The sequence below is a fragment of the Xanthomonas sp. JAI131 genome (genome assembly GCF_013410075.1).
Lineage (GTDB): Bacteria > Pseudomonadota > Gammaproteobacteria > Xanthomonadales > Xanthomonadaceae > Xanthomonas_A > Xanthomonas_A bonasiae.
On record NZ_JACCCN010000002.1, the window covers coordinates 572,572 to 803,257 of the forward strand.

The following is a 230,686-nucleotide window of genomic DNA, read 5'->3' on the forward strand; positions in this document are numbered from 1 at the left end:
GCGAAGATGCGCAGCGCCGCCGCGTCGCCTTCGTCCACCAGGGCCGGATACGCCGGCACCCCCGCTTCGCCCGGCACCTGCAGCGGGATCGGCGCGGACGGGAACTCGCGCAGCCCGTCGGCCGCCATCTCGCGCCCGGCACGGGCGGCGAACGCCTGCCCTGCGCGGTCGCCGAAGCGGGCGCGCAACGCGTCCAGGTCGCGCGATTCGGTCAGCACCTTGCCGGCGTCGTCGCGCAGCCGCAGATTCATGCGCAGGTGCGGGTCCAATGCGCTTTCGTCGAAATCCAGCGCGCTCAGCGCCGCGCCGGTGGCGCGCTGCAGGAAGCGCGCCAGCTCGCCGCGCATGTCGTCGGCGCCGGGCTGCGGGAACGCCTCGTAGAACGCGCGGGCGAAGTCCGGCGCCGGCACGTAGTTGCGGCGCATCGCCTTGGGCAGGCTGCGGATCAGCGCCGCGGCCTTGTCGGCGACGAAACCCGGCGCCAGCCACGACAGCCGCGCCGCATCCAGCGCATTGAGCAGGTGCAGCGGCACCTCCAGGGTCACGCCGTCGTCGGCCGCGCCGGGTTCGAATTTGTAATGCAGCGCCAGCCGCGCGTCGCCCAGCGCGAAATACTTCGGATAGCGGTCGGCCTCGCTGCCTTCGCCCGGCAGCAGATCGGTCAGCGACCAGTGCAGCGCGCGCCGCTGCTCCGGCGGCAGCGCCTTCCACCACGCGTCCAGGCCGGCGGCCGAGTGGATCTCGCCGGGAATCCGGTCCAGGTACCAGCGCGCCTGCCAGTCCTCGTCGGCGACGATGCCGGCGCGGCGCAGCTTGGCTTCTTCCTCGTGCGCCTGCGCCAGCACTTTCTGGTTGTCGGCGACGAAGCTGGCGCGGGTGTTGATCTCGCCCGGCACCAGGCCCTGGCGCACGAACAGTTCGTGCGCGCCGGGCGGGTCGATGCGGCCGTAGTGCACCGGCTTCTTCGGCGCCAGCACCAGCCCGAACAGGCTGATCTGTTCGGAGGCCAGCACCTGCCCCTGCGCGCGCGACCAATGCGGGTCGAAATGCTTGCGCGCCAGCAGGTGCGGCAGCTCGGCGATGACCCAGTCCGGCTCGACCGCGGCATTGGTCATGCCCCACACCTTCTGCGTGTCCAGCAACGTGGCCGGCAGCACCCACGGCGGCGGCTTGCGCGCAAGCGCCGAGCCGGGGAACAGCAGGAAGCGGCGCTGCCGCGGCGCCAGGAAATCGCCCTTCTCGGTGCGATGGCCGACCTGCGTCGGCAGGCCGGCAAGCAGCGCGCGGTGCAACGCCTGGTAGGCGGCGGCGCGTTCGCGCTCGCTGGCACGTGGTGCGTCGTCGGCCGGGTTGGCCTGCGCTGCAGGCCTGGGTTCGGTGGGCGCTGGCGCCGACGTGGGTTCGCTGCGCCCTTCGCGCGCCAGCCGCGCAGCGCGATGCAGCTGCCCGCGCGTGGCGCGCGCGCTGGTCTCGGCATCGCGGGCCGGCGGCGGCGACGCCGCACCGGCCAGCAACGGCAGCAGCGAGGCCGCCGCCGGCTCTTCGCTCCAGCCCAGTTCCTCGCACAGCAGGTGCAGCTGGCGGTGCAGTTCGCGCCACTCGCGCATGCGCAGGAAACCGAGGAAGTGGCGCCCGCACCAGTCGCGCAGCCTGGACTGGGTCAGCTCCTCGTGCGCCTGCCGGTAGCCGTCCCACAGGCGCAGGATGCCGACGAATTCCGAGCGCGCATCGGCGAATTTGGCGTGCGCGTTGTCGGCCGCCTCGCGCGCTTCCGGCGGGCGCTCGCGCGGGTCCTGGATGCCCAGGAACGCGGCGATCACCAGCATCGGCCGCAGGCAGCCGTGCTGCTGCGCGGCCACCAGCATCCGCGCCAGCTTCACATCGACCGGCAGCCGCGCCATCTTGCGGCCGATCTCGGTCAGCTTGCGCAGGCCATGGCGGTCGGGCTCGCCGACCGCGCCCAGTTCCACCAGCTGCTGCCAGCCGTCGGCGACCGCGCGCTCGTCCGGCGGCTCCAGGAACGGAAAATCCTCGATCCGCCCCAGCCCCAGCTGCAGCATGCGCAGGATCACCCCGGCCAGGCTGGAGCGGCGGATCTCCGGATCAGTGAATTCCGGCCGCGCCTGGAAATCGGCCTCGGCGTACAGCCGGTAGCAGATGCCTTCGGCCACGCGTCCGCAACGGCCCTTGCGCTGGTTGGCGCTGGCCTGCGAGATCGGTTCGATGTGCAGCCGGTCCAGCTTCTGCCGCGGGCTGTAGCGCTTGACCCGCGCGTAGCCGGGATCGACCACGTAGCGGATCCGCGGCACCGTCAGCGAGGTCTCGGCGACGTTGGTGGCCAGCACCAGGCGCCGCCGCGGGCCGGGATTGAACACCCGGTCCTGGTCGCTGTTGGACAGCCGCGCGTACAGCGGCAGCACCTCGGTCTCGCGGTACTTGCGCCGCTCCAGCGCCTGGTGCGCATCGCGGATCTCGCGCTCGCCGGGCAGGAACAGCAGCACGTCGCCGCGCGGGTCGAGCCGGGTGATCTCGTCCACCGCGGCCACGATCGCATCGTTGACCGTGAGGCCGGGATTGGGGATTGGGGATTGGGGATTCGCAACGGCGGATGGCCGTGAGCGTTCGGGATTCCGGGCTTCTGCCAATCCCAAATCCCCACTCTCCAATCCCGGCTCTTCCAGCGGCCGGTAGCGCACTTCCACCGGGAACGTGCGACCCTCGACGCTGATCACCGGCGCGCCGTCGAAATGCTCGGCGAAACGCGCGGTGTCGATCGTCGCCGAGGTCACGATCACCTTCAGCTCCGGACGCTTGCGCAGCAGCTGCTTGAGGTAGCCGAGCAGGAAATCGATGTTGAGGCTGCGCTCGTGCGCCTCGTCGACGATGATCGTGTCGTAGCTGGACAGCCAGCGGTCGCTGGCGATCTCGGCCAGCAGGATGCCGTCGGTCATGAACTTGATCCGGGTCTCCTCGCCGACCCGGTCGTTGAAGCGCACCTGGAAGCCCACCGCCCCGCCCACCGGCGTGCGCAGTTCCTCGGCCACGCGCGCGGCCACCGCGCGCGCGGCGATGCGCCGCGGCTGGGTGCAGCCGATCATGCCGGCGGCGCCGCGTCCGGCGGCCAGGCACAGCTTCGGCAGCTGCGTGGTCTTGCCCGAGCCGGTCTCGCCGGCGATGACCACCACCTGGTGCGCGCGGATCAGCGCCACGATGCGCTCGGCCTCGCGCGCGATCGGCAGCTGCTCGTCCAGGGTGATCGCCGGCTGCGCCGCCGCGCGCGCCTGGCAGCGCGCCTGCGACTGCCCCAGCGCCTGCTCGAACGCTGCCTCCAATGCGGGATTGCCGGGCGCGGCCTGCCAGCGCGACCATAGGCCGAACAGGCGGCCGCGGTCGCGGGTCAGCGCCCCGTCGATCGCGTCGCGGCGCTCGCGCCGGCGGGCGGCCAAGTGTTTTTCGATAGTGCTCATCAATCAGATGCCGTTGAACTTTGAATAACAGCGCATGCTTTAGTCTGTCTATTGTGACGCCATATCGTTCCCAACCCCTCAAGAGGATTTCCTGATGGCCAAGAGCAAGACCCCCGGCAAGACCAAGAGCCCCGCCAAGCAGGCAGCGTCCACCACGCCACTGGCGTCGCTGGCGCCGTCCGCGCCCAACATCGATATCGGGATCAGCGGCGGCGACCGCAAGAAGATCGCCGATGGCCTGTCGCACTTCATGGCCGACGCGTTCACCCTGTACCTGAAGACCCACAACTTCCACTGGAACGTGACCGGGTCGATGTTCAATTCGCTGCACCTGATGTTCGAGACCCAGTACACCGAGCAGTGGGCGGCATTGGACGACGTCGCCGAGCGCATCCGCGCGCTGGGCTTCAACGCGCCGGGCTCGTACAAGGAATTCGCCGCGCTGACCTCGATCCCGGAAGAGCCGGGCCTGAGCGACAGCGCCGACTGGCGCGAGATGGTGCGCCAGCTGGTGGTCGGCAACGAGGCCCTGTGCCGCACCGCGCGCAAGGCGCTCAAGACCGCCGACGATGCCGGCGACGACCCGTCGGTGGACATGCTGACCCAGCGCCTGCAGACCCACGAGAAGTACGCGTGGATGCTGCGGTCGCTGCTGCAGTAAGGGTACGACCACGCCTGCGCAGCAGGCATGGCCTCCCAGAGTTTGCGCGGCAAACTCTGGGCCCCAGCTGCGTGGCTTCCAATCCCCGCGCCTTCGGCGCGCCCCCTTACCAAGGGGGCTTGCACGCTGGTGGCTCCGCGCAAGGGGCGTCTGGGTCGCAAGCGTCCTGCATACTGGTGGGCGAGGCGGCGGCTCCGCCTACATGGACGTTCGATGACCGCCCCGTCTCCGTATCCCTCGCTGCGTCGCCCGTTGCTGGCCATCGTGCTTGGATGCGTCGTCGGTATCGCGGCTGGCTTGGCCGCCGGCTTTTATGCGGGGTCGCAACTCGACGACTCCGGCGTGTCCATCAAGAGTGGGAATGAACTGGTCGCGTTGCTGCTCGCGGTGCTGAACGCGGTGCTGACCGCGATCAGCTACAGCATCAGTTTTCTCGTCCCCGCGCTGAACTGGTTCGCCGGGGTATGGGCCGCGTGCGTCGCTCTGGCCCTGGCAGTGGACTGCTGCCAGCCGCAGCAGCGCAGCGTGCCGAAGATCACCGCACTGGCGCTGCTGGTGCTGCTGAGCGGCCTGGGCCTGGTGGCAGTGGCGGTGTGGGCGCGCGGCTACGACGCCGACCATCCCGCGCAAGTGCTGGCGACGATCGCGCCGGCGCTGGCCTGTTCGGCGGCGCTGCTGGTCGCGCTGCCGGTGCTGGTGATCGGCCACTTCGTCGGCAGGCGCCGCGCGCGTCGGGCAATGCCTACGCACGCGGCCGCTGGCGCCTGACACCGCGGTGCGTGGTGGCGGCGCACTGCCGCGCTTGACCTACGCGGTATCCTAGGCGCATGCAATCTTCCGCCCATTCCGTGCTCAGCCGCGTATTCGGCTACGACCAGTTCCGCGGTCCGCAGCAGGACATCGTCGAACACGTCGCCGCCGGCCAGGACGCGCTGGTACTGATGCCCACCGGCGGCGGCAAGTCGCTGTGCTACCAGATCCCCTCGCTGCTGCGCGACGGCACCGGCATCGTCATCTCGCCGCTGATCGCGCTGATGCAGGACCAGGTCGAGGCGCTGCGCCAGCTCGGCGTGCGCGCCGAATACCTCAATTCCACGCTGGATGGCGAAACCGCGCAGCGGGTCGAGCGCGAGCTGCTGGCCGGCGAGCTGGACCTGCTGTACGTCGCCCCCGAACGCCTGCTGACCCCGCGCTTCCTGTCCCTGCTCGAACGCAGCCGCATCGCCCTGTTCGCGATCGACGAGGCGCACTGCGTGTCGCAATGGGGCCACGATTTCCGCCCCGAGTACCGGCAGCTCACCGTGCTGCACGAGCGCTGGCCGCAGATCCCGCGCATCGCCCTGACCGCCACCGCCGATCCGCCGACCCAGCGCGAGATCGCCGAACGCCTGGACCTGACCCAGGCGCGCCACTTCGTCAGCTCCTTCGACCGCCCCAACATCCGCTACACCGTGGTGCAGAAGGACAACAGCAAGCGCCAGTTGCTGGATTTCCTGCGCGCGCACCGCGGCAGCGCCGGCATCGTCTACTGCCTGTCGCGGCGCAAGGTCGAGGAGACCGCCGAGTTCCTGGCCAAGGAAGGGCTCAACGCCCTGCCCTATCACGCCGGCCTGCCGGCCGAAGTGCGTGCCGCCAACCAGCGCCGCTTCCTGCGCGAGGACGGCATCGTGATGTGCGCCACCATCGCCTTCGGCATGGGCATCGACAAGCCGGACGTGCGCTTCGTCGCGCATACCGACCTGCCCAAGTCGCTGGAAGGCTACTACCAGGAAACCGGCCGCGCCGGGCGCGACGGCGAAGCCGCCGAGGCCTGGCTGTGCTACGGCCTGGGCGACGTGGTGCTGCTCAAGCAGATGATCGAAAAGGGCGAAGCCGGCGAAGACCGCAAGCGGGTGGAGCGGCGCAAGCTCGACCAGCTGCTGGGCTATTGCGAATCGATGCAGTGCCGGCGCCAGGTGCTGCTGGCCGGCTTCGGCGAGACCTATCCGCAGCCCTGCGGCAACTGCGACAACTGCCTGACCCCGGCCGCGGCCTGGGACGCCACCGTGGCCGTGCAGAAGGCGCTGAGCTGCGTCTACCGCAGCGGCCAGCGCTTCGGCGTCGGCCACCTGATCGACATCCTGCGCGGCAGCGACGGCGAGAAGATCAAGCAGTTCGGCCACGACCAGCTCAGCACCTACGGCATCGGCAAGGACCTGGACGCGCGCGCCTGGCGCGGGGTGTTCCGGCAACTGGTCGCCACCGGGCTGCTGGAAGTGGACAGCGACGCCTACGGCGGGCTGCGCCTGACCGACGCCAGCCGCCAGGTGCTCAAGGGCGAACGCCAGATCATGATGCGCCGCGAGGCGCCGAGCCGCGGCCGCGAACGCGGCGACCGCAGCGGCAGCCCGCGCACCGGCGTGCCGGTGCAGCCGCAGGACCTGAGCCTGTTCAACGCGCTGCGCGACCTGCGCGCCGGCCTGGCCAAGGAGCAGAACGTGCCGGCGTTCGTGATCTTCCACGACAGCACTCTGCGCAATATCGCCGAACAGCGCCCGACCAGCCTGGACGAACTGGCCCATGTCGGCGGCATCGGCGGCACCAAACTGGCCCGCTACGGCCAGCAGCTGATCGATATCGTGCTGCAGCAGGGCTAGCGGAACCGGCCCGGCGACGGCCGTTTGCCGCCACGTCGCGGCCCGTGCCCGGCACCGGCAAGAAAATCCCCGGCCGCCGACAGGCCGGGTTCAACGTGGTATTGATAGCGTCGCCTCATGGTGGCGCGCAGCTGCGGTTGCAGCCACCCAGCCCTTCTTTCCTTGGCGTACGTCCGATGAAACGATCCTTCCTGCTAGCCTGCGCCCTGCTCGCCGGCCCGGCCATGGCGCAAACCTCCGCCGACGGCGGCAGCAGCGACAGCGAAGCGGCCAAGCGCGCGCTGGACCTGAGCGTGCCGCAGCAGCCGATCACCTACGGCACCGACCCGGTGTACAAGGCCGACCCGCCCGGCGCCTACTACGGCGACACCAGCGGCACCTCGGCCTCGGCACAGAAGGCCGCGGCCACCCAGGCCCTGGCCGAGGCCGAACAGGCGCGCGCCGACCGCTGCAAGGGCGACGTGCACGGCAGCGTCTCTACCGGTTTCGGCTATTCCTCACGCGGCGGCAACAGCAACTACCAGGCCGCCAACCTCAACCTGTGCAAGACCTACTACAACGACGACGGCAAGCCGCGCGAAGTCGGCATCAGCATCAGCGTCGGCCAGAGCGAAGGCCACGGCGGCTATTACGGCCGCGGCGGCTACGGCTATCCCTACGGCGGCTGGTAGGTAGCCCCCAGACGGCCGGCGCAGCGGCGGCCTGCCCGCGCCGGCATCGGGCAGGCGCCCGCCATGCATCGATTCCCGCGCGCGGCCGGAGCGCGATCCGACGCCTGGTGCGGCACTGCTCGGCAACGCCTCCGCCGCCGGCGAACGCGCCGGCCCGGGCAAGTGGTCAAAACCAGACAGCCACGGATGGCTGCACACACCAGCGTCATCCGTCGCGCCCATCTCCCGGCCCGCCACTACGCGGACGCCACGCCGCAACGCGCGCCTGCGAACGCGCCCAGGCCTGCGTCACGCAGCGGCCGCGGCTCAGAAATCCAGGCTGTAACCCACCGTCAGCGTGCGGCCGCGCCCGGCGAAATAGCGGTCCGGTTCGACCAGCGCGCTCTGCGAGTAGTAGGTGATGTACTGGCGATCGAGCAGGTTGGCGACCGCCAGGCGCAGTTCGCCCTGGCGCAGCCGGTAGTTCAGCGCCGCATCGACCAGCGCATAGCCGCTGAACCGCTTTTGCGGATCGTCGAAGCTGCGGCCGAACGCGTACTGCGCCTGCACGAAGCTGGACAGCCGCGGCGTCCATTGCGAAGACCAGCTGCCGACGACGCGGTTGGGCGCGATGTTCAATCCGTCCAGGTGCGCATCCAGCGTGCCGTTGCCGTCGCTGTCGTAGCGCCCGCGCGTATACGCATAGGCCAGGCCGAGGCGCTGCCGCTCGTTGAGCCGGTACTTGGCGCTGGCATCCACGCCTTCGATGCGGGTCTTCTCCCGCGCCATCTGGAACGCACCGTCCACCGCGATCACCCGGGTGCCGTAGTCCGAGCGCGACTGGAACACGCCGACATCGACATCCCACGCCGCGCCGCGCAGGCGCGTGCCCAGTTCGACATTGCGGGTCAGCACCGGCTGCAGCGCGCTCAGGCTGGCGACGCTGGTGCCGGGCGTGTTGATCGAGCGCAGCACGCGGCCCACGTCGGGCATGCCGAAGCCTTCGGAATAGCTGGCGAAGACGTTGAAGCGCTCGCTCGGCGCCAGCACCGCGCCGACGTTGTACAGCGTCTCGGCGAAGGACAGGGTGCCGCCCTGCACCTGCACCCGGTTGTAGCGGGCCAGGGTCTGGTAACTGTCGATGCGCAGCTTCGCGTCCTCGTGGCGCACGCCGCCATGCACGGTCAGCTGCGGCAGAAGCCGGTATTCGCCCTGCAGGAACGCGGCCAGGTCGCGGTACTCCGACTCGGGCACATAGGTGCGGCCGGTGCCGTACAGGTCCTGCTTGCCGCTGTCCCACAGGGTGTCGAAGCCGCCGGTGAGCTTGAGCCGGCCATCGAGCAGGTCGTCCTTGCCGAGGCTGGTCTTGGAACCCCACTTGGACGCGACCGAGCGCGACTGGTCGTACAGCGTGCCGTTGGGCGCGATGCGCGGATCCTGGAAGGTGGCCGAGTTGTCGGCGCCGAACAGGCCTTCGAACTCCTGGTTGAACACCATCGCCTTCAGTTCCATGCCCGCCAGGTCGTGATGAACATAGGACAGGCCGGTGGTCCACACGTCGTTCCATGGCGGCGTGCCTTCGGGCCGGCCGCGCACCGAGGTGGTCGGGATGCCGAGTTCGCGATCGCCGGCCACGCCGAGGTACTCGGCCTTGGACTTGATCCGGTAGCGGTTGGAACTGAACTGCAGCTCCTGCCGGTCGTCGATCCAGTAGCCCAGCTTGGCGTGCACGTCGTAGGCGCGCGTGGCCATCAGATCGCCCTGGGTCACGTCGGTGCCGATCGCGCGCCCGTCGCCGTCCAGGTACAGGCCCTGGTCCTCATAGCCGACCGCGAACAGGTAGTCGAGCTTGTCGTGGCGCCCGTCGATGCGGTAGCTGGTCCTGTAGCTCGTGGTCTCGGCATCGACGTCGGTGGTCGGTACGGTCGCCTGCACCTCGACATGCTGGTTGAGCGCGCCCGGCTGCGGGCGGCGCGTGACCAGGTTGATGGTGCCGCCGGTGGCGCCCAGGCCGTTCATCGCGTTGGCGCCCTGGATCACCTCGATGCGCTCGACCATCGCGTAGTCGATCGTGTGCGCTTCGCGTCCGGTCGGGCGCAGCGGATTGGACTGCGGGATGCCGTCGACCAGGATCAGCGGCGTGCGTCCACGCAAGGTCTCGCCGCTGCCGTTCATCTTGCCGCGGCTCGGCGTATACGACGGCAGCAGGCTGGACAGCAGGTCCGACGAATTGCTGCTGATGCTGAGCTGCTGGGCGATCTCCTGCTGGTCGATCACCACCACGGTCTGGGGCGCCGTGTCCGCGGGTTGGTCGGTACGCGATGCGCTGACGACCACGGCGTCCAGCGTTTGCGTGGAGGGCGACTGCGCCCGGGCAACAGTGATGGCAGCCGCCAGCGGAAGCATGGCGACGGACAGGGAACACAGCAGACGCATCAACGGATCCTTGTGACAAGGACGGTACCAATCGCAGATGTGCCGGCGCCGCCCGATAACGAGAATGATTATTATACGCACATGTACACACCCGGCCAGCTTCTTGGCCGCAGTGCGCGTCCGGCTTCGCTTCGCGTCGCCCCCGCGTAGCGAGATCGGCGTCGTGTTCGAGCGAAGTACCGCTGCGCGCTGCGCGCGGCCGACGCCCCGCGAAACACAGTGCAAGGCCAGCAGGTCGCCTGGCTGCTGGCCGAGCCCGCCGCGGAAAGCCGCGTCAGCCGGCAGCGGTGTACATGCCCGGGAAATAGCGCTCCATCAGCGAGTGCGGATACCGCGGCGCGGTGAATCCGTAGCGCGCATACGCGCATGCGCATCGCTGGTGGCGAGGCTGAAACGGCGCAGGCCCTGCAGCTCGGGATGGGCCAGGATCGCCTCCATCAATGCCTTGCCGTAGCCCTTGCCGCGGTCCTCGGGCAACCCAAAGACGTCGCCCAGACAAGCGAAGGTCGCGTAGTCGGAGACTACTCTGGCGAACGCGACCTGGCGGCTGCCGACGAAACCGCCGAAGCATAGGGAATGCGCGATCGCCTTTTTAGCAGCGCCAGCGGGACGTCCTTGGCGCAGCCGGTGTGCTGCGACAGACAGCGATGGATCTCGCGCGTCTGCACTTCGGCCTTGTCGGTGCTGATTCGCAGCCCGCACATCGTGTCGCCCCCTGAAAGACGGTCGTCCGCGGGCACGCCGAGGCGCCGCAATCGCCCCATTGTCGCCATTCGGCGCGTGCGATGGCGGGTTTCCCGTGCGCAGGCACCTGCCCGACCGCGGCAATCAGCCGAGCGGTCGCAGCAGCAGCAATAGACACAGTGCCAGCATGAACACCGCGATGCAGGCGTCCAGCATCCGCCATGCGCCGGGCTTGCGGAACACCGGCTGCAGCAATCGTGCGCCATAGCCCAGGCTGCAGAACCAGGCCACGCTCGCCACACAGGCGCCGCACGCGAACGCCCAGCGCAGCGCTCCCGGATAGCGGGTGGACAGGCTGCCGAGCAGGACCATCGTGTCGAGATACACGTGCGGGTTGAGAAACGTGAAGCCCAGGCAGGCCAGCAGCACGCGGTGCCGGCTCGCCGGCGTCTCGCCGTGCGCCTTCAATGCGCCGGCACCGCGCCAGGCGCGTTGCGCCGCCATCAGGCCGTAGACGCCGAGGAAGGCCGCGCCGGCGTAGCGCAGCACCTGCAGCAGTGCGGGCCATTGCTGCACCAGCGCGCCGATGCCGGCGACCCCGAGCACGATCAAGGCGATATCCCCGGCTGCGCAGACCGCCACCACCAGGCCCACCTGCTGCCGCTGCAAACCCTGGCGCAGCACGAACGCGTTCTGCGCGCCGATCGCGACGATCAGGCCGGCGCCGGCGATGAAGCCGGCAAGCAATGCTTCGAGCACCATGAGGATGGCCAGGACCGAGGGAGGCGCATGCTGGCCCGAAGGTCGTGATTAGCCAAGCTAAATATTCTGTACGCTATGAAGAAATGCTAATCAGGCGGCCGCATGGACCTGCTTCATCCGCAACTGTCGGCCTTCGCCGCCGTGCTCGACGAAGGCAGCTTCGAAGCGGCGGCGCGGCGGCTGTCGCTGACGCCGTCGGCGATCTCGCAACGGATCAAGGCGCTCGAGGACCGCCTCGGGCAGGTGCTGGTGGTGCGCCAGGCACCCTGCCGGCCGACGCCTGCAGGCGAAGCGCTGCTGCGCCGGGTGCGGCCGATGCAGGCGCTGGAGGCCGAGGCGATGGCCGATTTCCTGCCGAACGCGGCCGACGCCGGACTCGCGCGCAGCATCGCGATCGCGGTCAACGACGACTCGCTGCAGACCTGGTTCCTCGCCGCGCTGGCGTCGCTGCACCATGCGCACGGCTTCCTGTTCGACGTGCACGTGGACGACCAGGACCACACGCTGGAGCTGCTGCGCAACGGTGCCGTGCTCGGCGCGGTCACGTCCGCGAGCAAGCCGCTGCAGGGCTGCAACGTGCATGCCCTGGGCAGCATGCGCTACCACGCGATCGCCTCGCCGGCATTCGTCGCGCGCCACTTCGCCGCAGGACTCACAGCGGCAGCGCTGGCACAGGCGCCGATGATGGTGTTCAACCGCAAGGACGCGCTGCAGGCGCGCTTCGTGCGGCGCATCACCCGCACCCGCCTGAGCCCACCCATCCACTACCTGCCGACCTCGACCGGCTTCGTCGAAGCCGCCGCGCGCGGTCTCGGATGGTGCCTCGCCCCCGAGCAGATGCTCGCGTCCGGATTGCGCGAGAAACAGATCGTCGTCATCGACCCGCAGCGCTGGCTCGACGTCCCGCTCTATTGGCAGCACGCGGCGGTGCGTTCGAGCGTCCTGCAGCACATCAGCCAGGCACTGCGTACCGCGGCGTCGAGCATGCAGCGCGGACGGAAAGACGCTTGAGCCGCATGCGCCTGATCGAGATGCGCCCGACGCGGCACGGCAGGCGCCGGTTCACTGCGGCAGGCGCCATGCGCTCCCACTTGGTCGACGGCCCACGTCACCAAGCTTCATAGCGCCTGCAAGTGCCGCGCGCGGGACAGGTGGCTGGCGCCCATGCAGGGAGTGAAGGTCGGCAGCTCCCTTCCGATCCGTCGCGGGGCAAGCGTCCCTTTCCGGCCCGGACGATTCTCATCAGGTGAGACCTGCCAGTGGAAGGATGCATGGCCCGCCGCTTGCGCGGCCGCGAACCCCCGTCCTTGTTTTTCATATGGAGAAACGTATGCCGGCAATCATCATCGGGACGCAGATGGAGAGGGGCCTCACCAAATGGCGGCACGGTTTCTCCGTCCCCGAAGAGGGGCCAGCCGACAGGCTGTTGGTGATCGAGTTCCATGGAGACCCATGGGAGATACCGGGATTCAAGGGCGATGTCCTGGACGTCGCCGAGTTGCGCGCGGCCTGCCCGCTCGCAGCGCAGGACTGGATCCCTTTGCAGGGCAACCTGAAATGCAAGGCTCAACTCGGTGTGCCAGCGCGGATCTCCATTCCGCTCAGCCAAGCGGCGAACCCGCGTTGAGATCGGGCCGCTCCAGGCTCATGAGCCCAACCTTCGACGCGTGTAGCCATGAGCATAAACCCGCACCGGCAGACCTACAGGACTGCGCCAATGGCGTTGGATGGCTGCACATCATTGAATTGAATGGTGGGCCGTGATGGATTCGAACCATCGACCAAAAGATTAAAAGTCTTCTGCTCTACCGACTGAGCTAACGGCCCAAAACAACGCCCCGGCCTTGCGCCGGGGTGCGTAGTCTACCCCAGCCCCGCGTCAACGCGAAATCAGGCGTAGCGGGTCGGGTCGGCCACGCCCGCATCGGCGAAGCCGGCGGCGCGCAGGCGGCACGCGTCGCAGTGGCCGCAGGCGCGGCCGTCGGCATCGGCGCGGTAGCAGGACACGGTGAGGCCGAAATCCACGCCCAGGCGCTCGCCCTCGCGCACGATGTCGGCCTTGCTCATGCGCTGCAGCGGCGCGTGCACGCGCAGCCCGACGCCTTCCACGCCGGCCTTGGTCGCCAGGTTGGCCAGGGTCTGGAACGCGTCGATGAACTCGGGACGGCAGTCGGGGTAGCCGGAATAGTCCACCGCGTTGACGCCGCAGAAGATGTCCGCCGCGCCCAGCACTTCGGCCCAGCCCAGCGCCACCGACAGCATGATGGTGTTGCGCGCCGGCACGTAGGTCACCGGGATGCCCTCGCCGCCCGCGTCCGGCACCTCGATGTCGTCGGTCAGCGCGGAGCCGCCGATGCTGCGCAGGTCGACATTGACGGTCTTGTGCGCCGCCGCGCCAAGCGCGGCCGCCACGCGCGTGGCCGCATCCAGCTCGGAGGTATGCCGCTGCCCATAGCTGACGCTCAGCGCATGCACGGCATAGCCCTGCTCGCGGGCGATGGCGACGACGACGGCGGAATCCATGCCACCTGAGAGTAGGACGACGGCGTTTTTCATTGAAGGGCCAAGATTGGGGATTGGAGATTGGGGATTCGCAAAAGCTACAGCACGCGATCGGACATCGGAGGGAGTTCTACGAATCCCCAATCTTCAATCCCCAATCCCGGCTTCTCAACGCCCCGGCTCGTCGTTCCACAGCAGCTTGTGCAACTGCATCTGGAAGCGCACCGGCAGGCGGTCGGCGACGATCCAGTCGGCCAGGTCGCGCGGCGCCAGTTCGCTCTTGCTCGGCGAGAACCAGACGGTGCAGCGCTCGTGCAGGCGGTGTTCGGCGACGATCGCGCGCGCCCAGTCGTAGTCGGCGCGGCCGCACAGCACGAACTTGATCTGGTCGCGCGCACTCAGCAGCGGCAGGTTTTCCCAGCGGTTGCGCGCCGCTTCCTGCGATGCGGGAGTCTTGATGTCGAGCACCCGCGACACGCGCGGGTCCACTTCGGCGATGTCCAGCGCGCCGGAGGTTTCCAGCGATACGTCGTAGCCGGCGTCGCACAGTTGCTCGAGCAGGCGCAGGCAGCGCTTCTGCGCCAGCGGCTCGCCGCCGGTCACGCAGACATGGCGCACGCCGTGGCGCGCCACTTCGGCCAGGATCGCGTCGATGTCCCACCATTGCCCACCATGAAAGGCGTAGGCCGTGTCGCAGTAGCTGCAGCGCAGCGGGCAGCCGGTCAGGCGCACGAACACGGTCGGCCAGCCGGCGCTCTCGGCCTCGCCCTGCAGCGACAGGAAGATCTCCGTCAGCTTCAGGCGCGGCAGCGGGCTTTGTACGATATCGCTGGGAACGGCGGCCATGGCGGGAAAGTATGCTCCCGCGACGATGGCGGCAGCGTTCGGGGGCTCAGCGCAGCTGCTGGCCGATGCGGATCGACTGCAGGCGGTCCTGCGCGGTGCGCGCGGCATCCGATCCCGGATACTGGCTGATCACCTGCTGCAGGGTCTGCTCGGCGTCCTGGGTGCGGCCTTCGCCGTACTGGGACAGGCCCAGCTTGAGCAGGGCGCCGGAGGCCTTGTCGTGGGTCGGGTAGCGGCCGATCAGGTCGCGGAACTGCGCCTCGGCCAGCGGAAAATTCTTGGTGGCGTAATAGCTCTCGCCCAGCCAATACAAGGCATTGGGGGCGTAGACGCCGTTCGGGTACAGCTCGAGAAAGCTCTGGAACAGATTCGCCGAGTCGGCATACTTGCCGGCCTTCAGCGCATCGAAGGCGACGTTGTAGCTGGTGCGCTCGTCGCCGTTGGCGGCGAGCGTGCCGGCGTCGCCATGCACCGACGGCGGCCGTTCGGAAACGGCGGCAGCCGGCTTGGCAGCGGGTGCGGAAGCGGCGGGTGCGGCAGCCCCGGCCGGCGGCAACGGCGGCGTCGCGCCACCCTCGATCCGGTTCAGGCGGCCGTCCAGGTCCAGGTACTGGTCCTTGGCGCGCTGCTTGAGTTGTTCGTTGTCGTGCTGCAATTGCTCGATCGTGGACTCCAACGACTGCACCTGCGTCCGCAGCTGGTTGAGCTGGTTCAGCATGTCGGTGTTGCCCTGGGTGTTCATTGCCTGCTGCTCGAGCGCGGACACGCGATCGGCGAGGCTTGCACGCTGCGCATGAGCCGGCGCGGCGGCCACCAGGGCCGCCGCGACGATCATCGATGTAAGGACACCGATACGCATCTATTACTGCGCCGTGTAGACGATCTCGACGCGACGGTTCTGCGACCAGCAGGACTCGTTCGACTCGGTGCAGACCGGACGCTCTTCACCGTAGCTGACCACGGTCAGCTGCGCAGCCGAACCGCCGGCAGCCTGCAGCGCCGAAGACACGGCGTTGCCACGACGCTCGCCCAGACCCATGTTGTACTCGCGCGAACCGCGCTCGTCGGCATTGCCCTGCAGGGTGATGCGCGAGGACGGACGGTCACGCAGGTACTTGGCGTGGCAGGCCATGATCGCCTGGAACTCCGGCTTCAGCGAGTCCTGGTCCAGATCGAAGTAGACCACGCGCTGGCGCAGGCAGGCATCGGTATCCAGATCGCCCGGGCCGTACAGGCCGGAGGTCGACGGGCCGGTCGGGGTGGTGGAACCGGTGGTGCCGGTGGTGTCGGTCGGGGGAACTTCCTTGACCTTCTTGGAGCAGCCGGCCAGAGCTGCAACGGACAACAGCGAAACAAGCAGAACGCGGGTGGTCTTGTTCATGGGGATACCTATATGGCTCCTGAGCCGAAAGGGGGTTCAACGCAGCGAAATATTAACATCAAACTTACGTGTCAACGCGCAGTCCGATACGGCGACCACGACGGCTCGCGCACGTCGCCATCGGCCAGGACCAGGCGCTGGCGCACGCGGGCATCGGCCGAGACCGCGTAAAGCACCCCTCGCCCGCCTTCGCGGGCGGCGTACAGGACCATGCTGGCGTTCGGAGCGAAGCTCGGCGACTCGTCCAGCGACCCCGTAGACAATGTGCTCCAGCGCGGCGAACCCAGGCTGCGGTCCATCATCGCGATCTTGTAGGTGTTGCCGCTGCCCTGGGCGACGGCGATCTTGTTGCCGTCGAAGGACACGCTGGCGGTGGCGTTGTAGTTGCCCTGGAAGGTGACCCGGTTGGCGCTGCCGCCGGTCGCCGCCACCTGGTAGATCTGCGGGCGGCCGCCGCGATCGGAGGTGAAGTAGATGCTGCTGCCGTCCGGCGCCCAGGTCGGCTCGGTGTCGATGCCGAAGTGGTTGGTCAGCTGGGTCAGCTGCTTGCTGCCCAGGTCCATCACGTAGATCTCCGGGTTGCCGCTGCGCGACAGCGCCAGGGCCAGCTTCTTGCCGTCCGGCGAGAACGAGGGCGCGCCGTTGATGCCGCGGAAGCTGGAGACCAGCTGGCGGGCGCCGGTGGCGATGTCCTGGATGTAGATCGAGGAGTTGCCGCGCTCGAAGCTCACATAGGCCAGCTTCTTGCCGTCCGGGCTCCAGTTCGGCGACAGCAGCGGTTCGGCCGAGCGCACGATGGTCTGCGGGTTGTAGCCGTCGGAGTCGGCAACCATCAGCGCATAGCGCATGGCGCCGCCCTTGCCGCTGGCGGTGACGTAGGCGATGCGGGTCCAGAAGGCGCCGCGCACGCCGGTGATCTTCTCGTAGATCGCATCGGCCATCTGGTGCGCCACGTCGCGCATCGCGCTGGCGCGCGCGGTCATCGCCAGGCCGAGCATGCGCTCGCCCTTGGCCACGTCGAACAGTTCGTACTCGACCCGGTAGGTGCCCTCGCCGGCATCCATCACCCGGCCGGCGACCAGGTAATCCTGCTTCAGCGCGCGCCAGGTGGCGTACTGCACTTCGCTGCCGCGGGTCGGGCGCTCGACGATCTGCGCCTCGGGCAGATTGCGGAACTGGCCGGAACGGTCCAGGTCGGCGCGGACCACCGCGGACACGTCGGTGGACGGTGCGGCCGCCGAACCCTGGTAGGGCATCGGCACGACGGTGATCGGGGTCGCCGACGCGTTGCCGCCGACGATGTCGATTTCCAGGCCCTTGTCCTGCGCGGACGCGGCCAGGGGGAGCAACAGGGCAGTCAGGACGGCAAGCCAGCGCGGCAGTTTCTTCATGGGTCGCTCAGCGGTACTCGGGAAGGCGCAAGAGATAGCAATGCGCGGGTGAACGTATTCGCAATCATGAACCACCGACATGTGAAGCCGATGGCAGGAAGCGCGGATTATCGCCTATCGCACCGCCGCCGGGGAGTTCCCGGGGCCCCGCCAGGCCCGGAAGCGGGCTTTTTGGACCCTGGGGCTGGGGCGTGGAGCGTGGCATCCCCAATCCCGAATCCCCAATCCCGGCTTCTCAGCGATCCTGCGCAGTGAAGTTGAAGGTCAGGTCGCGCGCGAACACCGATTCGAAGCCCCGGTACGGCAGCGGCTGCGCCCGCAGCACCGCGGCCTCGATCGAGCGCCGGCCCGCTTCGTCGTAGGGACAGTCGGGGCTGACCTTGGCCTCGATCACCTGCCCGCCGACGATCTGCTTGATCGCGATCTTGCACTTCTGCCCCAGCGGCACCGAATCCGGGCGCACCCACTGGCTCAGCACCGCCTGCTGGATCGCCGCGGCGTACTTGGCGGACAGGTCGGTGTTGGTGCCGTTCTGCCCGGGCGCAGCCTGCGGCGTGGTCGCGGCGGTGGCCGACGCCTGCTTGGCGCGCACGTCGGCCAGCTGGCGCAGCTTCTGCTCGGCCAGCTTGGCCTCGCGGTCGGCCTGCTCGCGCTGCTTGCGGATCTCGGCAATCTTCTTCTGCCGCTCCTCTTCCTGCTGCGCGGCCAGGCGCTGCTTCTGCTCGGCCTCCTGCTGGCGCTTCTGCTCGGTCAGGTCGATCTGCTCCTGGCGGCGCTTGGCTTCCTGCTCCTGCTTTTCCTTTTCCTGCGAGATCGCGGTGCGGCTGGCGCGGTCCTGGTCGACCTTGTCCGGCACCGGGATGAAGTCCTGCGCCTTCTGCTGCTGCTCGGTCGGCGCCTGCTGCGGCTTGGGCACGGGCACCGGTTGCGGCGGCGGCACGGTGTCGTCCTCGGCGACCTCCTTGACCGGTTCGGGCAGCGGCTCGGGCAGGGGCTTGGGCGCGTCCTGCACCGCCTTCTGCGCCGAACGCACGTCGGCGGCCGACACGACCAGCGAGGCCTCGACCATCGGCGAGCCCGCCGCCGGCTCCACCTGGCGCACCGGCGACCACCACCAGGCGAGGAAGAACAGCAGCCCGAGCAGCACATGCACGGCCAGCGCGAGGAGCACGCCGACGATCAGGCCCTGGTTGCTGTCCTGTTCGCGGGGCGGTCGGGAATCGGCTTCAGCGTGCATTGGTACCGGGCTGGCTCATCAGGCCCACCTTGGGAACGCCGGCCTGCTGCAGCATGACCATGGTGTCCATGACCAGCTGGTAGTTGGAATTGCCGGGCGCGGCGACGAACACCGGCACGTCCTTGTTCTGGCTGACGAAGGCCTGCATCTTCGCCTTCAGTTCCGGCGCGCCGATCTTCTCCGGCTTGCCGTCCTGCAGGGTCAGCGTGTAGCGGCCCTCGGCGTCGACGCTGACGATCACCGGGTCCTTCTTGCTTTCCACCGAACGCGCGGTGGAATCGGGCAGGTCCACGTCCACGCTCAGGCTGAGCAGCGGCGCGGTGACCATGAAGATGATCAGCAGCACCAGCATCACGTCGATGTACGGCACGACGTTGATCTCGGACTTGAGCTTGCGACGCTTGCGGCGGGAAATGGCGGCAGTCATGCGGGAATCCTGGGGTCTTGGGCGGAGCGCGCGGCGGCGCTCAGTCGCCGCTGGCCTGGCGCTGCAGGATGGAGCTGAACTCTTCGGAGAAGGTCTCGAAGCGCACCGCCATCCGCTCGACCCGGGTGGTGAAGCGGTTGTACGCCCACACCGCCGGGATCGCCACGAACAGGCCGATGGCGGTCGCGAACAGGGCCTCGGAAATGCCCGGCGCGACCGCGGCGATGCCCGCCTGCTGGCCGCTGTTGAGCATGTCGTGCATGGTCACCATGATGCCGAACACGGTGCCGACCAGGCCGACGTAGGGCGCGGTGGAACCGATGTTGGCGAGCAGCTCCAGGTTGCGCTCCAGGCGGTCCACTTCGCGCGCATAGGTCGCGCGCATCGCCCGCTGCGCGCCTTCCAGTTGGATGCGCGCGTCGAGCTTGCGCTTGTCGCGCAGGCGGGTGAACTCACGGAAGCCGGCCTCGAAGATCGCCTCCAGCCCGCCGACCACGCGGTTGCGGTCGGCCGCGCCGGCGTAGAGCTTGGTCAGGTCGGTGCCGGACCAGAAGCGGTTCTCGAAGTCGTCCGCGTCGCGGTTGGCCTGCTTGAACACCCGCGCCTTGCGGAAAATGATCACCCAGCTGATCAGCGAGCCGAGCAGCAGCAGCAGCACGATCACCTTGACCGGCAGGCTGGCCTTGATCAGCAGATCCAGGTAGTTGATGCCGCCATGGGCGGCGGTGCTGGCGACGGCCTGCGCGGCGGTCTGGGTCACGTCCTGCGGTAGCGCCTCCGCCACCGTGTCCTGCAGGGCCAGGAGCAATGCGATCATCCGTCGTTCCTCAGTAATGCTGCTTCAGTGATTTCGAGAGCTTTCAAAATGTCGTACAACGCGTCGTCCATGCCGCGCGGGCGGAAACTGCCGGCACCCAGCGCCGCGACCTTCACCTGCGCGCGCAACAGCAGTTCGCCGTCGCGATGGATCGACTGCGCGAACAGCAGGCTGGCGCGCCTGCACTGCGTCAGCGCGACGCCGACCTGCAACGCATCGTCCAGGTGGGCCGGGCGCAGGAAGTCGAGCTGCATCGCGCGCACCGCGAACACCAGATCGTGCTGCAGGCGCAGGCGTTCCTGTCCGTAGCCCAGCGCGCGCAGCCACTCCGTGCGCGCCCGCTCCAGAAAGGCGACGTAGCGTGCATGGTAGACCACGCCACCGGCGTCGGTATCTTCCCAGTAGATGCGTGTCGGCCAACTGAATAGCTGCCGGGATTCGGGATTGGGGATTGGGGATTCGCCGGGCAAAGGCGTGTCCTGGCGGCTAGCAGTCAAAACAGCCCTCCCGAATCCCCAATCCCGAATCCCGAATCCCGCTTGGGCGGCAAGCCCAAGTGCAGATAGGCCTTGTTGGTCGCCATGCGTCCACGCGCGGTACGGATCAGGTAGCCCTGCTGGATCAGGTAGGGCTCGATCACGTCCTCCAGGGTGCCGCGCTCTTCCGACAGCGAGGCGGCCAGCGACTCGACCCCGACCGGGCCGCCGTCGAAGTAGTCGATGATGGTGCGCAGCAGGCGCCGATCCAGGTCGTCGAAGCCTTCCGGATCGACCCCGAGCATCTGCATCGCCGCCTGCGCGACCTGCAGGTCGATCAGCCCGCCGGCGCGGACCTGGGCGAAATCGCGGACCCGCCGCAGCAGCCGGTTGGCGATGCGCGGGGTGCCGCGCGCGCGCCGCGCGATCTCCGCGCAGCCGTCGGCGTCGCAGGCGATGCCGAGAATGGCGGCGGAACGGCGCACGATCTTGCCCAGTTCTTCCGGGGTATAGAACGCCAGGCGCTGCACGATGCCGAAGCGGTCGCGCAGCGGCGCGGTCAGCAGGCCGGCACGGGTGGTGGCGCCGATCAGGGTGAACGGCGGCAGGTCGATCTTGATCGAGCGCGCGGCCGGGCCCTCGCCGATCATGATGTCGATCTGGAAGTCTTCCATCGCCGGATACAGCACTTCCTCGACCACCGGCGACAGGCGGTGGATCTCGTCCACGAACAGCACGTCGTGCGGCTGCAGGTTGGTCAGCAGCGCCGCCAGGTCGCCGGCCTTCTCGATCACCGGGCCGGAGGTCGTACGCAGGTTGACCCCCAGCTCGTTGGCGATGACATGGCTGAGCGTGGTCTTGCCCAGGCCCGGCGGCCCGAAGATCAGCACATGGTCCATCGCCTCGCCGCGCGCCTTGGCCGCTTCGATATAGATCGACAGCTGCTCGCGCACCGGCTGCTGGCCGAGATAGTCGGCCAGCCGCTTGGGACGGATGCTGGCCTCGACCGCGTCGTCCTCGCGGGTGGCGCTGCTGGCGATGATGCGGTCCATTTAGAGCCGGGATTGGGGAATCGAGATTCGGGATTGGTAGCGCAATAGTATCGACTGCAGGATGGCTTCGGCGCTATGGCCTTGACCAATCCCGAATCCCGAATCCCCAATCCCCAATCCCCAATCCCGGCCGCCGCAGGCGGCCTCAGATCTCCACCTGCGCCCCCAGCTCCACCAGCCGGTTGCCGGGGATGCGGAAGAAGCCGGTGGCCGGGGCGGCGTTGCGGTGCATGACCGCGAACAGCTTGTCGCGCCAGATCGGCATGCCGCGGTTGGCGCTGGCGACGATGGTCTCGCGGCTGGCGAAATAGGTGGTGTCCATCGGGTCGAAGTAGATGCCGCCCTGGTCGCAGGAGCGCATCAGCGCCAGCGGCACGTCGGGGGTCTCCATGAAGCCGAAACGCACGATCACCCGGTAGAACTCGTCGCCGATGGCGTCCATCTTCAGCCGCTGCTTGGCCGAGGCATACGGGACCGGCAGGGTCTCCACGGTCAGGAACACGTTGCGCTCGTGCAGCACCTTGTTGTGCTTGAGGTTGTGCATCAGCGCATGCGGCACCACGGTCGCGTCGGCGGTCAGGAACACCGCGGTACCGGGCACGCGTACCGGCGGCGCCAGCATCAGCCCGGGCAGGAAGCTGTCGATCTGGATGCCGTCCTTGCGAATTTCCTCGCGCAGCAGCTCGCGGCCGCGGCGCCAGGTGCGCATCATGGTGAACATCACGATGCCCAGCGCCACCGGGAACCAGGCGCCCTGCAGCAGCTTGGCGCCGTTGGCGATCAGGAACGCGGCGTCGATGACGAAGAACACCACGCACAGCGGCAGCACCCAGTTGCGCCAGCGCGGCCACAGCGCGCGCGCCACCAGCGCCAGCAGCAGGGTGTCGATCAGCATCGTCGCCGACACCGAGATGCCGTAGGCCACCGCCAGATTGGTGGAACTGCGGAAGATCAGCACCAGCGCGATCACCATCACCATCAGCAGCCAGTTGATGCCGGGGATGTAGATCTGGCCGATGGTGTCGTGCGAGGTGTGCTTGATCAGCATGCGCGGGATGTAGCCCAGCTGCATCGCCTGGCGCGCGATCGAGAACGCGCCGGTGATCACCGCCTGCGAGGCGATCACCGCCGCCAGCGTGGCCAGCACGATCATCGGGTACAGCGCCCAGCCGGGCACCGCCTCGAAGAACGGGTTCTTCAGCGCCGACGGATGCTTGAGCACCAGCGCGCCCTGCCCCAGGTAGTTCAGCACCAGGCACGGCAGCACGAAGAAGTACCAGGCGTGACGGATCGGGCGCGCGCCGAAATGGCCCATGTCCGCGTACAGCGCCTCGCCGCCGGTCACCGCCAGCACCACCGCGCCGAGGATCCAGACCCCGTGCCAGCCGTGGTCGAGGAAGAAGCGGATCGCCCACCACGGGTTGAACGCCTTCAGCACTTCCGGCGCGTCGACGATGTTCCAGATGCCGATCGCCGCCAGCGACAGGAACCACAGGCAGGTGATCGGGCCGAACACCTTGCCGACCTTCTCGGTGCCGAAGCGCTGGCCCAGGAACAGGATCACCAGCACCACCACGGTGATCGGCACGATGAACGCGTGCAGCCCCGGCGCGGCCACCTCCAGGCCTTCGACCGCGCCCAGCACCGAGATCGCCGGGGTGATCACCCCGTCGCCGAAGAACAGCGAGGCGCCGAAGATGCCGAGGATGCCGACCACGTAGGCCGAGCGCGAACCCTTGCGCATGGTGCGCTGGGTCAGCGCCATCAGCGCCATGATGCCGCCCTCGCCCTCGTTGTCGGCGCGCATGATGATGGTGACGTACTTCAGCGTGACCACGATCATCAGCGACCAGAACGCCAGCGACAGCACGCCGAGCACGGTGTCGTGGTCGCTGCTCAGGCCGTAGTGCGGCGAGAACGCTTCCTTGAGCGTGTACAGCGGGCTGGTGCCGATGTCGCCGAACACCACGCCGATGGCGCCGATGATCAGCGCGAAGCCGGCCTTGCCATGCGAGGCGTCGGCCGAATGGCCGGAGCCGGGAGACGGAGCGGGAGTGGTGGACATTGAGGGATCAGGTTAGCGCCGCGAGGCGTGAAGAAGGAGGTACGGCGCGCGGTCAGCGCAACGCGGCCTGCAGGGCCTTGCGGATGACGCTGGCGACCTCGTCGCCGTCGGCGGCGGCGTCGCGCGCCATCTTCGCCGCCTCGGCCGGCTTGTAGCCGAGCTGTTGCAGCGCCACCGTGGCCTCGGACACCGCATCGGTACCGAGCTGGCCGGTGACCGGCGCGCCGCCGCTAAAGTCCGCGGCACGGTCGCGCAGCTCCACCACCATGCGCTCGGCGGTCTTCTTGCCGATGCCGGGGATGCGGGTCAGCGCGGTGACGTCGGCGCTGGTGACCATGCGCGCGAACTCGTCCACGCTGACCCCGGACAGCACCGCCAGCGCGATCTTGGCGCCGATCCCGGTGACCCGCTGCACGTCGCGGAACAGCCGCCGCTCGCCTTCGCGCAGGAAGCCGTACAGCGACACGCTGTCCTCCTTCTGCGCGTAGTGGGTGAACAGGATCACGTCGCGACCGACGTCGGGCAGGTCGTAGAAGGTGCTCATCGGCGCCTCCAGCTCGTAGCCGACCCCGCCCACGTCGATCACCAGCCACGGCGGCTGCTTGTAGGCGAGGATGCCGCGCAGACGGCCGATCATTGGGCGCCTCGTGCGAGGCGCCGGGATTGGGGATTGGGGATTGGGGATTGGGTACAGCCGCGCGCAGGCGCAGGCACCTCGCTCTTGCGAATCCCCAATCCCGAATCCCGAATCCCGGCTCCACTCATTTTCTGCTCCAAGCCTGTTGCGTACTGACGCCCAGGCGCTGCGCGGTGGCGCGCACGTGGGCATGGGTGATGGCCACCGCCAGCGCGTCGGCGGCATCGGCCTGCAGTTTTCCGGTCAGACTCAGCATCAGACCGACCATATGTTGCACCTGCTGCTTCTCGGCCGCACCTTTGCCGACGATGGCCAGCTTGATCTCCTTGGCCGCGTATTCGTGCACCGGCAGGTCGCGCAAGACCACCGCGCAGATCGCCGCGCCGCGCGCATGGCCGAGCTTCAGCGCCGCGTCGGCGCTCTTGCCCATGAACACCCGCTCGATCGCCACTTCCTGCGGCTGGTACTCCTCGATCAGCGCGCCCAGCCCGTGCAGCAGGCGCTTCAGCCGCTGCGAGAAGTCGCCCTCGCCGAGCAGCAGCAGCGGCGCATGGTGGACATGGATGGTGCGGCCGCTGCCGTCGACGTCGATGATGCCCACGCCGGTGCGCTGCGAGCCCGGGTCGATGCCGAGGATGCGGACCTTGGCGGGACTCGGGACGCGGGACTCGTGACTCGAAGGGCTGGCTACGCGACTGGTTCGAACGGGTACGACCCCGGGCGACGGCGATGCATCGGGCCCCGTCGACGCGCCGTTCCGAGTCCCGAGTCCCGAGTCCCGAGTCCCGGCACCGTCCCGAGTCCCGGCCGTCGCCATATCAGCCGCCACTCAGCGCGGACTGGTCGGCATTGGAATAGACCGCCTGCACATCGTCCAGGTCTTCCAGCATGTCCAGCAGCTTGCGCACCTGCAGCGCGGTATCGCCTTCCACCGCGATGTCGTTGTCGGCGCGGAAGCTGATCTCGGCATGCTCGGCGGCCAGGCCGGCCGCCTGCATCGCGTCCTTGACCGCGTGGAACGCGTCCGCCGAGGTCAGCACGTCGATCGCGCCGTCCTCCGGATAGACCACGATGTCGTCGGCGCCGGCCTCGATCGCCGCCTCGGTGATCTTTTCCTCGTCGGCACCGGCAGCGAAGCTGAGCACGCCCAGGCGCTTGAACATGAACGCCACCGAGCCTTCGGTGCCCAGGTTGCCGCCGCACTTGCTGAAGGCGTGGCGCACGTCGGCCACGGTGCGCACGCGGTTGTCGGTCAGGCAGTCGACGATCACCGCGACCCCGCCCGGCGCGTAGCCCTCGTAGCGGATCTCCTCGTACTCCACCCCTTCCAGCTCGCCGGTGGCTTTCTTGATCGCGCGCTCGATCACGTCCTTGGACATGTTCGAGGCCAGGCCCTTGTCCATCGCCACGCGCAGGCGCGGGTTGTTGGACGGGTCGCCGCCGCCGGCGCGCGCGGCGACGCCGATCTCGCGGATGATCTTGGTGAAAATCTTGCCGCGCTTCGCATCGGATGCGTTCTTGCGGGCTTCGATCGAGGGGCCTCTACCCATGGGGCGTTCCGGACATCAGTAAGGACAAGCGGCGGATTTTACTCGATTGCGCCGCCGCGCCCGCATCCGCGGCACAACCGCTCAGGCGGCGAAGCGGCCATGCCGCAGGAACGCCGCGGCCTGGCGCGCGGCCACTGGCGAGAACAGCAGGCCGCTGTGGCTGGCGCGCACCAGGCAATGGTCGCGCAGGCCCGGCACGCGGGTCTCGGCCAGGGCCACGGTGCCATCCGAGTCCGGCCCCAGCGCGGCGATGCGATTGCCCACTCCCAACGCGACGCTGCCGGCCACCATGCCGACCGCGGCGGAGCCGTCCCACTGCCCAAGACCCTGCTGCAACAGGGCTGCGCTGCGCCCGAGGGCGACGCCGAGACCGCGTCGCAGCAGCGTCTGCGCCACCGCGCTGCCGGCCAGCGGGGCGCCCAGGCACACCACCCGGGTCACCGGCAGCTGCGGCGCCTGGCGCAAGGCCTGCAGCGCGATCAGCCCGCCCAGGCTGTGCCCGACCAGCGCCACCGGCCCCTGCTGCGCCAGGCGCTGGATCCGCTGCCGCAACCGCGGCAGCGCCGCCTCGGCACCGCCGAACGCGGTCGAATAGCCGAAGGTGGCGACGCGGAAGCCCTCGCGGCGCAACCGCCAGGCCAGCGGCCCGAGCCAGACACGGCCGTTCCAGATCCCGTGCAGCAACAGGACCTGCGGCAAGGGGTCGACCACGCCGCCCGCGGCAACCGTACGCGTGGCCTCAGCCACAGGTGATGCGGACGATGGCATTGGACGCATCCACGAACACGTTGACCCGGTCCGGGCGCAGGTCGCGGGTCGTCGGCTGGCCGGGGGCGATCGGCCGCAGCTGGCCAGCGCCGCTCTCCCGGCGGACCCGCGCCATGGTCGCCTCGGTCGCGGCCTGGCCGACCGCCCACGCCACCGGCTCGGCCTGGCAGCGGCCATCGCCCTGGGCCGCCGGCCCGCTACCGGCCGTTTGCAGCGAGGCCGAGGGCGTACACGCGGCCAGCAGCGGCAGCAAGGCGGCGGCGCATTTCAGTGGTCGCGACATGGCGTTCTCCTGTCAATCGCATGGCCTGCTGCGCGACGGCGCGCAAGTTCACCCAAAGCGCAACATCGTCCCAGGCCGATACAGACGATGCGTCGCGCCATCACACACCCACTCCACGCACCAGCGCAGTCGGCCGCGCACGCCACACGGCAAAGCGTCACAGTTCGAAAGGCCAGGGCTACATTCTCGCCCCATCCGCGTCAAGAAAGTTCGCTGGCGGTCGTTAACGCAAAGTAATCCATTGGTGCGTCCACTCGACGTAGCAACGGCGAAAGAACCCGCGTTATCTCTACATGCATGGAGCAATCGCTGCATGTCAAGCGGTAACCGTGTGAGTTAGATACCAGGCACATCGAACATTCAATCCCACGCACCAACTTTCGCGGCAAGGCATTCTCAACCCGGGTGCTATTCAGGGCCAGCCTGCTTATCGGCTAGCAGCGGGCAACGGAAACAGGATCGGAAAGCAGGTATGCGCAGTCATCAAGGAGAATCGCTGCATGTATAACAGAGGCATCATTTTGGCATCCTGCGTCGCCGTGGCGGCAGGCGTCTGGCTTGGAGGTTGCGTCTCGAAGGGCGGGGCCTCTCATGCCGCATCGAACGCCGGTCAAGCCGCGGCACAGGGCCAGGCCCCTGCCAAAACTGCGCTTCCCCGCAGCACCGCCAATGGTGCCTCGCCGCTCACCCCAGGCGCCGCCCCCTATTTCGACGCACCGGACAACGGCACGCTGGTCACCTATGTCGGCCACGCCGCGCCGACCAAGGAAGGTCCATTCGAGCTTTTTCCTGCGCGCATCAGCGAGCGCTATGCGTTGAGGGCGACGATGGAGGGCAAGATGACGATCGTCGCGCCGGACGGCAGCCGGCTGCAGATGGATTACGTCCGCCACACAGAAGGCAAGAACGGCAACTGGACCTGGGTTGGACGTTTGCCCGGCGCGCTGGTGGGTGAGGAATCGGTCATCACCTTCGGCAAGAACGCGGTGTTTGGTTCGCTCGGCGCCAGCGGCGGCAAGGTCTACCGGATTTCCACCGTCGACGGGCAACCCTATGTCATGGCGGCATCCGAGGTGGAATTGCGTTCGGCGGCGCCCAGCAGGCGCGGCGACGCACGGGAGATGCTGCCCAGCGCCAACGCTTCGCCGCTCGCGGCGGCCACCGGTCTCATTCCAAACTACAGCAACTTGGACAAGGTCAATGCCGCAGCCGGCACCACCTCGACCAATACGATCGACGTCGTGCTTGGCTACACGCCGGACTACAAGGCATATCGGGGCGGGGAGTCGGCCATAGAGACGGTGTTGACCAATCTCGTCGAGGTCGCCAACCAGGCCTTCGCCAATGCCAATGTGCAGGCGCGCTATCGCTTGGTCGGCACCATAGAAGTCGGCTATATCAACAACAACGACAATAATCAGGCGCTGGACGAACTGACCTGGATCCAGGCCTACAACGACGCATTCCGCCCGATTCGCCAGGTGCGCGAAAACTACGGCGCCGACCTGGTCGGACTGGTCCGCCGTTTCGACAGCGCCAGCCAGAATAATTGCGGCGTCGCCTGGGTGAACGGAGGAACCGATTCCCGCTATGCGTACGCGATCGTTTCCGATGGCATCGACGGAAGCTACTACTGCCCCTCGACGACGCTTGGACATGAACTCGGGCACCTGCTAGGTTCGTATCACCAACGCGAAACCGGACAAGAAACCGGATACAACTACGGGCACCGTAGCGACGTGGGCAGCTTCCACACGGTGATGGCGTACGCCGTCAACGGCCAGCGCGAGGTCAACATCTACTCGACTCCATTGATTCAGGGGTGCTATGGAGAGGCCTGCGGGGTGATTGCCCAAGCCGACAACGCGACCGCGTTCATGCTTACCGTCCCTCGCATTGTTCAATTCAGAGCGACCGTCGTTCCGTTCGACGATTCGAGTTCGCCAGGCCAGATCGTCGGCCCCTCCGGCAAGTGCCTGGATGTGGTGGACGGCAGCACTGACAACACGGCGCCGATTCAGGTCTGGGGATGCAATGGCTTGCGCCAGCAGAAATGGTATTGGCAGAGCAAAAGCCGGGCGCTGCGCAACAACGGTACCGACAAGGTCCTGGATATCGCAGGGGTGAACAGCAGCAACGGCGCGGGTGTGCAGCTCTACCAAGCATTCAACTCATCCAACCAACGCTGGAGCTTCCGGTCGTCCGCCATCATCGCCACCGGCGGCAAGGTGCTGGACGTGGTCAACGGGGGATCCGCCAACGGCGCGCGTCTGCAGACCTGGGACAACCTCGGCGGCACCAACCAGACATGGAAGTTCGATCCGGCAACCGGCGCCATCCAGGTGGCCAGCGGACGTTGCCTGGACGTGATGAGCGGCGGCGTGACCAGTGGCACCGCAGTTCAACTATGGGACTGCTCGGGGAACAAGAACCAGAAATGGACGCTGGGCACGAATGGCTCGCTCATCGGCTACGGCGGCAACTGCCTCGAAGCCAATGGCCCGTCCGGCGCGAACGGCAACCCCATCCTGATGGCCACCTGCAATGGAAGCGCCGCGCAAACATGGCGGATTCGCGGGCAGATCCGCAGCGACCTGAACAGTAAATGCCTTGATGATTCCGAAGGCGGCAGGACCAATGGCGCACGCGTGCAGATGTGGGACTGCCTAGGCAATCCCAACCAAACCTGGGAAGTGCAACCCAACTAGGCGAGCGGGTTTTCCCCGAAGGGCGTGTCGCTCATTCCCCATCGGATCGTTCTTGTTGCGCCTGCGCGAGCAGCGACGAACGGATGGAAATGAACGACACGCTCCGCTGGCATGGCGGCATGCACAGTCGAAGAATGCGCCACGCTGCAGGCCTCTTCGGCATGCACAGCACTTCGAGTGACAACGACGACTGCGCCGAAAGCAGATGCCGTTTCGCCAACAGCGATCGGCGATCAACAGGGCGCAAAACCGTCTAGGCAATGCGCGGCCGACGGCCAGACTATCGGTGCGCCACGCGGCGCAGAATGAACTCCAAATCGCGGGTCTGCCCGACCGGGAATTCGTAGGTGCCGACCTTCTCGAAGCCGTAGCGCGCGTAGAAGCGCTGCGCGCCGAAGTTCTCCGACCACACGCCGATCCACAGCGTGCGCGGGCCTTGGCGTTCCAGCCAGGCCAGCGCGGTCTCGAACAGGCGGCTGCCCCAGCCGCTGTTCTGGTGCGAGCGCAGCAGGTACAGCCGCTTCAGTTCGCCGTCGCCAGTCTGCACCTCGGCGTGCGGCAGGCCGCAAGGGCCGGCCGCGGCATGACCCACCGCCGCGCCGTCGTCCTCCAGCAGCCAGATCGCGTACTCCGGATGCTGCAGGATCGTGCGCTGCCGCGCCGCGGTGTAGTGCTCGTCGAGAAACCCGTGCAGGTCTTCCGGCGAGTACAGGTGACCGAAGGTCTCCGTGAAGGTGGCCGCGGCCAGCGCCGCCAGCGTGGCGGCGTCGTCCTCGGTGGCCTGGCGGATCGCCAATGCCATCGCTCAGCCCTGCACCGGCTTGGCGCGCACCTGCACGTGCACTTCGGCCAGCTGCGCGTCGGCGATCGGCGACGGCGCGTCGGTCATCAGATCCTGCGCGCCGGTGGTCTTGGGGAACGGGATCACGTCGCGGATCGACTCGGTGCCGGCCATCAGCGCGGCGATGCGGTCGATGCCGAAGGCGATGCCGCCGTGCGGCGGCGCGCCGTAGTTCAGCGCGTCGAGCAGGAAACCGAACTTGGCGCGCGCTTCCTCGGCGCCGATGCCGAGCAGTTCGAACACCGCGCTCTGCATCTCCGGGCGATGGATGCGGATCGAGCCGCCGCCGATTTCGTTGCCGTTGAGCACCATGTCGTAGCCGCGCGACACCGCGGTCCTGGCATGCGTGCGCAGTTCGGCGATGTCGTCCACCGCCGGCGCGGTGAAGGGGTGATGCAGGGCGACGTAGCGCTGCGCTTCCTCGTCCCATTCGAACATCGGGAAGTCGGTGACCCACAGCGGCGCCCAGCCCTCGGCGACCAGGCCGAAGTCCTTGCCGGCCTTCAGACGCAGCGCACCCATGAAGTCGGAGACCTTGTTGTAGCCGCCGGCGCCGAAGAACACGATGTCGCCGCTGCCGGCGCCGACGTGCTTGACCAATGCGGCGAAGGCCTCTTCGGAGAAGAACTTGGCGATCGGCGAGCTGATTTCGCCGGTCTCCGACAACTTGATGTAGGCCAGGCCCTTGGCGCCGTACTTGGCGGCATGCGCGGCGTAGTCGTCGATCTGCTTGCGCGACAGCGTGGCGCCGCCGGGTATGCGCAGCGCGGCGACGCGACCGTCGGCATCGGCGGCGGCCGCGGTGAACACCGGGAATTCGCTGGACTTGACCAGTTCGGCCACGTCGACCAGTTCCAGGCCGATGCGCAGGTCCGGCTTGTCCGAGCCGAAACGGCGCATCGCCTCGGCCCAGGTCATGCGCGGGAATTCGGCGGCCAGTTCCACGTCCACCACTTCCTTGAAGATGTGGCGGATCATCTGCTCCACCGCATCCTGCACGTCGCGCTCGCGCACGAACGCGAACTCCATGTCCAGCTGGGTGAACTCGAGCTGGCGGTCGGCGCGCAGCGCCTCGTCGCGGAAGCAGCGCGCGATCTGGTAGTAGCGGTCGAAGCCGGCCACCATCAGGATCTGCTTGAACAGCTGCGGCGACTGCGGCAGCGCGTAGAACTCGCCCGGATGCATGCGCGCCGGCACCAGGAAGTCGCGCGCGCCTTCCGGGGTGGCCTTGGTCAGGATCGGGGTTTCGATGTCCTGGAAGCCGCGCTCGTCCAGGTAACGGCGCAGCCCCTGCACCAGCTTGATGCGGGTGCGCTGCATGCGCTGCATCTCCGGGCGGCGCAGATCCAGGTAGCGGTACTTCAGGCGGGTTTCCTCGCCCGGGTTCTCGTGCGCATGGAACGGCAGCGGCGCGGCCTTGTTGAGGATGGTGATGCGGGTGGCGATCACCTCGACCTTGCCGCTGCGCAGCTTGTCGTTGACCGCATGCCGCGCGCGCACCGCGCCTTCCACCTGCAGCACGTCCTCGTAGCCCAGCGAGGCGGCGACCGCGAACACCTCCGCGTTCTCCGGCTCCACCGTCACCTGGACGATGCCCTCGTGGTCGCGCAGATCGATGAAGCAGACCCCGCCGAGATTGCGGGCGACATCGGTCCAGCCGGCCAGGGTGACGGTTTGGCCGATCAGGGTCTCGTCGACCAGGCCGCAGAAGTGGGTACGCATCGCAAACTCCAAGGTGGGGCCGCCGGCGCAGAACGCGCCGGCAAGCCGGATATTCTGCGGCGCGGCGCCGGCCCGGGCAAATCCCGCCGCAACTCACCTGGCCTTAAGTTTCCGTGAGGCTATAGTCCGCCCACAGTCACGGGCATCGGAGGGGACCCATGTTGAAGCAGCTGAGCGGTTGGTTGTTGGTGGCCGGCCTGACCTTGGCCAGCGGGCCGGTGGCCGCGCAAAGCGCGCGCGCCTATGCGCCGGAGGACCTGCGGCAGCTGTCGGTGCCGAGCCGGGTGCGGGTGATCGAGCGCGAATACGCCGACCAGAGCCGCGGCCGGCAGATCCCCGACGACCAGTTGGAGTTCTACCTGGACCAGATCGACCGCGGCTGGGGCTTCGGCCGCATCCAGCAGGACATCTCCACCTCGCTGCGCGGCAGCAGCGGCCAGTGGCGGCCGCAGCCTGGCTTCAATGCCCAGACCATCGCCTGCTCCAGCAACGACCGCAAGCGCCGCCAGTGCGCGACGCCGTTCCGCGGCCGCGCGCGGCTGGTGGGCGCGCTGTCGGATTCGCCGTGCATCGAGGGCCAGACCTGGGGGTCGGGCCCCGGCGTGGTGTGGGTGGACCGCGGCTGCCGCGGCCGCTTCGCCGAAGGTCGCGGTGGCTGGGGCGACGGCGGCGGCCCCGGGCCGGGTCCTGGCCCGGGCGGCACCATCCGCTGCGAGAGCCAGGACCAGCGCCAGCGCGTCTGCACCACCGGCTGGCGCAATGCGGTGCTGGTCCGGCAGCTGTCCGACACCCGCTGCATCGAGGGCCGCAGCTGGGGTCAACGCGACGGCGCGGTGTGGGTGGACGATGGCTGCCGCGGCGAGTTCGCCGAAGGCCGGGGCGGCGGCGGTGGCGGCTGGGGTCCGGGCCGCCCGCCGTCCGGCGGCGATTACTCGGTGACCTGCAGTAGCGACGACAAGCGCCTGCGCAGTTGCGCCTGGGACCGCCGCCAGGGCCGCCCGGCGGTGATCCAGCAGCTGTCCGGCACCACCTGCGTCGAAGGCCGCAACTGGGGCTACGAGGGCAATGCGGTGTGGGTCAAGGAAGGCTGCCGGGCACGCTTCGGCGCCCGCTGAAGCCTCCCAGGCAGGAACGCGAACGGCCCGGAGGCGACTCCGGGCCGTTCGCATTTTTCGGGACGCCCCGCCCCGCTCCGGGACGCCGCGCTCAGGTCGCGGCGGGCTTGGCGGCAGGCGCCGGCGTAGCCGCGGGGGTTGCGGCAGGTTTGGCCGCGCTGTCGGTGGACGCGGCGGCCGGCTTGGCCTCGCCGGTACTGCCGCTGCCGGACTCGGCCAGATTGCGCTTCTTGTCGCCCTCCTTCTTGAAGTCGGTCTCGTACCAGCCGCTACCGGACAGGCGGAACGACGGTGCGGTCAGCTGGCGCTTGACCGCGGGCGCGCCGCACGACGGACAGGCGTCCGGATCGGGATCGGACAGTTTCTGCAGGCGGTCGAAGCTGTGACCGCACTCGGCACATTGGAAGGCATAGATCGGCATGGCGGCAAAAACGCGAAAGGAACAGAGGCAGCCAGTATGGGGCCCGGGCGCCGGCTTTCAAGCGATACCGGCGCGTGGCGCCCTGACCTGGATTTCCCAGCGGGCCGCAGCGTCGCTGCACAGGTCCGGGAACCGCGGGCCGCTCAAACGGCCGCCTGTGGCAGCGCCGGCCGCGGCGGGTCGACCGGCAGCGGTGCCGGATCTTGCGCAGCAGGCGCCTCGAGCAGGCCCTGGGCCGGTGCCGCCGGCAACGGCGCGGCCTCGACCGGGTCCACGTCGAACGGCATGCGGAACAGCAGCGACGGCAGCAACGTGCTCAGCGCCGCGTACAGCAACAGCGCACCGAACAGCGCATCGGCGATGGCGAAGCGCTCGCGCAGGATCGCGGCCAGCACCAGGGTGAAGATCAGGGTCGGCGCCAGCGCCAGCGACACCCGCAGGCTGCTGCGCGCATCCTCGCCGAACAGCAGCCGCCGCTGCAGCCAGACGATGCCGATGCGCAGCGGCAGCACGCACGCGGTCAGCGCCAGGCCCAGCCCCAGCGCCTGCAGGCTCAGCGCCCCGCTCGGCACCTTGGTGCCGGCGTTGAAGAAGTAGAACGGCACGAAGAACGAAGCGAACAGCCGCACCGCGTGCAGGTTCTCGTCGGAGGCCAGCAGCGGCATGCGCTGGCGCAGCAGGCGCGCGACCAGCCCGGCGATGAACGCGCCGACCAGGTAATACACGCCCAGCGAATAGGTGATGTAGGCGGCGATCAGCCCGACCATCACCAGCAGCGAGAACTCCGACCCGGGCGCCTGCGGCGCCACCCAGCGTCCCAGCGCCACGAACAGCAGCGGCAGGCCGACCAGCATCGCCAGCAACGCCAGGCTGGACAGGCCCATCCGCCAGGGATCGCCGGCCTGCAGGATCACGAACAACGCCGCCAGCGCCAGCAATTCGCCGGCGATGGCCTTGCTGGTGACCCAGAAGCGCTCTTCCTCGCTGAGCCCGAGCCGGCCCAGCGAATCGATGATGAAGCCGGTGGACGGGGTCAGCAGCGCCAGCGCCAGCAACCCGGCCGCCTGCCACGGCAGCGCGGCGTAGCGCCAGGCCAGCCAGCCGACTCCGAACAAGGTGCCGCCGCGCACCAGCAGGTGCAGCAGCAGCGGCCACAACCCGCGGCGCAGCGCCTTCAGGTCCACCTCCAGGCCGGCGAACAGGAACAGCGAGGAGATGCCGAGCGTGGCCAGCAGCGCGATCACCGCATCGTGCGCCCGCTCGCCCATCGCCAGCATCGCGACGATGCCGAACAGCAGGCAGGTCAGCGGCGCCGGCAGCTTGAAGCGCTGCAGCGCGCGCGGGATCACCAGCAGGGCGAAGATCAGCAGCAGGTAGATCAGTTCGTGGCTCATCGGGCAGCGTGTCCATCGTGGGGGGCCACCGGCGGCGACGGCGGCGGCGCCAATGATGCCGCGTGGCGCGCACGGGTGTCGTCACGCCGCACCGGCGCCTGCAGCGGTTGCCTGTTCCCTATCCGGATGCAGGCGGGCGGCCTGACACGCGAGGCACCGGCTCCAGCGCGGCCGTGGCGAGACGTGTCGGCCTGCCTCGCCGCTGGCACGCACCCTGCGCATGCCGTGTCGCGGATGCGCGCGCACGGCGGCACGTAACGCAAACAGGCAGTCACACACACGCAACCATGTGTCGACACCATCGCAGCCCCCACACAAGCATTCACCCTTGATGAATTTTCCGAAAAGTTTCCGTACGCCGCGGCGCACGACACTCGCCCTGCTGCTGTCGGCGATGGTCGCCCACGCCCAGGCGGCCAGCGACGCCGGCGCTCCTGCCGCCGATGCCGACGCGCAGGTCTCCACCCTGGACCAGGTACAGGTCGTCGGCCAGGCCACCACCTACGCCAAGACCAGCGTCAGCAAGGAGATGCTGGACCGCCAGTTCGCGATGGGCAGCGTCAACGACGTGCTCAACGAACTGCCCGGGGTGATCGTGACCGAGGCCGATGCGTTCGGCTCCTCCGACTGGGGCACGCAGATCAGCATGCGCGGCTTCGTCAGCAACCGCGATACGCAGCAGATCGGCACCACCATCGACGGCCTGCCCAACGGCGGCTCGGCCTACGGCGGCGGCTCCAAGGCCAACCGCTTCATCGACACGCTCGACCTGGAGACGGTCGAAGTCAGCCAGGGCACCGCCGACATCGCCTCGCGCTCCAACGAAGCGCTGGGCGGCACGCTCAACTACCTGACCAGCGAACCGCTCGACGCGCAGCGCGTGCGTATGGCCGTGGGCATCGGCGACAACGAGGCGCGCAAGTACTACGCGCGCTACGACACCGGCCTGATCGGCACCAGCAAGGCCTGGATCAGCGCCTCGCACAGCAGCAACACCGACTGGATCGACGGCAGTGGCCACACCACCCGCGATCATCTCGCCGGCAAGTTCGACAGCGACCTGGGCGCGTGGAAGCTCAGCGGCTACCTGTCCTACGACGATGCCGACGAATCCGAGTACAGCAGCGTCACCCCCGAGCAGTTCGCGCGCGATCCCGAGCACGACCTGCTGACCGGCACCCTCACCGGCATTCCCTATCTGGACCAGAACTACCGTTCCGGCTCGCGCGCGCTGCGCAAGAACACCTTCGGCTACCTGCGCGGCGCGTTCGACGGCGGCAACGGCTTCAAGGCCACCCTCGCCGGCTACGCGCATCGCATGGAAGGCCGTGGCGACTGGATCCCGCCGTACCTGGTGGACGTGACCGACGACGGCAGCGGCAAGCCCGAATCCGAATACACCGGCGGACACACCGTGTACGGCGGCAGCGACCTGGGCAAGATCTACTTCGTCACCCCCACCGGCGCGGCGGCGACGATGCTGGCCGGCTGCAGCGGCAGCGCGACGGTGCCGGCCGAGTCCGATCCGGCCTGCTACCCGACCGGCTCGCAGGCGGTGCAGTCCTACCGCCACAGCCACTACGACAACGACCGCGCCGGCTTCACCGCCGATGCGGAATGGCGCGCCGACCTGGGCGCGATCGACAACACCGTGCGCGCCGGCGTGTGGCTGGAAAAATACCAGCGCAGCGTCACCCGCGACTGGCACCGCTTGCTCGACGTCGGCACCAACATCGCCTTCGACCACGTGCCGTACTGGGTGCAGTTCAAGGACGACTACGACACCGACGAGCGCATGTACTACGTGGAAGACGTGATGCGCTACGGCAATTTCGCCTGGCGCGTGGGCGTCAAGCAGTTCTTCGTCGACCAGACCCGCGACCGCCGCATCGGCGACAGCGAACACGTCGAGTCGGACTCGCATTCCGATCCGCTGGTCTCCGCCGGCCTGACCTGGACCACCCCGGTGAAGGGCCTGGAAGCCTTCGCCGGCTATTCGCAGAACTTCGCCGCGATTCCGTCCGGCGTGCTCGGCGAGACCGACCCGGTGGCGCTGAGCCGGGTCAAGCCGGAGACCGCCGACAACATCGAGCTGGGCCTGCGCATGAGCCGCTGGCCGCTGACCGGCAGCGTCACCGTGTACGACATCCGCTTCGACAACCGCATCGTCTACGTGCCGGCGAACTTCGTCAGCGGCATCGACTATCTCGGCGAGACCGACGGCGTCTACGAGAACTTCGGCGGCGTGCATGCGCGCGGCGTGGAAGCGGCGCTGGGCTACGGCTGGGACAACGGCTGGCGGGTCAACGGCGCCTACACCTTCAACAAGGCGACCTACCTGGGCAGCGGCGACGCCGCGCGCGACACCGCACTGGAGATCACCCCCGGCTCGCAGGTGATCGGGCAGCCCCGCAACACCCTGGTGGCCTCGGCCGACTGGCAGGGCCAGGCCTGGTCGTTCGGCATCTCCGGGCGCTACCTCGGCAAGCGCTACCTGGATGCGTCCAACAGCAACAGCCTGGACGGCGTCACCACCTTCGGCGCGCACCTGGGCCTGAGCCTGTCGCAGCTGTCGGCGCAGCTGCAGGGCGTGAAGCTGGACCTCAACGTCAGCAACCTCACCGACAAGCGCTACCTGGAAGGCGTGGACGGCAGCGACAGCGCGTTCATCGCCGCACCGCGCACGGTCGGCCTGACCCTGACGCTGGATCTGTAATCGCGCAGCCCGCATGCTGCGTCCTCGCCGGCGGCCTGGCGCCGCCGGCGAGCCCTTTTCGTCCCGTCCTGCCGGTGCCCGCGCCATGACCGATCTTCCCCGCCGCCGCCTGCTCCAGGCCGGCGTCGCCGGCGCCGCCGCCGCGCTGTTGCCGCCCAGCATCGCCCGCGCCGCCGCGATCGCCCCGGACGTGCGCAGCGGCACCCTGCAGGACCTGCAGCACGTGGTGATCCTGATGCAGGAGAACCGCGCCTTCGACCATTACTTCGGCAGCTTCGCCGGCGCGCGCGGCTTCGGCGACCGCTTCCCGATCCCGGCGCCGCCATTGCCCGGCATCGCCCCGCGCACCGTCTGGCTGCAACCCAGCGAAGACGGCAGCCGGCTGCTGACGCCGTTCCCGCTGCACACCGCGCGCGACTTCAGCGGCATGCGCGTGCAGGGCACCCCGCACACCTGGCCCAATGCGCAGCAGGCCTGGGACCACGGCCGCATGGGCCGCTGGGCCGCGGCCAAGCACGACCATGCGCTGGCCCACTACGAACGCGACGACCTGCCGTTCCAGTTCGCGCTGGCCGAGGCCTTCACCCTGTGCGACGCCTACCACTGCGCGATCCAGGCCGGCACCAATCCCAACCGCGTGTTCCTGTGGACCGGGCAGAACGATCCGCAGGCGCGCGCCGGCGGGCCGGTGATCGCCAACTCGCACGACAACTTCCCCGAACTGGGCGGGCATGCCGACGACTACCGCTGGCCCAGCTACGTGGAAGCGTTGCAGCAGGCCGGCGTGTCCTGGCAGATCTACCAGGACATGGCCGACAACTTCACCGACAACCCGCTGGCCGGCTTCGCCCCGTTCCGTGCCGCCTGGCGCGGCGCGCCCGGGCACGATCCGCAGCTGCGCGAACGTGGGGTCGGCACGCGCACGCTGGCGCAGCTGCGCGAGGACGTGCTCGGCGCGCGGCTGCCGGCGGTGAGCTTCATCATCGCCGACGCCGCCGGCAGCGAGCATCCCGATCCGTCCAGCCCCGCGCAGGGCGCGGCCTACACCGCGCGCGTGCTGGATGCGCTGACCGCCGATCCGCAGGTGTGGTCGCGCACCGCGCTGCTGCTGATGTTCGATGAGAACGACGGCTTCTTCGACCACGTGCCGCCGCCAGCGCCGCCCTCGCCCGATCCGGCAGCGGCCGGTGGCTGGGCCGGGGCGTCCACGGTGAGCACCGACGGCGAATACCACCTGCACCCGGCGCCGGGCGACGAAAAGGCCGACCTGCCCGAACTGCGCGGCCGGCCCTACGGGCTGGGCCCGCGGGTGCCGATGTACGTGATCTCGCCGTGGAGCCGCGGCGGCTGGATCGATTCGCAGGTCTACGACCACACCTCGGTGCTGCGCCTGCTGGAACGCCGCTTTGGCGTCGCCGCCAGTGGGCTGACGCCGTGGCGCCGCGCGGTCTGCGGCGACCTGGTCGATGCCTTCGACTTCCGCCAGGCCGATACGCGCCCGTTCTTCGCCACGCTGCCCGACGTCAGCGCCGCCGCCGCGCGCGCGGCCGCCTTGCACGAACATGCGCTGCCGCCGCTGCCGGACACCGTGCAGGCGCCGCAGCAGCCGTTCGGCGTGCGTCGCTCGCGCGCGTTGCCGTATCGCCCGACGGTGCAGTTGCAACACGTGAGCGCACGCGGCGAAGTGCTGCTGCGGATGGACAATGCCGGCGCGGCCGCGGTGCTGCACGTCTACGACCGCTACGACCTGGCCGCGATTCCGCGGCGCTACACGCTCGGCGCAGGCGCCACGCTGGACGCCACCTGGACCACCTACGACGGCCGCTACGACCTGTGGCTGCTCGGCCCCAACGGCTTCCACCGCCATTACCGCGGCGACCTCGACGCCGCGCCGCTGCAGGCCGAGATCGCCCAGGACGTGCGCGATCCGCGAGCCTTGTGCCTGCTGCTGCGCAACCCGGGCAATAGCGCGCTGCGCGTGGAACTGCAGCCCGGCGCCTATGCGCAGGCGCAACCCCGCGACAGCGTGCTGCTGGCGCCCGGTACCGAACAGCGGCGCAGCTGGAGCGCGGCGCCCAGTGGCGGCTGGTACGACCTGTGGGTGGTCCAGGACGGCGCGCGCCAGCGCCTGGCCGGGCGCGTGGAAACCGGCAAGCCCGGCGTCAGCGATCCGGCGATGGGCGGGCCGGCGCGGTTGTATCAGGAGGACCCGGTGGTGATCGGCGCGCTCGGCTGAGCGCTCCCGCCTTGCGCAGCGCAAAGGCGGCGTGCAGTGCGGGATCGCGCTTGCGGGCCATGCCCCGCAAGCGCGGCGGCAGTCAGTGCGTCGCACCCGTGTCCAACACGCCGATGGTTCCCAGCCACGTCTCCACCAGCCTTGGCCATTGCGCGATCGGCAACGTGCTCGGCCGCAGTCCGAACGCATGCCCACCCTGCGCGTAAATATGCATTTCCGTCGGCACGCCGGCCTGCTTCAGCGCGACGTAGTAGGCCAACGATTGCGCGACGCCATCCACCTCGTCGTCCTCGGCCTGCAGCAGGAAGGTCGGCGGCGTGTCGGCGCTCACGGTGATATCCGCACGTAGCTCCAGGTGAGTCGGATCGCGCTTTGCACGATCCTCATCCTCGTGCGCCCACAGGTGGCCGGGATAGGCGGCGATGGCGAAGTCCGGGCGGCAACTCTCCGCATCCGCGGCATCCACCGCCGGATACGTGCGCGTTGCGAAATGCGTGCTGGCCGCAGCGACCAGATGCCCGCCCGCGGAAAAACCGATCACGCCGACCTTGTGCGGATCGATCCCCCACTCCGCCGCATGCAGGCGCACCAGTCCCAGCGTGCGCTGCGCGTCCTGCAGCGCGGTCTGCACCTTCGGATAGTAGCGGCCACCGTTGACCCAGGTCGGCCCCGAATTGGGGACGCGGTACTTCAGCAACACGCAGGTGATGCCCCGCGACGTCAGCCAATCGCAGATCTCCGTGCCTTCCAGATCCATGGCCAGGACCTGATAGCCACCGCCGGGAAACACCACCACCGCCGCACCGCTGTTGCGGCCCGTGGGCGCATATACCGTCATCGTCGGCTGGCTGACATCGTTGGCCCTGGCCCACCACGTGTGGCCTTCGCCGGGACCGACCGATTCCGGTTTCGGGTGCGGCAACGCATTGGGAACCTTGCCAGGCCAGATCGGCACCTGCACATGGCCCGGCGCTGGTTGCCAGATCTCCGCCTGCGCCGGTGCATGGGCGAGCACAAGCGCGATCGCGGCAAACGAAAAACGGAGAAGCCTGTGCATGGTCGAACTCCTGGGTGGCGAGGCGGGAAACGGAGGAGATGCGCGAAAACCCGCCGAGTTTCGGCTTCAGCCCTGAGGCCGGCGGCAATCCCAGGACACGATGCGCCGCGCCTGCGCGCGTCGCGGGCGAAGAACAGCGCAGAACGGGATCGGTGCGCGCGCGCACGCAGCGACACGACCGCATGGCGCGCGCGGCCCCTGCGGCCTCAACGCGCACGGCACGACACTCAGTCGGCGAGCGTCTCGCGGACCGCGACCGCCACCGCCTTCAGCGCCGCGTCGCGCGCATCGCTGTCGACCTTGGCACCGTTGAGGTAGGCGGTCAGCAGCAACGGCGCCCGCCCGCCCGGCGGCCATACGATGGCGATGTCGTTGCGGGTGTCGGTGCCGTTGCTGCCGGTCTTGTCGCCGATCTTCCAGCCGCGCGGCAGGCCGGCGCGCAGGCAATCGTCGCCGGTGCGGTTGTCGAGCATCCAATCGGTCAGGCGCTTGCGCGAGGCCGGTTGCAATGCATCGCCGAGCAACAGCGTGCGCAGGGTCGTGGCCGTCGCCGCCGGCGTGGTGGTATCGCGTGGATCGCCCACGGCGAACTGGTTCATCTCCGGCTCGTGGCGGTCGCTGCGGGTCACCGGATCGCCGAGCCCGCGCAGGAAGCGGGTCAGCCCCGGCGGGTCGCCGACCAGCGGGAACAGCAGATTGGCCGCCGGGTTGTCGCTGTAGATCATCGTCGCCCGGCACAGCTCGGCCACGCTGAGCGTGCCGCCGACATGGCGCTCGGTCACCGGCGCATGCGACACCATGTCCGCGGCGCGGATGTCCAGCCGCTGCTCCAGGCTCAGTTCGCCGCGATCGACCCGCTGCAGCACCGCGGCCGCCAATACAAATTTGAAGGTGCTGCACATCGGGAAGCGTTCGTCCAGGCGCTGCCCGCCCAACATCCTGCCGCTACCGTCGAGCAGCGCCACGCCCAACCGCCCGGCCGTGCGGCGCTCGATCTCGGCGAGCCGCTGCGCCAGCGTCCGCGCCTTGCCCGGCGGCACTTTCGCATCCACCGTCGCCACCGCCAGCGCGGCCGCCGCCAGCCCCATGCCCTGCAGGAATCGTCGTCTGTCCAGCATCGTCCACCTCCGTCGGAAGACCCGATCATGCGCAGCTTGACCGCGGCCCACCAGCGAGGTTATTCAATCGCAATCATGAAAATAACTAATGGCGCACGATGATCCGCCCGCAGCTGCCATTGAACGCCCTGCGCGCCTTCGAAGCCGCCGCACGGCACCAGAACCTGACCCGCGCGGCCGCCGAGCTGTGCGTGACCCAGGCCGCGCTCAGCCACCAGATCAAGCAACTGGAAGCGCGCCTGGGCGTGGTCCTGTTCCAGCGATTGCCGCGCGGCGTAGCCCTGACCGACGAAGGCCAGCGCCTGCATCCGGTGCTGACCGAGGCCTTCGATCGCATCGCCGCCACCCTGCAGCGCTTCGCCGGCGGCCGCTATCGCGAGACACTGAGCATCGGCGTGGTCGGCACCTTCGCGGTGGGCTGGCTGCTGCCGCGGCTGGACGCCTTCCACGCCGCGCATGCGGACATCGAACTGCGCGTGCACACCCACAACAACCGGGTCGATCTGGCCGGCGAAGGCCTGGACCTGGCGATCCGCTTCGGCGACGGCGACTGGCAGGGCCAGTCCGCCACGCCGATCCTGGACGCGCCGTTCGCGCCGGTGTGCGCGCCGGCGCTGGCGCGATCGCTGCGTGTGCCGGCCGACCTGGGCGGCGTGCCGCTGCTGCGCTCCTACCGGCTGGACGAATGGGCGCGCTGGCTGCAGGCGGCCGGCGCGCCGGAAGTGGTCGCCAGCGGGCCGATCTGCGATTCGTCGCTGACCCTGGCCAGCGCCGCGGCGGCGGGCGCCGGCGTGGCCTTGCTGCCGCTGCGCCTGTTCGCCCAGGACCTGGACGCCGGACGCCTGCTCGCGCCATTCCCGACCCGCATCGACGCCGGCCGCTACTGGCTCACCCGGCTGCGCTCGCGCGCGGAAAACGACGCCAGCCGCCGCCTGCGCGAATGGCTGCTGGCCGATCGATGACAGACGGCGCGCGGCGCATCGGCTAGTCGCTGTCGACGCCGGCCCGCATGATCGAGCCGGACACGCCACAACCCCACCAGCGCGCTCCGACAGCAGCGCGACCGTTCACCACAGGCCAGGTGAAGAATTTGTGCACTGCCGCTTGGCGGCCGCCCGAACGCCGAACTATGATCATGGTCGCAGTTGCAATGTGCGCCAGGGGAAGGCGATCACGTTCCTGGGGGGAACACGCAATGAACCGTTTCGTCATGGCCGCTCGTCCGGCTCTGGTTTCTCGCGACATCGTCCTGGCCGCCGCGCTGGCCTGTCTGTGCGTATTGCACCTGGCCTATTTCCTGCGCAGCGGCGCGAGCGAATGGCACTGGGCGCTGAGTGCGGCCGGGCTGGCCTTGATGGGGATCAAGGCCGGCTTGCGGCCGACGCCGACGGCACGCCCGTCGCTGCGCGGCTTGCGCTCGCGTACGCCGCTGGACTGGGCCGCCATCGCCGGCGGCCTGCTGGTCGTGGCCAGCGCCGCCGCCTGAGCGCGTCCGCAGCACGCCGGCACGGTACCGGCAAGCGCGTAGCGGGCGCTTGGCTTCTTGGCCAGGCGCTCTGACCATGCCGCCGGCGGTCGTCATGTTATCTGCCGCCATGCGGCATCGCCTTTCGCGTCCGCCTCAGGCGCACGCCTCACGGTCGCTATACCGCGCGCGGAGCGCCGGTTCCCACCCGCGATGCCAGCTTCCGGAACGCCTCGCGCTGGGCGGCATCGACGAACCAGGAGGTGGGCACCATGTCGAACAACATATCGTTGTGATACAGCAGCAGCACCTGCGGATTCTCGCGATAGCGGATGAAATCGGCCCAGGGACGGCGCGCGTGCCCGCCCGACCAGGTAACCTCAAGACCGTTCTCGTCCCAGGCATAGGTGATGGCATGCCGCAGCGCCGCCTGTTGCGCATGCAGGCGCCGCAGCTTGCGCGGCAGTTTCCACCCGTACAGCAAGGCCAGGCCGATCAGGCCACCGCCACCGATGCCGCCCAGCAGGCCGCCTACGATGCAGACAGCATCGCTGGTGCCGACTATCACGAGCGGCACTCCAACCAACAACAGCGTCGCCGACAGCACCAGCGCACGCCGTAGCGGGCGCCGTTGGTGCAGGCGTTGCGCGGCAAGATAGTCGTCCAGGCTGATGACGCCGCTGATCATGCTCGGCTGGCCTCGTTCGCTTGTGTCGTTTGCACAAGCGTATCGGCGTGCGCATGAACGGGCATGCGCACGCGGCACCGCAACGAGCTGCGCCAGCGATCGCGCCGCAAGCGCAACGGGCTATGCGCCTTCGATCAATTCCATCCACGCCTGCTCGGCCTGCGCCAGCAGTTGCGCGGTGGCCTCACGGTCGCGGCCCAGCACCGCCATCTTCTCCGCGTCGGCGTAGTGCTTGGGATCGGCGAGCTGGCGGTCGAGCTCGGCCAGCGCCGCTTCCAGCTCGCCGACGCGCTTTTCGGCGGCGGCCAGCTTGTGCGGGTTCGGCGGCTTCTTCGCCGGCAGCGGCTTGACCGGCGGTGGCGGGGTCGGCGCGACCTCGGCCATCTTCTGCTTGGTGCCCTGCGCGGCCGGACGGCTGCGCAGCCACGCCGCGTATTCGTCCAGGTCGCCGGCGAACGGCTCGACTACGCCGTCGGCCACGCGCCAGAAGGTGTCGCAGACCAGGCCGATCAGGTGGCGGTCGTGCGAGACCATCACGATCGCGCCCTCGAAATCGCTCAATGCCTCGGCCAGCGCCTCGCGCATCTCCAGGTCCAGGTGGTTGGTCGGCTCGTCGAGCAGCAGCACGTTCGGCTGCTGCCAGGCGATCAGCGCCAGCGCCAGGCGCGCGCGCTCGCCGCCGGAGAAGCCGTCCACCACTTCGAACGCGCGATCGCCCGGGAAATTCCACTTGCCGAGGAAGTCGCGGAACGCCTGGATCGACGCGTCCGGCGAGATCTCGCGGAAATGGTCGATCGGCGACTGCCCTTCGTGCAGCGACTCCACCGTGTGCTGGGCGAAGTAGCCGATGCGCAGGTCCGGATGCGCGCTGCGCTCGCCGCTGAGCAGCGGGATCTCGCCGACCAGGCTCTTGACCAGGGTCGACTTGCCGGCGCCGTTGGGGCCGAGCAGGCCGATGCGGTCGCCCGCTTCCAGGCCGAACCCGGCCTGGCGCAGGATCACCTCGCTGCCGTAGCCGCAGTCGGCATGGTTGAGCCGGATCAGCGAATGCGGCAGGCGGTTGGGCTGCGCGAACTCGATGCGGAACTCGCGCTCGGCGCGCACCGCCTCGGTGCCGGCCATCTTCGCCAGCCGCTTCATCCGGCTCTGCGCCTGGCTGGCCTTGCTGGCCTGCGCCTTGAAGCGGTCGATGAAGCTCTGCAGGTGGGCGCGCTCGGCCTGTTCCTTCTCGTGCGCGATCTGCTGCTGGCGAAGCTGCTCGGTGCGCTGGCGCTCGAAATCGGTGTAGCCGCCGACATACAGCTTGGCGCCGCCGCCGTGCAGATGCAGGGTGTGGGTGGCGACGTTGTCGAGGAATTCGCGGTCGTGGCTGATCAGCAGCAGCGTGCCCGGGTACTTCAGCAGCCACTGCTCCAGCCACAGCACCGCGTCCATGTCCAGATGGTTGGTCGGCTCGTCGAGCAGCAGCAGGTCCGAGGGCATCATCAGCGCCCGCGCCAGGTTCAGCCGCACCCGCCAGCCGCCGGAGAAATCCTTGACCGGGCGCGAATGCGTCGCCGCCGGGAAACCCAGGCCGTGCAGCAGCTTGCCGGCGCGCGCAGTGCCGTCGTAGCCGCCGACCTCTTCCAGGCGCACGTGCGCCGCGGCGACCGCCTCCCAGTCCTCTGCGGCCAGCGCGGCGGCCTCGGCCTGCAGCGCCGCCGCCACCTCGGTGTCGCCGCCGAGCACGAAGTCCAGCGCCGGATCCGGCAGCGACGGGGTTTCCTGGGCGACGCTGGCGGTGCGCAGCTTGCCGGGCAGTTCCACATCGCCCTTGTCCGCCTCCAGCTCGCCGCGGATCGCCGCGAACAGGCTGGACTTGCCGGTGCCGTTGCGCCCGACCACGCCGACGCGGTAGCCGGCATGCAGGGTCAGATCGACGTTGGACAACAGCAGCCGCTCGCCGCGGCGCATGGCGAAGTTTCTAAGGGAAATCACGGGAAGGGGGGCACTCGACGTTCGAGGCGGCAGTGTATCCGCTTCGTCCCGGATGGCCCACCCCGGATCCGGGCCGTGGCCGGCCATCGGACCCCGCCGCGCGGGCCTCGGACCGGACCCGTTCGGCACCCTGCAACTGGATCCAATACCGTTTTTGTATACGCGGCCAGATGAAAAAAATATTTCAATCGGGGCGATTCATCGCTGCACTGCAGCATGCCGCGCTTGCCCTCAGGGCACTCAGACCCACGCCATTCCCCCAGCCACTGGAGTCTCCGTACGATGAAGCACCGCCCGCTCCCCCTGGCCAGCGCCATCCTGCTCGCCCTCGCCTCCGGCACCAGCTTCGCCCAGCAAGACCAGGCCCCCAAGACCCTGGACAACATCATCGTCACCGGCACCCGCATCGCCGACCGCACGGTGGCAGAGTCGCAATCGCCGATCGACATCATCGGCCCCGAATCGCTGCAGGCGACCGGCGCCAGCGACCTGGGCAGTGCCCTGGGCAAGCTGCTGCCGTCGCTGAACTTCCCGCGCCCGGCGATCAACGACGGCAACGACGCGCTGCGCCCGGCGACCCTGCGCGGCCTGTCCCCGGACGCGGTGCTGGTGCTGGTGGACGGCAAGCGCTACCACACCACCTCGCTGGTCAACTACAACCCGTCGGTCGGCCGCGGCTCGGCGCCGGCCGATCTCAATTCGATCCCGATGTCGGCGATCGCGCGCATCGAGGTGCTGCGCGACGGCGCCTCCGCGCAGTACGGCTCCGATGCGATCGCCGGGGTGATCAACATCGTGCTCAAGCACGGCGCCAAACCCGGCAGCAACAGCGTCTCGGTCAACGGCGGCATCATGGACAAGGGCGACGGCGCGCAGAACGGCGTGGACGGCTCGTACGGGCTGGCCTTCGGCGGCGCGAACGACGGCGAAGCGCCCGGCTGGGTGCGGCTGTCCTGGAACTACCAGAACGCGATGAACACCAACCGCGCCGAGAACGCCGACAAGGCCACCACCCTGGCCGGCGCCGACAATCCCAGCGGCATTCCGTACCAGCGCTACGGCGACCCCGCGGTCAAGACCTACCAGGGCCTGCTCAGCTTCGGCTATGCGCTGACCCCGCGCATCGACCTGTACGGCTACGCCAACTTCAGCCGCCGCGAGGTGGTGTCCAACGGCTACTACCGCGCCTGGGACAACAGCGACCGCAACGTGCAGGCGATCTACCCCAACGGCTTCCTGCCGCAGATCTACAACCCGTCCAACGACCGCGCCGCGGTGCTGGGCCTCAAGGGCAGCACCGACAGCGACTGGACCTGGGACGTCTCCGCCGACTACGGCGAGAACGACGTGACCTTCAACCTGCTCAACACCATCAACACCAATCTGTACTGGACCACCGGCGCTTCGCCCACCCGCTTCAATGCCGGCGGCTTCCGCAACCGGCAGGGCGTGCTCAATGCGGACTTCAGCAAGTCCTTCGACTGGGGCCTGGCCTATCCGGTCAACCTCGCCTTCGGCGCCGAATACCGGCAGGACAAGTACGCGGTCAACGCCGGCTCGCCGGATTCGTACTTCTTCGATCCGACCACGATCAATCCGGACACCGGCAGCGCCTATCCGGGCGGCTCGCAGGTGTTCCCGGGCCTGTCGCCGGCGGTGGCCGGCGACTTCGAGCGGCACAGCAAGGCGGTCTATGCCGACCTGGAGGCCGACCTGACCGAGAAACTCTCCGGCGGCCTGGCCGCGCGCTACGAGGACTACAGCGATGCCGGCTCCACCCGCTCCGGCAAGCTGTCGGCGCGCTACCAGCTCAGCGACGCCTTCGCCCTGCGCGGCACCGTCTCCAATGGCTTCCGCGCGCCCTCGCTGGCGCAGCAGAACTACGCCTCGGTGGTGACCCTGCTGCAGAACGGGCAACTGACCCAGATCGGCACCTACCGCACCTCCGACCCGGTGGCCATCGCGCTCGGCGCCAAACCGCTGACCCCGGAAAAATCCAGCAACTACAGCGTCGGCGCGGTGTGGCAGGCCGGCACCGACTTCAGCTCCACCCTGGACCTGTACCAGATCCGCATCTGGGACCAGATCCTGTATTCGGACCAGCTGTCGCTGGATGTGCCGATCGGGCAGGTCACCGCGGTGCAGTTCTTCGTCAACGGCGCGACCACGCGTACCCGCGGCGTCGACTGGGTGAACAACTATCTGCTCGATCTGGACCAGGCCGGCAGGCTCAACCTGAGCCTCAGCGCCAACTACAACAAGACCGAGATCCTGGAGGTCTCCGATCCCAACTTCCGGCGCGCCAGCCAGGGCCTGCTGACCGACGCCACCCCGCGCACCAAGTACGTGCTCAGCGCCGACTGGACCCGCGCCGGCTGGAGCGTGCGTGGCGACGCCACCCGCTACGGCGCGGTCACCCGCCGCGGCGACAACGCCGACGGCAGCCAGGATCAGACCTTCGCCGCACGCTGGCTGTTGAACGTGTCCGCCAGCTACACCTGGCGCGACCTCACCTTCAGCGTGGGCGCGGACAACCTCACCAACCAGTACCCGACCCGGTCGGCACCGAACAACATCTACGAGGACCGCCCCAGCGGCCTGCAGTACTCGTCGCTGTCTCCGTTCGGCTTCAACGGCCGCTACTGGTTCGGCCGGGTGAGCTACCGCTTCTAGGGCAACCTCCAGGCCAGCCTTACTGCCACACCCGGCACAGGCCGCTCCGCCGCAGGGCGCGGGCCTGTGCCATTGGGGCGAGCCGCCATTTCACTTAGAACCGAAAGGCATAAGAACATGCTGCGGCATGCTGCACTGCCGCGCGATTGTTAAATAATAATAACGATCCCTGGGGCAGGCCCGCATGGCCGGCGTCGCACAGCGACCGCCCCCTTTGCCGTTTCGGCATCCGCTGGAGTTTCCATGAACCGTCCGTTGTCCCTGTTGGCGAGCGCCGTGCTCGCCGCCCTCGCCGCCCCTTCGGTGCTGGCGCAGACCACCACCACCGACACCCCGAGCACGCTCGACACCGTCATCGTCACCGGCACCCGGGTCAGCGACCGCACCGTGGCCGAGTCGCAGTCGCCGATCGACATCATCAGCACCGAAGCGCTGCAGTCCACCGGCACCTCCGAGCTGGCCACCGCGCTGTCGCGCGTGCTGCCCTCGCTGAACTTCCCGCGCCCGGCGCTGACCGACGGCACCAGCGGCATCCGCCCGGCGCAGCTGCGCGGGCTGTCGCCGGACCAGGTGCTGGTGCTGGTCAACGGCAAGCGCCGCCACACCTCCGCACAGATCAACGTCAACGGCAGCATCGGCCGCGGCGCCTCGGCGGTGGACATCAACGCGATCCCGATCGCGGCGATCGAGCGCGTGGAAGTGCTGCGCGACGGCGCCTCGGCGCAGTACGGCTCCGACGCCATCGCCGGGGTCATCAACATCGTGCTGAAGGGCTCGGGCAGCGGCGGCAGCCTGGCGATCGACCACGGCCAGTACTCGGCCGGCGACGGCGCCAAGTCGCAGCTCTCCGGCGATACCGGGGTCAGCTTCGGCGACGGCCGCGGCAGCCTGCATGTGGCCGGGCAGATCAGCCAGCAGGACGAAACCAACCGCGCCGGCCCCTACCAGGGCACCGCGCCGAACACCGGCAACTATCCGGGCATCGGCGAGACCACCTTCGTCTACGGCGACCCGCAGGTCGATGCGACCGCGGTCTCGGCCAACGGCGAGTTCCGTTTCAGCGACCGCGTCACCGGCTACGCCACCGCCATCGCCAGCAACCGCGACATCACCTCGTTCGCGTTCTACCGTTCGCGCAACCATAACGGGCAGAGCGCGCTGCTGGCGCAGACCTATCCCGACGGCTACGTGCCGGAGATCGAGCAGTACTCCAAGGACCGCTCGCTGGTGGCCGGACTCAAGGGCAGCACCGAAGGCGGCTTCGGCTGGGACGTGAGCTACAACTACGGCTACAACAAGATCGACTTCAACACCCGCAACAGCATCAACTACAGCCTCGGCACCGACAGCCCGAGCAGCTTCTACGACGGCGCGCTGGAGTACACCCAGAACATCGTCAACGCCGACTTCACCCAGCCGCTGGAATGGGGCCTGGCCTATCCGGTGACGCTGTCCTTCGGTGCCGAGTACCGCCAGGAGAAGTGGAACCAGTCGCCGGGCGAACTGGCCTCCTACACCGGCACCACCGGCGGCGCGCAGGGCTTCGCCGGCTTCTCGCCGGCCAACGCGGTGCATTCGGACCGCCACAACTACGCCGTCTACGCCGGGCTGGAAGCCGACTTCACCGACAAGTTCTCCGCCGGCCTCACCGGCCGCTACGAGGACTACTCGGACTTCGGCAGCAAGAGCTCGGGCAAGCTGTCGGCGCGCTACGCGTTCACCGACAAGGTGGCGCTGCGCGGCACCGTGGCCAGCGGCTTCCGCGCCCCGTCGCTGGCGCAGCAGCAATACCAGGCGGTGACCAGCAGCTACATCAACGGCAGCTTCTTCGAATCGGGCACCTTCCCGGTGGACAGCGCCGTGGCCCAGGCGCTGGGCGCCGCGCCGCTGAAGGCGGAGACCTCGCTGTCCTACAGCCTGGGCCTGGTGCTGCAGCCGGTGGAACGCCTGTACGTGACCCTGGACGCGTACCAGATCAAGATCGACGACCGCATCCTGCTGTCCTCCAACCTCAACGACGCCGCCGTGCTCGCGCAGTTGCAGAGCCTGGGCTATTCCAACGTCACCAGCGTGCGCTACTTCGCCAACGCGGCCGACACCCGCACCCGCGGCGTCGACCTGGTCGGCACCTACACGATCCCGTTCGCGGCCAGCTCGCTCGACCTCACCGCCAGCTACGGCTACAGCAAGACCGAGATCACCCATGCGGTCGAACAGCCGCAGGCGCTGGTGGACATCGGCTCGACCCAGACCATCCTGGGCCGCGACGAGATCGGGCGCCTGGAGGACAGCTTCCCGAAGGACAAGATCATCCTCAGCGGCACCTGGAAGCTGCAGCGCTGGGACTTCAACCTGGCCGCCACCCGCTACGGCGATTTCACCGTGCGCAACTCCGCCAGCGCCGCGCGCGACCAGACCTACGACGCGAGCTGGGTGGTGGACGCCTCGGCCAGCTTCAAGCCCGGCGACAACTGGACGCTGACCCTGGGCGCCGACAACCTGCTCGACCAGTACCCGGACAAGACCACCAACCTGGTCAATTCCACCTACGGCATGCTGCCCTACAGCAACTACTCGCCGTACGGATTCAACGGTGCCTACGTGTATGGGCGGATCAACTACCGCTGGTGATCGCCACGGTCGCGTCGCCGCATGCGGCGCGATCCGTGAACTGGACCACACCCGAAAGGCCCCGCAATGCGGGGCCTTTCGTTTTTGTCTACGACCTCGGCAAACGGCGGCATCGATTCTGCCGCAAGTGCCGCAGCGGTCGTTGCAAATGCAACCACGCGCGCGGGTTTAACAGAACATTGACACACCCGACATATGCCGGTAACCCATGGCCGCAGCCGCAACATTCGCCATAGGCGCAACACCCGGGAGGGGGTGATGGCGAATGCGGCGGCGCCGACTCTTCCCCCATCCTGGAGCCGCCCCGCCAATGACCCGCACGTTCAGTCCTCTCGCCACTGCCGTCGCCCTCGCCCTGGCCACATCCGCCGCGCCTGCGCTCGCGCAAAGCTCCTCTTCCAGCGCACAGACGCTGGATACCGTGATCGTCACCGGCACTCGCGTGGCCGACCGCACCGTCGCCGAATCGGCCTCGCCGATCGACATCATCTCGCCGGAAATGCTGCAGTCCACCGGCACCACCGAACTGGCCACCGCGCTGTCGCGCGCGGTGCCGTCGCTGAACTTCCCGCGCCCGGCGATCACCGACGGCTCCGACGCGGTGCGCCCGGCGCAGCTGCGCGGGCTCTCGCCCGACCAGGTGCTGGTGCTGGTCAACGGCAAGCGCTACCACACCACCGCGCTGGTCAACCTCAACGGCGCGCAGGGCCGCGGTTCGTCGCCGGCCGACCTCAACACCATTCCGATCGCCGCGGTCGAGCGCATCGAAGTGCTGCGCGACGGCGCCTCGGCGCAATACGGCTCCGACGCCATCGCCGGCGTCATCAACATCGTGCTCAAGGGCAGCGGCGAAGGCGGCAGCATCGCCGCGCGCTACGGCAAGTACAGCGCCGGCGACGGCGAGCAATACCAGCTGTCCGGCGACGCCGGGGTCAAGTTCGGCGAGAACGGCAGCGTGCATTTCGCCGCGCAGGCCGGCCACCAGGACCAGACCGACCGCGCCAAGCCGTACCAGGGCGAAGTGCAGCAGCGCTACGGCGACCCGGACGTCGACCAGGGCGCGTTCTCCTACAACGGCCAGTACAGCCCGGCCGAGTACCTGACCTTCTATTCCTACGGCATGCTCAGCCGCCGCGAGGTGCTGTCCAACGGCTACTTCCGCTGGTCCGGCGACAACCGCAACCGCCCGGAGATCTATCCGGACGGCTTCCTGCCGCAGATCTACAACGTCAGCAAGGACGTGTCCTGGGTCGGCGGCTTCAAGGCCAGCACCGAAGGCGGGCTGGGCATCGACATCAGCTACAACTACGGCCGCAACAACCTCAGCTTCGAGGTCAAGAACAGCCTCAACAACAGCCTGGGCACGAGCAGTCCGACCGATTTCTATGCCGGCACCCTGGAAGTCACCCAGAACCTGCTCAACGCCGACTTCACCAAGTCGCTGGAGGTCGGTCTGGCCTATCCGGTCACGCTGGCCTTCGGCGGCGAGTGGCGCGGCGAGAAGTTCAACGAATCGCCGGGCGATGCCGCCTCCTACGTCAACGGCGGCGTGCCCTCGGCCAACGGCAGCCTGCTGCCGGGCGCGCAGGTGTTCGCCGGCTTCAAGCCCAGCGATTCCGGCCACTACGACCGCAACAGCTACTCGGCCTACGTGGACCTGGAAGGCGACATCACCGACAAGTTCTCCGCCGGCCTGGCCGGGCGCTACGAGAATTACAGCGATTTCGGCGACACCAGCACCGGCAAGCTGTCGCTGCGCTACGCGTTCACCGACAAGATCGCGCTGCGCGCCACCGCCTCCACCGGGTTTCGCGCGCCGTCGCTGCAGCAGCAGTATTTCCAGTCCATCGCCACCAACTTCATCAACGTCACCCAGCCCGACGGCAGCATCACCGCCACGCCGTTCGAGATCGGCACCTTCCGCACCGACAATCCGGCCGCGGTCGCGCTCGGCGCCGAACCGCTGAAGGCGGAGAAGTCGAAGAACTACGGCCTGGGCCTGGTGCTGCAGCCGATCGATGCGCTGTACGTCACCGTCGATGCCTACCGCATCGATATCGACGACCGCATCGTGCTGTCGGAGAACCTGACCTCCACCGCGGTGCGCGACTACCTGCAGGCCAACGGCTATGCCGGCATCGGCGGCGGCCGCTACTTCACCAACGCGATCGACACCAAGACCCAGGGCATCGACGCCGTCGGCACCTACAAGATCGCATTGAGCAACAGCAATCTGGACCTGACCGCCGGCTACAACTACAACAAGACCGAGATCGAGAAGATCGCCGAAAACCCGGCGGTGCTGGAGGCGATCGACCCGACCGCGGTGCGCATCGGCCGCGCCGAGATCGGCCGCATCACCAAGGGCGCGCCGCGCGACAAGTTCTTCCTGAGCAGCGTCTGGGCGCCGGGCAACTGGGCGTTCACCGCTACCGCCACGCGCTGGGGCGAGTTCACCGACTTCGGCACCACCGCCGCGGCCGACCAGACCTATGCGGCGAAGTGGACGCTGGACCTGGCCGCCAGCTACAAGCTGGGCAACTGGGACTTCACCATCGGCGGCGACAACGTGCTCAACGAATATCCCGACCAGTCGCGTGCCGGCGCCGGCACCCGCACTTACCTGCCTTACAGCACGTCCTCGCCGTTCGGTTTCAACGGCGCACTCGCCTACGCCAACGTCAACTACAAATGGTGATGCGCGTGCGGCGGTGACCGATGCGGCACTCGCCGCCAGACAGGAAAAGCCCCGGTTCGCCGGGGCTTTTCTAGGGTGAGCCACGCGCAGGCCGGCGATCGCTGGTTAATCGGGGCGCGACGTCTACCGATTAACGTTACCGGATAGCACGAATCAAGAACTGCAGGAAGTTACTTCTGTAGACAATCAGACAATCCCCAAACTATCAACGGCATATCGCCGCACGCCGTGTATCTACCGCATATTTGTCAACAGCTGGCCTCTGCGACTCGCGTAAGGTGGAATCGCCTGAACGGCAGGCGATAGACCCTTAGCAGGGGAAGGAAAAGCTATGGAATGGAATATTTCGAAAATCGCGGCGCTGGCGTCGGGCGTGTTGCTGTGCTCGGCGTTTGCCACGGCCGCTCATGCGCAGACCTGCTGCCCCACCGGCGGCGGTAGCCAGATCGCCCGGCAGGGCTTTGGCGAAAGCGCACCGGCCGCAACCGATCTGTCGGCCAACGCAACCGTGAGCATCTACCAGTTCGAGCGCAACGGGGTGACCTACCTGCAGATCAACGACGCGAATGGGCAGGTGCGTGGCGCGATCGGACGCATCGAAAACACCGCCTGGGTGACGCCGATGGGCAAGGACGTGGATCGGGTCAGCATCGTCGATGCGCTGGACTACAGCCGCGGCACCGTGGTCTACGATGCGCGCTACTTCACCGTGCAGCGAGCCAGCACCACCAGCGGCGACGCGTGGACCGTCACCATCAAGAAGTGACGGGGCGCCGCTCCGACGGTTCGGAGACAAGGAAGCTCATCTTCAGCTCATGGCGGCGCCGGCAGGTGCCGTCATGGGCTTTCAGCCGGCTCGCCAGTTCCCACTCGATCTCGTCCACGCGCTTGTCCGCTGTTTTCCTGGCGACCAGCAGCTCCGGATCGGCGGCGATCGTCACCACCAGGCCACGCCGGCCACGCGCTTTCCACACCCGCGCCGTGATCCGATGGCGGCTGCCGCTGGGCAGCACCTCCATCGCATTGAGCACGCAGCGGTACGCCGCCAGTTGCAGGCCGATCGACAACTGCCGCGATTCGCCGCGCAGCCGCGTCTCCACCTCGGTGTCGCAGGCATTGGCGAAGGCGATGGAACTCAATGCGCCGTAGAGTCCATGGGTCTCGATGTCCAGCGGATACAGCGCGGCGACGTAGTCGTCCATCAACTGCGCCTGGATCACCCCGGTACGGTTCATCTCCATGGCCGCAGCGTAGTGGCCGCGCTCCTTCAGCGACGAGGCGATGTCGCGGCGCAGCTTGTTGAGGTGGGTATGGATATCGGTGTACTCGATCACCCGGTTGCGCAGCGTGCGCTCGGCCGACATGTAGCTGGCCTGCGCCACCTGCAGCGCCTGCTGCTCGGCATAGCCGAAGTGCCGCGCCTGGCGGAACGCGCTGGAAATCTTCGAGCCGAGCACGAACAGCAGGGTCGCCGCGACCGCGATCAGCATCTGCACATCGAATCCCTGCTGATCGTAGGCGCCCGGGTAATTCACCCGCGGCAGCGACATTGCAACGGCCAGGTTGGCCAGCACCACGCCGACCGCCGAGCCACGCCAGCCGTAGGACAGGGTGAGCCAGGCGCCCGGCACCAACAGCGCCAGCAGCACGACCTGGTGCATCAGGCCCGAGGTCTGCATGGCCAGCACGAAGATGCCCGCCACCGCCAGGACCGCGATCGCGGAGTCGCGCAACAGCTTGCTGGGCATGAATTTATCGGTCTTGCGACGCAGCCAGAGCAATGCCGGCAGGAAGAACATCAGAATGCCGAGGTAGCTACCGATCCAGTACCTGACGCTGGTTTCCAGGGTGATGAAGGCGGCCGGTCCGTCCAACATCGCGTTGACCGCCTTGTTGACCAGCAGGCCCCACAGCGCCAGGCCAACCGTGAGCAAAGGCAACCAGCGCTGCACTGCCGACGCGCCGGGAAAGCGGCTGCGGAAAGCCCACGGCAGCAACGCGAACAGCGGCGCCGCCAGGAACGGACTCAGATACGCCCACAGCTCACTGACCCCGTCGTGGTTGGCCATCGGCAAGCGCATCGTCAGCAAGGCGGCGGCATCGCCCAGGAACACGTAGGGCCACAGCCGGTAAGGCAGGAACAGCAACGCCGCCGCGCGCAAGCCGGCCGGCAGGAACCATTGGTCCACCGACCAGCGCCACACGAACATGTAGAGCGCGCAATAGACCGCGCTCAGGAGGATGCCGCCAGCGAATTTTTTCAGTGTAGCCATGCCACCTTGATCCTTGGCAGGATGCCCAATTGGCGCAAACATACAGCACGGCGCAAGCCCGCACAGTAGACAGTTTGCGCAGCGCAATACGGCGGCAACGCCTTGCGCGGCGGGGGTTTGCGGGGATTTCGGAGAGGCTGGGACCGGCATCTCATTCGGCATGGTCCCAGACCGGCGCAATTTTGCCGGTTTCGCGTATCACGCGTCCGTGAGAGTGCCGCCGCCATTGGGCTGCGACGTATGCGGCGAGCGCTGCATCGGCGCGGCGGCGGCGATTGTCGGCATTTTGTCGGAGCGGCGCGGCTTGACTAGAATCGGACGGAGCGGCCGGCACTCGGCAGCGGCGGCGGAACGCGGGGAAATGGGAACGCGACGCATGTCTTGCCGAAGCGCCCGACCCGCCCCTGCCCTGGCACGCTCCGCATCGCTGTCGTGCAGCGCGGAGCGTGTCGGCTACCGGCCTCCGGCACGGCCGGGCGGCGACAGCGTCGCTCGACAACCCGAAGCGGCCCGGTGGTGCGCAAGCAGGCGTTGCACGCCGCGGATCCGGCCCCCGGCCACGACGCGCCCGACAAGCATCGCCGCGCATGAGGCCGGCACCCTGATTTGCCGATAAAAGCCGCATCGGCCACACTCCTTGCAATCTTGTTCCGCGAATCTGCATGCATCACGACACCAGTCTCATCGACATTATCGCGGTCGGGCTCGCCCTCGCCTTCGTTCTCGGCGCCCTCGCCCACCGCATCAAGCTCTCGCCGCTGGTCGGCTATCTGGTGGCCGGCATCTGCGTCGGTCCGTTCACTCCCGGCTTCGTCGCGGACCAGGCGCTGGCCAACCAGCTGTCGGAACTGGGGGTGATGCTGCTGATGTTCGGCGTCGGCCTGCATTTCTCGCTCGAAGACCTGATGGAAGTGAAATGGATCGCGATCCCCGGCGCGCTGGCGCAGATCGCGGTCGCAACCCTGCTCGGCTGGGGCCTGGCCTGGAGCATGGGCTGGCCGACCCTGCACGGGCTGGTGTTCGGCCTGGCGCTGTCGGTGGCCAGCACCGTGGTGCTGCTGCGCGCGATGGAGGAACGGCGCCTGCTGGAAACCCTGCGCGGGCGCATCGCGGTGGGCTGGCTGATCGTCGAGGATCTGGTGATGGTGCTGGCGCTGGTGCTGCTGCCGGCATTGGCCGACGCGCTCGGCGGCAAGGGCGCCGGCACCGGCGCGATCCTCGGTGCGCTGGGCATCACCCTGCTGAAGATGGCCGCGTTCGTGGTGGTGATGCTGGTGGTCGGCCGCCGCGCGATCCCGTGGGTGCTGGAGAAGGTCGCCGCGACCGGCTCGCGCGAGCTGTTCACGCTGTCGGTGCTGGCGATCGCGCTGGGCGTGGCGTTCGGCTCGGCGACCCTGTTCGGGGTGTCGTTCGCGCTCGGCGCGTTCTTCGCCGGCATGCTGCTGAAGGAATCGGAGCTCAGCCACAAGGCGGCCAACGATTCGCTGCCGCTGCGCGATGCGTTCGCGGTGCTGTTCTTCGTCTCGGTCGGCATGCTGTTCGACCCGCACATCCTGCTCGAGCATCCGTGGCAGGTGCTGGCCACGTTCCTGACCATCACCGTGGGCAAGTCGCTGGCCGCGTTCGTGATCGTGCGCGCGTTCGGCCACCCCACCGGCATCGCCCTGACCATCTCCACCAGCCTGGCGCAGATCGGCGAGTTCTCCTTCATCCTGGCCGGGCTCGGCGTCAGCCTGGCGATCCTGCCCGAGACCGGGCGCGACCTGATCCTGGCCGGCGCGCTGCTGTCGATCATCGCCAACCCGCTGCTGTTCACCTGGCTGGACCGCTGGCAGGCCAGGCAGGCGGTGGATGCGCCGGTGACGGTGGAAGCGGAACTGCCGCCGGGGCCGTCGCTGGATCTGGTCGACCACGCCATCGTGATCGGCTACGGCCGGGTCGGCAGCACGCTGGCGGCGGTCCTGCGCGAGCGCGGGGTGCCGGTGCTGGTGATCGACGACAACCGCGAGCACGTGGAACGCGCGCATGCCGACGGCATCCCCGGCATCCGCGGCAGCGCCGCTGCCGACCGGGTGCTGGCCGAGGCGCATCCGGAAAAAGCCAAGATCGCGATCCTGGCGATCCCGCAGCCGCTGGAAGCCGGCGAGGCGCTGGCCAAGCTGCGCGCGCTGAATCCCGGACTGACCCTGCTGGCCCGCGCGCACAGCGATGCCGAGGTCAAGCACCTGCTCGAGCACGGCGCCGACGGCACGGTAATGGCCGAGCGCGAGCTGGCCTATTCGCTGGCCGAGATGGTGATGGCGACGCCGCCGTACCGCGCCATGCGCGCCGTGCCGGGCTGAGGCTTGCGCGGCGTCCGTTCGTAGAAGCCCGCGCCACCGGCGCAAGCGCGCTGCATCCCTGCATAGGTGCCGGCGCGCACAAAAAGCGTCTACACGAATGCAGCCGGCCGCCACCGAAACCTACTTGATAACCATTATCGTTTAGGCCAGGATTGCAGCCCCTTCCCCAGCCCCGCTCGCCCTCCCCCATGGCTTGCAAGATCGGGTTGCTCAATTCGGTGCCCATCCCGTTGCTGTGCGAGATGTTCGGCCACCTCGGCTACGACTTCGCGGTGCTCGACCTGGAGCACGTGCTGCGCTCGCCGGCCGAGCTGGAACACGCGATCCGCGCCTGCGAACTGGGCGGCTGCGAAGCCTGGGTGCGGGTGCCCGAGGTCGACGCCAAGCTGATCGGCCGGGTGCTCGACGCCGGCGCGCGCGGCGTGGTGCTGGCCGGGCTGGACAGCGCCGAGCAGGCCGAGCGCGCGGTCGCCGCCGCGCACTTCCCGCCGCGCGGCCGGCGCGGCATCAGCGGCGGCCGCGTCACCAGCTTCGGCAGCGTCGCGCTGGCCGACTACATCGAACGCACCCGGCACACCCTGCGCGTGGTGCCGATGATCGAAAGCGCCGCCGGCGTGCGCGCCCTGCCGCAGATCCTGCAGGTGCCGGGGGTGTCGCTGGTGATGGAAGGCGCGCTCGACCTGGCGCTGGACCTGGGCGTCGGCCCGCAGCCGACCCATCCGCAGGTGTGGGCGCAGCTGCTGGCGATCGCCGCGGCCTGCGGCGACGCCGGTATCCCGTTCTGTCCCAATCCGCGCGACGCGGCGCAACGCCGGCACTGGCTGGCGCAGGCGGACCTGCAGTGGCTGTTCGCCGGCGAAGACCGCGCGCTGCTGCAATCCGCGCTGCGCCAGCACGCCGCCGAGCTGCGCGCGCATTGATCCTTCGTTCTCCGGAGTCGTCGCCTTGATCGTTTCGCTTTCCCCCTCGTTGCTGGCCCTGGCCGTCGGCGCCGCCCTGCTCGCCCCGCCCCTGGCCAGCGCCCAGCAGGCGCAGGACCCGCAGGACGCAGCGGCACGGATCCGCCAGCTGGATACCGTGCAGGTGCAGGGCAGCCTGCTCGGCCGCTCCACCGTGCAGGACGTGCAGCATTACGCCGGCAGCCGCCAGGTGATCGACAACGCGCAGCTGCGCAACGGCGCCAATCGCTCGCTGGACGACGCGCTGCAGCGCGTGCCGGGGATCAAGGTGTTCGACGAGACCGGCACCGGCGCGCTGCCGCAGATCATGCTGCGCGGCCTGTACGAGAGCCGCAGCGGCCGCGTGCAGGTGCTCGAGGACGGCATTCCGCTGGCACTGGCGCCGTACGGGCAGACCAGCCTGTCGCTGTTCCCGGTCGGCCTCAACCAGGTCGACCGCATCGACATCGTGCGCGGCGGCGCGGCGGTGCAGTACGGCCCCAACAACGTCGGCGGCGTGATCAACCTGATCAGTCCGGACATCCCCACGACCTGGACCACCACGCTCGGGCAGAAGGTGACCGCCGGCGGCGCCGGGCACTATCTGAGCGACACCGCGATCAGCACCGGCGGCTACGCCAGCGATACGTTCGGCCTGCAGCTGGACGCGAACTGGACCAAGGGCGAGTACTGGCGCGAGCACAGCGACACCGACATCAAGAACCTGCGCCTGCGCGCCGAATGGTGGCTGGCCCCGGACAAGCTGCTCAAGGCCAGCGTGCAGCGCTACGTGGCCGACATGGACATGGCCGGCGCCTTGTCCACCGCCGACTATCTGCGCGATACGCGCCAGTCGACGCGGCCGCTGGACGCATTCACCGGCCGCACCACGCGCGCCTCGCTGGTCTACCAGCAGGACTTCGGCGACCTGGGTCCGTTCCACGACCTGCGCCTGGACTGGAGCAACTTCAGCGCGCGCAGCAGCCGCAACTTCATCGTCGGCATGCGCTCGGCGTCCAGCGAGACCTGGCGTGCGGATCTGCCGCCGCAATTGCGGCAGAGCGCGCCGCGCGATTTCAAGGTCTACGGCAGCGAGCCGCGGCTGAGCTGGAAGATAGACTCCGGTGCGGTGAGCCAGCAGTGGACCGTGGGCGCGCGCGCGATCAGCGAGGACATCGACTTCCTGGTCGGCAATACGCGGCTGAGCGACGGGCTGTACACCCTGGTGCGCGACTGGCGCTTCAAGGACCGCGGCGCCGCTGCCTACGTCAGCGATGCGATCGGGCTGGCCGACGACCGCGTCACCATCACCCCGGGGCTGCGCTACGAGCGGGTGGATTCGCGCTATTACAACCTCGCCAGCGGCGCCAGCACGCGCAACAAGACCAGCGACGTGTTGCCCGGCCTGACCCTGGGTTTCCAGGCCAGCGCGCAGTGGTACCTGTATGCCGACGGGCAGCGCTCGCTGCGCGCGCCGCAGGTCACCCAGATCATCTACGGCGACAATCTCGACGCCGAACTGGCCTGGAACTACGAGGCCGGCGCGCGTTACCAGCCCAACGACCGTACCCGCGTGCAGTTCGGCGGCTATCTGATCGATTTCGATCAGCAGATCCAGCTCGACAACACCACCCGCACCTATCGCAACCTGGGCAAGACCCGCCACCAGGGCGGCGAGGTGGAACTGCAATGGAGTCCGGCGCAGCTGCGCGCGTTGACCCTCAACGCCGGCTACGCCTACCTGGACGCGCGCCAGGAATCGGGTGCCTACGACGGCAAGCTGGTGCCCTACACCTCGCGCAACCAACTCAGCCTCGGCGCGTCCTATCAGCCCGGTCACACCACCGTCGCAGTGTCCGGCTATTACTTCAGCCGCGCCTTCAGCGATGCCGCCAACAGCGTGCAGGAAAACGCGATCGGTTCGGTCGGCGAATTGCCGGCGTACTGGGTCTGGAACGCGCAGCTGAGCCAGGTGCTCAGCGAGCGCGACAGCGGCAAGCTCAGCGCCTCGCTGGCAGTGAACAATCTGTTCGACCGCAAGTACTGGTACCGCGGCATCGACACCAGTCCGTGGGGCCGGCAACCGGCGCCGGGCCGCAGCGTCACCCTCGGCCTGGAATACCGCTTCTGATCGCCGCTGCCGTCGAACGACGACGGTAGCCTTGCAGTACCGCGCGCCACCCGGCGCGCCGCCGCTCGCGGGAGACGCGAGCCTTTACGGCGAACGCGGCCGCGTTCGCAACGCACCCAGCGCGCGCCCGATGCGTGCGCCAGGCAGTCCCCAAGCGCCGCAGCCGCGGCCTCCTGCTCCCCGTGTCCGCAGATCGCGGCCGCGCGCGATGGCGCGCGCGTCCGCCCCTGTCTTCCGAACGAGAACCGATCATGACCCCGCATGACGCTCCCCTGCTGATCCTGAGCCACGTCTGCCATCCGGCAGTGACCGATGGTTTCATTCCCGCGGCACAACGCCTGGGCGTTCCGGTGCTGCTGCTGACCGACCGCCGCCACGACCACCTGGCGCACTTCCGCCGGCATCCGCCCACGGTGCCGTTGCAGATCATGGAGTGCGACGTGTTCAATCCGCTCGGCGTCCTCGACCTGCTCAGCACTCTGCAATTGCAGCCGCGCGCGGTGTTCAGCAACAGCGATCATCTGCAGACCAGCGCCGCGCTGGTCGCCGCCGCGCTGGCACTGCCGGGCAAGGACTGGCAGATCTGCTATGCGGCCAAGAACAAAGCCGCGATGCGCCAGCGGCTGCGCGCGCGCGGCCTGCCGGTGCCGTGGTTCTGCAGCCTGGCGCCAGGCGCGCCGCTGCCGGCGCAGGCGCCATGGCCGCTGATCGCCAAGCCGCGCGAAGGCGTGGCCAGCCTGGACGTGCGCCATTGCGCCGACGCCGCCGCGCTGCAGGCCTATCTGGACGACTTCTGGCAGCGCCATCCGCAGCGCAGCGTGTTGCTGGAGAGCGTGCTGCAAGGGCCGTTGTTCACCGTGGAAACGCTCGGCGACGGACAGCGCCTGCAGGTGCTGGGCGGCTTCGAGGTGCGCCTGTCGGCACCGCCGCACTTCGTCGAATGCGAGGCCAGCTGGCGCGGCGATGCCGACACGCCGGCGCTGCGCCAGGCAGTGGCGCAGCTGCAGGCATTCGGCATCGGCTTCGGCGCCTGCCACAGCGAATTCATCCTGACCGCCGACGGGCCGGTACTGGTCGAGATCAACTACCGCAGCATCGGCGACGGCCGCGAATTCCTGCTCGACCGCATGTTCGGCGGACGCTGGTTCGACAGCGTGCTCGGCCTGCACCTGGGACAGCCGCTGCCCATCCTGCGCGCGCAGCGCGAACACGCGCTGGTGCGCTACTACGTCGCCGACGCCGAAGGCACCCTGGCCATGGCCAGCGACGACCAGGCCTGCAACGACACGCGCTGGGAAGCGCGCTACCGGCGCCTGCGGCAACCCGGCGACAGCATCCGCCTGAGCCATTCCAACAAGGACTACCTGGGCGCGCTGGACGTGCTCGCCGACGCCGCGGCCGACCTGCCGCTCGCGCTGGCCGCGGCCGAGGCGCCGCTGCAGTGGCGGATCGAGGCCGGCACGGGAGCGCAGCCATGAACCTGGACGACCGCCGCTACATCGACCTGCGCATCATCGACGCCTGCCTGCGCGAAGACCTGCGCGGCATCGTCAGCCGCGGCGCCGCCGCCACGCCATCGCCGGCCCTGCTCGCGGCCTGGCCGGCACCACTGCCGAACGCGCTGTGGTGGCGTATCGCGCACCTGCCCGACGGCGAACTGTGGCTGCCGCTGCAACGCCGCGGCTATCTGCAGGACCTCAGCGCCTGCAGCGACGGCTGGCTGCTGCGCGACGGCGACCGCGTCGCCTTCGAATCCGGCGCCGCCACCTGGCTGGCACGGATCAGCGCCGGGCTGGATGCGGACACCCGGCGCCTGCACCGCGCCTATGCCGACGAAGCGGAGTGCGCGGTACGCCAGCGTGCGCTGGCGCGGCAGGCGTACGCGCAACAGCGCCCGTCGCTGGCCGCCGCCCTGGACGCAGCCGATGCGTACGAACGCGCCTACCGCTGCGAACAGCTGGCCAGCCATCGCGACCATCCGTTCTATCCGACCGCGCGCGCCAAGGTCGGACTGGACGACGCGCAGCTGCCGCACTATGCGCCCGAGTTCGCGCCGTGCTTCGCGCTGCGCTGGCTGGCGCTGCCGGCGGCCGCGGTGGCGCAGACCACGCCGCCGCCGGCGTTCTGGCCGCGTCCGAGCACGCTCGGCCTGGCGTCGGCGCTGGACGCCAGCCACATCGCCTGGCCGCTGCACCCGCTGACCTTCGCGCGCCTGGGCGAAGCGGACTTTGCGCTGCCAGACGGCGCCATCGCCGCGCCGCAGCCATGGCTGCAGGTGCGCCCGTCGCTGTCGGTACGCACCGTCGTCCCGCTGGACCATCCGGACCACCACCTCAAGCTGCCGTTGCCGATGCGCAGCCTGGGCGCGCTCAACCTGCGCCTGATCAAGCCGTCCACGCTGCACGACGGACACTGGTTCGAACGCGTGCTGCGCGCCATCGCCGCGGACGATCCGGCCTTGGGCTCGCGCTACCTGCACGTGGACGAATCCCACGCCGGCCAGGTCGGCGAGGCGCGCCACCTGGCCTATCTGCTGCGCCGCTATCCGCCGTTGCCGGAGGCGACGCTGGTGCCGGTGGCCGGCCTGTGCGCCGCGATGGCGGACGGCCGCCCGCTGGCGCTGCACCTGGCCGAGCGCTTCCACGGCGGCGACCTGCACGCATGGTGGGACGCCTACCTCGGGTTGATGTGCCAGGTGCACCTGCGGCTGTGGCTGCGCTACGGCATCGCGCTGGAGGCCAACCAGCAGAACAGCGTGCTGATCTACGCCCCCGGCCGCGCACCGCGCCTGCTGCTGAAGGACAACGACGCGGCGCGGGTGAAACTGTCGCGGCTGTATGCGCAGCGGCCGCAACTGGCGCAGTGGGGACCGCCGCGCGACGTGCGCATCGCGGTGGAAGACGAGGCCGCGCTGGCGCGCATGTTCTGCACCATCATCCTGCAACTGGACCTGCAGGCGGTGCTGGAAGGCCTGGCCGAAGCACAGCCCGCGTTGCGCGCGCCGCTGTACGCGCAACTGCGCGCGCGCCTGCACGGCACGCTGCGGGAGCTGCATGGCGAAGGCATCGATACCGCACCGGCGCAGGCGCTGCTGGCGGCGCCGCGGCTGCCGGTGAAGTACCTGCTCAGCGCCGGCAGCCTGCTCGGCAAGCAGATCACCGGCGCTGCCGACATCAACAAGTTCTACGGCGACAGCGCGCCCAATCTGCTGCGCGAGGAGCGCGAGGAGAGCGCCGCTGCGGCAGCACCCGCTGTCGCGGTGCCGGCGCAGGCGGCATCCGCGCACGGGGTGGCGCGATGAAGCGCGTGCTCGGCCCGGTGCTGGCCGCGCACTACCTGGCCGCGTTCACTGCGCTGGGCATGCCGCTGTTCCTGCCGCAGGTACTGCAACAGCTGGCGCCGGGCGCGGCGATCGGCTGGAGCGGCGTGCTGTACGTGCTGCCGACGCTGTGCACCGCGCTCACCGCCGGCGCCTGGGGCCGGCTGGCCGACCGCTACGGACGCAAGCGCTCGCTGCTGCGCGCGCAACTGGGCCTGGCGCTGGGGTTCGCGATGGCCGGCTTCGCCCCCGACCTGGGCTGGCTGGTGGCCGGGCTGGTGGTGCAAGGCGCCTGCGGCGGTTCGCTGGCCGCGACCAATGCCTATCTGACCACGCAGGCACGGACCGGGCCGCTGGCGCGCGCGCTGGACTGGACCCAGTTCTCGGCGCGGCTGGCGATGGTCACCGCGCCGGCGCTGCTCGGCCTGGCCAGCGCGCTGGGCCCGGCGCAATCGCTGTACCGCTATCTGGCGCTGCTGCCGCTGCTCGCCTTCGCGCTGAGTTGGCGACTGCCCGCCGACCCGCCGCGGCCACGCCACGCCGCCACTGCGGCGAATGCCGACGCGCACGACGACGCCGGCCGGCGCCGGCAGCGCTGGGCACTGTGGGGCACGCAGTTCCTGTTCTGCTTCGCGATGGTGGTGACCTTCCCATACTTCCTGCCCTACGCGCAGACGCAGGGCATCGGCAACGCCGCGGCCGCGGGCCTGCTGTACAGCCTGCCGCATCTGGTCTACCTGGTGCTGCTGCCGTGCTGGCGCGGCAGCGAGCACCGCGCCTCGCCGCTGCCGGCCGGGCTGGCGCTGTTCGCGCTGGCCTGCCTGCTGCAGGCGGTGCTGCAGGCGCCAGCGTGGCTGATCGCCGCGCGCCTGCTGTTCGGCGTGGGCATGTGGATGGCGCTGCGCGGACTCAACCGCAGCCTGGCCGGCATCGCCAGCGCGCACGCCGCCGGGCAGTTGTTCGGCCGCTTCGATGCATTCGGCAAGTACGCCGGCGTGGCCGGCGGCGCGCTCGCCGGCGCCCTGGTGCAAGGCCACGGCCTGGCCGTGCCGTTCCTCGCCGCGGCCGCCGCGGCCCTGCTGGCGCTGGCGCCGGCCCTCTCGCTCACTTCCGTACGGAGAACCGCGCATGTCCCCGCTCGCGACGCATGACCCGCTGCACGACCCGTGGTACGACAGCCTGGCGCAAGCGCAGGCGATCACCTGCTGGCTCAACTGCTACCTGCGCGAAGTGGCGATCGGCCGCGGCCAGGCCGACTTCGACTACCGCGGCCTGGACCGTCCCGGCATCGCCAGCGCCGGCGAGCGCTGGCTGCGCCTGCAGCTGCCTTCCGGCGCCGCGTTGTGCCTCCGCCTGGCCCAGGCCGACACGCTCGGCCGCTGCCGTTTCGACTCGGCGCCGTACCTGAAAGCCAACGGACAGCCGTGGCATTGCCTGGACGCGACGGCGCTGGTGCGCCTGTTGCTGCAGGAACTGGCCGACGGCGAGGCGTTCAACGCCGAATTGCTCGCGCAGAGCGACAACAGCATCGCGGTGACCGCGCAGCTGCTGCGCTGCGCCGACGCCGCCGCGCCCAGCGGCGAGGCGATGATCGATGCCGAGCAATCGATGCTGTGGGGACACGCGCTGCATCCGACGCCGAAGAGCCGCGAAGGCGTGCCGCTGGCGCAGGTGCTGGCCTGCGCGCCGGAGGCGCGCAGCCGCTTCCCGCTGTTCTGGTTCCGCATCGACCCGCGCCTGTACCGCGCGCAGGGCCAGGACATGCGCGCCACGCTGGCGCAGGCCGGCGGCGCAGCGGATCTGTATCCGTGCCATCCATGGGAAGCCGAGCGCGTGCTCGCGCACCCGCTGCTGCGCCAGGCGCAGGCGCGCGGCTGGATCGAACCGCTGGGCGAACGCGGCCTCGCGCTGCGCCCGACCTCGTCGGTGCGCACGCTCTACCACGCCGACCTGGACTACTTCCTCAAGCTGTCGGTGCATGTGCGCCTGACCAACTGCGTGCGCAAGAACGCCTGGTACGAACTGGAAAGCGCGGTCGCGCTGACCCGCCTGCTGGCGCCGGCCTGGCGCGAACTGGCGCAGCGCGTGCCGGGTTTCCAGGTGCTGCTGGAACCGGCCGCCACCGACCTGGATTTCTCGGCGCTGGGCGGCGATGCGCAGGCCTGCCGCGCGCTCGGCGAAAGCTTCGGCATGCTCTACCGGCAGGCCATCCCCGCGCCGCAACGGCTGCGCTTCCAACCGCAGGTCGCCGGCGCGCTGTTCACCCGCGACGCGCGCGGCGATGCCGCCTGCGCCGCGCCGCTGCAGGCGCTGGCCCGGCGCCACGGCAGCCTGGATGCGGCCACCACGGCCTGGTTCCGGGCCTATGCGCGACTGCTGCTGGACGGGGTCTGGAGCGCCTGGTTCGACTACGGCATCGTGCTCGAGCCGCACCTGCAGAACACCGTGATCGGCTGCGCGGACGGCCTGCCGGCGCGGGTCTGGATCCGCGATCTGGAAGGCACCAAGCTGCTGCCGGCGCGCTGGCCGGCCGCGCGCCTGCACGGCATGTCCGAAACCGCGCGGCAGTCGCTGTACTACAGCGCCGAACAGGGCTGGAACCGGATCGCCTACTGCGCGCTGGTCAACAATCTGGCCGAGGCGATCTTCCATCTGGCCGACGGCCACGACCACCGCGAGCGGCGGCTATGGCGGATCGTCGGCGAGATCGCGCAAGCCTGGCAGCAGCGCCACGGCCCGCAACCGGCGCTGCAGGCCCTGCTCGACGGCGCGCCGCTGCCGGCCAAGAACAATCTGCGCCTGCGCCTGCTGCAACGCGCCGACCGCCATGCCGACTACACCCTGCTGCCCAATCCGATCGTCATGCCGGCGCAACGGCAGGCCGCGGCATGAGCCTGCGCATCGATCCGGCGCCGCTGGCGGCCGCGCTGGCGCAGTTGCGCGAGCGCGGCGACGGACCAGTGTGCGCCTACGTCTACGACCTGGCGGCGCTGCGCCACCATGCCGAAGCGATGCGCACGCAGCTACCCGCCGAGTGCGAGCTGTACTACGCGGCCAAGGCCAATGCCGAGCCGCCACTGCTGCGCACGCTGGCGCCGTGGGTGGACGGTTTCGAGGCGGCTTCCGGAGGCGAGCTGCAATGGCTGGGCGACCACCAGCCGGGGCGGCCGTTGCTGTTCGGCGGTCCCGGCAAGCTCGACGCCGAACTGCGCCTGGCCACGTCGCTCCCGCAGTGCACGCTGCACGTGGAGAGCCTGGGCGAACTGCAGCGGCTGGCGCGCATCGCCGCGCACGCCGGGCGCCGCGTGCCGCTGTTCCTGCGCATGAACATCGCCGTGCCCGGCATGCAGGACACGCGCCTGGTGATGGGCGGGCGGCCCTCGCCGTTCGGGCTGGACGCGCTCGACCTGGAGGCGGCCATGCAGCTGCTGCGCGACGCGCCGGCGCTGCAGCTGGCCGGCTTCCACTTCCACCTGATGTCGCACCAGTGCGACGCGCAGGCGCAGCTGCGCCTGGTCGCCGGCTATCTGCAGACCGTGCAGGGCTGGCGCCAGGCCTACGCGCTGGGTCCGCTGACGGTCAACGCCGGCGGCGGCTTCGGCGTGAACTACGCCGATGCGACGGCCTCGTTCGACTGGTCCGGGTTCTGCGCCGGCCTGCCGGCGCTGCTGCGCGCGCATGGCGACGGCCTGCGCCTGCGCCTGGAGCCGGGCCGCTACGTCAGCGCGAGCTGCGGCTGGTATCTGATGGAGGTGCTCGACATCAAGCGCAGCCATGGCGAGTATTTCGCCATCGGCCGCGGCGGCACCCATCACTTCCGCACCCCGGCCGCGCAGGCCCACGACCATCCGTTCCTGGTGCTGCGCGGCACGCAGCCACCGCTGCTGCGCGACAAGCGGGTGACCCTGGTCGGCCAGCTGTGCACGCCCAAGGACGTGCTGGCGCGCGCGCAACCGGTCGCGGCGCTGGCGCCGGGCGACTGCCTGGCGTTCCCGCTCGCCGGCGCCTATGCCTGGAACATCTCGCACCAGCGGTTCCTGATGCATCCGCCGCCGCAGATGCTGTTCGTGGACGAGACGGGCTAGCCGGCGTCGCGCTGCACCGGCACGCAGATGTCGGCGCGCAGTTCGGCTTCGGCCACCGTTTCCGGATCGTCCAGATACAGGTAGTGCAACGGCGCATCGCGCAGCGCATGGCCGCTGCCCGGCAGCCAGTCGGCCAACACCCGATCCAGCGCGTCCTCCAGCTGCGCGTAGCTGCCGACCTGGCGCAGCAGCGCGTAGTCGCCGCCGCCAAGCGTGCGCAGCGCGAACGGCGCCGGCGGCGACACCGCGGCATCGAAACCCATCGCGCACTCGAACACGTGCGCGCGCGCTGGCAGGTCGCGATGGTCGCTGAGCGGAATGCCGACCAGCGCCTGCAGCCGCTCGGCCACGCCGGCACGCTGCGCCCAGGCGAACAGGCGGCCGAAGCCGGCATCCAGCGCATCGAAGGCGCCACGCCGGCGCAGCACCACCACCTCGAACGGCGCCAAGGTCCGCACCGCGATCCGCAACGGTGCCGGTGCCGCATCCACGGCCTGCCGCGGCGGCTGCGCCAGCGCCTGCGTTCGTGCGGCCAGCGCCGCCGGATCGGCACGCAGCTGGCTGGGGCTGGCGTCGAGCGCATTGCGGAAACTGCGCGCCAGCGCCTGCGGCGTCTCGTAGCCCACGGCCAGCGCGATCTCGGTGATCGAGCCGGTGCCGGCAAGCAATTGCAACGCATGCAGCAGGCGCAGCCGAGTCACGGTGCGGCCGACGGTTTCGCCGGTCATGGCGCGGTAGACGCGATGGAAGTGGAACGGCGACTGGTGCGCCACCGCGGCCAGCTCGGCCAGGCCGGGCAAGGCCGCGCGCGCCTGCACGCACTGCTGCAGGTGTGCGAGCGCGCGTTCGATGCCGCGCTGCTGGGAAGACATCCGCGTCTGTCGCATGGCCGATCTCCGCAAGGTCGAGCCAGTGTGCCGCGCCGCGCGGCGCCACGCGTTCCCGATCTTGCGCCGATCGCCCAGCCCGCTCGCCGCGCCCCGGGGCTGCGCTAGTGCGCCTGCGCCGGCAGCGGACGCCGGCTCGGCAGCAGCGCCGCCACGATGCCCAGCAGCGGCAGATAGGACATCGCCTGGTACACGAACACGATGCCCTCGCGGTCGGCGAGCAGGCCGAGTACCGCCGCGCCCAACCCGCCCATGCCGAAGGCGAAGCCGAAGAACAGCCCGGAGATGGTGCCGATGCGGCCGGGCATCATTTCCTGCGCGTACACCAGGATCGCCGAGAACGCCGAGGACAGCACGAAACCGATCAGCACGGTCAGTGCGGTCGCCGCATGCAGCCCCACGTACGGCAGCGCCAGCGCGAACGGCGCCACGCCCAGGATCGACACCCAGATCACCGGCTTGCGCCCGATCCGGTCGCCGACCGGACCGCCGATCAGCGTGCCCAGCGCCGAGGCCAGCAGGAACGCGAACAGGTGCAGCTGCGCGCTCTGCACCGACACCCCGAAGCGCTGGATCAGATAGAACGTGTAGTAGCTGCTCAGCCCGGCGATGTAGAAATACTTGGAGAAGATCAGCAGCAGCAGGATCGCCACGATCCGCAGCACGGTCTTGCGCGGCAATGCCGGCGCCGTGGCGAGCGGCCGCGGCGCGGCGCGTACCGCCTGCAGGTGCAGCGCGTACCAGCGGCCGACGTAGGACAGCAGGGCGATGCCGAGCAGCGCCGCGGCGCCGAACCAGGCCACGGCGTGGCGGCCGTTGGGCACGATCACCGCCGCGGCGATCAGCGGCCCCAGCGCGGTGCCGGTGTTGCCGCCGACCTGGAACACCGACTGCGCCAGCCCATGCCGCCCGCCCGAGGCCAGCCGCGCGATGCGCGAGGATTCGGGATGGAAGATCGCCGAGCCGATTCCGACCAGCGCCGCGGCCAGCAGCACCATCGCGAAGCTCGGCGCATACGCCAGCAGCAGCAGGCCGCACAGGGTCGAGGTCATGCCCAGCGGCAGCGAGTACGGCGCCGGGCGGCGATCGGTGCGCAAGCCGATCAGCGGCTGGAACAGCGAGGCGGTCAGCTGGTAGGTCAGCGTGATCAGCCCGACCTGGGCGAAGCTGAGCTGGAACTGGCCCTTCAGCACCGGGTACAGCGCCAGGATCAGCGACTGCATCATGTCGTTGATCAAGTGCGAGGAGGTGATCGCGGCGAGGACCCCGGCCACTACCGGGCGGGGCGGGGCGGCGGCAGGAACGGTGGCGGCGGCAGGGCGCAGGCTCGACATGGCGGACCGGTCAGTGGGGGCTCGGCGCGCATGGTAGGCTGACCCGCCTCGACCTTCCTGCGCAACATGCCCACCACTCGTCGAGAAAAGGACAGGGAGACCGCCAGCGTCGCGCCGGCCGCGTGGAGCATCGACGACGCGCCCGCCGACGTGGTGTGCAAGCCCGCCGACTATCCCAGCGAGACCGCCATCGCTCCGCACCGGCATGCGCGCCACCAGCTGGTCTACGCGCTGCACGGGCTGATGGTGGTGCGCTCCGGCCAGGGCCACTGGGTGGTGCCGAGCACCCGCGCGCTATGGATGCCGGCCGGCACCGTGCACAGCGTGCGCTGCGTCGGCACGCTGGGGATGCGCAGCCTGTACATCCGCCCCGGCGCGATCGCCGGCATGCCGACGCAGCCCACGGTGATGGCGGTGGAGCCGCTGCTGGAAGCGCTGATCCGCAGCGCCGCCAGCGTGCCCTGGGACCACGCCGCCGACTCGCGCGACGGACGCCTGATGCGGCTGATCCTGGACGAGCTGCACGCCCTGCCGGCGCTGCCGCTGCACCTGCCGCAGGCGCACGATCCGCGCCTGCTGCGCATCGGTGCCGCGCTCGATGCCGATCCCGCCGACGGCACCACCCTGCACGACTGGGCGGCGCGGCTGGGCGTGGACGTCAAGACCATCCAGCGCCTGTGCCGGCGCGAACTGCAGATGAGCTTCGGCCAATGGCGGCAGCAGCTGCGCCTGCTGCGCGGGCTGGAACGGCTGGCCGCCGGCGACCGCATCATCGACGTGGCGCTGGAACTGGGCTACGACAGCCCCAGCGCGTTCACCGCGATGTTCAAGCGCCAGTTCGGCCAGCCGCCGAGCCAGTTCTTCCGTTAGCGGCGCCGCATCCGCTGCCGCGCGGCCGCCACCGCCGCCTGCAGGCTGGGGGCGCACGATCAGGCAGCGGATTCGGATATGGAAGCGGCGGACGCGCGGCGTTCGCTGATGCGTTCGACCGTCTGCATGTGTTCCGTGCCCCACTCGCACAGCCCTCCCAGTGCGGTCGCCAGGGATTGCCCGAAAGGGGTCAGCGAATACTCGACCTTGGGCGGGATCTCCTGGAAGTCGATGCGCGCGACGACCTGATCGCGCTCCAGCTCCTTGAGTTGCTGGATCAGCACCTTGTCGGTCACGCCGCCGATGGCACGCCGCAATTCGCCATAGCGATGAACGTTCTTCGCCAGATTGTAGAGAATCAGCGGCTTCCACTTGCCGCCGAGCACGGACAGGGCGGCCTCGAGACCGCAACTGAAAGGGGTGTTGGCCATGATCCGATCGCTCCGAAGGTACTTACCTGATGGTGCATACTATTCAAAATAAAAGCACGGATCTACAGTTGCGCCTCGACATTCTCTGGAGCGCATCATGAGCAGGCTCAACGGCAAGATTGCAGTGGTTACCGGCGGCAACAGCGGCATCGGTCTGGCAAGCGCGGTGCGCTTTGCGGCCGAAGGCGCCCAGGTCGTCATCGTGGGACGCCGGCAGGAAGAACTGGACAAGGCACTGCGCCTGATCGGTGCCGACGCCATCGCCATTCAGGGCGACATTTCGAAGCTGGACGATCTGGACCGCGTCTTCGCCCAGGTCGAAGCCGCCAAGGGCCGCATCGACGTGCTGTTCGCCAATGCGGGGCTGGGCGACTTCCAGCCGCTGGGATCGATCACCGAAGACTCCTTCGACCGCACCTTCGGCATCAACGTCAAAGGCACGCTGTTCACCGTGCAGAAGGCGTTGCCGCTGATGCGCGCCGGCGGTTCGGTGATCCTGACCGGCTCGACCACCGGCACCATGGGCACACCGGCGTTCAGCGTGTACAGCGCCACCAAGGCCGCGCTGCGCAATTTCGCCAGGAGCTGGGCGCTGGACCTGAAAGGCACCGGCATTCGCGTCAACGTGCTTTCGCCGGGGCCGATCTCGACGCCGGGCCTGGATCTGGCGCTGTCCAGCACGGGCCAGCAGGAGGCGATCATCGACGGCATGACCGCGCAGATCCCGTTGGAGCGCATTGGCCGGGCGGACGAAGTCGCGGCGGCGGCGTTGTTCCTGGCGTCGGACGAGAGCAGCTTCATCACCGGCAGCGAAATGTTCGTGGATGGCGGGTTCGCGCAGGTTTGATTGATCTGCGCTGTCGATGCGCTGCGGCCAATGACCGCAGCGCATCTGCCGCAGGCCGGAACGGGTGACCGCCTCATCGGCGTGGGGGGTCGCACTCGGCTAGGACGGTTCGAGCGCCAGTTCGGCCAGCCGCCGAATCGATTCTCTCCCGCTATCCCGTGAACCGTGTCACAGTCCGGTCAGACCCGCAGGCGCAGGATGCGCGCACCACCGACCGGAGCACCGCCATGACCCGTTCCCTCTCCCTCGCCGTGTGCCTGCTGCTGGGCCTGAGCGCCATGCCGCCGCTGGCCGCCGCCGCAGCCAGGCCGCAGACCGCGCAGCAGTCGCTGATGGCCCAGTGTTCGGCCCAGAACAAGGGCAAGAAAGGCGACGACTACAAGGCCGCGCAGAAGGCCTGCCTCAGCGGCAGCAGTGCGGCGCCGGCATCGGGCAACGCCTCGCAGCAGCGGATGAAGGACTGCAACGCCAAGGCGGCCACGCAGAAACTGCAGGGCGATGCGCGCAAGACCTTCATGAGCGGCTGTCTGAAGAAGCAGTAGTCGGCCGGCCGCACAGGCTGCGAACGTGTCCTGGACGCCGCGCTGCGCGCAGGCGGCTTCCAGGGCCGGAGAACGCTAAGCCGCCGGATCGGCGACGCGCTCCGCTGACGCCATGCGGTCGATCTGCGCCGCGGCAGGATCGACCGCGCCATGCTCGACCGGGATCGGCACGTAGTCCTCGCTGAAGGCGACCTCGCCCGGCCGCCATCCGGCACGCCGACGCACCGCGCCCCAGAACCGCTTCAATCCCTCCAGTTGCAGCGCGACCAGGCCCAGGTCGTTGTCGCGATCCACCATCGGATCGCCGACCCCGGTGGGACGCACTGGCTCGCCGTACAAGGCGGTGCCGAACAGCACGTCCCAGAACGCGAACACCTGGCCGAAATTGCAGTTGTGCAGGTTCGGCCGCTGCGGGTCCACGCGCATGTGGTGCAGGCGGTGGAAGCGCGGATCGACCAGGATCTTGTCCAGCACCGGGCCGAAGCCGAAGCGCACGTTGGCGTGCGACAGGTTCTGCACCAGTTCGCCGAGCAGCATCAGCCAGGCGAACTCGTCGGCGGCGATGCCGAACGCCACGCCCACCGCGGCCAGTACGAACGATTGCAGCGCACCGTCCAGGTAGTTGCTGCGATCGTTGGCCCAGCAACTGAGCTGGCGCTGGCTGTGGTGCATGCTGTGCATCGCCCACCACCACGGCAGCCAGTGCTGGATCCGGTGCATCCAGTAGTAGGTGAAGTCGTAGGCCAGGTAGTACAGCGCGAACAGCGCCAGCGGATGCCGGTCCAGCCATGGCCAGGCGTGACGCAGGCCGGATGCCGGCGCCGCCGCAGCGCTCGCGTCGGCGCCGCCCAGCGCATTGGCCAGCGGGGTCAGGATCAGGAACGAGAACAGCGGGAACACCCCGACCAGCATCAGCCAGGTGTAGTGGAAATCGATCCTGGCCAGGCGCCGGTGCTCCCAGCGCTCGGCCGGCCACAGGCTTTCCAGCGGGCGGAACAGCACGCCGATGATGCACAGCTGCAGCGCCGCGATCAGCAACGAAGCGGCGATCTCGCGCGGGTCGTCGCTGAGTCCGGTCAGGTGCAAGGCGGCCAGCAGCGGCGCCACCGCATGCTCGGCCACCGCGGCGACGACGACAGACCAGGCATGCGCGATGGACAACATGAGGACGGCTCCTGGCCTGCGGACACGACGACGCCGGCGCGGCCGCCGGGCAGATGGGCGTGTCGTCCATCCCCGCGCAGAACGCGCCGACAGCGAGGCTGCGGAGTGGAATTGCCAGGCCGCCAGCGGGCGGCGCGCGGCGCGACCCGACCGCCCAGTCTGGCGCTACGCCACGCACCGCCCGCCGACAGCACGCCAACCCCGGCGCGACCTGCGCGAGGATGGACGACACGCCTTAGCGTGGCGGCCGATCCTTTCGCCTGGCTGTCGTTCGCGCGTGCCCGTCGCCGGGGGCGATCGTCCTGGCTGCGGCGCCCAGGTCGCCGCGGCCGCGCGTGGCTCGGGCCGGGGCGCGAGTCAGGCCTGCGCCAGCGCCTGCCGCAGGTCGGCGAGCAGGTCGTCGATGTGTTCGATGCCGACCGACAGGCGCACCGTGTCCTCGCTGACCCCGCTGCGTTCCAGTTCCTGCGCCGACAGCTGCCGGTGCGTGGTCGAGGCCGGATGGGTGGCCAGCGATTTCGCGTCGCCGATGTTCACCAGCCGGGTGAACAGCTGCAGCGCGTCGAGGAAGCGCGCGCCGGCGGCGCGGCCGCCGCGCAGGCCGAAGGTGAGCACGCCCGAGCCGTGCCCGCGCAGGTACTTCTGCGCCAGCGCATGCTCCGGATGCCCGGGCAGGCCGGCGTAGTTGACCCACTCCACCTTGGCCTCGGTCTGCAGGTGCTTGGCCACCGCCAGCGTGTTCTGGTTGATCCGGTCCATGCGCAGCGGCAGCGTCTCGATGCCCAGCAGGAGTTGGAAGGCGTTGAACGGCGACAGCGCCGCGCCGGTGTTGCGCAACGGCACCACCCGCGCGCGGCCGATGTAGGCGGCCTCGCCCAGCGCCTCGGTGTAGACCACGCCGTGGTAGCTCACGTCCGGTTCGTTGAGGCGGCGGAAACGCTGCGCGTGCGCCGCCCAGGGGAACTTGCCCGAGTCCACGATCGCCCCGCCCAGGCTGGTGCCGTGCCCGCCCAGGTACTTGGTCAGCGAATGCACCACGATGTCGGCGCCGAAGTCGATCGGCCGCAGCAGGTACGGCGTGGGCACCGTGTTGTCGACGATCAGCGGCACGCCGTGCGCATGCGCGATCGCGGCGACCGCTTCCAGGTCGGTGACGTTGCCGCGCGGATTGCCGATCGACTCGACGAAGATCGCCTTGGTGCGGTCGTCGATCAGCCCGGCGAACGCGTTCGGATCGCGGTAGTCGGCGAAGCGGGTTTCGATGCCCGACAGCGGCAGCGTGTGCGCGAACAGGTTGTAGGTGCCGCCGTACAGCGCGCTGGAGGAGACGATGTTGTCGCCGGCCTCGGCGATGGTCTGGATCGCGTAGGTCACCGCGGCCTGCCCGGAGGCCACCGCCAGTGCGCCGATGCCGCCTTCCAGCGCGGCGATGCGCTGCTCCAGCACATCGGTGGTGGGATTCATGATGCGGCTGTAGATGTTGCCCTGCACCTTCAGGTCGAACAGGTCGGCGCCGTGCTGGGTGTCGTCGAAGGCGTAGGCCACGGTCTGGTAGATCGGCACCGCCACCGCGCGCGTGGTCGGATCGGGGCGGTAGCCGCCATGCACGGCGATGGTTTCCAGCTTCCAGTTCGGGTCGGACATGGGCGGGTCTCGGCAAGAGGAGCCGAGACGATAGCGCCATGCGTGGCGGCGGATGCAAACCTGCGGTTATGAGGCCATGCCGCGGGGTTGTCAGCGCATGCGGACGCGGTCGCTTGCGCGGTTGAGCGGCCGCGCCGATGCGGCGGTGCGGCGGTGCGCAGTCGCCTCGTATCATGGGTTGGTCTGCACGCAGGATGCTCCCCGATGAACCACGCCGCCGCCCGCCCATTCTCGCTGTTGCTCCTGGTCCTGCCCGTGTTCGCGCGGGCTGCGCCGTCGCCGTCCTACGTCATGGAGCAATGGAGCCAGCCAGGCAATTGCGCTACGCCGCAGCAGCGGCATGCTGCCGATCGCGCGTCCGGCGACGGCGTTTCCGCGAAGATCCTGACGCAGCGCTATCTCGGCGTGCTCGACGCTGTGATCGCCGGCGACGAGGCGGCCTTGAAGTTTGCCCATCTGTGCGACCGGTTCGACGTCGATTTCTTTCCCGGCATGCTGCCGCCCCCACGCGCCGAGCCGTGGAATCCCTCGCCACCGCAACCGGTCGGCAGCGTCTTCGTCGCCTACGTCGACGCACCGGGCAAGGCATTCCAGCAACGGATCGAAGCGACGTACACGCCGGAAGAGGCGTCGCTCTCGCTCTCCATCAGTTCGCACGCGGATACCGCGGCATCCGCGGATGGCGAGCAGGGTTACCGCTATCGCGACATGGACGGGGTGTGCCCGCTGCGGCTCGGCCAATTGGCGGACAGGCTCGCCGCCGCCGGATTCTCCAAGCAGTACTACTCCCTGGAGCCGCCCAGCCAGGCGTTCGCGGAATCGGACTATGGCGTCAGCGCCAGCTTCCGGCGCGACAAGCTTGCCGTCGGGGCCACGTTGCAGGGCCTGTTCGTGGAACAACGCGCCCACCCCGAGGCGGCATGCGTGGCGGAAATCTCTCTTTCCCTGGCGAAATAGGCGCCACGCGCCACTGCATGGCGGGAAAAAGCCGGCGCCGTTGCAACGGCGCCGTCCACCGATCGGGCAATGAACGCGAGCGGCGCTTCGCCGCGCCTCAGGCCTTCTGGAACGTGAGGTGCCCGCCTTCGGCGCCAACGTTGATGGTGTCGCCGCTCAGGAACTGCCCGGACAGGATCTGCTGCGCCAGCGGGTTTTCCAGTTGCGACTGGATCGCGCGCTTCAGCGGCCGCGCGCCGTACACCGGATCGAAGCCGACGTTGCCGAGCAGTTCCAGCGCGCGGTCGCTGAGTTCGATCTTCAGCCCGCGCTCGGCCAGGCGCTTCTCCAGGCCGCTCAGCTGGATGCGCGCGATCGACTTGATCTGCGCCTTGTCCAGCGGATGGAACACCACGATGTCGTCCAGGCGGTTGATGAATTCCGGGCGGAAATGCGCCTGCACCACGCCCATCACCGCCGCCTTCATCTGCGTGTAGGCCTCGGCCGAGCCGTCGCCGCTCAGTTCCTGGATTTGGTGCGAGCCCAGGTTCGAGGTCATCACGATGACGGTGTTGCGGAAGTCCACGGTGCGGCCCTGGCCGTCGGTGAGGCGGCCGTCGTCGAGCACCTGCAGCAGGATGTTGAACACGTCGCTGTGCGCCTTCTCCACCTCGTCGAGCAGGATCAGCGAATACGGCCGGCGCCGCACCGCCTCGGTCAGGTAGCCGCCTTCCTCGTAGCCGACGTAGCCCGGAGGCGCGCCGATCAGCCGCGCCACCGAATGCTTCTCCATGAACTCGCTCATGTCGATGCGGATCATCGCCTCGCTGCTGTCGAACAGGAACTCGGCCAGCGCCTTGCACAGCTCGGTCTTGCCGACGCCGGTCGGACCCAGGAACAGGAACGAGCCGCTGGGCCGGTTCGGATCGGACAGGCCGGCGCGCGAACGCCGCACCGCGTCGGATACCACCTTGATCGCCTCTTCCTGGCCGACCACGCGCCGGTGCAGTTCGTCCTCCATGCGCAGCAGCTTGTCGCGCTCGCCTTCGAGCATGCGGTTGACCGGAATGCCGGTCCAGCGCGACACCACCTCGGCGATCTCCTCGGCGGTGACCCGGTCCTGCACCAGCTTGAAATCGTGGTGCTCGGCATCGCCGGCCGCGGCCAGCTGCTTCTCCAGGTTCGGCAGCAGGCCGTACTGGATCTCGCTCATCTTGGCGTAGTCCTGCCGGCGCTGCGCCGCTTCCAGTTCGACCCGCGCCTGCTCGATCTGCTCCTTGATCCGGGTCGCGCCCTGCAAGGTGGCCTTCTCCGAACGCCACACCTCGTCGAGGTCGGAGAACTCGCGCTCGAGCTTGTCGATGTCGCTTTCCAGGTCGGCCAGGCGCTGCCGCGAGGCCTCGTCCTTTTCCTTCTTCAGCATTTCGCGCTGGATCTTGAGCTGGATCAGCCGCCGCTCCAGGCGGTCCAGTTCCTCGGGCTTGGAGTCGATCTCCATGCGGATGCGGCTGGCGGCCTCGTCCATCAGGTCGATCGCCTTGTCCGGCAGCTGGCGGTCGGCAATGTAGCGGTTGGACAGCGTGGCCGCGGCGACGATCGCCGGATCGGTGATCTCCACGCCGTGGTGCACCGCGTAGCGCTCCTTCAGCCCGCGCAGGATCGCGATGGTGTCCTCCACCGTCGGCTCGCCGACGAACACCTTCTGGAAGCGACGCTCCAGCGCCGCGTCCTTCTCGATGTACTTGCGGTACTCGTCCAGCGTGGTGGCGCCGATGCAGTGCAGCTCGCCGCGCGCCAGCGCCGGCTTGAGCATGTTGCCCGCATCCATCGCGCCGTCGGCCTTGCCGGCGCCGACCATGGTGTGCAGTTCGTCGATGAACAGGATGACCTGGCCTTCGGTCTTGGACAGGTCGTTGAGCACGCCCTTCAGCCGCTCCTCGAACTCGCCGCGGAACTTGGCGCCGGCGATCAGCGCGCCCATGTCCAGCGACAGCACGCGGCGGCCACGCAGGCCTTCCGGCACTTCGCCGTTGACGATGCGCTGGGCCAGACCCTCGACGATGGCGGTCTTGCCGACGCCGGGTTCGCCGATCAGCACCGGGTTGTTCTTGGTGCGCCGCTGCAACACCTGGATGGTGCGGCGGATTTCCTCGTCGCGGCCGATCACCGGATCCAGCTTGCCGCTCTCGGCGCGCGCGGTGAGGTCGATGGTGTACTTCTCCAGCGCCTGGCGCTGGTCTTCGGCGCTTTCCGACTGCACCGTCTCGCCGCCGCGCAGCTTGTCGATGGCCGCTTCGAGCTTCTTCTTGTCGGCGCCGGCGGCGCGCAGCGCCAGGCCCAGCGCGCCGGCATCGTCGGCCGCGGCCAGCACGAACCACTCGCTGGCGATGAACTGGTCGTTGTGCTGCTGCGCCAGCTTGTCGGTCTGGTTGAGCAGCCGGCTCAGGTCGTTGCCGATCGACAGGTTGCCGGGCTGGCCGCTGACCTTGGGCAGCTTGTCCAGCGCCTCGCCCAGCCGCTCGCGCAGCACCGGCACGTTGACCCCGGCCTGCGCCAGCAGCGGCCGGGTGCTGCCGCCGGACTGGTCGAGCAGCGCGGTGAACACGTGCACCGGCTCGACGATGGTGTGGTCGCGGCCCACGGCCAGCGACTGGGCGTCGGCCAGCGCCTGCTGGAAACGCGACGTGAGCTTGTCCATCCGCATCGGGAAGTTCCTCTGAAGGGGGGCCGGCCGCGCCGGCATGCTAGTCAAATGCGGTTGGTGCGGCATGTTTCAAGGCCGCGGCGCGGTCTGTATACGTCCGCGCCGCCTGGCGGAGCGCCTGGCGAGGGCTGCACGCCAGGCGCCATGACGGCGGCGATGCGCGCGTGCGCCCTGCCGGGCCGCGGTCCGGCAGGGCGCCTTCGCCAGCGCACGGTTCCCTGCGCCGGTCGCCGCACGGTCACACGCCGCTACCGCTACAGCCCCTACCCTCGCGCTTCCGAACCTTCCCGCACAGGAGCCGCAATGCACTACGACCTCTACTACTGGACCGGCATCCAGGGCCGCGGCGAGTTCGTGCGACTGGCGCTGGAGGATGCCGGCGCGGCCTACCGCGACGTCGCCCGCGAGGAAGGCGACGCGGTCCTGCAGCCCTTTCTCGACGGCGAGCAGCCGGGCGCGCGGCCGTTCGCCCCGCCGTTCCTGAAGGCCGGGCGGCTGGTGATCGCGCAGGTCGCCAACATCCTGCACTACCTGGGCCCTTCGCTGGGACTGGTGCCGGACAGCGAGTCGCGGCGCATGCAGGCGCTGCAACTGCAGCTGACCATCGCCGACCTGGTGACCGAGATCCACGACAGCCACCACCCCATCGGCAGCGCGCTGTACTACGAAGACCAGAAGCCGGAGGCGCGGCGCCGCGCCGAGGACCTGCGCGCGCAGCGGCTGCCCAAGTTCCTCGGCTATTTCGAGCAGGTCATGAGCCAGGGCGGCGGGCGCCACGCATTGCGCGAGCACTCCTACGTGGACCTGTCGCTGTTCCAGCTGATGAGCGGACTGGACTACGCGTTCCCCGGCGCGATGAAGAAGCTTTCGCCGAAGCTGCCGCAACTGCGCGCCTTACAGCAGCGGGTGTCCGACCGTCCCGCCATCGCCGCGTATCTGGCGTCGGAGCGGCGCCTGCCGTTCAACGACAACGGGATTTTCCGGCGCTATCCGGAGCTGGATGGCTGATGCGTAATGCGTGCAGGCCTTCGGCACCGACACTTGGTCGAAGGCATGCGGTCCGTGTCTTCGTTCGTCGCGGCTGAAGCCGCTCCTACATGGAGCTTGGGGGTGCCCGCTGGTGCGCGCATGTCAGCCGCGTCGTCGCTGCGGTTCCATGTTGCCACCGGCAGGACGTGTGCCTATCAAGCCAACAGCCCTCAGGTCCGCACCAACGCGGCACGGATCGCCTGCAGTTGCTTGCGCACGGCCTCGGCCTGCGTCGGACCCAGGCGCAGCAGCGCCTTCTGCCCGACCGACAGCGATTCCAGCGCCGGATCGACGAAGCGGTACTTGCCGGTGCGCGCATCGGCGGTCACCGCCGGCGGCGCCGCCGGCACCGGCGCCTGCAGCAGATGGTCGATCACCTGCACCAGACGGTCGTTGAAATAGCCCTTGGGATAGCCCAGTTCCACATACGCCTGCTGGAACAAGGGATAGAAGCGCCGGTACGCGGCCACCATCGCGCCGGCATCGGCCTGGGTGAAGGCCTGCACGTACGGGGCATAGCGTTGCGCGTTGGCCGCGTCGATCACGCTGGCGCCGGCCGCATCGGTGGCGACCTGCAGTTGCCCAGGCACCGGCTTCAAGACCAGGGTGCGCGCGGCGACGCGGCGCTGCGGCAGGTTGTCGATCATCGTCACCGCGCGCTGGATCAGATGGTCGCGGATCAACAGCGCCAGCGGCGCGTCGCTGCCGGCCAGCGTCACCAGTTCGGCCCACGCCGCCGCGTCGCTGTCGGCCAGCGCCGGGATCGCCGCATCGGCGGCGGTGGCGGGATCGATCGGATGCTGGATCGGCGGCGGCGCTGGCGGTGTGGCCACGGGCACGGACGGCGCCGCGCTCGGCGCAGCGGGCGGCGCCACCGCAGCAGGCGCAGGCGTTGCGCCACGCAACAGCGCGCTCAGGTTGTCGCGGAACAGCCACGCCGCGGCAGCGGCCACCAGCACAGCGACCAGGATCCAGGGCCAGGGCGAATGACGTGGCTGCATGGTGTCCGGTTCTCCGTTGAACAGTGGCAGGTGTGACCACTGCGCTCGCCGCCGGTTCCACCGCGGGACGGCCAGCGTTCAGCCTCGGCGCGCGGCGCCGCCGCACGCTGGACGCGCGACGCTAGCCAGTGGCCCCTTCGCCGAAGGCGATGCGCGCACCGACCCAGTAGGCGACGATGGCGGCGGCAACCTGCTCGGCCTGCGCCGCCGGCATCGCCTTATGTTCGATCAGCCAGCGCGCCGTCGCCGCGCGCGCCGGCGGCAAGGCGTTCAACGCTGCCTTACGATCCGCTTCAGGCCACAGCGCCGCATCGCGCCAGCCGGCGATCGCCGCCGCCGGATCGCGCCTGGGTGCTGCGTCTTGCGGCCGCTGCAGAAACAGCCGTGGCGACTGCGTGGCCTGCAGCGAGAGCACGCGCCATCCTGCGAAATCCGCGTAGCGCATCGTGCCGGCATCGTCGGAGGCCTTGTCGATCAGACTGGCAAACGCCTTGTACAGCTGTTTCCACGCCGGCTGGTCGAACAGGCCCGGCTGCGGCGCGCAGATCGGTGCGTCGAGATCGCGGCTGGACCCGTACAACGGCCCCATCGCCTCATAGGCCGCCTTGCCCTGCTGCGCGAACACGAAACAGTGCACGTAGGGGCGCGGGTCGGGACCCGTGGTGGCGTCCACGCTGTAGCCGCTGCGTTCGATCCACAGCCGCAGCAGGGTCAGATCGCGCGCTTGCGCGGCCTGGCGGTCGGCCGGCTCGGCAGCGTCGAGCATCCCGGCCGCCACCGGATCCTGCTGGCGCAAGGCGGCGCTGGCGGCGGCGAATCGCGCCCGTGCTTCCGCCGCACCGACCCCGGCCGCCGGCACGAAGCGGTGCAGATACACCAGCCAGGCCGAGGCCAGCCCGCCGTCGTAGGCGCGCAATTGCACGGCTGCCGCGGCCGGCGCAGCGGGAATCCCGGCGACGATGCGATCGAAGCGCGCCGCCTGCGGCGCGAACTGGCTGTCCAAGGTGCGTATCCGCGCCTCGATCCGCTGCTTCAGGCAGGCGCCCGGATCCGACTGGGCCAGACAGCCATTGCGCTGCGCCAACCAAGCCTGCTGCGCACCGCGCACGCCTTGCCGCTGCGCGGCCGGCACCACCGCCACGAGCGCCGCATAGCGCCGGGCCAGCGATTCGTCGGCGGCATCCAATCGCTTGTCCGTGCACAACAGGCGCTCGACCGCGCTGGACGCCTTGGCGCAGTCGAACGACACCGCCGCAGCGCTCGGCATCCAGGCCAGGCACGACAACAGCAAACTCGCGCGCACGGCGGCGCCTGTCATCGTCATCGCATTCTCCAGCGAGCGGCCGGCGCAGGCGCTCAGTCCACCAGCACCGCGCGCGGCTTCTGCAGCGACAGCAGGCCGAGCAGCGCGGCCAGCGCCACGTAGCCGCCGGCGAACTGCCAGGCGATCAGCTTGGGCAGGCCGCTCAGCGTCCATGGCAGGTAGATGCCGCCGCGCGGATCCACCGAATGGATCAGCCCGAACAGGGTCAGCGCGGCCGCCACCAGCAGGAACACGGCGGCGCGGCGCAGGCGCCCATCGACCATCGCCGCCACCGTCGCGGTCCACAGCATCGCAGTGATGATGAAGCCATTGCCCAGGGTGAAGATCACCGCCAGCTCCGGCAACCCGTGGCCGTCCAGCGTGGTGGTCAGCGCGGCCAGCTTGTCCGCCGGGATCCAGCCCGGCGCCTTGATCGCCAGCAGGTAGGCCACCGACGGCAGGAAGCCCAGCACCATCGCCCCGGCGTGGCGCTTGGGCGTGGCCTGGAATGCCTGGGTGGTGATGTCGATGGCCACGTACACGATGATCGGCGCCAGCACCGCCAGCGGCAGCCACTGCACCAGCCCGGCGACCAGCCCGAGCATGCCGCCCAGGCCGATGAACAGCCCGGTCAACAGCGTGTAGCCGCTGCGCGCGCCCATGTGCTTGTAGGCCGGCTGGCCGATGTAGGGCGTGGTCTGGGCGACGCCGCCGCAGACGCCGGCGACCAGGGTCGAGCAGGCCTCGACCAGCAGGATGTCGCGGGTGCGGTAGTCGTCGCCGGCGGCGCGTGCGCTCTCGCTGACGTTGATGCCGCCGACCACCATCAGCAGGCCGAACGGCAGCAGCAGCGGCAGCAGCGGCACGGTGTCGGCCAGGCCGGCGACGAAGCCCAGGCTCGGCCACGGCAGCACCAGGTGCGGCGCCACCCACTGCGGCGCCTGGTAGCCGGGAATGCCGAAACCGGCCGCGTTCGACCAGTAGTACAGGCCGGTGCCCAGCACCAGCGCCAGCGGCACGCCCGGCAGGCCGTACGGCAGCCGGCCCTTGGCGATCAGCACGTACAGCAGCAGGCCCAGCACCACCAGCCCGACCAGTGGCGCGCGCAGCGTTTCCAGCAGCGGCAGGAAGCCCATCAGCACCAGCGCGATGCCGGCGATCGAGCCGAGCAGCGCGGCCCGCGGCAGCGCGCGGGTGACCGCATCGCCGAAGAACGACAGCACGGTCTTCAGCAGGCCCATCACCACCAGCGCGGCCATGCCCAGGTGCCAGGTGGCGAGCGCCGCGGCCTGCGGGTCCAGGCCCTGCTGCTTGTAGCGCACGAACGCCGGGCCGAGCACCAGCAGCGCCATGCCGATGCTGGTCGGCGCGTCCAGGCCCAGCGGCATCGCGGTGACGTCGCTGCGCCCGCTGCGCGCGGCCAGCCGGCGCGCCATCCAGGTGTACAGCAGGTTGCCGATCAGCACGCCGAACGCGGTGCCGGGAATCATCAGCGTATAGATCACTTCGGCCGGGAACTGGAACAGCCCGACCAGGGCCAGGGTGATGAAGCCGAGGATCGACAGGTTGTCGACCACCAGGCCGAAGAAACCGTTGAGATCGCCGGCGACGAACCAGCGCGGGCGCGACGAAACAGGAGCGGTGCTGGGCATGCGGGCGGTGGCTGCGTTGGGGGTCGATGGATGGTAATGGAAGCGGCGCCTGCGGATTGGCGCGCGAACAGGGATGCAGCATCCCGGCTTGCGCCTCTGCGCCGCGGCTACAGATCCAGATGCAGGAACTGGTTGAACGCGCTCGGCACGTAATCGGCGAACGCCGGTCCATTGCGGAAACCGCGTCGCCGGTACAGGCCCAGCGCCGCGTCGAAGGCCGCGCCGCTGCCGGTCTCCAGGCTCAGCCGCTGCAGGCCGGCGGCGCGTGCGGCGGCGACGATGTGCTCGAGCAGCGCCGCGGCCGCGCCCTGGCGCAGGAAGTCCGGATGGGTGCGCATCGACTTCAGTTCGCCGCCGCCATCGTCGAGCACGCGCAGCGCACCGACCGCGGCCAGCGCGTCGCCGCGCCAGACACTCCACACGGTCACGTCGGCGCGCTGCAGTCCTGACAGGTCCAGCGCATACACGCTGCCCGGCGGCGACTGCGCATGCATCTGCTGCAGGTGGTACGCGAGCAGCGCACGCACCGCCTCACCGGACAGATCGTCCTGGCGGATCGAAAACGTCACCGCCCCGCCCTTCCGAATCCCCACTCCCCACTCCCGAATCCCGGCTTCAAAACGACACCTCCACCGGCTGCCGTGACCACAGCACCGACTGGTGCCCGGTCGCCTGCTTCCACGCCAGCCGGATCGCCTCGATGTCGGCGCGGCGCTGCGGGGTGTCCTCGTGCAGGATCACCAGCACCTTGGTGTTGAGCCGGTTCGGCTCCTTGGCGCCGCGGAACAGCCACTGCCCGTAGGCATCGAACACGGTCAGGCCGTCGGGGAAGCGCGGCGTGACCTGCTTGTCCAGGAACGCGCGCCATTGCGCCTCGCTGATCGGCTCGGCCTGCGGACGATCGGCCGGGCCGCTTTCCTCGCCGACCCCGAAGTACAGCTCGCTGCGCACCCAGCCGCTGGCCTGCGCCGGCCGCGCGGCATCGCCCTGCATGGCGGCGCCGACCTTGGCCGGCGCGGTGGAAGCGGACGGCGCGACGCTGGCGCAGGCGGTCAGGGCCAGGAACACGGCAAGCAAGGGGGCACGCAACAGCATCGGCAGGTCTCGGAAGCGGAACGGAAGGACGCGATGGTAGGCGACCGTGGCGGCGCGCGCCCGATAACCGCCGGGCATCAGCTCATGCCGAACGCGGTGGAACGGACGGCTCGCCGCCGCGTTAACGATAAGATAATATATCGCTTCATCCGGATGGATGTACCCGAATTGTATTCCGCCTGCGCGGCACGGACCACCGCCGCAGCGGTCTTTGCGTCACCGCAGGAGAGAGCCCCCCATGTCGTATCCGTTCGCCCGCCCGCTGAGCCTGGCCATCGCCCTGGCCCTGTCGGCCCCCGCCCTGGCCCAGCAGGCCGATCCCGGCACCGCGACCAACCTGGACACGGTGATCGTCACCGGTACCCGTGCCAGCGGCCGCACCGTGCTCGAGTCCACCGCGCCGGTGGACGTGCTCAGCGCCGAGGACATCCGCAAGGCCGGCGTGGTCAACGGCGAACTCGGCAGCGCGCTGCAGGCGCTGCTGCCCTCGTTCAACTTCCCGCGCCAGTCCAACTCCGGCGGCGCCGACCACATCCGCGCCGCGCAGCTGCGCGGGCTCTCGCCCGACCAGGTGCTGGTGCTGGTCAACGGCAAGCGCCGCCACACCTCGGCGCTGGTCAACACCGACAGCAAGATCGGCAAGGGCACCACCCCGGTGGACTTCAACTCGATCCCGATCAGCGCGATCAAGCGCATCGAAGTGCTGCGCGACGGCGCCGGCGCGCAGTACGGCTCGGACGCGGTGGCCGGGGTGATCAACGTGATCCTCGACGACGATCCGGACAGCGGCGCGCTGGAAGCCAGCTTCGGCGCCAACCACACCGACGTGAAGCCGATCGACCGCACCGTCACCGACGGCCAGACCAGCTACGCCAGCGCCAAGGTCGGCACCCGCCTGGGCGACGACGGCGGCTTCTTCAAGGTCGGCCTGGAACTGAAGAACCGCGAGGGCACCAACCGCGCCGGCTACGACCAGATCCCGCCGTTCGAGGCGCAGACCCCGGCCAACCTGGCCCTGGCCGGCAAGCGCAACTACGTGCTCGGCGACGGCGCCAGCAAGGACCTCAACGCCTGGATCAACGGCAAGCTGCCGTTCGGCCAGACCAGCGAGTTCTATTTCTTCGGCACCTACAACCAGCGCGACACGCAGGGCGCCAACTATTTCCGCTATCCCGACAGCGACGCCAACTGGACCGAGGTCTACCCGAACGGCTACCGCCCGGTGTCGCTGGGCGAGAACCGCGACATCCAGAGCGTGGCCGGCGCGCGCGGGCAATGGGGCGAGTGGGCCTACGACGCCAGTGTCGACTACGGCCGCAACGACTTCACCTACCGGCTGAAGAACTCGCTCAACGCCTCGCTCGGCCCGGGCAGCCCGACCCGCTTCAAGACCGGCGACTACGCCTTCGAGCAGAGCGTGGCCAACCTCGACCTGAGCCGCAGCTTCGACGCCGCCGGCGCCACCCACACCGTCGGCAGCGGCGTGGAATTCCGCCGCGAGCATTACCGTACCCGTCCCGGCGACCCGGCCAGCTACGCTGCCGGCGCCTACACCGACCGCCCCACCGGCGCCCAGGCTGGCGGCGGGCTGACCCCGCAGGACGCGGCCGACCTGTCGCGCAACGTCGCCAGCGCCTACGCCAGCGTGTCCAGCCAGTTCGGCGACAAGTTCTCCACCGACCTGGCCGCGCGCTACGAGCACTACCAGGATTTCGGCGGCGAACTGACCGGCAAGCTGGCCGCGCGCTACGAGTTCGTGCCGGCGTTCGCGCTGCGCGGCGCGATCTCCAACAACTTCCACGCGCCGTCGCTGAGCCAGATCGGCTACGAAGCCACCTCCAGCGGCTACGACGCGGCCGGGCAGCTGCTGCAGGGCCGGCTGCTGTCGGTCAACAACCCGATCGCGCAGGCGCTGGGCGCGAAGGACCTGAAGCCGGAGAAATCGGTCAACTACAGCCTCGGCTTCACCAGCCGCATCGGTTCGCACTTCGACCTGTCGCTGGACCTGTTCCAGATCGACATCGACGACCGCATCGCGCTGTCCGAAGACATCAGCGGCGATGCATTGACCGCGTTCGTGGCGCAGAACTTCGGCGTCACCGGCCTGCAGAGCGCCAGCTTCTTCGTCAACGCCGCCGACACCCGCACCCGCGGCGCGGAACTGGTCAGCAACTGGCGGCAGGCGCTGGGCGACGGCCAGCTGCAGTTGACCGGCACCTGGAGCTACGCCAAGACCGAACTGAAGAACCTGGTCGCCACGCCGCCGCAGCTGCTGGCGCTGAATCCGGACTACGTGCTGTTCGGCGTGGAGGAGAGCAACACCCTGACCGACGCCGCGCCGCGCACCCGCGCCCAGTTCGCGGCGAACTGGAGCAACGACCGCTGGGCACTGCAGACCCGGGTCAGCCGCTACGGCAGCGCCACCCGCGTGTTCGACTTCGGCGACGGCTACGTGCCGCGGCAGACCTACGGCGCGGAGTGGCAGCTCGACGCCGAGGTCGAGTACCGCATCACCCCGCAGTGGAGCGTGGCGCTGGGCGGGCAGAACCTCACCGACAACTACTCCGACCGCTCCAACACCGACATCTACTATTTCGGCAACCTGCCCTACGACGTGCTGTCGCCGATCGGCAGCAATGGCGCTTATTACTACGGGCGCGTGCGGTACACCTTCTGACGAAGGTGCGGGATTGGGGATTTGGGATTAGGGATTAGGGATTCGCAACAGCGGGACCCTGCACGGCTTTTGCCAATCCCGAATCCCCACTCCCTAATCCCGGCCACTCCACTTGGCCCTAACGCTGTCTCGTTCATCATGAACGCATGGCAGACGCGCTCCCCCTCCGACCGCCGCCGCCGCGCCTGGACGATGCCTGCGCATTGTTCCTGGACGTGGACGGCACCCTCATCGAATTCGCCGATCGCCCCGACGGCGTGCACCTGCTGCCCGAGGTGCGCGAGGCGATCGGCCGCATCAGCGACCGCCTGCATGGTGCGCTGGCGCTGGTCAGCGGCCGCCCGCTGGCGCAGCTGGACGCGCTGTTCGCGCCGCTGCGCCTGCCGGCCGCCGGCCTGCACGGCCACGAACTGCGCAGCGACATCAATGCCCGCGCGGCGATGCCCGCCGACACTTCGCAATGGCTGCACGGCTTGCACCAACGCGCCGCGCACCTGCGCCAGGCGCATCCCGGCGTGCTGGTCGAAGACAAGGGCGCCAGCCTGGCGCTGCACTGGCGCGCCGCGCCGGAGGCCGGTTCGCAGGTCCTGGCCTTCGCCCAGGCGCAGATCGATGCGCTGCCCGGCTATCGCCTGCAGCCCGGCGACCACGTGGTCGAGTTCGTGCCCGAGGGCAGCGACAAGGGCCTGGCGCTGACCGCGCTGCTGCAGCAGCCGCCGTTCCAGGGCCGCCGCCCGGTGTTCGTCGGCGACGACCTCACCGACGAGTTCGGCTTCGCCGCGGCCAATGCCGCCGGCGGCTGGAGCGTGCTGGTCGGCGCGCGCGAACACAGCGCGGCGACGTTCGCCTTGCCCGATCCGCGCGGCGTACACGCCTGGTTGCGCGACAACGCCGCATGAGTACCGTGCCCAGCGGCAGCGCCCCGCTTCGCCCCCTCCCCGACCGCGCACAAGGATCCGCTTCCTCCATGAGCTCCCCCACTCTCGACCTCGGCGTGATCGGCAACGGCAGTTTCGGCGCGCTGGTCGACAAACAGGCACGCGTGGTGTGGAGCTGCCTGCCGGCGTTCGACGGCGACCCGGCGTTCTGCGCGCTGCTGTCGCCGCGCGACCACGAGGGCGGCGATTTCAGCATCGAACTGGAGGATTTCGCCGACAGCGAGCAGCACTACCTGGCCAACACCGCGATCCTGCGCACCGTGCTGCGCGACGCGCACGGCGGCGCGGTGGAAGTGATCGACTTCGCGCCGCGCTGGCGCAACCACGGCCGCTTCTACCGGCCGGTCAGCATCATCCGCCAGGTGCGGCCGCTGTCCGGCAATCCGCGCATCCGCGTCCTCGCGCGGCCGCTGGCCGACTGGGGCGCGCGCAAGCCGGAAAGCACCTGGGGCAGCAACCACGTGCGCTGGCTGCTGCCGGAGTTCACCCTGCGCCTGACCACCGACGTGCCGGTGCGCTTCATCCGCGACGAGCTGCCGTTCGTGCTCAGCCATCCGGTCAACCTGATGCTCGGCGTGGACGAATCGCTGACCCGCTCGCTGACCGGCTACATCCAGGAAGCGCAGGAGCGCACCGAGGAATACTGGCGCGAGTGGGTGCGCTACCTGTCGGTGCCGCTGGACTGGCAGGACGCGGTGATCCGCAGCGCGATCACCCTGAAGCTGTGCCAGTACGAGGACAGCGGCGCGATCATCGCGGCGATGACCACCTCCATCCCCGAAGCGCCGGACACCCCGCGCAACTGGGACTACCGCTATTGCTGGCTGCGCGACGCCGCCTTCGTGGTGCGCGCGCTGAACCGGCTCGGCGCCACCCGCACCATGGAGCAGTTCCTCGGCTACATCTTCAACATCGCCACCACCGACGGCAGCCTGCAGCCGCTGTACGGCATCGGCTTCGAGGCGGCGCTGGAAGAACACGAAGTGCCGTCGCTGGCCGGCTACCGCGGCATGGGGCCGGTGCGGCGCGGCAACCTGGCCTGGATCCAGAAACAGCACGACGTTTACGGCAGCGTGGTGCTGGCGTCCACGCAATTGTTCTTCGACCTGCGCCTGAAGGATCCCGGCGACAAGGACACCTTCCTGCGCCTGGAGCCGCTGGGCGAGCATGCGTTCGCGCTGCACGACGTACCCGACGCCGGGCTGTGGGAATTCCGCGGCCGCGCCGAGGTCCACACCTATACCAGCGCGATGTGCTGGGCCGCCTGCGACCGCCTGGCCAAGATCGCCGCGCGGCTGGGCCTGGACGCACGCGTGGCGTACTGGCGCGAACGCGCCGACACCATCCACGCGCGGGTGCTGGCCGACGCCTGGAGCGCCGAGCGCGGCCACTTCACCGATACCTTCAACGGCCATCGCCTGGACGCCTCGCTGCTGTTGCTGGCCGACATCGGCTTCATCGCCCCGGACGATGCGCGCTTCGTCGCCACGGTCGAGGCGATCGGCCGCGACCTCAAGCACGGCGACGCGCTGTACCGCTACGTGGCGCCGGACGATTTCGGCGCGCCGGAAACCAGCTTCACCATCTGTACGTTCTGGTACATCGACGCGCTCGCCGCGATCGGGCGCAAGGACGAAGCGCGCGAGCTGTTCGAGCGCATCCTCGCGCGCCGCAATCACCTGGGCTTGCTGTCGGAGGATCTAGCCTTCGACAACGGCGAGGCCTGGGGCAATTTCCCGCAGACCTATTCGCATGTCGGGTTGATCATCGCCGCGATGCGCTTGTCGCGCAGCTGGCAGGAGGCTTCATGAGCAGACTCGTAGTGGTATCCAACCGCGTGGCCTTGCCCGGCGAGAACCGCGCCGGCGGCCTGGCGGTGGGCTTGCTCGCCGCGTTGAAGGAACGCGGCGGGGTGTGGTTCGGCTGGAGCGGCAAGACCGTGCGCGGCGACAGCGGCGCGATGCACGAGCAGACCCAGGGCGACATCCGCTTCGTCACCATGGACCTCAACCGCGCCGACCTGGACGCGTACTACAACGGCTTCGCCAACCGCACGCTGTGGCCGCTGCTGCACTTCCGCCTGGACCTGGTCGACTACGACCGCGCCACCCGCGAGGGCTATCGCCGGGTCAACGCGATGTTCGCCGAGAAGCTGGCGCCGCTGCTGCGCGAAGACGACACGGTGTGGATCCACGACTACCACCTGATCCCGCTGGCCTCGCTGCTGCGCGAGCGCGGCATCGGCTGCCGCATCGGCTTCTTCCTGCACGTGCCGTTCCCCTCGGCCGACCTGATCCAGGCCCTGCCCGATCATGCGCGGCTGTTCTCCGGCTTCTACGCCTACGACCTGGTCGGCTTCCAGACCCAGCGCGACGTGGACCGCTTCCAGGCCTACGTGCGCCTGTTCGGCGGCGGCAAGGTGATCAAGGACGGCGTGCTGGAAGCGCCCGGCGGGCGCCGCTTCCGCGCCGAGAAATTCCCGATCGGCATCGACACCGAACTGATCGCGCAGCAGGCGCGCGCGGCGGTGACCAAGCCGGCGGTGCGCGACCTGCGCAGCAGCCTGCGCGACCGCCAGCTGGCGATCGGCGTGGACCGGCTGGACTACTCCAAGGGCCTGCCCGAACGCTTCCTCGGTTTCGAGCGCTACCTGGAGCGGCATCCGGACCAGCGCGGCAGCCTCACCTATCTGCAGATCGCGCCGGTCTCGCGCGGCGACGTCACCGAGTACAAACAACTGCGCAACCAGCTCGAACAGATCGCCGGGCACATCAACGGCGGCCACGCCGAGCCGGACTGGACGCCGCTGCGCTACGTCAACCGCAACTTCACCCACGCCACGTTGACCGGCTTCTACCGCGCCGCGCAGGTCGGCCTGGTGACGCCGCTGCGCGACGGCATGAACCTGGTGGCCAAGGAATACGTGGCCGCGCAGGACCCGGAGAATCCGGGCGTGCTGGTGTTGTCGCTGCTGGCCGGCGCCGCCGACGAACTCAAGGAAGCGCTGCTGGTCAATCCGCACGACCTGGACGGCGTCGCCGATGCGATCGCCACCGCCGCCTCGCTGCCCAAGGCCAAGCGCATCGAACGCTGGCAGACCATGATGGAGCACCTGCGCAAGAACGACATCGGCGTGTGGCGGCAGCGCTACCTGCAGGCGCTGGAACGGCGCTGATCCGCACCTGCCGCGGCGGCGCCATCGCCGCGCGCGGCGGGCACGCCACCGCACGCAGAACGCAGGTTTCTGCGCGGTCACGGACCGCGCACGCGGATTCCTTTAAAATCGCCGCCCATACGCCGCGTATCGAAACCCTGGGAGGGGCGCGCGACGTGCTCGTTGAGCGCCAGGTCGCCGCCGATGCAGCCGAACCAGCGCTCGATCCCCTCCACGATCTTCCTGCGCCAGCACGGCGCCGCCGGATCTTCTGCAGACCCTCTCCATGACCCCTCACTCTCCGCAACACGGACCCGGCAGCTGGCTGTTCGTCGCCTATGCCGTGGTCATCGCCCTGATCGGCGCCGCCCTGGCCGCGATGGGCGGCCAACTCGTCGCCGCCGGCGGTTCCTGGTACTACCTGCTGGCCGGCCTGGCCCTGGCCGTGTCCGGCGTGCTGCTGGCGCTCGGGCGCCGCGCCGGACTGTGGCTGTTCGGCCTGACCCTGGCCGCGACCATCGCCTGGGCGCTGGCCGAAGTCGGCCTGGACGGCTGGGCGCTGATCCCGCGCCTGGCGATGATCTCGGTGCTCGGCCTGCTGCTGTTGCCGTTCTGGAAGGTGGCGCGCTGGCGCCTGGCGCCGGTGTCCGGGCTGGGTTACGCGCTGGTCACCGGCGTGCTGCCGGTCCTCGGCGCGCTGCTGGTGTTCGTGCCGCTGTTCTTCCCGCGCACCGTCGAGCTGGCCGATCCGGCGCTGGCCGCGCAGCGCCCGCAGGACGCGTTCAGCCGCGCCACGGTGAACAGCCCCGACGGCAACGTCGCCGCCAACCACGATGCCAGCAACTGGACCGCCTACGCCGGCTCCAACCTGTCCAACCACTACAGTCCCGGCGCGCAGATCACGCCCGACAACGTCAAGGACCTGAAGATCGCCTGGGAATTCCATACCGGCGACCTCAAGCCCGCCGGCTCCAAGCTCGGTTATGCGTTCCAGAACACACCGCTGAAGGTCGGCGACCTGGTCTACATCTGCACGCCCACGCAGAAGGTGATCGCGGTCGAGGCCACCACCGGCAAGGAACGCTGGCGCTTCGATCCCAAGACCAACCCCAAGGCGATGGCCGGCGTCGCCGCCACCACCTGCCGCGGCGTGTCCTACTTCGAGGCCACCACCCCGGTCGCCGAATGCGCCAAGCGCATCTTCTGGCCGATGGTCGATGGCCGCCTGGGCGCGCTCGACGCCGCCACCGGCAAGCTGTGCGAGAGCTTCGGCGACCACGGCTACGTGGACCTGAACAAGGACACCGGCAACACCAAGCCCGGCTTTGTCGGCCCGACCTCGCCGCCGGTGGTGATGCGCGGCGTGGTGATCCAGCCCACCGGCCAGGTCCGCGACGGCCAGGAACGCGATGCGCCGTCCGGCGTGGTGCGCGCCTTCGACGCGATCAGCGGCCAGCTGCGCTGGGCCTGGGATCTGGGCAACCCGGCGCTCGACGCCGCGCCGCCGGCCGGCCAGACCTATACCCGTTCGACCCCGAACGTGTGGTCGCTGATGGCCGCCGACGACGAACTGGGCCTGGTCTACCTGCCCACCGGCAACGCCTCCGGCGACTTCTTCGGCAAGGGCCGCACCCCGCAGGAAGAGGAATACACCGCCTCGCTGGTCGCCGTGGATGCGGCCACCGGCAAGGAGCGCTGGCACTTCCGCACCGTCAACCACGACCTGTGGGATTACGACATCGGCCCGCAGCCGAACCTGGTCGATTTCCCGGTCCCCGGCGGCGGCACCCGTCCGGCGGTGATCCAGGCCACCAAGTCCGGCCAGGTGTTCGTGCTCGACCGCGAGACCGGCAAGCCGATCATGCCGGTGCAGCAACTCCCCGTGCCGCAGGGCACCGACCACGGCGACTGGACCGCCAAGACCCAGCCGGTGTCGCCGGGCATGCCCAACACCGTCGGCGCGCCGAGCAAGGGTTACGAGACCATCGTCGAATCCGACGCCTGGGGCATCACCCCGTTCGACCAGCTGGCCTGCCGCATCCAGTTCAAGCAGCTGCGCTACCAGGGCATGTTCACTCCACCCAGCCTGGGCGGCTCGCTGTCGTTCACCGGCAACCACGGCGGCATCAACTGGGGCGGCGTATCGGTGGACCTGCAGCGCGGCATCATGGTGATGAACAGCAATCGCCTGCCGTACACCGAGAACGTCTACACCCGGGAGAAGATGCACGAGCTCGGCGTGGTGTCGGTATTCAACGGCAAGAGCAAGACGCCGGGCTACATGGCGCAGGAAGGCCTGGCCTACGGCGCGCGCAAGGAACCGTGGATGTCGCCGCTGAACACGCCGTGCATCGCCCCGCCGTGGGGCTACGTCTCCGGCGTGGACCTGCGCACCCAGCAGGTGATCTGGCGGCGTCCGCTGGGCACCGGCTACGACCAGGGCCCGATGGGCATCCCGTCGAAGATGAAGTTCGAACTGGGCACGCCGAACAACAGCGGCTCGCTGGCCACCGCCGGCGGCGTCACCTTCATCGGCGCGGCGCTGGACAACTTCCTGCGCGGCTACGACACCCAGACCGGCAAGCTGCTGTGGGAAGTGCGGGTGCCGGCCGGCCCGCAGGCCGCGCCGCTGAGCTATACGGTGAACGGCAAGCAGTACATCGTCGCCGCGATCGGCGGCCACGACCGCATGGAAACCAAGCCCGGCGACAGCGTGATCGCCTGGACCCTGCCGGACGCCGCGCCGGCGAAGTAACGCCGGCCAGCTTCCCCCGGACCCGACCGGCCGTCGCAAGACGGCCGGTTTTTTTGTGCCCGGAACGCTGCCGGCCAACGGCGGCGCATTCGCGCATGTCCCCGTTGCGGGCCGAGCCATCGCCGGCGGCCTATTGCGCTGCAGCAAAAAATACAGCGTTTTCAGCGACCTATCTCGCCTATTCAGGCACGATATTTCCGACGAGCGGTCTGTGCCGCGGTCAAGCCCAGGAACCTGCCGGCCGATACTGAGAGGCACATTCAACGATTTGTCGACGCGAGCGGATTGCGCCGATCTTCCCAGCCGGTAGCCGCCATGACCTTGCCAGACGCCGCATCCCCTCGCCCGATTGGCGGCTCCCGCCTGCCCCCGCGGCCCTTGCTGTTCGCACTGGCCTATGCGCTGGGCCTGTTGGCGATGGCGCTGTACGCGTTGCACCTCGGCCGCCAGCTTGGGCCGAACGGGCCGGCGCTGGCGCGCCTGGCACCGGCACTGGCCGCCGCGGCACTGTTGGTGGCGGCGCTGTACTGGGCCGGCACGCGGCGCGCGGCGCCATCGCAACGCGCGCTGCAGGCGGTGCAGGCGCTGGGCGAAGGCCGCTTCGAGCAACGCCTCGATGGCGCCGGCGACGCCGCCGACGCCGCGCTGCTGCGCGCGGTACAGACGGCGCAGGCACGGCTGGCCGCACGCCAGGCCGAGACCGAGGCCGAACTGCGCCATGGCCGCTTCGTGATCCAGGCGCTGGACGACCTGGACACCATGATCCGCATCGCCGACGACGACGGCCGCGTGCACTTCGCCAACCGCAAGCTGCTGCAGATGCTGCGCGCGATCGAGCCTGACGTACAGAGCTTCCGCCCCGAATTCAGCGCCGAGCAGTTCGTCGGCGGCAGCATCGGCGACATCTATCCGGACAGCCAGGCGGCGATCGACCGCATGCGCGCGCTGACCGGTTCCAAGCGCGTGCGCGCGCCGTTCTTCGGCCGCCAGATCGACTTCGTCTACAGCCCGATCACCGGCGCCGACGGCGTGCGCCTGGGCACCATCGCGCAGTGGGAGGAGGTGACCGCGCAGGTCAACGCCGAGCAGGCGCTGACCGCGGTGATCGACGCCGCCGCGCATGGCGATTTCAGCCGCCGCCTGGATACCGCGTCGATGGACGGCGTGCTCAAGTCATTGGCCGAGGGCGTCAACCGCATTTCCGATTCGGTGGAGAGCAACCTGGCGGCGCTGGCCAGCGCGCTGGCCGCGCTGGCCGAAGGCGATCTCACCCATCGCGTCGACGGCGACGCGCAGGGCGTGTTCGCGCGGCTGCGCGAGGACACCAACCGCACCGTGGCCAAGCTGACCGAGATCATCGTCGGCATCCAGGGCGCGGTCGAGGCGATCCGCCGCGCGGCGATGGAAATCGCCGCCGGCAACACCGACCTGTCCGACCGCACCGAGCAGCAGGCGGCCAGCCTGGAGGAAGCCGCTAGCTCGATGGAGGAACTGACCTCGGCGGTGAAGCAGAACGCCGACAACGCGCAGCAGGCCAACGGCCTGGTGCACGGCACCGGCGAGATCGCCCAGTCCGGCGGCAAGGTGATGGACGAGGTGGTCGCCACGATGAGCGCGATCAGCACCTCGTCGCGGCGCATCGGCGAGATCATCAGCGTCATCGACGGGATCGCGTTCCAGACCAACATCCTCGCGCTCAACGCCGCGGTCGAGGCCGCGCGCGCCGGCGAGCAGGGCCGCGGTTTCGCCGTGGTCGCCTCGGAAGTGCGCTCGCTGGCGCAGCGCTCGGCGGACGCGGCCAAGGAGATCAAGCAACTGATCGAAGACTCCACGCAGAAGGTGACGCTGGGCTCGGGACTGGTGAACCGCGCCGGCGCCACCATGCACGAGATCGTCGGCTCGGTGCAGCGCGTGACCGGGCTGATCGGCGAGATCAGCGCCGCCAGCGCCGAACAATCCAGCGGCATCGAGCAGGTCAACCGCACGGTGATGCAACTGGACGAAGTGACCCAACGCAACGCCGCGCTGGTGGAAGAAGCCACCGCCGCGGCGCGCAGCATGGAAGAACAGGCCGGCGGCCTGGCCACCGCGGTGGCGGTGTTCCGGATCGAGTCCAATCGCGCGCAACCGGGTGGCGGCAAGGTCACCTCGCTGCTACGCGGCGTGCGCTGAGCTGGAGCGCACGCGCCGCTACGGAGCGGCGAGCGGGCCTGGGCGCGAGGCCAGGCGCGATCGTCGCAGTGCAGCTCAGACGAAGCTCATGTACAGGTTGCGCAGAAAATCGAGCTGCTCGTCGCGGCTCTCGAACATGTCCTGCGCGAAGTACTGCAGGTCACTATGGACCACGAACGGCAGGCGCCGCCCTTTCGGCGCAAGGTCGATCGCGAAGGACTGTTGCGACTGCCCCAGCAACATCAGCTGGCCGAGCACGCCGGGATAGTGGTCCGCATAGAACTGTTGCGCCGCGTCGCGTGTCGCGAACGGATGGCCGGTATGCGCGTTGGCGCCTGCATCGCGCGCATCGACCACCTTGAGCGGCGCATAGCGGTTGGCGGTCTTCTGCGCATCGCCGCCCCAGATCGTGCCCGCCAGCGGGCCGGTGTCGACGAACACGACGGCGTTGTTGAGGGCGGGAGGATTCTGCGCGGTGTTCTGGTTGATGATCTGTGCCGTGCTCAAGGTGGCCTGCTGCAACAGCGCGAGATTGTTGGCGATGTCGCCCGCCGAAGTGCCCAGCTCCCGATACAGGATGCCCGCATTGTTTTGCACGTTCTGACCGAAGTTCATTTGCGCGTTCCAGCGACCGGCATACAGGCCGACGATGCGCGTGGCCTTCTCGAAGATGCCGAGCCCGGACTTGTGCAACGGCCGCAAGCGGATGAAGGGTCCATTGCCGAGCATGTAATAGGTGCTGGGCAGCTGCACCGCAGAGAACGCATAGGCGACAGTATCGATATCGATACTGGAGAACAGCCAATTGGCCGGCTTGATCAGCGGCAAGGGCGTGGCGGTGGGCATGGCGATGTTCCTCTGCGGAGATGGTGGGCCAGACGGCGGGACGGCGGCGCCGGCTACGACACGCGGCCGACGCAGCTGCGCGAGCGACAGCAGGAGGAAAAGAACGTCCATGGGTGCCCAACTCCTGCGCATTGCGTGCGCCAGCTCCCACAAGAACGCGGCGAGCCTAGCCTTGTGAACCGGCAACGGCGCGCGGGCACGCCGAGACAGAACGGTTGGCACGCGCATGCAAGCACCGTCGTGCGCAAGCCGGCTGCCGAAGCGGGTTTCGCCGCACGTTGTCGCGGCTGAAGGCCCCCTACAGGCAGAGCAGATGCGTGGCGCCGCGATGCAGCGCTTCGTTCACTCCAAAAAGCGCGAACGCTGCTCCGGATCGGGCAGGAAACACTGCGTGGAAGTGCCGAACCAGCGGTAACGGTTGCGCGCCAGCACCCGATACGCGGCATCGCGCCAGCGCCGCGGCAACAGGCGTAGCACCGCGGCGATGCGCCATGCGCCGCCGAGGCCGGCGATCACGCCGATCGCCGCGTCCGAATCGGTCCACGCGCGTTGCGGCGTCAGCAGCAGGAACGACAGCGGGTCGTCCGGATCCAGGCCATTGCGGATGAGCAAGGCGCGGCCGCTGGCCGATTGGATCGACGCGAACCGGTAGCGGCCGCGGCGATCGAAGCGCAGCAGAAAGCGCACCCAGCGGCTGCACAGCAGGCATACCCCGTCGAACACCACGATCGCGCTGTCGGCGCCCGCCGCGGACACTGCGTCGCGCGCGGGTTCAGGCCGGTTCAAGCCAGCCCTCGTAACGGATGAACGGGCCGATCCACGGCAGCGCCACCTCGACCAGAAACGCATAGCGGCCGTCGCGCTCGGATTCGCGGCAATGCACGCCGGCCAGCCAGCGTCGCGGCAGCGGCAACACGCCGAACGCCCAGGCGCGGGCGGCGCTCCAGACGATCGCGGCGGCGTCCACGCGCAGCGCGAATTCGAATTCGACCGCGCCCAGGCGCTCGCGCAGCCGCCCGTCCTGCAGCCACAGCCGCGACGGCATCGCGTGCGTGCCGAAACGGCGCTGCCAGCGCTCGCCCTGCGCGTCGGCGCTGAAGGTCACCTCGATCGGCAGCGTGGCGCCGGCCGGCGGCAGGCGCGCCAGCCATGCGCACAGCGGCAGCAACGGATGCCGGCCGCGGCGCACCTCGGCCTGGCCGCGGTACCGCTGCCGCTGCGGCACCGAATGCAGCGTGCGCAGCGCCGGCGGTAGCCGCGCGAAGGCCGGCCCCAGCAACTGCGCGAACAGCGGCGTGCTCAGTCCGCGATCCACGCCAGCGTCGCCATGCGCCCGCTGCGGCGGTCGCGGCGATAGGAAAAGAAGCGCTGCGCGTCGGAGATGGTGCACAGGCCGCCGCCGTGCACCTGCGCCGGGTCGATGCCGGCGGCGGCCAGGCGCTGCCGCGCCAGGGCATACAAGTCCACCCGCCAGTGTCCGGGGCGGGTGGCGACGAACGCGCGGGCCGCGGCCGGATCGTGACCGAGGAAGGCATCGCGCACGTTCTCGCCGATCTCGTACACCTGCGGGCCAGCGGCCGGGCCCAGCCAGGCCTGCAGCTGCGCCGGCGGCGTGCGCAGGGCGGCGACGGTGGCCTCCAGCACCCCGCCGGCCAGGCCCTGCCAGCCGGCATGGGCGGCCCCGACTTCGCTGCCGTCGCGGGCGGCGAAGGTCACCGGCAGGCAATCGGCGGTGAGGATCGCCAGCACCACCCCGGGCACCGCGGTGACCGCGGCATCGGCGGTCGGCTCGGCGTCGATGCCGGTCGCCGCAGGCGGCCGCTCGAAGCGCAGCACCTGCACCCCGTGCACCTGCCGCAGCCAGTGCGGCGGCGACGGCAACCCCAGGCGCGCGGCGAGTTCGTCGCGGTTGTGCTGCACCGTGGCCGGATCGTCGCCGTCGGCCGCGCTGCGGTTGCCCAGGTTGAACCGGTCGAACGGCGGCGACGACGTCCCGGCGCCGGTGCGCAGCGTGGTCAGCGCGCGCACCCGCGGCGACGCCGGCCAGTCGGCGGCAAGGGCGAAGTCGGTCATGCGCGTGCGGCCCTGGACAGGCCAGCGCCGGCGAACGGCGCGACCGGGCACAGCGTCGCGCTCCCGGCGACGACAGCCCGCGCGGCGACAGCCGCGCGGGCGTATCGGAAACCAGCACACTGGCCGCGCGTTCGCGCCGCCTGCACCGGCACGCCGAGCCGTGTCGCCCATTCCCGAGCGGGTCCGCCCGGGAATGGATGCAAGGCGCCAGGCCTGCCCTCGCCCGCCGGCGCCATGCTCAGCGCCGCGCCTGCTCGGCGGCCAGCCGCGAATCGACGCGCAGCGCGGCCAGCAGGCGCAGCAGGTCGGCCGGCACCGCGGCGGTGGCGCGCACCGGCTCGCCATGGGTGGGGTGCTTGAACTCCAGCGTCTCGGCATGCAGCGCCTGGCGCTTGAAACCGCGCAATTCGGCGATCAGCTCCTCGGTGGCGCCCTTGGGCAGCTTCAGCGGGCCGCCGTACAGCGGATCGCCGATGATCGGGTGCTTCAGGTGCGCCATGTGCACGCGGATCTGGTGGGTGCGCCCGGTCTCCAGGCGGCATTCCAGCGCGGTATGCGCGCGGAAGCGCTCGCGCAGCCGGTAATGGGTGACCGCGTCGCGACCGTCCTCGCGCACCGCCATGCGCAGGCGGTCGCGCGGGTGGCGGTCGATCGGCGCATTGGCGGTGCCGCCGGAGACCAGCGGCCCGGCCACCACCGCCAGGTACTGGCGGTGCACGTCGCGCGCCGACAGCTGCGCCACCAGCGAGGTGTGCGCCGGCAGGGTCCGCGCCACCACCATGGCGCCGCTGGTGTCCTTGTCCAGGCGGTGCACGATGCCCGCGCGCGGCAGCGAGGCCAGCGACGGATCGAAGTACAGCAGGGCGTTGACCAGGGTGCCGCAGGGGTTGCCGGCGCCCGGATGCACAACCAGCCCGGCCGGCTTGTTCAGCACGATGACCTGGTCGTCCTCGTACAGCACCTCCAGCGGGATGTCCTCCGGCAGCGCATGGGTCTGGGTCTCCAGCACCGCATGCAGGCTGGCGATCTCGCCGCCGCGCAGGGCGTCGCGCGGCCGCGCCGGGGCGCCGTCCAGCAGCGCGTCGCCGGACTTGATCCATTCGGCCAGGCGCGAACGCGAGAATTCGGGAAACAGCTCGGCCAGGACCGCGTCGAAGCGGCGGCCGGCGGCGTGATCGGGCACGCGCGCCTGGCGCGGGCCGTCGGAGACGGCGTCCTCAGGGGTGTCCGGGAGGGTATTGGGCATGAAAAGGGCACGGCTACGTCGGAAAGGGAGGGTCGCGGCGGCCATAGTCAGTCGCCGGACAGGCCACTAGGCTATCATCGCCCCTTCGTATTCCTGACGTGTCCTGCCCGAACCCATGATCCGACGCTCCGTCCCGCTCTCCGCGCACGTCCGTTTCATCGCCCTGATGCTGGTCATGGTCGTCGTGGCAACGGGTTGCCACCGCCAGAAGAACAAGAATCCCGAAGAAGGGATGCCGGTGGAACAGCTGTACCAGAAGGCGCACACGCAGATGCAGAGCGGCAACTGGGCCGGCGCCGAGGGTAGCTTCAAGCGCCTGGTCGCGCAGTACCCCTACGGCCAGTACACCGAGCAGGCGATGATCGAGTCCGCCTACGCCCAGTACAAGGCCGGCAAGCACGACGACGCGGTGTCCAGCATCGACCGCTTCATCCGTACCTACCCGACCCACCGCAACATCTCCTACATGTACTACCTGCGCGGGTTGTCCAACTCCAACCGCGACACGGTGTTCCTGCGCCGGGTGTGGTCGCTGGACCCGAGCCGCCGCGACCTGTCCACGCCGCAGCAGGCCTACGCCGACTTCAACATCGTCGCCGAGCGCTATCCGAACAGCCGCTACGCCGCCGACGCGCGCCAGCGCATGATCGCGCTGCGCAACGTGTTCGCCCAGCACGAGCTGGACAACGCGCTGTACTACCTGCGCCGCAACGCCTGGGTGTCGGCCGCCGGCCGCGCCACCTACCTGCTGGAAACCTACCCGCAGAGCGCCTACCAGTACGACGCGGTGGCGGTGCTGGCCGACGCCTACACCCACCTGGGCAACAAGCCGCTGGCCGACGATGCGCGCCGGGTGCTGGAACTCAACGATCCCCAGCATCCGTGGCTGACCGGCCACTGGCCGAAGTATCCGTGGATGATCCGCAAGCTGAATCCGTTCGCCGGCGAGAAGTCCGCTTCCACCGGGCAGTCCAACTCGCAGATGGCCCGCTGAGCCACGCTGCCGGATGCAACGCAAAGGGGCCGCAAGGCCCCTTTCTGCGTTTGGCGACCGAGGCATTGCCGACGCAGCCGTGCGCGATGGTCGCCGCCCGGCTGCGCCGCCTGCATCCACGCAGGACCGCGGCTGTCCGGGCAGCCGCCAGCGGCAGCGCCCTGGACATGTGGCCCTGGCCGATGGCGCAGGCCGGCACCAGTGTCGCGATCTGTGGTACAGCGCCGCGGCCCGGCTATGCTTGGGCGCATGTTCGAACTGCATCGGGTCACCCGCCGCTACGGCGACGCTCTCGCGCTGGACCAGGTCGATCTGCGCGTCGCCCCCGGCGGCACCACCGCGCTGATCGGCCCCAGCGGCGCCGGCAAGTCCAGCGTGCTGCGCATGCTGCTCGGGCTGGAATGGCCCGACAGCGGCGAGGTGCGCTTCCAGGGCGAGCCGCTGCGCCGGGACACCCTGTTGGCGCAGCGCCGCCGCATCGGCTACGTGATCCAGGAAGGCGGGCTGTTCCCGCACCTGAGCGCGCGCGACAACGCCGCCTTGCTGGCCCAGACCCTGGGCTGGGCGCGGCCGCGGATCGACGCGCGGCTGCACGAGCTGGCCGCGCTGTGCCGCCTGCCCGAGGCCTTGCTGGCGCGCTATCCGGCCGAACTGTCCGGCGGCCAGCGCCAGCGCGTGGGCCTGATCCGCGCGCTGCTGCTGGACCCGCCGGTGCTGCTGCTGGACGAACCGCTGGGCGCGCTCGACCCGATCGTGCGCCACGAACTGCAGACGCAGATGCGCGAGCTGTTCGCGCTGCTCGGCAAGACCGTGGTGCTGGTGACCCATGACGTCGCCGAGGCCGCCTACCTGGGCGACACCCTGGTGCTGATGCGCAATGGCCGCATCGTGCAGGAAGGCAGCGTGCGCGACCTGCTGGATACGCCCGCGGAGCCGTTCGTCGGCCAGTTCCTGCACGCGCAGCGCACGCTGGAGGATGCGCGGTGAGGGCGTCGGTGCGGCGCTGCGCGCTGCCGCTGCTCCTGCTCGCGGCGGCGCTCGTCCTGCTCGCCGGCAGCGCTGCGGCAGCGCCGGAGAAAGTGGTGGTCGGCTCGAAGAACTTCACCGAGGCGGTGGTGCTCGGCGAGATCGCCGCCGGCGCCGGACGCCAGGCCGGGGTGGAGGTCGAACACCGGCGCCAGCTCGGCGGCACCCGCATCCTGTGGCGCGCGCTGGAGCAGGGCTCGATCGACGCCTATGCCGAGTACACCGGTACCCTGGCCACGGAACTGCTGCAGTTGCCCGATGCCGACGATGCCGCGTTGCGCCGGGCCCTGGCCCAGCGCGGCCTGGCGATGAGCGCGCCGCTGGGCTTCGACAACACCTACGCGTTCGGCATGCGCCGGCAGCGCGCGCAAGCGTTGGGCATCGCCCGTATCTCCGACCTGGCCGCGCATCCGTCGCTGAAACTCGGGCTCAGCAACGAGTTCGTGTCGCGCACCGACGGCTGGCCCGGGGTGCGCGCGGCCTACCGGCTGCCGCAGACCCCGACCGGGCTGGACCACGACCTGGCCTACCGCGCGCTGGACAGCGGCGCGATCGACATCACCGACCTGTACAGCACCGACGCCGAGATCCCGGCGCACGACCTGCTGGTGCTGCAGGACGACCGCCGCTACTTTCCGCGCTACGCCGCGGTGTTCCTGTATCGCAGCGACCTGGCGCAGCGCGCGCCGCGGTTCGTGCAGGCGCTGCAGGGCCTGGGCGGACGCATCGACGCGGCGACGATGCAGCGGCTCAATGCCGAGGCGAAGCTGGACAAGCGCGCCGAAAGCGCGATCGCCGCGCACTGGCTGGGCATCGCCGCCCCCGCACAGGACACCAGGCTGACGCGCCTGCTGCAACGCACGCGCGAACACCTGGCGCTGGTCGGCCTGTCGCTGGGCCTGGCCCTGCTGGCGGCGCTACCGTTGGGCATCGTGGCGGCTTATCGGCCGCGGCTCGGCCAGGTCGTGCTGTCGCTGACCGGGGTGCTGCAGACGCTGCCGTCGCTGGCGGTGTTCGTGTTCATGATTCCGCTGTTCGGCATCGGCGCCAAGCCGGCGATCGCCGCGCTGTTCCTGTACAGCCTGCTGCCGATCGTGCGCAACACCCATGCCGGCCTGACCGGCATCGCCCGCGAATTGCGCGAGACAGCCGCGGCGATCGGCCTGCCGCCGGGCACGCGGCTGTGGCGGATCGAACTGCCGCTGGCCTTGCGCACCATCCTGGCCGGAATCAAGACCGCGGCGGTGATCAACGTCGGCACCGCTACGCTGGGTGCGCTGATCGGCGCCGGCGGCTACGGCCAGCCGATCCTCACCGGCATCCGGCTCGACGATATCGGCCTGATCCTGGAAGGCGCGGTGCCGGCGGCGGTGCTGGCGCTGCTGGTGCAGGGAGTGTTCGAAGGCCTGGAGCGCTGGCTGACCCCGCGCGGCCTGCGCCTGGCGGCGCGGCGCTGAGGCCTGCGCGTCCAGGCGCCGCTCATCGGCGCGACAGGGCGCGCGATCGTGCGCTCGGCCGATCGATCGCAGCGTGGCACCGGCCAGCGATCGGCTTCGGTACCCGTCGGGACTGACGTCCCTCCCACAGTGCAGCCGCAGGTACCTGTAGCCGCGGCTTCAGCCGCGACGAACGAAGCGGCGAGCCTCAGGGCTCCGGCCACACTCGGGACCGAAGTCCCCCTGACAGTGCACTCAGCAGGCTCGCCCGCAAACCCCATGTAGGAGCGGCTTCAGCCGCGACAGACGAAGCGGAAACCTTTCCAGCCTCGGTAAAAGTCAGGGCTGACACTCCTCTACTTGAACCCCGGCAAACTCACTGCAAGCCCCCTGTGGGAGCGACTTCAGTCGCGACGAACGAAACAGAAGGCGTCCTTGGTCCACTCGCTATCGGGGCTGAAACCCCTCCTACAGTGCACCCGGCAAGGTGGCAGCAAGTTCTCCCAGAAACGATCAAACCACCGCTCACCCGCGCGCCGCGGCGACCATCTCGCGCGCCAGCCCACGCATCGCCTCCGGCGTCAGCTGCAGATACGGCGCGATGCGCAACGCACCATGGCGATGCGTGCAGATCACCTGCGCGCGCTGCAGCCACGGCAGCAAAGCCTGCATCGCCGCTGCAGGCGGACGCAGTGCGCCAAGGTGCGGCGCATGCCCGGGCACGGTCCAATCGCCGGCCCCCTGCGCCTGCAGCTCATCCTCGAACGCCGCGCCGAGTGCGCCCAGCCGCGCCGCGATCCGCGCCGGCTGCCAATGCTGCACCTGCTGCAACGCCGCGGTGGCCATCGCCAGCCGCAGCGGTTCGGTCACGCCGCCGGCATCGAAGCGGCGCGCGCCGGCGCGGAACGGCGGCGGCGCCTCGACCGGGAAATTCCAGTCGGCGCCAGGATCGCGGGCCTGCCAATGGTGTTCGATCGGCACGCCGCGCGCGCGCCAGTGCGGCGCCGCCCACAACCAGGCCAATCCCATCGGCCCGAGCAGCCACTTGTGCCCGACCGCGACCACGAAGTCCGGCCGCCATGCCGCCAGCCGCGCCGGCAGCACGCCCAGGCTCTGGCTCAGGTCCAGCACCAGCGCCGCGCCCGCCGCATGCACGCGCGCGGCGATGCGGTCCAGGTCCAGCAGCGCGCCATCGCGCCAGTAGGCATTGGGCAGGGTCGCGATCCGCACCCGCGGCTCCGCGTCCAGGGCCGCCAGCACCGCTTCGGTCCAGTCCTGTTGCGGCCCGCGCCGTACCACCGCCAGGTGCGCTCCGGTCTCGGCGCAGCGCTGCTGCCACAGCAACAGATTGGACGGGAACTGGCCATCGAGCAGCAGCACCGCCTCGCCGGCCGCCAGCGGCAATTGCCGCGCGGCGGTAGCCAGGCCGTAGGCGGCCGAGGGCAGCATCGCCACGCCGTCGACGTCGCCTTCGAACAGCGTGGCGGCGGCCAGGCCGCGCAAGGTCTCGATCTGCGCGCGCCACGCGTCGAAGGACAGCGTCCACGGTGCGATCGAATCGGCCAGCGCTGCCTGCCCGGCGGCAAGCACGCCGGCCAGCCGTGGGCCCTTGCTGGCGGTATCCAGATAGCGCACTCCCTCGGGGAGGACGAAGGCGTGCGCCGCCTCGGCGAGGTCGAGCAAGCGGGCCGGCACGGCGGCGCCGGCCGCGGATGCGGACATGAATGCGTGGGAAGGGTCTGGCGTAGACATGTGCGGTCGGGCCTGTTGGCGCGATCGGGAGAGGGAAGGCCCCATCGCATGAACAGGCTCTAGCGTAACGCGACGTTCCACCACGCATGACGGCATATTCACGGTCTTCCCCTAAGCTTGCCCGATGCAAGCGACCTCCCCGGCGGCATCCCCCTCGCCCGCAACGTCCAGCGTCCCGCTGGCGGCGCGTTTCCGCAGCGTGCGCCAGCGCACCCACCTGCTCGCCGCGCCGCTGAGCGAGGAAGACGCGATGGTGCAGAGCATGGACGACGCCAGTCCGGCGAAATGGCATCTCGCGCACACCACCTGGTTCTTCGAACGCTTCGTGCTGGCCGCCGACGCGGGCTACCGCGCGATCGATCCGCAGTGGGATTACCTGTTCAACAGCTACTACCAGAGCGTCGGCCCGATGCATGCGCGGCCGCGGCGCGGCGTGCTGTCGCGCCCGTCCATGGCGCAGGTACGCGACTACCGCGCCGAGGTCGAGGCGCGGGTGCTGGCGCGGCTGCAGGCCGGCGACCTGTCGGCGCAGACGCTGCAGGTGCTGGAACTGGGCCTGCACCACGAGCAGCAGCACCAGGAACTGCTGCTGACCGACATCAAGCACGCGTTCTGGAGCAATCCGCTGGCCCCGGCCTATCGCGACGATCTGGCCGTGGCGCAGGCGCCGTCCCGAACCCTGCGCTGGATCCAGCGCGACGAACAGCTGTGCGAGATCGGCGCGCCCGGCTGGCCGGCGCACGCCGCCTTCGCCTACGACAACGAGTCGCCGCGGCACCGCGTGCTGGTGCCGGCGCATGCGCTGGCCAGCCGTCCGGTGAGCAACGCCGAGTACGCGCAATTCATCGCCGACGGCGGCTACCGCAACGTCGCCCTGTGGCTCAGCGATGGCTGGGCACGGCGCAATGCCGAGGATTGGCAGCGGCCGCTGTACTGGCATGCCGACGGCGTGCGCGAGTTCACCCTGGGCGGCTGGCGCGAGCGCGATCCGCATGCGCCGGTTTGCCACATCAGCCTGTTCGAAGCCGACGCCTACGCGCGCTGGGCCGGCGCCCGGCTGCCGACCGAAGCCGAATGGGAACAGGCCGCCACCGGCGTGGCCATCGAAGGCAATTTCGTCGATGCCGATGCGCTGCACCCGCAGTCCGCCGCGCAGGGCGAGGCCGGCCTGCAGCAGTTGTTCGGCGATGTCTGGGAATGGACCGGCAGCGCCTACCTGGCCTACCCCGGCTTCCGCCCGTGGTCGGGCGCGCTGGGCGAATACAACGGCAAATTCATGAACGCGCAGTGGGTGTTGCGCGGCGGCAGCTGCGCCACGCCGCACGACCACATCCGCGCCAGCTACCGCAACTTCTTTCCCTCCGATGCGCGCTGGCAATTTGCCGGCGTACGCCTGGCCAAGGATCCCGCATGAACGCTGCGACCGCCCGCGCCCTGACCGAAGCCGCGCTCACCGACCTGCATCCGCAGCCCGACGACATCGCCGCCGACGCGATCGCCGGGCTGTCGCGCAGCCCCAAGCAACTGCCGTCCAAATATTTCTACGACGCCGAAGGCTCGCGCCTGTTCGAAGCGATCACCCGCCAGCCCGAGTACTACCTGACGCGTACCGAACTGGCCCTGCTGGAAGCGCGGATGCCGTCGATCGCGCAGGCGGTGGGCCTCGGTGCGCACGTGGTGGAGCTGGGCAGCGGCAGCGGGCGCAAGACCGAATTGCTGCTGGAAGGCCTGCGCGAGCCGGTGGCCTACACCCCGATCGAGATCTCGCGCGACATGCTGATGTCCAGCACCGCACGCCTGGCCGAACGCTTCCCGCGCATCCAGATGCTGCCGGTCTGCGCCGACTTCACCGCGCCGGTGGACCTGCCGGCGCCGCAGCGCAGCGCGCGCCGCACCCTGGTGTTCTTCCCCGGCTCCACGCTGGGCAACTTCACCCGCGAAGACGGCATCCAACTGCTGCGCTCGATGCGCGAGACCATGCGCCACGACGGCTGCGCGCTGATCGGCATCGACCTGGACAAGGATCCTGCGGTGCTGGAAGCGGCCTACAACGACGCCGCCGGGGTCACCGCCGAGTTCACCTTGAACCTGCTGCGCCGCCTCAACCGCGAGATCGGCAGCGACTTCGACTTGGCGCAGTTCCGCCACCGCGCGGTGTATGCGCGCGAGCGCCAGCGCATCGAAACCTTCCTGGTCAGTCAGCGCGCGCAACAGGTGCACGTGGCCGGACACCGCTTCGACTTCGCCGCCGGCGAAGCGATGCAGGTCGAATACAGCCACAAGTACAGCGACCAGAGCTTCGGCGAAATGGCCGCGGCCGCCGGCCTGCGCGTCAGCCACGGCTGGAACGCGCAGGACGATGCGTTCGGGTTGCGGTTGCTGCAGGCGGTTTGAAGAGCCGGGATTGAGGAATCGGAGTCGGGCTTGGCAAGCGCATTCGCGCGAACCGGTAGCGCGCCGCCCGGCACGCACTACCGAGGCAGACACGTTGACTGGCCGCCTCCCTGCCGCCCCTTGTAGGAGCGGCTTCAGCCGCGACCGACCCCCACCGCAGCCGATCCGCCCCCACCACGAGACACCGCGTGGCCGCGGCGCCGCCCTGGCTAGCCCTGATACCCATTGGTGATCGGATAACGCCGCTCGCGGCCGAACGCGCGGCGCGACACCTTCGGCCCCGGCGCGGCCTGGTGCCGCTTCCATTCGGTGATCCGCACCAGCCGCACCACGTGATCGACCACCTCGGCGGCGTAACCGGCGGCGACGATCTCGTCGCGCGATTCCTCCTGGTCGACATAGCGATACAAAATGCCGTCGAGCACGTCGTAAGGCGGCAGCGAATCCTGGTCGGTCTGGTTGGCGCGCAGTTCCGCCGACGGCGGCCGCGCGATCACCGCCGGCGGGATCACCGGCGCGCCGCCGACCGTGTTGCGCCATTTCGCCAGGCCGAACACCTCGGTCTTGTACAGGTCCTTCAGCGGCGCATAGCCGCCGCACATGTCGCCATAGATGGTGGCGTAGCCGACCGCGTACTCGCTCTTGTTGCCGGTGGTCAGCAATAGACCGCCGAACTTGTTGGCCAGCGCCATCAGGATCACGCCGCGGCTGCGCGACTGCAGGTTCTCTTCGGTGACGTCGGGCTGGGTGCCTGCGAACAACGGACCGAGCGCCTGCAGCAGGCCCTCGAACGCCGGTTCGATCGCCACCGTCTCCAGCTTCACCCCCAGCGCGCGGCACTGCTCGTCGGCCAGGTCGTTGGACATGTCGGCCGTGTAGCGCGACGGCAGCCGCACCGCGGTGACGTTGTCCGCGCCCAGCGCGTCCACCGCCATCGCCAGCACCAGCGCCGAATCGATGCCGCCGGACAGGCCCAGCCACACCTTGGAAAACCGGTTCTTGCCGCAGTAGTCGCGCAGCCCGCGCACCACCGCGCGCCAGGCCAGCGCGTCCATGCTTTCGTCGCCGTCGTCGATCCAGCGCAACGGGGTGAACGCGCGCGCCTGCGTCGCGTAGTCCACCACCAGCCATTGGTCGGTGAACGCCGCCGCGGCCGGATGCACGCTGCCGTCGCCGTCGGCGACCACCGAGGCGCCGTCGAACACCAACGCATCCTGGCCGCCGACGACGTTGAGATAGGCCAGCGCCACGCCGGTCTCGCGGGTGCGCTCGGCCAGCAACGCATCGCGCTGCGCATGCTTGCCGCGCTCGTACGGCGAGGCGTTGGGCACCAGCACCAGTTCGGCGCCGTGGCGCGCGGTATCGGCCAGCGGCTCGGGGAACCACAGGTCCTCGCAGATCACCAGGCCGACCTGGGTCCCCTTGACCTCGAACACGCAGCTGCCGCCGTCCGGATCGACATCGAAATAGCGGCGCTCGTCGAACACCGCGTAGTTGGGCAGTTCGCGCTTGCGGTAGGTGGTTTCGATCTGCCCGCCGCGCAGCACGCTGGCCGCGTTGTAGACCACGCTGCCGGCGCTCTGCGGCCAGCCGACCACCGCGACGATGCCGTGCACGCGCACCGCGATGCGCTGCACCGCCAGTTCGCAATCGGCGAGGAAGCCGGGCCGCAGCAGCAGGTCCTCCGGCGGATAGCCGCTGACCGCCAGCTCCGGGAACAGCACGATGTCGGCGCCGTACTCGTCGCGCGCCTCGTCGATCATCGCGATGATGCGATCGGTGTTCTGGGCCACGGCGCCGACCGGAAAATCGAACTGGGCCATGGCGATGCGAAGGGAAGAAGACATGGACAACCTTGCAGAAGCGGGAGGGGAAAAGCGCGGCGGCCGCGCCGATGCCAGCCGCCGACGGCGCAGCGCCAGCAGCGGCGGAGCCGACATGCGCACGCCGGCAATGCGCAGTGTAGCGCCGCACCGCGGCAGGCGATCCGGCTCGCCTACCCCACGCTGCGCCCGTCACCGGATGGATGCACTGTGGGAGAGGGACTTCAGTCCCGACTGGCGCCGAAGCCGGTCGCTGACAGACCCCGCGTCGCGACTGAAGTCGCTCCCACAAGGAGTGGCACGCCGAGTGCCCGCTGGGTGCACTGTGGGAGGGACTTCAGTCCCGACTGGCTCCGAAGTCAGTCACTGACAGACTCCGTGTCGCGGCTGAAGCCGCTCCTACAAGAAGCGGCACGCCGAGTGCCCGCTGGGTGCACTGTAGGAGGGACTTCAGTCCCGACTGGCTCCGAAGTCAGTCACTGACAGACTCCGTGTCGCGGCTGAAGCCGCTCCTACAAGGAGCGGCATGCCGAGTGCCCGCTGGGTGCACTGTGGGAGGGACTTCAGTCCCGACTGGCTCCGAAGCCGGTCGCTGACAGACCGCGCGTCGCGACTGAAGTCGCTCCTACAAGAAGCGGCATGCCGACAGCTCGCTGGGTGCACTGTAGGAGGGACTTCAGCCGCGACTGGCTCCGAAGCCGGTCGCTGACAGACTCCGTGTCGCGGCTGAAGCCGCTCCTACAAGGAGCGGCATTCCGAGTGCGCACTGGGTGCACTGTGGGAGGGACTTCAGGCTCGACTGGCTCCGAAGCCGGTCGCTGACAGACCGCGCGTCGCGACTGAAGTCGCTCCCACACGGAGCGGCACGCCGCGCATCGCCTCACCCATTGCCGCGACTCCCTGCCCGCGCACGACGCCGACGACGCCAGCGCCGCCACAGCGTCACCACGGCCGCGAGCAGCGCCAGCGCGACGAGGCCCAGGGTCGCCATGCGCGCGGCCACGCCGTGCTGGAACACCACCTCCCGGCCCTGGCCATCCAGCGTATAGGCGACCACGTAATCGCCCAGCGCTCCCATGCCCTCGCGGCCGCCGGCGGCGATCACCACGTACTGCTTGCCGTCCACCGCATAGATCGACGGCGTGGCCTGGCCGCCCGCCGGCAGCTTGGCGTCCCACAGGGTCTTGCCGCTGGCGCTGTCGAGCGCACGCAGGCGCGCATCGGCGGCCGCGGCGATGAAGGTCAGCCCGCTGGCGGTGGTCACCGCGCCGCCCAGCAGCGGCGTGCCCACGTCCAGCGGCAGCCACGGCAGCCGCTCTTCCAGCGTGCCGAGCGGGCGTTCCCAGGCGATCTTGCGCGTGCGCAGATCGATCGCTACCAGCCGCCCCCACGGCGGCTTGACGCAGGGAACGCCGCGGGACGAGGCCAGCATGCCGCGGCGCATGTAGTACGGCGTGCCCTCCATGTCGTTGAACTGCTGGGCGGGATAGCGCGCGTGGTCGCTGTCGAGGAACTGCGCGCGCGGGATCAGCGCCACCTGCATCGGCAGGTCCGACACCGGCAGGATCGCCAGCTGGCGCTGCGGGTCCACCGCGATGCCGCCCCAGTTCACCCCGCCGGCCCAGCCCGGCAGCGCGATCGTGCCGCGCACGCTGGGCGGAGTGAACAGGCCTTCCGAACGCAGCCCGGCGATCAGCGCGGCGCACTCGCGGCGCGCGCCCGGCGTCGCGCCCCAGGCGTCGGCGGCGGTCAGCGGCGTATGTCGCGCCAGGCGCAGCGCCGGCTCGGGCATCGGCTGGGTCGGCGAGATGCGCTCGCCGGGTACGTCGGTCGCCGGCACCGGCACTTCGCTGATCGGGAACACCGGGCTGCCGTCGCGCCGGTCGAAGACGAACAGGAAGCCGGTCTTGGTCGCCTGCAGCACCGCCTCGCGCGACCCCTGCGCGGTCTGCACCGTCGTCAGCACCGGCTGCGAGGCCAGGTCGTAGTCCCACAGGTCGTGATGCACCAGTTGCTGCGCCCACACCCGGCGCCCGCTGTGCAGGTCCAGCGCCACCAGCGAATTCGCATCGCGGTTGTCGCCGAGCCGCCCGCCGCCGTAGTAGTCGGGACTGGCCGAGCCGGTCGGCACGTACACCAGCCCCAGTGCCGGATCCACCGCCAGCGGCGCCCAGGCGTTGCCGCCGCCGACCGTGGCGGCCTGCTCCGGCTGCCAGCCGGCCGCGGCCGCGGCGGCCGGAGCGCGCGGCACCGGATCCCAGCGCCACAATTCGCGCCCGCTGCGCGCGTCGTAGCCGCGCACCACGCCCTGCTCCAGCGCATGCCCGCGGTTGTCGCCGATCGAGCTGCCCACCACCAGCACGTCGCCGGCCACCACCGGCGGCGAGGTCACCGCATAGTTGGCCCAGGCATCGCCGGGCCTGTCCTGCACGTCGATCCCGGCCCGCAGGTCGATGCTGCCGGCAGTGCCGAACCCGGCGCAGGGCCGACCGTCGGCGGCGTCCAGCGCGATCAGCCGTGCGTCCAGGGTGCCGAACACGATGCGCTCGCGGCAGGCGCCGTCCGTGGCCTGCGCGTCGCGCCAGAAGCTCACCCCGCGCGAGGCCGGATCGCTGTAGTGCTTGCCGCGCGCGACCTGGGCGTCGAACGACCACAGTTCGCGGCCGCTGGCCGCATCCAGCGCGAAGGCGATGCCGGTGCCGGTGACCAGGTACATGCGCCCGTCCAGCACCAGCGGATTGGCCTCGAAGCGGCGCCGTTCCGGATCCGGCAGGCCCGCGCCGAGTTCGCCGGTCCGGAACGACCAGGCGATGCGCAGCCGTCCCACGTTGTCCGGGGTGATCTGGGTCAGCGGCGAATACTGGCCGCCGCCGGGCGCGCCGGCATAGCTGGACCAGTCGCCCGGCGCCGCCGCGCAGATCCCGCCAACGCCGAGCGCCAGTCCCGCACCACATATCGCTGCCCGCCATCTGCTGCCCACCGGTGCCGCTCCCGTCGTTGCGTGAAGTGGCGGCAAGTATGTGCAGCGCCCGTCCGCCCGCCACGGCCAAGGGACGGCGGCGGCCACGACAGTGACCAATGGCGGCCGCACAGGGACGAATGGGGCGGGCGCCAAGCGGGCCAATGATGGCCGGCAACCGCACGTCGGGACATTTTCGAATCGCAGCCACGGCGCAAATCCTGTGGCAACGGCTCTGGAAGCGCCGGCCGTTGGGCGCGACGGGCCTTCCGGTAACGCATGTTGCGGCGAAGGTCACGCCGAACACACTGTTGAACGCAAATCCCGCGTCGAACATGCCGAGCTGACAGACGTTGCCGGGTGCAGCAGCGGCGCGCGGCACGCAACGGCAGAGCGACAAGCCCGGTCGGAGAGAGGAGTTTGGGGTGAAGGTACAGGCGAAGCACTCGTCACCTGAGACAGCACGGCGCTACACCTTCGAAAAAACGCCGACACAAAAAAAGGGCCCCGCTTTCGCGAGGCCCCGTTCGACGCTGACCGGCATTGCCGCCATCGAACGATCGCGACATGCGGCACCTGAGCCGCCGCATGCCGCAACCGCCGTGTCGCTTACTTCACCAGCGAAGCGATCGCCGCGCCCAGGTCGCCCGGCGAACGGACGGTCTTGACGCCAGCGGCTTCCATCGCCGCGAACTTGCCGGCCGCGGTGCCCGAACCGCCCGAGGCGATCGCACCGGCGTGGCCCATGCGCTTGCCCGGAGGAGCCGAGGCGCCGGCGATGAAACCGACGACCGGCTTCTTGACGTGGGCCTTGATGTACTCGGCACCGGCTTCCTCGGCGTCGCCGCCGATCTCGCCGACCATGATGATGCCCTGGGTCTGCGGGTCTTCGTTGAACAGCTTGAGGCAGTCGACGAAGTTCAGGCCGTTGATCGGATCGCCGCCGATGCCGATGACGGTGGACTGGCCCAGGCCGGCAGCGGTGGTCTGCTTCACGGCTTCATAGGTCAGCGTGCCCGAGCGCGACACGATGCCGATCTTGCCCGGCATGTGGATGTGGCCCGGCATGATGCCGATCTTGCACTCGCCCGGGGTGATCACGCCGGGGCAGTTCGGCCCGATCAGGGTCACGTCCGGGTGCGACTTCAGCACGTTCTTGACCCGCAGCATGTCCAGCACCGGGATGCCTTCGGTGATGCAGACGATGACCTTGATGCCGGCCGAGGCCGCTTCCAGGATCGCATCGGCCGCGAACGGCGGCGGCACGTAGATCACCGACGCATCGGCGCCGGTGGCGTCGACCGCTTCACGCACGGTGTTGAACACCGGCAGGTTGATGTGGGTGGTGCCGCCCTTGCCCGGGGTCACGCCGCCGACCACCTGGGTGCCGTACTCGACCATCTGGGTCGCGTGGAAAGTCCCCTGCTGGCCGGTAAAGCCCTGCACGATGACCTTCGTATTCTTGTTGATCAAAACAGACATGAATTCTTCCTAGTCTCGTGGGTTCAGGCAGCGACGGCTGCGACGACCTTCTTGGCGCCATCGTTGATGTCGTCGGCCGGGGTGATGGCCAGGCCGGATTCGGCCAGCAGCTTCTTGCCTGCCTCGACGTTGGTGCCTTCCAGACGCACCACCACCGGCACCTTGACGTCCACTTCCTTGACCGCGGCGATGATGCCCTCGGCGATCATGTCGCAGCGGACGATGCCGCCGAAGATGTTGACGAAGATGGCCTTGACCTTGTCCGAGGACAGGATCAGCTTGAACGCCTCGGTCACGCGTTCCTTGGTGGCGCCGCCGCCGACATCCAGGAAGTTGGCCGGCGAACCGCCGTTGAGCGCGATCACGTCCATGGTGGCCATGGCCAGACCGGCGCCGTTGACCATGCAGCCGATGTTGCCGTCCATGGTCACGTAGTTCAGGTCGTACTCGCTGGCGCGCACTTCGGCCTCGTCTTCCTGGGTCTTGTCGCGCATGGCGGCCAGATCCTTGTGGCGGAAGGTGGCGTTGTCGTCGGAGTTGACCTTGCCGTCGAGCGCGTACAGGTCGCCGCTGTCCAGGATCGCCAGCGGGTTCAGTTCGACCAGCGCCAGGTCCTTTTCGTTGAACAGGGTGTACAGGCCGCCCATGATCTTGGCCAGCTGGTTGGCCTGCTTGGCGTTGAGGCCGAGCTTGAAGCCGATCTCGCGCGCCTGGTAAGGCTGCAGGCCTTCGACGAAGTTCACGTTGAGGGTCTGGATCTTCTCGGGGGTCTCGGCTGCGACCTGCTCGATGTCCACGCCGCCTTCCGACGAGGCGATGTAGGTGATCGACTGGGTGCCGCGGTCCACCAGCACCGACAGGTACAGTTCCTTGGCGATCTCGCCGGCCTCGGTGACCAGCACCAGGCTGATCGGCAGGGCCACGCCAGCGGACTGGTAGGTTTCCATCGAGGTGCCGAGCATCTTGGCCGCAGCGGCCTTGACGTCGTCGGTGGTCTTGCAGAACTTCACGCCGCCGGCCTTGCCGCGGCCGCCCGCGTGGATCTGGGCCTTGACCATCCAGGGGCCATTGCCCAAGGCATTGGCCGCTTCGACAGCTTCTTCGGGCGTGGACGCGACGCGTCCGGCCGGGACCGGGATGCCGTAGTCGGCAAACAGTTGTTTCGCCTGGTATTCGTGGAAATTCATGCGTCACCGTGGGAAGAGGAACGACCGTCCCGCAGCGATCCGGGCCTGGAATGGCGGCCGGAATGGTACGGACGGGCCGCATATTGTGGCCGACCCTGGGCGGCGGCGCAAAAGCGCTGGTTTCCGGCACCGCCGCGGGCGGGCCCACAGACCCGGCCCGGCGCCGTCGCGACGCGGCCCGGGCGGGCCCGCGCAGCCCCGTCCTCGGCCATGCCGAGGCCGCCACCGGTGCGGCCCTGCCATCGCATTCCCCGGCGCGACGCCTATACTCGCGCCGTCCGTCGCCTGGCTGGAGTCCGGCTTGCCCACAAGCGCCTCGCTCATCGACCGCATCGAGTCCATCCCGCGCCGCGAGCTGTACTTCTTCGCGCTGTACCGGGTCCTGGTGGCCGGACTGATCGCCGCGCTGGTGTTCAGCCCGTTGAGCGTGCTGGTCGGCGCGCCGCGCTTTCCGCAACTGGCGGTCGGGCTGGCCGGCGCCTACCTGCTGGTGGCGCTGCTGCTCCTGCTGTGGGGCCGCAACGAACGCCATCTGATCCCGATCGTGTTCTGCAGCGCGACCGCGGACATCGCCGCGGCCACCCTGGCCGCGCACGCGCTGCCGGCGGCCAGCGCCGGCATCGCGATGATGCTGCTGTTCAATGTCGCCGCCGCGGCGATGCTGCTGCCGCTGCGCTACGGCTTCGGCGTCGCCCTGACCGCCGCCGCGGCGACCCTGCTGGAATACGTGTGGACCTCGCTGGACGGCGGCGAAAGCACCCGCAGCCTGGCCGAACTGGCCATGTTCGCGACCAGCTACCTGGCGGTGTCCTACATCTGCTACCAGATCGGGCAGCGCGCGCGCAGCAGCCAGACGCTGGCCGATCGGCGCGGCGCCGAGGTGGCCAATCTCTACGAAATCAACGAGTTGATCATCCGCCGCATGCGTACCGGGGTGCTGGTGGTGGACGCGCAGAACCGCGTCACCCTGGCCAACGAGGCCGCCTCGGCACTGCTCGGCGACGCCGACGGCAACAGCGCCAGCGGCCGCCTGGACCTGCTCAGCGCCGCGCCGGAGCTGGGCAAGCGGCTGCAACGCTGGCGCAACGGCTGGAACCAGGAAGAGACCCCGCTGCAGCTGTCGCCGGACCAGCCGGAGGTGCAGCCACGCTTCGCCCGGCTGCTGATGGAAGGCGACCTGACCCTGGTGTTCCTGGACGATGCGACGGTGGTGTCGCGGCGCGCCGAATCGCTGACCCTGTCGGCGCTGGGCCGCTTCTCGGCCAGCCTGGCGCACGAGATCCGCAACCCGCTGGCCGCGATCAGCTACGCCTCGCAGCTGCTCGAGGAATCGCCGGCGATCGGCGACGCCGACCGCCGCCTGCTGCAGATCATCCACATGCAGTGCCAGCGCACCAACGGCATCGTCGAGAGCGTGCTGGGCCTGGCCCGGCGCGAGCGCTCCAATCCGGAGAACCTGGACCTGGGCGTGTTCGTGCGCCGCTTCGTGCTGGAATACCGGCAGACCCTGTCGATCGAGACCGACAGCCTGGAAGCCATCCTCGCGCCGCAGCCGGTGCACGCGCTGGTCGATCCCAAGCACCTGCACCAGATCCTCAGCGCGCTGGTGCACAACGCGCTCAAGTACGGCCGGGTGATGGAGGAGCCGGCGCGGGTGCGGTTGCGCGTGGCGATACAGGAACGCAATGCCATCGTCGATGTCATGGACCGCGGCCCCGGCATTCCCGAAGCGGTCGCCGCGCAGCTGTTCCGCCCGTTCTTCACCACCTCCGAGCACGGCACCGGGCTGGGCCTGTATATCGCCCGCGAACTGTGCCGGGCCAACCAGGCACGCCTGGAATACGTCCCGGTACCGGCCGGCGGCGCCTGCTTCCGCGTGGTCCTGCCTGGCCCGCACACCATGCTGTCGGGTTGAGACGCACGTCACTGAATCCCTCGCCGCGTCGATAATTTGGCGCTCCCCCCGTACCTGGGCTATCTTTTCCGCACATGAACGAAACCCGAAGCGCCCTGGTCGTCGACGACGAACGCGACATCCGCGAACTGCTGGTGCTGACCCTGGGCAGAATGGGGCTGCGCATCAGCACCGCCGCCAACCTCGCCGAAGCCCGCGAACTGCTGGCGAGCAATCCCTACGACCTGTGCATCACCGACATGCGGCTGCCCGACGGCAACGGCATCGAACTGGTCAGCGAGATCGCCCGCCACTATCCGCGCACGCCGGTGGCGATGATCACCGCCTTCGGCAGCATGGACCTGGCGGTGGAAGCGCTGAAGGCCGGCGCCTTCGACTTCGTCAGCAAGCCGGTGGACATCCACGTGCTGCGCGGCCTGGTCAAGCATGCGCTGGAACTCAACAACAGCGAACGCGCCGCGCCGCCGGCACCACCGCCGGAGCAGGCCAGCCGCCTGCTCGGCGCCTCCACGGCGATGGACGTGCTGCGCGCCACCATCGCCAAGGTCGCGCGCAGCCAGGCGCCGGTCTACATCCTCGGCGAGTCCGGCGTCGGCAAGGAACTGGTCGCGCGCACCATCCACGAGCAGGGCGCGCGCGCGGCCGGTCCGTTCGTGCCGGTCAACTGCGGCGCGATCCCCGCCGAACTGATGGAAAGCGAGTTCTTCGGCCACAAGAAGGGCAGCTTCACCGGCGCCCATGCCGACCAGGCCGGCCTGTTCCAGGCCGCGCACGGCGGCACCCTGTTCCTGGACGAAGTCGCCGAGCTGCCGCTGCCGATGCAGGTCAAGCTGCTGCGCGCGATCCAGGAGAAGTCGGTGCGCCCGGTCGGCGCCTCGACCGAAGTGCCGACCGACGTGCGTATCCTGTCGGCCACGCACAAGGACCTGGCCGACCTGGTCGCCGACGGCCGCTTCCGCCACGACCTGTACTACCGCATCAACGTGATCGAATTGCGCGTGCCGCCGCTGCGCGACCGCGGCGGCGACCTGCCGCAACTGGCCGCGGCGATCCTGGCGCGGCTGGCCAAGAGCCACGGCCGGGTCACCCCGCTGCTGTCGCCGTCGGCGCTGGACGCGCTGAACCGCTACGCCTTCCCCGGCAACGTGCGCGAACTGGAGAACATCCTCGAACGCGCCCTGGCGATGGCCGAAGACGACCAGATCAGCGCCGCCGACCTGCGCCTGCCGCAGCCCGGCAACAGCGCCCGCGCCGCGGCCGAAGCCGCCCCCGCGCTGCCGCCCGGCGTGGTCGACATCGACCCGACCTCCTCCGCCCTGCCCTCCTACATCGAGCAACTCGAGCGCGCCGCGATCCAGAAGGCGCTGGAGGAGAACCGCTGGAACAAGACCCGCACCGCGGCCCAGCTCGGCATCACCTTCCGCGCGCTGCGCTACAAGCTCAAGAAGTTGGGGATGGAGTAGAAGAGCCGGGATTGGGGAGTCGGGATTGGGGATTCGTAAAAGCAACGGCGTCCCATTCCTCTCCTAATTCGGCCTAGGTAGAAAAGGCGGATCAGGGATCGGGAGGAGTCGCGGCTCCGCTCTTGCGAATCCCCAATCCCGACTCCCGAATCCCGGCTCCATCAGTCCTTGGTCACGCGATTGATCTCCGCCAGGCTGGTGATGCCGGCGCGCGCCTTGAGCAGCGCCGACTGGCGCAGGTCCTTGACCCCGATCTTCTGCGCCGCCTCGGCGATGTCCATCGCGTTGCCGCCCTGCAGCACGATCGCCGCGATCTCGTCGTTCATCGGCATCACCTGGTAGATGCCGGTGCGGCCCTTGTAGCCCTCGGTGCATTCGTCGCAGCCCACCGCCTCGTACAGCTGGATGCCGGCGGCGACCTCGGCCTCGCTGAAGCCCTCGGCCAGCAGCGCGTTCTCCGGCAACTGGGTCGGGCGCTTGCAGTTGTTGCACAGCCGCCGCGCCAGGCGCTGCGCGATCACCAGCGTCACCGAACTGGTGATGTTGTACGGCGCGATGCCCATGTTCATCAGGCGCGCGATGGTCTGCGGCGCATCGTTGGTGTGCAGCGTGGACAGCACCATGTGGCCGGTCTGCGCCGCCTTGATCGCGATCTCGGCGGTTTCCAGGTCGCGGATTTCGCCGACCATGATGATGTCCGGATCCTGGCGCAGGAACGAGCGCAGCGCCGCGGCGAAGGTCATGCCGCGCTTGTTGTTCTGCTGTACCTGGTTGACCCCGGGCAGGCGGATTTCGACCGGATCCTCGGCGGTGGAGATGTTGCGGGTATCGTCGTTGAGGATGCCCAGCGCCGTGTACAGCGACACCGTCTTGCCCGAACCGGTCGGACCGGTCACCAGCACCATGCCGTAGGGCTTGTGGATCGCGTCCAGGAACAGCTTCTGCTGCTCCGGCTCGTAGCCGAGCTTGTCGATGCCCAGCTTGGCCGCGCTGCCGTCGAGGATACGCAGCACGATCTTCTCGCCGAACAGCGTCGGCAGCGTGCTGACGCGGAAGTCGATCTGCTTGCTCTTGGACAGGTTGAGCTTGATGCGCCCATCCTGCGGCACGCGCTTCTCGGCGATGTCCAGCTGCGACATCACCTTCAATCGCGCCGCGATGCGCTGATTGAGCTTGACCGGCGCCTTGGCCACGCTCTTGAGCAGGCCGTCGATGCGCAGGCGCACCCGATAATCGTCCTCGTACGGCTCGAAGTGGATGTCCGAAGCACCGCGGCGGATCGCATCCACCAGCACCTTGTTCACGAACTTGACCACGGGCGTATCGTCGCCCTTGGCATCGACGCCGGTATCGCCGCCGCTGCCCATGTCCTCGTCGCCGGCACTGACCTGCAGGTTGCCCATGCCCTCGTCGTCGTCGCCCAGCGCATCGCCGATCGCGTTGCTGCTCGCCTGCCACTGCTCCAGCGTGCGCCGGATCTGGTCCTCATCGACCAGGATCGGCTCCACCGTCAGATTGGTATGGAACTTGATGTCGTCCAGCGCCCGGGTCTGAGTCGGATTGCTGACCCCCACGAACAGCCGGTTGCCGCGCTTGAACAGCGGCAGCACCTGGTGCTTCTGCAGCAGTTCCTCGCTGACCAGCTTGATCGCGCTCTGGCTGGCGTCGAACACCGACACGTCCAGCAGCGGCATGCCGAACTCGACCGCATTGGCGGCGGCCAGCTGCGCTGCGGTGACCAGCTTCTTCTCGGAGAACCACTGCGGCAGCGGGATCTTGGCCTCGGCGGCATGCGCCATGGCGGTCCGCGCAGCAGCTTCCTCCAGCGCGCCGTCCTGAACCAGGCGGCGTGCGATGCCGGTGATGCCGACTAGATTCGTGGTAACCAACGCGCTCATAGTCTCCACCTCAATTCAAAATGAGATATGAGGCATGCAACTAGCCACAGCCTCCCGGCCTGTAAGGTACATCAAAGGCACTGGCGTCACACGTCCATACACCTTCAGAGTCGCGCCTCAAGAAGAGCGACTTGCCATCCACTTTCGAGTTTCCTGCGACATGGCATTCGATGCGTGCCACGTAATCCTCGGCGAGACTGACATCTATCGAAGGACAAGCACTGGAACTCCTGAGCCCTACATAATCCGCGTCAACGATCGAGACGTCACGGCGCTCCGCAATGGCGGTTTCGATCGTAGTCTTTCCAGGACGCACGGTGGCTAGCGCTGCAGTTACTTGACTCTTGGCGACATAGCCTTGATACAGCGGCATCCCAATAGCAGCAAGAATAGCCACTATCGCCACGACGATCATCAGTTCAATCAAGGCAAATCCGCGCATGCCGCCTCCATTTCTTTAAGCGCCCGCGACCGACAAGCACAAGATGTGCCAAAAACGACATCCGCACAGATGTATTCGGAATTAAAAAAAGAGGCCCCTTTGGGGCCTCTCTAAATAATTTATGAATATTCTACTATCAGGTCGCGGCAGCAGCAGTACCACAGCTACCCGGGCGGTACTTGGTATCCAGACTCGAAGTACAGGTCCAGTTGCCATCAGCGTCGCGGGTCCAGATCAGCGTCTTGCTATTGAACTTACCGGCATTGCCGTTCTTCGTGGTGCAAGTGATGTTGCCAGTGGCAGTCGCCCCCAGTGTCACGTCGCAATACGTGGTAGAGGCCTTGACACCAATATAGCCAGCATCCGTGGTGGTCGTGCTCGGCGTCTTGCCCTCGTTAATGGCGGTCTCAAAACCGACCTTGCCCGGGGTGATTTCGGCCAGTGCCGAAGTTGCCTGCGACTTGACCACATAGTCCTGGTACATCGGGATGGCAATGGCGGCCAGGATGGCGATGATCGCGACCACGATCATCAGTTCGATCAGGGTAAAGCCCTGTTGCTTCTTCATTGGTGAATCCCCTAGAGATGGTGTGTAAGTTTGGCAGACACTCCGCCCACGGGGCGTACTACCCCTGAGCGCCGCGCGGCAGAGCGCCACGTGCGGGTGATACAAGCAGGCTGCGTGCCAACCTTCTCACGCCCACCTTATGCTCCCCGGAGTGCATGATGCCTCATTGAATGCCGCCCGACATGGGCAAAGAAGAGATTTGCGACCGGCTTTCCCCTGTGCCAGAACGGGTCACAAAGTGACGCACAACGTCAGTTCGACGGAATTCTGGCTCTTCGATCCCTGCGACGCCGTTCGGTCACAGGGATCGGATGCCAGACGCCACGGAAACCGATACCATGCCGGACATGTCCGCCTGGGGATGGCTGGACGGGGAGCACACCTGATGTCCGCAACTCGTAGCGCAGTACCCAAACAGCCCGTCGCACGTACTACCAACCAGCAGGTGCCGTTTGTCTGGGAGGGAACCGACAAGCGCGGCGTCAAGATGAAGGGCGAGCAGACCGCCAAGAATGCCAACTTGCTGCGCGCCGAACTGCGCCGCCAAGGCATCACGCCGTCGGTGGTCAAACCAAAGCCCAAGCCATTGTTCGGCGCCGCCGGCAGCAAGATCGGCGCGAAGGACATCGCATTCTTCAGTCGGCAGATGGCGACCATGATGAAGTCGGGCGTCCCCATTGTGGCATCGCTGGAGATTATCGGCAGCGGGCACAAGAACCCCCGCATGAAGAAGATGGTGGACCAGATCCGCACCGACATCGAGGGCGGCTCGTCTCTCTATGAGGCAATCAGCAAGCATCCGGTCCAGTTCGATGAGCTCTATCGCAACTTGGTCAAGGCCGGCGAAGGCGCCGGCGTGCTCGAAACGGTGCTGGAGACGGTCGCGACCTACAAGGAAAATATCGAAGCGCTGAAGGGCAAGATCAAGAAGGCCTTGTTCTATCCAGCCATGGTCATGGCAGTCGCGCTGCTGGTCAGTTCGATCTTGCTTGTATGGGTGGTGCCGCAGTTCGAGGAAGTGTTCAAGGGCTTTGGCGCGGAGTTACCTGCCTTTACCCAGATGATCGTGGCCGCCTCACGCTTCATGGTGTCTTATTGGTGGCTCCTGCTGATTCTGCTCATTGGCACCATTGGCGGCTTCATCTTCGCCTACAAGCGCTCTCCGTCGATGCAGCACGGCATGGACCGACTGATCCTGAAGGTGCCGATCATCGGCCAAATCATGCACAACAGCTCGGTAGCTCGCTTCTCACGGACCCTCGCAGTGACCTTCCGCGCCGGTGTGCCGCTGGTCGAGGCATTGGACATCGTCGCAGGCGCTACCGGCAATAGCGTCTACGAGAAAGCCGTGCTGCGCATGCGCGACGACGTGTCGGTGGGCTACCCCGTCAATGTGGCGATGAAGCAGGCCAACCTGTTTCCGCACATGGTCATCCAGATGACCGCTATCGGCGAAGAGGCCGGTGCATTGGATGCGATGCTGTTCAAAGTGGCCGAGTACTTCGAGCAGGAAGTGAACAATGCGGTCGATGCATTGAGCAGCCTGCTCGAGCCAATGATCATGGTATTCATCGGCACCATCGTCGGCGGCATGGTCATCGGCATGTACCTGCCCATCTTCAAGTTGGCGTCCGTGGTCTAATAGCGCATGGCATTTCTCGATCAACACCCCGGCCTCGGCTACCCCGCCGCGGCCGGGCTGGGCTTGCTGGTAGGCAGTTTCCTCAACGTGGTGATCCTGCGCCTGCCCAAACGCATGGAATGGCAGTGGAAGCGCGATTCGCGCGAGATCCTGGAGCTGCCGGACATCTACGATCCGCCGCCGCCCGGGATCGTGGTCGAACCCTCGCACTGCCCGCACTGCAAGCACAAGCTGTCCTGGTACGAGAACATTCCGCTGTTCAGCTGGCTGGCCCTGCGCGGCAAGTGCCGGCATTGCCATGCGCCGATCTCGATCCAGTACCCGCTGGTGGAGATGCTGACCAGCCTGCTGGTGGTCGCCAGCGTCTGGCGCTTCGGCTTCGGTTGGCAGGGGTTCGGCGCGATCGTGTTCAGTTGCTTCCTGGTCGCGATGTCGGGGATCGACCTGCGCACCCGCTTGCTGCCGGACCAGCTGACCTTGCCGCTGATGTGGCTGGGCCTGGTCGGCAGCATGGACAATCTGTACATGCCGGCCAAGCCGGCGCTGCTCGGCGCGGCGGTCGGCTATGTGTCGCTGTGGTCGGTGTGGTGGCTGTTCAAGCAGATCACCGGCAAGGAAGGCATGGGCCATGGCGACTTCAAGCTGCTGGCGGCCATCGGCGCCTGGTGCGGGCTGAAGGGCATCCTGCCGACGATCCTGATCTCCTCGCTGGTCGGCGCGGTACTCGGCTCGATCTGGCTGGCGGCCAAGGGCCGCGACCGGGCCACGCCCATTCCGTTCGGCCCCTATCTGGCCATCGCCGGCTGGATCACGTTCTTCTGGGGCACGGAAATCATCGATACCTACATGCGCTGGTCCGGGCTGCGCTGAGCGGAGCTGCGCGGTGAGCGATTTCATCGTCGGCCTCACCGGCGGCGTGGCCTCCGGCAAGAGCGAGCTGAGCCGCCGCTTCGAGGCCAAGGGCATCGTCGTGGCCGATGCCGACGTGGCCGCCCGCGCAGTGGTCGCGCCCGGGCATCCGGCGCTGGCGCAGATCGTGGCCCGTTTCGGTGCGCAGATCCTGCGCGAGGATGGCAGCCTCGATCGCGCCGCGCTGCGCCAGCGCATCTTCGAAGATCCGGTGGCGCGCCGCGACCTGGAGGCGATCACGCACCCGGCGATTCGTACGCTGATGCAGCAGGCGTGCCGCGAGGCCGCCAGCCCCTATGCCGTGGCGGCGATTCCGTTGTTGACCGAAGTCGGCGCGCGCACCGCATATCCCTGGCTGGACCGGATCCTGGTGGTCGACGCGCCCGAGGCAACGCAGCATGCGCGCCTGATGCAGCGCGACGGCATTACCGCCGAGCTGGCGCAGCGGATGATCGCGGCGCAGGCCACGCGCGCGGCGCGGCTGGCGATCGCCGACGATGTGGTGGTGAACGATGGCGACGCCGAACGGCTGCAGGACGCGGTGGATGCGCTGGATCGGCGCTATCGCGCGTTGGCGGCGGCGAAGATCGGCTAGGCGTGCCGCGCGCTTTTGCAGGAGCGGCTTCAGCCGCGACACGCGCTCCCTGGAATCTCTGTCGCGGCTGAAGCCGCCCCTACAACTGCGATATGCGAAGGCGTTCGGCAATCTCGCCGGGCACTAACTCAAACCGCCGCCGGCCTGAACCACAGCGTGGCCACCACGCCCTTGGACGTGCCCGGGCGCACGTTGACCTGCCAGCCGTACAGATCGCACAGGCGGCTGACGATCGACAGGCCGATGCCGCCGCCCTGCGAGTGGCCGGCATGGGTGCCGCGGTAGCCGCGCTGGAACAGCTTGGCGGCGTCCTCCGCACTGAGTCCGGGGCCGGAGTCGATCACCTGCACCGCATCGCTCAGCACCCGCACCACCACCTGGCCTTCCTGGGTGTACTTGACCGCGTTGCCGATCAGGTTGCCCAGCGCCACCGACAGCGCCGACTCCGGCGCGTCGATGGTCAGATTGCGCTCGCCCTCCAGCAACAGTTGCAGCGGCTTGCCGCCCAGCTGCGCGCGGTGCGATTCGATCAGTTGCTCGGCGACCTTGGCCACGTTGCTGTTGCCCTGCCCGCGCTCGTTGCGCGACAGCAGCAGCAGCGAACCGATCAGGTCGCTGCATTGCTGTTCGGCGCGCTGGATGCGCTGCAGGCGCTGCAACACCTTCTCGTCGAGATTGGGACGGGTCAGCAGCAGTTCGGTGGCGCCGCGGATCACCGCCAGCGGCGTGCGCAGCTCGTGGCTGACGTCGGCGTTGAACTCGCGGTCGCGCTGCACCACTTCGGTGAGCCGGGCGGAATAGTCGTCCAGCGCTTCGGCCAGCTGGCCGACTTCGTCGTCGGGGAAATGCGGCGCCAGCGGCTTGGGATCGCTGCTGCCGCGGTAGGCGCGCAGCCGCGCGGCCAGATCGGACACCGGGCGCATCACTCGCGACGCCGACCACCAGCCGATCACCAGCGACAGTGCGCTGAACACCAGCACCGACAGGATCAGGGTGCGATTGAGCTGCACCTCGCCCTGGATGGTCTGGGTCATGTCGTAGGCGAGGAAGAACCACTCGCTGGGCGTCTTGCGTACCGCAAGCTTGTACGAGAAAGGCTTGCCGCTTTCGTCGAGCCCGGAAATGTTGTGGATGCCATCGGACAGCTTGTACCACTCGGGCTGCTCGCGCCGGAGCGTCTCGAAGCGATCGCTCTTGACCACCCGGCCGAACATCTGCTGCACCGGCAGGTCCGGATTCTTGGAAGGATCGGAATAGAACCGCTTGGCGAACGCGTCGATGTTGCGATTCATCACGTCTTCGACGAGCTGGTTCTCCACCCGCGCGCGCGCCCAATTGGTGGCGAACGCGAACAGTGCGGTCAGGCCGAAGCCCAACAGCACGAAGGACAGGATGATGCGGCTGCGCAGGCGGCGGCGGTAGCGTCCGCGCCGCCGCACCGCCCGCGGCAACTCTCCAGCTTCAGGCATCGGGCGCGGCGATGCGGTAGCCGATGCCATGGCGGGTCTGGATCATCGGCACCTCGAACGGCTTGTCGACCACCGCGCGCAGGCCGTGGATGTGCACGCGCAACGAGTCCGAATCCGGCAGTTCCTCGCCCCACACGCGGGTCTCCAGTTCCTGCCGGGTCACCACCGCGGGCGAGGCCTCCATCAGCGCCTGCAGGATCTTCAGCGCGGTCGGGTTGAGCTGCAGCAGCTTGCCCTGGCGCCGCACTTCCAGCGTATCCAGGTTGTATTCCAGGTCGCCGGTCTCCAGCACGCGGGTGTGCACGCCCTTGCCGCGGCGCGACAGCGCGTTGAGCCGCACTTCCACTTCCTGCAGCGCGAACGGCTTGATCAGGTAGTCGTCGGCGCCGGAATCGAAGCCTGCCAGCTTGTTGTCCAGCGAATCGCGCGCGGTGAGCATCAGCACCGGGGTCTGCTTGCGCGCTTCGTTGCGCAGCTTGCGGCACACTTCGATGCCGTCCATGCCCGGCAGGTTGAGGTCGAGCACGATGGCATCGAATTCGTGCACCACCGCCAGATGCAGGCCGGTGACACCATCGGCGGCGAAATCCACCGTGTGCCCGCGGTCTTCGAGGTAGTCGCCCAGGTTGGCAGCGATATCGCTGTTGTCTTCGATCACTAGAATTCGCACCAACATTTACCCCGTCAGTCGTACTTGCCAGTTGGATTGCGCCGCATCAATTCCTGCGCATCCTCGTTGTCGCGGCGGCGTTCCGCCACGGTCTTGCATTGCGTCGTGGTGCGCAGCGATCCGATGACCGCTTCGCGCCTGCAGATCAGCCGGCTGTCCGACGACGCCTTGGACAGCAGCGAGTTGACCGTTTCCTGATCGTTGAACAGCACGACCTTGTCTTCCTCGCGCAGCGTATCGACGTCAGGGTGTGCATTCAGCACCGTCGCCATGCGCGACAGCGCGGCTTCCACCTTGCTGCGATTTTCTGCACTGAGTTCGGAGTAGGTCTTGCCATCGTCCAACTGCTGGCGAATTGTACTGAGTTGCTGTGCGAACGATTTCTTCACGTTCATGGGCGCCTCACCTTTCGGTGCCGCCGCCGCGCTGCACGCGAGCGCCATCCCCAGCATCAAACCGATCACCTTCTTCATCCCTGTCCCCTACGCGATTGGTGGTGTGAATCACAATGTAGCCGTCCGGCGAACGGGGCTGCAAGCTGCGCACGACCCAGGCCGAGCGCTGCACCGACGGCAGCGCCGCGCACAAAGAAAAAGACCCAAGCGGCAAGGCCGCTTGGGCCGAAAGATATATCCCGATTACCGTTCCTGCTGAGGAGGGCAGAGCTGCGGTCCGACGAAGCATACGCAGGCGGGAATTAAACCCGTGTTAAGCCAGAACGCAGGGCCGAACATCGCCCTAAGTTACTGATTTCTTTCGAATCAGACTGGCTTCGAGGTGCTCGATGACCTTGCCGGCGATATCCAGGCCGCAGACCGCCTCGATCCCTTCCAGGCCCGGGGTGGAGTTGACTTCCAGCACCAGCGGGCCGCGCCGCGAGCGGATCAGGTCGACCCCGGCCACGCCCAGGCCGAGGGCTTTGGCCGAGCGCACCGCCACCTCCTGCTCGCCGCGGCTGGCCACCGCCAACTGCGCGCTGCCGCCGACATGCAGGTTGGAGCGGAAGTCCCCTTCCGGCGCCTGCCGGCGCATCGCCGCGACCACCTGGTTGCCGACCACGAAGCAGCGCAGGTCGGCCCCCTCGGCCTCGCCGATGAACTCCTGCACCAGGAAATTGGCGTACAGGCCGCGCAGCGCCTCGACCATGCCGCGCGAGGCGCTGGTCTTCTCGGTGAGGATCACGCCGGTGCCCTGGGTGCCTTCGTTCAACTTCACCACATGCGGCGGCGGGCCCAGCATCGACAGCAGATCGCCGGTGTCGTCGGGGTTGTCGCCGAACACGGTCATCGGCATGTCGATGCCCTTGGCCGCCAGCAACTGGTGCGCGCGCAGCTTGTCGCGGGCGCGCAGGATCGCATCGGACGGGTTGGGCGTGCGCACCCCCATCATTTCCAGCTGACGCAGCACCGCGGTGCCGTAGCGGGTGACGGAATTGCCGATGCGCGGGATCACCGCGTCGTAGCCGGTGATCGGCTTGCCCTTGTAATGCATGGTGAAGGCCCCGGCCGCGATGCGCATGTAACAACGCAGCGGGTCGAGCACACGCACCGTGTGCCCGCGCTCGCGGCCGGCCTCGACCAGGCGCCGCGTCGAATACAGCTTGGTGTTGCGGGACAGGATGGCGAGCTTCATCGAGGCGCGACGGCGGTGGCTGGCCCGGCATCATACGTTGCGCCGTCGGCGCTGCGGGATCGGCGCCATGCCCGATGGTTCGCACGCGAACGTGGCGGCGGCGCATGACCGGCCTTGGCATGCCCGCTCGGCGGCCGGCATCTGCAGACACGCTGTCCCACAGACGACACGGAACCGCCCCGAAACGTTCACAAAACCGTTGCATGGTGGCGAGCGGGCCGCACAGGCCGTGTGTTGGCTGTCACGCATCGCACGCCAGGCCCCAACGCCTCCCCCCTTTTATTGGTGAATTTCGATGACCCCCACCTCCCGATCCTTGCGCCTGCATGCGCTGGTGCTCGCCGTCGCGTCCGCGCTGCCGGCCTTCGCCGCGCTGGCCGAGACCGCACCGGCCGACGCCGAGGCCACGGCCACCGCCGGCGGCAGCGACGCGACCATGCTCGATGCGATCACCGTGGTGTCCACCGGCACCACCCGCCAGGTGCAGCGCATCACCCGCGAGGACATCGGCATCGCCGCGCCCGGCACCAGCGCGCTGAAGGTGCTGGACAAGTTGCCGGGCGTGCAGTTCCAGTCGGCCGATGCGTGGGGTTCCTACGAGTGGTCGACCGCGATCAGCCTGCACGGTTTCGACCAGAGCCGCCTCGGCTTCACCCTGGACGGCGTGCCGCTGGGCACCATGAGCTACGGCGTCAGCGATGGCCTGCAGGTGACCCGCGCGATCATCTCCGAGAACGTCGGCTCGGTGGAACTGTCGCAGGGCGCCGGCGCCCTGGGCACCGCCTCGAGCAGCAACCTCGGCGGCACCGTGCGCTACTACTCCGACGATCCGGACGCCACGCCGGGCATCCGCTTCAGCCAGACCTTCGGTTCCGATTCCACCCGCCGCACCTATCTGCGCGGCGACATCGGCGACATCAACGGCTTCTCGATGTACACCTCGATCGTGCACGGCGAGGTGGACAAGTGGAAAGGCTACGGCAACAACGAGTACAACCAGGCCAACCTCAAGGCGCTGTACCAGTGGGGCGACGGCAACCGCGTTAGCCTGTTCCTGGACAGCTCCAAGCGCAAGGAATACGACATCATGGACCTGTCGCTGACCTCGCAGAAAGCGCTGGGTTGGGACTGGGACTACCTGATGCCGGACTGGAACAGCGCGGTGCAGATCGCCAACGCGCTCAACGGCAACGGCAGCTACCCGGCGTCCTTGAACGCCCTGCCCGCCGACTACGGCAAGGCCGACGCCACCTACTACTCCGGCGCCGGCCTGCGCGACGACAACCTGGCCGCGCTCAGCGGCGCGTTCAACCTGGGCGGCAACGCCACGCTGAACCTGGCCGGCTACTACCACGACAACAACGGCGAAGGCCAATGGACCACGCCGTACGTGGCGTCCTCGGCCACGGTACCGCTGTCGATGCGCACCACCGACTATCGTCTCAACCGGCATGGCGTCACCGCGTCGCTGAATTTCACCGTCGCCGGTAACGAGATCGAGATCGGCGGCTGGTACCAGAACGCCAAGACCGTGCAGGAGCGCAACTACTTCCTGCTCGATGGCCCGTTCACCGATCTGTACTACTTCAACAAGTCCGGCACCCTGTTCGCCCGCGGCTTCGCCCAGCACTACGAGACCGACACGCGCATGTTCTATGCGCAGGACACGCTGCGCCTGCTCGACGACCGCCTGACCCTGAACTTCGGCGCCAAGAAGCTGCAGGTGGACACCACCGCGCAGTCGCTGGTGCCGACCACCTCCTACGCGGCCGGCGAGATCAAGGCCGATTCGGATCTGTTGCCGCAGGTGGGCGTGAACTACAAGCTCGACGAGCACCAGGAACTCTACGCGTCCTACAACAAGAACATGGCCGGCTTCGGCTTCACCCCGTTCCAGGAATCGCAGGCGGCGTTCGACGCGATCAAGAAATCGCTGGAGCCGGAAACCGCGCAGACCTACGAACTGGGCTATCGCGTGCGCGGCGATGGCATCGAGGCATCGCTGGCGCTGTACCACACCACCTTCGACGACCGCCTGCTGGTGACCTCGCCGTGCAGCGCGATCCAGACCTGCTCGGCCACGCTCAACAACGTCGGCTCGGTGCGCAGCCAGGGCGCCGACCTGGCGGTGATGTGGCGCCCGATCGCGCAGCTGCGCTGGCTCAACTCGCTGTCCTACGACGACTCCACCTACCAGGACGACTATCTCAACGGCGGTGTGGTGGCCACCTCGGGCAAGCGCGTGGTCGGCATCCCGGAGTGGATGTTCTCCAGCAGCCTGGCCTATGAGAACGCCGGCTGGCACGCGGCGCTGGACGGCAAGTACACCGGCCGCCGCTACATCAGCTACCTCAACGACTCGTCGGTGCCGAGCTACTGGCGCTTCGACCTGAGCGCGGGCTACGACTTCGGCGAGGTCGGCATGTTCCAGAACCTTGGCCTGAGCGCCAACGTCACCAACCTGTTCGACAAGCGCTACTTCGCCACCGTCGGCACCAATGGCTACGTGGTCTCCGATCCGAACGGCTACAACCAGACGCTGATGGCCGGCGCGCCGCGGCAGTTCTTCGTCACCTTCAGCGGCAAATTCTGAGTTGACGCCTCGCCAGGGAAGGCGATCGCGCCGCCGTTGCGGGAGCAGCGGCGGCGCCTTGCGTTTTCCCGGTGCAAAACCGCACGCATGAAGCCGCCATCTGGCGGCTTTTTCGATAGTGCGTGGTGCTGTGGGAGGTCGCATTGACGGCGACATCGGTCGCGGCTGAAGCCGCTCCTACAAGAGCCCGACATTGCGCGCTTTTGTAGGAGCGGCTTCAGCCGCGACACACGGCGTGGGGACGCCACCCTATTGAATAGAGCGACAGCTACCCGGCGACAGCGCGGCCGATCGCCGGATCGCTCATGCTCGGACGGCCGGTCTCGATGTGCCCGGCCAGGCGCCGCCGCCACTGCGGCATGGACGTGCTCGCGATCTCCAGATCGTACCAATGGTGCTGCGCCGCCAACGGAAAGCTCAGCGTCTGGCGTGCGCCGCCCCCCAGTTCGAACGCCTGCTCCGCCCCACCGCGGTAGCCATCGCGGACCCGCAGCCGGCATGGCTGCGCACCGGCATTGCGCAGTTCCAGCAGCAGGCATTGGCTGGCCGCGTCGTAGTCGGCATCGGCCTGCAGCCCCGCATCGGTCACGCCGTCGCCGTGAAACTCGCGCAGGAACCCATTGGGGCCATGCACGCGCAACGCGTAGCCGAGATCGGTCGCCGCGCCGCGCCAGTCGCGCGCATCGTGCAATTCGCTGCCCGCCGCGATCGTGTAGAACCACGGGCCGGCGCTGCCGCCGTCGGCATAGGCGTTCAGCGCGACGCCGACGGTACTGCGGTTGAGCATGCGCAGCGTCGGCTGCTGCGCTCCCGCCTGCAAGCGCACATCGAAATCGTAGGGCAGCGCGCGCGCCGGGCGCTGGCCCGGCTCTTGCGCCGGCAAGGCCTGCTGCGCGGGTCGCTGCGGCGCCGGCAAGGCCACGGTCGCGTCGACCCGGGCGATGAAGTCGCGGGTGTCCGGCAAGGCGACGCGGGCGTCGTCGTGCCCGGCGAAATCCAGCGCCGAAGTCAGGTCGCCGGCGATCGCGCGGCGCCACAGACCGATGTTGGGTTCGGCGACGCCGAAGCGGCGCTCCAGGAACCGGATCACCGAGGTGTGGTCGAACACCTGCGAATCGACCCAGCCGCCGCGGCTCCATGGCGACACCACCAGCATCGGCACGCGCGGACCGAGGCCGAGCGGGACGCCGTGGTAATCCTCGCCGCGCACGTCGACATTGCTGGCGCCCATGCCCGGATCGGTCGCCGGCAGCGCCGGCGGCACGTGGTCGAAGAAGCCGTCGTTCTCGTCGTAGTTGATCAGGAACACCGTTTTGGACCAGACCTCCGGCGATGCCGCCAGCACCTCCAGCAGGCGCGCGCTGAGAGACTCGCCATAGGCCGGGGTGGCCTCGGGGTGCTCGCTGAGCAGATACGGCGCCACGATCCACGACACCTGCGGCAAGGTGCCGCCGCGCACGTCGCGTTCGAACGCCGCGACCAGGTGCTCGCCGCGCGAGGCCTTGGCGTTGTCGGCGGTGGACCCCGGCACGATCGCGCGGCCGCGCCGGTACAAGGGTGAACTGCGGTCGAGATTGCGGAAATTGGCGAAGTACGGATGGCTGTTGTCGCCGTAGTTGTCGAATTCCTGGTAGACCTGCCAACTCACTCCGGCCTGCTGCAGGCGTTCGGAATAGGTGGTCCACGTGTAGCCGGGAAACGCCGGATTGTCGCGCGCCATGTCGGCGGTCCAGTTGCCGTCGTCGCGGTTGTTCACCGCCTGCTCGCCGTCGTTGCCGACGCTCAGGCCGCTGGTGCCGGTGAACATGTACATGCGGTTGGGATTGGTCGGGCCGAACAGCGAGGCGTGGTAGCCGTCGCAGATGGTGAAGGCGTCGGCCAGCGCGTAGTAGAACGGCACGTCCTCGCGCTGGAAGTGGCCCATGGTCATCGCCGTCTTCTGCGCGATCCAGGCGTCGTGGTGCTTCCAGGTCTCGTGCGAGCCCTTCCAGTCGTGGTTGAGGCCCTGCATCCACTGCGCGCTGCTGGTCTGGCCGTTGAGGCGGAACGGCAGCACGTAACGATCGCCGGCGCCGGGCTCGGGCTGGTACCAGACCGGACGCCCACTGGGTAGCTGCAGCGGTCTAGGATCGCCGAAGCCGCGCACGCCGCGCAGGCAACCGAAGTAGTGGTCGAACGAGCGGTTCTCCTGCATCAGGATCACTACGTGCTGCACGTCCTGCACGGTGCCGGTGACCCGCGCCGGCGGCACTGCCAGCGCGCTGCGGATGGCCCCGGGCAACAGCGGCATGACCGCCCCGGCGCCGAGGGCCAGGGATGCACTGGCGAGGAAACGGCGACGACTGTGTTCGACCATGGGCAGAAACCGGCGACGAGCTTGCGCTCACTGACCGGCCAGCGTAGGTGCCGCAGATGAAGCGGGTTTGACAGGCCGTGCCGCGGCGGGCGCGCAGGTCAATGACACGATGGTCCGGCTATGCTCTTGGCCATCGGCGCATCGTCAGCCTCCTGCGCTGGACCGAGACCATACGAGGGGAACCGAATGGAAGTGGGTGCCCGTACTGCCAGCGTGTCTGACACCATCGCCTGGCTGACAGCGCCGCGCGCATCCGCGCGATTGGCGCCATGGACGCCATGGACGCCAGCAACGGTCGCGTCCGGCGCATCGCGCTTCGCCGGCGCCGATCATCCGGAGACGATGCCATGATCGATGCCGCCATCACTGCGCCGATGTCGCGGCGATCGTTCCTGGCCGCTTCCGGCGCGGCGCTGCTGCTGACCGCACTACCTCGCCCCGCATCGGCGGCCGCGAAGAACGCGCCAGCCATCATCGACGCGTGGGCGAAGGCGAACGCCTTCCAGGGCGTCGTCCTGCTCGCCCGCGATGGCAAGGTCGCTTACGCGCAGCCCTTCGGCATCGTGGACGTGGAAGCGCAGCGGCCGGCGAAGATCGACGACCTCTACGGGATCGCCTCGATCTCCAAATGGTTCACCACCCTGGCGATCCTGCGCCTGGTCGAACAGCGCAAGCTCGACCTCGACCGGCCGATCACCGCCTGGCTGCCGGACTATCGTGCCGACACCGGCGCGCGTATCAATCTGCGGCGCCTGCTGTCCAACAGCAGCGGCCTGACCGAGCAGTACGGCCCGGCCGCCAAGGCCGACCCATCGCTGATGACGCTCGAGCTACCGGCCGCCGAGGCCGTGCGCCGGTTCGCCAGCGCCGACCTCGCGTTCGAGCCGGGCGCGAAGTTCGACTACATCTTCGCCAACTGGATCGTCGTCTACGCGATCGTCGAAGCGGTCGCCGGCATGCCCTTCGTGGACGCGATCCGCACCCTGGTTTTGGACCCGCTGGAGCTGCGCCATACCGGCACCGGCCCCGCGATCGCGACCGCGCCGACCACGGTTCCCTCCTACCGGACGCTGTCGCCGCCCGAGCGCCGCACCTACGACAGGCCGGGCTTCATCGCCGCGGCCGTCGGGTATTTCAGCAATGCACAGGACCTGATGCAGGCCGCGCACCGCGTCTACGACAAGGGCTTTCTGTCGCCAGCGTCGCTGCACCAGCTCAACACGGTGGAAATGCCGGAAGAATATGCGCTCGGCGGCCGCGTGAAGACACTGACGCTGCGCGGCCAGCGCCGCACCTACGCCTGGGAAACCGGCAACACCGCCGGCTATCGCTCGCTGCTCGCGCACCGCCTGGACACGCACGAAACGGTGGTGATCCTCAACAACAGCAGCATGTCGCAGCGCCAGCTCGACGAGTTCGCGATCGCCACGCAGTCCTGAGCGACGACAACGGGCACATACGCCTGGTTCTGCTGCAGGCTCAAAGAATACGTATTCGCCTACGAAACATAGAATTTTTTTTGATTCGAGGGGATGCAAGCCATCCAACTTCGGCGCAAAGTCCCACTATCGCAGGGGAGCGGCGAGGGAAACGCGGAGCGATGCAGGGCTTCAAGATCACGCTTGAACGGCGCTTGTTCAGCGACGAAGTCGTTGCGCGGGCAGCACATCGCTGCACGCATTTTTCTGGCATCGAGTTGCTGAGCAGCGACATCGAAATCGGGATCGTGCTGACACCGCATGACGGCGTGCAGATACCTGCCGACGTGAAATCTCGCTTCCTCAACGATGGGCCCAACGAGCGACTTCGCGAATCGGGGCGTATCGAGACCACCGACATCCATCGGGAACTCATCTATGACCTGATAGCCGACTTGAGTGTAGACACCAGCGTCCTCTAAATTACCCCTCTACGCCGCCCGGAATGGTTCATAGTTCTGATCACTTCAACAATCCTTTTGGGGTGGGCCACCGAAAAACCCCAGCTCGATCCACAACGCCAAAGCGCGCACAGCAACCTCTAACGAGTGACTGTCCTCGTATTTACCTAGACGCAGCGCTGCCAGTGACTGGACGTCGGGCGGCATCATGAACGTCGCCTTCTTCTCGCCCTTAACTCTCTTCTTGACGACGAAGCTAAACTGCATCAACGGCCAGTATCGAATAGTCGGCCAAGTATAAGTCATGTATACCCTAGTGAGGGATGAAGGCTCCATCTGCGCCGATATCTTGGCACCATCGCATACTACACCAGAGAACCGAAGCAACCCATCCTTTTCGCCAGCAACAGATAGCCCAATTCTCGCAAAGGCGTCTCTCGCCACTTCATTGAATATTTGCTTCCGCGCAACGATCGATTCTCCTCCTTTCAACTCGATGGCAGATCCGCGTGTGACGACACAGAGATTCTCAACCTCTTGCTCGACGCTTTCTTGATAGCCCCGCAGATGCGCAGATAGCATCTGTCCTAATTGTTCAGGAAAGAACCGGACGAGCAAATCACGCTTTCGCAAGAAATCGAGAATAGGATCATCCAAGATGAGCCCAATGGCCTTATTCACCTCTTCTCGAGAGTTGGCATTCCACTCCGCGAGTCGGACGCCAAGCTCGCTCTCGCGACCGTTGGCAGCAACAAAGAATTCTGGGAAGGACTGATTTTCAATGAACTTTTGATAGCCATCAGATCCAAAAACTGCTGTCGCCAGAGACATCTCACCTCGGATACTTGAAAAACCCCGGCCGACGAAAATCTCGTCTATCGGGGCTAGTTTCAGATTTTCGCTTGAAATTTGCAAATGAAGATCGCTCTTACTTTTCAGGAGATAACCAGTTTCCGAGTGTGGGCAAGACGTACCAAGGAGCGACGTTCTTCATATCCCTCAGGGCACGATCTACTTCTCGACCCACAGGATAATCGACTAAGTCCGCCCTATAGAAAACCAATCCAGTACTACCGGGATGTGTGTCGTGATAGAGCGTTATGTCATAGACTTGACGCAGAAATCCCCCGCCAACCTGGATGGTTCCAAGATACTCGCCTTGGCTGAAGAGCCAGCTGGTCGACTGACCGTAGGCAGACACCAGACGCGCAGCATCGCCGGGTCGAAGATGGAGAGGACGAACCAGAAAACGCGAGCCGACTTGCCCCCGCAAATCAGCAGGAACCAAGAAGTGCACGTAGAGGCCTGATGGCCGATGCAGCAAGAGTGGTTTTGGCGAAAACGATACCTCAAACGATACTTTGGGAGGTCGTTCGAGGCGGTCTTCAGCCGGAAGGAATAACCAGCGCGGTCAACAACTTGGCACTGGAATTCGCGAGACTGGAGCGGGCGAAGGGAATCGAACCCTCGTCAGTAGCTTGGGAAGCTACAGCTCTACCATTGAGCTACGCCCGCGTCGCCGGTGCAGTCTATGCGGTGGGCCGGCGGTTGCGCAAGAAATCGGTGCGACCAAGCGGCGGCGATGGCGCGCCGGCGCCCACGCGATGCCGGTACTTGCAGATGGGATTTTTTACGGGAAGGGCTTCAGCCCCGACGCCTTATCGCTAGGGCGTCGGGGCTGAAGCCAATCCCACAGGGAGCCGTTCCGGCGGCGCCCGTTGCCGACACTCCCTCGCGCCCGGCGCAGGGCCGGGCACGAGGGACAACCACGGCGCCGCGCTTAGAAGCTGCCGCCGAAGTTCACGAACAGCGAGGTGTCGTGCGCGCGGCTCTGGCCGGTGGTGGCGGCGATGCCGACATTGCTCTCCAGGCCCCACAGCTTGGTCCGCGCGCCCAGCACCACCGAGGCGTAGTTGCGGTCGATGGCCAGGCCCGGCACCGCGTAGGCGCCCAGGTCGGGCATGGTCTGCAGCCACGCGGTGGCCTGCTCGCCCTTCTTGAACTCGTGGTCGTAGGTCGCCTGCAGGTACGGCTTCACCGCGCCCAGATCCAGGCCGGCCTTCCAGCCGACGCGGCCGACCAGCGACTCGACGTCCTGGTCGTAGTAGCCCAGCGCGCTGGAGTTCGGGTTGCTCTCGGTGTAGCCGTCGAGCTTGACCTTCTGCCAGATCGCCGCGGCCACCGGGCCGTGCTTGAACGTGCCCTCGCCGAACTCGTAGCCGCCCTGCAGCGCCGCGGTCAGGTTGCTGCCGTCCGGCGAGCCGTTGTGCTCGATGGTGGCCGGGCCGAGGTTGACCTTGCGCTTGACGTCGTAGCTCAGCCAGCTGTAGCTGATCTGGGCGTTGACCCAGGCGTGCTCGCCATACCAGCCGGCGAAGCCGCCCAGGGTGCTGTCGTCCTGGGTGTAGTCGCCGCCGCGGTTGCCGAAATCGGCATCCACGCGACCGAAGCCGCCGAAGCCGCCGAACACCCACTCGCCGCGCGACCAGTCCACGCCGAACAGGCCGGCCGGGGCCAGGCCGTCGTACAGGTCGCCGTGCGCATAGCGCTGCATGTCGCCGCGCAGGTTGCCCCACCAGCGCATGCCGTCCGCGTCCGGGCGGCCGTCGACGTGCCAGGCGACCTGGTCGGCGCGCGAGCGGCCGGTGACTTCGGCCGAGTGGCTCAGCACCTGCTGCAGGCGCGGGCCTTCCAGGATCGACAGCGCGTACTGCGCCAGGATTTCGTGGGTGCGGCCGGTGGGATGGATGCCGTCGGCGAACACGTAGCTGTCGGCGGCGTCGGCGCTGACGTAGCTGGTCGGGTTGCAGGTCAGCGACTGCGAGGTGATCTGCGGCTGGCAGGCGGTGCCGGTGTAGTTGCTGAAACCGTAGGTGGACGGGCTGGCGATCACTTCCTGCAGCAGGTGGAAGGTATCCACCGGGATCACCTGCAGGCCGGCGCTCTTGAGCCCGGCGAACAGCGCGCTGTTGTAGCTGCTGGCCAGCGCGGTGCCCTGCGCCATCGCCGTGGCGCCGCCGGCGCGGAAGCGCGGGGTAAGGCCGACATCGGGGATGGTGGTGACCATGACGTAGCGCGCGCCGGCGTTCTGCAGGCTGGCGACGATGCCGACCTCGGCCGTCACCGCGTTGCCGATGGTGGTCTGCGCCGGCGCGCCGCCGGCGACCGCGAGCAGGTCGTTGGCGCCGCCCCACACGCTGTACAGCGCATTCGGGTCGGCCTTGCCGCCGTTGGCGGCCAGGTAGTTGCTGGCCTGCGTCGCCAGCGACGGCGCCACGCCCAGCGCGCTGGGGTTGGCCACGCCGACGCGGGCGTTGCCGGCGGCGTAGTTGTCGCCGATCTGGCCGTTGCCGTTGGCGTGGCCGTCGACGTGGTAGTAGTCGGCGATGTACTGCGCCCAGACCCAGTCCGGATTGGTCGTGAACTGGCCGGTCACCGCCTGCGCCGAGGCAGGCAGCAGCGGCCGGTAGTAGCCGGCATCGGTCAGGCTGTCGCCGAAGAACACGGTGCGGCTATAGGTTTGCTGTGCGAACGCGGGCGCGGCGGCGAGCACGATCGCGGCGGCCAGCAGCGAGCGGAGTGGACGGATGGACGAAGTCATGGATGCCCTCCCGGGCGATAATGAAGGTGACTCGGGGCACGGCCAGAACATACGCAGCCGCATGGCAGGCATGATTTCACCTCTGCCCCTCACGCTCACGTTGCACTGCCGCAATAAATCGCGCACTCGGCGGCACGCATTGCACAATGATGACATGAACATCGAATTGAACGGCCAGGTCCGCTCCTTGCAACCCCACACCACCGTCGCCGCCCTGCTGCTCGAGGAAGGGCTGGCGCAGCGCCGCGTTGCGGTCGAAGTCAACGGCGCGATCGTGCCGCGCGGCGCGCATGCCGAGCACTTGCTGCGCGACGGCGACCGGGTCGAGATCGTGCACGCGCTGGGCGGCGGCTGAATTCCGCGCGGCGTCCGACTCGGCAGCGCCGGGTGCGATGGGCGATAATCCGGCGATGAACGCTCACGCCCCCCACGACGCGCTGGTGATCGCCGGCAAGCCCTACCGTTCCCGCCTGCTCACCGGCACCGGCAAGTTCGCCGACCTGGAACAGACCCGGCAGGCCACCGAGGCCGCCGGCGCCGAAATCGTCACCGTGGCGATCCGGCGCTCCAACATCGGCCAGAACCCGGGCGAGCCCAACCTGCTCGACGTGCTGCCGCCGGAGCGCTACACCATCCTGCCCAACACCGCCGGCTGCTACAGCGCCGAGGACGCGGTGCGCACCTGCCGCCTGGCGCGCGAGCTGCTCGACGGCCACAACCTGACCAAGCTGGAAGTGCTGGGCGACCAGCGCACCCTGTTCCCGGACGTGGTGCAGACCCTGAAGGCCGCCGAGATCCTGGTCGCCGACGGGTTCGAGGTGATGGTCTATACCAGCGACGACCCGATCCTGGCCAAGCGCCTGGAAGAGATCGGCTGCGTGGCGGTGATGCCGCTGGCCGCGCCGATCGGCTCCGGGCTGGGCATCCAGAACCGCTACAACCTGCTGGAGATCATCGACAACGCCAAGGTGCCGATCATCGTCGACGCCGGCGTCGGCACCGCCTCGGACGCGGCGATCGCGATGGAGCTGGGCTGCGACGGCGTGCTGATGAACACCGCCATCGCCGGCGCGCGTAACCCGGTGCTGATGGCCAGCGCGATGCGCAAGGCGGTCGAGGCCGGGCGCGAGGCGTTCCTGGCCGGGCGCATTCCGCGCAAGCGCTACGCCAGCGCGTCGTCGCCGGTCGACGGGCTGATCGGCTGAGGCCGCGCGCATGACCGATCCGTTCTCCAGCGCCGGCGCCAAGACCCCGCCCAAGCCCTTCACCATCGAGGAAGGCCGCCGCCAGGTACGCAGTTTCGTGCTGCGCCAGGGCCGCTTCACGCCCGCCCAGCAGCGCGCGTTCGACGAGCTGTGGCCGCGTTTCGGACTGGACTACAGCGGCCAGCCGCGCGATCTCGACGCCACCTTCGGCCGCACCGCGCGCAAGGTGCTGGAGATCGGCTTCGGCAACGGCGAGGCGCTGCGCTTCGCCGCACGCCACGACCCGGCCCGCGACTACATCGGCATCGAAGTGCACGCGCCCGGCGTGGGCCGCGTCTTGAACGCGCTGGCCGCCGACGGCAGCGAGCACGTGCGCCTGTACCACCACGACGCGGTGGAAGTGCTGGAGCACGAGATCGCCGACGGCGCGCTCGACGAAGTGCGCATCTACTTCCCCGACCCGTGGCACAAGAAGCGCCACAACAAGCGCCGCCTGCTGCAGCCGGCGTTCGCCGCGCTGCTGGTGCGCAAGCTGCGCGCCGGCGGCCGCCTGCACGCGGCCACCGACTGGGCCGACTACGCCGAGCAGATGTGGGACGTGCTCGATGCCACCGCAGGCCTGGTCAACCGTGCCGGCCCGCGCGGCCACGTGCCGCGCCCGGACTGGCGCCCGCAGACCCATTTCGAGACCCGCGGCCAGAAGCTGGGCCATGGCGTGTGGGATTTGCTTTACGACAAGCCGGGATTGGAGATTCGGGATTAGGGATGAAGAGCGAATCCGCCACCATCCGGACGGGATGCATCCACGGCACGCCACTGCCGCGGCCGGCCCCGATTCCCGCCGTTAGCTAATCCCGAATCCCCAATCCCCAATCCCGGCCCCCAATGGACACCGCGCTGACGCTGACCACCGATATGAAGCTCGTGCTCGGGCTGGTCGGCTTCACGATGGCGATGTTCGTGTTCGAGCGCATCCGCGCCGACGTGGTCGCGCTGGTGGTGCTGGTGGTGCTCGGGGTGACCGGGCTGATCGCGCCGGAAGAGCTGTTCAGCGGCTTCTCCGGCAACGCGGTGATGAGCATCATCGCCACCACCATCCTCGGCGCCGGGCTGGAGCGCACCGGCGCGCTGAACCGGCTGGCGTCGTGGCTGCTGCGCCGCGCGCACGGCGTGGAAGAGCGGCTGATGCTGCTGACCACCGGCATCGCCGGGCTCAATTCCTCGTTCATGCAGAACCCCTCGGTGATGGCGCTGTACCTGCCGGTGGCCTCGCGCCTGGCCGCGCGCACCGGGCTGACCCTGCAGCGCCTGCTGCTGCCGATCGCCGCGGCGATCGTGATGGGCGGCGCGCTGACCATGGTCGGCAACTCGCCGCTGATCCTGCTCAACGACCTGCTGCAGTCGGCCAACAACAACCTGCCCTCGGGCATGGCCACGATCGAGCCGCTGCGCATGTTCGCGCCGCTGCCGATCGGCGTGGCGCTGCTGCTGGCCTCGCTGATCTACTTCCGCGTGCGCGGCGACCGCACGCTGATGGAAGAAGAACAGCTGATCAACAACGGGGTCACCCCGGCGCGCACCGAGAGCTACTTCGCGCGCACCTACGGCATCGAAGGCGACGTGTTCGAACTGATCGTCAGCGCCGACAGTCCGCTGGTCGGCATGACCCTGGGCGAAGCGGAGACGGTGCACGACGCGCCGCTGCTGCTGGCCCTGAAGACCGGCAACGACACCCGCCTGGCACCGCCGGCGGACATGCGCATCTGGGTCGGCAGCGTGCTCGGGGTGATGGGCGCGCGCCAGCAGGTGGCCGATTTCGCGCAGAACCAGTTCCTGCGCCTGTCCTCGCGGCTGCGCAACCTGGGCGACCTGTTCAATCCCAGCCGCGCCGGCATCTCCGAGGCGGTGATCCCGCCGACCTCGCGCTTCATCGGCAAGAGCGCGGCCGAGCTGCGCCTGCGCAAGCAGGCCGGGATCAGCCTGCTGGCGATCAACCGCGACAAGCAGGTGATCCGCGAGGACGTGCGCAAGGTGCATCTGCGTGCCGGCGACATGCTGGTGTTCCACAGCATCTGGCAGGACCTGGCGCAGGCCTCGGAGAGCCGCGACTTCGTCGTGGTCACCGACTATCCGAAGGGCGAGCACCGCCCGCACAAGTTCAAGATCGCGATGACGATCTTCGCGCTGACCATCCTGATCGCGCTGACCAGCAAGCTGCCGGTGGCGCTGACGCTGATGACCGGCGTGGCCGGCATGCTGCTGACCGGCGTGCTGCGCATGGACGAGGCCTACGCCTCGATCAACTGGAAGACCATCTTCATGATGGCCGGGCTGATCCCGCTGGGCTGGGCGATGGACAGCAGCGGCGCGGCGGCCTGGGTCGCCGGCCACACCATCGCGCGGCTGCCCGAGGGCGTGCCGGTGTGGGCGCTGGAGATCGCGCTGGCGCTGCTGACCACCGCGTTCTCGCTGGTCATCAGCCACGTCGGCGCGACCATCGTGATGGTGCCGATCGCGGTCAACCTGGCGCTGGCCGCCGGCGGCAATCCCACCGCGTTCGCGCTGATCGTGGCGCTGTCGGCGTCCAACAACCTGATGACCGCGTCCAACCCGGTGATCTCGATGATCACCGGCCCGGCCAACTATCAGCCGCGCGAACTGTGGCGCGTCGGCGCGCCGCTGTCGCTGATCTATACCGCGGTGGTGGTGCTGATGGTCAACCTGATGTCGATGGCCTGGTGGGGCGCGTTCTAGGCGCCACTCACGCCAGGAACACCTGGCCCTCGCGCACCGTCACCGGCACCGCGAGCAGGCTCTGGCCGCGGCACGGCCCGGACACGCAACTGCCGTGCTGCAATTCGAACGCAGCGCCGTGCGCCGCGCAGACCACGTGTCCTTCGCGGCTCTTCAGGAACTGTCCCGGCGCCCAGTCGAGCCGGCGCCCGGCATGCGGGCACACGTTCAACCAGGCGCGCACGCCGTCGCCGTCGCGGTACAGCAGCAGCGATTCGATCTCGCCGCCGATCGCGGCCTCGGCTTCGACCAGGTTGCCGGGCTCGATCTGCTCCAGTTGCGCCAGCACGGCGGAAGATGACTCGGTCATGGAAGACGGCGGCAGCGCGGAAAGGGCCGCCATTCTTGCATGTCCGCGGTTCGCACCCGCGTCGCGCTTCACCTGGCGACGACATGCAAGACATTGAACGGGCAAGTGTTAATTTTTCGCTTAACGAACTTTTCACTCCGTCACATAAGACAGCGTCGATACTGCGCCCTCGGTTCCAACTGACACAGACTTCTGCCATGCGTGTACGCGCCTTCAATTTCGATCAGTTCCGGCATGTCTTCGCGCCGCGCAAGCCGCGCCATCCGCTGGTGAAACTGGCCGTCGGCTTGCTGGGCCTGGCGATCCTCGCCGGGCTGGTGTTCGTCAGCGTGTTCGTCGGTGCGGCGATGATCCTCGGCGGCATCGCGATGAAGCTGCTGAGCCAACGCGGCAACAAGCGTCCGGCCTCGGCACGCCAGCATGTGGTCGATGGCGAGTACCGCGTGTTGCGCAAGCCGGCGTTGCCGCTGTAAGGCTGGGATTGGGGAATGGGGATTGGGGAATCGTGAAAGCGATGCCCTCTCGCCTGCCGGAGTCGGGTCGAACCTGACGCGCTAAACTGCTGCATCCCGTTCTTCTCTGGATGCGTGCCCGATGAAAGACCTGTTTGCTGCTGCCGAAGCGCCGCGCGTGCCTGTGCGTGGGTTGGGGCTGTTTCCGGTGCATCGCATCTACTGCGTGGGCCGCAATTTCGCCGACCATGCGCGCGAGATGGGCGCCAGCGCTCCGGCCTCGAAGGCCGACCGCGGCCAACCGACGTTCTTCATGAAGCCGGCCGATGCGTTGGTGATCGGCGGCGACTCCATTCCCTACCCGTCCGCGACCCAGGACCTGCACCACGAAGTGGAGCTGGTGGTGGCGCTGGGCCAGGATGCGCCGGCCGGCGTGCTCGGCGTCGAGGATGCGTCCGCCCTGGTGCTCGCCTACGGCGTCGGCCTGGACCTGACCCGGCGCGATCTGCAGGCCGCGGCCAAGGCCAAGGGCCTGCCGTGGGACATCGCCAAGGGCTTCGACCATTCCGCGCCGATCAGCGAGCTGATCCCGGCCGGCGAAGTCGGCGCGCTGGAGGCGTTGAACCTGTCGCTGGAGGTCAATGGCCAGGTGCGCCAGCAATCGCTGCTCGACCAGATGATCTGGAACGTGCCGGAGATCCTGCACGAACTGTCCAAGCTGTTCGCGCTGCGCGCCGGCGACCTGGTGTTCATGGGCACGCCGGCCGGCGTGGCCGCGCTACAGCCCGGCGATCGCTTCAGCGCGCGACTGGAGAACGTGGCCGAGCGCCATGGCGTGATCGTCGCCTGAGTGCGCGGCGCATCGGGCGCAGGTGGCCGACGCGCAGCTTGATCCTGGAACGACAACGACTGCGCTAGGCTTGCACGGCGGCGACAGGCCCGCGCAACGTTCGAGGAAGCTTCCATGGGCATGATCCGCGAGTTCAAGGAATTCGCCATGCGCGGCAACGTGCTGGACCTGGCGGTCGGCGTGGTGCTCGGCGCCGCGTTCGGCAAGATCGTCACCGCGCTGGTGGAGAAGATCATCATGCCGCCGATCGGCATGCTCGCCGGCGGCGTGGATTTTTCGCGCTGGGCATGGACGCTGAAGGCGGCGACGGTGGACGCGGCCGGCAAGGAAGTGCCGCCGGTGGTGATCGGCATCGGCGATTTCCTCAACACCATCATCCAGTTCGTGATCGTGGCCTTCGCCATCTTCATGGTGGTCAAGGCGATCAATCGCATCGCGCGCAAGGAACCGCCCGCGCCCAAGGCGCCGAGCGAGGAAGTGCTGTTGCTGCGCGAGATCCGCGATGCGTTGAAGAACGACGCCGCACCGCAGTAAGTGCAGTGCGCAGGCGCGCCACGCGCTGCTAAGCTCGGGGCTTTCCTGTTCGCGGAGTCCCCCATGCGCCGTCTTGCCGTCGTCACCGCCGTCATGCTCGCCATCGCGTCCGCCGCCGCGGCCGAGACCACCCGCATCCCGGATGCGGCGCTGTCCACCGCCGCCACGCTGCGCGAGCAGGCGCTGGCCGACGACACCGGCTGGAAGGTGGTCGAATCGCTGACCACCGAAGTCGGCCCGCGCATGGCCGGCAGCGAGGCCGATGCGCGCGCGGTCGCGTGGGCCAAGGCCAAGTTCAAGGCGCTGGGCTTCGACAAGGTCTGGACCGAGCCGGTGACGTTCCCGAAATGGGAGCGGCGCAGCGAGCACGCGCAAGTGCTCGGCGCCAACGCGCAGCCGCTGAGCGTCACCGCGCTGGGCGGCAGCCCGGCCGGCACGGTCGAGGCCGAGGTGGTGCGCTTCGCCGACCTCGCCGCGCTGCAGGCCGCACCCGCCGGTTCGCTGCGCGGCAAGATCGCGTTCGTCGATTACCAGATGGTCAAGGCGCGCGACGGCAAGGACTACGGCAACGGCGGCGCGGTGCGCAGCAAGGGGCCGTCGGAGGCGATCCGCAAGGGCGCGATCGGCTTCGTGATGCGCTCGGCTGGCACCGACTCGCACCGCGTGCCGCATACCGGCATCACCCGGTTCGACGAAGGCCTGACGCCGGTGCCGGCGGCGGCTCTGGCGGTGCCCGACGCCAACCAGCTGGCGCGCCTGGTCGCACGCGGCCCGGTGCGGCTGCGCCTGGCGCTGGACTGCGGCTGGGACGGCCAGGCCACCTCGTACAACGTGATCGGCGAGATCACCGGGCGCAGCAAGCCCAGGGAAGTGGTGGTGATCGGCGGTCACCTGGATTCGTGGGACCTGGGCACCGGCGCGATCGACGATGGGGCCGGCGTCGGCATCAGCATGGCCGCCGGCCACCTGATCGGCAAGCTCAAGCGCGCGCCCAAGCGCACGATTCGCGTGGTCGCCTTCGCCAACGAGGAGCAGGGTCTCTACGGCGGCAAGGCCTACGCGCAGGCGCATGCCAAGGACGTGGCGCTGCACCAGATCGCCGCCGAGAGCGATTTCGGCGCCGGCCGCATCTATGCGTTCAACACCGGCTCCGGCAATGCCGCCGCCTCGCGCGAGGCGACCCGGCAGATCGCCGAGGCGCTGGCGCCGCTGGGCATCGAGTACGCAGCGGACAAGGGCGGCCCCGGCCCCGACGTCGGCCCGCTCGCGGCCAAGGGCGGCGCCTGGGCGTGGCTGGCGCAGGACGGCAGCGATTACTTCGACCTGCACCACACCGCCGACGACACCCTGGACAAGATCGACCCCAAGGCGCTGGCGCAGAACGTCGCCGCCTACGCGGTGTTCGCCTACCTGGCCGCGGAGGCCGACGGCGGCTTCGGCAGCCAGGCCAAGACAGTGGAACCGCCCAAGGAGTAAGCTGGCACGCCTGCCGCGGGGATGCGCGCAGGCTTTCCCCCCTTTCGCAGCATCGTCAGGACCCACGATGGGCAAACGGCAAGGTCGTGCAGGCTCGGCGGTGACGCTGCTGGATGTGGCGCGGCACGCGGGCGTCTCGCCGATGACCGCCTCACGCGTGATCAACCGCCACCCACGGGTGGGCGCGGCGATGCGCGAGCGCGTCGAGGCCTCGATCAAGACGCTCGGCTACCGTCCCAACCTGGCCGGGCGCTCGTTGCGCACCGCCAGCCTGGCGCGGATCGGCGTGCTGTACAGCAATCCCAGCGCGGCCTACCTCAACCAGTTCATGCTCGGCATCCTCGAGCAGAGCAGCCTGGACGGCAGCCAGGTGCTGGTGGAAAAGAGCGACGACATGGGCAGCCAGCGCGCCGCCACCGAGCGCCTGCTCGACGCCGGCGTGGACGGGGTGATCCTGCCGCCGCCGCTGTGCGATTCGCGGCAGACCATCGAGGAACTGGACGCGCGCGGCATCCCGGTCGTCGCCGTGGCCACCGGCACGCCGATGCAGGGCGTCAGCTCGGTGCGCATCGACGACTACCACGCGGCCTGCGCGATCACCCGGCACCTGATCGACCTCGGCCACCGCGACATCGGCTTCATCAGCGGCGATCCCAAGCACACCCCGAGCGCGCTGCGCAGCCGCGCGTTCTTCGATACCATGGCCGCGGCCGGGCTGCCGGTCGCCGCCACGCGCGTGGCCGAAGGCCTGTTCACCTACCGCTCCGGGCTGGTCGCCGCGACCGCGCTGCTGCACGCCGCGCCGCGCCCGACCGCGCTGCTGTGCAGCAACGACGACATGGCCGCCGCCGCGGTCGCCATCGCCTACAGCCTGCGCCTGCGCGTGCCCGAGGACCTGTCGATCGCCGGCTTCGACGACACCCCGGTGGCGACCACGATCTGGCCCGAGCTGACCACCATCCACCAGCCGGTCACCGCGATGGGCCGTGCGGCGGTGGCGCTGCTGCTCGGCGAGATCCGCCAGCGCCGCGACGGCCTGCCCAGCCGCGGCATCCACCAGGTGATGAAGTACACGCTGGTGACCCGCGGCTCGACCGCGCCGCCGGCGGATCCGGCATTGCCGCAGGCGGCGGGCTAGCGCTTTTCTTTGCTGTGGTTGAAGGCGACGGAAGTCGTAGGCGCGACTGCAGGTGGCTTCTGCCATCGGTCACGATGAGCTCTCCTGGTAACGCCCGTCGCGACTGAAGTCGCTCCCACAGGATTTGGTCGACTGCGAATATCCGAGTCGAAAATGCTCACCGCGCAATCGACTCCAGTTGTGCCGCGATCCGCCTGCACCCGATCGGCACGCACCGCGATCGGGTCACGGCACGGCAACCCGCATGGCAGGACTGCGGCGGACCGCCACGACGGCACATCGCGGCGAGCAGCAGCAGCGGCAACCTCGCCTACGGCAGATCGAGCAGCGCACACACCTCACTGCGCAAACCGGTCACCGCCTGCGCGCCGTCCTGGTCGAAACGCAGCGATGCCTGGGTCGGCGCGAACGCCGGCCAGCGCGGCATGCCGGCGCCATTGGGATCGCCGCTGCGCGCGAACGCCGCCCAGTAGCGCTGCAGGTTCAGCGGCGGCTGGCCGATCGGCAGGCCCTTGAACACGAACGGCAGTTCGGCGCTGTGGGTCACCTTGCCGCCGGGCGCGGCCAGATCGAACTCGTAATGCCATACCGGCACGCCCTGCCGTGCCTGCGCCCGCGCCACCGCCAGCGCCGGGCAGCGGAAGGTCAGGTCGGTGGCCAGCTGCATCGCCGCATCGCCATAGCGCGGGTCGGGCACGGCCGTCGCATCGCGATACGGCGCCAGCACCTGCGCGGCCTGGTCCGGATAGTCGCGACGCAGGCGTGCTTCGGCACCGCCGGCACCACCGTAGGTCAGCTCCTGCGCCACGCTGCCGAGCAGCAGCGGCACCCGTTGCTGCTCGCCGGCGGCCAGCAGCGCCGCCGGTGCGCGCGGCAGCACCTGGCCATCGACGATCGCCTGCAGCCAGATGTAGCCGTCGTCGTCCAATGCCGGCACGTCGACGCCCTGCGCCGCCTTCAACAGCTGCGCGACCGGCAGCCGCCGCAACGCCGGCAGGCGCTGCGTCGCGCCGATCCCGGCACGCTGCGCGATCGCCGCGCCGAGCGCCTCGTTCTCGCCCAGGCTGCGCGGCGGCAAGCCGAAGCCGGCAGTGCCGCTCTGTTCGATCGCCGCGCGGAACAGCCCTTTCGACAGCGGCGACAGCTGCAGCAGGCCTACGTCCTGTGCGCCGGCCGATTGGCCGAAGATGGTCACCTGCGCCGGGTCGCCGCCGAAGCGGGCGATGTTGTCGCGGACCCAGCGCAGCGCCGCGATCTGGTCGAGCAAGGCGTAGTTGCCGGAGGCATGGCGTGCGGATTCGGCGCTCAGCTCGGGCAGCGACAGGAAGCCGAACACGCCCAGCCGGTATTGCACGGTGACCAGCACCACGCCCTGCTGCGCCAGCGACGACGGCAGCACGTCGGCGCCGCCGGCGACATTGGCGCCACCATGGATCCACACCATTACCGGCTGTTTCGCCGCCGGATCCAGGCGCGGCGTCTGCACTTCCACGTACAGGCAGTCTTCGCTGGAGCGCTGCGCCAGCGCAGCGTTCCAGCCGATCGCCGGCTGCGCGCAGGTCGGCGCCGGCTGGCTGGCGTCGCGCACGCCGCGCCAACGCGCAGGCGGCTGCGGCGGACGCCAGCGGTTCGCGCCGGTCGGCGGCGCGGCGAACGGGATCGCGCGGAACAGCACGCTGCCGTCGGCCTGGACCTGCCCGCGCACGCTGCCCGCGGCCAGCGTCACCTGCGTCGCAGGCACCGCGGCGGCGGGCGCCTGGCGCGCATTCGCCAGCGGCGCGAGGCCCAGCAGCAGGCACAGCAGCGCCGACTTCACCGCGCCGCTCCCGACGCCGCGACGCGGCTGCGCCAGGCGCCGAGCAGTACCGCGGTGGCCGCGGCGACATTGAGGCTTTCCACCGCGCCGCTGCCTGGGATCGACAGGCGCAGTTCGCAGGCCTGCGCGAAGTCGCGGTCCATGCCCTCGCTCTCGGCACCCATCACGTAGACCAGGCGCGGCGGCAACGCGGCGGCGAACACGTCGTCGCCGCCATCCACCAGCGTCGCCGCCAGCGCGAAGCCGGCCGCACGCAATTGCGCCAGCGCCTGTTCCGTCGGCGGCAGCCGCACCAGCGGCAGCGCCTCGGCGCCGCCTTCGGCCACGCGCGCGGCGGCGCCGGACAGGGCCAGCGTCGCGGTATCCGGCAACAGGATCGCGGCGGCGCCGAAATGCGCGGCCGAGCGCAGGATCGCGCCGAAGTTGTGCGGGTTGCCGACGCCGTCCAGCCACAACGCCAGCGCCGGGCCCGGCGCCAGTTCCTGCAGCCACGCCGCCAGCGGCAGCGGTTCGGCGCGCAGCACGTCGGCGACCACGCCCTCGTGGTGCGCGCTGGCCGCGAGCTTGTTCAGATCGGCCTCGTCCACCACCCGGTAGCCGACGCGGTTGGCCGCACACCACTTGAGCAGCGGCTGCAGCGCCGGAATCCGCGCCTCGGCCAGATACAGCTTGCGGATCGCCTCGGGCCGGCGCGCGTACACCGCGCGCACCGCGTTGAGTCCGTACAGGCGCAGCTCGCCGCGGTTGGCGTCGGCGGCGCGCGGCGCGGGCGCGGCGCGTTCGGGCGGCGCCGGCGGACGCGGGCCGCGCGGGCTCTTGCCCCAGGGATTGTTCATCGCCGCACGCTCGGCAGCGCAGCGCATGCGGCGGCAACGCGCGGGAAAGAAAGGTCATGACACATGGGCAAGGTCTCCTGGACCGCAATGGCAACGCACCGTACCGGCGCGACCCGGCGATTTTCGCTCATCCCCGCCCGCAGGTGCGGCCGGCGTCGTTCACGCGGCGGCGCCTGCGCACCTGCGCCCGGTCGGCGGGGTCCTGCGCCGGCATTTCCGCCCTCCACGGCAGAGACATCTGGCGACGGCGCATCGATTGTCTACCCAGTGCGCCGAGAAAGAGGAACAGCGGCCCGATTGCGACCGTGAAGCCGTTCGCCGTCGCTCGCCACCATGCCGCATTCGCGGCGCCAGGCGACGAATTCTCACAATCGCCCCGCTGCGGCAAGGCACATCGTCGCCGCAACCCGGCACGGCAAAGGACGGCGCTATCGACCACACCCACGACCGCGGCACCCGGCTTCGCATTGCGGGACACCATCGCCTCGATACCGACCCGACCGCTCAGCGACGGCGGATGCGGCAGCGAGCCGAGCAGGTCCCACGGCACTCCTTCCTGCCTCATCATCACAAGGCAATCCCAATGAAACCCTCTGTCCGCAGCGCACGATCGACACTGCGTCGTTGTTCCAGCACCGCATTGATGCTGCTCTCCCTGCTCTCCCTGCTCGGCATGGCCGGCGCCGCGTCGGCGGCGCCCCAGGATGGCGCGCCGGATGCCCGGCTCGCCCGGGTCGGCGCCATGAGTGCAGCGCACAAGCCGGCCGGCATCCCGGACGACTACGTCGCGACCCCGTTCGGCTACTTCGCGCCGGCGTGCGTCCGGCAAGTCCACAGCGGCAAGCGCATCCTCGCGGATGGCAGCCTGCAACACGTCGATGGCGTGCGCGAACAGGCGCAGGCCTGTACCCAGGACAACTTCACTCCCAGCGGCGCACGGGTGCGGCCCGACGGTCGCGGCATTGATGGCCAGCAGGTCCGCAGCAGCGCCGCGCTGACAGCGTCCAGAGCACGCAGCGCGGTGCCGCCACCGATTGCGCACGATTGGGTCCAGTCGGCCATCGACGTGACGGGCGCCAAGATGGGCCGCATCGTCGCGAGCTGGAAAGTACCGCAGAATCCGACCGACGTGGCGCACCAGACGGTGTACTTCTTCCCGGGCATGCAGAGCGACGATCCGACGATCCTGCAACCGGTGCTGGGCTACCGCGGCGACAGCAACACCTGGGATCTGAGCAGTTGGAACTGCTGCCAGAATGGCATGGTGTGGTCCAGCGATTTCATTCCGGCCAAAGCCGGCGACCAGATCGTGGGCGACACCTACGCCACCTGCAACAACGGCAGGCCCTGCGCGAACTGGAACGTCGATACACGCAACGTCACCACCGGCAAGAGCGTACGGCTCAGCACCACCTACGACATCAATTCGAATACGCACCTGGTGATCGGTGGCGCGCTGGAGGTGTATTCGGTGGACAGTTGCGACCAGTATCCGCCCGACGGCCGCATCACCTTCAACGCGATCGGCGTATACGACTACAAACTAGGACGCGTGCAGTCGCCGGCATGGGTTTCGTACAGCGACAGTTCCGGCCTGGACGTGCAGTGCAACTACGATGTGCAGACCACCTCCACCTCGGCGACGATCTCCTACTGATCGTGCCCTGCCCCCAAGGGCACGACACCGCTGCCGGCCACAGGCCGGCAGCGTGTCATCGCGGCACGCACCGCCGCGCGGCGATCATTCGCCGCGCGGCGCCGGCGGCAACAGGCGCTCGCGCCACAGATCGGCATTCTTGATGCCCAGCGGCAGCGGATCGAACACCGGGTCCAGGCCGGCCTTCTTCTGCCGCTCGTAGTCGCGCAGCGCCAGCAGCGCCGGCTTCTGCAGGATCAGGATGGCGATGATGTTGAGCCAGGCCATCAGGCCCACGCCGATGTCGCCCAGCGACCACGCCAGCTTGGCGTCGTGGAACGCGCCGAACACCACCATGCCGAGGATGCCCAGCCGCAGCACCAGCACGCTGAGCGGACGGCGGCGGTTGCCGTTGATGTAGCTGAGGTTGGTCTCGGCCATGTAGTAATAGGCCATGATCGTGGTGAAGGCGAAGAAGAACAGCGCCAGCGCCACGAAGCCGGCGCCCCAGCCGGGCAGGATCGCGTCCACCGCGGCCTGCGCGTAGCCCGGGCCTTCCTGCACCCCGCGCAGCCCGGCGAACAGGTGCTCGCCGCCGTCCGGCGCATACACGTTGTACTTGCCGGTGGCCAGGATCAGGAACGCGGTCGCGGTGCACACCATCATCGTGTCGAAGTAGATCGCGAAGGCCTGCACGTAGCCCTGCTTGGCCGGATGCGAGACCTCGGCGGCGGCCGCGGCGTGCGGGCCGGTGCCCTGTCCGGCCTCGTTGGCGTAGATGCCGCGCTTGACCCCCCACTCCACCGCCAGGCCCAGCAGCGCGCCGAACGCGGCATGCGCGCCGAACGCGCTGCGGAAGATGATCGAGAACATCTCCGGCACCCGCTCGGCGTTGAGCACCATCACCACCACCGCCATCAGGATGTAGCCCAGCGCCATGAACGGCACCACGATCTCGGCGAAGTTGGCGATGCGCTTGACCCCGCCGAAGATGATCACCGCCAGCAACAGCGCCACGGTCGCGCCGATCCCCAGCTTCAGCGCCTGCACCGCCGGCAACCCCATCCACAGTCCGTCGAGCGGACCGCACAGCGGGCCGCCGCGGCAGGCGTTGACCACGCTGTCGGCGATCGCATTGGCCTGCACGCCGGGCATCAGGAAACCGGTGGCGACGATGGTGGCGAACGCGAACAGCAGCGCGTACCACTTCAGCCCCATCGCCTTTTCGATGTAGTACGCCGGGCCGCCGCGGTAGCGCCCGTCGGCGTCCTTGACCTTGTAGATCTGCGCCAGGGTCGATTCGATGTACGAGGTGGAGGCGCCGAAGAAGCCCATCACCCACATCCAGAAGATCGCGCCCGGCCCGCCGAAGGCGATGGCGGTGGCCACGCCGGCGATGTTGCCGATGCCGATGCGCCCGGCCATCGACATCGCCAGCGCCTGGAACGAGGACACGCCGGCATCGGATTTCTGCCCGCCGATGGTCAACCGCAGCATCTCGACGAAACCGCGCACCTGCATGAAGCGGGTGCGGATGGTGAAGTACAGGCCGGCCGCCAGGCACATGAAGATCAGCGCCTTGCTCCAGATCAAGCCATTCAATGCAGTGATGATCGATTCCACGCAGTTCCCCGAAGCGCAAGAAGGACGCCCCGCGAACGGGACTGCCTCGATTGTGCATGAATCGGCGCTGACTGCGAAACGCAGGTCTCACTCTGGCCCGTACAAGCGGCCGAACAGATGCAGATCGTGCAGGCGTCCGTGCTTGCGCAGCGCGCCGCGGCGGATGCCTTCGCGGACGAAGCCGTTCTTCTCCAGCACCCGCGCCGAGGCCGGGTTGCTGTCCAGCACGCTGGTCTCGATGCGCAGCAGCCCGAGCGCGGGAATCGCCCAGTCCAGATAGGTGGCGACGATCCGCGTCATCCGTCCCTGGCCCCAGTAGCGGCGCCCCAGCCAATAGCCCAGTTCGGCGACATGCGCGCGCTCGCCGCGGCCAGGACGCAAGCCGATGCTGCCGCAGGCCTCGCCGTCGATCTCGATCGCCAGCACCGGGTGCGCCAGATCCACCACGCGCCCGCTCAGGAACGCCTCGCCGTCGGCACGGGTGTAGGGATGCGGAAAACGCTCGCTGAGGCCGCGCACCACCTGCGCATCGTCGGCATGGCGCAGCAGCGCGTCGAGGTCGTCGCCGCGCCAACGGCGCAGTTGCATCCCGTCGATGCCAAGGCGCAGGTCGCGCCAGGCCGTGGCGCTGGGGTCATCGGGCATCGGCGGCGCTCCTGCAGGTCGGCAGCCGAGCATAACCGGCGATTGCGCGCAGTTGCCGCATTGCCGGTCGCTGCACGGCATGCGCGCGCCGCGCAGTGCAGCGCAACGACAAGCGGGCGCAACGACGTGCCGCCGCGGTGCGTCTTGCCGCGCGCCGACGCGGTGCCGGCACGCACGACAGGCCGGCGAAAGGTTTGCGCGCGCTAATGCAGCGCGCCCCCTCCTCCGTGATCGTTACCGAGCCGTCCCGATGCATTCCGCGACCTCCCCCGCTGCGGCACGTATTCCGATCTTCATGTACCACAACATCGCGCAGGCGCCGCGGCAGCTGCAGGTATACCGCAGCCTGTACGTCGCGCCGGCGCGTTTCGCGCGGCAGATGCGCCTGCTGCAGCGGCTGGGCTACCGCGGCGTGTCCATGTCCGACGCCATGCCCTACCTGCGCGGCGAACGCCACGGCCGGATCGCGGTGGTGACCCTGGACGACGGCTACCTCGACAACCTGCATGCGGCGCTGCCAGTGCTGCAACGGCTGGGCTTCAGCGCCACGGTGTACGCGGTCAGCGGCAGCATCGGCCGCCACAACACCTGGGACGCACAGAAACTCGGCATCGAAAAGCCGCTGATGAGCCTGGCCGAGCTGCGCCAGTGGCGCGCCGGCGGCATGGAGATCGGCGCGCACACCCGCTCGCATCCGCATCTGACCGCGTGCAGCGATGCCGAGCTGCGCGAGGAAATCGGCGGCTGCAAGCGCGAGTTGGAGGATCTGCTCGGCGAGCCGGTCACCCAGTTCTGCTATCCGTACGGCGACATGGACGCGCGCGTCGCCGCGACGGTGCGCGAGGCCGGCTATGTCGCCGCGACCACCACCCGGCGCGGCCGTGCCGTGCCCGGGTCCGATCCCTGGCGCTATCCGCGCATCCAGGTGGCGCGGCATCACGTTCTGCCGCAGTTCGCGCTGCGCGCGCTGACCGGCTACGAGGATCGGCGCGCATGAAGTTCCTGTTCGTCGGCACCAATCCCGAGAACACCGGCGCGGCCACGCACTTCGTGGCGCTGGCGCAGGCGCTGGCCGGTGCCGGCCATCGCGTCGAGGTGATCGCCTGCGCAGGCGGGCTGATCGCCGAGGAGTTGCAACGCAGCGGGGTGAGCGTGCATTTCGGCCACTTCCGCAACGCGCTGGATCCGGCCGGCTACGCGCCGCTGCTGCGCCTGGCGCGGGGCCTGCAACCGGACTGGCTCGTCGGCAATTTCGGCAAGGAATACTGGCCGTTGCTGCTGGTCGGCCGCGCGCTCGGCATCCGCGTGGCGCTGTTCCGGCACCGCGCGCCGGCAATGCGCGCCTTCTCCGGCTACGCGATCCCGCGCCTGGCCTCGCGCTTCTTCGCGGTGTCGCGCTATGCGCGGCAGGCCTACCTGGACCGCGGCGTGCCGGAGGCGCTGGTGCAGGTGCTGTACAACCCGGTGAACATGGACAACCTGCGCCCGGATCCGCGGCGCGGCCGCGAGATGCGCGCCCTGCTCGGGCTGCCCGAGGACGCGATCGTGATCGGCTACAGCGGCCGCCTGCAGCACGGCAAGGGCATCTTTCCGCTGCTGGAGGCGGCGTCTGCGGCGATGGCGATCGAACCGGCGCTGCACTGCCTGTGGCTGGGCGACGGCCCCGATGCGGCGCGCCTGCACGCGCATGCCGGCGGCCAGGCCACGTCCGCCCGGCACCGCTTCGTCGGCTGGGTCAACGACGCCACGCCCTACTACAACGCGATGTCGATGCTGGCGTTTCCGTCGCTGGCGCCGGAAACCTTCGGCCGGGTCTCGGTGGAAGCGCAGGCCAGCGAAGTGCCGGTGCTCGCCAGCCGCGTCGGCGGCGTGGCCGAGACGCTGGATGCCGACGTCAGCGGCGAGCTGTTGCCGCCGGGCGACGTGCGCGCCTGGCGCGACGCGATCCTGCGCATGTGCGATGCGCAGCGCCGCCAGCGCATGGGACAGGCCGGCCGCCAGTTCGTGCAGCGCCACTTCGCCGGCGCGGTGATCGCCGCGCAGTTCGTGCAGGTGCTGCAGGCGCCGCGCCGCGCGCCGCAGCGGCTGACCCAGGCGCAACCCGGCGCGCACTGACGCCAGCCGCCGGCGACCAGCGACGCCACCGCACCGGGCCGCACGCCAGCCGCCGCACCCCGCCTTGCTAGCCGCAGCGACAGCGACGCGCCGTCGCATGCGCGCCGCATGCCTCAGCCGGCGGCGGCACCGCGGCGGCGGGTGAAATACGGGTACGCCGCGACGAATGCCAGCGCAGAAGCGGTCCCGAACAGCGTGCGCAGCGCGCCGCCGACGGTGTGCGGGATCTTCCATGCATGCAGCGCGGCGTCGTACCAGACCAGTTGCAACAGCATCAGCCCGAACAGCGCCATCGGCACCCCGAACACCAGCCAGCCGAACGCCCGCACTGCCGGCCTGGTCGTGCGCTCCTGCAGCTTGCCGACGATTTCGGTCGTGGCCAGGTGATACTGGAACGGATCGGCCGTGGAATACAGGGGCCGCTGCGCTGGCGGCGGCTCGGGCCGCACCGGCTGGTGAGTCACCTGTTCCACCGCCGTCGGCGCGACCAGCTCTGTGACATTGGTCCTGGCCAGCAAGGCCTGCATCTTCGGATCCACGCGTTCCCCCTGAACGTTGCCGCAAGGATCCGGCCCCGGGGTGTCCCTGGATCCACACCGCCTCCCTGCATGCATAGGATGCGCACCGGCGCGGCCGCCGGCAACTCCTGCTGCGCCGCCGGCGGCGGCGTCCGCGCTCAGTCGTGCGCGTCCAGCCACCCCAGCACCTGCGCCGCCAGCGCCTCGGCGTTGTCGCCGTCCGCGCGCAGGTGCAACTCCGGCTGCTCCGGCGCCTCGTACGGCGAATCGATGCCGGTGAAGTTGGGGATCTGCCCGGCGCGGGCCTTGGCGTACAGCCCCTTCACGTCGCGCGCCTCGGCCACGTGCAGCGGCACGTCGACGAAGACCTCGACGAATTCGCCCTCGGCGAAGCGCTCGCGCGCCATGCGCCGCTCGGCACGGAACGGCGAGATGAAGCTGACCAGCACGATCAGCCCGGCGTCGGCCATCAGGCGCGCCACCTCGGCGACGCGGCGGATGTTCTCCACCCGGTCCTCGTCGGTGAAGCCCAGGTCGCGGTTCAGCCCGTGCCGCACGTTGTCGCCGTCGAGGATGAAGGTGTGATAGCCGAGCGCATGCAGGCGCTTGTCGACCAGATTGGCGACGGTGGACTTGCCGGCGCCGGACAGGCCGGTAAACCACAGCACCTTCGGCGACTGTCCCTTGATCCGCGCGCGTGCGGCGCGGTCCACGTCCAGGTGCTGCCAGTGCACGTTGCCGGCGCGGCGCAGCGCGAAATCCAGCGTGCCGGCGGCGACGGTGGCGTTGCTCTGCCGGTCGATCAGGATGAAGCCGCCGAGTGCGCGGTTGCGCGCGTACGGCTCGAAGACGATCGACTCGTCCAGCGACAGGTTGCAGTAGCCGACCTCGTTCAATTCCAGGCGCTTGGCCGCCAGCCGCTCCTGCGTGTTCACGTCGATGCGGTGCTTGATCTCGCTGACGCTGGCCGACACCGTGCGCGTGCCGATCTTCAGCCAGTACGGGCGCCCCGGCAGCAGTGCGGCATCGTCCATCCACAGCACGTGCGCGGCGAACTGGTCGGCCACCTCCGGCGGGTCGTCGGCGGCGGCGATCACGTCGCCGCGGCTGATGTCGATCTCGTCGGCCAGGGTCAGCGTCACCGCCTGCCCGGCCACGGCCCGGTCCACGTCGCCAGTGCCGTCGAGCACCCGTGCGACGGTGGAGCGGCGCGCCGACGGCAGCACCACCACCGCGTCGCCCGGCCGCACCTGGCCAGCCGCGAGCGTGCCGGCGAAACCGCGGAACTGCTGGTTCGGACGGTTGACCCATTGCACCGGCAGGCGCAGGCCGCTGTCGGCGTCGCGCGCGGCCAGGTCCAGGCCTTCCAGGTATTCGAGCAAGGCCGGGCCGCCATACCAGGGCGTGCGCGCGGACCGCTGCGACAGGTTGTCGCCGTCGAGCGCCGACAGCGGGATGCAGTGCACCTGCGCGATGCCCAGTTGCGCGGCCAGCGCGCGGTAACTGGCGACGATCGCATCGAAGGTGGCCTGGTCGAAATCGACCAGGTCCATCTTGTTGACCGCCAGCACCACGTGGCGGATGCCGAGCAGCGAGACGATGTAGCTGTGGCGGCGGGTCTGGGTCAGCAGGCCCTTGCGCGCATCGACCAGCACCACCGCCACGTCGGCGGTGGAGGCGCCGGTGGCCATGTTGCGGGTGTACTGCTCGTGGCCGGGGCAATCGGCGACGATGAACTTGCGCTTGTCGGTATCGAAGTAGCGGTAGGCCACATCGATGGTGATGCCCTGCTCGCGCTCGGCGGCCAGGCCGTCGAGCAGCAGCGCGTAGTCGATCTCGCCGCCGCGGGTGCCGTGGCGCTTGCTGTCGGCGCTGAGCGCGGCGAGCTGGTCGTCGAACAGGCGCTTGCTGTCGTACAGCAGGCGCCCGATCAGCGTGCTCTTGCCGTCGTCGACGCTGCCGCAGGTGATGAAGCGCAGCAGCGGCTTGTGTTCGTGCTGCTGCAGGTAGGCGGCGACCGCGTCGCCGCCGGGATTCGGGATTCGGGATTCGGGATTCGCAACAGCGTCCCCACCCCTTCCTGCGTCCACGGCGGAAGACTGCCTTTCCGAATCCCCAATCCCGAATCCCGAATCCCGGCTCATCAGAAATACCCTTCCAACTTCTTCTTCTCCATCGACGCGCCCGGATCCTGATCGATCACCCGCCCCTGCCGCTCCGAGGTGGTGGTCAGCAGCATCTCGGCAATGATCTTTTCCAGCGTGTCGGCCTGCGACTCGACCGCACCGGTCAGCGGATAGCAGCCCAGGGTACGGAACCGCACCTGTCGCCGCTGCGGCACTTCGCCGTCGCGCAGCGGCAGCCGCGCGTCGTCCACCAGGATCAGCGCGCCGTCGCGCTCCACCACCGGGCGTTCGGCGGCGAAATACAGCGGCACCACCGGAATCGCTTCGCGGTAGATGTACAGCCAGATATCCAGCTCGGTCCAGTTGGACAGCGGGAACACGCGCACGCTCTCGCCGGCATGGACCCGGGCGTTGTACAGATTCCACAGCTCGGGGCGCTGGTTCTTCGGGTCCCAGCGATGCTTGTCGTTGCGGAACGAGAACACCCGCTCCTTGGCCCGCGCCTTCTCCTCGTCGCGGCGCGCGCCGCCGATCGCCGCGTCGAACCGGCCCTGGTCCAGCGCCTGCTTCAGGCCCTGGGTCTTCATCACGTCGGTATGCACGGTCGCGCCGTGCGTGAACGGGCCGATGTCCTGGGCGATGCCGTCGGGATTGATGTGCACGCGCAGGTCCACCCCGGTTTCGGCGGCGCGGCGGTCGCGGAACGCGATCATCTCGCGGAACTTCCAGCGCGTGTCCACGTGCAGCAGGGGGATCGGCGGCGGCGCCGGCGCAAAGGCCTTCAGCAGCAGGTGCAGCAGCACCGAGCTGTCCTTGCCGACCGAATACAGCAGCACCGGATTGCGGAACTCGGCGGCCACCTCGCGCAGGATGTGGATGCTTTCGGCCTCGAGCCGGTCGAGGTGGGACAGGGCGGAAGAACGCATCGGGGACAACGCAAGGCTCGTTGGGAAGGGGTACGTACAGAGGGTAGCAGCGGCCGCGGCGCCTGGGGCGACCGGGGCCGGCAGTGTGTGATGGGTCTGGCAGGCACTGAAATAAGCGGGGGGCATAAGCCGATAACCCCTGCTCCTTTCTGCCCCGCGCAACGAATCCCTAACATCGGTCATCCCTTCTTCCCACCCGGACCGGCCATGACCGCCGCCTCGCCCGCGTTGCCGCCCAGCCCCTTGCCCGACGAGCGCAAGGCGCTGCTGGCGCGGACGGTGGAGGGGCTGGATGCGGCCAGCCTGTGGTGGCTGTCCGGCTATGCCGCCGGCCTGGCCCAGGGCCAGGGCCATGCGCCGCCCTCGCTGGCGGTGTTGCCGGGCGGCGCCGCGACCAGCCAGGCCGCGCAGCGGCTGAGCATTGTCTACGGCAGCCAGACCGGCAACGCCCGCCGCGCCGCCGAGCAACTGGCGGCCGACGCCGAGGCCGCCGGGCTGACCGTCCGCCTGCTGCGTGCCGACGCCTACCCGACCCGCGAACTGGCCAGCGAGCGCCTGCTGTACGTGGTCATCAGCACCCAGGGCGAAGGCGATCCGCCGGACGACGCGATCGGCCTGGTCGAATTCCTGCAGGGCCGCCGCGCGCCCAAGCTGCCGGAACTGAAGTACGCGGTGCTCGGCCTGGGCGATTCCAGCTACGCCGACTTCTGCGGCATCGGCAAGCGCATCGATGCGCGCCTGGCCGAACTCGGCGCGCAGCGGCTGCTGCCACTGGGCGAGGCCGACCTGGACATCGACACCGTGGCGACCCCGTGGCGCGCGCAGGCGCTGACGCAGGCGCGCGAGCTGCTGAAGAGCGCGGCCGCGCCGTCGGCGACGGTGACCCCGCTGCGCAGCAGCGCCGCGGCGGCATGGAACCACGAGCGCCCGTTCGCCGCCGAGGTGCTGGCCAACCAGCGCATCAGCGGCCGCGATTTCAAGGGTCCGCGCTATGCCGCGCATGGCCAGGCCGACAAGGACGTGCGCCACCTGGAACTGTCGCTGGCCGGCAGCGGCCTGCACTACGAACCCGGCGACGCGCTGGGCATCCGCCACCGCAATCCGCCGGCGCTGGTCGAGGCCATTTTGACGGCGACGCGACTCGACGGTCATGCCGACGTCACCGTCGATGCGCAGACTCTTCCCCTGCACGAGTGGCTCGCCGCGCATCGCGAACTGACCCGGGCCTCGCGGCCGTTCCTGGCCGCGGTCGCCCGCCGCTCAGCCGCCCCGGCGCTGGAGCAGTTGCTCGACCATACCCAGACCGCCGGTCTGGCGGCGTTGCTGGCCGATCACCAGGTGATCGACGTGCTGCGACGCTGGCCGGCGGATTGGGACCACAGCGCACTGCTGGAGGCGCTGCGGCCCCTGGCCCCGCGCCTGTATTCGATCGCCTCCAGCCGCAAGCGGGTCGGCGATGAAGTCCACCTTGCCGTCGACGTGCTGGCCTACCAGGCGCACGGCCACGCCCATGGCGGCGCGGCCAGCGGCTTTCTGGCCGCCCTGGCCGAAGGCGACAGCGCCCCGGTCTACATCGAACCCAACGAACGCTTCCGGGTGCCGGCCGACGCCAGCCGCGACATCCTGATGATCGGTCCCGGCACCGGCGTGGCGCCGTTCCGCGGCTTCGTGCAGGAACGCGCCGAAAGCGGCGCCGGCGGCCGCAACTGGCTGTTCTTCGGTGCCCGTCACTTCAACCAGGACTTCCTGTACCAGGCCGAGTGGCAGCAGGCGCTGCGCAGCGGCGAACTGCAGCGCCTGGACCTGGCGTTCTCGCGCGACGTGCAGCCGCTGCGCGACGGCAACGTGCCGGACAAGGTGTACGTGCAGCAGCGCCTGCGCGAACACGGCCGCGACGTCTACGACTGGCTGCAGAACGGGGCGCACCTGTACGTGTGCGGCGCGATCGGCATGGGCAAGGACGTCCACGCCACGCTGCAGCAGATCGTGATCGAGCACGGCGCGCGCAGCGCCGAGGATGCAGCAGCCTATCTCACGGCGCTGCAGCGGGAGGGGCGGTATGCGCGCGATGTGTATTGAGGCTGGGATTGGGGAGTCGGGATTGGGGATTCGCAAGAGCGCATTTCTGGAGTGTTGCGATCCTTTGCTGTGCTCACCCGTCGGTCCGCTTTACCAATCCCGAATCCCAAATCACGAATCCCTGCTGCCATGAGCCACTCCGTCGAAGACATCAAAGCCGAAAGCCGCCGCCTGCGCGGGTCGCTGCTGCAGAGCCTGGCCGATCCGGTCACCGGGGCGCTGCGCGAGGACGATCAGACGCTGATCAAGTACCACGGCAGCTACCAGCAGGACGATCGCGACCTGCGCGACGAGCGGCGCCGGCAGAAGCTCGAACCGGCCTACCAGTTCATGATCCGCACGCGCACGCCGGGCGGGGTGATCACCCCGGAGCAGTGGCGCAAGCTCGACGCCATCGCCACCACCTACGGCAACCACTCGCTGCGCATCACCACGCGCCAGGCGTTCCAGTTCCATGGGGTGATCAAGCGCGAGCTGAAGGCGACGATGCAGGCGATCAACGCCGCGCTGATCGATACCCTGGCCGCCTGCGGCGACGTCAACCGCAACGTGCAGGTCGCCGCCAACCCGCTGGCCTCGCGCGCGCACGCCACGCTGTACGCCGATGCGGCGCGCGCGTCCGAACACCTGCTGCCCAATACCCGCGCCTACTACGAGATCTGGCTGGACGAAGAGCAGATCGTCGGCAGCGGCCAGGAACAGGAGCCGATCTACGGCGACACCTACCTGCCGCGCAAGTTCAAGATCGGCTTCGCGCTGCCGCCGATCAACGACGTGGACGTGTTCGCCAACGACCTGGGCTTCATCGGCGTGCTCGGCGCGGACGGCGAACTGGCCGGCTACAACGTCAGCATCGGCGGCGGCATGGGCGCCACCCATGGCGACGCCGAGACCTATCCGCGCGTGGCCAACGTGATCGGCTTCATCGCGCGCGACCAGCTGCTCGATGTCGCCACCGCCGTGGTCACCACCCAGCGCGATCTCGGCAACCGCACCGTGCGCAAGCGCGCGCGCTTCAAGTACACCATCGACGACCACGGCCTGGATGTGGTCGTCGCCGAGATCCAGCGCCGCGCCGGCATCGCGCTGCAGCCGACCCGCGCGTTCGCGTTCGAGCACAACGGCGACCGCTACGGCTGGAGCGAAGGCGAGGATGGCCGTGCGCACCTGACCCTGTCGCTGCCGGCCGGGCGCATCGCCGACCATGACGGCGGCGCGCGCCATCTCAGCGGCCTGCGCGAGATCGCCGAACTGCTGCAGCGCGACGGCGATGGCGCGCATTTCCGCATGACCTCCAACCAGAACCTGGTCATCGCCGGCATCCCGGCCGCGCAGCGCGAGGCGATCGACACCCTGGTGCGCGCGCATGCGCTGGACGCCGGCAACCAGGCGCGCACCGCGCTGGCGCGCGCGGCGATGGCCTGCGTGGCGCTGCCGACCTGCGGCCTGGCGATGGCCGAGGCCGAGCGCTACCTGCCCGACTTCGCCGGCAAGCTGGAGCCGTTGCTGGACCGGCACGGGCTGCGCGAGGCGCCGATCCTGCTGCGCATCTCAGGTTGCCCGAACGGTTGCTCGCGGCCGTATCTGGCCGAGATCGCGCTGGTCGGCAAGGCCCCCGGCCGCTACAACCTGATGCTCGGCGCCGATCATCGCGGCCAGCGCCTGAACACGCTGTACCGCGAAAACATCGGCGAGCCGGAGATCCTCGACGCGCTGGATCCGCTGTTCGCGCGTTACGCCAACGAACGCGACGCCGACGAGGGCTTCGGCGATTTCCTGCACCGCAGCGGCCTGGTCGCGCTGCCTGCCTACCCCACCCACCGCCATCTCATTCCTTCGGAACTGCACGCATGAGCGCCCTGCCCGCCTCCGCCCACCACGATTCCGCCAACGCGCCGGCGACGGCATGGGACCTCGACGCGGTCAACGCGTTGCTGGCGCCGATGACCGCCGTGCAGCGCGTGGCCTGGGCGCTCGAACACGGCCCGGCCGAGGCCGCGCTGTCGTCGAGCTTCGGCGCGCAGTCGGCGGCGACGCTGCACCTGCTGACCCAGCAGTTGCCGGACATCCCGGTGATCCTGATCGATACCGGCTACCTGTTCGCCGAAACCTACCGCTTCGCCGACGCGCTCACCGACAGGCTCAAGCTCAACCTCAAGGTGTACCGGCCGCTGGTCAGTCGCGCCTGGATGGAAGCGCGCCATGGCCGCCTGTGGGAACAGGGCATGGTCGGCATCGAGCAGTACAACAACCTGCGCAAGGTCGAGCCGATGCGCCGCGCGCTGGACGAACTGAAGGTCGGCACCTGGTTCACCGGCCTGCGCCGCAGCCAGTCCGACAGCCGCGCGCAGACCCCGTTCGTGCAGAAGCGCGGCGAGCGCTACAAGATCAACCCGATCGCCGACTGGAGCGACCGCGACCTGTGGCAGTACATGCAGCAGCACGGCCTGCCGTACCATCCGCTGTGGGAAGAAGGCTACGTGTCGATCGGCGACTTCCACACCACCCGCCGCTGGGAACCGGGCATGCGCGAGGAAGACACCCGCTTCTTCGGCCTCAAGCGCGAGTGCGGCATCCACGAGGACATCTGAGGCGAACTTGTCGCAGGCCCTCTGCGAGCCCGCGCCCGCCTTTTCTGTGGAAGCGACTTCGGTCGCGACAAACGCAGCAATGAACCTTCCGGCTTCGGGTACGGTCGGGACTGAAGTCCCTCCTGCAGCGCACCCAGCAGACACCTCGCGCAGCCCCTGTAGGAGCGGCTTCAGCTGCGACGAACGAAGCCGTGAACCTTCCGGCTTCGGATACGGTCGGGATTGAAGTCCCTCCTACAGCGCACCCAGCAGACACCTCGCGTAGCCCCTCCTGTAGGAGCGGCTTCAGCCGCGACAAACGCAGCGGCGAACCTCCCGACTTCGGACGCCGTCGGGACTGAAGTCCCTCCCACCGGCACCCGGTGAGCCGACCGCGAGCCCCTTGTGGGAGCGACTTCAGTCGCGACGAACGGAACGGGGACTCTTCCTGATTCCGGTCCCATCAGGACCGAGGTGCTCCCACAGTGCACCCAGCGAGGTGGCCGCGAACCTCCCATGCCAGACAGCACCGCCTCACTCCCGCCGCAACACCCACCACCAATCCAGCGCCAGCATCAGCAACAGCGACACCCCGACCAGCGGGAACAGCACGCCGCCGATCGCCAGCAGCACGAGCACGCCGCGCAAGGTGCACCGGTCCGCCGGCAGCGGCGGCACGCCCAATCCGCCGGCCGGGCGCCGCTTCCACCACATCAGCGCGGCGCTGACGCACAACAGCAGGATGCCGATGCACGAGGCGATCAGCAGCAGCTGATTGAACGTGCCGTACTGCTGCCCCAGGTGCACGTTGATGCCCCATTCCAAGGCCTTCGCCATGGGCCCGTAATCGGCGTAGCGCATGTCCAGCAGCACCTTGCCGCTGTACTGGTCGAGGTGGATCACCCGCTGCTGCGCAAGATCCGGCGGATACACCGACGCGGTGTAGACACCGCGCACGCCGCGCGGCAGCGCCACGCTGTAGCCGGCAGCGATACCGCGCGCCTGGAACCGCGCCACCGCCGCGTCCAGGCCGATCGCGCCGGGCGCCGGCGCCATCGCCTCCATGGCGTTCATCGCCATGCCGCCATGCGCGGCATGCTCCGCATGCGCATCGTTGCCGTCGTCCGCCACGCTCGAGGCCGAAGCCGCAGCCGCATTCGCCGCCGCGGGCATCGGCATCGGCATCGGCATCGCTGCAGTCTGCGGCAGCTGCGACTGCGGCAACCGCGCCTGGCGCAGCGACCAGGCCGGCACCTCTGCGTCGCTCAGGCGTTGCGTGGACATCGGCACGTCCACGCGCAGGCCAGCCGGATAGCCATAGTGGTGGCCATTGGCGAGACGGTTGACCTGCGCGCCCCAGAACCATGACCACGGCATCCCGGTCAGCGCCAGGAACAGCAGCATCGCGCCGACCACGCTGCCGGTCAGCGCATGCGTATCGCGCCAGAACACGCGTTGCGGCGGCCGTCCGCGCACCGTCGTGACGCCGCCGCGGCGGCCGCGCGGCCACCACAGGTAGACGCCAGTCAGCACCAGCAGGATCGCCCAGCCCGCGGCCACTTCGATCAGTGCGCTGGCCCACGGCCCGACCAGCGCGAGACTGTGCAGGCGCCGGATCGTCCACGCCACCGTGCCGTGCTCGGGCAAGCTGCCCAGCACGCGCGATCGATACGGATCCACGTACACCACCACGCGGCGGGCATCGGCGGTCCCCACGGTCACTTCCGCCGACGCGTCGCGCCGCAGCGGCGTGGTGTAGCGCAATGCCTGCCCAGGCTGCGCCGCCAGCGCCACCTCAAGCAGGCGCTGCGGCGCGACGGCCCGTGCCTGCGCCGGCACCTGCACCGTCTTCAGCGCACGGTGGAAGTAGCCATCGATCGGCTGCTGGTAGACGAAGGCGGCACCGGTCAGCGCCAGCCACGCCAGCAATGGCAGCACCAGCAGGCCGGCGTAGAAATGCCAGCGCCACACGGCGCGGTAGAAGCGCGCCGGCGGCACTGCCGTCGGGTTCGGCATCGCCATCACCATCCCCAACTGAGGCTGGCGTACAAGGCGCGGCCGTCGCCCGGCGAGTAGCCGGACGAGCCGCTGTCGTACCAGGCGTAGACGTAGTGGCGATCGGTCAGGTTCTTCAGCTGCAGCGACAGCTCGCGCTGCGCGCGCCATGCCCACGTCGCGCCGACATTGGCCAGCGCGTAGCCGCCGTAGCGGCCCAGCGTATTGCTGCGTTCCAGGTAGTAGTCGCCTTGCGCATTGCCCCAGGCCGACAGCTTCAGCCGCGGCGTGGCCTGCCAGTCGATGCCGGCGGTGGCCAGGTAGTGCGGCACGTTCTCGATCTCCTTGCCGCGCGTGGCCGGCGCGCTCGGATCGGGCGTGACGATCAGCGCGCGCTGCCGCGAATACGCCAGCCACAGCGTCCAGCGCTCGTCAGGACGCAGGGTCAGCTGCGCATCCCAACCGCGGCGCAAGGTCTTGCCGACGTTGCCGACCTCGCCGGTGCCGACCGTGCCATCGACGCCGAGGATGGTCGCCACCTCGTCGGACGCGCGCTGCTCCCAATAGGCGATGCGCGCGTCCAGCCGCTTGGCGTCGGCGAACTTCAGGCCGGCTTCCCAGCCGTCGTTGTACGACGGGGCCAGGTTGCCGGGCTGGCTGCGGTAGGCGCCGTTGCCGCTGCCGATCTGGAAGGTGCGGCCCAGGTTGGCATAGGCGCTGGTCTGCGCGGTCAGCGCGAACACGGCGCTGAGCTTGGGCTGATTGATCGCGCCGTAGGCGTAGGCCGGGTAGCGCGCACCACCGAGCCGGTCGCGGAAGCTGCCGTCGACCCAGTCCACGCGGTAGGCCGGCACCAGTTGCAAACGCTCGAACGGGCGGATCACCGCCTGCACATAGACCCCGCGCGTGTCCAGATCGAAATCCCAGTCGCGCAGCGGCGCGGTGCGCACCCGCGCCACGGTGCGATAGCGTTGCGAGGTGTTGTCCTGCCATTGCCCGTCGACGCCGCCTTCCAGCGCGAACGACGTCGCCCAGTCCACTTCGGGACGCCAGCTGGCCTTGGCCAGGAAACCGCGCTGGGTCTCGTCGGTATCGCGCTCCTGCTGCGCGCCGGCGGCGGTGAAGCGCACCCAGCGCTGGTTCTGGTAGCGATTCCAGTACAGCGTGGCGCTGCCCTGCACGGCATCGGCCAGTTGCGCATCCAGGTGCAGGCTCACCTGCCCGGTCTGGCGTTCGCTGCGGTCGTCGCGCGCATAGTCGGGCGAGCTGCGCGGTGCGCGTTGTGCGCTGGCGTAATCCAGATAGCCCGCTTCCAGCGCGTCGTTGCGGTAGTAGCGCGCACTGAGTCCGGCCCGCCAGGCCGCGTCCGGCGCGGTGTAGAACCACTTGCCGGCGAAGGCCCGCTTGCGTGCGTCGGCATGGTCGCGGTAGCCGTCGCTGTCGCGCCAGGCGGCGAAATAGTTCTGGCTCCAGCCGCCGCGTTCGATGCCCTGGCTGGCCTGCACCTCGCGCGTGCCGAAGCTGCCGGCGGTGACGCTGGCGCGGCCGTCGTTGCCGCCGCTGCGGGTCAGCACATCGACGCTGCCGGTGATGGCGTTCAAGCCGTAGCGCGGATCGTTGGTGCCGCGCACGATCTCGATCGCGGCGATGTCCAGCGGAAACACCGCATCCAGGTACGGCATGCCGCCGGCGTTGTCGTTGCTGGGAACGCCGTCGATCAGCAGCTTGACCGCGTTGACCCGGCCTTCGCCGTTGAAGCCGCGGAACGAGAAACGGCCGGCGTCGGTGCCCATCTTGAACTGAGTGACCTGCACCCCGGGCGCGCGCATCAGCAGCTCCCAGCTGTAGTCCACATGCTGGTCCTGCAGCAGGTCGCCGCCGAGGATGTCCACGGAACTGAGAACGCTGCGCGCGGTCGGCAAGGACAGCGGATCGGCCCGGACCTGGACCTTGCCCAGGGTCAATGCGGAATCGCCGGCGGGCGGTTGCACGCCGCCGTCGCCGGCATGCGTCGGCAGGGAGACGCTGGCCGCGAGACAGGCGCAGCCGTACGCCGCCAGGCGCGGCACGGAAAAGAAACGGATCATCGATGGCTCCATCAGCACGAAGACGCGCCGCGGCGACGCCACGGCACGAAAGAACAGCCGTTCGTGTTTCAGGAGTACAGCGGAGGCCCGCGTGCGGCGTGAGCGCGCCAGATGCCCGTGTCCACCACCGGCGCGCGCGGCGCGGCCAGCGGCGCGCGCTGGCGCAACCACGGCAACACCAGCAACAGCAACGCCAGCAAGGGCAGCAGGCGCGCGGCCAGCAGGCAGTAATCGCACGCCTGCTCGTGCGCCATGCCGCCGTCGTCATGGACGCCGGCGTGTACAGGCGACGACGCCGCAGGCAACGCAAGCACCGATTGCAGGCCGCGGCTGGTGCACAGCGCCTCCGCCGCGGCAGCGGCCCAGTCGCCGGACCGCGCCTGCTGCCAACGGCTCAGCAACGGTGCAGCCAGCATCAGCGCGATCGCCAGCAGGGCGAGCGTTCCCCAAAGCGACGTTGGCTGGCGGCGACGGATCACCGCCGCAGTCTAGGGCCTGTTGCCCGGCTCGCGGAAGGCCCTGCGACAGCTTGACGCATGTGCGGCAAGGCGGGACGCGCGGTATGCATGCCGCCGGGCGACCGCAGTGACCCAGCCCCCACTTCGGCGACAGGAATCGCTTACAGCGTGGCGCGGTGCTCAAGCCCTGTCGGGCCGTGTCGATACCTGCACCGAAGCCACGCCTGTGCGTCGGCCATTCGAAGACTTCATCCGTGGAGGGACGAAGATGATTCCGAGTAAAAGCCATCCCAAGTGGGTTCCGCTGCTCCGCGGCGATACCAAGCTGCAGTTCAAGGTATTCGCCGGGAACATGATGCTGAGCCAGTGCGCGCGCAAGTTGAAAAGCGATGCGTCGCCGCAGACCGTACAGGCCTGCATCGACGAGGCGCACGCGTTCTTCAGCAAATACGAAAATCTCTACAAGGCCGAGCTGCAGGCCCACTTCTGAGGAGAAGCGACATGCTGATGACACGCGAACAAGCGGCGCAGAAGATCCAATCCGGCGCCACGCTGTACCTGGCCGGCGACCAGGCCCTGCTCGACAGCCTGCCCAAGGGCAACTGGATCGGCGGCACCATTCCCTATTTCATGGACAAGCAAGGCGGCACCCACAGCCGCGAACTGATCTTCGTCAGCGAGCAGGACCCTTGCGTCAGCGGCTCGAGCGTGCGCTGGTACGACGTGGGCGAACTGCCATCCATCGCCAGCGACTCGCCCGATCACGGCTTCAGCGTGATCATCCTGCCGGCGACCAGCCAGGCGCACGTGCGCTATGCGCAGGATTCGCCCGACTACCCCGGGCTGTTCATGAAGAACATCGTCGGCTGGGTGTCCGGCGTGGACCTGGCGGACCTGGGCAAGCTGGCGCCGCGCATCTACGACGGCACCAGCGGCAAATCCTACAGCGAAGGCTGCGTGGCGCTGCACGCGACGCTGCCGGAGGACAAGATGGTCTCGGTCGGGATCGTCAACTGCTTCGAGCAGGGCGACGGCGACGTGATCACCTTCGCGCAGGACGGCTTCGACGTCGGCCAGGCGCTGGTCAACGGCGAGCCGCGCGACTTCGCCGAATACCTCACCGCCAACCAGATCGACGTGCGGCTGCCGCTGGTCGCTGACTACAACGGCGAGAAGATCAACGCCAGCATCCAGTCAATCGACCAGGACGCGCGCAAGGTCACGCTGTACGCGCCGGTGTTCCGCGGCGTGGAGTACCGCATCGCTGCACCGGTGGCCAACTACGTCGAGGAATTCTCGCGGCAGTTGCCACAGACCGTGAGCAGCCCCGAGTTCAGCTGCAACTGCATCCTCAACTTCCTGTATTCGGAACTGGAGGGCAAGCGCACCGGCGAACTGATCGGACCGGTGACCTTCGGCGAAGTGGCCTACCAGTTGCTCAACCAGACCATGGTGTACCTGCAGATCGAGGACATGCCGACCTGAGCGCCGCACAACGGCTCCACCCGGCGGGCGCAGCGATGCGCCCGTCGTCGTTTGTGGAACGGGGCCACGCGCTTGCCTCATTTCGTAATTTCTGGAATTATCGAATTGATGAACGCCGACAGCACCGTTTCCGCCCTGCGCGCGCTCGCCCACGGGCACCGCCTGGCCGCCTACCGTGCGCTGGTCCAGGCCGGGCCGGACGGCATGGCGGTGGGCGAATTGCGCGCCGCATTGGGCCTGGCCGCGGCCACGCTGACCGCGCACCTGCACGTGCTGCGCGGGGCCGGCCTGATCGCCGACGAACGCCAGGGCCGGGTGATCCGGCTGCGCGCCGACTACGCGCGCATGTACGCGCTGATCGGCTTCCTGACCGAAAACTGCTGCGGCAATGGCAGCTGTTCCCCCGATGCTGCAGCGCCCGCCGCCGCGCGCGTGCCATAGCGCAGCGCCCTCCTCCCTATCGCACCGAGTCTTCCGATGAGCGCCATCACGATCTACCACAACCCCGCCTGCGGCACCTCGCGCAATGTCCTCGGACTGATCCGCAACAGCGGTGCGGAACCGACCGTGGTCGAATACCTGAAGACCCCGCCGGACCGCGCCACCCTGCAGGCGCTGATCGCGGCACTGGGCATCCCGCTGCGCGAGGCGATCCGGCAGAAGGGCACGCCCTACGCCGAACTGGGCCTGGACGACCCGGCGCTGAGCGACGACGCATTGCTCGACGCGATGCTGCAAAACCCGATCCTGATCAACCGGCCGATCGTGGTCACCGCACTGGGCACGCGCCTGTGCCGGCCGTCGGAAACGGTGCTGGAGATCCTGCCCTCGCCGCAGCGCGGCGCCTTCGCCAAGGAAGACGGCGAACCCCTGATCGACGCGGACGGCCGCCGTGTCGGTTGACCTGTCCGAGCTGCCGAACCTGGACCCGGCCGCGTTCGTGCGCCCGGATCCGCTGGCGCCGAGCGCCGCCCGCGCCACGCATCCGCCGCGCATCCTGCTGCTGTACGGCTCGTTGCGCGAACGCTCCTACAGCAAGCTGCTGGCGCTGGAAGCGGCGCGGCTGCTGCAGGCGATGGGCGCGGAAACGCGCCTGTTCGATCCGCGCGGCTTGCCGCTGCCCGACGCCACTCCCGACAGCGATGCGAAAGTGCAGGAACTGCGCGAGCTGACCCTGTGGAGCGAAGGCATGGTCTGGTCCTCGCCGGAACGGCACGGCGCGATGAGCGGCGTGCTCAAGGCGCAGATCGACTGGATCCCGCTCAGCCAGGGCGCGCTGCGCCCCACCCAGGGCAAGACCCTGGCGCTGCTGCAGGTGTCCGGCGGCTCGCAGTCGTTCAATGCGCTCAACCAGATGCGCGTGCTCGGCCGCTGGATGCGCCTGCTGACCATCCCCAACCAGTCGTCGGTGGCCAAGGCCTGGCAGGAATTCGATACCCCCGGGCGGATGCTTCCCTCGCCCTATTACGACCGGCTGGTGGACGTGATGGAGGAACTGCTCAAGTTCACCCTGCTCACCCGCGACCTGGCGCCGTACCTGGTCGACCGCTACAGCGAACGCCGGCCGGGCACCGATTCCCTGGCCGCGGCATCGGGCGCGGCACCGCCGGCGGTCGTTGCGTCTACGTGAAGACCGCGTCGTCAAAATGTGTGATCGGTACCATAGACTGAGCGACTCACCGTCGCCGAGCCGTTCGCATGTCTTCCGTCGCACCCGCTGCCGGCCCGGTCTATTGCGCCGCCAAGCCCGGCAACGAAACGCTGCGCCTGGACGCGTTGCATAGCTACGCGATCCTGGACACGCCGCGCGAGCCGGCCTTCGACGACATCACCCGCCTGGCGGCGATGATCTGCCAGACCCCAATCGCGGTGGTCAACCTGATCGACAGCGAGCGGCAGTGGTTCAAGAGCGAGATCGGCCTGGGCACCCGGGAAACCCCGCTGGCGACCTCGCTGTGCGCGCACGCATTGCTCGAGGACGACCTGCTGCTGGTGCCGGATACGCGCGAGGATCCGCGCTTCGCCTCCAATCCGCTGGTCACCGGCGCAGAACGCCTGCATTTCTACGCCGGCGCCTTGCTGAAGACCTCCGACGGCCTGCCGCTGGGCACCGTCTGCGTGCTCGACCGGCGCGCGCGGCAGCTGACCTACGAACAGATCGAAGCGCTGCGCGCGCTGGCGCGGCAGGCGATGGCGCAGCTGGAACTGCGCAAGGCACTGGCGCTGGCGCAGGAATCCAACCATTACCGCAGCCGCCTGCTGGCCATCGCCGGCCACGACCTGAAGACGCCGCTGCGCACGGCGTCCTATGCGTTGGCCAAGGTCCAGCGCCAACTCGATGCGGTCGGCAGCGTGCCGCTGGACGAGGCGCGCAAGGCGCTGAACCAGGTCGCCACCGGCCTGGACGATCTCGCCACCAGCGCGGTCGCCGGCGGTGAGCACAGCCTGCCGGTGCAGGGCGAGGTGGCCCTGGGCGAGCTGCTCGGCCCGATCCTGGACACCTGGCGGCCGCAGGCCGCGGCCAAGGGACTGCGGCTGCGCTACGTGCCGACCAAACTGCGCGTACGCAGCCACGCCACGCTGCTGGCCACGTTGCTCGGCAACCTGCTCGGCAACGCGGTCAAGTACACCGAGCACGGCTCGGTGCTGATCGGCTGCCGGCGCCGGCGCGATCACGTGGTGGTGGAGATCATCGACAGCGGCATCGGCATGGACGGCGACAGCCTGCGCACCCTGTTCCAGGCGTTCCGCCAGGCCGATCCGCGCAGCGAAGGGCTCGGCCTGGGACTGTGGATCGTGCGCCGCACCGCCGAGACGCTGGGCTGCAGTGTCGAGGTGCGCAGCCGCCCGGGCCAGGGCAGCCGCTTCTCGGTCACGCTGCCGCTGGCGAGCGCGACCAAGGCCTGAGCGCCACCGCACCGCGCGCACCGTGGCGCGCGGCACTGCGGGTTATTCCTTCAGCACCATGTCGATGCACAACACCGCGGCCATGATCAGGATGCGCACGTCGTCCTCGCTCGGCACCGCATTCTCGATCGCGAGCATGTAGTTGTCGGCCGAGGTGAACAGCTCCTTGCCCAGCCCGGCCCACTTCTTGGACACCCGCGCCAGTTCGCGCTCGCCCTGCACGAAGCGGAAATCCCAGCTGGTCCATTTGCCGCGCAGCGTGCACACCAGCTTCTCGCGCGCATCGAGCACGTCGAACTTGCCGCCGATGGAGAAGAACTTCTGGCTGAAGGAACCGACCAGGCGATCGTGCTCGTCCAGCACCTCGACCTTGGACAGGAACAGCGAGAAACCGCGCTTGACCGTCAGCACCTTCTGCCCGTTCGGGGTGCGCACCTCCACATGGAACGGGGTCATGCGCTTGTAGTCGCTGAAACGGAAGATCTTGGTGAACAGGCCCAGGTTCGGCTCGCGGCATTCGAGCACCTTCTGGTTGCTCTGCGGATCGAACACGTCGTAGTTGTTGGCGGCCTTGAACATGCCGACCTGCTCCTTGACGAAGAACAGGTTCTGCTGGAGGACGGGGTGCATGGACATCCTTGTTTCGGGTAAAAGAGCGCGCACCGTAGCGGCCGCGCGCAAGGATGGCAATGGCATGCCCGAACGGCACGGCATCGGCGCGCAGCGACGAGCGCGCCGTGTGCGCGGCGCCAGCGGCGAGCGCCGCTGCGGATATCGCTCGACCGGAGCGGCCAGCGCCAGGCGCGGCGAAGACGCCGCAGCGGCGCCGCTCAGCTGGTGATGGTCTGGGTCAGCTCTTCCCAGGTCGGCGGGGTCGGCCAGTCCGGCTCCTGGTTGCCTTCCATGACCCGGCGCAGGTCGCGGGTGTCGATCTGCGGCGCCAGCACATGCACCAGTTCCAGCGCGTAGTCGCGCAGCACGCGGTCGCGCGGCAGCACCGCCCAGGCGATGCACTCGGGGATCTCCGGCGGCGCCGGCCAGGCGCGCAGGTCGGTGTCGCCGGCATGCACCGCCATTTCCGCGAGCAGGCCGACGCCGAGCCCGGCACGCACGTAAGTCTTGATCAGGTCGGCGTCGAGCGCGGTCAGGGCGATGCTCGGCTCCAGCCCGAGCCGGGCGAAGGCGCGCTGCAGCGAGGAGCCGGAGCGGGTCGAGGATTCGTAGCTGATCAGCGGCTGCACCGCCAGCGCGGCCATGTCCGGCACCCGCTTGGGCACGTCCAGCGCATGCCCGCGCGGCACCAGCACCAGCCGCCGCCAGCGGTACAGCGGCACCGCGATGCCGGCGCCCGGCTCGCTGCCGGCGGTGCTGACGATGGCGATGTCGGCATCGCCCTGGCTGAGCAGGTCCAGCGCCGCGCTCTCGGCGGCCTGCTGCAGGTGCACGCTGACCTGCGGATACGCCTGCTTGATCTGCGCCACCGCCGGCGGCAGCACGAAGCGCGCCTGGGTGTGGGTGGTGGTCAGGGTCAGCTGGCCCTGGCTCTCGCGGCGCTGGTTGGCGGCGTAGGTGCGGATGTTGTTGGCCTCGGCCAGCACCGCACGGGCGCGCTCGATCACCTCGCGGCCGGCCGGGGTCACCGTCTCCAGGCTGCGGCCCTTGCGCACGAACAGCAGGAAACCGAGTTCGTCTTCCAGCTGCTTGAGCTGCTTGGACAGCCCCGGCTGGGTGGCGTGCACGCGCGCCGCGGCCAGGGTGATGTTGAGATCGGCATCGGCGATGGCGACGAGGTAGCGGAGTTGGGTCAGCGTCATCGGAGCGAGGGCGAGGCGCCGCCTGGCGGGAGCAGCCACGACTGTAGTGGAAATGGGCCACTCACCTTATAACCGAAAGCTATCTGGTAGAGGCATGAAGTCATTTCCGGAGGCTATAAGCCGGCGCTACGGTCACCCCTCCCACCTCCTTCCTGCGTTGCGACCGCCGTGAGCCCTGCCCCGATTGCGTTGTATCCGGACCTGCGCGAGCGGCCCGTACTGGTGGTCGGCGGCGGCACAGCCGCCGAGCGGCAGGTGCAGGCGCTGCTCGCGGCCGGCGCGCTGCCGCGGCTTGGCGCGCCGGCACTGACGCCGGCATTGCAGGGCTGGGCCGATGCCGGGCGCATCCAGTGGCTGCACGGCCGCTTCGATGGCGCCTGGCTGGACGCGGTGTGGTACCTGGTCGCCGCCAGCGACGACCCCGTGCTGAACCGGCAGGCGCTGCAGGCCGCCGCCGCGCAACGGGTGCTGGCGCAGGACGCGATCGGCACAGCCGATCCGGCCGCAGCCACAGCGTCGGCAGACGCCGCCGGCGACGGCATCGGCGCATCCGCCGCTGCGGCGCAGGCGCACGCGCTCCGTCCCGGCACGGTGACCCTGGTCGGCGCCGGCCCCGGCGATCCCGGCCTGCTGACGCTCAACGCGCTGCGCGCGCTGCGCAGCGCCGACGTGGTCCTGCACGACCGCTTGGTCAGCGCCGCGATCCTGGACCTGCTGCCTGGCACCGCCGAACGGATCGAAGTCGGCAAGTCGGCCAGCGGCCACAGCGTGCGCCAGGAGCAGATCCACGCGCTGATGCTGGAGCACGCGCGACGCGGGCGCCGCGTGGTGCGGCTGAAGGGCGGCGATCCGTTCGTGTTCGGCCGCGGCGGCGAGGAACTGGAATACCTGCGCGCGCACGGCGTGCCCTACGCGGTGGTGCCGGGCATCACCGCGGCACTGGCCTGCGCGGCCTACGCCGGCATCCCGCTGACCCATCGCGAGCACGCGCAGTCGCTGCGCCTGGCCACCGCGCACTGCAAGGAATCGTTCGACACGCTGGACTGGGCCGCGCTGGCGCAGGAACGGCAGACCCTGGCGGTGTACATGGGCGTGGCCGGACTGGACACGGTGCGCGAACGCCTGCTGCGCGCCGGCCGCGCCGCCGACACGCCGTTCGCGCTGGTGGAAAACGGCTCGCGCCCGCAGCAGCGGGTAGTGGTCGGCACCCTGGCCGACCTGCCCGACACCGCCCGCGCGCACCAGGTGCGCTCGCCGGCGTTGCTGATCCTCGGCGAGGTGGCCGCGCTGGCGAGCAGCCTGCACTGGTTCGGCGCCGCACCGCTGACCGCACCGCCCTCACCTTTCCCGAAGCCGGCCGTGCCTACCCTGGCCCACGCCGCCTGACCCGCATCCCTTTTCCGGAGACCCTGCGCATGGCCATCTACGACAACATCCTCGACACCATCGGCCATACCCCGATCGTCAAGCTGCACCGCCTGCCGCCCGAGCACGTGAGCCTGTACGTCAAGGTCGAGGCGTTCAATCCCGGTGGCTCGGTCAAGGACCGCCTGGCACTGGCGATCGTGCTCGACGCCGAGGCCAAGGGCCTGCTCAAGCCTGGCGATACGATCGTCGAAGCCACCTCCGGCAACACCGGCGTGGCCCTGGCGATGGTCGCCGCCGCGCGCGGCTACAAGTTCGTGGCGACGATGGTGGAGACCTTCTCGATCGAGCGCCGCAAGCTGATGCGCGCGTTCGGCGCCAAGGTGATCCTGACCCCGGCCGCCGAGCGCGGCAGCGGCATGGTGCGCAAGGCCGAGGAACTGGCCCAGCAGCACGGCTGGTTCCTCGCACGCCAGTTCGCCAACCCGGCCAACCCCGCCTACCACCGCAGCACCACCGCCGCGGAAATCCTGCGCGATTTCGCCGGCCGCCGGCTGGATCATTTCGTCAGCGGCTGGGGCACCGGCGGCACCCTCACCGGCGTCGGCGAAGTGCTGCGCGTGGCACGTCCGGACGTGCGCATCACCGCCACCGAGCCGGCCGGCGCGGCCTTGCTGCAGGGCCAGGAGTGGAAGCCGCACAAGATCCAGGGCTGGACCCCGGACTTCGTGCCCGAGGTGCTCAACCGCGAGGTCTACGACGAAGTGCTGAGCGTGGAGGACACCGATGCGATCTCCGTCTCGCGCCGTCTTGCCGCCGAGGAAGGCATCTTCACCGGCATCTCCGGCGGCGCCACCGTGGCCACCGCGCTGCGCGTGGCCGAGACCGCGGCGCCCGGTTCGGTGATCCTGGCGATGCTGCCGGACACCGGCGAGCGCTACTTCTCCACCCCGCTGTTCGCCGACATCAACGAAGGCTCCGACGACGACTGGCTGGCCGGACTGCCGTAACGGCGGGTAGTACGGCGCGGCTGCAGTGTGCGGCTGCGCTGGCCTGGCCTGGCAGTATCACAGTGACGAGGCGTCGCGTAGGAGGGGCTTTCGGCTCCGCCCCGATTCCAGCGTCGGCAGGGTGCACTGTGGGAGGGACTTCAGTCCCGACGCTTTCCGGCATCGGAAAGAACACCGCTGCGTTCGTCGCGGCTGAAGCCGCTCCTACATGCGCCTTCGGACAGCCGGCTGGGTGCACTGTAGGAGGGGCTTCAGCCCCGACAGGCTGTGTCCGAAGTCGAACCTCTCTCACTTCGCTCGTCGCGGCTAAAGCCGCTCCTACATGCGCCTTCGGACAGCCGGCTGGGTGCACTGTAGGAGGGGCTTCAGCCCCGACAGGCTGTGTCCGAAGTCGAACCTCCCCACTTCGTTCGTCGCGGCTGAAGCCGCCCCTACATGCGCCTTCGGACAGTTGGCTGGGTGCACTGTAGGAGGGGCTTCAGCCCCGACAGGCTATGTCCGAAGTCGAACCTCCCCCACTTCGTTCGTCGCGGCTGAAGCCGCTCCTACATGCGCCTTCGGACAGCCGGCTGGGTGCACTGTAGGAGGGGCTTCAGCCCCGACAGGCTGTGTCCGAAGTCGAACCTCCCCACTTCGCTCGTCGCGGCTGAAGCCGCTCCTACATGCGCCTTTGGACAGCCGGCTGGGTGCACTGTAGGAGGGGCTTCAGCCCCGACAGGCTGTGTCCGAAGTCGAACCTCTCTCACTTCGCTCGTCGCGGCTGAAGCCGCTCCTACAAGGGCGATGTCAGCGTGCGGCGAGCACAGCTTGGGGCAGCGGCAGCGCGTCCCTTTGCGCCTGATCCGCAATCGAACGCTGCGCCGCCAACGCCGATGTGCGCAGCAACAACTGCGCGACCACCGCCACCGCGATCACCGCCGGGGCCTTGCCCTCGATCCCCGGCAGGCCGATCGGACAGGTCAGCCGCGCCTGCGCGGCGTCGCCCAGGCCGTCGTGGCGCAATCGCGACAGGAACCGTGCGCGCTTGGAGGCCGAGCCGATCAGGCCGACGAAGCCGGCACGTCCGGCCAGCGCCGCGGTGGTGAGCCGATAGTCCAGCGCATGATCGTGGGTCAGGATCAGCAGCAGCGCGTCGTCCGATGCGGCGCCGGCGCGCGCGAGCAATGCGGATTCGTCCAGATGCGCCGCGCCGGCGGCAGCCGCCAGCTCCGCGCGCGGATCGGACCAGTCCAGCGCGAACGGCAGGCCGTGCAGCGCATGCGCGATGGCGATGCCGACGTGGCCGGCGCCGAACAGATACAGCGGCGTGCGCCGTGGGCCGATCGCCTGCGCCAGCAGCGCGCCGGCCGTGGGTGGCGGCGCCCGCAGCGACAGTGCTTGCGATGGCGCATCGCTGATGCAGTGATCGAGGCGGTCAGGCAGCAGCCGGGTCAGCAACGTGCGTCCCAACGTCGCCTCTTGCAGCCAGTCGCTGCGCGCCGGATCCAGTCGCTCCAGCAGCAGGCGCACGCGGCCGCCGCAGCACTGGCCGAGCAGATCGTCGGCCTGGGCGTGCGCTGCGCATTCGCCGCAACTGCCGCTGCAGCGCACGGCGCGCGCCGGCGCGACCGCGCCCAGCGTGTAGTCCTGCACTCGCCAACTGCCCGGCGGCTGCGCGAGCAACTCGCGCGCCAGCGCGCAGGCGCGCCACTCGAGCACGCCGCCGCCGATGGTGCCGATGCTGCCGTCGGCACTCACCAGCATGCGCGTGCCGGCCTCGCGCGGAGTCGAACCGGCGGTGGCCAGCACCGTGACCAGCGCAGCCGCACCGCACGCCAGCGCCGCTTCGGCCTGCAGGCTCCAGTCAGCGCGCATCGGCGTTGCCCGCCGCGATCGCGGCCAGGATCCGTTCCGGCGTGGCAGGCGCGTCCAGCGCCGGCACGCCCGCACCCGACACCGCCGCCGCCACCGCCTGGGTCAGCGCCGAGAACACCGAGATCGCCAGCATCAGCGGCGGTTCGCCGACCGCCTTGGAGCGATGGATGGTCGCCTCTTCGTTGCGGCCGGCCTGCCACAGGCGGATGTCCATCCGCGCCGGGCGGTCGCTGGCGGTAGGAATCTTGTAGGTGGACGGCGCATGGGTCAGCAGCCGGCCATGCGCGTCATAGACCAGCTCCTCGGTGGTCAGCCAGCCCACGCCCTGGACGAAGCCGCCCTCGATCTGGCCCAGGTCGATCGCCGGATTCAGCGAACGGCCGACGTCGTGCAGCACGTCCACCGCCAGCACCCTGTGCTCGCCGGTCAACGTGTCGATCACCACTTCGCTCAGCGCCGCGCCGTAGGCGAAGTAGTAGAACGGGCGGCCGCGGTGGCTGGCGCGGTCGTAGTGGATCTTCGGCGTGGCGTAGTACCCGCTGGCCGCCAGCGAGATGCGCGCCATGTGCGCCTGCCGGCACAGCGCGCCGAACTCCAGTTCCAGGTGGCCGGCGACGACCTTGCCGGCAGCGAAGCGCACCTGCTCCGGCGCCACGCCGCCGCGCTCGGCGGCCAGCGCCGCCAGGCGCGCGCGGATGTCGCTGGCCGCGTTGTAGGCGGCCATGCCGTTGAGGTCGGTGCCCGAGGACGCCGCAGTGGCCGAGGTGTTGGGCACCTTGTCGGTACGCGTGGCGGTGATGCGCACGCGCTCGGTCTCGATGCCGAACACGTCGGCGACGATCTGCGCGACCTTGATCATCAGCCCCTGGCCCATCTCGGTGCCGCCGTGGTTGAGCTGCACCGAGCCGTCGGCATAGACCAGCACCAGCGCGCCGGCCTGGTTGAGGTGGCTGGTGGTGAAGCTGATGCCGAACTTCACCGGGGTCAGCGCCAGGCCTTTCTTCAGCACCCGGTGGCGCGCGTTGAACGCGGCCACCGCCGCCTGGCGTGCGGCGTAATCGGTGCGCGCAGCCAGTTCCTCGATCAGCGCCGGCGCGACGTTGTCCTCCACGGTCATGCCGTAGGGAGTGACGTTGCGGTCCGGCGCCGCGTACAGGTTGGCGCGGCGCACCGCCAGCGCATCGCGGCCCAGCGCGGCGGCGACCGCGTCCAGCACCCGCTCGATCGCCAGCATGCCCTGCGGCCCGCCGAAGCCGCGGAACGCGGTGTTGGACACGGTGTGCGTGCGCAGCCGATGCGAGACGATCTCCACCACCGGCAGCCAGTAGCAGTTGTCGGCATGGAACATCGCGCGGTCGTTGATCGCCAGCGACAGATCGGTGGTGGCGCCGCAGCGCGAGGCCAGTTCCAGGCGCAGCGCCAGGATGCGGCCGTCGTGGTCGAAGCCGACGCTGTAGTCGACCAGGAAGTCGTGGCGCTTGCCGGTGATGCGCATGTCGTCGTCGCGGTCGTAGCGCAGCTTGGCCGGGCGCCCGGTCAGTGCGGCGACCAGCGCGCAGGCCGCGGCTGGCGCCGCCGCCTGGGTCTCCTTGCCGCCGAACGCGCCGCCCATGCGCCGCACCTCCACGGTCACGTCGGCGCTGCGCAGCCCGAGCAGTTCCGCGATCAGGTGCTGCACTTCGCTCGGGTGCTGGGTCGAGGACAGCACATGCAGCTGGCCCTGTTCGCCGGGCAACGCCACGGCGATCTGCCCTTCCAGATAGAAATGCTCCTGCCCGCCGATCTCCAGCGCGCCGCTGCAGCGCCGCGGCGCTGCGGCCAGGGCGGCATCGACGTCGCCACCGCGCGCCATGCGCTGCGCCGGCTCCAGCGCCGCACCGGCGGCGCGCGCCTCGGCGATGCTGAGCAGCGCCGGCAGCGGCGCGTACTCGACCAGCGCCAGCCGCGCGGCGCGCCGTGCCGCGGCGTGGCTGTCGGCAGCGACGACGAACAGCGGCTGGCCGTGATAGAGCACGTCGTCGCGCGCGAACAGCGGATCGTCGTGCGCGACCGGGGCGACGTTGTTCTCGCCGGGAATGTCGGCGGCGGCGAACACCGCCACCACCCCTGGCGCCGCGCGTACCGGCGCCAGGTCCATGCGCAGCAGCCGCGCATGCGCGTGTTCGCTCAGGCCGAACGCCAGATGCAGCATGCCCGGTGGCTCGGGCAGGTCGTCGATGTAGCGCGCCTGCCCGCTGACATGCCCCTGCGCGCTGTCGTGGCGCAGCGAACGCTGCACCTGCGGCAAGGCCGCATCCGCGGTGGCCGGGACCTCAGCCATCGACCAGTTCCAAGGCCAGCACCGACAGCGGTTCGTGCGGATGCGCATGCCCGATCCACAACCGCCGCAGCAGGTTCGCGGCCACCGCCAGGCGATACGCCGCCGAGCCGCGCGCATCGCTGAGCGGGCTGAAGTCCTGCGCCAGCGTGGCCGCGGCGGCCTCCAGCGTTGCCTCGCTCCAGGGCTGGCCGCGCAAGGCCTGTTCGGCGCCGCGCGCGCGCTGCGGAATGCCGGCCATGCCGCCGAAAGCGATCCGCGCCTGCGTCACCACACCATCGGCGATGCATAGCGCGAACGCGCCGCAGACCGCGGAGATATCGCTGTCGAAGCGCTTGCTGAGCTTGTCCACGCGGTACAGCGTGGCGGCCGCCGGGCGCGGCACGTGGACGCTTTCGACGAACTCGCCGGGCAGCCGTGCCTGGCGGCCGTACGCCAGGAAGAACTCCTCCAGCGGCAAGCTGCGCCGCGCGTCGCCACGACGCAGGGTCAGCGTGGCGCCGAGCGCGATCAGCGCCGGCGGCATGTCGCCGATCGGCGAGCCGTTGGCGATGTTGCCGCCGATGGTGCCGGCATTGCGCACCTGGGTCCCGCCGATGCGTCGCAGCAGTTCGCCCAGTGCCGGGTGCAACGTGGCCAATGCGGCATGCGCTTCGCTGTAGCGCACGCAGGCGCCGATGTTCAGACCGTCGGGTGTTTCGTGCAATTCGCGCAACTCGGGGATGTCGCCGATGAACACCACATCGTCGAGGACGCGCTGCTGCTTGGTCACCCACAGGCCGACATCGGTGGCGCCGGCGACCAGGCGCGCGTCGGGACGTTCCAGCAGCAACGCCGCCAGTTCGTCGGCGCTGCGCGGGGCCACGCTGCGGCGCACGCGGCCGGCGGCCGGATCGGCGTGCGTTTGCGCCAGCGCGGTGCGGCGGCGCAGCGCGCGCAAGCCGGCGAGCGTATCCGCATCGTCGCGGGGCGCGACCGGCACCGCCGCGCCGGCCTCCAGGATCGGGCCATAGCCGGTGCAACGGCACAGATTGCCGGCGATCACGTCGGCCACTGCCGCCTGCTCGGTGCCCAGCGCGCCGATGCTGCGCGCGTACAGCGACATCACGAACCCGGGCGTGCAGAAGCCGCATTGCGAGCCGTGGCGTTGCACCAGTTCGTCCTGCACCGGATGCAGCGCGCCCCCGGCGGCCAGGCTCTCCACGGTCAGCAGCGCCTTGCCGTCGAGCATCGGCACGAACAGGATGCAGGCGTTGAGCGCGCGCCAGCGCACCCGCTCGGCGCCGTCGGCACCGGCCAGTTCGCCGACCAGCACCGTGCACGCGCCGCAATCGCCCTCCGCGCAGCCTTCCTTGCTGCCGGTGCGGCCGAGCCGGTAGCGCAGCAGATCGAGCACGCTGGCGGTCGGATCCCCCGCCTCCAGTTCCAGCACTTGCCCATCGAGCAGGAACCGCACCGCGTCCATCTCAGCTGCCCCGGTAGGTGGAATAGCCGAACGGCGAGACCAGCAGCGGCACGTGGTAGTGCGCGGCATCGGCCAGGCCGAACGCGATCGGCACCACGTCCACGAACGGCGGCTCGGGCAAGGCCACGCCCTGGCCGCGGAAATAGTCGGCCACCGCGAAGTCTAGCCGATAGCGGCCCGCCGCCAGCGTCAGTTCGCGCAGCGCCGGACAGCGCCCATCGGCATCGGTGACGCCGGCGTGCAGCAGCGTCTGGCCGGCGAACAGCCGCACCGCCACGCCGGCGGCGGGCACGCCGCGGCTCAGGTCCAGCACATGGGTCGATAGCGTGCTCATCCGACGCGTTCCTCCAGTTGCGGCAGCGGCCATTGGCCGACGAATTCGGGTTCGGCGTAATCCATGTAGGCGCCGACGATCGCCTCGCGGTCGTCCAGGAACAGTTGGTCGGCGACCGCCTTCACCAGCCGCGGCAACGCGTGCTTGAGTCCGGACAGCGCCGCCGCCGACAGGCCCAGGCTCAGCAGCGCGGAATAGTTGAACGCGAACAGGCCGTGCAGCGCCGATGCGTGCTCGGGCGCGCGCGGCAACAGTTCGAAGCCCGGCCCCAGGTAGGGATGCGCGTCGAGCAGCGGCACCTCCTGCCCCTGCGGCGGACGGTAGCGGTCGCACCAGCGCGCGATGCCGTCGGCCACCGCGGCCAGTTCCGGGCGCAACGCCGGATCGGTGACCAGGCCGGTGGACAGCACCACGAAATCGAACCGCAGGCGCCCGTGCGGCGTGGTCACCAGCACGCCGTCGGCGTCCTCGGCCACGTCCTGCCAGGGGCTGCCCAGATGCAGGCGGAAATTGGGCCAGGCCGCGGCGCGTTCGAAGGTGTCGTTGGTCGGCGGCTGGTTGTGGCGGAAGAACGTGGACATCATCGCGTACTTGTCGGCATCGGGCAGCGCGGCGAAGCGCGGGATGATGCCGCTGCGTTCCATGTGCCGGATCGGGTTGACCCGCGGCAGTTCCGAGCGGCGCAGGAACACGTGCACTTCGCCGACGCCCGCGGCCAGCGCGTGCTGGGCGTTGTCGAACGCCGACGCGCCGCCGCCGAGAATGCCGATGCGGCGCCCGGCCAGCGCCGCGTAGTCGATCGCCTCGGAGGTGTGCGCGTAGCGCGAGCGCGATAGTTTCTGCGCCACCAGCGGCGGCACGTGCCATTGCCCGCCGCCCTGGATGCCGGTCGCCAGGATCACCTTGCGCGCGAGCAGGCTGTCGCCGCCGGCCAGGTGCAGCCGCTGCAGGCGCTGCGCCGGCAGCGGTTCGATGCGCAGCAGCCGCGCCTGGTTGCGCACCGGGAGGCCCAGCACCTCGCGGTACCAGCGCAGATAGTCCATCCAGTCCGCGCGCGGGATCTTGCCCAGCGCGTCCCAGCCCTGCGTGCCGTGCAGCGCTTCCCAGTAGGCACGAAAGGTCAGCGACGGCATGCCGAAGTCCAGCGCGCTCAGTTCCTTCGGCGTGCGCAACGTGACCATGCGCGCATAGGTGACCCACGGCCCTTCCAGTCCGGCCGGGTTCTCGTCGATCACCAGGAGATTGGCGATGCGCTCGCGGATCAGGCCGAATGCCGCGCCCAGCCCGCTCTGCCCGCCGCCGACGACGACCACGTCGTAGACATGCTCTGCACCATGCTGCTGCGGCCGAGTCCAGTCGGAGCCGCCATGGCCGAGCCACTGCAGCTCGCGCGCGACCTGCGCCGACAACGCTTGCAAACCGCCGGCTGCGGCGGCGCTCATTGCAGGGCCTCCAGCCGCAAGCGCACGATCTTGCCGATCTCGTCGAGCGCGGTGGCGATCTCGGCGTCAGGCGTATTCGCCAGCCGCGCCTGCATCGCAGCGAGAATCCCGGCCTTGTCGGTCAACCGCACGCAGACGATGAACGGAAAATCGAAGCGCGCGCGATAGGCCGCATTGAGTGCATGGAAACGTGCGAATTCCTCCGCAGTGAGCCGATCCAGCCCGGCCTGCGCCTGCTCGGCAGCCGAGGCCGCGGTCAGGCTGCCGTCGATCGCGGCCTTGCCGGCCAGTTCCGGATGCGCGCGGATCAACGCCAGCCGCTCGTCGGCGCTGGCCGCGTGCAGCACCTGCAGCAGGCCCGCATGCAGGTCGGCGAACGGGCGCCGTGCCGCGGCCCGTTCCACCACCCACGGCGAATGCTCGAACAGCGCGTGCAGGCGCGCGACGAACTCGGCCTCGGGCAGCGCATTCCAGTCCACGCCGTTCATGCGTGGTCGCCCTGCAGCGACACATGCGCCGATACCACCTTCCAGCCGTCGGCGAAACGCACCCAGCTCTGGCTCTGCCGGCCGGGCCGGGTCGCGCCCTCGCGCAGGAATTCGGCATCGGCCGTGGCGAAGTCGCGCCCGTAGGCGACGATCTGCACGCGCAACAGGCGCCGCTGCGGCGACCCGCCGCGGCCGCGGCGGAATGCGCGGATCGCCTCGGCGCCGTACAGCGCTTCGCCGACGCCATAGCGCACCGTGGTCGGCGCATCGTGGAACAGCCGGTCCAATGCGGCGACGTCGTCGGCCATCAGCGCACGCTCGTAGTCGGCGAACGCCGCCTGCACTTCGGCCAGCACTTCGGGCGCGTCGACGATCATGCCGGATGCACCTGCTGCCAGTGGCGGGCGATGTCGATGCGCCGCGCGATCCAGGCCTGGCCGCTGGCCAGCGCATGATCGACGAAGCGGGCCAGCGCCAGTGCGCGTGCCGGACGTCCGGCGATGCGTCCGTGCAGGCCCACCGACATCATCCGCCCGCCTTCGGCGCACAGTTGCTCGAAGCTGTCGCGCAGGTAGCGGAAGAACGGTTCGCCGTCGGCGAAGCCGTTGTAGGCGACGAACTTCATGTCGTTGGCGTCCAGCGTGTACGGCACCACCAGTTGCGCGCGGCCATGGCGGCGGTCGTAGTACGGCAGGTCGTCGGCGTAGCTGTCGGCGTCGTAGACGAAGCCGCCCTCCTCGGCCACCAGCCGCGCGGTGTTGGGGCTGGTGCGGCCCTGGTACCAGCCCAGCGGGCGCGCACCGGTGACCTGCGTGTGCAGCGCGATCGCGGCGGCGATATGCGCGCGTTCGGTCGCCTCCGGCACCTGTTGGTAATCGATCCAGCGCAAGCCGTGGCTGGCGATCTCCCACTCGGCGTCGCGCATCGCCTGCACCGCTTCGGGATTGGCGGCCAGCGCCTGCGCCACGCCGAACACCGTCACCGGCACGCCGCGCGCGGCGAACAGCCGCTGCAGCCTCCAGAAGCCGGCGCGGCTGCCGTATTCGTACAGGCTTTCCATCGCCATCGCGCGTGCGCCAGGCTGGCTGTGCGCGCCGACCATCTCCGACAGGAACGCCTCCGAGCCGGCATCGCCATTGAGCACGCCGTTTTCGGCGCCTTCCTCGTAGTTGACGACGAACTGCAGCGCCACCCGCGCCCCGCCCGGCCACCGCGGGTCCGGCGGCTGCGCGCCGTAGCCGACCAGGTCGCGCGCCGCGCTCATCATCCCTGCGCTCCGTCGGCATGCCAGGCGGCCAACGCCGCATCCACGCCGGCACCCGGTGCGCAGGCATGGCCCTCGGCGCGCAGCACCGCTTCCAGCGCGCCCAGGGTGATCAGCACCTTGTGCTTCATCGCGTTGTAGCCCATCGCGCCGATCCGCCACAGCTTGCCCTGCAGCGGGCCGAACGCGGTGCCGATCTCGATCTCGAAATCCTCGCGCATGCGCCGCCGCACCGCCTCGCCGTCGATGCCGGCGGGAATCGCCACACCGGTGACGTTGGTCATGCGGTAGCGGTCGTCGCCGAACACCTGCAAACCCAGCGCACGCGCGCCGGCGGCGACCGCGCGGCCGGCCGCGGCGTGGCGGGCGAAGCGCGCCGGCAGGCCTTCCTGCAGCGCCACGCGCGCGCACTCGCGCGCCGCGTACAGCATGCTGGTGGCCTCGGTGTGGTGGTTCAGGCGCTTGTCGGACCAGTAGTCCATGACCATCGCCAGGTCGAAATAATTCGAACCGATGCGCACGCCGCTGCCGTTGGCGATGTCGTCGCGGACGATGCCGCGCTCGACGTGGCGGCGCGCGAAGATCGCCTCGGCGGCGCGCGCGGACACGGTGATCGGCGCCGAGCCGGACGGCCCACCCAGGCACTTCTGCAAACCGCCGGTGACCACGTCCACGCCCCAGGCGTCGCTGGCGATCGGCATGCCGCCGATGGTCGCGGTGGCATCGACATAGGACAGCGCACCGGCGGCGCGGCACAGCGCACCGAGGCCGTCCAGCGGCTGCGCCATCGTGGTCGAGGTGTCGCCATGCACGCAGGCGACCAATTTCGGCGCAAAGCGTTCGATCGCATCGGCCACCGCGTCCATCGGCACCACCTCGCCCCACGGCGCCTCCACGTTCTCGACCACGGCGCCGATGCGGCCGAGGATCTCGCCCAGCAACAGGCCGAAGCGGCCGAAGTTCAGCACCAGCACGCGATCGCCCGGCGCCACCAGCGACACCAGCGCCGCCTCGATGCCGGCGCGCGCGGTGCCGTCGACCAGGAAGGTCCAGCGGTTCTCGGTCCCGAACAGCGGCCGGTACAGCGCCATCACCTGGTTCATGTAGCCGGTCATTTCCGGATCGAACTGGCCGAGCAGGTCGGCGGACATCGCGCGCAGCACGCGCGGATGCGCGTTGACCGGGCCCGGGCCCATCAGCAGGCGTTGCGGCGGATCGATTTCGCCGAACAGGTCGGCGTGCAGCGGATCAACGGACAAGGGTGTCTCCCAGGGATTCGATGAAGTGCAGCATCGCCGCCACCGCCAGATCGGCATCGGCGGCATCCACGTGTTCGGCCGGGTGGTGGCTGACGCCGCCGGCGCAGCGCAGGAACAGCATCGCGGTCGGGCACAGCGCCGCCATCACCATCGCGTCGTGGCCGGCGCCGGAGACCAGCCGCCGCGGCGCGATGCCCTGCGCGGCGATCGCCGCTTCCAGCGCGGCGACCAGGCGCGGAGCGCAGGGACTGGCCGGCAGGTCCTGAACGCAGTGCAGCTGCAACTGCACGCCGCGCGCGGCGGCGATGGCATGCAGGCGTTGCGCGATCGCCTCGGCCGCCGCATCGCGCACGGCGTCGTCGCCGGCACGCACGTCGATCGAGAATTCGACCCGCCCCGGCACCACGTTGACCGCACCCGGCGCGACCTGCAGGCGCCCGACCGTGGCCACCAGGTCCGCAGGGCCGCTGCGCGCCACCTGCTCCACCGCCAGCACGCATTCGGCGGCGGCGGCCAGCGCATCGGCGCGCAGATCCATGCGCGTGGTGCCGGCATGGCCGGCGCGGCCGACCAGCAGCGCGCGGTAGCGCCGCTGCGCAGCGATGCCAGTGACCGCGCCCAGCGCCAGGTCCTCGGCCTCCAGCACCGGCCCCTGCTCGATATGCGCTTCCAGATAGGCCAGCACGCTGTGCGGCGCGCGCGCCGCGTTAGGCACCAGCGCAATGTCCAGGCCCCAGGCGGCCAGCGCATCGACCAGCGCGATGCCGTTGCCGTCGCTTACCTGCAGCGCGGCCGGATCCAGCGTGCCGGCGACGGCGCGGCTGCTCAGCATCGACGCCGGGAACCGCGAGCCTTCCTCGTCGCCGAAGGCGATCACCTCGATCGCGAACGGCAACCGGCGGCCCTGTGCGTGCAGCGCGGCCACGCATTCGATGCCGAGCATGACCCCGAGCGGACCGTCGTAGCGGCCGGCATCGCGCACGCTGTCCAGGTGGCTGCCGATCAGCAGCGCCGGCGCCTGCGCGGCGACGCCCTCGTAGCGGCCGAGCAGGTTGCCGGCCGGGTCGATGCGGGTGTGCAGGCCGGCCTCGCCCATCCACTCGGCCACGGCCGCCACGCTGGCGCGATGCGCCGGGCTCAGCCAGCCGCGGAACAGGCCGTCGGCGGTGTCGCTATATGGCGCCACGCCGAGCGCGTCGCAGCGCGCGACCGCACGCAGGCCTGGGCGGGACGCCGGCATCAGCATGGCCGCTGCCGGCTCAGGTGCGGCCGCCGTGGTGGCCGGGATGTCGAAGGGTGTCGCGCATGACGGGGTTCGCTTGGAAGTCGGGCGGAACGGAACAGGCGATCGGCGAGAACTTTCACCAGCGCCACGCGCCGAAAGAAGTTCTTTCAATTCAAAAACTTATTTCCAGGGAACACGGCTTTTGCCGGGCTCAATCCACTATACGAACCGTACCGAAACCGGGCAAACACCGTTTTCGCGCACAGGCAGTGCAAAAAATGCAACGCTACGACGGTCCGCGCGCTCATTCGCGTGCAGAGGATGGGATGCGTGTGCTGCGCTGTGGGCGTTCGAAACGGCAGACCTTGGCTGGCGCCGGTAGGAATCGGTCGCGGCTGAAGCCGCTCCTACAGGGATGTCGTGGGCTGGCGGTGCACGTGCCAGAGGGACTTCAACCTCGACCGCGCTCCCGGCTAGCGCGGCTCCAGGATCGCTTCCACCCGCGGCGCCAGCGCTTTCAGCATGGTCTGCGCGGCCTTGGACAGTTGCCGCTGCGGGGCCACGCACAGCGACAGCGTCATCGGCTTGGCCAGGCCTTCGCGCAGGGGTACGAAGGCCAGCCGCCCGTCGGCCAGATCGGCCAGCACATCCAGTTGCGACAGCAGGCCCACGCCCACGCCCTGGCGCACCAATGCGCGCAGCGTGCGCACGTCGTTGCAGCGGATGCAGCGGCGCGTGTCGATGTGCTGGCGCTGGTACACCACCTTGGCGTGTTCGTTGACGATCAGCGGCGCGGCCGGCAGCAGCAGGCGATGGTCGTCCAGGACCTCGTTCAATTGCAGGCTGGCCTTGCCGCTGAGCGGATGCCCGACCGGCATGCAGATGCCCAGCGGAATCTCGGCGAAGGCGACCACCTCCAGATCGATGCCGCTGACCGGGTCCAACAGCAGGCCGAAGTCCACCTCCGCCGCGACCACCTTGTCGGCGACCTTCTGGTTGTCCTCGGTCTGCAGGCCGAAGGTCAGGCCCGGGTGCTCGTCGATCAGCTGCGCCAGCGCATCGACCACGATGCCCTCGCTCAACGCATCGATCATCGCGATCTCGACGTGGCCGCGGCGCAGGCCCTTCAATTCGTCGAACTGCTCCAGCGTGCGTTGATAGCTTTTCTCCCAGCGCCGCACATCGACCAGCAGCAACTCGCCGGCGCTGGTCAGGCGCAAGCCGCTCGGCAGGCGCTCGAACAACTGCACACCCAACTCCTGCTCGGCCTTGAGGATCTGCCGGTCGATCGCCGACGCCGACACATGCAGCGCCTCGGAGGCGCGGCGGATGCTGCGCCAATGCGCCACTTCCATGAAATAGCGGGTGAAGCGGGAGAAGGTCGGCATGGCGGCTTCGGTTCCTGTGGGGCCTGGCGCTCGGCGTGGAAGCGGCTGCGTCGTCGCGCGACCGCCATAGTATGGAAGCGTCGGCGGCGGCGCGGCGTGTGCTCGCCTTGTTCTTCGCCGGCATGGCGCACGTCGCGCTTCATTGCGCATGAGGATCGAAATAGGCTTCCCAGGTCGCCGCCGATCCCTGCAGCGTTGCCGCCTGCCGGAAGCGGTCCATGGCCTGGCGGCGCCTGCCGCTGTTGAGCAGCGCGACGCCGAGATTGAAGTAGGTGTTGCGGTCGTCCGAACGCAGCCGTACAGCGCGCTGCAACACCTCGACCGCATCGCCGTAGTTCCCCAGATCGCAGCGCACCGCGCCCAGGCAGGTGAGCAGCGCGATATCGTCCGGTGCCGACGCCGCTGCGGCGACGAGCAACGACTCGGCCTGTGCCAGATGCGCGGAGCAGCGCTGCGGATCGGTCATCGCCGCATCCACCAGCGCTCTGGCGCGGGCGAGGACTTCGCTGTCGTGGGACATTGCCATCGCAAGCCGGAGGCGCTAACTACCAGCCCGCGACCGCGCCATCGCTGCGCGGGTCGCTGGCGCCGCACAGCGTGCCGTCGGTCTCGCGTACCAGCGCGCCGGCGTGGCCCATCACCGAGGTGAACGGCGGCAACAGTTCGACGACATGACCGGCCGCGCGCAATGCCTGCACCACGGCGGGATCGAAGCGGTCCTCCAGTTTGAGCGTGGTGCTGTCCTCGCCCCAGGTGCGGCCGAGCAACCAGCGCGGCGCGCTGAGCGCTTGCTGCAACGGCATGCCGAAACGCGCATAGCGGCTGAACAGTGCCGCCTGGGTCTGCGGCTGGCCTTCGCCGCCCATGGTGCCGTAGGCCATGAGCCGGCCGTCGTCGAAGCGCGCCAGCGCCGGATTGAGCGTGTGGAACGGCTTGCGCCCCGGCGCCAGCGCGTTCCAACCGTCGGCGGCGAGACGGAAGCTGCAGCCGCGGTTCTGCCAGACGATGCCGCTGCGCGGCAGCACCAGCCCGGAACCGAATTCGAAATAGGTGGACTGGATGCAGCTGACCGCGCAGCCGGCGCCGTCGATCGCGCCGAACCACACTGTGTCGCCGGCCTGCGAGGGCTGCGGCCACGGCAGCGCGCGCGCGGGATCGATGCGTGCGGCCATCGCGTCGAGCGCGCCGGCATCGTCGAGCAAGGCTTGCGCGTCCAGCGTCATCCAGGCCGGGTCGCCGACGTGCGCGTCGCGCACCAGGAATGCCTGCTTGGTCGCTTCGATCAGCCCGTGCAGGTGCGCGTAGCCGTCTGCCTGGTCGACGGCGAGACGATCGAACAACGCAAGGATCAGCAGCGAGGCCAGGCCCTGGGTCGGCGGTGCGTGGTTGTACAGGCGCGCGCCGGCGATCGCCACCGACAGCGGCACGCTGGCCTCGGCCCGGTGCGCGGCCAGGTCGCTGGCGCGCAGCGGACTGCCCAGGGCCTGCAGGTCGGCGGCGATGTCGGACGCCAGCGCGCCGCGGTAGAAATCGTCCAGGCCGTCCGCGGCCAAGCGCTGCAGCGTGGCGGCCAGCTGCGGCTGGCGCAGCAGCTCGCCTTCGCGCAACGGCCGGCCGGCAGCTTCGAAGATCGCCGCATAGGCGCCTGGCTGCGCGCGCAGGTCGGCGCTCTTGGCCGCGGCGACGCCGGCACCGCCGAGGGTGACCGGCACGCCGGCCGCGGCGTGCTGGATGGCGTCCTCGAGCAGGCGCTGCAGCGGTAGCTGCGCGTCGCTCTGCTGCAATGCCAGCGCCCAGCCGGACACGGTGCCGGCAACGGTGTTGGCCGCGCCCGGACCGCGCCAGGGAATCGCCGCCTGCCCGGCGTAGTGCTGCAGCGTGGCCGCCTGCGCGGCGCGGCCGCAGGCATCGATCGCCTGCACGCGGCCGTCGGCTTCGGCGATCAGCCAGAAGCCGTCGCCGCCGATGCCGGTCATGTGCGGATAGACCACGGCCAGGCACGCGGCAGTCGCCACGGCGGCTTCCACCGCGTTGCCGCCGTCGCGCAGCACATCGCGCCCGGCCTGCGCGGCGAGATGGTGCGGCGCGACCACCATGCCGCGCCGGGAACGCAAGGTGTGCAGCATCAGCGCGGCTCCAGCGACGGCGGGGTCGAACCGATCAGGCCATCGCGTTCCAGCTGCGCGGCGAGCGCGAACAGGCGGTCCTCGCGTCCCGGCGCAGCGATCAGTTGCACGCCCAGCGGCAGGCGCCCGGGACGGTACAGCGGCGCGGCCAGCACCGGGCAACGCGCCAGGCCTAGCGGCTGGGTGAAGATGCCGAGGTTGGCGCGCGCCGACACCGCCATGCCGTCGATCTGGATCGTCTCCTGATCGATGCGCGGCGCCGCGCACGGCGTGGCCGGCGCCAGCAGCACATCGACCTCGTCCCACAGCCGCTGCATCGCGCCAGCGAACCAGGCGCCGAAGCGCTGGGCATCGGCGATGGCCGCCGCCGGCAGCTGCAGCCCGGCGAGCAGGCGATCGCGCGTGGCCGGATCGAAACGCGCGCCGTGCGTGGCCAGCGCCTGGCGATGGCGATAGCCGCCTTCGGCCGCGGTCATCACGAACGCCGCGGCGCGCGCGCATTCTGCCTGCGGCAGTTCGCGCAACGCATGGCCACCGAGCGCGGCATGCAGCGCGGCCAGGCCGGCCTCCAGCTCCGGATCGAGGTTGCGCTGGAACCAGCCGCCCAGCCGCGCCACGCGCAACGCAGCGGTGTCCACCGGCGCCAGGCTGTGCCCGCGCATCGCCGCGTACACCGTGCGCAGGTCGGCGACCGAGGTCGCGAACGGGCCGACCACGTCGAAGGCCTCGACGAACGGGAACACGCCGTCCATCTCCAGACTGCCGTGACTCGGGCGCAGCCCGTAGATGCCGCACAGCGCCGCCGGCACGCGGATCGAGCCGTTGGTGTCCGAGCCCAGCGCGAACGGCACCCAGCGCGCCGCCACCGCCGCGGCCGAGCCACCGGAAGAACCGCCGGCCAGGCGCTGCAGATCGTGCGGATTGGCAGTGGTGCCGTAGTGCGCGTTGACCGTCGCGAAGCCGTAGGCGAATTCGTCCATGTTGGCGGTCCCGACCAGCACCGCGCCGGCGTCGGCCAGGCGCCGCACCACCGCCGCATCGTGCGTGGCCGGCGGCACGGCGGCGCGCAACGCGGCGCCGGCCGTGGTCGGCAGGCCGGCTACATCGAACAGGTCCTTGACCACGAACGGCACCCCGGCCAGCGCACCGCCCTCGCCGCCGCCGGCCAGCGCCGCCTGCACGCGCGCGGCATCGGCCTCGGCACGCGCCGGCAATGGCCGCGTCACCGCACACAACCGCGGATTCCCGCGTTCGATCTGCGCCAGCGCCTGCTGCGCGTGCCGCTGTGCGGCCGCGCCATCGGCGCGCGTGGCCGCGACCAGCGTGGCGATGGCGCCGGCGCCATCCGCGGTTGGCGGCAGCGGCGGCGCGGAGAACTCCTGCAGCAGTTGCGCGTAGCCACGCAGCAACTCGGTATTGCGCTGGATGCCGGCTTGCCACGTCTGTGGAATCTGCATGACGGTTGTCTCGATGAGTGGGGGCCGACGCGCGCTGTCGATCCGCAGGGTCGCCTGCGACGCGCGGTTCGCGCAAGACTCCCCCTCTGCCTACAGTCGCGCTGGAACGCCTCAGCCCGGCAACGGCATGCCCAACGCCGGCGGCTGCGGCGCGGTCAGGCGTTCCACCAGCAGGCGTTCGATCGCGTCCACATCGACCTCGCGCACCACCTGCTGCGCCTGTTCGCCGAGGCCGGGCTGGTAGCCCGGCGCCCACGACAGGATGTCGCCGTAGCCGGCGCCGAACTCGGTGTTGGTGTCCACGTATAGCGTCTCGGTGACGGTGGCCAGTTCCGGATGCAGCCACAGCGCGGTGGCCAGCTCGTCCCACAGCGGGAAGCCGGGCTCGCGCCGGCGCAGCGCATGGCCGATCGGCGTGTCGGCGGCGCTCATCCGCGCCAGCAGCTGCGGGGTCAGCTCGGTGGCGGTGGACGGATCCACCGGCACCATCACCATCTTGCGCCACGGCGAGCGCATCACGATGCTCGCCGCTTCCGGATCCCAGCGGATGTTGAATTCGCGCCGCGGCGAATTGACGAACTCGCGCGCGAACTGCCGCGCCGACACGCTGTCGCGCCGCTGCCGCGGGTTGAGGCTGCCGCCCATGTACACCAGTTCCTTGGCCAGCGACGCGAACTGCGGATCCAGCCGCTGCGCCAGCGCCAGGTTGGTCAACGGGCCGGTGGCGACGATGCTGACCTCACCGGGGAATTCGCGCACCTTGCGGAGCATGAACAGCGCCGCCGGCTCGTCCGCGACATGCACCACCGACGGATTGCCCAGCGCCAGGTCCGGCACCACGTCGTGCGCGTGGTAGCGCGGCGAACTCTGCACGGTGTCGTGCTCGATCCATTGCCGGGTCCACGCGCCCTTCCACAGCAGCTTGCCGTACAGCGCCTCCCAGCGCTCGGTGGCCAGCTCGCTGTTGAGCAGCGGATGCACCGGCCCGGGCAGCACCGGCACCTCGCCGCGCCCGGCGATTTCCAGCAGGCGACGCGTGTGCGCCAGCGCTTCGTCGCGCCAGATGTTGCCGCTGACCACCGAGATGCCAAGCACCTCGACCTCGGGCGATTGCAGCAACAGCAGCTGCGCGGGAGTGAAGCCGTCGATGTCGTCTTCGAGGATGACGCGGCGGCGCGAAACGGAGGCGGTGTCGGCGGAAGCTTGCGGTATGGACATGGATCGGGACCGGCAAGGAAGGGAGTGCGAGGCGCTTCGCAGCGCGCCCACAATGCCGACGCTTTGGCGAATGCCGGCATCGGAGCGGGTCGCCTAGGGTAGCGGGGTTTGCGCCGAAGGCACCATCAACCGTCTCGGCAACGGCGCATCGGCAAGCGCAACGTGCGCACCCTGCGACTGCGGCCGGCGTCCCCGGCCCTGCCAGCGATATGCCCCCTCGCCAGCCGAGCACCGGATCTGCAGCGCCCCTATTGCAGGATCTCGTATGCGGTGTTGCCTTCGAAGGTCTGGACCACCGTCCGATAAACGTCAGACCACTCCTCGCCCTGCCTCTCGAGACGATGCCTCGATCCAAACACGTAGACGGTATCGCCAAGCGACAGCTTTTCCTTGATGTGCTGCGCCGAAGGCGAAACCAGCACCTGGTGCAGGAACACCATGGGCTGTCCCTGATGGTATGCCCAGGCCGGCTCACCCACCCACACCGGCTTCTCGTTCAAACAAAGGAACTCATTTTTCAGGCGCTCCGACAACCATTTCTTCTTGTTTTTCGGAGAACCCTGCGCGACGTATTCGCCGTAAAGACCCTTGACGAAATCGTCCGCACCCTCCTCCACCGACGCGGATAGCTTTTCCGCCACCCCCATCGCAGCGCCCCAGAAAAGATGGAAATCCGCCAATTCGCTCATGCCTCTTCCTTCGACACAATGCTTCGTTATTCGAGTCGAGCAGTGTAGCTTTCGCCACCTTTCCCCAGGCACGTCCGCCTTGACGCCTGCAGGCGACGACACGGTAAAGTAGCCGCGCTAGGAGCCTTGGAACTGGGGAGGGAGCGTTGAGCAATCGAGTTTCGAGGCCGGACCATTGCCGATCTGCACACGTGCCGCTGCTGGTGCGCTCGACTTCGCCGGCGCATTTCTTCGTCGCGCTGCTGCTTGGCGCCTTGCTGCAACGCATGCTCTCCTTGCCATTGCCGCAGGGCCGCGCACTGGCGTGGATACAGATCGCGGGCGGCGTCATCGCCGGCGCCGGCCTGCTGTTGGCGCTGGCCTGCTTCGTGCTGTTCGCGCAGCGCCGTACCACGATCCTGCCCGAGCGTGCGCCGTCCAGCCTGGTGCTGCGCGGCCCGTACCGCTACACGCGCAACCCGATGTACGTGAGCCTGGTGCTGAGCTACGTCGGCCTGTGCGTGCAGATCGGCTGGCCGTGGGCGCTCCTGCTGCTGCCGTTGCCGTTACTTGCCTTACAACGCGTGGTGATCCCGTTCGAGGAGGCGCGCCTGCGCGAGCGCTTCGGCAGCGCTTACGCCCGCTATTGCGCGCAGGTGAGGCGCTGGCTGTAGGCTGCGCCGCATGGGGAATCGGATGCGTCGCGTTGCAGCGCAACTGCGCTCGCCTCGGCAAGTTTCCGACCCCACTACCTTGCTTGCAGGAGCGACTTCAGTCGCGACGGGCCTTGCTGGCGAAGCCCGTCGCGACTGAAGTCGCTCCCTCAACCTGCAAACCGTCAGCAGAACAATCCCGCTAGCCGCGCAACCACCAGAAGGTCACCGCGGCAGCCAGCAGCAGCACCAGCATGCCCCACAGCCACGCGCCGGGGCGGTCGCCGCCTGCCACGGTCGGCGGCGTGCCTGCGCGCGGCGCATTGCGGTCGCGGTAACGCTCGACCAATTCCTTGGCCTCGCGCAGGCGCATGCCCGGATGATGCTCGCGGGTCAGCTTGATCGCCTGCAGCAGTTGCCCCTGGCCCAGCGCCAGCAACGCCGCCGGCGGCAACCGATCCGTGTCCGCGCGCAGCGATGCCCCAGTTGGGGCCTGGGCGGCGCCGGCATGCCGGTCGAGCATCTCCGCGACCGCCTGCGCCGCGCCGGCCTGCAGCCACGCGTCCACCTGCAGCTTGGCGCTGCGCAGGTCCATGCCGCTCTGCGCGCGCAACAGCTTGATTGCCTTGACGATCTCGCCACGCGCCAGGGCCTCGGCGATGGGGGGTGACGGCTGGTTCCGGTTCATGTCGCAGGCGCTGAGATGAAGACGCTGCAGTCTTGCCGTTCGCCAGTTAAGCCGCCGTTGCATCGGCGCGGCGCGAACTCCACGTTCATCACGTTTCCATCATTGGAATCCCATAAAGATCCCGGCATGAAGATCGAAATCTGGCAAGGCGACATCACCGAACTGGACGTGGACGCCATCGTCAACGCCGCCAACGAATCCCTGCTCGGCGGCGGGGGCGTGGACGGGGCGATCCATCGCGCCGCCGGTCCGCAGCTGTTGGACGAATGCCTGCGGCTTCCGGAACTCAAGCCCGGCGTGCGCTGCCCGGTCGGCGAGGTTCGCGCCACCGCCGGCTACCGGCTCAAGGCACGCCATGTGCTGCACACCGTCGGTCCGGTATGGCGCGACGGCGCGCACGACGAGCAGGCGCTGCTGGCCAACTGCTACTGGCGCTCGCTGCGCCTGGCCGAACAGATGGGCCTGCACTCGGTGGCGTTTCCGGCGATCAGCTGCGGCGTCTACGGGTATCCGCTGCACCAGGCCGCGCGCATCGCGGTGGCCGAAACCACCGCCTGGCAGCGCGCGCATGCGGTGCCGAAGCGGGTGATCCTGGTCGCCTACAACGAGGCTGCCTACAAGGCCTACCAACAGGCGCTGATGCAGGTCTCGTTGCTGCAGGCGGCGCAAACACAGGTGGCCTGAGCCGCCCCGACGCTGCTGCATCCGCGGGGAGGCGTCGCGCTCATCCAACCTGGACTGCATCCGGCCGTGTTTCCGCGATCGGTCCTGGCGTAGCCTGCCGAGCACCCTACCCAACCAGCCCATGCGCATCCCGGTTGCCGAAAGACTCGGCGCCCGACAGCTGGCATGCGGTACCGAAGCGGCGAGCCTGCGATGACGCCGCCGCCAAGGTCTGGCATGCACACCGCGGCAGTTGGTCTACGCCAGCGACGGCCTGCAAGCTCCCCGCGCACAGCGTTGTGGCGCCATCCCCCGCTGCTCGCGCGGGCATCGCCACTACCTCGCCATGCTTCGTATACTGCTGCGCAGGCGATGGCCTGAAACGTCCGCTGTAGGGATTTTCCCCTCACGCTGTCAGGGTGTGACAGCTTTCACGGGGGCGCGCTCAGATTTGCTCAGATTGGCGTGCAGTGGCGGCGATACATTGCGCCAACTTCACACTATTTTTACTTCACAATGACCAAGACCTCTTGCCGTCAGCCGCGTCCGAATGCGCTGGCGAAAGCCCTGTTCGTCCTGCCCTGGGCGACCAGCCTTGCCTTGGTCATGGCCTGCCCCGCCGCCTTCGCCCAGGATGCCGGCGCCGTCCCAACCAGTACGCCTGCCACGGCGGCGGCGCCCATCGCCGTCCAGGCCATCCGCGTGACCGGCGTCGGCGAACATCCGCGCCAGGACATCACCCCGCAGCGCCTGCAGGCACTGGCCGATGCGCGCCTTCGCGAACTCGGCGGCCAGGCGCTGCCGGCCCAGCTCAGCTTCGCCCAGCTGCAGCAGATCGCCGATGCCCTGACCCAGGCCTATCGCCAGGCCGGCTTCCTGGTCGCCCGCGCCTACCTGCCGGTGCAGACCATCGGCGCCGATCGCAGCGTCGAGATCCGCGTCGCCGAAGGCCGCGTCGGCAAGATCACCGTCGAGGGCACGCGCCGCTACGACGACCGCCTCATCGCCAGCCCCGCGCTGGCCCTGCAGGGCCAGATCCTGCGCCAGCAGGACCTGCAGTCGGCGCTGCTCTACGCACGTGACCTGCCCGGCGTGTCCGTCACCTCGGTGCTCAAGCCCGGCGCGCAGTTGGGCGAGACCGACGTGGTGATCCAGGCCAGCGAGGACCGCCCGCTGCAGGTCAGCGTCGGCGCCAGCAACTACGGCACCGAGAGCATCGGCCGTTATCGCGCCCAGCTCGGCGTGGACTGGAACAATCCGCTCGGCCTGGGCGACCACCTCTCCGCCAGCTACGCCTATGCGCTGGACCCGGCCAACAACTGGCAAGGCAGTTTCGCCTACCAGGTGCCGATCGCCGACGTCGACGGCCTGAGCGTCAATGCCGCCTACACCCGCAGCCTGATCAACCTGGACACCGGCGCCTTCGCCGCGCTGGGCATCCAGGGCCCGACCCAGCAGAAATCGCTGGGCCTGGACTGGAAGTTCCGCAACACCGACGCCTGGCGCATGCAGGCCTGGCTGCACCTGATCCAGGAAAGCTCGCGCATCCAGGGCCTGGGCGTGCTGCTGTCCAAGCAGAAGTTCGACGTGGTCGAACTCGGCGCCGCCTTGCGCCATGACGATCGCCAGCGGCATGCGATCGACGCCCTGCAGCTCAGCGTGCGCAGCGCGCTGGACGACGACTCGCAACGCACCGACTACCTGTACGCGCAGCACGACCGCCACTTCCTAGTCGCGCGCCTGGCCTATACCCGCCTGCAGGGCCTGACCGCCACCCAGCGCCTGCAGCTGCGCCTCAACGGCCAGTACAGCGACGATGCGCTCACGCCGCTGGAGCAGTTCTCGCTCGGCGGCCCGACCAGCGTGCGCGCCTTCGCGCTCGGCGGCGCGCTGGGCGACCGCGGCTTCGACTCCAGCCTGGAGTACCAGATCGACGCGCCGGGCTTCGCCGGCGCCGCCTCGCCGTTCGGCGGCCGCCCCTGGGGCGAACTGCTGACCGCCAGCGTGTTCTACGACTACGGCCGGGTCTATCCCAACGGGGCCAACCGTGCCGTGTACGACGCCGTCACCACCTTCCAGGGACCCGGCGTCGGCCTGAACTTCCGCCTTCCCCACTGGCAGGGCCTGTCGTTCGACCTGGCCGCGGCCAAGCCGACCGGCGGCACCGAGCCGGCCGACGGCAAGAACGTACGTTACTGGGCCCGCTTCGGCCTCACTTTCTGATCTGGGGAACGCCATGAACCGCATCTACCGCCTCGTCTTCAACCGCAATCTCGGCGTGCTCCAGGTCGCCTCCGAAGTCGCCGCCGGCCACGCCGGCGGCGGCACCTCCGGCGCCGCGCGCCTGCTGGCGCCGCTGCTGCCGTTCGCCGTGGCCTGGGCGCTGGCCGCGCCGGCGCACGCCAGCGGCCTGCCCTCGCTGTCCAGCGCCACCGGCGCCAGCGTGTCGCAGCACGGCAGCACGCTGACCATCGACCAGAACGCGGCCAAGGCCGTGCTCAACTGGAACAGCTTCAACATCGGCAAGGACGCCAGCGTGGTGTTCGCCCAGCCCTCCAGCTCGGCGGTGGCGCTCAACCTGATCGATGCCAGCCATGGCGCCAGCGCCATCGACGGCAGCCTGCGCGCCAACGGCAACGTGTTCCTGATCAACTCGGCCGGCATCCTGTTCGGCCGCCATGCCCAGGTCAATGTCGGCGGCCTGGTCGCCAGCTCGCTGGGCCTGGCCGACGACGGCGACGGCTACCTGCTCGGCCGCGGCGATGCCGCGGCCGCCAGCGTGATCAATCATGGACGGATCACCGCCGCCGACGGCGGCTCGGTCAACCTGGTCGGCAACCATGTCGTCAACAGCGGCACGATCAGCGCCAACGGCGGCGCCATCCGGCTGCTCTCCGCCGACCAGGTGCAGGTGACGATGGACGCGGCCGGCGCGATCGGCCTGCAGTTGCTCGCCGCCTCCACCCAGGCGGCGAGCGGCACCGGCGCGGCCGTGGAGAACAGCGGCACGCTCACCGCCGGCGGCGGACAGATCCTGCTGCAGGCGGCCAGCACCGGCCTGTCCGCGCTGCTGGTCAACAACACCGGCGCGCTCGAAGCCTCCGCCATCGACACCTCCGGCGGCAGCATCCGGCTGGTCGCCAACGGCGGCGACGTGGCCAGCAGCGGCAGCATCGACGTCTCCGGCAGCCGCGGCGGCAGCGTGCAGGTCCTGTCCGATGCCGGCGTGACGGTCAGCGGCCGCATCGATGCGCGCGGCAACGACGCCGGCGGCAGCATCCGGATCGGCGGCGGCTACCAGGGCGGCGAGAACCTGCTGCAGGCCAGCTCGGCCACGGTCGGCAGCGGCAGCGTGCTCGACGCCAGCGCCACCGCGCACGGCAATGGCGGCTCGATCGTGGTCTGGTCCAACGGCGACACCGCGGTACATGGCAGCCTGCGCGCCAATGCCGCCGGCAGCGGCGACGGCGGCAGCATCGAGACCAGCGGCCACCACGTGGACTTCGGCGGCATCGCCGTCGGCGCCAAGGCAGCCGGCAACGGCAGCGCCGGCACCTGGCTGGTGGATCCGGAAGACCTGACCGTGGACAGCGCCGCCGCCGGCACCATCGGCAGCACACTGGACGGCGGCACCAACGTCACCCTGATCACCACCAGCACCACCGCCAGCGGCCCCGGCACCGTGACCAGCGGCAGCGGCGACATCAACGTGAACGCGGCGATCAGCTGGGGCGGCAACTCCACGCTGACCCTGGATGCCTACAACGACATCAACCTCAATGCCGCGATCACCGCCACCGGCAACAACGCCGGCCTGGTGCTGAACTACGGCCGCTACACCGCCAACGGCGCCGTCACCAGCGGCAGCGACTACCCCGTCAACGCCCCGGTCACGCTCAGCGGCAGCAACGCCCAGCTGAGCATCAATGGCGACGCCTACACCCTGCTGCGCTCCCTGGACGATCTGCAGAACGTGGTGGGCAATACCGGCAACTACGCGCTGGCCGCGGACCTGGACGCCAGCGGCACCACCTACGGGTCGCCGATCATCGCCCGCACGGTCTCCGGCGAGTTCTCCGGCACCTTCGCCGGCCTGGGCCACACGATCAGCAACCTGAGCATCAACTCGGGGAACAATTACGTCGGCCTGTTCGGCTATGTCGGCACCGCGACCATCCGCGACCTGGGCCTGGTCAACGCCAGCGTCACCGGGAGCAACTATGTCGGCGCCCTCGCCGGCACCAGCCGGGCCACGCTCAGCAACGTCTACGCCACGGGCAGCGTCAGCGGCGCCAACTACGTCGGCGGCCTGGTCGGCTACAACGCCGACGGCACCATCACCGCCAGCCATTCCAGCAGCGCGGTCAGCGCGAGCGGAACCTATTTCGGCGGGCTGGTCGCCTACAACGGCGGCACCATCAGCGATGCGTACGCGACCGGCAACGTCAGCGGCACCTACCGCTACGCAGGCGGTTTGGTCGGGTCCAATACCGGCACCGTCAGCGCGTCCTATGCCACCGGCAATGTAACGGGCCAGGCCTATGTCGGCGGTCTGGTCGGCTATAGCTCCGGCGCCCTCGCCAACGTCTACGCCTCCGGCAACGTGTCCGCCTCCGGCAACAACGCCGGCGGCCTGGTCGGGCAGATCGTCGGCAGCTCGATCAGCGGAGCCTATGCGACCGGAAACGTCAGCGCGACGTCGGAGGTCGGCGGCCTGGTCGGCTATACCTACGAGGCGACTCTCGATCACGTCTACGCGACCGGCACCGTGACCGCCACCAATACGTCGGCGGCGTCGGTCGGCGGCCTGGTCGGCTACCACCGCTACAACTCGAGCCTCAGCAATGCCTACTGGGACGCGAGCAGTTCCGGACAGGCCAATGCGATCGGCTACAGCTTCGAGAATTCGACCTCGTCCAACGTCGCCAGCATCGGCAGCGGCAGCCGCTATGCCCACGCCAGCTACGGCGCGCTGGGCACCTGGTCGCTGGTCGGCGGCACCAGCGACGTCTACGTGGCCACGGACAGCAACGGCACTGCGGCCTGGATCATGATCGAGGGGCAGACGCGCCCGTTCCTGGCCAGCGAGTACAGCACCCGCATCGGCAACGCCCACCAGTTGCAGTTGATGGCCTACAACCTGGCGGCCAGCTACACCGTGTCCACCGACATCGATGCCAGCCAGACCTCCGGCAGCAACGCCAGCGGCATGTGGAGCAGCGCCGGCTTCGATCCGGTCGGCGAAGCCACGCACGCCTTCACCGGCAGCTTGAACGGATACGGCCACACGGTGAGCGGCCTGAGCATCGCCCGCGGCGCCGAAAACAGCGTCGGCCTGTTCGGCGTGACCGGCAGCGGCAGCGCGATCCGCAATCTCGCGCTGACCGGCAGCAGCATCTCGGGCCTGGCCTATGTCGGCGGCGTGGTCGGCCAGAACGCCGGCACCCTCAGCGGCGTCTCCGCCGCGGGCAGCGTAGCCGGCACCGGCAACTTCGTCGGCGGCCTGGTCGGCTACAACGACGGCGGCGCGATCTCCGGCGCGCAGACCGCAGGCAGCGTCGTCGCCAGCGGCGGCGCCTACAGCGGCAACTACGTCGGCGGCCTGATCGGCAGCAACAACGCCGGATCGGTGTCCGCCTCGTCGTCGACCAGCACGGTGTCCGGCGGCAGTACCGTCGGCGGCCTGGTCGGCAACGACTATCAGGGCACCTACGACGATGTCCGCGCCAGCGGCAACGTGACCAGCACCAGTTCGTCCACCGGCAACAACGTCGGCGGCCTCATCGGCAGCGCGACCCAGAGCAGCATCCAGAACGCCCATGCCGGCGGCGACGTCACCGCGACCACCGCCAGCGCGGGCGGCCTGGTCGGCCTCGCCGCGTCCAGCAGCATCCACAATGCCTACGCCAGCGGACACGTCTCCGGAACCAAGAGCGTCGGCGGCCTGGTCGGCCGCAGTTCCAGCACCACGATCGGCAACGTGTATGCGACCGGCGCCGTGACCGGCACCACCTACGACACCGGCGGCCTGGTCGGCAGCCTGTCCGGCGGCAGCATCGAATCGGCCTACGCCAGCGGCAACGTGTCGGGCGGGAGCTATGTCGGCGGCCTGGTCGGCTACAACGATTCGGCGAGCGTCGGCACGGTCTACGCCATGGGCAATGTCTCCGGCGACGATTACATCGGCGGGCTGGTCGGCTACAACGACGAGGGCAGCATCGCGACCGCCTACGCCACCGGCACCGCGACCGGCGACATGTATGTCGCCGGGCTGGCCGGCTACAACTACAACGGCACCATCGCCAACACCTACGCCAGCGGCAATGTCTCGGGCAGCGCGTATGTCGGCGGCCTGGTCGGCGTCAACTACAACAACACGCTGCGCGATTCCTATGCCACCGGCAGCGTGACCGGCAGCAATGCGGTCGGCGGCCTGGTCGGTTCCAATTCCAACGGCAGCATCGTCGCCAGCTTCTTCGCCACCAGCGATGCCAACGGCAACGCGATCAACACCGGCTTGAACGTCGCCGGCAATGCCGGCGGCAGCATCGACGGCTACAGCGGCGGCAAGACCTGGAACCAGCTGACCACGCTGTCCACCTTCACCGATGCCGGCTGGAACATCGACGACAAGGGCGGGACCGGCCTGACCTGGCGCATGTACGAGGGCCATACGTCGCCGTTGCTGCGTGGCTTCCTGAAGTCGCTCACGGTCACCGCCACCGTCTCCGGCGCGGACAAGACCTACGACGGCACTGGCGTCAGCGGCACCACGTCCAGCTACACGGTGGGCGGCACCCCCAACAGCAACCTGGTGCTCGGTTCGTCGTTGACCTATGCGACCGTCGGCAAGAACGCGGGAACCTACACCACGGGCAATGGCGGTATCGCGGTCGGCGGGCTGTATTCCACCCAGCAGGGCTACGACATCGCCTATACGGCAACCGGCAGCATCACCATCACCCCGGCGAGCCTGACGGTGACCGCCAGCGACGCCGGCAAGACCTACGGCAGCACTGCCAGCCTCAACGGCTACAGCGTGTCCGGCCTGATCGGTGGCGACGCGGTCTCCGGCGTGACCCTGAGCAGCGGCGGCTCGGCCGCCACCGCCGGGGTCGGCCGCTATGCCATCGGCGCCTCCGGCGCCAGCGGAACGGGACTGTCCAACTATGTCATCAGCTATGTCGACGGCAGCCTGACGGTCGATCCGGCGACGCTGCGCATCGTCGCCACCGACGCCAGCAAGACCTACGGCAGCAGCCTCGGCCTGAGCGGCTACACCGTGTCCGGCCTGCTCAATGGCGACGCGGTTTCCGGCGTCGACCTGAGCAGCGCCGGTTCGGCCGCCACCGCTTCGGTCGGCACCTACGCGATCGGCGCTTCCGGTGCCACCGGCGCGGGACTGTCCAACTACGTCATCCGCTATGTCGATGGCAGCCTGCGCGTCGATCCGGCCACGTTGCGCATCGTCGCCACCGATGCCAGCAAGACCTTCGGCAGCAGCATCAATCTGACCGGCTACACCGTGTCAGGGCTGCTCAATGGCGACACGGTCTCCGGCGTCGGCCTGAGCAGCAGCGGTTCGGCCGCCAGCGCCGCAGTCGGCACCTACGCGATCAGCGCTTCCGGCGCCACCGGCGCGGGGCTGTCCAACTACACCGTCAGCTATGTCGATGGCTTGTTGAGCGTGCTGCCCGGCGGCGATACCGGTCCCGGCACCGGCATTCAGTTGGGAAATTCGACGGTGCAGGCGATCAACCGTTCGGTCTCGGCGACGGCGCAAACCGGCACTACCGGCACCAGCAACGACGAGACCGCCAGGGAGCTGGCGGCGAGCGCCCAGGCCGCGGGCGGCAGCACCGCCACGGCCGCGACCGATTCCATCCTGATCGTTGATGGCGGCGTTCGCGTCCCCGCGCTCGCCTGCAGCCAGGGCAGCTCCGTCGCGCCTGCGGAAGCCTGCATCATCCAGCAGTAGCCGGCATCGGCCGCGGACGCCTCGTCGAGGCGTCGCGAGGCCAGGCCGCCGCCATTCCCGCAACACGAATGGCGGCGGTCTTCGCCAGACGGTTAAGGCCTGGCAGACATGCGAGCGGCAAGCCGGCACGTGGAGTTGCCCCATCGTGTGCGGCCCGAATGTCGGCGCCGCCGCGCCGCCGAATCCGCGAGCGCGACGCCAAGGATCAGGCGTCGAACGCTGGCGGCAGCGGCTCGACCTGCGCCTGCGGGCGCCGCGGCAGCAGCAGAACGAAGCAGACCGGCGCGTCCGCAGCGTCCCCGGCCAGCCCCACCCAGCCGCCGAGACGCTCGGCGATCCTGCGCACCAGGTACAGGCCGAGCCCGGCGCCTGGCGTGTTCCTGGCGTTCTCGCCCCGGTAGTACTTCTGGAACAACCGCTGCCGATCGGCGGCGGCGATGCGCTCGCCCGCATTGGCGATCTCCACCCGCAGCGCTTCGCCGTGCCCGCGCACGCGGATACGGATCGGCTCGCCCGGCGGACAATGGCGATCGGCATTGGCGATCAGGTTGCGCAAGGCCACGCGCAACAGTCCACTGTCGGTGACCAGGCTGTCGTCGTCGCTCTGGTAATCGCAGACCACGCGCTGCGGCGGGAAGTCACGACACACCGCGTCCAGCAGATCGCGCAGCGCGCAGGGCTGCAGCCGCAGGTCCGCGGTGGTCGCGTCCATGCGGTCGGCGCCGAGGTACTCGTCCACCAGCGCCAGCAGCCGTTGCGCCGCGCCATGGATGTTGCCGCAGCGCGCGCGGTTGCGCTCTATCGGTCCCTCCAGCTTGCGCGCCAGTTGCTGCGCCGAGGTCATGATCACCGCCAGCGGCGTGCGGAACTCGTGCGACACCATCGCCACGAACTCGCGCTGCTCCTGCATCACCCTGCGTTCGGTTTGCAACGAGGCGCGCAGTTCGTCCTCCAGGCGTTGCCGCCTGCGGATCTGTCCATGCAGTTCGGCCGTGCGCAGCGCGACCTCGCGCTCCAGTTGCATGCCGTGCCGGCGCGCCAGTTCCGCTGCGGCATTGGCGTGGCGCCGCTCGCGGATGCGGCGCCGGCGCTCGTAGCGGCCAACGACCAGGAAACTCATCACGGTCATGTGCAGCATGGTGCCGACGGTGGTGGCGTACTGGGTCCACGCGTTCACCGGGACCAGGCCCAGATTGCGCAGGAATCCGAGCATCACCCCCAGGTAGAACGGGAAGAAGGCAAGCGCGAAGAACACCGCGGGCGGGTAGCGTTTCCACAGCAGGCGGAGCGCCAGCGCCGTCAGCACCGCGATGCCGAGCAAGGCCAGGGTCTGCACCGGCTGCATGCCAAGTGCGTAATGCCCGGTCGCGACGAGCGCGGCGCAGACCAGCGCGCCGGCGCACAGGAAGCGGATGGACCAGCGCGCAAACTGCGGATACAGGGCGCGCAGGTTCAACTGCCTGCTCGCGATCTGGAATCCCACCGGCAGGCTGCAGGCGATGCTGATCCCCAGCAGGCGGTCGCTCCACGCCACCGGCAGTCCCGTCACCTGCTGCACCAGGCCGATCGACATGGCCTCGTTGAGCACGCAGCCGCCGAGGTAGGCGACGAACAGGCCGCTCATGGGCGCACGCGTCACGCTCCAGAACAGCAGATGCAAGCAGATCAGCAGCAGGTAGAAGCCGAAGTACAGGCCGAACTGCAGCCCCTCGCGCCGCGACTGGTTGTCGAACGGCAGTCGCTGCCAGATGTCGAGGCGGGTGACCAGCGCGTTCTTGCTCTGCAGCCGCAGCAGGATCACGTAGTCGCCGGGACGCGACGGCGCGAACTGGAACACCGGGCTGCGGTAGTCCACTGGCCAAGCGTCGCGGCGGACGTTCTCGCCGCTATGGCCCAACGCTTGCCAAGCGCCGCCGTCGACGCTGGCGTAGGCCTGCGCATCGTCGATGACGGCATTGCTCAGTCGCAGCATCCAGCCCGCGGACGCTACACTGTCCACGCGCAACGGAACGCGCAGCCACACGGTGTTGGCGGTGAACCCGGCATTGAGACTGGCGGGCAGCCGGGTCCAGCCGGATGCCGCCGCGGCCTGGCGGGCATCCAGCCGGCCTTGCGGATCGTCCAGGCGCTGCAGGTATCCGCTCGCATCCAGATGCTCGGCCGCGGCGGTCAGCGGCAACGTTCGAGGCGGCGCCCATCCCGGTTGCGCCGCAACACAGGCCACCGCACCCCAGTACAGCCATGCGCCCACAAACCAGCGAAACCACTTCGCCATCATTTGCCATACCGCACGATCGCCGAACCCGCTTGAGTCACAGCGGCCAATGATGCACCAAGAGTTTGCCGCGATGGGCGAGGTGATCGTGCTGGAAGACGAACCCGTGCTGCGCGAGGAGCTCGGCGAGTTCCTCGCCGATCTCGGCTACACCGCGACGTGCGCGGCCAGCGTCAGGGAATTCCGGCAACGGTTCGATCCGCTGCGCCATGGCCTGGCGGTGATCGACATCGGACTCCCCGACGGCAGCGGCCTGGACTTGATCGGCGAACTGCGGCAAGGCGCGCAACGGCTGGGCATCGTGGTGTTCAGTGCGCGCAACACCAGCCGCGATCGCGTCACCGGCCTCGACATCGGCGCCGACCACTACTTGGGCAAAGGCGCCGACCTGGACGAACTGGCCGCGACCCTGGCCGCGCTCGGCCGGCGCCTGGGCCTGCAGAAAGCGTGCTGGATGCTGGAGCTAGGTGCCGCGCGCCTGAACGTGCCCGACGCGCCGTCGGTTCCGCTCTCGCACCAGGATCTGCTGGTACTCAAGTGCCTGATGAGCCGGCCCGGCGAAAGCGTGAGCCACCGCGAAATCGCCGAGGCGCTCGGGGTGAACTTCCTCGACCACGACCGGCGCCGGCTGGACACGCAGATGTACCGGCTGCGGCGACGGGTGGAGGAGATCAGCGGGCGGCCGCTGCCGGTGAAGACGCTGCGCAACAGCGGTTACCGGTTTCATGCGCCGGCTGCGTTGAAGCCTTGAGTTCGCGGCTTGTGCGGTGTGTCGCGCCAACACGCTTTGTCAGGGACTGCGCTCCTTACCCTCCTCCGCCCCTTCGGGGCTCCTTCCCCCCGAAAAGAGTCATGGTCCCGATGGGAGAAGGAGCGTTGCAACGAAAAACGCCGGCGATGCCGGCGTTTTTCGTGGACTCTTTCTAGCGGGACCTCAGTCCTGCCACTTGCCCAGCGCGGCCAGGCCGTTTTCCTTGGCGCGGTCGTAGACCACCTGCTGCGCCTTGGCGAAGTTGCCCTTCATGTCCTGCGACCACAGCTTCAGCGCGGCCTGCTGCATCGCGCGGCCGTAAGAGAAGCTCAGCGGCCATGGCAGGGTGCCGATCTGGTTCATCGCATTGAGATGCGCGGTGGACTGCTCGTCGGTCTGCCCGCCGGACAGGAACACGATGCCCGGCAGGATCGCCGGCACGGTGCTCTTCAGGCACATCACGGTGGACTCGGCCACTTCCTCGACGCTGGCCTGCTCGTCGCAGTCCTTGCCGGCGATGACCATCGAGGCCTTCAGGATGGTGCCTTCCAGCACCACGTTCTGCTCGTACAGCGCGCCGAACAGCGAACGCAGCGTGGCTTCGGTGACCTCGTAGCAGGTCTCGATGTCGTGGTTGCCGTCCATCAGCACTTCCGGCTCCACCATCGGCACCAGGCCCTGCTCCTGGCACAGCGCGGCGTAGCGCGCCAGCGCGTGCGCGTTGGTCTCGATGCACACGCCCGACGGGATGTCCTCGCCGATGGTGATCACCGCGCGCCACTTGGCGAAGCGCGCGCCGAGCTTGTAGTACTCCTCCAGGCGCGCGCGCAGGCCGTCCAGGCCTTCGGTGATCAGCTCGCCCGGCATGCCGGCCAGCGGATGCGTGCCCTTGTCGACCTTGATCCCGGGAATGATGCCGTGCTCGGCCATGTACTTCGGGAACGGCACGCCGTCCTTGGTCTTCTGGCGGATGGTCTCGTCGTACAGGATCGCGCCGGAGATGTGGTCGCTCAGCTTCGGCGTGGTCAGCAGCAGCTCGCGATACGCGCGGCGGTTCTCTTCGACATTCTCGATGCCGACGCTGGCGAAGCGCTTGGCGATCGTGCTGGTGGATTCGTCGATCGCGATGATGCCCTTGCCCGGGGCGACCATCGCCTGTGCGGTTTCGGCAAGCTGTTCGATGCTCATGGAATTCCTATGGCACGGGGGGAAACCCGAAGTATATCGCGGCAAACGCTACCGATTCCTTCACGGAATGCCTGCAACCGTTTCCATCCGGTAGACGCAATCCGCGACCGCCTGCGCAGTCGCGTGCACCGGCAGGCGACCGGCGGCGCCAGCCGGACAGGCAAAAAAAACCGCGCGCTGCAGACGCAGCGCGCGGTCGTGGGCCGGCGTGGCGGCGGCGCTGCGGCTACAGCTCGCCCAGGCCGCTGGCGCGGCCGTCGGGGCCGACTTCGAGCAGGCGCAGGGTGTTGGTCGCGCCATGCGTTTCCATGTGCTCGCCGCTGGTGAACACCACGCGGTCGCCGGGACCCATGCGCTCGGCCTCGACCAGCAGGCGGATCGCCGCACGCGCCGCTTCGCGCGGGGTCAGGCCGCGGCTGTCGAAGTTGATCGGGAACACGCCGCGCATCATCGCCATACCGCGGCGCGCGCCGTCGTGGCGGGTGAACGCGTAGATCGGCATCTTCGAGCGGAACCGCGACAGGAAGCGCGGGGTGCCGCCGGATTCGGTCAGGGTGACCACGCCGCTCAGGCCGATGTGCTCGGACAGGAACATGGTCGCCATCGCGATCGCCTGGTCGGCGCGCTCGAGGTTGCGCTGCGCGGCCTCGAAGTCGGTGTCCATCTCGAACTGGCGCTCGGCGCCCAGGCAGATCCGCGCCATCGCCTGCACCGCCTTGACCGGGTAGGCGCCGGCGGCGGTCTCGGCCGACAGCATCACCGCGTCGGTGCCATCGATCACCGCGTTGGCCACGTCCAGCACCTCGGCGCGGGTCGGGATCGGGTTCTCGACCATCGACTGCAGCATCTGCGTGGCGGTGATCACCACCTTGTTCTGCGCCAGCGACTCGCGAATGATCTTCTTCTGCAGGCCCGGCAGCTCGGCATCGCCGATCTCCACGCCCAGGTCGCCGCGCGCGACCATCACCACGTCGCTGGCCTCGACGATCTCGCTCAGGTTCTCGATCGCCTCGGTGCGCTCGATCTTGGACACCAGCGCGGCGTCGCAGCCGTGCTCGCGGGCGATGCGGCGCGCGTCGTCCATGTCCTGCGCGTTGCGGCAGAACGACACCGCGATGAAATCCACGCCGATCTTGGCGACGATGCCGATCAGTTCCTTGTCGCGCTCGGTCAGCGCGCCCAGCGACAGGCCGCCGCCCTGCTTGTTCAGGCCCTTGCGGTCGGACAGCACGCCGTCGTTGAGCACGGTGTTGACGATGCGCGAACCGTCGACCTCGACCACCTGCAGCTGCAGCAGGCCGTCGTCGAGCAGCAGCACGTCGCCCGGCTTGACGTCGTTGGGCAGGCCCAGGTAGCTGACGCCGACCTCGTTTTCGTCGCCGGCCGGCGCGTTGGCGTCGGCGACCAGGTCGAAGCGCGCGCCGGCCTTCAGCGACACCTTGCCGGCGGCGAAGCGCTCGATGCGGATCTTCGGCCCCGGCAGGTCGGCGAGGATGCCCACTTCGCTGCCCACGCGCTGCGCGGCGGCGCGCACTTCGGCGGCCCGCTTGGCCTGGCCGGACGGGTCGCCGTGGGAGAAATTCAGGCGCACGACGTTGACGCCGGCGCGGAACAGGTCCTCGAGCACGCCGGGCGGATCCGTGGCCGGGCCGAGGGTGGCGAGAATCTTGGTGCGGCGCTGGCGTTCGATCATGAGACGTCGTTCCCTGGAAAAGCCGTCAAAACTAGCACAGGCGCCGCTACCGCAGGATGGCGAATCGGCATAGGCGGCTGCGGATTCATGCATGTCTTGCAGACAGTGCGGGACAGTATGCGGACTCGAGGCCGCGCCGGCGCCGCCTCGCCCGTGCCCAGCCGGCGGCGCGGGCGCGACGCCGGGCAAGCCCGGACTCAGCGCTCCTGTGCTGCTCCCCGGCCCTGCCGGACGAAGCCGCCAACACCGGGACAGACACGCCACGCGGTGGCCTGGCGCTACGACCGGCGCACGCGACGCAGGCCGGTCATCGCATCTGGAACCGGGAATGGAGGAAATGCGCGAGTGCCGCAGCGGCACCGCTTTTACGAATCCCCAATCCCAACTCCCCAATCCCCGCTGTCAAGCTGCCAAACCCGGCAACTGCGCCGGCACCTCGGCCAGCGCGCTGGCGCCGGCCTGGCGCAGCTCCGCTGCGTCGCCGAAGCCCCACAGCACGCCGATACTGCGCATGCCGTGATGGTTGGCGCCTTCGATGTCCATGCGCCGATCGCCGATCATCACGCACTGCGCCGGCTGCAGCGACAGCCGCCGCAGGGCTTCGGCGATCAGGTCCGGCTTGAAGCGGCGCTGGCCGTCGTCGCTGGCGCCGACGATCTCCTCGAAGTGCGCGGCGAACGGCAGCGTCTCGACGATGCGCCGGGCGAAGCGCTCGTTCTTCGAGGTCACCACCGCGAAGCGATGGCCGGCCGCGGCCAAGGCCGCGACCGCCGCGCCGATCGCCGGGAACACGGTGTGCTCGCGCCAGCCCTGCGCATCGTAGCGCTCGCGGTACAGGGACAGCGCCTGCTCGACCAGCGGCGGATCGCCGTGGAAGTAGTCGTTGAAGCTGTCGCGCAACGGCGGCCCGATCCAGGCGCGCAGTTGCTGCGGCTCGGGCGCGGGGCGCCCGAGTTCGGCGAACGCGTGGCGGATGCTGCCGACGATGCCGGCCTCCGAATCGACCAGGGTGCCGTCCAGGTCGAAGAACAGGGTGTTCGCGCTCACGCGCCGCGCGCCTGCAGCGCCGCCACCGCCGGCAGGGTCTTGCCTTCCAGGAATTCCAGGAACGCGCCGCCGCCGGTGGAGATGTAGCTCACCTGCTCGGCGATGCCGTACTTGTCGACCGCGGCCAGGGTGTCGCCGCCGCCGGCGATGGAGAACGCCGGCGAGGCGGCGATGGCGCGCGCCAGGGTTTCGGTGCCATGCCCGAACGCGTCGAACTCGAACACCCCGACCGGGCCGTTCCAGACCACGGTGCCGGCCTTGGCGATCAGGTCGGCGTAGTGCGCGGCGGTCTGCGGGCCGATGTCCAGGATCAGGTCGTCGTCGGCGACGTCGGCCAGCGCCTTCACCGTCGCCTCGGCGTCGGGCAGGAACTGCTTGGCCACCACCACGTCGGTGGGCAGCGGGATCGCCGCGCCGCGGGCATTGGCGTCGGCGACGATCTTGCGCGCGGTGTCGAGCAGGTCCGGCTCGCACAGCGACTTGCCGACCGGATAGCCGGCCGCGGCGATGAAGGTGTTGGCGATGCCGCCGCCGACGATCAGCTGCTCGACCTTGTTGACCAGGTTCGACAGCAGCTCCAGCTTGGTCGAGACCTTGCTGCCGGCGACGATCGCCAGCAGCGGCTTGGCCGGGTGTTCCAGCGCCTTGGCCAGCGCGTCCAGCTCGGCCATCAGCAGCGGTCCGCCGGCCGCCACCGGGGCGAACCTGATCACGCCGTGGGTGGACGCCTGGGCGCGGTGCGCGGTGCCGAACGCATCCATCACGAACACGTCGCACAGCGCCGCGTACTTCTTCGCCAGCGCCTCGTCGTCCTTGCCCTCGCCGACGTTCATGCGGCAATTCTCCAGCAACACGATCTTGCCGGGCTGCACCTCGACGCCGTCGACCCAGTCGCGCAGCAGCGGCACCTCGGTGCCGAGCAGCGCGGTCAGCCGCGCGGCGACCGGCGCCAGCGAATCGGCCTGGGTCCACGCGCCTTCCTTGGGCCGGCCCAGGTGCGAGGTCACCATCACCGCCGCGCCCTGCTCCAGCGCGTGGCGCAGCGTCGGCACCGAGGCCAGGATGCGCTGCTCGGACGTGATCTGGCCGTTGTCGTCGATCGGCACGTTGAGGTCTTGCCGGATCAGCACACGCTTGCCGGACAGGTCGAGATCGGTCATTCGCAGGATGGGCATTGTCGGTTGCTCGCTATCGTGGGGTTGCTGAGGAAGGAGGAGGCGGTGCGCAGCATAGGCGCGGCGATCGGTACGTCCGCTTTAGGCACGCTGGCGCCAGCGCGCGCGGGCGGTGCCGAGGCGGGCATTGTCCGGCGTCGGCCGCGCAGCGGCAAATCGAGACATCGCGCGGCGTGCGGCCGTGGCGCAGCGGCGCGGGCAAAACCACGCGCGCACGGCGGTCGCCACGCCGCGACAGGCGCGTGGCGTGGCGGTGCCGAACCGATCAGCCCGCGCCGGGCGCGGCCGGCTTGCGCAACAGGCTGAAGGCGAAACCGACCACGATCAGCGCGCCGCCGACCAGCAGCGCCCACAGCAGCCAGGTCTTCCAGTCGCGCGGCGCCGCCGGCGCCTGCAGCGCGGCGGCGCCGGCCAGCGGGACCGCCGCGCCGAGCGTGGCGGTGGCCGGCGTCCATTGCGGGCCGCGTTGCGCACGCAGGGCCTGCAAGGTGGTCGCCAACGGCGCGGCAGCGCGCTGGGTGCGCGCGCTGCCGGCGGCCAGCGCATAGGGCGGCGTGCCCTGGGCCAGGAAGATCAGCGTTTCCGGCTGGTAGCCCAGGCGCAGCGCCGGCCGCTGCCGGCCCGGATCCTGCGTGGCCAGCAGCCGCCAGTAGCGGTCGCGCACCGGCTGGGTCAGCGCCTGCGGCGGCGAGCGGCTGGCGCCGGCGCCGACCTGGTAGGCCACCCACGGCCCGGCCCGGTCCTGCCACGGCGCCTCGGCGCTGTCGCGGCTCTGCACGCGCCATTCGATCGCGCTGTTGCCGGGCAGTGCGATGTCGAGCTGCGCGACCGGATAGCGGCCGGGCGATACGAAGTCGAAGCTGTGCTGCGCCGGATCGGCGTGCAGCGCATCCAGTTGCTGCCAGTGCCAGTCGGCGGCGACGGGCGCCGGCGCCAGTTCGGCTTCCACCCCGGTCAGTGTCGGCAGCGGCGGCGACGACAGCGGCAGCAGCCGCAGGTAGCGCACCTGGCGATCGATGGCGATGCGCAATTGCTGCAGGCGCTTGCCCTGGTTGGCCAGGTCGACCAGGGTCGCCTCCGGCACCAGCAGTTCCCAGTCGCGCAGATCGTCGCTGGCCTCGACCCGGTAGCGCGCCTGCCGCGGCTGTGCATCGGCGGCCCACTGCAGCGACAGCGCGCGCAACGGCTCGCGCAGCGCGCTGGCGTCGATCAACCAACCGGCTTCGGCACTGGCCGTGGCGCTGCTGGCGATGCGGGTGCGGATGCGGCGCACGCTGCCGTCGGTATCGCGCTCGGCGATCAGCTCCAGGTTGTCCGCGCCGCCACCGGCCACGGCCGGCAGCGGGAACCAGGGCAGCGGCTGCCGGCGCGGCGTGGTCTCGGCCAGTTCGGCCGCGAACAGGGCCGCCGGCAGCGGGTCGCCGCCCGCGTTGAACACTTCCACGTCGCCCAGCGAGGCGAGGTGCGCGCTGCGGTACACCGCATCGTCGAGTTGCACGCGGTAGGCGCCGGCGGCCGGATCCTGCAGGGTCAGCGGCCATTGCTGCACGTAGTCGTCGCGCTGGCTGGCAGCGGAGGCCGCCACCGGCAGTACCGCCAGCAGCACAGCCGGAAAGATCAGGCGTTTCATGGATGGGCCTCCTCGGCCGGTTCGGTGGCGCGCGGCGGTGCCGGCGCGAAATAGCCGACCACGGTGCACAGCAGGCCGTAGGCGATGAACGAGGCGATGCCGGCGACGTTGCCGAGGTTGCCGCGATCCACCAGCAGCAGCTTGCCCAGTACCACCGCCATCAGCAGCGCGCCGGCCAGCCACAGGCCGCGCTGGCCGCGGCGCGAGCCGAGCACCCAGCCGAGCACGCCGAGCACGCTCCACACCACGGTCAGGCTGGTCTGCGCCACGCCGGCGGACAACAGCGACGCCCACGGCACCGGCGCCCAGTAGTGCACCGCATGCAGGGTCACGCTGGTGACCCACAGGAATCCGGCAGCGGCAAGCAGTTGCAGACGCTGCGCCCGCAACAGGGCCGGCGCGGTCGCCGACCACAGCCAGCGCGCGGCCAGCGCCACCGCCAGCAACTGGCTCAGTTCCAGCGGATTGAGCAGCGGCACCCACGGCAGCGGCGCACTGGCGCCGGGCACGCACAGCGTCCACAGCCAGGCCAGGCCGAGCAGGCCGAAATAGCTGCCCTGCAGCGCCGTGCGGCAGCGGTCGAAGTCCGCCCCCAGCGGCGCAGCCAGCCACGGCCAGCGCAGCAACGACAACGCCGCCGCGGCCAGCCATGGCGCCAGCAGCAACGCCCATTGCCAGCCCTCGGCCAGGGCGAAGCGCTGCGCCAGCCAGAGGCCGAGCAAGGACAGCACCGACGGCCACACCAGCCACCAGGCGAATTGCGCCGCCCGCGCCACCCAGCCGCCGCTGCCGCGCAGGCAGATCAGGCTGCGTACGCCGAGCACCGCGAACAGGGTCCAGGCCCAGGCGCCATGCCCGGCGAACGGCTGGCCGTGCGCGTCCGCCTGCAGCACCGCCAGCGGCAACGCGAGCAGCAGCCCGCCGAGCGTGGTCGCGGCCAGCGCGCGCGCCGGCCAGCGGCGCTGCGCCTCGGCGGCCAGCCAGCCGCTGAGCGCGACGAACGCCAGCAGCAGGTCGGCCTGCGCCGCGGCCGCGACGAAGCGTTCGATCTCGGCAATGCCAATGCCGCACCACCACGCCAGGCCCCACAGGTAATAGGCCAAGGCCGGGGTGTCGGCGCCGGCACGGCGATAGCTCCAGGCGCTGGCGAGGCCGGCCAGGGCCAGCAGCGCACCGCTCATGAAGGTGGCATTGGCCACCGCCTGGGCGTCGTGCCAGGCCATGTCCAGCCCCAGCACGAAGCCGATCGCCGCGGCCAATTGCAGGCCGGCGCCGGTGAACTGCGGCAGCCAGCGCTGCTGGCGCAGTCCCAGCCACGCCAGCGCCGCGCCTTCCAGCGCGAAGATGCTGGCGGTGGCGCGCGCGGACAGCGCCAGCGGCACCGCCAGCGTGGCGAAGCCCACCGCCAGCAGCGCATAGGCCTGGCCGAGCACCGCGAAGCGTTCGCGCCGGATCAGCGCCGCGGCCAGCAGCGCATACACCGCCGCCAGGCCCAGCGCGCACAGCGCCAGCGGCAGGCCTTCGCCGCGCAGCAGCCCGGCCTGCAGCGAGAACGCCACCAGCGGCGTGCCGAACACCAGGCTGCCGTCGATCAGGTTGCCGCGCGTGGCCGGCTGGCGCCGCGCGTACAGGATCGGGATCAGCAGATAGAAGGCGAAGAACAGCAGCAGGAACGGCTCGGTGCTGGCGAACTTCGCCGGCTGGTATTGCAGCACGCCCCACAGCGTGCCGATGCCGAAGGTGAAGCCGAACCCGAGCAGGTTGAGCACCCGCCACGGCCGATACCAGGCGATCGCGAACACCGCCGCGTTCAACACCGCGTAATAGGAGAACAGCCCGACATGGTTGCCGCTGCCGGTGGACAGCCAGATCGGCGCCAGGAACCCGGCCAGCGTGGCCAATACCGCCAGCGTGCGCGATTCCTGCACGACCGCCAGCACGCACATGCTGGCCACCAGCACGATGCTCAGCGCGAACGCGGCGCTGGCCGGAATCAGCCCGGACAGCTTGAACGCGGCGAACACCGTCAGCAGCAACACACCGATCGCGCCGCCCTGCAACGCCAGCGCGAAGCTGCGCTTGCGTTCGCGCTGGCGCCAGCCGAAGCCCAGGCCCGCCAGCGCAGTTGCGGCGATGCCGGCATAGCGCAGCTGGATCGGCATGCGCAGCCAACCCTGGTCGCCGGCGTACTTCAGCAGCGCGGCGACGCCGGCCAGCAGCACCAGCATGCCGATCTTGACCGGCACGTTGCCTTCGGTGAACCAGCGCTTGGTGCCGGCCAGCAGCCGCTCGATCGGATCCGGACCGCGCGGTGCCGGCGGCAGTGGCGCGGCGACGGGATCCGCTGCCGCGTTAGCCATGGCGGTCGGCGCGATGAACGGCGGCGGAAGCGGCGGCGGCGTAGGCGCTACCGAAGCGACGAAGGCGGCCACGGCGGACGGACGTTCCTCTGCAACACCGCCGTCGGCGAACCGCGCATCGCGCTCGCCATCGTTCTCGAAGCCGGCATCGGTGTCATCGACATAGTCGGCCGCGTCGAATCGGGTCGCGGCGTGCGCCGCCTGCGGCACCGCGCCGTGCAGGTGCGCCAGCTGCAGTTCCAGCGCCGCCACGCGCCGGCGCACGCCCGCCAGCGCCACCAGCATCACGATCATCAGGATCGGCACCGCCAATACCGCCACCACCACCAACACGATCAACGCTTCCATCCGGACTCCATGCCCAAGCCGGCACGGCGCTGGGCGGCGTACCAATGGTCCGGCGGCGCCGGTCCTGGGGCAGATGGTAGACGAGTTCGGCCTCGCCGCGGCCGCGCCGGCGGCGGCGCAACCCAGGCGCGGCAACGCATCCCGGCAATGCAGGCCGACGGAATCGGCGCTAAAGCCGGTGCATTCTCGGCCGCTACCTCCCTTATCCCACGTTGCGTCCGCTGTTCCCTCCCCTCCCACCGACAGCACCAATGAACCTGCCAGCCAAGCCCGCAGAAGCGGGAATCGACGACCATATCCGCTCCGTGGTCGGCCTGTCCGACCAACTGCTCGGGCAGCTGCGCCGTTCGTTGCAGCGCATCGACGAGATCAACCGCACCACCCACGTGATCTCGATGAATGCCCGCATCGAATCGGCACGGATCGGCCAGGCCGGGCGCGGCTTCAGCGTCATCGCGCAGGAAATGGACGTGCTGTCGCGGCGCGTCGCCGACGCCACCCAGGACCTGGACAAGGTCGCCGCCAGTACCAGCGCCGACATGCGCCACACCCTGCAGCGGCTGGAAGACGATGTGCGCCGCACGCGCCTGAGCGAACTGGCGCTGAGCAACATCGACCTGATCGATCGCAACCTCTACGAACGCAGCTGCGACGTGCGTTGGTGGGCGACCGATGCGGCCATCGTCGCTGCCGCGCGCCCTGGCCGCGGCGACGACGCACTCGCCTACGCGTCGCGGCGCATGGGCCAGATCCTGGATTCGTACACCGTCTACTTCGACCTGGTGCTGGCCGGCACCGACGGCCGCATCCTCGCCAACGGCCGGCCGCAGCAGTACGCCTCGGCCGGCAGCGACGTGTCCGGGCAGGCCTGGTTCGAAGACGCCACGCGCACCCGCAGCGGCGAGGAATTCGGCTTCCAGGACGTGCACGCCAGCACCCTGGCCGATGGCGAACGCGTGCTGGTGTACTCGTGCACGGTGCGCGACGGCGGCCGCGTCGACGGCCGCGTGCTGGGCGTGCTCGGCATCGTGTTCCGCTGGGACGCGCTGGCGCAGACGGTGGTCCAGCGCACGCCGCTGTCGGAACAGGAATGGGGCCGCAGCCGGGTCTGCATCGTCGACCAGCGCGGCCAGGTCCTGGCCGATTCGGCCGGGCGCATGCTGCAGGAGCGGATCGAATTCCAGGGCCGCGACGCGCTGTTCAAGCAACCGCGCGGCGCCGTGCTGAGCGACCTCGACGGGCGCCCGCACTGCATCGCGCACGCAGCCTCGCCCGGCTACGAAACCTATCGCACCGGCTGGCATTCGCTGATTCTGCAGGCGCTGTAGCGCGACGCGGGCGCAGGTCGGCCAACGCTCAGCGCTGGCCGACCCTGATCACCACCTTGCCCTTGGCACGTCCGCTCTCGACGTAGGCCAGGGCCTGCGCGGTCGCCTCCAACGGGAACACCCGATCCATCACCGGCCTGATGCTGCCGGCCTCGATCAACGCGCCGATCTCGCGCAACTGGTCGCCGTTGGCGGTCATGAACAGGAAGGCGTAGCCGACCCCGTGCCGCCTGGCCTTTTTGCGGATGCCGCTGCTCAGCAGACGGATCGCCTGCCGCAACGGCCATACCAGGCCTTGTCGCGCGGCGAAGTCCGGGTCCGGCGGGCCGGAGATGGAAATGAGCTGGCCGCCGGGCTTCAGCACGCGCAGGGATTTCTCCAGCACGTCGCTGCCCAGGCTGTGCAGGACCACGTCGTAGCCGTGCACGACGGTCTCGAAGTCCTGCGTGCGGTAGTCGATGACGAGGTCGGCGCCCAGCGCCTTCACCCAAGCGACGTTGCCGGTGCCGGTGGTGGTCGCGACGAAGGCGCCGAGGTGCTTGGCGAGCTGGATGGCGATGCTGCCGACGCCGCCGGAGCCGGCATGGATCAGCACCTTCTGTCCCTTCTGCAGCCGCGCCATCTCCACCAGGGCCTGCCACGCGGTCAGCGCGACCAGCGGAACCGAGGCGGCTTCCTCCATGCCGAGGTTGGCGGGCTTCAATGCCAGCGCGCTTTCCCTGACCGCGATGCGTTCGGCGAAGCTGCCGATGCGCGTCTGGTCGGGACGCGCATACACCGCGTCGCCCGGCTTGAAGCGGCGCACGCCGGCTCCGACCCGCAGCACCACGCCGGCCACGTCGTTGCCCAGCACCAGCGGAAAGCGGTACGGCAGGATCAGCTTGAACTCGCCCTTGCGGATCTTCGCGTCGAGCAGGTTGACGCCGGCGGCATGCACCTCGACCAGCACCTCGTCGTCGCGCACCTCCGGTTCGGGCAGCTCGCCGATCCGGCCTGGATGCTTGTTGCCATAGCCTTCGATGAAGAACGCCTTCATGATTTTCCCCCGACGAAAACGAACGCAAGGACGAACACGGTTTCGAGCACGACCGCGACCAGGATCCCGCGGCCCGCGTGCTCGCTGGCCAGTTCGCCGACGCCCAGCACCGCCAGCAACGAACAGGCGGTAACGAAGCCTGCCACCAGCGCCGAACGCGCCGGCGATGGCGCCGCGCCGCGCGCCATGAACAACATCACGCTCAGGCCCGCATACAGCGCGGCCCCGCGTCGCGCCATCAGCTCGGCCGACGGCGAAGCGCCGATGCCCCAGTTCGCCAGCATCGCGTCCGGCGAGAACATCCAGGTGCAGGCGATCGCCAGGAACAGCAGCGAGGCCAGGACCGACAGCGAGCGGAAACCCAGCCGCATGGCGCTCACCGGTTGAGGATGCGGGACAGCACGGCCTGGTGGATCCAGCGCGGCGTCGCCCACATGAAGACCGCGTTCAACCTGTTGATCAGCCCGGGCACCACGCTGATGCGGCCGGCATCCAGCGCGCGCATGCCGGCCCGCACCACCGGCGGGGTCTGCATCATCAACGCATTCAACTGGGGCGTGATCCGCTGCTGGGCGACACGCGCGAATCCGGTGTCGGTCAGCCCCGGGCACAGCGTGGTGACGGTGACGCCATCGCGCGCGAACTCGCGATGCAGCGCCTCGCCCAGGCGCAGCACGTAGGCCTTCGCGGCCGAATACACCGCGAAGTTCTCCACGCCCTGGTAGGCCAGCAGGCTGGCCACCTGCAGGATCTTGCCGCGCCGGCGCCGGCGCATGTCCTGGCCGAACAGATGGGTCATCGCGGTCAGGCTGGCGATGTCCAGCTGGATCATCGACAGCGCCGGCTCCAGATCGCCGTCCAGAAATGGCCCCTGCAGGCCGTGCCCGGCATTGTTGACCAGCACCTCGACCTCGATGCCGCGCGCGTGCAGGCCGGCGTGGAGCCGGCGCACGGCCGCGATCTGCGACAGATCGACCTGCTCGACGAGGACCTCGACACCGTGCCGCTGCCGCAACGCCTGCGCCAGCGCATCGAGCCGGTCCAGGCGCCGCGCGACCAGGATCAGCCGGTGGCCGCGCGCCGCGTACTGCCTGGCGAACTCCTCGCCGAATCCACTCGATGCGCCGGTGATCAGCACCCAGCTATCGCGTTGCGTTTGCATGATGATCGCCTCGATCGCGGCAGGTGCGGGACTGCAGGCTTCAGGCCGCCGGCCGGTAGCGTTGCGCGGCATTGGCCTGCCGGATGCTGCCCAGCAGCGCTTGCCGGGCGCCGTCCAGCGCGTCCCAGCGGTCGGCGTCGTGCAGCGGCGGGATGCTCACCAACTCGCGGCGATCGAAGCCGATCAGCGCCGCATCGACCAGCTCTTCCACGTCCATCACCTCGGCCAGCGTGTTGACGTCGATGCCCGCACGCTCCCAGATCTCGGTGCGGGTGGCCGCCGGAAGCACCGCCTGCACGTACACGCCCTTGGGCGCCAGTTCCAGGCTCATGCCCTGCGACAGGAACAGCACGAAGGCCTTGCTCGCGCCGTACACGGTCATGCCGAATTCCGGCGCCAGGCCGACCACCGAGCCGATGTTGACGATCGCGCCGCTGCCGGACTGCGCCAGCCGCGGCGCGATCGCCAGCGCCAGCCGCGTCGGCGCGGTCGTGTTGAGCGCCAGCAGGCGTTCGACGCCGTCCGCCGTCTGCTCGGCGAAGCCGCCGGATTGGGCCATGCCGGCGTTGTTGATCAGGATGCCGATGCGCGCATCGTCGCGCAGCCGCGCTTCGACCGTGGCCAGGTCGGCCTGTGCGGTCAGGTCGGCCTGCAGCACGTCGACCGCGACCTTGTGTTCCTCGCGCAGGCGTGCGGCCAACGCGTCCAGGCGGGCGTTGTCGCGTGCGACCAGGACCAGGTCGTGGCCGCGCTGGGCGAAGCGCTGCGCGTAGACGGCGCCGATGCCGCTGGAGGCGCCGGTGATGAGGACGGTGGAAGTGGTGCTCATGCGCGTGGTCTCTTCGGATGGAAAGGGAACTGCGGCCACGATGACGTGGCCCGTGGTGTGGAGGGGCTGCTCAGCCGCCGACGCCCCTGGAAGCAGGCATTGGAAGAAAGCCACGCAATGATGATGATCATAATCTTACCTGTCAACATTTTGATGATGAACAACATCAATGTATCCTTGTGCCAGGACCAGCACCGCCGGGGGACACCCGCAATGAAAGTCAGCAAGGCGCAGGCGCAGGCGAACCGGGCGCACATCGTCGAAACCGCGTCCGCGCTGTTTCGCGAGCGCGGCTACGAAGGCATCGGCGTCGCCGATCTGATGGCCGCCGCCGGTTTCACCCACGGCGGCTTCTACAAGCACTTCCCGTCCAAGGCCGACCTGATGGCGGAGGCGACGGCGTGCGGGATCGCGCAGACCGTGGCGCTGGTGGACGGGATCGATCCGCCGGAATTCGTCCGCCGCTATGTCTCGCGCGAGCACCGCGATGCCCGCGCGGTGGGCTGCACCATGGCCGCGCTGGGCGGCGACGCCGCACGCGAGCCGGAGACGGTCCGGTCCGCATTCGCGGACGGCGTCGAAGCCATGCTGGCGGCCCTGGAGCGCGAGGATGCTGCGGCGACCGGCGCCAGCCCCGCCGATGCGCGCGCCGCGCGCCTGGACATGCTGGCGCACGCGCTCGGCGCGATCGTCATGTCCCGGGCCTGTCCGGACGATTCGCCGCTGGCGGACGAGATCCTCGCGGCGTGCCGCGCCAACCTGCTCGCGGCGCTGGACACGGCCCCGGCGGCAGGCAAGCGCAGCGGAACGCGATCGCGGTAGTGCGACGCGACGCCGGCGCAGGCTTGCCGCGCGGCGGCAGCCACATCCATTCGCGCACGACCGCCGTTTCGCAAGCAAAAAAAGCCGGGGCGCGCGATGCGGCCCGGGCCCTGCCGCTGCGACCGCCTATTCGCGGTAGCCGCTGTCGTTCTTGTTGTGGATGATCCCGATCAGGCTGCCGCCGCCGCCCATCGACTTGCCGGCGAACACCAGGCGGCCCTGGCCCTGGTAGGCGAGCTCGTAGCGGTAGCGGTCGCCGCCCTAGAAGAACGGAATGAAGGCCTTACCGGACCGGTGACGTAAGAACCCTGGTCGGTGCGTTCGCCAATCAGGTCGGTCACCTGTTTCATACGAAACCTAGCGCACCAACTGCAATCGCTGATTGTGCAGGGGCTGTAGGCGCAGGCCTGCAGGCGATGCAGAGCGTCCCGCATCGGCGAGCGCGGCCAGGCAGGGCCGTGCGTTCGCTGCGCATGCACGCGGACCTATGGCGATTGACGAAGTCGATTCGAGGGGTTTCGCCTGTGGGGCTGCGCTCTCGACAAACCAACGAGAAAGCGCAACACATCACAGATCGCCCCCATCCCGGCTGTTTTTGCCCCTTCTTCACCGCATCATGCCGATGAACTTGGCACCCAACGGGGGGTGCCTGCCAGCGTGAAAGAGGCTGACCAGACGAGCCATCATGTTGACGGTGCCGTTTCGGCATGCCTAAGCTCATGTACGAATCGCCGATGCGCACAGACTGCGCGACATGTCGGCGTGGTACAGATGCAATCTGCAAATCAGGCGCAATCACAAGGTAAACGGACATGACCATGAAACCCTTTCGCACGCTTTGCATCTCGGCCCTGCTGGCCACTTCCTTCGCTGCTCCGGCGTTCGCCGAAAAGGTAGACGATCCGAGCCTCTACACCACCGAGGCGGTGAAGAAGAATCTGGTCCTGGGCAAGACAACCAGAGAAGAAGTGCGTGCCATCTATGGCGAGCCGACCTATGTCTACAAAACTTCCGCGAAGAATGGCGGGTACGAAAACAGGTGGCGTTACAACCCCAGTGAATCGCATGGCGAAAAAGCCCGCAAGACGGTGACCGGAGTATTCAGGTCGATGCTGCCTGGCGCCTACACTGGCGCCGCGGTGAATGAAGCGCAGAAACATGGCGTCGGCGCGCGCAACGTCAAGGACTACTCGCTGTCGATCGAATTCGACTCCAAAGGCGTGGTCACCGACTACGACCAGAGCGAGAGCAACGAGTCCAAAAACGCACTGTAGCCAGGCGAACGCCGCGTAGCGCACGAGTGTGTCGCCACGCTCCGGCGCTACCGGCAGGCGATGTCCTGATCGAACGTTCTTTCAGCATAGGACAAACAAAAAGGAGCGCATTTTGCGCTCCTTTTTGCGTTAGAGCTCCAGCACAACGCCGGACGCCACCACTAGCATTGCATTGCCGAAATTTCCGGCGAAATCGTGCGTTTCGGATGACGGCTGGACGTTGCGGCGCGGCTTACTTCGCCACCACCTTGACCATTTCCAGGCACTTGTTGGAATAGCCCCACTCGTTGTCGTACCAGGACACCAGCTTGACGAAGGTGCTGTCCAGGGCGATGCCGGCGTCGGCGTCGAAGATCGAGGTGCGCGCGTCGCCGCGGAAGTCGGTGGCCACCACCTTGTCTTCGGTGTAGCCGAGGATGCCCTTCAGCGCGCCTTCGCTCTGCGCCTTCACTTCGGCGCAGATCTCGGCGTAGGTCGCCGGCTTTTCCAGCTCCACGGTCAGGTCGACCACCGACACGTCCGAGGTCGGCACGCGGAAGCTCATGCCGGTCAGCTTCTTGTTCAACTCCGGGATCACCACGCCCACGGCCTTGGCCGCGCCGGTGCTGGACGGAATGATGTTCTCCAGGATGCCGCGGCCGCCGCGCCAGTCCTTGTTGCTGGGGCCGTCCACGGTCTTCTGGGTGGCGGTGGCGGCATGCACGGTGGTCATCAGGCCGCGCTTGATGCCCCACTTGTCGTTGATCACCTTGGCCAGCGGCGCCAGGCAGTTGGTGGTGCAGCTGGCGTTGGAGACGATCGCCTGGCCGGCATAGGTGGCGTGGTTGACGCCGTACACGAACATCGGCGTGTCGTCCTTGGACGGGGCCGACAGGATCACCTTCTTGGCGCCGGCGTCGATGTGTTTCTGCGCGGTGTCCTTGGTCAGGAACAGGCCGGTGGATTCGATCACCACCTCGGCGCCGACCTCGTCCCACTTCAGCGCCGCCGGATCGCGCTCCTGGGTCAGGCGGATCTTCTTGCCGTTGACCACCAGGTGATTGCCGTCGACCGACACCTCGCCGTCGAAGCGGCCGTGCACCGAATCGTACTGCAGCATGTACGCCAGGTAGTCGGGCTCGAGCAGGTCGTTGATGGCGACGATCTCGATGTCGCTGCCGAAATTCTGTACCGCCGAGCGCAGCACATTGCGTCCGATGCGACCGAAACCGTTGATGCCAACCTTGATTGCCATTTCAGTAGCTCCTGCGGCCGCGCCAGACGCGGCGGATGGAAGGGGGCGAGCATTCTATCAGGCCGGCCGCATCGCGCCCGGCACGCGCTTCGACGCGTTTGATCAGGATCAAGGCGGCGCGGCGACGCCGGCAGGACACTGCGCCCACACCCAAACGAGACACCCATCATGCGCAAGACCTCCCCTCTCCTGCTGTCCGGCCTGGCGGCCGCCCTCGCGCTGTGCGCCCTGCCGGCGCTGGCGCAGTCGCAGGGCGACTGGACCGTGGGCATCGGCGCCCACCAGGTCAACCCGAAGTCCGACAACGGCAAGCTGGCCGGCGGTACCCTGCCGCTGAGCATCGGCAGCGACATCAAGCCGACCGTCACCTTCGAGTACTTCGTGCACCAGGACCTGGGCATCGAGGTGCTGGCCGCGCTGCCGTTCAAGCACGACATCGACGTCAAGGGCGTCGGCAAGGTCGGCAGCACCAAGCAGCTGCCGCCGGTGGTCTCGCTGCAGTACCACTTCAACAGCGCCGGCAAGGTGTCCCCGTTCGTCGGCGCCGGCATCAACTACACAACCTTCTTCAGCGAGGACACCACCGGCGCGCTGGCCGGCACCAAGCTCAAGCTGGAGGATTCCTGGGGCCTGGCCGCGCACGTCGGCGTGGACGTCGCGCTCACCGACAAGTCCGCGCTGCGGGTGGACCTGCGCTGGGCCGACATCGACAGCAAGGTCAAGGTCAACGGCGCCAGCATGGGCACCGCGAACATCGATCCGCTGGTGTACGGCCTGGCCTATGTGATGAAGTTCTGAGGCTGCGCGGGCGCCGCGCTTCTCTGGCAGACTACGCTCCACAAGGATGTGGATCGGTCGCCGCCGGGCCGACACTGGGATTCGCATCCACCCATTCGCCGTCACCGGGGTCCCCAATGAAGCCACGCCTGTTCCGCCGTCTCGCCGTCGCCGCCCTTGCCGCCATCGCCCTGCCCGCCGCGGCGCAGTCGGCCGGCCACTTCACCACCAGCTACGGCATCCACGGCATGGTGCCCGGGTCCTCCAACGGCACCCTGAGCGGCAGCGAGCAGCGCTTCAGCGCCGACACCGCACCGGCGCTCTCGTTCAGCTACGAATACTTCTTCCGCGGCAACCTCGGCGTGGAGATCCAGACCCTGGTCGGGCAGCAGAAGATCGGCCTGGAACAGGGCGGCGATATCGGCAGCGCCTGGGCGCTGTCGCCGACGCTCTCGCTGCAGTACCACTTCAACGGCAACGGCGACATCTCCCCGTTCGTCGGCGTGGGCCTCAACTACACCACCTTCCTGGGCGCCGACGGCAAGGGCGCGTTCTCCCGCGACGACGTCAAGTTCAAGGACAGCGTCGGCCCGGCCGTGCATGCCGGCGTGGACTTCGCCATCGGCGAGCGCAGCGCGCTGCGCGTGGACGCGCGCTGGACCAGCATGCGCAGCGACGTGGAAGTGGACAGCGGCACGCTCGGCAAGGCCAAGCTCGACCCCATCACCTACGGCCTGGCCTACCTGCTGTATTTCTGATCCGCAGGGCCCGCAGCCGCGTCCACACGGGCGAGGCTTAGCGGTTGCGCAACGGCGCGATGACGCGGCCATGGCAACGTCATCGGCGCCGGCTAGAATCCGCGCATGAAATCCTCTCTCTTCGTTTCCGCCGCGCTTGCCGCGGCACTGGCCGCCGCGCCGTCCGCCGCCTTCGCCTGGGGCCCGCTGGGCCATCGTCTGGTCGCCGATCTCGCCGATGCCCAACTCACCCCGCAGGCCCGCGCGCAGGTGCAGCAGTTGCTGCAGGGCGAACCCGAGCCGACCCTGGCCGGCGTCGCCAACTGGGCCGACCAATTGCGCGAAAGCGACCCGGACATGGGCAAGCGCACCGGCCCCTGGCACTACGTCAACCTCGGCGAAGAGCAGTGCCACTACGAGGAAACCCGCGATTGTCCCGACGGCAACTGCGCGGTCGAGGCGCTGCGCCGCCAGGCCGCGATCCTCGCCGATCGCAGCCAACC

Annotated in this window: 183 protein-coding genes, 2 tRNA genes and 3 pseudogenes (2 of these 188 running past the window's edge); 82 read left to right on the forward strand and 106 right to left on the reverse strand. The window is 69.2% G+C overall.

Going from position 1 to position 230,686, the window contains the following annotated elements:
* Positions 1-3,467 carry the 5' portion of an ATP-dependent RNA helicase HrpA gene (gene hrpA, locus HDC36_RS09220; RefSeq protein ID WP_179566511.1) on the reverse strand. Its footprint begins 721 nt before the window's first position, so the window shows 3,467 of its 4,188 coding nt (coding positions 1-3,467); its start codon is at positions 3,465-3,467; the stop codon falls past the left edge of the window.
* 94 nt (positions 3,468-3,561) lie between these two features.
* Here hrpA and HDC36_RS09225 point away from each other — a divergent pair, with 94 nt between their 5' ends.
* From HDC36_RS09225 to HDC36_RS09240, 4 genes are all read left to right on the forward strand, one after another.
* Entirely contained in the window at positions 3,562-4,128 is a 567-nt protein-coding gene (locus HDC36_RS09225) for a Dps family protein (RefSeq protein WP_225209712.1), read from the forward strand.
* 252 nt (positions 4,129-4,380) lie between these two features.
* Positions 4,381-4,896 carry a hypothetical protein gene (locus HDC36_RS09230; RefSeq protein ID WP_179566512.1) on the forward strand — a complete coding sequence of 172 codons (516 nt, stop codon included), beginning with the start codon at positions 4,381-4,383 and terminating at the stop codon, positions 4,894-4,896.
* A 59-nt stretch (positions 4,897-4,955) separates the two neighbouring features.
* The gene (gene recQ, locus HDC36_RS09235; RefSeq protein WP_179566514.1) at positions 4,956-6,764 is read left to right on the forward strand and encodes a DNA helicase RecQ; all 1,809 of its coding nucleotides are present in this window, start codon (positions 4,956-4,958) and stop codon (positions 6,762-6,764) included.
* 176 nt (positions 6,765-6,940) lie between these two features.
* Positions 6,941-7,435, forward strand: coding sequence for a hypothetical protein (locus tag HDC36_RS09240; protein ID WP_179566516.1), 495 nt, complete (start codon positions 6,941-6,943; stop codon positions 7,433-7,435).
* A 306-nt stretch (positions 7,436-7,741) separates the two neighbouring features.
* Here the strand turns inward: HDC36_RS09240 and HDC36_RS09245 are convergent, their stop codons facing one another.
* The 3 genes and pseudogenes from HDC36_RS09245 to HDC36_RS09255 all read right to left on the reverse strand — a co-directional run bounded on the left by HDC36_RS09245 (position 7,742) and on the right by HDC36_RS09255 (position 11,296).
* Entirely contained in the window at positions 7,742-9,850 is a 2,109-nt protein-coding gene (locus HDC36_RS09245) for a TonB-dependent receptor (protein ID WP_179566518.1), read from the reverse strand.
* 274 nt (positions 9,851-10,124) lie between these two features.
* A pseudogene (locus HDC36_RS09250) lies at positions 10,125-10,554 on the reverse strand (GNAT family N-acetyltransferase).
* Between the two features lie 124 nt (positions 10,555-10,678).
* Complete coding sequence (locus HDC36_RS09255) at positions 10,679-11,296, reverse strand: LysE/ArgO family amino acid transporter (protein ID WP_179566520.1); 618 nt, start codon at positions 11,294-11,296, stop codon at positions 10,679-10,681.
* A 102-nt stretch (positions 11,297-11,398) separates the two neighbouring features.
* Here HDC36_RS09255 and HDC36_RS09260 point away from each other — a divergent pair, with 102 nt between their 5' ends.
* Positions 11,399-12,307, forward strand: coding sequence for a LysR family transcriptional regulator ArgP (locus HDC36_RS09260; protein WP_179566522.1), 909 nt, complete (start codon positions 11,399-11,401; stop codon positions 12,305-12,307).
* 319 nt (positions 12,308-12,626) lie between these two features.
* Entirely contained in the window at positions 12,627-12,923 is a 297-nt protein-coding gene (locus HDC36_RS09265; RefSeq protein ID WP_179566524.1) for a hypothetical protein, read from the forward strand.
* Positions 12,924-13,047: 124 nt separating this feature from the next.
* On the opposite strand, the gene HDC36_RS09270 is transcribed toward HDC36_RS09265, so the two are convergent.
* The 17 genes from HDC36_RS09270 to HDC36_RS09350 form a co-directional block, all read right to left on the reverse strand.
* Positions 13,048-13,123: transfer RNA gene (locus tag HDC36_RS09270), tRNA-Lys, on the reverse strand.
* A 63-nt stretch (positions 13,124-13,186) separates the two neighbouring features.
* A complete protein-coding gene (queC, locus tag HDC36_RS09275) occupies positions 13,187-13,852 on the reverse strand; it encodes a 7-cyano-7-deazaguanine synthase QueC (RefSeq protein WP_179566526.1) in 666 nt (221 codons plus the stop codon).
* Between the two features lie 114 nt (positions 13,853-13,966).
* Positions 13,967-14,644, reverse strand: a complete 678-nt coding sequence (gene queE / locus HDC36_RS09280; protein ID WP_179566528.1) for a 7-carboxy-7-deazaguanine synthase QueE — start codon at positions 14,642-14,644, stop codon at positions 13,967-13,969.
* A gap of 46 nt (positions 14,645-14,690) precedes the next feature.
* On the reverse strand, positions 14,691-15,503 hold the full coding sequence (gene ybgF / locus HDC36_RS09285) for a tol-pal system protein YbgF (protein ID WP_179566530.1): 813 nt from the start codon (positions 15,501-15,503) through the stop codon (positions 14,691-14,693).
* Positions 15,504-15,506: 3 nt separating this feature from the next.
* Positions 15,507-16,025: a peptidoglycan-associated lipoprotein Pal gene (gene pal / locus HDC36_RS09290; protein ID WP_179566532.1), complete on the reverse strand. Its 519-nt coding sequence runs from the start codon at positions 16,023-16,025 to the stop codon at positions 15,507-15,509.
* 71 nt (positions 16,026-16,096) lie between these two features.
* Positions 16,097-17,416: a Tol-Pal system beta propeller repeat protein TolB gene (tolB, locus tag HDC36_RS09295; protein ID WP_179566533.1), complete on the reverse strand. Its 1,320-nt coding sequence runs from the start codon at positions 17,414-17,416 to the stop codon at positions 16,097-16,099.
* A gap of 235 nt (positions 17,417-17,651) precedes the next feature.
* Complete coding sequence (gene tolA, locus HDC36_RS09300; RefSeq protein ID WP_255432662.1) at positions 17,652-18,653, reverse strand: cell envelope integrity protein TolA; 1,002 nt, start codon at positions 18,651-18,653, stop codon at positions 17,652-17,654.
* On the reverse strand, positions 18,643-19,080 hold the full coding sequence (gene tolR / locus HDC36_RS09305; protein ID WP_179566534.1) for a protein TolR: 438 nt from the start codon (positions 19,078-19,080) through the stop codon (positions 18,643-18,645). The genes tolA and tolR overlap by 11 nt, the downstream gene beginning before the upstream one ends.
* Before the next feature lie 40 nt (positions 19,081-19,120).
* Positions 19,121-19,897: a protein TolQ gene (gene tolQ, locus HDC36_RS09310; RefSeq protein WP_003478956.1), complete on the reverse strand. Its 777-nt coding sequence runs from the start codon at positions 19,895-19,897 to the stop codon at positions 19,121-19,123.
* Positions 19,894-20,367, reverse strand: a complete 474-nt coding sequence (gene ybgC, locus HDC36_RS09315; protein WP_179566535.1) for a tol-pal system-associated acyl-CoA thioesterase — start codon at positions 20,365-20,367, stop codon at positions 19,894-19,896. Before ybgC ends, tolQ begins: the two co-directional genes overlap by 4 nt.
* Positions 20,368-20,390: 23 nt before the next feature.
* Positions 20,391-21,425: a Holliday junction branch migration DNA helicase RuvB gene (gene ruvB, locus HDC36_RS09320; protein ID WP_179566536.1), complete on the reverse strand. Its 1,035-nt coding sequence runs from the start codon at positions 21,423-21,425 to the stop codon at positions 20,391-20,393.
* Positions 21,426-21,570: 145 nt separating this feature from the next.
* Positions 21,571-23,490: a potassium transporter Kup gene (locus tag HDC36_RS09325; protein WP_179566537.1), complete on the reverse strand. Its 1,920-nt coding sequence runs from the start codon at positions 23,488-23,490 to the stop codon at positions 21,571-21,573.
* A gap of 52 nt (positions 23,491-23,542) precedes the next feature.
* Positions 23,543-24,127: a Holliday junction branch migration protein RuvA gene (gene ruvA / locus HDC36_RS09330; protein WP_179566538.1), complete on the reverse strand. Its 585-nt coding sequence runs from the start codon at positions 24,125-24,127 to the stop codon at positions 23,543-23,545.
* A gap of 124 nt (positions 24,128-24,251) precedes the next feature.
* Positions 24,252-24,764 carry a crossover junction endodeoxyribonuclease RuvC gene (ruvC, locus tag HDC36_RS09335; protein WP_179567957.1) on the reverse strand — a complete coding sequence of 171 codons (513 nt, stop codon included), beginning with the start codon at positions 24,762-24,764 and terminating at the stop codon, positions 24,252-24,254.
* Positions 24,765-24,945: 181 nt separating this feature from the next.
* Positions 24,946-25,677 (reverse strand): YebC/PmpR family DNA-binding transcriptional regulator, encoded by a 732-nt coding sequence (locus tag HDC36_RS09340; protein WP_179566540.1) that lies wholly within the window; start codon positions 25,675-25,677, stop codon positions 24,946-24,948.
* Between the two features lie 81 nt (positions 25,678-25,758).
* Positions 25,759-26,424: an alpha/beta fold hydrolase gene (locus HDC36_RS09345; RefSeq protein ID WP_343204329.1), complete on the reverse strand. Its 666-nt coding sequence runs from the start codon at positions 26,422-26,424 to the stop codon at positions 25,759-25,761.
* Entirely contained in the window at positions 26,417-26,728 is a 312-nt protein-coding gene (locus HDC36_RS09350) for an I78 family peptidase inhibitor (protein WP_179566542.1), read from the reverse strand. Before HDC36_RS09350 ends, HDC36_RS09345 begins: the two co-directional genes overlap by 8 nt.
* A 500-nt stretch (positions 26,729-27,228) precedes the next feature.
* Here HDC36_RS09350 and HDC36_RS09355 point away from each other — a divergent pair, with 500 nt between their 5' ends.
* On the forward strand, positions 27,229-29,436 hold the full coding sequence (locus HDC36_RS09355) for a ricin-type beta-trefoil lectin domain protein (protein ID WP_179566543.1): 2,208 nt from the start codon (positions 27,229-27,231) through the stop codon (positions 29,434-29,436).
* Between the two features lie 280 nt (positions 29,437-29,716).
* Here the strand turns inward: HDC36_RS09355 and HDC36_RS09360 are convergent, their stop codons facing one another.
* Both HDC36_RS09360 and aspS read right to left on the reverse strand, forming a co-directional pair.
* Positions 29,717-30,238: a GNAT family N-acetyltransferase gene (locus tag HDC36_RS09360; RefSeq protein ID WP_179566544.1), complete on the reverse strand. Its 522-nt coding sequence runs from the start codon at positions 30,236-30,238 to the stop codon at positions 29,717-29,719.
* Between the two features lie 3 nt (positions 30,239-30,241).
* Entirely contained in the window at positions 30,242-31,999 is a 1,758-nt protein-coding gene (aspS, locus tag HDC36_RS09365) for an aspartate--tRNA ligase (protein WP_179566545.1), read from the reverse strand.
* Between the two features lie 395 nt (positions 32,000-32,394).
* Between aspS and HDC36_RS09370 the strand changes: the two genes are divergently transcribed.
* Positions 32,395-33,114 (forward strand): DUF3011 domain-containing protein, encoded by a 720-nt coding sequence (locus HDC36_RS09370; RefSeq protein ID WP_343204341.1) that lies wholly within the window; start codon positions 32,395-32,397, stop codon positions 33,112-33,114.
* Between the two features lie 91 nt (positions 33,115-33,205).
* Here HDC36_RS09370 and HDC36_RS09375 read toward each other — a convergent pair whose 3' ends face one another.
* Positions 33,206-33,535, reverse strand: coding sequence for a zinc ribbon domain-containing protein (locus tag HDC36_RS09375; RefSeq protein ID WP_179566547.1), 330 nt, complete (start codon positions 33,533-33,535; stop codon positions 33,206-33,208).
* A 143-nt stretch (positions 33,536-33,678) separates the two neighbouring features.
* A complete protein-coding gene (locus tag HDC36_RS09380; RefSeq protein ID WP_179566549.1) occupies positions 33,679-34,929 on the reverse strand; it encodes a cation:proton antiporter in 1,251 nt (416 codons plus the stop codon).
* A gap of 331 nt (positions 34,930-35,260) precedes the next feature.
* Between HDC36_RS09380 and HDC36_RS09385 the strand changes: the two genes are divergently transcribed.
* Complete coding sequence (locus HDC36_RS09385) at positions 35,261-37,645, forward strand: TonB-dependent receptor (protein WP_179566551.1); 2,385 nt, start codon at positions 35,261-35,263, stop codon at positions 37,643-37,645.
* A gap of 85 nt (positions 37,646-37,730) precedes the next feature.
* A complete protein-coding gene (locus HDC36_RS09390; RefSeq protein ID WP_179566553.1) occupies positions 37,731-39,881 on the forward strand; it encodes a phospholipase C, phosphocholine-specific in 2,151 nt (716 codons plus the stop codon).
* 82 nt (positions 39,882-39,963) lie between these two features.
* Here the strand turns inward: HDC36_RS09390 and HDC36_RS09395 are convergent, their stop codons facing one another.
* Together HDC36_RS09395 and bla are read right to left on the reverse strand one after the other, a co-directional pair.
* Positions 39,964-40,938 carry an alpha/beta hydrolase gene (locus HDC36_RS09395; protein WP_179566555.1) on the reverse strand — a complete coding sequence of 325 codons (975 nt, stop codon included), beginning with the start codon at positions 40,936-40,938 and terminating at the stop codon, positions 39,964-39,966.
* A 227-nt stretch (positions 40,939-41,165) separates the two neighbouring features.
* Positions 41,166-41,954, reverse strand: a pseudogene (bla, locus tag HDC36_RS09400) (class A beta-lactamase); the annotation flags it as partial.
* 200 nt (positions 41,955-42,154) lie between these two features.
* On the opposite strand from bla, the gene ampR reads away from it, so the two are divergent.
* Together ampR and HDC36_RS09410 are read left to right on the forward strand one after the other, a co-directional pair.
* Positions 42,155-43,018: a LysR family transcriptional regulator AmpR gene (gene ampR / locus HDC36_RS09405; protein ID WP_179566559.1), complete on the forward strand. Its 864-nt coding sequence runs from the start codon at positions 42,155-42,157 to the stop codon at positions 43,016-43,018.
* A gap of 233 nt (positions 43,019-43,251) precedes the next feature.
* Positions 43,252-43,542 (forward strand): hypothetical protein, encoded by a 291-nt coding sequence (locus HDC36_RS09410; RefSeq protein WP_179566562.1) that lies wholly within the window; start codon positions 43,252-43,254, stop codon positions 43,540-43,542.
* A gap of 157 nt (positions 43,543-43,699) precedes the next feature.
* On the opposite strand, the gene HDC36_RS09415 is transcribed toward HDC36_RS09410, so the two are convergent.
* Together HDC36_RS09415 and HDC36_RS09420 are read right to left on the reverse strand one after the other, a co-directional pair.
* Positions 43,700-44,209: a YcxB family protein gene (locus HDC36_RS09415; RefSeq protein ID WP_179566564.1), complete on the reverse strand. Its 510-nt coding sequence runs from the start codon at positions 44,207-44,209 to the stop codon at positions 43,700-43,702.
* A gap of 120 nt (positions 44,210-44,329) precedes the next feature.
* Positions 44,330-46,186 carry an ABC-F family ATP-binding cassette domain-containing protein gene (locus HDC36_RS09420; RefSeq protein WP_179566566.1) on the reverse strand — a complete coding sequence of 619 codons (1,857 nt, stop codon included), beginning with the start codon at positions 46,184-46,186 and terminating at the stop codon, positions 44,330-44,332.
* A gap of 282 nt (positions 46,187-46,468) precedes the next feature.
* Between HDC36_RS09420 and HDC36_RS09425 the strand changes: the two genes are divergently transcribed.
* The 4 genes from HDC36_RS09425 to HDC36_RS09440 all read left to right on the forward strand — a co-directional run bounded on the left by HDC36_RS09425 (position 46,469) and on the right by HDC36_RS09440 (position 54,954).
* A complete protein-coding gene (locus HDC36_RS09425; protein WP_179566568.1) occupies positions 46,469-48,859 on the forward strand; it encodes a TonB-dependent receptor in 2,391 nt (796 codons plus the stop codon).
* 243 nt (positions 48,860-49,102) lie between these two features.
* On the forward strand, positions 49,103-51,490 hold the full coding sequence (locus HDC36_RS09430; protein WP_179566570.1) for a TonB-dependent receptor: 2,388 nt from the start codon (positions 49,103-49,105) through the stop codon (positions 51,488-51,490).
* Positions 51,491-51,800: 310 nt separating this feature from the next.
* Complete coding sequence (locus HDC36_RS09435; RefSeq protein ID WP_179566572.1) at positions 51,801-54,188, forward strand: TonB-dependent receptor; 2,388 nt, start codon at positions 51,801-51,803, stop codon at positions 54,186-54,188.
* Between the two features lie 331 nt (positions 54,189-54,519).
* Complete coding sequence (locus HDC36_RS09440) at positions 54,520-54,954, forward strand: hypothetical protein (RefSeq protein WP_179566574.1); 435 nt, start codon at positions 54,520-54,522, stop codon at positions 54,952-54,954.
* Here HDC36_RS09440 and HDC36_RS09445 read toward each other — a convergent pair.
* Positions 54,944-56,461 carry an MASE1 domain-containing protein gene (locus HDC36_RS09445; protein ID WP_179566576.1) on the reverse strand — a complete coding sequence of 506 codons (1,518 nt, stop codon included), beginning with the start codon at positions 56,459-56,461 and terminating at the stop codon, positions 54,944-54,946. The genes HDC36_RS09440 and HDC36_RS09445 overlap by 11 nt on opposite strands.
* A 662-nt stretch (positions 56,462-57,123) precedes the next feature.
* Here HDC36_RS09445 and ybaL point away from each other — a divergent pair.
* From ybaL to HDC36_RS09485, 8 genes are all read left to right on the forward strand, one after another.
* Positions 57,124-58,803 (forward strand): YbaL family putative K(+) efflux transporter, encoded by a 1,680-nt coding sequence (gene ybaL / locus HDC36_RS09450; RefSeq protein ID WP_179566578.1) that lies wholly within the window; start codon positions 57,124-57,126, stop codon positions 58,801-58,803.
* A 188-nt stretch (positions 58,804-58,991) separates the two neighbouring features.
* Positions 58,992-59,723 carry an aldolase/citrate lyase family protein gene (locus HDC36_RS09455; protein ID WP_179566580.1) on the forward strand — a complete coding sequence of 244 codons (732 nt, stop codon included), beginning with the start codon at positions 58,992-58,994 and terminating at the stop codon, positions 59,721-59,723.
* A 91-nt stretch (positions 59,724-59,814) separates the two neighbouring features.
* The gene (locus HDC36_RS09460) at positions 59,815-61,872 is read left to right on the forward strand and encodes a TonB-dependent siderophore receptor (RefSeq protein ID WP_255432716.1); all 2,058 of its coding nucleotides are present in this window, start codon (positions 59,815-59,817) and stop codon (positions 61,870-61,872) included.
* Positions 61,873-62,123: 251 nt separating this feature from the next.
* Positions 62,124-63,350: a siderophore biosynthesis protein PvsA gene (locus HDC36_RS09465; protein ID WP_179566584.1), complete on the forward strand. Its 1,227-nt coding sequence runs from the start codon at positions 62,124-62,126 to the stop codon at positions 63,348-63,350.
* Positions 63,347-65,173: an IucA/IucC family siderophore biosynthesis protein gene (locus HDC36_RS09470; RefSeq protein WP_179566586.1), complete on the forward strand. Its 1,827-nt coding sequence runs from the start codon at positions 63,347-63,349 to the stop codon at positions 65,171-65,173. Before HDC36_RS09465 ends, HDC36_RS09470 begins: the two co-directional genes overlap by 4 nt.
* Entirely contained in the window at positions 65,170-66,342 is a 1,173-nt protein-coding gene (locus tag HDC36_RS09475; protein ID WP_179566588.1) for an MFS transporter, read from the forward strand. Before HDC36_RS09470 ends, HDC36_RS09475 begins: the two co-directional genes overlap by 4 nt.
* Positions 66,320-68,083: an IucA/IucC family protein gene (locus HDC36_RS09480; RefSeq protein WP_179566590.1), complete on the forward strand. Its 1,764-nt coding sequence runs from the start codon at positions 66,320-66,322 to the stop codon at positions 68,081-68,083. The genes HDC36_RS09475 and HDC36_RS09480 overlap by 23 nt, the downstream gene beginning before the upstream one ends.
* Positions 68,080-69,276, forward strand: a complete 1,197-nt coding sequence (locus tag HDC36_RS09485) for a type III PLP-dependent enzyme (protein WP_179566592.1) — start codon at positions 68,080-68,082, stop codon at positions 69,274-69,276. Before HDC36_RS09480 ends, HDC36_RS09485 begins: the two co-directional genes overlap by 4 nt.
* On the opposite strand, the gene HDC36_RS09490 is transcribed toward HDC36_RS09485, so the two are convergent.
* Entirely contained in the window at positions 69,273-70,163 is an 891-nt protein-coding gene (locus tag HDC36_RS09490; protein ID WP_179566594.1) for a GyrI-like domain-containing protein, read from the reverse strand. The two genes, HDC36_RS09485 and HDC36_RS09490, sit on opposite strands and share 4 nt — an antisense overlap.
* Before the next feature lie 104 nt (positions 70,164-70,267).
* Complete coding sequence (locus HDC36_RS09495; RefSeq protein WP_179566596.1) at positions 70,268-71,497, reverse strand: MFS transporter; 1,230 nt, start codon at positions 71,495-71,497, stop codon at positions 70,268-70,270.
* 66 nt (positions 71,498-71,563) lie between these two features.
* On the opposite strand from HDC36_RS09495, the gene HDC36_RS09500 reads away from it, so the two are divergent.
* Positions 71,564-72,367 carry a helix-turn-helix transcriptional regulator gene (locus tag HDC36_RS09500; RefSeq protein ID WP_241093983.1) on the forward strand — a complete coding sequence of 268 codons (804 nt, stop codon included), beginning with the start codon at positions 71,564-71,566 and terminating at the stop codon, positions 72,365-72,367.
* A gap of 59 nt (positions 72,368-72,426) precedes the next feature.
* Here the strand turns inward: HDC36_RS09500 and HDC36_RS09505 are convergent, their stop codons facing one another.
* Positions 72,427-72,798, reverse strand: coding sequence for a helix-turn-helix domain-containing protein (locus tag HDC36_RS09505; RefSeq protein WP_179566598.1), 372 nt, complete (start codon positions 72,796-72,798; stop codon positions 72,427-72,429).
* A gap of 97 nt (positions 72,799-72,895) precedes the next feature.
* Between HDC36_RS09505 and HDC36_RS09510 the strand changes: the two genes are divergently transcribed.
* On the forward strand, positions 72,896-73,645 hold the full coding sequence (locus HDC36_RS09510; protein ID WP_179566600.1) for a glucose 1-dehydrogenase: 750 nt from the start codon (positions 72,896-72,898) through the stop codon (positions 73,643-73,645).
* 227 nt (positions 73,646-73,872) lie between these two features.
* The gene (locus HDC36_RS09515; protein ID WP_179566602.1) at positions 73,873-74,187 is read left to right on the forward strand and encodes a PsiF family protein; all 315 of its coding nucleotides are present in this window, start codon (positions 73,873-73,875) and stop codon (positions 74,185-74,187) included.
* Between the two features lie 75 nt (positions 74,188-74,262).
* Here the strand turns inward: HDC36_RS09515 and HDC36_RS09520 are convergent, their stop codons facing one another.
* Complete coding sequence (locus HDC36_RS09520; RefSeq protein WP_179566604.1) at positions 74,263-75,351, reverse strand: sterol desaturase family protein; 1,089 nt, start codon at positions 75,349-75,351, stop codon at positions 74,263-74,265.
* Positions 75,352-75,708: 357 nt separating this feature from the next.
* Positions 75,709-76,995, reverse strand: a complete 1,287-nt coding sequence (locus HDC36_RS09525; RefSeq protein WP_179566606.1) for an O-acetylhomoserine aminocarboxypropyltransferase/cysteine synthase family protein — start codon at positions 76,993-76,995, stop codon at positions 75,709-75,711.
* A 204-nt stretch (positions 76,996-77,199) separates the two neighbouring features.
* Here HDC36_RS09525 and HDC36_RS09530 point away from each other — a divergent pair, with 204 nt between their 5' ends.
* On the forward strand, positions 77,200-77,952 hold the full coding sequence (locus tag HDC36_RS09530) for a hypothetical protein (protein WP_179566608.1): 753 nt from the start codon (positions 77,200-77,202) through the stop codon (positions 77,950-77,952).
* A 97-nt stretch (positions 77,953-78,049) separates the two neighbouring features.
* Here HDC36_RS09530 and clpB read toward each other — a convergent pair whose 3' ends face one another.
* The gene (clpB, locus tag HDC36_RS09535; protein ID WP_179566610.1) at positions 78,050-80,635 is read right to left on the reverse strand and encodes an ATP-dependent chaperone ClpB; all 2,586 of its coding nucleotides are present in this window, start codon (positions 80,633-80,635) and stop codon (positions 78,050-78,052) included.
* A gap of 303 nt (positions 80,636-80,938) precedes the next feature.
* Here clpB and HDC36_RS09540 point away from each other — a divergent pair, with 303 nt between their 5' ends.
* Positions 80,939-81,643 (forward strand): glutathione S-transferase, encoded by a 705-nt coding sequence (locus HDC36_RS09540; protein ID WP_179566612.1) that lies wholly within the window; start codon positions 80,939-80,941, stop codon positions 81,641-81,643.
* 191 nt (positions 81,644-81,834) lie between these two features.
* Here HDC36_RS09540 and HDC36_RS09545 read toward each other — a convergent pair whose 3' ends face one another.
* The 5 genes from HDC36_RS09545 to HDC36_RS09565 all read right to left on the reverse strand — a co-directional run bounded on the left by HDC36_RS09545 (position 81,835) and on the right by HDC36_RS09565 (position 86,715).
* Entirely contained in the window at positions 81,835-82,665 is an 831-nt protein-coding gene (locus HDC36_RS09545) for a DUF3014 domain-containing protein (RefSeq protein ID WP_179566614.1), read from the reverse strand.
* Positions 82,666-82,786: 121 nt separating this feature from the next.
* Complete coding sequence (locus HDC36_RS09550; protein ID WP_218848129.1) at positions 82,787-83,989, reverse strand: lysozyme inhibitor LprI family protein; 1,203 nt, start codon at positions 83,987-83,989, stop codon at positions 82,787-82,789.
* A gap of 32 nt (positions 83,990-84,021) precedes the next feature.
* Positions 84,022-85,620 (reverse strand): hypothetical protein, encoded by a 1,599-nt coding sequence (locus HDC36_RS09555; RefSeq protein ID WP_179566616.1) that lies wholly within the window; start codon positions 85,618-85,620, stop codon positions 84,022-84,024.
* Between the two features lie 107 nt (positions 85,621-85,727).
* Positions 85,728-86,189, reverse strand: coding sequence for a GNAT family N-acetyltransferase (locus tag HDC36_RS09560; protein WP_318241168.1), 462 nt, complete (start codon positions 86,187-86,189; stop codon positions 85,728-85,730).
* Positions 86,190-86,235: 46 nt separating this feature from the next.
* Positions 86,236-86,715 (reverse strand): DUF3574 domain-containing protein, encoded by a 480-nt coding sequence (locus HDC36_RS09565; RefSeq protein WP_179566617.1) that lies wholly within the window; start codon positions 86,713-86,715, stop codon positions 86,236-86,238.
* A 238-nt stretch (positions 86,716-86,953) separates the two neighbouring features.
* Between HDC36_RS09565 and HDC36_RS09570 the strand changes: the two genes are divergently transcribed.
* The 4 genes from HDC36_RS09570 to otsA all read left to right on the forward strand — a co-directional run bounded on the left by HDC36_RS09570 (position 86,954) and on the right by otsA (position 93,505).
* Positions 86,954-89,392 carry a TonB-dependent receptor gene (locus tag HDC36_RS09570; RefSeq protein WP_179566619.1) on the forward strand — a complete coding sequence of 813 codons (2,439 nt, stop codon included), beginning with the start codon at positions 86,954-86,956 and terminating at the stop codon, positions 89,390-89,392.
* A gap of 146 nt (positions 89,393-89,538) precedes the next feature.
* Positions 89,539-90,291 carry a trehalose-phosphatase gene (otsB, locus tag HDC36_RS09575; protein ID WP_179566621.1) on the forward strand — a complete coding sequence of 251 codons (753 nt, stop codon included), beginning with the start codon at positions 89,539-89,541 and terminating at the stop codon, positions 90,289-90,291.
* A 68-nt stretch (positions 90,292-90,359) separates the two neighbouring features.
* Positions 90,360-92,141 carry a glycoside hydrolase family 15 protein gene (locus HDC36_RS09580; protein WP_179566623.1) on the forward strand — a complete coding sequence of 594 codons (1,782 nt, stop codon included), beginning with the start codon at positions 90,360-90,362 and terminating at the stop codon, positions 92,139-92,141.
* Entirely contained in the window at positions 92,138-93,505 is a 1,368-nt protein-coding gene (gene otsA, locus HDC36_RS09585) for an alpha,alpha-trehalose-phosphate synthase (UDP-forming) (RefSeq protein ID WP_179566625.1), read from the forward strand. The genes HDC36_RS09580 and otsA overlap by 4 nt, the downstream gene beginning before the upstream one ends.
* A 77-nt stretch (positions 93,506-93,582) precedes the next feature.
* On the opposite strand, the gene HDC36_RS09590 is transcribed toward otsA, so the two are convergent.
* On the reverse strand, positions 93,583-93,720 hold the full coding sequence (locus HDC36_RS09590; RefSeq protein WP_179566627.1) for a hypothetical protein: 138 nt from the start codon (positions 93,718-93,720) through the stop codon (positions 93,583-93,585).
* 89 nt (positions 93,721-93,809) lie between these two features.
* On the opposite strand from HDC36_RS09590, the gene HDC36_RS09595 reads away from it, so the two are divergent.
* The gene (locus HDC36_RS09595) at positions 93,810-96,239 is read left to right on the forward strand and encodes a membrane-bound PQQ-dependent dehydrogenase, glucose/quinate/shikimate family (RefSeq protein WP_179567965.1); all 2,430 of its coding nucleotides are present in this window, start codon (positions 93,810-93,812) and stop codon (positions 96,237-96,239) included.
* Positions 96,240-96,554: 315 nt separating this feature from the next.
* Positions 96,555-98,411: a methyl-accepting chemotaxis protein gene (locus HDC36_RS09600; protein WP_179566629.1), complete on the forward strand. Its 1,857-nt coding sequence runs from the start codon at positions 96,555-96,557 to the stop codon at positions 98,409-98,411.
* 75 nt (positions 98,412-98,486) lie between these two features.
* Here the strand turns inward: HDC36_RS09600 and HDC36_RS09605 are convergent, their stop codons facing one another.
* The 5 genes from HDC36_RS09605 to rluD all read right to left on the reverse strand — a co-directional run bounded on the left by HDC36_RS09605 (position 98,487) and on the right by rluD (position 102,576).
* Positions 98,487-99,485 (reverse strand): hypothetical protein, encoded by a 999-nt coding sequence (locus tag HDC36_RS09605; protein ID WP_255432664.1) that lies wholly within the window; start codon positions 99,483-99,485, stop codon positions 98,487-98,489.
* A gap of 114 nt (positions 99,486-99,599) precedes the next feature.
* On the reverse strand, positions 99,600-100,043 hold the full coding sequence (locus tag HDC36_RS09610) for a thiol-disulfide oxidoreductase DCC family protein (RefSeq protein ID WP_255432665.1): 444 nt from the start codon (positions 100,041-100,043) through the stop codon (positions 99,600-99,602).
* Positions 100,030-100,572 (reverse strand): DUF4166 domain-containing protein, encoded by a 543-nt coding sequence (locus HDC36_RS09615; protein ID WP_343204330.1) that lies wholly within the window; start codon positions 100,570-100,572, stop codon positions 100,030-100,032. Before HDC36_RS09615 ends, HDC36_RS09610 begins: the two co-directional genes overlap by 14 nt.
* On the reverse strand, positions 100,557-101,330 hold the full coding sequence (gene pgeF / locus HDC36_RS09620; RefSeq protein WP_179566633.1) for a peptidoglycan editing factor PgeF: 774 nt from the start codon (positions 101,328-101,330) through the stop codon (positions 100,557-100,559). Before pgeF ends, HDC36_RS09615 begins: the two co-directional genes overlap by 16 nt.
* Positions 101,331-101,568: 238 nt before the next feature.
* Positions 101,569-102,576 carry a 23S rRNA pseudouridine(1911/1915/1917) synthase RluD gene (gene rluD / locus HDC36_RS09625; RefSeq protein WP_179566634.1) on the reverse strand — a complete coding sequence of 336 codons (1,008 nt, stop codon included), beginning with the start codon at positions 102,574-102,576 and terminating at the stop codon, positions 101,569-101,571.
* A 115-nt stretch (positions 102,577-102,691) separates the two neighbouring features.
* Here rluD and HDC36_RS09630 point away from each other — a divergent pair, with 115 nt between their 5' ends.
* The 3 genes from HDC36_RS09630 (at position 102,692) to HDC36_RS09640 (ending at position 106,053) form a co-directional block, all read left to right on the forward strand.
* Entirely contained in the window at positions 102,692-103,570 is an 879-nt protein-coding gene (locus HDC36_RS09630) for an outer membrane protein assembly factor BamD (RefSeq protein ID WP_179566635.1), read from the forward strand.
* A 249-nt stretch (positions 103,571-103,819) separates the two neighbouring features.
* Positions 103,820-104,557: an ATP-binding cassette domain-containing protein gene (locus HDC36_RS09635; RefSeq protein ID WP_179566636.1), complete on the forward strand. Its 738-nt coding sequence runs from the start codon at positions 103,820-103,822 to the stop codon at positions 104,555-104,557.
* Positions 104,558-104,592: 35 nt separating this feature from the next.
* Entirely contained in the window at positions 104,593-106,053 is a 1,461-nt protein-coding gene (locus HDC36_RS09640; RefSeq protein ID WP_255432717.1) for a glycine betaine ABC transporter substrate-binding protein, read from the forward strand.
* A gap of 504 nt (positions 106,054-106,557) precedes the next feature.
* Here the strand turns inward: HDC36_RS09640 and HDC36_RS09645 are convergent.
* The gene (locus HDC36_RS09645; RefSeq protein WP_179566637.1) at positions 106,558-107,754 is read right to left on the reverse strand and encodes an aminotransferase class V-fold PLP-dependent enzyme; all 1,197 of its coding nucleotides are present in this window, start codon (positions 107,752-107,754) and stop codon (positions 106,558-106,560) included.
* A 154-nt stretch (positions 107,755-107,908) separates the two neighbouring features.
* Between HDC36_RS09645 and egtB the strand changes: the two genes are divergently transcribed.
* Positions 107,909-109,198, forward strand: coding sequence for an ergothioneine biosynthesis protein EgtB (egtB, locus tag HDC36_RS09650; RefSeq protein WP_179566638.1), 1,290 nt, complete (start codon positions 107,909-107,911; stop codon positions 109,196-109,198).
* Positions 109,195-110,178 carry an L-histidine N(alpha)-methyltransferase gene (gene egtD, locus HDC36_RS09655; protein WP_179566639.1) on the forward strand — a complete coding sequence of 328 codons (984 nt, stop codon included), beginning with the start codon at positions 109,195-109,197 and terminating at the stop codon, positions 110,176-110,178. Before egtB ends, egtD begins: the two co-directional genes overlap by 4 nt.
* A 209-nt stretch (positions 110,179-110,387) precedes the next feature.
* Here egtD and HDC36_RS09660 read toward each other — a convergent pair whose 3' ends face one another.
* The 4 genes from HDC36_RS09660 to sucC all read right to left on the reverse strand — a co-directional run bounded on the left by HDC36_RS09660 (position 110,388) and on the right by sucC (position 117,629).
* Positions 110,388-112,025: an NAD+ synthase gene (locus HDC36_RS09660; RefSeq protein ID WP_179566640.1), complete on the reverse strand. Its 1,638-nt coding sequence runs from the start codon at positions 112,023-112,025 to the stop codon at positions 110,388-110,390.
* A gap of 856 nt (positions 112,026-112,881) precedes the next feature.
* Positions 112,882-114,981, reverse strand: coding sequence for a pyrroloquinoline quinone-dependent dehydrogenase (locus HDC36_RS09665; RefSeq protein WP_179566642.1), 2,100 nt, complete (start codon positions 114,979-114,981; stop codon positions 112,882-112,884).
* 588 nt (positions 114,982-115,569) lie between these two features.
* On the reverse strand, positions 115,570-116,442 hold the full coding sequence (gene sucD, locus HDC36_RS09670) for a succinate--CoA ligase subunit alpha (protein ID WP_179566644.1): 873 nt from the start codon (positions 116,440-116,442) through the stop codon (positions 115,570-115,572).
* Positions 116,443-116,465: 23 nt separating this feature from the next.
* Entirely contained in the window at positions 116,466-117,629 is a 1,164-nt protein-coding gene (gene sucC, locus HDC36_RS09675; RefSeq protein ID WP_179566646.1) for an ADP-forming succinate--CoA ligase subunit beta, read from the reverse strand.
* A 301-nt stretch (positions 117,630-117,930) separates the two neighbouring features.
* On the opposite strand from sucC, the gene HDC36_RS09680 reads away from it, so the two are divergent.
* Positions 117,931-119,544 carry a HAMP domain-containing sensor histidine kinase gene (locus HDC36_RS09680; protein WP_179566648.1) on the forward strand — a complete coding sequence of 538 codons (1,614 nt, stop codon included), beginning with the start codon at positions 117,931-117,933 and terminating at the stop codon, positions 119,542-119,544.
* 74 nt (positions 119,545-119,618) lie between these two features.
* The gene (locus HDC36_RS09685; protein WP_179566650.1) at positions 119,619-121,007 is read left to right on the forward strand and encodes a sigma-54 dependent transcriptional regulator; all 1,389 of its coding nucleotides are present in this window, start codon (positions 119,619-119,621) and stop codon (positions 121,005-121,007) included.
* A 161-nt stretch (positions 121,008-121,168) separates the two neighbouring features.
* Here HDC36_RS09685 and pilB read toward each other — a convergent pair whose 3' ends face one another.
* The 3 genes from pilB to HDC36_RS09700 all read right to left on the reverse strand — a co-directional run bounded on the left by pilB (position 121,169) and on the right by HDC36_RS09700 (position 123,915).
* Positions 121,169-122,905, reverse strand: coding sequence for a type IV-A pilus assembly ATPase PilB (pilB, locus tag HDC36_RS09690; protein ID WP_179566652.1), 1,737 nt, complete (start codon positions 122,903-122,905; stop codon positions 121,169-121,171).
* Positions 122,906-122,945: 40 nt separating this feature from the next.
* Positions 122,946-123,347: a pilin gene (locus tag HDC36_RS09695; protein ID WP_179566654.1), complete on the reverse strand. Its 402-nt coding sequence runs from the start codon at positions 123,345-123,347 to the stop codon at positions 122,946-122,948.
* A 136-nt stretch (positions 123,348-123,483) separates the two neighbouring features.
* On the reverse strand, positions 123,484-123,915 hold the full coding sequence (locus tag HDC36_RS09700; RefSeq protein WP_179566656.1) for a pilin: 432 nt from the start codon (positions 123,913-123,915) through the stop codon (positions 123,484-123,486).
* A 385-nt stretch (positions 123,916-124,300) separates the two neighbouring features.
* Here HDC36_RS09700 and HDC36_RS09705 point away from each other — a divergent pair, with 385 nt between their 5' ends.
* Genes HDC36_RS09705 through coaE form a run of 3 tightly spaced genes read left to right on the forward strand, consistent with a single transcriptional unit; the run spans position 124,301 to position 127,061 of the window.
* Positions 124,301-125,557 (forward strand): type II secretion system F family protein, encoded by a 1,257-nt coding sequence (locus tag HDC36_RS09705; RefSeq protein WP_179566658.1) that lies wholly within the window; start codon positions 124,301-124,303, stop codon positions 125,555-125,557.
* A 6-nt stretch (positions 125,558-125,563) separates the two neighbouring features.
* A complete protein-coding gene (locus tag HDC36_RS09710; protein WP_179566660.1) occupies positions 125,564-126,427 on the forward strand; it encodes an A24 family peptidase in 864 nt (287 codons plus the stop codon).
* A 13-nt stretch (positions 126,428-126,440) separates the two neighbouring features.
* Positions 126,441-127,061 (forward strand): dephospho-CoA kinase, encoded by a 621-nt coding sequence (coaE, locus tag HDC36_RS09715; RefSeq protein ID WP_179566662.1) that lies wholly within the window; start codon positions 126,441-126,443, stop codon positions 127,059-127,061.
* 128 nt (positions 127,062-127,189) lie between these two features.
* On the opposite strand, the gene HDC36_RS09720 is transcribed toward coaE, so the two are convergent.
* The 4 genes from HDC36_RS09720 to rimK form a co-directional block, all read right to left on the reverse strand.
* Complete coding sequence (locus HDC36_RS09720; protein ID WP_179566664.1) at positions 127,190-128,530, reverse strand: HAMP domain-containing sensor histidine kinase; 1,341 nt, start codon at positions 128,528-128,530, stop codon at positions 127,190-127,192.
* Positions 128,523-129,200 (reverse strand): response regulator transcription factor, encoded by a 678-nt coding sequence (locus HDC36_RS09725; protein ID WP_046978044.1) that lies wholly within the window; start codon positions 129,198-129,200, stop codon positions 128,523-128,525. The genes HDC36_RS09720 and HDC36_RS09725 overlap by 8 nt, the downstream gene beginning before the upstream one ends.
* 14 nt (positions 129,201-129,214) lie before the next feature.
* Positions 129,215-129,673, reverse strand: coding sequence for a hypothetical protein (locus HDC36_RS23465; protein WP_241092927.1), 459 nt, complete (start codon positions 129,671-129,673; stop codon positions 129,215-129,217).
* Positions 129,674-129,938: 265 nt separating this feature from the next.
* On the reverse strand, positions 129,939-130,832 hold the full coding sequence (gene rimK / locus HDC36_RS09735) for a 30S ribosomal protein S6--L-glutamate ligase (RefSeq protein ID WP_179566666.1): 894 nt from the start codon (positions 130,830-130,832) through the stop codon (positions 129,939-129,941).
* 295 nt (positions 130,833-131,127) lie between these two features.
* Here rimK and HDC36_RS09740 point away from each other — a divergent pair, with 295 nt between their 5' ends.
* Positions 131,128-133,425 (forward strand): TonB-dependent receptor, encoded by a 2,298-nt coding sequence (locus HDC36_RS09740; RefSeq protein ID WP_179566667.1) that lies wholly within the window; start codon positions 131,128-131,130, stop codon positions 133,423-133,425.
* Positions 133,426-133,693: 268 nt separating this feature from the next.
* On the opposite strand, the gene HDC36_RS09745 is transcribed toward HDC36_RS09740, so the two are convergent.
* The gene (locus HDC36_RS09745) at positions 133,694-135,781 is read right to left on the reverse strand and encodes a phospholipase C, phosphocholine-specific (protein ID WP_179566668.1); all 2,088 of its coding nucleotides are present in this window, start codon (positions 135,779-135,781) and stop codon (positions 133,694-133,696) included.
* Between the two features lie 269 nt (positions 135,782-136,050).
* Between HDC36_RS09745 and HDC36_RS09750 the strand changes: the two genes are divergently transcribed.
* Both HDC36_RS09750 and HDC36_RS09755 read left to right on the forward strand, forming a co-directional pair.
* Positions 136,051-137,220, forward strand: a complete 1,170-nt coding sequence (locus HDC36_RS09750; RefSeq protein WP_218848134.1) for a serine hydrolase domain-containing protein — start codon at positions 136,051-136,053, stop codon at positions 137,218-137,220.
* A 161-nt stretch (positions 137,221-137,381) separates the two neighbouring features.
* Positions 137,382-137,681, forward strand: coding sequence for a hypothetical protein (locus tag HDC36_RS09755; RefSeq protein WP_179566669.1), 300 nt, complete (start codon positions 137,382-137,384; stop codon positions 137,679-137,681).
* 45 nt (positions 137,682-137,726) lie between these two features.
* On the opposite strand, the gene HDC36_RS09760 is transcribed toward HDC36_RS09755, so the two are convergent.
* The 3 genes from HDC36_RS09760 to HDC36_RS09770 all read right to left on the reverse strand — a co-directional run bounded on the left by HDC36_RS09760 (position 137,727) and on the right by HDC36_RS09770 (position 141,261).
* Positions 137,727-138,491 carry a hypothetical protein gene (locus tag HDC36_RS09760; RefSeq protein WP_179566671.1) on the reverse strand — a complete coding sequence of 255 codons (765 nt, stop codon included), beginning with the start codon at positions 138,489-138,491 and terminating at the stop codon, positions 137,727-137,729.
* Between the two features lie 610 nt (positions 138,492-139,101).
* A tRNA-Gly gene (locus HDC36_RS09765) sits at positions 139,102-139,175 on the reverse strand.
* A 265-nt stretch (positions 139,176-139,440) separates the two neighbouring features.
* Positions 139,441-141,261, reverse strand: coding sequence for an autotransporter domain-containing protein (locus HDC36_RS09770; RefSeq protein ID WP_179566689.1), 1,821 nt, complete (start codon positions 141,259-141,261; stop codon positions 139,441-139,443).
* A 154-nt stretch (positions 141,262-141,415) separates the two neighbouring features.
* Here HDC36_RS09770 and thiS point away from each other — a divergent pair, with 154 nt between their 5' ends.
* The 4 genes from thiS to HDC36_RS09790 all read left to right on the forward strand — a co-directional run bounded on the left by thiS (position 141,416) and on the right by HDC36_RS09790 (position 145,220).
* Positions 141,416-141,616, forward strand: coding sequence for a sulfur carrier protein ThiS (thiS, locus tag HDC36_RS09775; RefSeq protein WP_179567975.1), 201 nt, complete (start codon positions 141,416-141,418; stop codon positions 141,614-141,616).
* 55 nt (positions 141,617-141,671) lie between these two features.
* Entirely contained in the window at positions 141,672-142,466 is a 795-nt protein-coding gene (locus tag HDC36_RS09780; RefSeq protein ID WP_206229404.1) for a thiazole synthase, read from the forward strand.
* 10 nt (positions 142,467-142,476) lie between these two features.
* Positions 142,477-143,229: a tRNA (guanosine(46)-N7)-methyltransferase TrmB gene (gene trmB / locus HDC36_RS09785; RefSeq protein ID WP_179566693.1), complete on the forward strand. Its 753-nt coding sequence runs from the start codon at positions 142,477-142,479 to the stop codon at positions 143,227-143,229.
* Between the two features lie 122 nt (positions 143,230-143,351).
* Entirely contained in the window at positions 143,352-145,220 is a 1,869-nt protein-coding gene (locus HDC36_RS09790; RefSeq protein ID WP_179566695.1) for an SLC13 family permease, read from the forward strand.
* A 7-nt stretch (positions 145,221-145,227) separates the two neighbouring features.
* Here HDC36_RS09790 and HDC36_RS09795 read toward each other — a convergent pair whose 3' ends face one another.
* Positions 145,228-145,569 carry a Rieske (2Fe-2S) protein gene (locus HDC36_RS09795; RefSeq protein WP_179566697.1) on the reverse strand — a complete coding sequence of 114 codons (342 nt, stop codon included), beginning with the start codon at positions 145,567-145,569 and terminating at the stop codon, positions 145,228-145,230.
* A 197-nt stretch (positions 145,570-145,766) separates the two neighbouring features.
* Between HDC36_RS09795 and HDC36_RS09800 the strand changes: the two genes are divergently transcribed.
* From HDC36_RS09800 to HDC36_RS09820, 5 genes are all read left to right on the forward strand, one after another.
* Positions 145,767-146,042 carry a hypothetical protein gene (locus HDC36_RS09800; protein WP_179566699.1) on the forward strand — a complete coding sequence of 92 codons (276 nt, stop codon included), beginning with the start codon at positions 145,767-145,769 and terminating at the stop codon, positions 146,040-146,042.
* 121 nt (positions 146,043-146,163) lie between these two features.
* A complete protein-coding gene (locus HDC36_RS09805) occupies positions 146,164-146,871 on the forward strand; it encodes a fumarylacetoacetate hydrolase family protein (RefSeq protein ID WP_179566701.1) in 708 nt (235 codons plus the stop codon).
* A gap of 114 nt (positions 146,872-146,985) precedes the next feature.
* A complete protein-coding gene (gene mscL / locus HDC36_RS09810) occupies positions 146,986-147,405 on the forward strand; it encodes a large-conductance mechanosensitive channel protein MscL (RefSeq protein WP_179566703.1) in 420 nt (139 codons plus the stop codon).
* Positions 147,406-147,468: 63 nt separating this feature from the next.
* Entirely contained in the window at positions 147,469-148,881 is a 1,413-nt protein-coding gene (locus HDC36_RS09815; RefSeq protein ID WP_179566705.1) for a M28 family peptidase, read from the forward strand.
* A gap of 67 nt (positions 148,882-148,948) precedes the next feature.
* A complete protein-coding gene (locus HDC36_RS09820; RefSeq protein ID WP_179566707.1) occupies positions 148,949-150,019 on the forward strand; it encodes a LacI family DNA-binding transcriptional regulator in 1,071 nt (356 codons plus the stop codon).
* Positions 150,020-150,329: 310 nt separating this feature from the next.
* On the opposite strand, the gene HDC36_RS23310 is transcribed toward HDC36_RS09820, so the two are convergent.
* Positions 150,330-151,760 carry a carboxylesterase family protein gene (locus tag HDC36_RS23310; protein WP_343204342.1) on the reverse strand — a complete coding sequence of 477 codons (1,431 nt, stop codon included), beginning with the start codon at positions 151,758-151,760 and terminating at the stop codon, positions 150,330-150,332.
* Positions 151,761-151,831: 71 nt separating this feature from the next.
* Positions 151,832-152,671 carry a TrmH family RNA methyltransferase gene (locus HDC36_RS23315; protein WP_255432666.1) on the reverse strand — a complete coding sequence of 280 codons (840 nt, stop codon included), beginning with the start codon at positions 152,669-152,671 and terminating at the stop codon, positions 151,832-151,834.
* Positions 152,672-152,927: 256 nt separating this feature from the next.
* On the opposite strand from HDC36_RS23315, the gene HDC36_RS09830 reads away from it, so the two are divergent.
* A complete protein-coding gene (locus HDC36_RS09830) occupies positions 152,928-154,328 on the forward strand; it encodes a hypothetical protein (RefSeq protein ID WP_255432667.1) in 1,401 nt (466 codons plus the stop codon).
* An 84-nt stretch (positions 154,329-154,412) separates the two neighbouring features.
* On the opposite strand, the gene HDC36_RS09835 is transcribed toward HDC36_RS09830, so the two are convergent.
* Both HDC36_RS09835 and HDC36_RS09840 read right to left on the reverse strand, forming a co-directional pair.
* Positions 154,413-155,930 (reverse strand): alanine/glycine:cation symporter family protein, encoded by a 1,518-nt coding sequence (locus tag HDC36_RS09835; protein WP_179566709.1) that lies wholly within the window; start codon positions 155,928-155,930, stop codon positions 154,413-154,415.
* An 87-nt stretch (positions 155,931-156,017) separates the two neighbouring features.
* A complete protein-coding gene (locus HDC36_RS09840; RefSeq protein WP_179566711.1) occupies positions 156,018-156,575 on the reverse strand; it encodes a GNAT family protein in 558 nt (185 codons plus the stop codon).
* A gap of 250 nt (positions 156,576-156,825) precedes the next feature.
* On the opposite strand from HDC36_RS09840, the gene HDC36_RS09845 reads away from it, so the two are divergent.
* Both HDC36_RS09845 and HDC36_RS09850 read left to right on the forward strand, forming a co-directional pair.
* Complete coding sequence (locus HDC36_RS09845; RefSeq protein WP_179566713.1) at positions 156,826-157,572, forward strand: polysaccharide deacetylase family protein; 747 nt, start codon at positions 156,826-156,828, stop codon at positions 157,570-157,572.
* A complete protein-coding gene (locus HDC36_RS09850) occupies positions 157,569-158,690 on the forward strand; it encodes a glycosyltransferase family 4 protein (RefSeq protein ID WP_179566715.1) in 1,122 nt (373 codons plus the stop codon). The genes HDC36_RS09845 and HDC36_RS09850 overlap by 4 nt, the downstream gene beginning before the upstream one ends.
* Positions 158,691-158,803: 113 nt before the next feature.
* On the opposite strand, the gene HDC36_RS09855 is transcribed toward HDC36_RS09850, so the two are convergent.
* From HDC36_RS09855 to cysD, 3 genes are all read right to left on the reverse strand, one after another.
* On the reverse strand, positions 158,804-159,229 hold the full coding sequence (locus tag HDC36_RS09855) for a hypothetical protein (RefSeq protein ID WP_343204331.1): 426 nt from the start codon (positions 159,227-159,229) through the stop codon (positions 158,804-158,806).
* Between the two features lie 137 nt (positions 159,230-159,366).
* A complete protein-coding gene (gene cysN / locus HDC36_RS09860; protein WP_179566717.1) occupies positions 159,367-161,352 on the reverse strand; it encodes a sulfate adenylyltransferase subunit CysN in 1,986 nt (661 codons plus the stop codon).
* Positions 161,352-162,260 (reverse strand): sulfate adenylyltransferase subunit CysD, encoded by a 909-nt coding sequence (gene cysD, locus HDC36_RS09865; protein WP_179566719.1) that lies wholly within the window; start codon positions 162,258-162,260, stop codon positions 161,352-161,354. Before cysD ends, cysN begins: the two co-directional genes overlap by 1 nt.
* Before the next feature lie 207 nt (positions 162,261-162,467).
* On the opposite strand from cysD, the gene HDC36_RS09870 reads away from it, so the two are divergent.
* The 3 genes from HDC36_RS09870 to HDC36_RS09880 all read left to right on the forward strand — a co-directional run bounded on the left by HDC36_RS09870 (position 162,468) and on the right by HDC36_RS09880 (position 166,930).
* Positions 162,468-164,339 carry an assimilatory sulfite reductase (NADPH) flavoprotein subunit gene (locus HDC36_RS09870; RefSeq protein ID WP_179566722.1) on the forward strand — a complete coding sequence of 624 codons (1,872 nt, stop codon included), beginning with the start codon at positions 162,468-162,470 and terminating at the stop codon, positions 164,337-164,339.
* Positions 164,340-164,468: 129 nt separating this feature from the next.
* Positions 164,469-166,193, forward strand: coding sequence for an assimilatory sulfite reductase (NADPH) hemoprotein subunit (gene cysI, locus HDC36_RS09875; RefSeq protein WP_179566730.1), 1,725 nt, complete (start codon positions 164,469-164,471; stop codon positions 166,191-166,193).
* Positions 166,190-166,930, forward strand: a complete 741-nt coding sequence (locus HDC36_RS09880) for a phosphoadenylyl-sulfate reductase (protein WP_179566732.1) — start codon at positions 166,190-166,192, stop codon at positions 166,928-166,930. Before cysI ends, HDC36_RS09880 begins: the two co-directional genes overlap by 4 nt.
* A gap of 513 nt (positions 166,931-167,443) precedes the next feature.
* Here HDC36_RS09880 and HDC36_RS09885 read toward each other — a convergent pair.
* The 3 genes from HDC36_RS09885 to HDC36_RS09895 all read right to left on the reverse strand — a co-directional run bounded on the left by HDC36_RS09885 (position 167,444) and on the right by HDC36_RS09895 (position 171,470).
* Positions 167,444-168,931, reverse strand: a complete 1,488-nt coding sequence (locus tag HDC36_RS09885; protein WP_179566733.1) for a PepSY domain-containing protein — start codon at positions 168,929-168,931, stop codon at positions 167,444-167,446.
* The gene (locus tag HDC36_RS09890; protein WP_255432668.1) at positions 168,931-170,991 is read right to left on the reverse strand and encodes a TonB-dependent receptor; all 2,061 of its coding nucleotides are present in this window, start codon (positions 170,989-170,991) and stop codon (positions 168,931-168,933) included. The genes HDC36_RS09885 and HDC36_RS09890 overlap by 1 nt, the downstream gene beginning before the upstream one ends.
* 68 nt (positions 170,992-171,059) lie before the next feature.
* A complete protein-coding gene (locus tag HDC36_RS09895) occupies positions 171,060-171,470 on the reverse strand; it encodes a DUF2946 family protein (protein ID WP_343204332.1) in 411 nt (136 codons plus the stop codon).
* A 106-nt stretch (positions 171,471-171,576) separates the two neighbouring features.
* Here HDC36_RS09895 and HDC36_RS23470 point away from each other — a divergent pair, with 106 nt between their 5' ends.
* The 6 genes from HDC36_RS23470 (at position 171,577) to HDC36_RS09925 (ending at position 175,841) form a co-directional block, all read left to right on the forward strand.
* Positions 171,577-171,939 carry a hypothetical protein gene (locus HDC36_RS23470; RefSeq protein ID WP_241093872.1) on the forward strand — a complete coding sequence of 121 codons (363 nt, stop codon included), beginning with the start codon at positions 171,577-171,579 and terminating at the stop codon, positions 171,937-171,939.
* An 11-nt stretch (positions 171,940-171,950) separates the two neighbouring features.
* On the forward strand, positions 171,951-172,934 hold the full coding sequence (locus HDC36_RS09905) for a hypothetical protein (protein ID WP_179566734.1): 984 nt from the start codon (positions 171,951-171,953) through the stop codon (positions 172,932-172,934).
* Between the two features lie 108 nt (positions 172,935-173,042).
* Positions 173,043-173,375: a helix-turn-helix transcriptional regulator gene (locus HDC36_RS09910; protein WP_179566735.1), complete on the forward strand. Its 333-nt coding sequence runs from the start codon at positions 173,043-173,045 to the stop codon at positions 173,373-173,375.
* Positions 173,376-173,411: 36 nt separating this feature from the next.
* Positions 173,412-173,837, forward strand: coding sequence for an arsenate reductase (glutaredoxin) (gene arsC, locus HDC36_RS09915; RefSeq protein ID WP_179566736.1), 426 nt, complete (start codon positions 173,412-173,414; stop codon positions 173,835-173,837).
* Complete coding sequence (gene arsH / locus HDC36_RS09920; protein ID WP_179566742.1) at positions 173,827-174,564, forward strand: arsenical resistance protein ArsH; 738 nt, start codon at positions 173,827-173,829, stop codon at positions 174,562-174,564. The genes arsC and arsH overlap by 11 nt, the downstream gene beginning before the upstream one ends.
* Positions 174,565-174,632: 68 nt before the next feature.
* The gene (locus HDC36_RS09925; RefSeq protein WP_179566744.1) at positions 174,633-175,841 is read left to right on the forward strand and encodes a GAF domain-containing sensor histidine kinase; all 1,209 of its coding nucleotides are present in this window, start codon (positions 174,633-174,635) and stop codon (positions 175,839-175,841) included.
* Positions 175,842-175,883: 42 nt separating this feature from the next.
* Here the strand turns inward: HDC36_RS09925 and HDC36_RS09930 are convergent, their stop codons facing one another.
* Complete coding sequence (locus HDC36_RS09930; protein WP_179566746.1) at positions 175,884-176,471, reverse strand: phospholipid scramblase-related protein; 588 nt, start codon at positions 176,469-176,471, stop codon at positions 175,884-175,886.
* A 200-nt stretch (positions 176,472-176,671) separates the two neighbouring features.
* Positions 176,672-177,655: a LysR family transcriptional regulator gene (locus tag HDC36_RS09935; RefSeq protein ID WP_179566748.1), complete on the reverse strand. Its 984-nt coding sequence runs from the start codon at positions 177,653-177,655 to the stop codon at positions 176,672-176,674.
* Between the two features lie 168 nt (positions 177,656-177,823).
* On the opposite strand from HDC36_RS09935, the gene cobA reads away from it, so the two are divergent.
* Together cobA and cysK are read left to right on the forward strand one after the other, a co-directional pair.
* Entirely contained in the window at positions 177,824-179,041 is a 1,218-nt protein-coding gene (cobA, locus tag HDC36_RS09940; RefSeq protein ID WP_179566750.1) for a uroporphyrinogen-III C-methyltransferase, read from the forward strand.
* Positions 179,042-179,070: 29 nt separating this feature from the next.
* Complete coding sequence (gene cysK / locus HDC36_RS09945) at positions 179,071-180,030, forward strand: cysteine synthase A (RefSeq protein ID WP_179566752.1); 960 nt, start codon at positions 179,071-179,073, stop codon at positions 180,028-180,030.
* Positions 180,031-180,816: 786 nt separating this feature from the next.
* Here cysK and xdhC read toward each other — a convergent pair.
* From xdhC to HDC36_RS10025, 16 genes are all read right to left on the reverse strand, one after another.
* A complete protein-coding gene (gene xdhC, locus HDC36_RS09950; protein ID WP_179566754.1) occupies positions 180,817-181,884 on the reverse strand; it encodes a xanthine dehydrogenase accessory protein XdhC in 1,068 nt (355 codons plus the stop codon).
* Positions 181,874-184,204 carry a xanthine dehydrogenase molybdopterin binding subunit gene (gene xdhB, locus HDC36_RS09955; protein WP_179566756.1) on the reverse strand — a complete coding sequence of 777 codons (2,331 nt, stop codon included), beginning with the start codon at positions 184,202-184,204 and terminating at the stop codon, positions 181,874-181,876. The genes xdhC and xdhB overlap by 11 nt, the downstream gene beginning before the upstream one ends.
* Entirely contained in the window at positions 184,197-185,666 is a 1,470-nt protein-coding gene (gene xdhA, locus HDC36_RS09960) for a xanthine dehydrogenase small subunit (RefSeq protein WP_179566758.1), read from the reverse strand. Before xdhA ends, xdhB begins: the two co-directional genes overlap by 8 nt.
* Before the next feature lies 1 nt (position 185,667).
* Entirely contained in the window at positions 185,668-186,033 is a 366-nt protein-coding gene (gene uraH, locus HDC36_RS09965; protein WP_179566767.1) for a hydroxyisourate hydrolase, read from the reverse strand.
* Entirely contained in the window at positions 185,997-187,442 is a 1,446-nt protein-coding gene (locus HDC36_RS09970; protein ID WP_179566769.1) for an FAD/NAD(P)-binding protein, read from the reverse strand. Before HDC36_RS09970 ends, uraH begins: the two co-directional genes overlap by 37 nt.
* A complete protein-coding gene (uraD, locus tag HDC36_RS09975; protein ID WP_179566771.1) occupies positions 187,439-187,930 on the reverse strand; it encodes a 2-oxo-4-hydroxy-4-carboxy-5-ureidoimidazoline decarboxylase in 492 nt (163 codons plus the stop codon). The genes HDC36_RS09970 and uraD overlap by 4 nt, the downstream gene beginning before the upstream one ends.
* Positions 187,927-188,307: an oxalurate catabolism protein HpxZ gene (gene hpxZ, locus HDC36_RS09980; RefSeq protein WP_179566773.1), complete on the reverse strand. Its 381-nt coding sequence runs from the start codon at positions 188,305-188,307 to the stop codon at positions 187,927-187,929. Before hpxZ ends, uraD begins: the two co-directional genes overlap by 4 nt.
* Positions 188,304-189,194 carry an allantoinase PuuE gene (gene puuE / locus HDC36_RS09985; RefSeq protein ID WP_179566775.1) on the reverse strand — a complete coding sequence of 297 codons (891 nt, stop codon included), beginning with the start codon at positions 189,192-189,194 and terminating at the stop codon, positions 188,304-188,306. Before puuE ends, hpxZ begins: the two co-directional genes overlap by 4 nt.
* A complete protein-coding gene (locus HDC36_RS09990) occupies positions 189,194-190,390 on the reverse strand; it encodes an alanine--glyoxylate aminotransferase family protein (protein WP_225209756.1) in 1,197 nt (398 codons plus the stop codon). Before HDC36_RS09990 ends, puuE begins: the two co-directional genes overlap by 1 nt.
* Positions 190,391-190,442: 52 nt before the next feature.
* Complete coding sequence (locus tag HDC36_RS09995; protein WP_179566779.1) at positions 190,443-191,699, reverse strand: allantoate amidohydrolase; 1,257 nt, start codon at positions 191,697-191,699, stop codon at positions 190,443-190,445.
* Between the two features lie 452 nt (positions 191,700-192,151).
* Positions 192,152-193,066, reverse strand: a complete 915-nt coding sequence (locus HDC36_RS10000) for a LysR family transcriptional regulator (RefSeq protein WP_179566781.1) — start codon at positions 193,064-193,066, stop codon at positions 192,152-192,154.
* A 139-nt stretch (positions 193,067-193,205) separates the two neighbouring features.
* Positions 193,206-193,532, reverse strand: coding sequence for a tetratricopeptide repeat protein (locus HDC36_RS10005; protein ID WP_255432669.1), 327 nt, complete (start codon positions 193,530-193,532; stop codon positions 193,206-193,208).
* Positions 193,533-193,611: 79 nt separating this feature from the next.
* On the reverse strand, positions 193,612-195,192 hold the full coding sequence (locus HDC36_RS10010) for a gamma-glutamyltransferase family protein (RefSeq protein WP_179566785.1): 1,581 nt from the start codon (positions 195,190-195,192) through the stop codon (positions 193,612-193,614).
* Positions 195,192-196,649 (reverse strand): AtzE family amidohydrolase, encoded by a 1,458-nt coding sequence (locus HDC36_RS10015; protein ID WP_179566787.1) that lies wholly within the window; start codon positions 196,647-196,649, stop codon positions 195,192-195,194. The genes HDC36_RS10010 and HDC36_RS10015 overlap by 1 nt, the downstream gene beginning before the upstream one ends.
* A 111-nt stretch (positions 196,650-196,760) precedes the next feature.
* A complete protein-coding gene (locus HDC36_RS10020; RefSeq protein ID WP_179566789.1) occupies positions 196,761-197,867 on the reverse strand; it encodes a nucleoside hydrolase in 1,107 nt (368 codons plus the stop codon).
* A gap of 248 nt (positions 197,868-198,115) precedes the next feature.
* Complete coding sequence (locus HDC36_RS10025; protein WP_179566791.1) at positions 198,116-198,556, reverse strand: hypothetical protein; 441 nt, start codon at positions 198,554-198,556, stop codon at positions 198,116-198,118.
* 266 nt (positions 198,557-198,822) lie between these two features.
* Here HDC36_RS10025 and HDC36_RS10030 point away from each other — a divergent pair, with 266 nt between their 5' ends.
* Positions 198,823-199,209: an isoprenylcysteine carboxylmethyltransferase family protein gene (locus tag HDC36_RS10030; RefSeq protein WP_225209757.1), complete on the forward strand. Its 387-nt coding sequence runs from the start codon at positions 198,823-198,825 to the stop codon at positions 199,207-199,209.
* Positions 199,210-199,390: 181 nt separating this feature from the next.
* On the opposite strand, the gene HDC36_RS10035 is transcribed toward HDC36_RS10030, so the two are convergent.
* Positions 199,391-199,876 carry a hypothetical protein gene (locus tag HDC36_RS10035; protein ID WP_179566795.1) on the reverse strand — a complete coding sequence of 162 codons (486 nt, stop codon included), beginning with the start codon at positions 199,874-199,876 and terminating at the stop codon, positions 199,391-199,393.
* A 126-nt stretch (positions 199,877-200,002) separates the two neighbouring features.
* Here HDC36_RS10035 and HDC36_RS10040 point away from each other — a divergent pair, with 126 nt between their 5' ends.
* The 3 genes from HDC36_RS10040 (at position 200,003) to HDC36_RS10050 (ending at position 208,517) form a co-directional block, all read left to right on the forward strand.
* A complete protein-coding gene (locus HDC36_RS10040; protein WP_179566797.1) occupies positions 200,003-200,560 on the forward strand; it encodes an O-acetyl-ADP-ribose deacetylase in 558 nt (185 codons plus the stop codon).
* A gap of 681 nt (positions 200,561-201,241) precedes the next feature.
* Complete coding sequence (locus HDC36_RS10045; protein ID WP_343204333.1) at positions 201,242-202,762, forward strand: ShlB/FhaC/HecB family hemolysin secretion/activation protein; 1,521 nt, start codon at positions 201,242-201,244, stop codon at positions 202,760-202,762.
* Positions 202,763-202,775: 13 nt separating this feature from the next.
* Positions 202,776-208,517 carry a GLUG motif-containing protein gene (locus HDC36_RS10050; protein WP_179566801.1) on the forward strand — a complete coding sequence of 1,914 codons (5,742 nt, stop codon included), beginning with the start codon at positions 202,776-202,778 and terminating at the stop codon, positions 208,515-208,517.
* Between the two features lie 205 nt (positions 208,518-208,722).
* Here the strand turns inward: HDC36_RS10050 and HDC36_RS10055 are convergent, their stop codons facing one another.
* A complete protein-coding gene (locus tag HDC36_RS10055; RefSeq protein ID WP_255432671.1) occupies positions 208,723-210,792 on the reverse strand; it encodes a sensor histidine kinase in 2,070 nt (689 codons plus the stop codon).
* Positions 210,793-210,844: 52 nt separating this feature from the next.
* Between HDC36_RS10055 and HDC36_RS10060 the strand changes: the two genes are divergently transcribed.
* Positions 210,845-211,543 (forward strand): response regulator transcription factor, encoded by a 699-nt coding sequence (locus tag HDC36_RS10060; RefSeq protein ID WP_255432672.1) that lies wholly within the window; start codon positions 210,845-210,847, stop codon positions 211,541-211,543.
* 183 nt (positions 211,544-211,726) lie between these two features.
* Here HDC36_RS10060 and HDC36_RS10065 read toward each other — a convergent pair whose 3' ends face one another.
* From HDC36_RS10065 to HDC36_RS10090, 6 genes are all read right to left on the reverse strand, one after another.
* The gene (locus tag HDC36_RS10065) at positions 211,727-212,731 is read right to left on the reverse strand and encodes a class I fructose-bisphosphate aldolase (RefSeq protein ID WP_179566805.1); all 1,005 of its coding nucleotides are present in this window, start codon (positions 212,729-212,731) and stop codon (positions 211,727-211,729) included.
* Positions 212,732-212,957: 226 nt separating this feature from the next.
* The gene (gene pyk, locus HDC36_RS10070) at positions 212,958-214,424 is read right to left on the reverse strand and encodes a pyruvate kinase (RefSeq protein ID WP_179566807.1); all 1,467 of its coding nucleotides are present in this window, start codon (positions 214,422-214,424) and stop codon (positions 212,958-212,960) included.
* A gap of 402 nt (positions 214,425-214,826) precedes the next feature.
* Positions 214,827-215,471 carry an HAD-IA family hydrolase gene (locus tag HDC36_RS10075; RefSeq protein ID WP_179566809.1) on the reverse strand — a complete coding sequence of 215 codons (645 nt, stop codon included), beginning with the start codon at positions 215,469-215,471 and terminating at the stop codon, positions 214,827-214,829.
* Entirely contained in the window at positions 215,468-216,646 is a 1,179-nt protein-coding gene (locus HDC36_RS10080; protein WP_179566811.1) for a phosphoglycerate kinase, read from the reverse strand. Before HDC36_RS10080 ends, HDC36_RS10075 begins: the two co-directional genes overlap by 4 nt.
* 265 nt (positions 216,647-216,911) lie before the next feature.
* Positions 216,912-218,276 carry a DUF3999 domain-containing protein gene (locus HDC36_RS10085; RefSeq protein ID WP_179566813.1) on the reverse strand — a complete coding sequence of 455 codons (1,365 nt, stop codon included), beginning with the start codon at positions 218,274-218,276 and terminating at the stop codon, positions 216,912-216,914.
* Complete coding sequence (locus HDC36_RS10090; protein WP_179566815.1) at positions 218,273-220,984, reverse strand: DUF2339 domain-containing protein; 2,712 nt, start codon at positions 220,982-220,984, stop codon at positions 218,273-218,275. The genes HDC36_RS10085 and HDC36_RS10090 overlap by 4 nt, the downstream gene beginning before the upstream one ends.
* A 251-nt stretch (positions 220,985-221,235) precedes the next feature.
* Between HDC36_RS10090 and HDC36_RS10095 the strand changes: the two genes are divergently transcribed.
* Positions 221,236-222,312 (forward strand): methyl-accepting chemotaxis protein, encoded by a 1,077-nt coding sequence (locus HDC36_RS10095; protein ID WP_179566817.1) that lies wholly within the window; start codon positions 221,236-221,238, stop codon positions 222,310-222,312.
* 28 nt (positions 222,313-222,340) lie between these two features.
* Here HDC36_RS10095 and HDC36_RS10100 read toward each other — a convergent pair whose 3' ends face one another.
* Genes HDC36_RS10100 through HDC36_RS10115 form a run of 4 tightly spaced genes read right to left on the reverse strand, consistent with a single transcriptional unit; the run spans position 222,341 to position 225,339 of the window.
* Positions 222,341-223,348, reverse strand: coding sequence for an NADP-dependent oxidoreductase (locus HDC36_RS10100; protein ID WP_179566819.1), 1,008 nt, complete (start codon positions 223,346-223,348; stop codon positions 222,341-222,343).
* On the reverse strand, positions 223,345-223,782 hold the full coding sequence (locus HDC36_RS10105; protein ID WP_343204334.1) for a hypothetical protein: 438 nt from the start codon (positions 223,780-223,782) through the stop codon (positions 223,345-223,347). The genes HDC36_RS10100 and HDC36_RS10105 overlap by 4 nt, the downstream gene beginning before the upstream one ends.
* Positions 223,725-224,510 (reverse strand): SDR family oxidoreductase, encoded by a 786-nt coding sequence (locus tag HDC36_RS10110; RefSeq protein ID WP_179566821.1) that lies wholly within the window; start codon positions 224,508-224,510, stop codon positions 223,725-223,727. The genes HDC36_RS10105 and HDC36_RS10110 overlap by 58 nt, the downstream gene beginning before the upstream one ends.
* 40 nt (positions 224,511-224,550) lie before the next feature.
* Positions 224,551-225,339, reverse strand: a complete 789-nt coding sequence (locus HDC36_RS10115) for an SDR family oxidoreductase (RefSeq protein WP_179566823.1) — start codon at positions 225,337-225,339, stop codon at positions 224,551-224,553.
* Positions 225,340-225,552: 213 nt separating this feature from the next.
* Between HDC36_RS10115 and HDC36_RS10120 the strand changes: the two genes are divergently transcribed.
* Entirely contained in the window at positions 225,553-226,161 is a 609-nt protein-coding gene (locus HDC36_RS10120) for a TetR family transcriptional regulator (RefSeq protein ID WP_191824581.1), read from the forward strand.
* A 126-nt stretch (positions 226,162-226,287) separates the two neighbouring features.
* Here the strand turns inward: HDC36_RS10120 and HDC36_RS10125 are convergent.
* Positions 226,288-226,511, reverse strand: a pseudogene (locus tag HDC36_RS10125) (hypothetical protein); the annotation flags it as partial.
* Between the two features lie 462 nt (positions 226,512-226,973).
* On the opposite strand from HDC36_RS10125, the gene HDC36_RS10130 reads away from it, so the two are divergent.
* Positions 226,974-227,435 carry a hypothetical protein gene (locus HDC36_RS10130; protein ID WP_179566824.1) on the forward strand — a complete coding sequence of 154 codons (462 nt, stop codon included), beginning with the start codon at positions 226,974-226,976 and terminating at the stop codon, positions 227,433-227,435.
* Between the two features lie 232 nt (positions 227,436-227,667).
* Here HDC36_RS10130 and gap read toward each other — a convergent pair whose 3' ends face one another.
* Positions 227,668-228,669, reverse strand: coding sequence for a type I glyceraldehyde-3-phosphate dehydrogenase (gene gap / locus HDC36_RS10135; protein WP_179566832.1), 1,002 nt, complete (start codon positions 228,667-228,669; stop codon positions 227,668-227,670).
* Between the two features lie 168 nt (positions 228,670-228,837).
* On the opposite strand from gap, the gene HDC36_RS10140 reads away from it, so the two are divergent.
* The 3 genes from HDC36_RS10140 to HDC36_RS10150 all read left to right on the forward strand — a co-directional run.
* Complete coding sequence (locus tag HDC36_RS10140; protein ID WP_179566833.1) at positions 228,838-229,467, forward strand: OmpW family outer membrane protein; 630 nt, start codon at positions 228,838-228,840, stop codon at positions 229,465-229,467.
* 116 nt (positions 229,468-229,583) lie between these two features.
* The gene (locus tag HDC36_RS10145; RefSeq protein ID WP_179566835.1) at positions 229,584-230,204 is read left to right on the forward strand and encodes an OmpW family outer membrane protein; all 621 of its coding nucleotides are present in this window, start codon (positions 229,584-229,586) and stop codon (positions 230,202-230,204) included.
* Between the two features lie 105 nt (positions 230,205-230,309).
* A protein-coding gene (locus HDC36_RS10150; RefSeq protein WP_179566837.1) for a S1/P1 nuclease crosses the window boundary here: on the forward strand, positions 230,310-230,686 show its 5' portion. Its footprint extends 436 nt past the window's final position; 377 of the gene's 813 nt are visible here — the first part of the coding sequence; it begins with the start codon at positions 230,310-230,312; its stop codon lies off the right edge, out of view.

Bases quoted from the DNA above. Each gene is read 5' to 3' on its own strand.
- HDC36_RS09225 (WP_225209712.1), top strand. From the start codon at position 3,562: ATGGCCAAGAGCAAGACCCCCGGCAAGACCAAGAGCCCCGCCAAGCAG.
- recQ (WP_179566514.1), top strand. From the start codon at position 4,956: ATGCAATCTTCCGCCCATTCCGTGCTCAGCCGCGTATTCGGCTACGAC.
- HDC36_RS09240 (WP_179566516.1), top strand. From the start codon at position 6,941: ATGAAACGATCCTTCCTGCTAGCCTGCGCCCTGCTCGCCGGCCCGGCC.
- HDC36_RS09245 (WP_179566518.1), bottom strand. From the start codon at position 9,850: ATGCGTCTGCTGTGTTCCCTGTCCGTCGCCATGCTTCCGCTGGCGGCT.
- HDC36_RS09255 (WP_179566520.1), bottom strand. From the start codon at position 11,296: ATGGTGCTCGAAGCATTGCTTGCCGGCTTCATCGCCGGCGCCGGCCTG.
- HDC36_RS09260 (WP_179566522.1), top strand. From the start codon at position 11,399: ATGGACCTGCTTCATCCGCAACTGTCGGCCTTCGCCGCCGTGCTCGAC.
- HDC36_RS09265 (WP_179566524.1), top strand. From the start codon at position 12,627: ATGCCGGCAATCATCATCGGGACGCAGATGGAGAGGGGCCTCACCAAA.
- queC (WP_179566526.1), bottom strand. From the start codon at position 13,852: ATGAAAAACGCCGTCGTCCTACTCTCAGGTGGCATGGATTCCGCCGTC.
- queE (WP_179566528.1), bottom strand. From the start codon at position 14,644: ATGGCCGCCGTTCCCAGCGATATCGTACAAAGCCCGCTGCCGCGCCTG.
- ybgF (WP_179566530.1), bottom strand. From the start codon at position 15,503: ATGCGTATCGGTGTCCTTACATCGATGATCGTCGCGGCGGCCCTGGTG.
- pal (WP_179566532.1), bottom strand. From the start codon at position 16,025: ATGAACAAGACCACCCGCGTTCTGCTTGTTTCGCTGTTGTCCGTTGCA.
- tolB (WP_179566533.1), bottom strand. From the start codon at position 17,416: ATGAAGAAACTGCCGCGCTGGCTTGCCGTCCTGACTGCCCTGTTGCTC.
- tolA (WP_255432662.1), bottom strand. From the start codon at position 18,653: ATGCACGCTGAAGCCGATTCCCGACCGCCCCGCGAACAGGACAGCAAC.
- tolR (WP_179566534.1), bottom strand. From the start codon at position 19,080: ATGACTGCCGCCATTTCCCGCCGCAAGCGTCGCAAGCTCAAGTCCGAG.
- tolQ (WP_003478956.1), bottom strand. From the start codon at position 19,897: ATGATCGCATTGCTCCTGGCCCTGCAGGACACGGTGGCGGAGGCGCTA.
- ruvB (WP_179566536.1), bottom strand. From the start codon at position 21,425: ATGGACCGCATCATCGCCAGCAGCGCCACCCGCGAGGACGACGCGGTC.
- HDC36_RS09325 (WP_179566537.1), bottom strand. From the start codon at position 23,490: ATGTCCACCACTCCCGCTCCGTCTCCCGGCTCCGGCCATTCGGCCGAC.
- ruvA (WP_179566538.1), bottom strand. From the start codon at position 24,127: ATGATCGGCCGTCTGCGCGGCATCCTCGCCTACAAGCAGCCGCCGTGG.
- HDC36_RS09340 (WP_179566540.1), bottom strand. From the start codon at position 25,677: ATGGGTAGAGGCCCCTCGATCGAAGCCCGCAAGAACGCATCCGATGCG.
- HDC36_RS09350 (WP_179566542.1), bottom strand. From the start codon at position 26,728: ATGTCGCGACCACTGAAATGCGCCGCCGCCTTGCTGCCGCTGCTGGCC.
- HDC36_RS09355 (WP_179566543.1), top strand. From the start codon at position 27,229: ATGTATAACAGAGGCATCATTTTGGCATCCTGCGTCGCCGTGGCGGCA.
- HDC36_RS09360 (WP_179566544.1), bottom strand. From the start codon at position 30,238: ATGGCATTGGCGATCCGCCAGGCCACCGAGGACGACGCCGCCACGCTG.
- aspS (WP_179566545.1), bottom strand. From the start codon at position 31,999: ATGCGTACCCACTTCTGCGGCCTGGTCGACGAGACCCTGATCGGCCAA.
- HDC36_RS09375 (WP_179566547.1), bottom strand. From the start codon at position 33,535: ATGCCGATCTATGCCTTCCAATGTGCCGAGTGCGGTCACAGCTTCGAC.
- HDC36_RS09380 (WP_179566549.1), bottom strand. From the start codon at position 34,929: ATGAGCCACGAACTGATCTACCTGCTGCTGATCTTCGCCCTGCTGGTG.
- HDC36_RS09385 (WP_179566551.1), top strand. From the start codon at position 35,261: ATGAATTTTCCGAAAAGTTTCCGTACGCCGCGGCGCACGACACTCGCC.
- HDC36_RS09390 (WP_179566553.1), top strand. From the start codon at position 37,731: ATGACCGATCTTCCCCGCCGCCGCCTGCTCCAGGCCGGCGTCGCCGGC.
- HDC36_RS09395 (WP_179566555.1), bottom strand. From the start codon at position 40,938: ATGCACAGGCTTCTCCGTTTTTCGTTTGCCGCGATCGCGCTTGTGCTC.
- ampR (WP_179566559.1), top strand. From the start codon at position 42,155: ATGATCCGCCCGCAGCTGCCATTGAACGCCCTGCGCGCCTTCGAAGCC.
- HDC36_RS09410 (WP_179566562.1), top strand. From the start codon at position 43,252: ATGAACCGTTTCGTCATGGCCGCTCGTCCGGCTCTGGTTTCTCGCGAC.
- HDC36_RS09415 (WP_179566564.1), bottom strand. From the start codon at position 44,209: ATGATCAGCGGCGTCATCAGCCTGGACGACTATCTTGCCGCGCAACGC.
- HDC36_RS09425 (WP_179566568.1), top strand. From the start codon at position 46,469: ATGAAGCACCGCCCGCTCCCCCTGGCCAGCGCCATCCTGCTCGCCCTC.
- HDC36_RS09430 (WP_179566570.1), top strand. From the start codon at position 49,103: ATGAACCGTCCGTTGTCCCTGTTGGCGAGCGCCGTGCTCGCCGCCCTC.
- HDC36_RS09435 (WP_179566572.1), top strand. From the start codon at position 51,801: ATGACCCGCACGTTCAGTCCTCTCGCCACTGCCGTCGCCCTCGCCCTG.
- HDC36_RS09440 (WP_179566574.1), top strand. From the start codon at position 54,520: ATGGAATGGAATATTTCGAAAATCGCGGCGCTGGCGTCGGGCGTGTTG.
- HDC36_RS09445 (WP_179566576.1), bottom strand. From the start codon at position 56,461: ATGGCTACACTGAAAAAATTCGCTGGCGGCATCCTCCTGAGCGCGGTC.
- ybaL (WP_179566578.1), top strand. From the start codon at position 57,124: ATGCATCACGACACCAGTCTCATCGACATTATCGCGGTCGGGCTCGCC.
- HDC36_RS09455 (WP_179566580.1), top strand. From the start codon at position 58,992: ATGGCTTGCAAGATCGGGTTGCTCAATTCGGTGCCCATCCCGTTGCTG.
- HDC36_RS09465 (WP_179566584.1), top strand. From the start codon at position 62,124: ATGACCCCGCATGACGCTCCCCTGCTGATCCTGAGCCACGTCTGCCAT.
- HDC36_RS09470 (WP_179566586.1), top strand. From the start codon at position 63,347: ATGAACCTGGACGACCGCCGCTACATCGACCTGCGCATCATCGACGCC.
- HDC36_RS09475 (WP_179566588.1), top strand. From the start codon at position 65,170: ATGAAGCGCGTGCTCGGCCCGGTGCTGGCCGCGCACTACCTGGCCGCG.
- HDC36_RS09480 (WP_179566590.1), top strand. From the start codon at position 66,320: ATGTCCCCGCTCGCGACGCATGACCCGCTGCACGACCCGTGGTACGAC.
- HDC36_RS09485 (WP_179566592.1), top strand. From the start codon at position 68,080: ATGAGCCTGCGCATCGATCCGGCGCCGCTGGCGGCCGCGCTGGCGCAG.
- HDC36_RS09490 (WP_179566594.1), bottom strand. From the start codon at position 70,163: ATGCGACAGACGCGGATGTCTTCCCAGCAGCGCGGCATCGAACGCGCG.
- HDC36_RS09495 (WP_179566596.1), bottom strand. From the start codon at position 71,497: ATGTCGAGCCTGCGCCCTGCCGCCGCCACCGTTCCTGCCGCCGCCCCG.
- HDC36_RS09500 (WP_241093983.1), top strand. From the start codon at position 71,564: ATGCCCACCACTCGTCGAGAAAAGGACAGGGAGACCGCCAGCGTCGCG.
- HDC36_RS09505 (WP_179566598.1), bottom strand. From the start codon at position 72,798: ATGGCCAACACCCCTTTCAGTTGCGGTCTCGAGGCCGCCCTGTCCGTG.
- HDC36_RS09510 (WP_179566600.1), top strand. From the start codon at position 72,896: ATGAGCAGGCTCAACGGCAAGATTGCAGTGGTTACCGGCGGCAACAGC.
- HDC36_RS09515 (WP_179566602.1), top strand. From the start codon at position 73,873: ATGACCCGTTCCCTCTCCCTCGCCGTGTGCCTGCTGCTGGGCCTGAGC.
- HDC36_RS09520 (WP_179566604.1), bottom strand. From the start codon at position 75,351: ATGTTGTCCATCGCGCATGCCTGGTCTGTCGTCGTCGCCGCGGTGGCC.
- HDC36_RS09525 (WP_179566606.1), bottom strand. From the start codon at position 76,995: ATGTCCGACCCGAACTGGAAGCTGGAAACCATCGCCGTGCATGGCGGC.
- HDC36_RS09530 (WP_179566608.1), top strand. From the start codon at position 77,200: ATGAACCACGCCGCCGCCCGCCCATTCTCGCTGTTGCTCCTGGTCCTG.
- clpB (WP_179566610.1), bottom strand. From the start codon at position 80,635: ATGCGGATGGACAAGCTCACGTCGCGTTTCCAGCAGGCGCTGGCCGAC.
- HDC36_RS09540 (WP_179566612.1), top strand. From the start codon at position 80,939: ATGCACTACGACCTCTACTACTGGACCGGCATCCAGGGCCGCGGCGAG.
- HDC36_RS09545 (WP_179566614.1), bottom strand. From the start codon at position 82,665: ATGCAGCCACGTCATTCGCCCTGGCCCTGGATCCTGGTCGCTGTGCTG.
- HDC36_RS09550 (WP_218848129.1), bottom strand. From the start codon at position 83,989: ATGACGATGACAGGCGCCGCCGTGCGCGCGAGTTTGCTGTTGTCGTGC.
- HDC36_RS09555 (WP_179566616.1), bottom strand. From the start codon at position 85,620: ATGCCCAGCACCGCTCCTGTTTCGTCGCGCCCGCGCTGGTTCGTCGCC.
- HDC36_RS09565 (WP_179566617.1), bottom strand. From the start codon at position 86,715: ATGCTGTTGCGTGCCCCCTTGCTTGCCGTGTTCCTGGCCCTGACCGCC.
- HDC36_RS09570 (WP_179566619.1), top strand. From the start codon at position 86,954: ATGTCGTATCCGTTCGCCCGCCCGCTGAGCCTGGCCATCGCCCTGGCC.
- otsB (WP_179566621.1), top strand. From the start codon at position 89,539: ATGGCAGACGCGCTCCCCCTCCGACCGCCGCCGCCGCGCCTGGACGAT.
- HDC36_RS09580 (WP_179566623.1), top strand. From the start codon at position 90,360: ATGAGCTCCCCCACTCTCGACCTCGGCGTGATCGGCAACGGCAGTTTC.
- otsA (WP_179566625.1), top strand. From the start codon at position 92,138: ATGAGCAGACTCGTAGTGGTATCCAACCGCGTGGCCTTGCCCGGCGAG.
- HDC36_RS09600 (WP_179566629.1), top strand. From the start codon at position 96,555: ATGACCTTGCCAGACGCCGCATCCCCTCGCCCGATTGGCGGCTCCCGC.
- HDC36_RS09605 (WP_255432664.1), bottom strand. From the start codon at position 99,485: ATGCGCGTGCCAACCGTTCTGTCTCGGCGTGCCCGCGCGCCGTTGCCG.
- pgeF (WP_179566633.1), bottom strand. From the start codon at position 101,330: ATGACCGACTTCGCCCTTGCCGCCGACTGGCCGGCGTCGCCGCGGGTG.
- rluD (WP_179566634.1), bottom strand. From the start codon at position 102,576: ATGCCCAATACCCTCCCGGACACCCCTGAGGACGCCGTCTCCGACGGC.
- HDC36_RS09630 (WP_179566635.1), top strand. From the start codon at position 102,692: ATGATCCGACGCTCCGTCCCGCTCTCCGCGCACGTCCGTTTCATCGCC.
- HDC36_RS09635 (WP_179566636.1), top strand. From the start codon at position 103,820: ATGTTCGAACTGCATCGGGTCACCCGCCGCTACGGCGACGCTCTCGCG.
- HDC36_RS09645 (WP_179566637.1), bottom strand. From the start codon at position 107,754: ATGTCCGCATCCGCGGCCGGCGCCGCCGTGCCGGCCCGCTTGCTCGAC.
- egtB (WP_179566638.1), top strand. From the start codon at position 107,909: ATGCAAGCGACCTCCCCGGCGGCATCCCCCTCGCCCGCAACGTCCAGC.
- egtD (WP_179566639.1), top strand. From the start codon at position 109,195: ATGAACGCTGCGACCGCCCGCGCCCTGACCGAAGCCGCGCTCACCGAC.
- HDC36_RS09660 (WP_179566640.1), bottom strand. From the start codon at position 112,025: ATGTCTTCTTCCCTTCGCATCGCCATGGCCCAGTTCGATTTTCCGGTC.
- sucD (WP_179566644.1), bottom strand. From the start codon at position 116,442: ATGTCTGTTTTGATCAACAAGAATACGAAGGTCATCGTGCAGGGCTTT.
- sucC (WP_179566646.1), bottom strand. From the start codon at position 117,629: ATGAATTTCCACGAATACCAGGCGAAACAACTGTTTGCCGACTACGGC.
- HDC36_RS09685 (WP_179566650.1), top strand. From the start codon at position 119,619: ATGAACGAAACCCGAAGCGCCCTGGTCGTCGACGACGAACGCGACATC.
- pilB (WP_179566652.1), bottom strand. From the start codon at position 122,905: ATGAGCGCGTTGGTTACCACGAATCTAGTCGGCATCACCGGCATCGCA.
- HDC36_RS09695 (WP_179566654.1), bottom strand. From the start codon at position 123,347: ATGCGCGGATTTGCCTTGATTGAACTGATGATCGTCGTGGCGATAGTG.
- HDC36_RS09700 (WP_179566656.1), bottom strand. From the start codon at position 123,915: ATGAAGAAGCAACAGGGCTTTACCCTGATCGAACTGATGATCGTGGTC.
- HDC36_RS09705 (WP_179566658.1), top strand. From the start codon at position 124,301: ATGTCCGCAACTCGTAGCGCAGTACCCAAACAGCCCGTCGCACGTACT.
- HDC36_RS09710 (WP_179566660.1), top strand. From the start codon at position 125,564: ATGGCATTTCTCGATCAACACCCCGGCCTCGGCTACCCCGCCGCGGCC.
- HDC36_RS09720 (WP_179566664.1), bottom strand. From the start codon at position 128,530: ATGCCTGAAGCTGGAGAGTTGCCGCGGGCGGTGCGGCGGCGCGGACGC.
- HDC36_RS23465 (WP_241092927.1), bottom strand. From the start codon at position 129,673: ATGAAGAAGGTGATCGGTTTGATGCTGGGGATGGCGCTCGCGTGCAGC.
- rimK (WP_179566666.1), bottom strand. From the start codon at position 130,832: ATGAAGCTCGCCATCCTGTCCCGCAACACCAAGCTGTATTCGACGCGG.
- HDC36_RS09740 (WP_179566667.1), top strand. From the start codon at position 131,128: ATGACCCCCACCTCCCGATCCTTGCGCCTGCATGCGCTGGTGCTCGCC.
- HDC36_RS09745 (WP_179566668.1), bottom strand. From the start codon at position 135,781: ATGGTCGAACACAGTCGTCGCCGTTTCCTCGCCAGTGCATCCCTGGCC.
- HDC36_RS09750 (WP_218848134.1), top strand. From the start codon at position 136,051: ATGGACGCCATGGACGCCAGCAACGGTCGCGTCCGGCGCATCGCGCTT.
- HDC36_RS09755 (WP_179566669.1), top strand. From the start codon at position 137,382: ATGCAGGGCTTCAAGATCACGCTTGAACGGCGCTTGTTCAGCGACGAA.
- HDC36_RS09760 (WP_179566671.1), bottom strand. From the start codon at position 138,491: ATGTCTCTGGCGACAGCAGTTTTTGGATCTGATGGCTATCAAAAGTTC.
- HDC36_RS09770 (WP_179566689.1), bottom strand. From the start codon at position 141,261: ATGACTTCGTCCATCCGTCCACTCCGCTCGCTGCTGGCCGCCGCGATC.
- thiS (WP_179567975.1), top strand. From the start codon at position 141,416: ATGAACATCGAATTGAACGGCCAGGTCCGCTCCTTGCAACCCCACACC.
- HDC36_RS09780 (WP_206229404.1), top strand. From the start codon at position 141,672: ATGAACGCTCACGCCCCCCACGACGCGCTGGTGATCGCCGGCAAGCCC.
- trmB (WP_179566693.1), top strand. From the start codon at position 142,477: ATGACCGATCCGTTCTCCAGCGCCGGCGCCAAGACCCCGCCCAAGCCC.
- HDC36_RS09790 (WP_179566695.1), top strand. From the start codon at position 143,352: ATGGACACCGCGCTGACGCTGACCACCGATATGAAGCTCGTGCTCGGG.
- HDC36_RS09795 (WP_179566697.1), bottom strand. From the start codon at position 145,569: ATGACCGAGTCATCTTCCGCCGTGCTGGCGCAACTGGAGCAGATCGAG.
- HDC36_RS09800 (WP_179566699.1), top strand. From the start codon at position 145,767: ATGCGTGTACGCGCCTTCAATTTCGATCAGTTCCGGCATGTCTTCGCG.
- HDC36_RS09805 (WP_179566701.1), top strand. From the start codon at position 146,164: ATGAAAGACCTGTTTGCTGCTGCCGAAGCGCCGCGCGTGCCTGTGCGT.
- mscL (WP_179566703.1), top strand. From the start codon at position 146,986: ATGGGCATGATCCGCGAGTTCAAGGAATTCGCCATGCGCGGCAACGTG.
- HDC36_RS09815 (WP_179566705.1), top strand. From the start codon at position 147,469: ATGCGCCGTCTTGCCGTCGTCACCGCCGTCATGCTCGCCATCGCGTCC.
- HDC36_RS09820 (WP_179566707.1), top strand. From the start codon at position 148,949: ATGGGCAAACGGCAAGGTCGTGCAGGCTCGGCGGTGACGCTGCTGGAT.
- HDC36_RS23315 (WP_255432666.1), bottom strand. From the start codon at position 152,671: ATGAACAATCCCTGGGGCAAGAGCCCGCGCGGCCCGCGTCCGCCGGCG.
- HDC36_RS09840 (WP_179566711.1), bottom strand. From the start codon at position 156,575: ATGCCCGATGACCCCAGCGCCACGGCCTGGCGCGACCTGCGCCTTGGC.
- HDC36_RS09845 (WP_179566713.1), top strand. From the start codon at position 156,826: ATGCATTCCGCGACCTCCCCCGCTGCGGCACGTATTCCGATCTTCATG.
- HDC36_RS09850 (WP_179566715.1), top strand. From the start codon at position 157,569: ATGAAGTTCCTGTTCGTCGGCACCAATCCCGAGAACACCGGCGCGGCC.
- cysN (WP_179566717.1), bottom strand. From the start codon at position 161,352: ATGAGCCGGGATTCGGGATTCGGGATTGGGGATTCGGAAAGGCAGTCT.
- cysD (WP_179566719.1), bottom strand. From the start codon at position 162,260: ATGCGTTCTTCCGCCCTGTCCCACCTCGACCGGCTCGAGGCCGAAAGC.
- HDC36_RS09870 (WP_179566722.1), top strand. From the start codon at position 162,468: ATGACCGCCGCCTCGCCCGCGTTGCCGCCCAGCCCCTTGCCCGACGAG.
- cysI (WP_179566730.1), top strand. From the start codon at position 164,469: ATGAGCCACTCCGTCGAAGACATCAAAGCCGAAAGCCGCCGCCTGCGC.
- HDC36_RS09880 (WP_179566732.1), top strand. From the start codon at position 166,190: ATGAGCGCCCTGCCCGCCTCCGCCCACCACGATTCCGCCAACGCGCCG.
- HDC36_RS09885 (WP_179566733.1), bottom strand. From the start codon at position 168,931: ATGGCGATGCCGAACCCGACGGCAGTGCCGCCGGCGCGCTTCTACCGC.
- HDC36_RS09890 (WP_255432668.1), bottom strand. From the start codon at position 170,991: ATGATCCGTTTCTTTTCCGTGCCGCGCCTGGCGGCGTACGGCTGCGCC.
- HDC36_RS09905 (WP_179566734.1), top strand. From the start codon at position 171,951: ATGCTGATGACACGCGAACAAGCGGCGCAGAAGATCCAATCCGGCGCC.
- HDC36_RS09910 (WP_179566735.1), top strand. From the start codon at position 173,043: ATGAACGCCGACAGCACCGTTTCCGCCCTGCGCGCGCTCGCCCACGGG.
- arsC (WP_179566736.1), top strand. From the start codon at position 173,412: ATGAGCGCCATCACGATCTACCACAACCCCGCCTGCGGCACCTCGCGC.
- HDC36_RS09925 (WP_179566744.1), top strand. From the start codon at position 174,633: ATGTCTTCCGTCGCACCCGCTGCCGGCCCGGTCTATTGCGCCGCCAAG.
- HDC36_RS09930 (WP_179566746.1), bottom strand. From the start codon at position 176,471: ATGCACCCCGTCCTCCAGCAGAACCTGTTCTTCGTCAAGGAGCAGGTC.
- HDC36_RS09935 (WP_179566748.1), bottom strand. From the start codon at position 177,655: ATGACGCTGACCCAACTCCGCTACCTCGTCGCCATCGCCGATGCCGAT.
- cysK (WP_179566752.1), top strand. From the start codon at position 179,071: ATGGCCATCTACGACAACATCCTCGACACCATCGGCCATACCCCGATC.
- xdhC (WP_179566754.1), bottom strand. From the start codon at position 181,884: ATGCGCGCTGACTGGAGCCTGCAGGCCGAAGCGGCGCTGGCGTGCGGT.
- xdhB (WP_179566756.1), bottom strand. From the start codon at position 184,204: ATGGCTGAGGTCCCGGCCACCGCGGATGCGGCCTTGCCGCAGGTGCAG.
- xdhA (WP_179566758.1), bottom strand. From the start codon at position 185,666: ATGGACGCGGTGCGGTTCCTGCTCGATGGGCAAGTGCTGGAACTGGAG.
- uraH (WP_179566767.1), bottom strand. From the start codon at position 186,033: ATGGCCGCTGCCGCAACTGGAGGAACGCGTCGGATGAGCACGCTATCG.
- HDC36_RS09970 (WP_179566769.1), bottom strand. From the start codon at position 187,442: ATGAGCGCCGCCGCAGCCGGCGGTTTGCAAGCGTTGTCGGCGCAGGTC.
- uraD (WP_179566771.1), bottom strand. From the start codon at position 187,930: ATGAACGGCGTGGACTGGAATGCGCTGCCCGAGGCCGAGTTCGTCGCG.
- hpxZ (WP_179566773.1), bottom strand. From the start codon at position 188,307: ATGATCGTCGACGCGCCCGAAGTGCTGGCCGAAGTGCAGGCGGCGTTC.
- puuE (WP_179566775.1), bottom strand. From the start codon at position 189,194: ATGAGCGCGGCGCGCGACCTGGTCGGCTACGGCGCGCAGCCGCCGGAC.
- HDC36_RS09990 (WP_225209756.1), bottom strand. From the start codon at position 190,390: ATGGGCCCGGGCCCGGTCAACGCGCATCCGCGCGTGCTGCGCGCGATG.
- HDC36_RS09995 (WP_179566779.1), bottom strand. From the start codon at position 191,699: ATGCTGATGCCGGCGTCCCGCCCAGGCCTGCGTGCGGTCGCGCGCTGC.
- HDC36_RS10000 (WP_179566781.1), bottom strand. From the start codon at position 193,066: ATGCCGACCTTCTCCCGCTTCACCCGCTATTTCATGGAAGTGGCGCAT.
- HDC36_RS10005 (WP_255432669.1), bottom strand. From the start codon at position 193,532: ATGACCGATCCGCAGCGCTGCTCCGCGCATCTGGCACAGGCCGAGTCG.
- HDC36_RS10010 (WP_179566785.1), bottom strand. From the start codon at position 195,192: ATGCTGCACACCTTGCGTTCCCGGCGCGGCATGGTGGTCGCGCCGCAC.
- HDC36_RS10015 (WP_179566787.1), bottom strand. From the start codon at position 196,649: ATGCAGATTCCACAGACGTGGCAAGCCGGCATCCAGCGCAATACCGAG.
- HDC36_RS10020 (WP_179566789.1), bottom strand. From the start codon at position 197,867: ATGTCCATACCGCAAGCTTCCGCCGACACCGCCTCCGTTTCGCGCCGC.
- HDC36_RS10025 (WP_179566791.1), bottom strand. From the start codon at position 198,556: ATGAGCGAATTGGCGGATTTCCATCTTTTCTGGGGCGCTGCGATGGGG.
- HDC36_RS10030 (WP_225209757.1), top strand. From the start codon at position 198,823: ATGCTCTCCTTGCCATTGCCGCAGGGCCGCGCACTGGCGTGGATACAG.
- HDC36_RS10035 (WP_179566795.1), bottom strand. From the start codon at position 199,876: ATGAACCGGAACCAGCCGTCACCCCCCATCGCCGAGGCCCTGGCGCGT.
- HDC36_RS10040 (WP_179566797.1), top strand. From the start codon at position 200,003: ATGAAGATCGAAATCTGGCAAGGCGACATCACCGAACTGGACGTGGAC.
- HDC36_RS10050 (WP_179566801.1), top strand. From the start codon at position 202,776: ATGAACCGCATCTACCGCCTCGTCTTCAACCGCAATCTCGGCGTGCTC.
- HDC36_RS10055 (WP_255432671.1), bottom strand. From the start codon at position 210,792: ATGGCGAAGTGGTTTCGCTGGTTTGTGGGCGCATGGCTGTACTGGGGT.
- HDC36_RS10060 (WP_255432672.1), top strand. From the start codon at position 210,845: ATGCACCAAGAGTTTGCCGCGATGGGCGAGGTGATCGTGCTGGAAGAC.
- HDC36_RS10065 (WP_179566805.1), bottom strand. From the start codon at position 212,731: ATGAGCATCGAACAGCTTGCCGAAACCGCACAGGCGATGGTCGCCCCG.
- pyk (WP_179566807.1), bottom strand. From the start codon at position 214,424: ATGATCGAACGCCAGCGCCGCACCAAGATTCTCGCCACCCTCGGCCCG.
- HDC36_RS10080 (WP_179566811.1), bottom strand. From the start codon at position 216,646: ATGCCCATCCTGCGAATGACCGATCTCGACCTGTCCGGCAAGCGTGTG.
- HDC36_RS10085 (WP_179566813.1), bottom strand. From the start codon at position 218,276: ATGAAACGCCTGATCTTTCCGGCTGTGCTGCTGGCGGTACTGCCGGTG.
- HDC36_RS10090 (WP_179566815.1), bottom strand. From the start codon at position 220,984: ATGGAAGCGTTGATCGTGTTGGTGGTGGTGGCGGTATTGGCGGTGCCG.
- HDC36_RS10095 (WP_179566817.1), top strand. From the start codon at position 221,236: ATGAACCTGCCAGCCAAGCCCGCAGAAGCGGGAATCGACGACCATATC.
- HDC36_RS10100 (WP_179566819.1), bottom strand. From the start codon at position 223,348: ATGAAGGCGTTCTTCATCGAAGGCTATGGCAACAAGCATCCAGGCCGG.
- HDC36_RS10110 (WP_179566821.1), bottom strand. From the start codon at position 224,510: ATGCAAACGCAACGCGATAGCTGGGTGCTGATCACCGGCGCATCGAGT.
- HDC36_RS10115 (WP_179566823.1), bottom strand. From the start codon at position 225,339: ATGAGCACCACTTCCACCGTCCTCATCACCGGCGCCTCCAGCGGCATC.
- HDC36_RS10120 (WP_191824581.1), top strand. From the start codon at position 225,553: ATGAAAGTCAGCAAGGCGCAGGCGCAGGCGAACCGGGCGCACATCGTC.
- HDC36_RS10130 (WP_179566824.1), top strand. From the start codon at position 226,974: ATGACCATGAAACCCTTTCGCACGCTTTGCATCTCGGCCCTGCTGGCC.
- gap (WP_179566832.1), bottom strand. From the start codon at position 228,669: ATGGCAATCAAGGTTGGCATCAACGGTTTCGGTCGCATCGGACGCAAT.
- HDC36_RS10140 (WP_179566833.1), top strand. From the start codon at position 228,838: ATGCGCAAGACCTCCCCTCTCCTGCTGTCCGGCCTGGCGGCCGCCCTC.
- HDC36_RS10145 (WP_179566835.1), top strand. From the start codon at position 229,584: ATGAAGCCACGCCTGTTCCGCCGTCTCGCCGTCGCCGCCCTTGCCGCC.